We start from the raw sequence: 230686 nt of genomic DNA on the forward strand, positions 1-230686 counted from the left end.
ACATCTTCCCGGCATCCGCTTCTAACCCCTTGTGCTATCATTCGCACCTTTGGAGCGCCTGCATTATGCAGGCGCGCTTATCAATTGCTGTCTGACTTCAGCGAAATAACAAGAACTTGTGGTGACAGATGACCAGTAGCTATCTGCATTTTCCGGATTTCGATCCGGTCATTTTCTCAATCGGACCCGTCGCGCTTCACTGGTACGGCTTAATGTATTTGGTGGGGTTTATTTTCGCGATGTGGCTGGCGACGCGCCGCGCGAATCGTCCGGGCAGTGGCTGGACCAAAAATGAAGTAGAAAACTTACTGTATGCGGGCTTCCTCGGGGTTTTCCTCGGTGGGCGTATTGGTTACGTACTGTTCTATAACTTCCCGTTATTCCTCGATAATCCCCTGTATCTGTTCCGCGTCTGGGACGGCGGTATGTCCTTCCACGGTGGACTTATCGGTGTGATCCTGGTGATGATCATCTTCGCCAAACGCACTAAGCGTTCGTTCTTCCAGGTTTCTGATTTCATTGCCCCGCTGATTCCGTTTGGCTTGGGTGCAGGGCGTCTGGGCAACTTTATCAACGGTGAGCTGTGGGGACGCGTTGACCCGAACTTCAAGTACGCCATGCTGTTCCCCGGCTCTCGTACCGAAGATATTTTACTGCTGCAAACTAACCCGCAATGGCAGTCTATTTTTGATACCTACGGCTCGCTGCCACGCCACGCCTCACAGCTTTATGAGATGGCGTTGGAAGGCGTTGTGCTGTTTATCATTCTGAACTTGTACATTCGCAAACCGCGCCCGATGGGTTCGGTATCCGGTCTGTTCCTGATTGGTTATGGCGCGTTTCGTATTATTGTTGAATTCTTCCGCCAGCCGGATGCGCAGTTTACCGGCACCTGGGTACAGTACATCAGCATGGGTCAGATCCTCTCTATCCCGATGATTGTCGCAGGCATTATTATGATGGTTTGGGCGTACCGCCGCAGCCCACAGCAACACGTTTCCTGAGGAACCATGAAACAGTATTTAGAACTGATGCAAAAAGTGCTGGATGAAGGCACACAGAAAAACGACCGTACCGGAACCGGAACGCTTTCCATTTTTGGTCATCAGATGCGTTTTAATCTGCAGGAAGGGTTCCCGCTGGTTACGACTAAACGCTGCCATTTACGCTCGATCATTCATGAGCTGCTGTGGTTCTTGCAGGGCGATACTAACGTTGCCTACCTGCATGAAAACAACGTCTCAATCTGGGACGAATGGGCGGATGAAAACGGTAATTTAGGCCCGGTTTACGGCAAACAATGGCGCGCGTGGCCTACGCCAGATGGTCGCCATATCGACCAGATCACCACCGTGCTAAACCAGCTGAAAAATGATCCGGACTCTCGCCGCATTATCGTTTCCGCATGGAACGTCGGTGAGCTGGATAAAATGGCGCTGGCACCGTGCCATGCGTTCTTCCAGTTCTACGTGGCGGATGGCAAGCTCTCCTGCCAGCTGTATCAGCGTTCGTGCGATGTGTTCCTCGGCCTGCCGTTTAACATTGCCAGCTACGCTTTGCTGGTACACATGATGGCGCAGCAGTGCGATCTGGAAGTGGGTGATTTTGTCTGGACCGGCGGCGACACGCACCTGTACAGCAACCATATGGATCAAACGCATCTGCAGCTTAGCCGTGAACCGCGCGCGCTGCCGAAACTGGTTATCAAACGTAAGCCTGAATCAATCTTTGACTATCGCTTCGAAGACTTCGAAATTGAAGGCTACGATCCGCACCCGGGTATTAAAGCACCGGTAGCTATCTAACCTGTTTCATGCTGTCACAACCGACGCCCATGTGCGTCGGTTTTTTTTGTCTCAAATCGCGTTCTTCGGCGTGGATTCCTGAAATATTGCAACGGCCTGTAACGTGCTAAATATTCCCCATAGCTCGCCGTAGAAACCGAATTTCCCGCTCGTTATTCATTTTCCTCACGCCATACTGGCGACATGAAAAAACAACAAGGTTACACGCTTCTCGAAACCCTGATTGCGATGCTGATTGTCGCGGCGCTTGGTGCATCTGGACTGTATGGTTGGCAGCGCTGGCAGCAGCAACAGCGGCTGTGGCAGACCGCCTGCCAGGTGCGGGACTACCTGCTGCAACTGCGTGAAGATGCTAACTGGCGTAACCGCGATCATGTGATAAGCGTGATTCGGGATGGCACATCATGGTGTTTTGTCAGCTCTGCGGCTTCGCAAACCACGTGTCGACCCGCTTCGTCTTTGGTTTTTACATCGCCCTGGGACGACGTCGAAATGGCAGAGATAACACCTTCACTGGCCTTTTTTGGACTGCGCAATACGGCATGGGCCGGACATATACGCCTGAAAAATACGGCAGGGGAATGGCGCGTGGTGGTGTCTGGCTGGGGACGAATCAGGCTTTGCGAGCGCGATGAGGCGAGATTATGTCAGTAAATGAACGGGGATTTTCACTGCTGGAGATGCTCATTGCCATGGCGATTAGCAGTATTTTATTGCTTAGCTCAGCACGATTTTTACCGGCGCTACAGCGAGAGATTCTGCGTAACACGCGCCAGTTAGTACTGGAAGATGAAATATGGCAGCGGGTCTACACCGTGGCGAAGCATCTTCAGCGGGCGGGGTATTGCCGGGGAAACTGTGTCGGAGAGGGACTGGTGATATCGGCTAAGGGAGACTGTGTTATTGCCCGATGGGATGCCAACAGCAATGGCGTTTGGGAAAACAGTCCCGTGAAAGAGGCTGATTCTATTGGGTTTCGTTTACAGGACAAGGTGTTGGAAACCGTGCGTGGAGCCACCGGCTGCACTGGCAAAGGATGGGAGAAAATGACCGATCCGGCCACGATGCAGATTGAGGCATTCCAGGTTGAAAGGCTGAATTTCAGCGGATATTCCCCGCTTCTTACGCTGCGTTTGTGTGGAGTGAGCAATGACCAACCACAAAAAGTTGTTGAAGCGGTCTACAGCGTTACGGGATTCAACCTGTGAACCGTGAGCGAGGCGTATCTTCTCTGGCAATGGTCCTGTTGCTGCTGGTGCTCGGTAGTCTGCTGCTGCAAGGCGTTAGCAGACAGGAGGCCAGTTTTGCTGCGCGTGTGGTCACACAAAGTCAGGCGCTGCAGCGTCAGGCGGTAGTGCAATCCGCGATGGAATGGGGGCGTATGCAGCCCTGGCGCTTACAACCCCCTGTACAGTGTCGGCGCGTTCCCACGCAGGATGCCGCGGTTTGCCTGCGCCTGCTTACCAATAATTTTGTTCTGCTTATTGCCCACTATGAAGGGATATCGTTATGGCGTCAGGGGGTGGTTATTGATGGCAACATAGAATTCTCGGCGCGTGGCTGGAGCGATTTTTGTCCGCTAAAGGAGCAGACGTTATGCCAGATCCCCTGAACAGACAGCGTGGCTTTAGTCTGCCGGAAGTGATGCTGGCAATGGTACTAATGGTAATGATTGTGACCGCGTTGTCAGGATACCAGCGGGTGCTAATGAACAGCTTTATCATCAGAAACCAGTATCAGCAACTCTGGCGCCACGCCTGGCAGCAAACCCAGCTATACCCGTTTTCATCGCCTGTGAACTGGCAGGTTAACCGAATGCAGACAACGAGAGCGGGATGTGTCAGCATCAACGTTATAATTTCTTCACCCCTCGGCAGGCAGGGTCAGATGACGCGTCTGCATTGCCCGAATCGTCAGTAGTCAGGAGTCGCTATGTTAAGGGTCTACCACTCCAACCGTCTGGATGTGCTGGAAGCGTTAATGGAATTTATCGTTGAGCGCGAGCGGCTGGACGACCCCTTTGAACCTGAGATGATCCTGGTTCAAAGTACCGGTATGGCGCAGTGGCTACAAATGACTCTTGCACAGAAGTTTAGTATTGCCGCCAATATCGACTTTCCGCTGCCCGCGAGTTTTATCTGGGATATGTTTGTGCGCGTGCTGCCGGATATCCCGAAAGAGAGTGCGTTCAGCAAACAGAGCATGAGCTGGAAGTTGATGACGCTGTTGCCACAATTGCTGGATAGCGATGACTTCGCATTGCTACGCCACTATCTGACGGACGATACTGATAAACGTAAGCTTTTTCAGCTTTCCTCGCGCGCGGCTGACCTTTTCGACCAGTATTTAGTCTACCGCCCTGATTGGTTGACCCAGTGGGAAGCGGGGCGACTGGTTGAGGGACTCGGCGAGTCTCAGGCCTGGCAGGCACCGTTGTGGAAAGCGCTGGTGGAATACACCGCGGAATTGGGCCAGCCGCGCTGGCATCGTGCCAATTTATACCAACGATTTATTCAGACCCTGGAAAATGCGTCTGAATGTCCGCAGGGGCTGCCTTCTCGCGTCTTTATTTGCGGAATTTCGGCGCTACCGCCGGTTTACCTGCAGGCCTTGCAGGCGTTGGGTAAGCACATTGATATTCATCTGCTGTTTACCAACCCTTGTCGCTACTATTGGGGCGACATTAAAGATCCTGCCTGGCTGGCGAAGCTGATGGCTCGTCAGCGTCGGCACAGCTTTGAAGAACGGCATCTGCCGCTGTTTCGTGATAACCAGAAAGCCGAAGGATTATTTAACAGCGATGGCGAACAGGATGTGGGCAACCCGATGCTGGCCTCGTGGGGCAAGCTGGGGCGTGATTACATTTATTTGCTTTCGGAGCTGGAAAACAGTCAGGAACTGGATGCGTTTGTCGATATTACGCCTGACAACCTTTTGCATAATATTCAATCAGATATTCTGGAACTCGAAAGTAATGCCGTGGCGGGCGTTACGCTGGAAGAATATTCCCGTAGCGACAATAAACGCCGGCTTGAGCTGAACGACACCAGTGTGACTTTCCATGTCTGCCATAGCCCACAGCGCGAGGTGGAAATTCTTCATGACAGGCTGTTGGCCATGCTGGAAGCGGACCCAACGCTGACGCCGCGCGATATTATTGTGATGGTGGCGGACATCGACAGCTACAGCCCATTCATTCAGTCGGTCTTTGGTAGCGCGCCAGCCGAGCGTTACTTACCTTATGCAATATCTGACCGTCGGGCACGCCAGTCTCATCCCGTCTTACAGGCCTTTATCAGCCTGCTGTCGCTGCCGGATAGCCGTTTTGTCTCAGAGGATGTCCTGGCGTTACTGGATGTTCCCGTGCTGGCGGCGCGTTTCAACATTGATGAAGAAGGGTTGCGCTATCTTCGCTTATGGGTCAATGAATCCGGGATTCGTTGGGGAATTGACGACGATAACGTGCGTGAACTGGAACTTCCACCTACAGGTCAGCATACATGGCAATTTGGTTTAACGCGTATGCTGCTCGGCTACGCGATGGAAAGCTCGCAGGGCGAGTGGCAATCGGTATTGCCTTACGATGAGTCCAGCGGCCTGATTGCCGAACTGGTAGGGCATCTGGCCTCGTTGCTGATGCAGCTTAATCTCTGGCGTAGAGGGTTAGCGCAGGAACGACCGCTGGAAGAGTGGCTACCCATTTGTCGGGAAATGCTTAATGATTTCTTCCTACCGGACGCGGACACCGAAGCTGCAATGACGCTGATTGAACAGCAGTGGCAGGCCATTATTACCGAAGGTTTAGGGGCCGAGTACGGCGATGCTATACCGCTCTCTCTGTTGCGTGATGAGCTAGCCCAGCGCCTTGACCAGGAACGCATCAGCCAGCGCTTCCTGGCGGGGCCCGTTAACATTTGTACGCTGATGCCGATGCGCTCCATTCCGTTCAAAGTGGTGTGCCTGCTGGGTATGAACGATGGGGTTTATCCGCGTCAACTTGCGCCGCTGGGCTTTGATTTAATGAGCCAAAAACCGATGCGGGGCGATCGCAGTCGTCGAGATGATGACCGCTATCTGTTCCTCGAAGCATTAATTTCGGCACAGCAGACGCTCTACATCAGCTACATTGGCCGCTCTATTCAGGATAACAGCGAGCGCTTCCCGTCGGTGCTGGTGCAAGAACTGATGGACTACATCGGGCAAAGCCACTACCTGCCGGGCGATGAATCGTTGACCTGCGATCAAAGCGAGGCAAGGGTAAAAGCGCACATAACCCGTTTGCATACCCGTATGCCCTTTGATGCACAAAACTATTTGCCGGGCGAACAGCAAAGCTATGCCCGGGAATGGCTGCCTGCGGCGAGTCTGTCAGGAAAAGCGCACACGGATTTTGTGCAGCCTCTTCCCTTTGAAATGCCAGAAACGCTAACGCTGGAAACGCTGCAGCGATTTTGGGCACATCCGGTACGCGCCTTTTTCCAGATGCGTTTAAGGGTCAACTTCCGCTCTGAAGAGAGTGAGATCCCGGATACGGAACCTTTCACTCTTGAAGGGTTGACCCGCTACCAGCTTAATCAGCAATTGCTTAATACGCTGGTTGAAGAGAACGATGCTGAACGACTGTTCCGCCGTTTTCGTGCGGCGGGCGCGCTACCCTATGGGCCGTTTGGCGAAATTCTGTGGGATACGCAGCGTCAGGAAATGCAGTCGCTGGCTGAACGCATTATCGCCTGTCGTCAGCCCTGTCAGAGCATGGAAATCGATCTTAACTGTCACGGCGTGCAAATCACCGGCTGGCTGCCGCAGGTGCAAGAGGACGGTTTGTTGCGCTGGCGCCCATCTTTGATAAGCATTGCGCAGGGTGTGCAACTTTGGCTGGAACATCTTGTCTATTGTGCCAGTGGCGGTAGGGGAGAGAGCCGATTGTTCCTGCGTAAAGATGGAGAATGGCGTTTTCCGCCGCTGGATGCAGAACAGGCGCTGCTGTACCTGTCGCAACTCATTGAGGGGTATCGGGAAGGCATGTCGTCACCGTTGCTGGTATTACCCGAAAGCGGTGGTGCATGGATAAAAACCTGTTATGACGCCGCAAATGATGCCATGTTAGATGACGATGCAACGTTGCAAAAAGCGCGCAGTAAGTTTCTGCAAGCCTATGAAGGCAACATGATGGTACGTGGCGAAGGTGATGATATCTGGTATCAGCGTCTTTGGCGTCAACTGGATGCTGATACGCTGGAGGCTATTGTTTTACAGTCTCAGCGCTACCTGTTACCGATTTTTCGCTTTAATCAGTCATGATGATTGTATAAAAATTGCGCAATTCGATGGCTTCCACTATGATGCGCATTCTGTCACGGACTGATTCTTACAAAGAGAAGATGCTGGCTCGTTCAGCACATAGTCTTGCCCTGTTCAGATCATGTATTTATGCGTGGTTTGTAGTGAACAGGTGAATTCGTTAATGATGAGGTTTGTGAATGCCCCGCAGCACCTGGTTCAGCGCATTACTGTTGTTCGTCGCCCTTTGGGTTCCCGTAAGTCAGGCAGATACCGGTTGGCAGCCTTTAGCTGAAACCATCCGTAAAAGCGATAAAGACACCCGTCAGTATCAGGCCGTGCGCCTTGATAACGGCATGGTTGTGCTGCTGGTATCCGATCCTCAGGCCGTGAAATCCCTTTCTGCACTGGTAGTCCCCGTGGGCTCGCTGGAAGATCCGGACGATCATCAGGGGCTGGCGCACTATCTCGAACACATGTGTCTGATGGGCTCGAAAAAATACCCACAGCCGGACAGTCTGGCTGAATTCCTGAAAATGCACGGCGGTAGCCACAATGCCAGCACTGCGCCTTATCGTACGGCCTTCTATCTTGAAGTCGAAAACGACGCGCTGGTGGGGGCGGTGGATCGCCTGGCGGATGCTATTGCCGATCCATTGCTGGATAAAAAATATGCCGACCGCGAGCGTAACGCGGTTAACTCCGAGCTGACACTGGCGCGTACCCGAGACGGGATGCGTATGGCGCAGGTGAGCGCTGAGACGATCAACCCGGCGCACCCAGGTTCGCGTTTCTCTGGCGGGAATCTTGAGACATTAAGCGATAAACCGGGCAACCCGGTGCTGCAAGCATTACAAAAATTTCATGAAAAGTACTACTCTGCGAACCTGATGAAGGCGGTGATTTATAGCAATAAACCGCTGCCAGAGCTGGCGCGGATAGCGGCTGACACCTTTGGGCGCGTACCGAACAGGAATATCGCAAAGCCTGAGATTACCGTCCCGGTCGTCACTGATGCGCAAAAGGGCATCATCATCCACTATGTTCCGGCAATGCCGCGTAAAGTATTGCGCGTCGAGTTTCGTATCGATAACAACAGCGCGCAGTTCCGCAGTAAAACCGATGAACTGGTGACCTACCTGATTGGCAATCGTAGCCCGGGCACGTTGTCTGACTGGCTGCAAAAGCAGGGCCTGGTTGAAGGTATTCGCGCAGACTCCGATCCGGTGGTCAACGGGAACAGCGGCGTATTAGCCATTTCCGCGACGTTAACCGACAAGGGGCTGGCGAACCGCGATGAAGTTGTCGCGGCAATCTTTAGCTACCTCAATTTGTTACGCGAGAAAGGTGTCGATAAACGCTATTTTGACGAGCTGGCGCACGTGCTGGATCTCGATTTCCGTTATCCCTCCATCACCCGTGATATGGACTACGTGGAATGGCTGGCTGATACCATGATCCGCGTTCCCGTCGAGCATACGCTGGATGCGGTGAATATTGCTGACCAGTACGATGCGAAAGCCGTTGAGCAACGTCTGGCAATGATGACGCCGCAGAATGCGCGTATCTGGTATATCAGCGCGAAAGAGCCACATAATAAAACCGCTTATTTTGTCGATGCGCCTTACCAGGTGGATAAAATCAGCGACAAAACCTTTGCCGACTGGCAGCAAAAAGCGCAGGGCATTGCGCTGTCGTTACCGGAGTTGAACCCCTACATTCCGGATGATTTCACGCTGATTAAGACGGATAAAAAATACGCTCACCCAGAGCTGATTGTTGATGAGCCGGATTTACGCGTGGTGTATGCCCCGAGCCAGTATTTTGCCAGCGAGCCGAAGGCTGACGTCAGCGTGATCCTGCGTAACCCGAAAGCCATGGACAGCGCCCGCAACCAGGTCTTATTCGCCCTGAACGATTACCTGGCAGGGATTGCGCTCGATCAGTTAAGTAACCAGGCATCGGTAGGTGGAATTGGTTTCTCTACCAACGCTAACAATGGGTTGATGCTTAACGCCAACGGCTACACCCAACGTTTGCCGCAGCTTTTTCAGGCGCTGCTGAGCGGCTATTTCAGCTATACCTCAACGGACGAACAGCTGGAACAGGCGAAATCCTGGTATGCCCAGATGATGGATTCCGCAGAAAAGGGTAAAGCTTACGATCAGGCTATTATGCCGGTGCAGATGCTTTCTCAGGTGCCGTACTTCTCCCGCGACGAGCGCCGTAAGCTGCTGCCTTCCATCACCCTGAAAGAGGTGATGGCCTACCGCGACGCTTTAAAAACCGGTGCGCGACCTGAATTCCTGGTCATTGGCAATATGAGCGAAGCTCAGACAACGAGCATGGCGCGGGATATCCAAAAACAGCTTGGTGCGAACGGGTCACAGTGGTGTCGCAACAAAGATGTGGTTGTGGACAAGAAGCAGTCCGTCATCTTTGAAAAAGCAGGCAGCAGCACGGATTCAGCGCTGGCGGCGGTATTTGTGCCAACCGGATACGATGAATACGCCAGTTCAGCCTACAGCGCTATGTTAGGTCAGATTGTTCAGCCGTGGTTCTACAATCAGCTGCGTACTGAAGAACAGTTAGGCTACGCCGTATTTGCTTTCCCGATGAGTGTTGGCCGTCAGTGGGGAATGGGGTTCCTGCTGCAAAGCAGTGATAAGCAGCCGTCTTACCTCTGGGAGCGTTATAAAGCGTTCTTCCCGACGGCGGAAGCGAAGCTGCGGGCGATGAAACCTGAAGAGTTCGCGCAAATTCAGCAGGCGATTATTGCGCAAATGCTGCAGGCGCCGCAAACGCTGGGGGCAGAAGCCTCACAGTTAAGCAAAGATTTTGATCGCGGCAATATGCGCTTCGATTCACGTGATAAAATAGTGGCTCAGATTAAATTGCTGACGCCGCAAAAACTTGCCGACTTCTTCCATCAGGCGGTGGTTGAGCCGCAAGGCATGGCGATATTGTCACAGGTTTCCGGCAGTCAGAATGGGAAAGCAGAATATGTGCACCCGGAAGGCTGGAAAGTGTGGCAGACCGTCAGCGCGTTGCAGCAAACCTTACCCCTGATGAGTGATAAGAATGAATGATGCCGCTGAGTCCCTTGATCCACTGCGCTTGCCTCTGACGGGCGAGCGCCTGATTGAAGCCTCTGCGGGCACCGGTAAAACCTTTACCATCGCCGCCCTCTATTTACGTTTACTGCTTGGACTGGGCGGCTCTGCCGCCTTTCCTCGTCCTCTGACCGTCGAAGAATTGCTGGTGGTCACCTTCACCGAGGCGGCTACCGAAGAGTTGCGCGGTCGAATTCGTAGCAATATTCATGAACTGCGAATTGCCTGCCTGCGTGAAACCACCGACAACCCGCTATATGCCCGTTTGTTAGATGAAATTGCCGATAAAAAACAGGCCGCGCAGTGGCTGCTATTGGCTGAAAGACAGATGGATGAAGCGGCGGTGTTTACCATCCACGGCTTTTGTCAGCGTATGCTCAGTCTCAATGCCTTTGAGTCAGGCATGCTGTTCGAACAGCAACTGATAGAAGATGAATCGCTGCTGCGCTATCAGGCCTGCGCGGACTTCTGGCGTCGGCACTGCTACCCGCTGCCCCGCGACATTGCGCAGGTGGTTTTTGAAACGTGGAAAGGACCGCAAGCGCTGCTGAGAGATATCGATCGCTATCTGCAGGGGGAAGCGCCGGTTATCAAGGCGCCACCGTCTGATGACGAAACGCTGGCCTCCCGGCATGAACAAATTCTCGCACGCATTAACCAGATCAAGCAGCAATGGTGTGATTCTGTTGATGAGCTGGATGGCCTGATGGAAGCCTCCGGAATTGACCGGCGTAAATTTAATCGCGGTAATCAGGGCAAGTGGATCGAAAAGATCAGCGCGTGGGCGCAGGAAGAAACACAAAGTTACCAGCTTCCTGACGCGTTGGAGAAATTCTCACAGCGTTTTCTGGAAGAGCGCACCAAAGCGGGCGGGATAACCCCTCAGCACCCGCTGTTTGTCGCTATTGATGAACTGCTTAGCGAACCGTTAACTCTCCGCGATCTGGTGATCACCCGGGCGCTGGCGGAGATCCGCTCGGCAGTTGCCGAGGAAAAACGTCGCCGTGGCGAGCTGGGTTTTGACGATATGCTCAGCCGTCTGGATGCGGCGTTGCGCAGTGAAAGCGGCGATGCGCTGGCGACGGCTATTCGTACTCGTTTTCCGGTCGCCATGATCGATGAATTCCAGGATACCGATCCACAGCAGTACCGTATTTTTCGTCGGATCTGGCAGCATCAGCCGGATACCGCACTGCTGCTAATTGGTGATCCGAAACAGGCAATTTACGCGTTTCGCGGCGCGGATATCTTCACCTATATGAAGGCGCGCAGCGAAGTCAGCGCACACTATACGCTCGATACCAACTGGCGTTCGGCCCCCGGCATGGTCAATAGCGTGAATACGCTTTTCAGCCAGATGGACGACGCCTTTATGTTCCGCGAAATCCCTTTCAGCCCGGTAAAATCCGCAGAAAAAAACCAGGCGTTACGGTTTGTTTTGCACGGCGAAACGCAGCCAGCTATGAGTATGTGGCTGATGGAAGGAGAAAGTTGCGGCGTAGGCGATTATCAGAGCTACATGGCCCAGGTGTGCGCCACACAAATTCGCGACTGGCTTAAGGCCGGGCATTCTGGCGCAGCGCAACTGGTCAGTGGCAAAGCATCCAGCCCGGTACGCGCGTCAGATATCAGCGTACTAGTGAGAAGCCGCCAGGAGGCAGCGCTGGTCCGTGATGCGCTGACGCAACTGGCCATTCCCTCTGTCTACCTCTCCAACCGTGACAGCGTATTTGAAACGCTGGAAGCGCAGGAGTTGCTATGGGTGCTGCAGGCGGTGATGACGCCGGAACGTGAGAACACGTTGCGTAGCGCGCTGGCGACCTCAATGATGGGGTTGAATGCGCAGGATATTGAAGCGTTAAATACCGACGAGAATGCCTGGGATGCGGTGGTCGAAGAATTCGACGGCTATCGTCAGATCTGGCATAAACGCGGCGTGATGCCGATGCTGCGTGCGCTGATGACGGCTCGCCAGATTGCAGAGAACCTGCTGGCGACGGCGGGAGGCGAACGTCGACTGACCGACATTTTACATATCAGCGAACTGTTGCAGGAAGCGGGCTCGCAGCTGGAAAGCGAGCATGCGCTGGTGCGCTGGTTGTCCCAGCATATTCTTGAACCCGACAGCAACGCGTCCAGCCAGCAGCTCAGACTGGAAAGCGACAAGCATCTGGTCAAAATCGTCACCATCCATAAATCGAAAGGGCTGGAGTATCCGCTGGTCTGGCTGCCGTTTATCACCAATTTCCGCGTTCAGGATCAGGCTTTCTACCACGATCGTAGCTCGTTTGAAGCCGTGCTGGATCTCAGCGATGCTGAGGAGAGCGTTGAGCTAGCCGAAGCAGAGCGTCTGGCGGAAGACCTGCGTTTGCTGTATGTCGCGCTAACCCGTTCGGTATGGCACTGCAGCCTTGGCGTTGCGCCGTTGGTACGACGTCGGAGCGATAAAAAAGGGGATACCGATGTGCATCAGAGCGCCCTTGGTCGCCTGTTGCAAAAAGGTGAGCCGATGGATGCCGTGGGTCTGCGTAGCGCGATTGAAGCGCTTTGTAGCAACGATATTGCTTGCCAGACTCCCGCGCAGCCTGACGGTGAACCCTGGCAGGTTGCGCAGGCTGTTAGCAGCGAACTGAGTGCGAAAATACTGCAGCGTAAGCCCGGCGATAGCTGGCGCGTGACCAGTTATTCCGGTCTGCAACAGCGTGGACAGGGTATCGCGCAGGATCTGATCCCGCGACTGGATATCGATGCCGCAGGCGTCGGTGAGGTTATTGAAGAGTCAGGACTTACACCGCATCAGTTCCCGCGCGGCGCTTCGCCGGGTACGTTCTTGCATAGCCTGTTTGAAGATCTCGATTTTACGCAACCGGTGGATCCGCATTGGGTCGAGGAGCAACTGGCGTTGGGCGGTTATGACGCACACTGGACGCCGATTTTGACCGAATGGCTGGACGCTATTTTGCAGGCGCCTCTCAACGAGACGGGCGTGAGTTTGAGCCAACTTTCCGCGCGAGAAAAACAGGTGGAGATGGAGTTTTATCTGCCGATTTCGCAGCCGTTGATGGCCAACCAGCTTGATGCGTTAATTCGCCAATACGATCCGCTATCGGCGGGGTGCCCTGCGTTGGACTTTATGCAGGTTCGCGGCATGCTGAAAGGCTTTATTGACCTGGTATTCCGCCACCAGGGGCGTTATTACCTGCTCGATTACAAATCGAACTGGCTGGGCGAAGACAGCTCCGCCTATACGCAGCAGGCAATGGCCTCTGCCATGCAGGCGCATCGCTACGACCTTCAATACCAACTTTATACCCTCGCGCTGCATCGCTACTTACGCCATCGCATTGCTGATTACGATTATGAACGCCATTTTGGCGGCGTTATCTATCTCTTCCTGCGCGGCGTTGACAGTGAAAATCCGCAGCAGGGAATTTACGCGACCCGACCTGACGGAGAGTTGATTGCGTTGATGGACGAGATGTTTGCCGGTGCGGTGCAGGAGACGATGTTATGACAATCCAGAAACGATTTCTGGAGGCTGTTGAGCAAAAACAGCTCCGGCCTCTGGATGCTCAGTTCGCGCTGGCGGTTGCCGGAAGTGACAACCCTGCCGTTGCGCTGGCTGCGGCGTTGCTCAGCCATGAAGCGGGAGAAGGGCACGTTTGCTTACCGCTTTCACGGTTATCTCTGAGCGAGGACGCGCATCCTCTGTTAAGCGCCTGGCTCGCTGAAACGGGCGAGCCAGAAGACTGGGCGGAATGTCTGCTGGCATCCAGTGCGGTAAGCCGTGGCGAGCAACCCACGCCGCTGGTGCTGTACGGCGATCGCTTGTATCTGAACCGGATGTGGCATAACGAACGTACGGTAGCTCGCTTTTTCAGTGAAGTGAACCACGCCATTGAAGTGGATGAACAACGGTTGACCCACACGCTGGCGGCGCTGTTTCCGCCATCGGAGGGGGTTAACTGGCAAAAAGTAGCCGCTGCTGTTGCGCTCACCCGCCGGATATCGGTGATCTCCGGCGGACCGGGGACGGGAAAAACGACAACGGTCGCAAGGCTGCTGGCGGCGTTGATTCAAATGGCAGACGGTGAGCGCTGTCGTATTCGACTGGCGGCGCCAACGGGAAAAGCGGCTGCGCGCCTGACCGCCTCACTAGGCGCGGCGCTACGAGAACTACCGCTAACCGATGAGCAAAAGAAACGCATCCCCGATGACGCCAGTACGCTGCATCGATTATTAGGCGCTCAGCCTGGCAGTCAGCGCCTGCGTCATCATGCGGGAAACCCGCTGCATTTGGATGTGCTGGTGGTGGATGAAGCCTCGATGATTGATTTGCCGATGATGTCGCGCCTTATCGATGCGCTGCCGCCGCACGGACGGGTGATTTTTCTGGGCGATCGCGACCAGCTCGCTTCCGTCGAAGCGGGGGCCGTGCTGGGGGATATCTGTGCTTTCGTTGGTGACGGGTTTACCCCGGAACGCGCCCGCCAGCTCAGTCGCCTGACCGGGAGCGCTATTCCTGCCGGGTCGGGAATTCAGGCAGCAGCGTTGCGCGACAGTCTGTGCCTGCTGCAAAAGAGCTACCGTTTCGGCAGCGATTCCGGAATCGGTCAGTTGGCTGCGGCAATTAATCGCGGCGACAAAACTGCGATAAAAACGGTGTTCCAGCAGGGATTTAGCGACATCGAAAAAAGCACGCTACACAGCAGCGAGGATTATTCCGCGATGCTGGATGAGGCGCTGGCGGGATATGGGCACTACCTGGATTTGTTGCACGAGGGTGCGGAGCCGGGGGCTGTCATTCAGGCCTTCAATGAGTATCAACTGCTATGCGCCCTGCGGGAAGGTCCGTTTGGCGTTAGTGGTTTGAATGAACGCATTGAGCAGGTGATGGCGCAAAAACGTAAAATTCATCGTTCGACGCATAGCCGCTGGTATGAGGGAAGGCCGGTGATGATCGCGCGCAATGACAGTTCGCTGGGATTATTTAACGGTGATATCGGCATTGCCCTCGACCGTGGACAGGGCCTGAGGGTGTGGTTTGCGCTGCCGGATGGTTCTATCAAATCGGTGCAGCCCAGCCGCTTGCCTGAACATGAAACCACCTGGGCGATGACGGTGCACAAATCGCAGGGATCTGAGTTTGACCACGCGGCGTTGATTTTACCCAGCCAGCATTCACCCGTGGTTACCCGCGAGCTGGTCTATACCGCTGTTACCCGTGCGCGTCGTCGTCTGTCGCTGTACGCCGATGAGCGGATATTAAGCCGCGCCATTGCCACCCGCACTGAACGCCGCAGCGGGCTGTCAGCATTATTTAATGACGACATGATGTAGATGTAGGCCGGATAAGGCAGTTATGCCGCATCCGGCAACCACTCCTATGCCAAATCCGCCATCAGCACTTTTGACCGCCGCTGATAGTTGTACATCTCTTTCTTGCTTTCCGGCAGCAGGTCGATATCCACCGGCGTGAAGCCGCGCTCCTGGAACCAGTGGATGCTGCGTGTGGTTAACACAAACAGCTTGCTCAACCCCATTTGCCGGGCCTGCGCGGCGATCCGTTCCAGCAACACTTCCCCGCGCGACGAGCTACGGTAGTCCGGATGCACTGCTACGCACGCCATTTCGCCAATTCTCTCTTCCGGGAAAGGATACAGAGCGGCGCAGGCGATAGTCAGGTTATCGCGCTGAATAATGGTGAATTTGTCGATCTCCATTTCCAGTTGTTCGCGGGAGCGGCGGACCAGAATGCCTTGTTGTTCCAGCGGGCGGATAAGCTCCAGAATCCCGCCGATATCGTTAATGGTAGCGCGACGGATCTGCTCGGCGCTTTCCATTACGATCTGCGTACCGATGCCATCGCGGGAGAACAGTTCCTGCAGCAATGCGCCATCTTCCTGATAGCTGATCAGATGGCAACGGCGTACGCCACTGCGACAGGCCTTCACTGCCCCGCGCAGGAAGCGCACCGTGCCGGAGCTGTAATCGCCTTTCTCTTCCTGCAACTCAACGCGAGCCTGAGCTTCGTTAGGAAACAGCTCGGAAATAATATCGCCGTCATCGTTGGTGACACCCTGAGAGGAGCAAAAGCCGATCATTTTCTCGGCCTTCAGTTTGATAGCCAACTGCGTGGCGACCTCTTCTGACGTCAGGTTAAAGCTCTCACCGGTGACGGAAACGGCAACCGGGCCCATCAGCACAATTGCGCCGCTGTCTAACTGGCGGTGAATGGCCTCTTCATCAATACGACGAATACGCCCGCTATGGCAGTAATCTACGCCGTCATCAACACCCAGCGGCTGAGAGATAATAAAATTACCGCTGACCACATTGATGTGAGCACCCTGCAATGGCGTATTATTCAGGCTCATCGACAGGCGGGCGGTAATATCAAGCTGAAGTAAACCCGCAGCCTGTTTGACCAGTTCCAGCGTTTTAGCGTCGGTAACGCGCGTATTTTTGTGGTACACCGGCTCATGATGATGCGCCGCAAGATTGGCATCAATCTGCGGTCGTGCGCCATAGACCACGACCAGGCGGATGCCGAGGCTATGAAGAAGACCAATGTCATTGACGATACTGGAAAAGTTTTCATGCTCGATGGCTTCGCCGCCCAGCATAATGACAAACGTTTTTCCCCGATGGGTATTGATATAGGGAACAGAATGGCGGAATCCCTGTACCAGTTCGGTTCTACGCTCCTTCACCACGGCACACCCTTATTGCATGATTATTCGTAATTTGTGTATTTTTATTCTGTTTTTGCGCTGTGCGCAAGCGTAATTTTTACCCATGCCGAAGATTTTTCTCAGTAATGCCGTGAATATAAAAAGAATGTTTACCCTTTTATAGATGACAGATTATGCGTCATTCGCTAAAGTTTCCGGTCAATTCGGACGTTTTACGTATTACCTCTAAAAAAGATTTCTTTGCTCGGGAGAAGCATGTCGGGATCCAATTCAGCAATCAGTCGCCGCCGTTTATTGAAAGGTGCGGGTGCTATGTGGCTTTTGAGCGTCAGCCAGGTGGGTCTGGCGGCCGTGAGTCAGGTCGTTGCCGTACGTATCTGGCCTGCGTCCAGCTACACTCGCGTCACGGTAGAATCTAACCGTCTGCTGAAATACAAACAGTTTGCCCTGAGTAATCCTGAGCGTGTGGTTGTGGATATTGAAGACGTTAATTTGAACTCGGTGCTCAAGGGCATTGGGACGCAGATTCGTCCTGACGATCCGTATATTAAGTCGGCGCGCGTTGGCCAGTTTGATCCTAAGACCGTGCGGATGGTGTTCGAGCTGAAACAGAATGTGAAGCCGCAACTTTTTGCGCTGGCTCCGGTGGCAGGCTTTAAAGAACGTCTGGTGATGGATCTCTATCCCGCGAATGCCCAGGACGTTCAGGATCCGCTGCTGGCATTGCTGGAAGATTACAATAAGGGCGATCTGGATAAACAGGTGCCACCTGCACAAAGTGGCCCGCAGCCGGGTAAAGCGGGGCGCGATCGTCCCATTGTCATTATGCTGGATCCAGGCCACGGCGGAGAAGACTCCGGTGCGGTGGGGAAATACAAGACGCGTGAAAAGGATGTGGTGCTGCAGATTGCCCGCCGCCTGCGAGCCCTCATAGAGAAAGAGGGCAACATGAAGGTCTTTATGACACGAAATGAAGATATCTTCATTCCGCTTAAAGTCCGCGTGGCGAAAGCGCAGAAGCAGCGTGCTGACCTGTTTGTCTCTATTCACGCCGATGCCTTTACCAGTCGACAACCCAGCGGTTCGTCGGTGTTTGCGCTCTCGACCAAAGGTGCGACAAGTACCGCCGCGAAATATCTGGCGCAGACCCAGAACGCCTCGGATCTCATTGGTGGCGTCAGTAAGAGCGGTGACCGCTATGTCGACCACACCATGTTCGACATGGTGCAGTCGCTGACCATCGCCGACAGTCTGAAGTTTGGTAAAGCGGTATTGAGTAAGCTTGGCAAAATCAACAATCTGCACAAGAACCAGGTTGAACAGGCCGGGTTTGCGGTACTAAAAGCGCCGGATATCCCGTCTATTCTGGTCGAAACGGCATTTATCAGTAACGTTGAGGAAGAGCGCAAACTCAAAACGGCGACCTTCCAGCAGGAAGTTGCAGAGTCGATTCTGGCAGGGATTAAAGCCTACTTTGCCGATGGGGCGACGCTGGCGAGAAGGGGATAACAAAAAAGCGCTGAAAAGCGCTTTTTTTATGGGCGGCAGAAACAAAAAAACACCCGTTAAGGTGTTTAATGTGTTGGTTGCGGGGGCCGGATTTGAACCGACGACCTTCGGGTTATGAGCCCGACGAGCTACCAGGCTGCTCCACCCCGCGTCACCGTACTGCTTATATTTTATCAAATTTGATTGGTTGCGGGGGCCGGATTTGAACCGACGACCTTCGGGTTATGAGCCCGACGAGCTACCAGGCTGCTCCACCCCGCGTCCGTCTTTTTGCTTCGTATTTCAAACCACATCAGCCTTGGCTTTCCTCATTCACCTCAGTCACTTACTGGAGTAAGCTCCTAAGGATTCACTGCGTCGCCGCCTTGCTGTGATCCGAACTACTTTGCAAAAATCTTACATCAAATTTTAATTGGTTGCGGGGGCCAGATTTGAACTGACGACCTTCGGGTTATGAGCCCGACGAGCTACCAGGCTGCTCCACCCCGCGTCCGTGGATGCGCACTATACTCTGCTCGCATTTTCATGCAACCCTTTTTTCACCTTGATCACGTTTTTAGGGTGAAAATGAACAAAAACAACGCATTCTGGATTATTTTTTGCTCAAAATTTGCGTTCGGGTATGTATACGCATTTCATTAGTTTCGGGGGTTTGTTATCTTCGTCTCGCATTCAGGCAACATAAGACGAGAACAATGAAAGGACGTTGGGCAAAATATCTTCTGGCGGGAGCTGTAGTCGCGATGCTCGCCGCGTGTTCCTCAAAACCCACCGATCGTGGGCAGCAGTATAAAGACGGGAAATTTACCCAGCCTTTCTCACTGGTGAACCAGCCTGATGCGGTTGGCGCGCCAATCAATGCCGGTGATTTCGCCGAGCAGGTTAATCAAATTCGCAGCGCTTCGCCACGTTTGTACGGCAACCAGAGCGACGTCTACAACGCTATCCAGCAATGGTTACGTGCGGGCGGTGATACGCGCAGTATGCGCCAGTTTGGTATTGATGCCTGGCAAATGGAAGGGGCGGACAACTACGGTAACGTCCAGTTTACCGGTTACTACACACCGGTTATCCAGGCGCGCCATACGCGCCAGGGCGAGTTTCAGTATCCTATCTATCGCATGCCACCAAAACGTGGGCGTTTACCCTCTCGTGCCGAGATCTACGCGGGCGCGCTAAGCGACAATTATATTCTGGCATACAGCAACTCCCTGATGGATAACTTCATTATGGATGTTCAGGGCAGTGGTTACATCGATTTTGGCGATGGCAGCCCGCTCAACTTCTTTAGCTATGCCGGGAAAAACGGCCACGCCTATCGCAGTATCGGTAAAGTGCTTATCGATCGTGGCGAAGTGAAAAAAGAAGATATGTCGATGCAGGCTATTCGCCACTGGGGTGAAACGCACAGCGAAGCCGAAGTGCGTGAGCTGCTGGAGCAGAACCCATCGTTTGTCTTCTTTAAACCGCAATCTTTTGCTCCGGTAAAAGGGGCCAGCGCGGTGCCGCTGATTGGCCGCGCGTCCGTAGCTTCTGACCGTAGTATCATTCCTGCGGGCACAACGTTACTGGCGGAAGTCCCGTTACTGGACAATAACGGCAAGTTTACTGGCCAGTACGAGCTGCGCCTGATGGTGGCGTTAGATGTGGGTGGGGCTATTAAAGGGCAACACTTCGATATCTATCAGGGTATTGGCGCTGACGCCGGACACCGTGCCGGGTGGTATAATCACTACGGTCGCGTATGGGTACTAAAAACAGCGCCGGGTGCGGGTAACGTGTTCAGCGGTTAATTGCCGGATGGCGCTTCGCTTATCAAGCCTACATTATTGAGTAGGCCTGATAAGGCGTAGCCGACATCAGGCAGTCAGACTGCTCGGTATTAATGAATTTGAGGTTCTATGTCTGTGGTTATTAGCGATGCCTGGCGCCAACGTTTTGGCGGTACGGCACGTCTGTATGGCGAAAATGCGTTGCAGCTGTTTGCCCAATCGCACGTTTGCGTGGTTGGGATTGGCGGAGTAGGGTCATGGGCGGCGGAAGCGCTGGCGCGAACCGGTATTGGCGCTATCACACTCATCGATATGGATGATGTGTGCGTCACCAATACAAACCGCCAGATCCATGCGCTGCGTGATAACGTCGGTCTGGCAAAAGCTGAAGTGATGGCGGAGCGTATCCGACAGATTAACCCGGAGTGCCGGGTGAACGTGGTCGATGATTTTGTTACGCCAGATAACGTTGCTGAATATATGAATGCGGGATTTTCGTACGTCATCGATGCGATTGATAGCGTGCGCCCAAAAGCGGCACTGATCGCGTACTGTCGGCGTAATAAAATTCCGCTGGTGACCACCGGTGGTGCGGGCGGACAGATCGATCCTACGCAGATTCAGGTCGTTGATTTAGCAAAAACCATCCAGGATCCGCTGGCGGCCAAGCTACGTGAGCGGCTGAAAAGCGATTTTGGCGTGGTGAAAAACAGCAAAGGCAAGCTGGGTGTGGACTGTGTGTTCTCGACCGAAGCGCTGGTTTATCCGCAGGCGGATGGCTCGGTATGTGCGATGAAAGCGACGGCGGAAGGGCCGAAGCGTATGGATTGCGCGTCCGGGTTTGGCGCGGCCACCATGGTGACAGCCACCTTTGGCTTTGTTGCTGTCTCCCATGCGCTGAAGAAGATGATGGCGAAGGCCGCGCGTCAGGCCTGATTGTGTCGGATGTCGCTACGCTTATCCGACCTACGGTTCGTGCAGTGTTGTAGGCAGGATAAGACGTATCTGCGTCGTCATCCGGCTTTCTGGGCCGCCTCGAGAATCGCTTCGTTCAGAGCATGTAGTCCCTGGCTACGCGAGGCGCTGAGCTGCGCGCGTAAACCCAGTTCGTCAAATAACGCCATCGGCGAACGCGCCAGTAACTCGGCTGCCGTTTTACCTTCGACCGCGGTGAGTAATACCGCCAACAGCCCACGTACTATTCGACCTTCGCTGTCGCCGAAGAAATGCAGAGTGCCATTCTCATGAAGAGTATGCCCCAGCCAGACGCGGTTTTCGCAGCCCGCAATTTCTTTGGCCTGCGCCTTTAGCGCATCCGGGAGCGCCGGCAACTGCTTACCCAGCAGAATCAGCTGGCGATATTTATCTTCCCACTGAGTAAGCGGGATAAAGGTATTGCGTAACGTCTCTTCGGTTACGGTTGTGCCAAACGGGTGTCCGGCGAACAGAGGGCTTGTCATTAATCCACCAATATTTCCAGCGCGCGGTCGACGGCTGCGACCAACGCATCCACATCGCTTTGGGTATTATAAGGGGCAAATGAGGCGCGTAGTGTTCCGGATACGCCCAGCTCCGCCAGCAACGGCTGTGCGCAGTGTTGCCCCGCGCGCAGCGCAATGCCATATTCGGCCAGCAGAGTGACCATATCGCTGTGATGAACACCCGCGAAATCAAAGGCTAACAGACTGGAGTCCTGGCAGCGGAAGGAACGAAAGCCAGGGCGTTTCGCCAGGGCATCTTCTGCCAGCGTCGCCAGACCCCGGCTCCAGTTTTCGGCCTGCCCAACGTCGACATCCGCCAGCCATTCGAGCGCCGCGCTTAGCCCGATAACGCCTGTAACGTTAGGCGTACCGGCTTCTAGCTTCCATGGTGCGGGCTGAGTGGTGAAACCGTCAAAACTGACTTCGCTAATCATCTTACCGCCCCCAAGCCAGGGAGACATGGCTTCCAACAGTTCCGGCTTACCGTACAGCACGCCAATACCGGTGGGGCCATATAGTTTGTGGCCTGAAAACGCATAGAAATCAATATCCAACTGCTGTACATCGGCAGGGTAATGCACAATCCCCTGGGCACCATCAACCATCACCACCATGCCAGCCGCATGGGCGAGCGTAATGGCGCGGGCCAGATCCGGGCAGCCACCGGTGACGTTCGACATTTGCCCGAGCGCCAGAATGCGGCTGCGCGGGGTAATGAGCTGCGTGAGGCGCTCAACGTCCGGCAATAAATGGGGGGTGAGTGGGAGTTTGACGACCTTAGCCCCCGTTTGCTCCGCGACCATCAGCCAGGGAACGAGGTTGGCGTGATGTTCCGCTGCGCTAACGATAATCTCATCACCCGGTTGAAGGCGTGGACGCGCATAGCTTTGGGCAACCATGTTGATCGCTTCCGTTGTGCCGCGGGTCCAGACGATGGTTTTGTCATCCGACGCATTAATCAGGTGTGCGACTTTTTCCCGCGCGGCTTCATAGCGTGCGGTCAGGCGCTGGGCTTCAGCAAACTGGCTGCGATGGACGTTCCCGGCACTCAGGCTATAAAACTGATGGGTAGCCTCAATGACCGCCTGCGGCTTTAGCGCCGTAGCAGCGCTGTCGAGATAGACGCCAGCATCGTTGAGTGCGGGAAATTGTGCGCGAAAGTGCGCGGGGTTAAAAGCGTTCATGGTATTCCTCAGTTCAGTAAACCGATCGTGGCGCAAAAAGGGCATTGATACAAGGGTTGTGCTAACCATCGGAATACTCTGGATATCCTGGCAAAGCCCGTTCAGTGTCTTATGCTAAATAGCGTTAGGCGAACAATTTTGCCTGTTACGGAGTATGTTTTTAATAGCATAAATCGCTTTAAGGAGAAGAAGATGAAAAAGACTGCCGCCATTATTTCTGCCTGTATGCTGACTTTTGCCCTGAGCGCCTGTTCTGGTTCGAATTACGTGATGCACACCAATGATGGCCGCTCAATCGTAGCTGATGGTAAACCACAGACCGATAATGAGACGGGGATGATTTCGTATAAAGACGCTAACGGCAACAAACAGCAGATTAACCGCACTGACGTGAAAGAGATGGTAGAACTGGAGCAATAACAGCCGGTCGGCCATCGACGAAATGTGGACAAAAAAAAGCACCGCAATTTGGCGGTGCTACATTAATCACTATGGACAGACAGGGTAAATGTACAGGAAGTGAAAAAGGGTAGCTTTGCTACCATGGTCTGAATCGCAGACCAATTGCAAACACAACAACACAACATCACAACCGTAAGCCAAAAGCCCACCAGAACACGCATTCCGATAAAACTTTTCGTTCCGGCTTCAGGAAGTGCCGCCACTATAGGTATTTGCTGGTAGAACCTCAACGGACAATTTATAATGGCTCAGATAAAAAAAACTAATAGGTTACAGCCTGTTAGCTAATTGTTAAATTCATTTAACATCAAAGCCTAAAAGTCATGTCAAAACGATTACCACCCTTAAATGCGTTACGTGTTTTTGATGCTGCAGCGCGTCATTTAAGCTTTACTCGCGCAGCAGAAGAGCTTTTTGTGACGCAGGCCGCAGTAAGTCACCAAATCAAGTCACTTGAGGATTTTTTGGGGCTAAAACTGTTTCGTCGACGCAATCGATCTTTGCTGTTAACGGAAGAAGGTCAAAGCTACTTTCTCGACATTAAAGAGATTTTTTCGCAATTAACCGACGCGACGCGTAAACTTCAGGCACGCAGTGCAAAAGGTGCGCTTACCGTTAGTTTATTGCCCAGTTTTGCGATCCAATGGCTGGTGCCCAGACTCTCTAGCTTTAACTCAGCTTATCCGGGAATCGATGTCAGGATCCAGGCGGTGGACCGTCAGGAAGACAAACTGGCTGATGATGTTGATGTGGCGATTTTCTACGGACGCGGCAACTGGCCGGGTCTGCGCGTTGAAAAATTGTACGCAGAATATTTATTGCCGGTCTGCTCTCCGCTGTTGCTTACCGGTGATAAACCGCTAAAGACACCGGACGACCTGGCAAAACACACGTTATTGCATGATGCGTCGCGACGAGACTGGCAAGCCTATACGCGCCAGCTTGGCCTGAATCATATCAACGTACAGCAGGGACCTATCTTCAGCCATAGCGCCATGGTGCTACAGGCTGCAATCCATGGACAGGGGATCGCGCTGGCTAACAACGTCATGGCGCAGTCCGAAATTGAAGCCGGACGTCTGGTCTGTCCGTTTAACGATGTTCTGGTCAGCAAAAACGCATTTTATCTGGTTTGTCATGACAGTCAGGCAGAACTGGGTAAAATAGCCGCCTTCCGTCAGTGGATTCTGGCGAAAGCGGCCACGGAACAAGAAAAATTCCGCTTTCGTTATGAACAATAATTTACGTAGGGTATTCAAATGACCAGCCGTTTTATGCTGATTTTTGCCGCCGTAAGTGGCTTTATCTTTGTGGCGTTGGGCGCCTTTGGGGCACATGTTCTGAGCAAAACCCTCGGTGTTGTTGAAATGGGGTGGATTCAGACCGGCCTTGAGTATCAGGCGTTTCATACGCTGGCTATCTTTGGCCTGGCCGTCGCCATGCAACGGCGCATTAGTATTTGGTTTTACTGGAGTAGCGTGTTTCTGGCATTAGGTACAGTGCTGTTTAGCGGCAGCCTGTATTGTCTCGCGCTCTCTCATTTACGCCTGTGGGCGTTTGTTACCCCTGTCGGCGGCTTCAGCTTCCTCGTAGGCTGGGCGCTGATGTTAGTGGGCGCTATTCGATTGAAACGTAAGGGCGTTAGCCATGAATAAGGTTGTATTGTTGTGTCGCCCAGGTTTTGAAAAAGAGTGCGCCGCAGAAATTACGGATAAAGCAGGACGCCGGGAAATCTTCGGTTTTGCCCGCGTGAAAGACAATGCGGGTTACGTCATCTTCGAATGCTATCAGCAGGACGATGCTGAAAAGTTAGTGAAAGAGCTGCCGTTTAGTTCGCTGATTTTTGCGCGTCAAATGTTTGTGGTGGGCGAGCTGCTGCAATACTTACCGCCGGAAGATCGTATTACACCGATCGTTGGCATGTTGCAGGGCGTGGTGGAAAAGGGTGGCGATCTGCGAGTAGAAGTTGCCGACACCAATGAAAGCAAAGAGCTGGTTAAATTTTGCCGTAAATTTACCGTACCGTTGCGTGCAGCGCTGCGCGAAGCAGGCGTACTGGCAAAGTATGAAACGCCAAAGCGTCCGGTGGTTCACGTCTTCTTTATCGCCCCTGGTTGTTGTTATACCGGCTATTCCTGGCCTGACAATAACTCACCGTTTTACATGGGGATTCCGCGTCTGAAGTTTCCAGCCGATGCGCCGAGCCGTTCAACGCTCAAGCTGGAAGAAGCGCTGCACGTGTTTATCCCTGCCGATGAATGGGATGAGCGTCTGGCGAACGGAATGTATGCGGTGGATTTAGGCGCCTGCCCGGGCGGATGGACCTATCAGTTGGTTAAACGCAACATGTGGGTTTATTCCGTGGATAACGGCCCGATGGCGCAAAGCCTGATGGATACCGGGCAGGTCACCTGGCTACGTGAAGACGGATTTAAGTACCGTCCGAATCGTAACAACATTTCGTGGATGGTCTGTGACATGGTGGAGAAGCCGGCGAAGGTTGCCGCGCTGATGGCACAATGGCTGGTCAACGGCTGGTGTCGTGAGACGATCTTCAACCTCAAGCTGCCGATGAAAAAACGCTACGAAGAGGTATCACAGAACCTGGCTTACATTCAGGCCCAGCTTGATGAACATGGCGTAAATGCCCAGATTCAGGCGCGTCAGCTGTATCATGACCGTGAAGAAGTAACCGTTCACGTACGTCGTCTGTGGGCTGCCGTCGGCGGTCGTCGCGACGAGCGATAAGGCTACAACCCAGGCCGGATGGCGGCGTAATCGCCCTATTCGGCCTGGATTGCCTCAATCAGCTGTGTATCTGAAACAATATGCGTCACATCATCCAGATGCCCAATTCTGGCCTCCCCCGAACGATTAAATTTACTTTTATCGATCAGTAATAAAGACTGCGATGCACGCTTAAGCAGAATGGATTTGAAGTCTGCGTTGGTTGCATTTGAGTCCCAGAGCGCACCGTCGCTGTCGATCCCTTCGCAGGAAAAAATAAACAGGTCAATCTCGAGTGGTTTTAGCTGCGAGATAAGCGAGGGATTAACGTAGCAACCGTATTTGCGCTCAAGGCGACCGCCGGAGCTGATAAGCTGAATGTGTTCACGTTTAGCCAATTCCTGGCAGATGGGCTGGCTGTTGGTAAAAACGTGAATGTTGATGTCCGGTAATTGTCGCGCCAGATACCAGCAGGTAGAGCTGGCGTCTAAGGCAATCACCATACCTTCTTCGATCCATGCCAACGCTTCACGGGCGATATCCGCTTTGTGCGCATAGTGGCTTTTGAGTCGAATATGAAATGGGTCACCGCTGTCCTGATTTTCCCGGTGAATAACTTTGGCCCGACCGTGGTTGCGTAACACTTTTCCCTGGGTCTGTAACTCGCTGAGATCGCGGCGGATGGTCTCTTTGCTGACGTTAAGCTGCAAAGCCAGGGCTTCGGTTGTCAGGCTTTTGTGGTTAGTAAGCAGATCTACGATTGCCTGCTGGCGCGCCGCTTTCATGTTCTGATCCTCATCTTATGATGAATGCCCGTACCTGACGGGCATTCTGACCAGAGATTACGGCGTTACCCCTTTTTTTAAAAGAATATTCCCGTACTTTGCCCGCTCTCCTGTGATAACGATCGCAAACGCCTTTTGTGCTCGTTCGTAAAAGGCATAGCGGTCAATACGCGTGATGTCCGGGCAGGGGGTCTGTAATGAAAGCGCCTGACGATAGCGAGTCTCAACGTCAGGATCGAGAGTGTCACCTTCAACCGCAGCCATCATCACCAGCGGTGGGGCGTAGCTGTCCAGTTCAAATAGCGGAATAAGCGACCGCAGCAGATCGCTGACCAGCAGACCGTCAGCGCGGATGACCTGCGGCCCCATGCTGTTGGCCGGGAAGTGGGCATCGGAAAAGATAATCTCATCGCCGTGTCCCATTTCGGCCAGCACTTTCAGTAAGTCGGGGGAAATTAAGGGAGATATCGTTTTAAGCATGTTACTCGACTCCTGTGAGTTCGGATTCGGTTTGCGGATAGAAGTAACGGTACTGATAGCGCACCTGTTCGCGCGCCTGCTCCGGGGAGGTAAATTCCCCGATGCCTGACCAGGCAAACATTGCGGCGCCTGCCACGGTGGTTTCGGCATCATCCAGCACTTTGACAGGGATCCCGAGAACGTTCGCTTTGATTTGGTTCCACAAGATGTTGCGGCTGCCCCCGCCAACTAATAGCAGTTCAGTGGCCTGGAAATGGCCGATTTTTTCCAGCGTTTGCAGATTCCGCTGCAGCTGTTCTGTCAGTCCTTCCAGCGCGGCGCGATAAAAGTGTCCACGGGTAGTATTGAGGGTAACCCCTTGCCAGCCCGCATTCTGACAGGCCAGCAGGTCGCAGTGCATCTTCACCCCTTCGGCACCAGCGGGAATATCCCGAGCTTCATCAATCAACGTTTGCCAGGGCGTGTCCGCGGTCCATAACAGCTTTCGAACCCATTCAAGCACGCCGGAGGCCAGCCACTGCATACCGGGATTGTTAAGCCCAGCCTGACTATCCAGCTCACAGGTGGAGCCCGCATAATGACTGAGCAGGGAGGTATTTACCTGCGCACTGCGTACCATCAGAATTTCCCATGTGCCGGAAGAGAGTACTGGTTCATCCTGTTGGGCTCCTGCGCCAAATAGCGCAAACTGTGTGTCGTGTCCGGCAGAGATGACTGGAATACCCTCTGGAAGTCCGAGCTGGCTGGCGGCCTCGCGTTGCAGTACCCCAATTTGTTCGCCTGCTTCAACCAGGCGCGGAAACAGGCGACGCGGTATGCCTGTTGCCTGCAAAATGTCCTGGCTGAAATCACGTTGCTGGATATCCAGCATCTGGCTGGTTCCCGCCATGGTGATGTCAGTTGTGAACTCGCCGGTTAAACGTTGGTTGATAAGCGACGAGATAAACAGCCAGGCGTGCGCCTGTTCCAGTAATTGCGGGTGGTTCTCTTTCAGCCACACCAGTTTGTACAGCGTATTGAAGCTAAACGCCCCAACGCCGGAGATTTCCTGCAGCTGCTGCGGTGACATGTAGCGATGGATATTCTCCATTACCGCTGCGGTACGTGGGCATTTCCAGCTGATCACCGGATACAGTTGTTTGCCGTTCTTATCCACCAGCGCGCCGTCCACGCCGAAGGTGGTGACGGCGATCCCGCGAATTTGGCAGGAGGCCAATTGTGAGGAGAGCCGCTGACAGCAGTCGGCAAAGCGTTGCAGAATGGCCTCCAGCGACCATTGGTGCCAGGCACTGTTTTCTGCGGCGATGTCACTAGCGTTCGGGGTCGCTGCGCGGGCGACAATCTTCCCCTGTCGGTCAACGGCAATGGCCCGTACGTTGGTCGCGCCACAGTCGAGAACCAGAATAACCTCTTGTTTCATAATTGCTCCTGGGAGATTACCTATTACCTGATGGCGGCTTCGCCTTATCCGGCCTACAAAACCGTGTGCTTCGTAGACCGCGCCGCCATCAGGCAATCGCTTGATGTTTAACGCTTATACAGCGGACCGTAGTTCTGACAAGCGCGGTAATCCTGACCTTCCGTATCCATACCGTGGGCGGCCCAGGAGGAAGGACGATAAATTTTCTCGTCTTCCACGTTGTGCATGCACACCGGGATACGCAGCATGGCAGCCAGAGTGATAAAGTCCGCACCTACGTGACCAATTGTCAGCACCCCGTGGTTAGCGCCCCAGTTAGCCATGACGGAATAGACATCGCTGAACGGGCCCTTGCCGGTTAAGCGCGGAGCAAACCAGGTGGTTGGCCATGTGGAGTTGGTACGCGCATCAAGCTGGTCGTGCATATCTTTCGGCAATTCCACGCTCCAGCCTTCCGCGATTTGCAGCACCGGTCCCAACCCTTTGATGATGTTGATACGGCTCATGGTGAACGGCACACCGCCTTCAGTCAGGAAGCGAGATGAGTAACCGCCCCCGCGGAAGTATTCGTGAATAGCCGGGCACCATTCGGTTGCCGCCAGGCATTCATCCGCCTCTTTCTGCGAGATTTCCCAGTGTGGTTTCATGGTCGGTTTACCTTCGCTGTCGCGCTGTTTGCAGGAACCGTCCAGTGCCGCAGAACCGGAGTTAATCAAGTGAATGATGCCGTGCTCAGCAAGGCCGGTCAGCGGTTTACCCGTCACGCGTTCAACCGCCTCTGGCGACCAGTAGGTGCGCACATCGGCAAAGACCTGGGCCGTGCCGGTGAGTTGATGGCCGAACAGCATCGCTACGCCGTTCAGGCTGTCGTTTTCGGTTGCGACAACGAACGGTTCACGAACGCCATTCCAGTCAAAGGAACTGTTGAGCAACGCTTCGGCGGTATCGCCATTTGGGTATTGATCGGTCCAGTGACGTTGCCCCTGGAAGCCCGCGGCGATCGCGTTATAGCCCAGGGATTCTTCGACCAGACCTTTGTCTGCCAGCTTTTTGTTACCCTGCATCATGTCGCGAATGCACATAGCCATCAGCAGGCTTTCTTTCAGCACTGCGCGGCTTTGTTCAGCGTTACGCTTATATTGCTGCGCGTTCTGATCTTCGCCGTAGCGGAAGTTTTTGTCCGCCCACGCCAGCGCCATTTCCAGCTCGGTTTCATCATAGATTTTCTGGTCAATGCGACGACGCAGCTCGGTCATATCAACCGCCTGCACCTTCATACCCAGCCAGGATTCAAAGAAGTTATGGTCGACGATAGAACCGGCGATGCCCATTGATACACCACCGACAGACAGGTAGCTTTTCCCTTTCATACTGGCGACCGCTAAGCCGGCACGGGCAAAACGCAGCAGTTTTTCTTCAACATCGGCAGGGATAGATGTGTCGTCTGCATCCTGTACGTCATGACCATAGATGGAGAAGGCAGGAAGGCCTTTTTGGCTGTGAGCTGCCAGTGCGGCGGCCAGGTAAACCGCCCCCGGACGTTCCGTGCCGTTGAAGCCCCAGATCGCTTTCGGGCGCATCGGATCCATGTCGATGGTTTCACTGCCGTAGCACCAACATGGGGTAACGGTAATCGTCACGCCAACATTCTGGCTGCTGAATTTTTCTTCACAGGCTGCGGATTCCGCCATGCCGGCGATACAGGTATCGGCAATCACACATTCAATTTGTGCGCCGCAGGCATGACGAAGTTTTTCAGTGATAAGCGCTGCGGTAGCTTTAGCCATATTCATGGTTTGCTCTTCGAGCGACTCACGTACACCCATACGACGTCCGTCAATAACCGGGCGAATACCAATTTTTGGTAAGCTGATTTTTTTCATCACAGATTCCTCACGTTATTCGGATAAATATTCAGTTGGCTGCCGTTTGTGAACGGAAGCGGGCAAAAATAAAGATGATGGCGAAGCAAAGCGCCGGGACCAGTTCAGCGGTCGGGATATTGCCAGCGGCATCGCTGACAAAGCCCATCACCGGGGTCACAATGCCGCCGCCAATGATGGTCATGACGATAAAAGACGAGCCGTATTTGGTGTCTTGTCCCAGATTTTTGATCCCCAGAGAAAAAATGGTTGGGTACTGAATCGACATAAATGCGCTGCACAACGTCAGGGCCAGCAGGCCGATCTGGCCACCGGTGAAGGCGGAAATCAGGCACAGAATCATGGCAAGCAGGGCATATGCGGCCAGCACTTTATGCGGCGCAAAGCGACTGATAAGCCAGGTGCCGGAGAAACGACCGATAAAGAAGCACACCATGGTGCCGGTCAGGTAGTTGGCGGCGAAACCTGGCGTCATGCCTGGGATCTCTTCGATTGCGTAGCGAATCAGGTAGCTCCAGCAGGCAGTTTGTGCACCGACGTAGCAGAACTGCGCCAGTACCGCCCAACGCCAGTGACGAATGCGCACCAGGCGGGAAAGAGACGCGGAGAATGAACTCTGAGCGTTGTCACTGTGATCGTCACTTTGCAGGGTCGGAAACTTGGTAAACATGATCAGCAGGGCGACCAGCAAAACGACCGCGACGATGATCATATAAGGGGTTTGAACCGATAACACCAGGCTGTGCTTGTAGGCACTTAGCTGTTCTGGCGCCATCTTATCGAGTACGTCTTGAGATTGATGTGGCACATTAGACAAAATAAGACTTTGCCCAAAAACAACCGCAATAATGGCACCAAATGAGTTAAAAGTTTGCGCGAGATTTAATCGGAAATGACCGCCGCTTTCCGGGCCCAGTACGGTTACAAAGGGGTTGGCAGCCGTTTCCAGACAACCTAAGCCCGCCGCAATAATAAATAGGCCAATCAGGAATAAGGTGTAATTCATTACCTCTGCCGCTGGCCAGAATAATGCTGCACCGATGGCATATAAGAATAATCCGGTAATAATGCCTGCTTTATAACTTAGTTTTTTCATCAGGATCCCGGCTGGGATTGGAATGACGAAATAACCAAAATAAAAAGCAGATTGAATCAGACCAGCCTGAAAGTTTGTTAATGTAAAAGCTTGCTGAAATTGTGGTAATAAAATGTCATTAAGATTATTGGCAACAGCCCAAAGAAAAAACAGTGAACAGAGTAACGCGAAGGGAATGACATAATTTTTTGTCTGCCCCCGCTCTACCGCATGAAAACTTTGTGTTTGTATTGATGTGTTTCCCATAGCATCCTCATCAGTTCATAAGCATGTTCAACAGCTTAAGAGTACGATTGGTGATTTTTACCAACCTGCTAATCCAGGTGAGTTCCGGTAACCTGCCAGATAAAATTGGCCTTCATGAATGAACTCATGAATTCATTTTCAAATAAAAACCGGCCATTAATATGATGGTGGTCACATTTATGCTCAGGGTGTGGGTTTATGTGATTATCATCACTTTAATTTCTTTAAAACAATGACCGTTTGAGAAAAATAAATTAAAAAGCCACAGGGATAATGCCCGAATTAATTAGTTAAGTGGAAAACGGGCAATGGTAACAATTTATTCGCAAATGACCGTTTTACAATGGTTTTATTAAGAACGGACATTTTGCAATTGTAATATTATGCCTGCATTTTTTTATTCAGCGTTATTAGTTGATGAACATCACAAAATCCAGTGCTAAAAATTCCCTTCTCTTTATTCAGCATGATGATAGTTAGCAAATACCCGCTTAAATCAACAGAGCGTCGAGGTATTAGCAATGTTCTGTTGTCGCATTTTGACTCACTGAGAGAGGTAAGTAATGGAACGAAATACGCTGGCACGGCAGATTATCAATACCTGCCTGGAAATGACCCGTCTGGGGTTGAATCAGGGGACTGCGGGTAATGTAAGTGTGCGTTACCAGGACGGGATGTTAATTACCCCGACGGGTATTCCCTATGACAAACTCACCGAATCCCACATTGTGTACATCAATGCTGAGGGGCAGCACGAAGAAGGGAAATTACCTTCCAGCGAGTGGCGGTTCCATATGGCCGCTTATCAGACGCGTCCCGATGCTCAGGCGGTGGTCCATAATCATGCCGTGCATTGTACTGCTGTTTCTATTCTCAACCGGCCAATCCCGGCAATCCATTACATGATTGCGGCGGCTGGCGGTAACTCAATTCCCTGTGCGCCATATGCGACATTTGGCACGCGTGAGCTTTCCGAGCACGTTGCGGTGGCGCTGAAAAACCGAAAAGCAACGCTGTTGCAGCATCATGGGCTGATCGCCTGCGAGGAAAATCTGGAAAAAGCCCTGTGGTTAGCGCATGAAGTGGAAGTGCTGGCGCAGCTTTATCTCAGCACGCTGGCGATTACCGATCCGGTTCCGGTACTGGACGATGAGGCTATCGCTATTGTGCTGGAAAAATTCAAAACATATGGATTGCGTATTGAGGAATAGGAGATAAAACGATGGCGAACAGAATGATTCTGAACGAAACGGCATGGTTTGGCCGGGGAGCTGTTGGCGCATTAACCGATGAAGTTATTCGTCGTGGTTATCGCAAAGCGTTGATTGTGACTGATAAAAATCTGGTGCAGTGCGGCGTTGTTGAGAAGGTGACTTCCCGAATGGATGCTGCAGGTCTGGCATGGGAAATCTATTCAGGCGTTATTCCTAATCCAACCATTGCGGTAGTGCAGGAAGGATTGAGTGTCTTTCAGCAAAGCGGCGCAGACTATCTGGTCGCCATTGGCGGCGGCTCCCCGCAGGATACCTGTAAAGCGATTGGCATTATTAACAATAACCCGGAATTTGCGGATGTACGCAGCCTTGAAGGGTTATCACCGACACGCTTCCCGAGCGTGCCAGTTATGGCTATCCCAACCACTGCGGGAACGGCGGCGGAAGTGACCATTAACTACGTGATCACTGACGAAGAGAATCGGCGTAAGTTTGTTTGTGTCGATCCACATGACATCCCGCAGGTGGCGTTCATTGATGCTGACATGATGGACGGCATGCCTGCTGCATTAAAAGCGGCTACTGGCGTAGATGCACTGACTCATGCCATTGAAGGCTACATCACGCGGGCTGCGTGGGCGCTTACCGATGCGCTGCACATTAAAGCCATCGAAATTATTGCCGGGTCATTACGCGGTTCCGTTGCGGGCGACAGCCAGGCGGGGGAAGCGACGGCTCTGGGCCAGTACGTTGCCGGGATGGGTTTCTCCAACGTAGGTCTGGGATTAGTGCATGGCATGGCACACCCGTTAGGCGCGTTCTACAACACGCCGCACGGCGTCGCGAATGCCATTTTGCTGCCGCACGTGATGCACTATAACGCCGAATTCACCGGGGAAAAATTCCGCGATATCGCCCGGGTAATGGGGGTTAAGGTTGAAGGACTGACGCTGGCAGAGGCACGCAAAGCGGCGGTGGATGCCGTCTTCGCCCTTAATCGCGATGTAGGTATCCCACTGCATCTACGCGATGTTGGCGTCCGTAAAGAGGATATTCCTGCGCTGGCGCAAGCCGCATTTGACGATGTTTGTACCGGGGGAAATCCGCGTGAAGCGAGCCTTGGGGATATCGTTGAGCTGTACCATTCCGCCTGGTAATCACCTGGCGTTTATCTGGCCTACAGAATTGTACAATAAGTAGGCCGGATAAGCGCAGCGCCATCAGGAAATAAGGCTACCGCGCCAGCCGTAGCTGTTGTAGGTTTCCGTCGATATGTAAGTCTGTTTGCAGCCGCGCGATATCGCGGCACAAAAACGCCATCTCCCGATGTTCTTCGAGTTTCTTACGCCATTTCTCCGGTACGTCATCCAGATGTTCATACAGCGCTTCCAGCGTTGGAAACTGTGCCAGCAGTTGTGTGGCACTTTTAGGACCAATACCGGCAACCCCCGGTATTTTAGAACTGCTGATCCCGGCCAGTCCCCAGTAATCTGGCAGCTGTTGCGGCAGTACGCCAAACTCTTTCTCGATAAACGGCGCATCCAGCCAGCGTTTCTGGAAATAATCACGAATACGCAGCGTCGGGGAGAGTAGCTGACAGTAGCCTTTATCGGTTGAGACGATAGTCGCCTGGTGTCCCGCCTGGCTAACTTTCACCGCCAGAGTGGCGGCTAAATCATCGGCTTCATTCCCGCTGGATACCCAGCAGCAGACGCCGCGCTGTTCAAAAGCGGCGCGTAAGGCGGGCATTTCCTGGTGTAAATCGTCAGGCATCGGCGGGCGACCGGCTTTGTAGTCAGGTAACCGTTGGTGACGCCAGCCGCTGTTACGCGCTTCGTCATCAAATACCGCCACGGCGTGCGTGGGTTGACTGTGCACAATCAGCTGATCGAGCGCGTGCTGGCATGCCTCCACGCAGGGGGAGCCCTGTACGGCGTGAATACGGCGGATGAGATTCAGTGCATCAACAATGAGTAGGTGGACGGCCACGGTGTTCTCCCTAACAAATTAGTCTGTAGGGTAACATTCACGACGAGTGGAGACGAGCATTGCGAAAGAGCGCTATCCGTAAGCCTGATAAGCGAAGCGCCATCAGGCAATAAAAGCCGGATGCGGCGAGCGCCTTATCCGGCCTACAGATACGAAAATGTGCTGAGAATTAATCGCAGGTGACAATCTTCATCGCCAGACCACCACGAGAGGTTTCGCGGTATTTGGCGTTCATGTCTTTACCGGTTTCGTACATGGTCTCGATAACTTTATCGAGGCACACGCGTGGTTCACTGGTACGGCGCAGCGCCATACGTGCAGCGTTCACCGCTTTAACCGAAGCAATGGCATTACGCTCAATGCACGGTACCTGAACCTGGCCGGCAACCGGGTCGCAGGTCAGACCCAGGTTGTGTTCCATACCGATTTCTGCCGCGATGCACACCTGCATTGGGCTACCACCCAGCAGTTCAGCCAGACCAGCCGCTGCCATGGAGCAGGCGACGCCAACTTCACCCTGACAACCGACTTCGGCACCAGAGATAGAGGCGTTCATCTTGTACAGTGAACCAATGGCGCTCGCGACCAGCATGTAGCGTGCCAGCGAGTTAGCGTTCACTTCACGGATAAACTTGTCGTAATACGCCAGTACGGCAGGAACAATCCCGCATGCACCGTTGGTTGGTGCAGTCACCACGCGTCCACCGGCTGCGTTTTCTTCGTTCACGGCCAGCGCGAACATGTTGATCCAGTCAACAACCGCCATCGGGTCAGTGGTGGTTTTGTCACTGCTGACCAACATGCGACGCAGCGCAGCAGCACGACGCGGAACGCGCAGTTTGCCCGGCAATACACCTTCGGTGGTGATGCCGCGTTCAATCCCGCTACGCATCACTTCCCAGACGTTAGCAAAGTGCTGTTCCAGCTCTTCTTTGCTGTGCAGCGCCAGTTCGTTTTGCATCATCAGACCGGAAAGCGACAGGCCGGTTTCCTGGCAATGACGTTGCAAATCAGCTGCGGATTTATACGGATATGGCACGTTTACCGGAGAGTTGTTCGGTAAACCAAAGTGTTCTTCATCAACGATGAACCCACCGCCAATGGAATAGTAAGTCTGGCTGTAAATGGCCTTTTCGCCCGCCAGTGCGGTAATGCGCATCCCGTTTTCGTGCAGGGACAGATTGTCCGCATGGAAATTCATGCACTTGTCGACCGGGAACTCGACCTCATGTTGACCGTCTGCCAGCAGCAAACGCCCATGAGTATTCACATCCTGGATAAAGGACGGAATGGCATCAATGTCTACGGTATCCGGCAGATTACCCGCCAGGCCCATAATAATCGCGATGTCGGTATGGTGACCTTTCCCCGTCAGAGATAAAGAGCCATAGACATCAACCACTACGCGGGTTACGTCAGTGAGAATTCCGCGTGCAATCAGGTCATCCGTGAATTGTTTGCCTGCTTTCATCGGGCCAACAGTGTGGGAGCTGGAAGGGCCAATGCCGATTTTGAAAATATCGAATACGCTAATCATGAGGCGTCCATTGTGTATCGAGGTGCGCCGCCCCGAGGAGCGGCGCAGGGGAATTAACTGAACAGAGAGTAGAAAATAGCGGAGATAGCGATCAGGCCCATAATCACAACGAAGACGTTGCTGATATGGCCGCTGTACTTACGCATTGCCGGTACTTTCTGAATGGCATACATCGGCATCAGGAACAGAATCATCGCGATGATTGGGCCACCCAGGGTCTCAATCATGCCGAGGATGCTTGGGTTCAGCGTCGCCACAATCCAGGTGGTTACCAGCATGAACAGAGCAGTGATTTTGTTCAGTTTGTTGATTTCGATGGATTTGCCTTTGCCACGCAGAGACTTAATCACCATACCATTGAAGCCTTCACGTGCGCCCAGGTAGTGGCCCAGGAAGGATTTGGTGATAGCGATAATCGCGATGATCGGTGCCATCCAGGCAATAATCGGCGCGTTAAAGTGGTTCGCCAGGTAAGACAGAATCGAGATGTTCTGCTCTTTCGCTGCTGCCAGGTCTGCCGGAGTCAGGCTGAACACGCAGCTGAAGACGAAGAACATAACGGTCAGTACCATCATGATGTGAGCGAATGCCAGAATCTTGGAGCATTTTTTCTCTGCTTCATCACCGTACTCTTCACGCTTCGCCACGGCGAAGGAGGAGATGATCGGGGAGTGGTTGAAGGAGAACACCATTACCGGAATTGCCAGCCACAGGGTCAACAGCAGGCCGTTGCCGGTGGTTGCCGCAGAGTCAAATGACATGGTTTCCAGAATCGCACCGCTCCACTGAGGGATCAGGTACAGCGCCAGCAGCATCAGAGCCGCAACGAACGGGAATACCAGGATGCTCATCGCCTTAACGATCATCTGCTCACCGAAGCGCACGATGGTCATCATGCCGACAATCAGGATCAGTGACAGGATTGCGCGCGGCGGCGGCGTAATTGCCAGCTGGTGGGTCAGGAAGCTTTCAACCGTGTTGGTGATTGCTACGCTGTAAACCAACAGAATCGGGTAGATAGCGAAGAAGTAGAGCAGGGTAATCAGTTTACCTGCACCAACACCAAAGTGTTCTTCTACAACTTCGGTGATGTCTTCACCCGGATTTTTACCGGACAGCACAAAGCGAGTCAGGCCGCGGTGTGCAAAGAAAGTCATTGGGAAGGCAAGGATCGCCATGATGATCAGCGGGATCATACCGCCTACGCCTGCGTTAATCGGCAGGAACAATACACCCGCGCCAATCGCCGTGCCGTAAAGGCCCAGCATCCACATGGTATCTGTCTTGCGCCATGCGCTGCGGGTCTGGCCCGTAACGATAGTGCTGGTTTGAGTGTTTTCCATCTATTTCTCCTGGAGGAAGCTTAAAAAGTCGGGTTTGGGTTCAATCCAATGAGAAAGCACCCGACTGTAAATCGAAATTCGTTGAGCGATTTTTTATATAATTTTTCGCCGTAATAATTTGCGGGCGGAAAGATACATTTTAGTAATGAATGTATCAGTGATCGGGATCCCAAATGCAATAATCCACCTTTTATGTGGATAAATTTGGGCCATTAATCTGTTAAAAAATAGTCAAAGCGAATTTACGGGCGCGAAGGCTAACATTAACGACATATCTCATGAAAGCGAAGGCGCGAAGATACGAGCGTTGCGCTGTAAAAACTGTTGTTTTTAGATGATTTCGGCGACTAATAATAATTTTCTAAGATAAATCACGGTTGGTTTTTCAAGGTAATCGTTTGCGTATCGCGTTATATTTAACGACATATCATTGGTATTTATATAATCGTCTGAGCTATGTGACTGGTATCACTAAAAAAAGCCGGGAGGCGCATGCGCCAAACCCGGCTTTGATATGGACAAAACTGTCACCGCTATAGCGCTGCTAGCGGGTGTTGAAGGTCAGGCGCAGATCTCGTAGCAAGGGATGTACGCGGAGCCTGGCAACTTCATGCGATGTTGTGCAACAAAGCCCTGCAGGAGATCGTCCATGCGGCGCATCATTTCGCGGTCACCGTGGATTTTGTACGGGCCAAACTCTTCGATGGCGCGAATGCCGACCTCCTTCACGTTACCGGCCACAATACCCGAGAATGCACGACGCAGGTCGGCGGCCAATACTTCAACGGGTTGATCCGGGTACAGCTTCAGGTTGGCCATGTTTTCATGGGACGGCTCGAACGGCATCTGCAGATCGGGCGCGATACGAATCGACCAGTTAAAGCTGTAAGCATCTCCTGTGTCGCGACGGTTTTCTTTCACCAGCGGCATCGCTTTTTTCATCAGACGTGCCACTTCTGCCGCATCGTCAATGATAATGCGATAGTGGCGACGCGCATCTTCCCCCAGCGTGTGCACGATAAATTCGTCCAACACGCGGAAGTAATCCGCACTCTCTTTTGGTCCGGTCAGGATCAGCGGCAGCACTTGATCTTTGTTGGCCGGATTCATCAGGATCCCCAGCAGATACAGCAGCTCTTCTGCTGTCCCTACGCCACCCGGGAAGATGATAATACCGTGGGCGATACGCACGAACGCTTCCAGACGTTTTTCAATGTCCGGCATGATGATCAGTTCGTTTACCAGCGGGTTAGGCGGTTCAGCGGCGATGATTGACGGTTCGGTCATGCCAATAAAGCGGCTGTCTTTGTATCGCTGCTGGGCGTGGCCGACCGCAGCGCCTTTCATTGGCGCTTCCATCGCCCCCGGGCCGCAGCCGGTACAGATGTTCAGTTCGCGCAGGCCCAGTTGGGTGCCGACGCGACGGGCATACAGGTACTCATTTTCGTTGATTGAGTGGCCACCCCAGCAGACGACCATGTTCGGCGCTTCACCAACGTGCAGCGCCCGTGCATTACGCAGGATCGAGAATACGAGGTTGGTGATATGCACCGAGCTTTCGAGATCCAGATGCTGAAAACGACCGGCGTTATGGATCTGTCCATTGACGAAAAGAATGTCGCGCAGCACGGCAAACAGGTTAGCCTGTAGCGCACGAATAATGCGTCCATCAACAAACGCATCTTCAGGTGGGTTGATCAGTTCCAGCTTCACGCCCCGTTCGCGGCGCAGTACGTTAATATCGAAACTTTCAAAGCGGGACAGCAGTTCTTTACTGTTGTCGGTCAAACTGCCGGAGTTCAGAACGGCAAGCGAACAGTTACGAAACAGTTGATACAGGTCGCTGCTGGCCGTGCGTTTAAGCATATCGACTTCCAGCTGCGACAACATGTCCATTGAGCCAAGCGGGCTAATATGTGTAATCAAGTAAACTCCTTATGGGACGCAACACGTCATTCCCTATTGATTACAATAGCCCTGGCTTATGACCTTTCACAACCTTGCGCGCGGAATCCGGCACGCAAAATTGAGAAAAAAGATTACTGACGTACCAAACGACCGGTTGCCGGAGTGAAATCGGTGTTGGTGCGCCATGGGTTAATGTCCAGGCCGCCACGTCGCGTGTAGCGTGCATAGACGCTCAGTTTTTCTGGCTGGCAGAAGCGCAGAATGTCATTGAAAATACGTTCCACGCACTGCTCATGAAATTCATTATGGTGGCGGAAGGAGACCAGATAACGCAGCAGCTTCTCTCTGTCGATTTTCCGTCCACGATACTGAATTTGTATGGAGCCCCAGTCGGGCTGGTGGGTGATCAGACAGTTGGATTTCAGCAGGTGGCTGACCAGCGTCTCTTCGACTGCCTTTTCACTGCTCACGGCATTTTCCAGATACGCAGTGCTGAACTGATAGTTGTCGATGACGATATCCTGATTGTCGATACAGGTCCCATTAAAGTGGGCTATCGGCTGCCCTTCCAGTTCGTCAAGGCGGTACAGCGCCACGCTGACATCGCCCTGAGCGCAGGCGCGCAGATCGTTTTCCAGCGTTTGGCGTACCGCGTCCCAGGAATCAAAACGCGTCTGGTTAAAACTGTTCAGGTAAAGCTTAAAGCTTTTCGACTCAATCAGATTTACGCTGGTGTAATCCAGTTCCACGTGACCGACCGCGACTTGCGGTAAGCCGTTGGCATTCAGCCACGACAGTTCATACAGCGTCCAGATATCCGCACCGTGAAAAGGCAAGTTATCGGCCTTTAAATCCAGCGGGTCGCGATTCAGGCTGCGCGGAACGCCCTGCAACAGACTTGCATCGTAATTGTCTCGGTAATCCGTTGATTTACCGAGTGTCAGGCCGTTAAGCGCCTGATGATTTTCATAAGAGGACATGTTTCACCGTCATAAACCAGATACACTATGCGACAAGTGTATCCTGGCTTTTGTGAAGAGAGAAATCAGTGGACGAATTGACAGCGCAGGCGTTGATAGCCTTTACGACGCGTTATTGCGACGCATGGCATGAAAAAAACAACAGTTGGCCGCTCAGCGAAGAGCTGTATGGCGTACCTTCTCCGTGCATCATTTCTTCCACAGATGATGCCGTATTTTGGCAGCCTCAACCTTGTGTCGGCGAAAATAACCTCAATGCGGTTGAACGGGCCTTTGATATTGTGGTACAACCTGCCGTTCACGCTTTTTACACCACCCAGTTTGCTGGTGATATGCACGCGCAGTTTGCGGATGAAAAGCTCACGCTGCTGCAAACCTGGAGTGAAGATGACTTCAGGCGCGTTCAGGAAAACCTGATTGGTCATCTGGTTACGCAAAAGCGCCTCAAGCTATCACCTACGCTTTTTATTGCCACACAAGATAATGAGCTTGACGTCATTTCGGTGTGCAATCTGTCCGGTGAAGTGTGCAAAGAAACGCTGGGAACCCGTAAACGAACGGTGCTGGCGGCCTCACTTGCGGAATTCCTCACTCAACTTAAGCCAGTTCTGTAATCCAGTTTGCCCTGAATCTTGTGAGAGATCTCTTACAAGCCCTGTAGGACATTGCCAGGTGATAAGTAAAGACTTAATGAATTGATAAAATAATAATTTATTATTATTCAATTGGTTAGTGTTTTATTGTCAACTTTCATACGAAAATAATCGTAAGGGTAAGCCTGTAAGCATCTTGTAAGACAAAGCGAAACAGGCGATTCTATATCTGTCGACAAGGAGTCGCACAACGAAGAGAACATCAGGATGATGGCTCTTCGCCAGGACACACCAGGACGGTGTTGCAAGGACAGGCTTCAGGACGAAGCAAAGAGGAAGACGCTGGATGCGTTAAAGGACACCTCCAGGATGGAGAATGAGAGCCGGTCAGGATGTTCGGCGGGTCTGGATGGCCAGGATACTTCAGGATGAAGTTTTCACATCGGGGTGATGTGAGCAGGATGCAAAAGTTCAGGATGAACACGGTCGCAAGACCACAGGAAAAGTTGTCACGGATGAGCAGGGAGCACTAAAAGTAGCTGGAATGCTGCGAAACGAACCGGGAGCACTGTTTTTACAGTGCTCCCTTTTTTTATTTCCCTTCACTAGTGCTATTCTTCGCGCCAGATTTTTTCATCATTGAGGTTAATTTCATGACGACTCATGACCGTGTGCGCCAGCAGTTACACGCACTTGAAGCGCTACTGCGTGAACATCATCACTGGCGGATGGATGAGCCAGCAGAGCATCTGTTTACCAGTACGCAGCCTTTTTGTATGGATACCATGGAGCCGGTCGAGTGGCTGCAGTGGGTGTTGATTCCCCGCATGCATACGTTGATTGATAACGCGCAGCCGCTTCCGCAAGCTTTTGCCGTCGCACCGTATTACGAAATGGCGCTGGCAGCCGATCACCCGCAACGCGACATTCTTCTGGCGGCATTGCAGGAGCTGGATGCGCTGTTTACAAGTGATAACGCCTGATGCTGGAAATTCTTTATCAGGACGAATGGCTGGTCGCCGTCAATAAACCTTCGGGCTGGTTGGTTCACCGCAGTTGGCTTGACCGGGATGAGAAAGTGGTGGTGATGCAAACGGTGCGCGACCAAATTGGTCAGCACGTATTTACCGCCCATCGTCTCGACAGACCAACCTCCGGCGTGCTGCTGATGGGACTGTCCAGCGAAGCCGGGCGTTTGCTGTCCCAGCAGTTTGAACATCATCAAATTCAGAAACGCTATCATGCGATTGTGCGTGGCTGGCTGATGGATGATGCCGTGCTGGATTACCCGCTGGTCGAAGAGCTGGATAAGATTGCCGATAAGTTTGCCCGTGATGATAAAGGCCCACAGCCTGCTGTCACCCATTATCGTGGCCTGGCAACGGTAGAAATGCCGGTAGCGACCGGGCGTTATCCGACTACCCGTTACGGGCTGGTGGAACTGGACCCTAAAACCGGTCGCAAGCACCAGCTCAGACGCCATCTGGCGCACTTGCGCCATCCGATTATCGGCGACAGCAAGCACGGTGATTTGCGGCAAAACCGCAGCGCCGCAGAGCATTTCGGTTGCCAGAGATTGATGCTGCATGCCAGCCAGCTTGCGCTGACCCATCCTTTCACCGGCGAACCGCTGGTTATTCGAGCCGGACTGGATGACGTCTGGATGCAGGCGTTATCACAGTTTGGCTGGCGTGGACTTCTCCCTGAGAATGAAAGGGTTGAGTTCAGCGAGCTGTCAGGTCAGGATGAGCAGATAGATTCTTAAGTCCCAGGAGATTACGGTTATGGCGGAAATTGGAATTTTTGTCGGCACGATGTACGGAAACGCGCTGCTGGTTGCCGAAGAGGCCGAAGCTATTTTGACGGCGCAGGGTCATAAAGCTACGGTGTTCGAAGATCCGGAGCTTAGCGACTGGCAGGCATATCAGGATAAATATGTGCTGGTAGTGACTTCCACGACCGGGCAGGGCGATCTGCCGGATAGCATCGTGCCGCTGTTTCAGGGGATCAAAGATAATCTCGGTTTCCAGCCAAATCTGCATTACGGGGTAATTGGGCTGGGCGACAGTAGCTACGTTAATTTCTGCAATGGCGGCAAGCAGTTCGATGCGCTGTTGCAGGAACAAAGCGCCCACCGTGTAGGAGAAATGCTGCTGATTGATGCCAGCGAGCATCCTGAACCGGAAAGCGAATCCAATCCCTGGGTAGAAAACTGGGGAACCTTGCTTAAATAACTCCCTCGCCCGTATGGGCATGCAACCCCCATTTGAACCGCAAGCCGGGCCAGGCGAAGCCGCCACCCGGCAATAAAACCCCAATTACGTGAACTAACTTCCACTACTTTGGGCTTATGCCCCAAACAACTTCTCACTGTCTCCCTAATGTTGTGTTCATGCACGGTGAGGGCAAGTGGCACTCCTTCATATACTTTTCCCGTCAGTTCCCGGAATGGCAGCGAGTCAGAATAAAACGGCCCTGAGCTGTACCAACACTGCCACACACTAACCTCTCATTCTGATCACCCTACAGGTGCTGTACAGAATGAACTGGCGAAAGCCAGGATTCAGGAGTGCAACAATGAGTTCATTAAGTCAGGCGGCGAGCAGCGCGGAAAAACGCACTAACGCTCGCTACTGGATAGTGGTGATGCTGTTTATCGTCACATCCTTCAACTACGGCGATCGCGCCACCTTATCCATTGCCGGTTCGGAGATGGCCAAAGACATTGGTCTGGATGCGGTAGGGATGGGGTATGTATTCTCCGCTTTCTCATGGGCCTATGTTATCGGCCAGATCCCCGGCGGCTGGTTGCTCGACCGCTTTGGTTCAAAACGCGTTTATTTCTGGTCCATCTTTATTTGGTCCATGTTTACCCTGTTGCAGGGTTTTGTCGATATCTTCAGTGGTTTCGGCATTGTCGTTGCGCTGTTTACTCTGCGTTTCCTCGTCGGTTTAGCTGAAGCGCCCTCCTTCCCCGGCAACAGTCGTATTGTGGCGGCGTGGTTCCCGGCACAGGAAAGGGGCACAGCGGTCGCTATCTTTAACTCTGCGCAATACTTTGCCACCGTTATCTTCGCGCCAATCATGGGTTGGCTGACCCACGAAGTGGGTTGGTCGCACGTGTTCTTCTTTATGGGCGGTCTTGGGATTGTTATCAGCTTCGTCTGGCTGAAGGTGATTCATGAACCGAACCAGCACCCGGGCGTAAACCAAAAAGAGCTGGAGTACATTGCCGAAGGTGGGGCGCTGATCAACATGGATCAGGCGGCAGCCAAAACAAAAGTGCCGTTTAGCGTGAAGTGGGGGCAAATCAAACAGCTGCTGGGTTCACGGATGATGATCGGGATTTACATCGGCCAATACTGCATTAACGCGCTGACCTACTTCTTTATCACCTGGTTCCCGGTTTATCTGGTGCAGGCTCGCGGTATGTCGATTTTGAAAGCTGGCTTTGTTGCTTCGGTTCCGGCCATTTGCGGATTCGCCGGCGGCGTGCTCGGCGGCATTATTTCCGACTGGTTGATGCGCCGTACCGGTTCGCTGAATATCGCCCGTAAAACGCCAATCGTACTCGGTATGCTGCTGTCGATGGTGATGGTGTTCTGTAACTACGTCAATGTGGAGTGGATGATCATCGGCTTTATGGCGCTGGCCTTCTTCGGCAAAGGTATCGGTGCGCTGGGATGGGCAGTGATGGCTGATACCGCACCTAAAGAGATCAGCGGTCTGAGCGGCGGTTTGTTCAACATGTTTGGCAACATCTCCGGCATCGTCACGCCAATTGCTATCGGCTACATCGTCGGGACTACCGGCTCGTTTAACGGCGCGTTGATTTACGTCGGGGTACATGCGCTGATTGCGGTGGTGAGCTATCTGGTGCTGGTGGGCGATATTAAACGTATCGAACTGAAACCTGTCGCAGGACAATGATGATGACAACACAATCGAGTCCCGTTATTACCGATATGAAGGTCATCCCGGTGGCCGGTCATGACAGCATGCTGCTCAATATTGGCGGCGCGCATAACGCATACTTTACTCGTAATATCGTGGTGCTCACCGATAATGCCGGAAACACCGGTGTCGGTGAAGCGCCTGGTGGTGAAGTGATTTATCAGACGCTGGTGGATGCGATTCCGCAGGTGCTGGGCCAGGAAGTGGCGCGCCTGAATAAGGTGGTGCAGCAGGTGCATAAAGGCAACCAGGCCGCTGATTTTGACACCTTTGGCAAAGGCGCCTGGACCTTTGAACTGCGGGTTAATGCGGTGGCAGCGCTGGAGGCCGCATTGCTCGACCTGCTGGGCAAGGCGCTCAACGTGCCGGTTTGTGAACTGTTAGGGCCGGGCAAGCAGCGCGATGCGGTCACCGTACTCGGTTATCTGTTCTACGTGGGCGATCGCACAAAGACCGATTTACCGTATCTGGAAAGTACGTCGGGAAACCATGAGTGGTATCACCTGCGTCATCAGCAAGCGATGAACAGTGAGGCAGTGGTACGTCTGGCTCAGGCTTCGCAGGATCGCTACGGCTTTAAAGATTTCAAACTCAAGGGCGGTGTACTGCCTGGCGAGCAGGAAATCGACACCGCTCGTGCGCTGAAAAAATGCTTCCCGGATGCGCGTATTACGGTTGATCCCAACGGTGCCTGGCTGCTGGATGAAGCCATCTCCCTGTGTAAAGGGCTGAACGATGTTCTGACCTACGCTGAAGATCCATGCGGCGCTGAACAGGGTTTTTCTGGCCGCGAAGTGATGGCCGAGTTCCGCCGTGCAACCGGTCTGCCGGTAGCAACGAACATGATAGCCACCAACTGGCGTGAAATGGGCCATGCGGTGATGCTGAATTCAGTAGATATTCCGCTGGCCGATCCGCACTTCTGGACCCTTTCTGGCGCGGTACGCGTGGCACAGTTATGCGACGACTGGGGCCTGACCTGGGGCTGCCATTCTAACAATCATTTTGATATTTCCCTTGCGATGTTCACCCACGTTGGCGCGGCTGCACCGGGTAATCCAACGGCTATTGATACCCACTGGATCTGGCAGGAGGGCGATTGCCGCCTGACCAAAAATCCGCTGGAGATTAAAAACGGAAAAATTGCGGTACCCGATGCGCCCGGTCTGGGCGTGGAACTGGACTGGGATCAGGTACAGAAAGCACATGAAGCCTATAAGGCGCTGCCCGGTGGCGCGCGTAATGACGCAGGCCCAATGCAGTATCTGATCCCCGGATGGACTTTTGACCGTAAACGTCCCGTTTTCGGCCGCCACTAATTTTGAATAAGGACTTAATTATGAGCGCACAATTTTCTACCCCATTGGTTACCTCTATGCAGGTTATTCCGGTTGCGGGTCATGACAGCATGCTGATGAACCTGAGCGGCGCACATGCTCCGTTCTTCACGCGCAATATTGTGATTATTAAAGATAACTCCGGTCATACCGGCGTGGGTGAAATTCCCGGCGGCGAAAAAATCCGCAAAACGCTGGAAGATGCGATCCCGTTGGTGGTAGGCAAAACGTTAGGCGAATATAAAAATGTGCTGAATGCAGTACGAAATACTTTTGCCGATCGTGATGCGGGCGGTCGCGGTTTGCAGACCTTCGATTTACGTACCACTATTCATGTGGTTACTGGGATCGAAGCGGCCATGTTGGATCTGTTAGGTCAGCATTTGGGCGTAAACGTCGCCTCTTTGCTGGGGGATGGCCAGCAGCGTAGTGAAGTTGAAATGTTGGGTTACCTGTTCTTCGTGGGTAACCGTAAGGCAACGCCGCTGCCGTACCAGAGTCAGCCGGATGATAAATGCGACTGGTATCGTCTGCGTCATGAAGAAGCGATGACCCCGGATGCGGTAGTGCGCCTGGCGGAAGCCGCGTATGAGAAGTATGGTTTCAACGACTTTAAACTGAAAGGCGGCGTACTGGCCGGGGAAGAAGAAGCGGAATCTATTGTCGCGCTAGCGAAACGCTTTCCGCAGGCCCGCGTCACGCTGGATCCGAACGGCGCGTGGTCGCTAAATGAAGCGATTAAGATCGGCAAATATCTGAAGGGTTCTCTGGCCTATGCGGAAGATCCGTGCGGTGCCGAGCAGGGCTTCTCTGGTCGTGAAGTGATGGCGGAGTTCCGCCGCGCCACCGGTCTGCCGACCGCCACCAACATGATCGCCACCGACTGGCGTCAGATGGGGCATACGCTGTCGTTGCAGTCTGTGGATATCCCACTGGCGGACCCGCACTTCTGGACCATGCAGGGTTCTGTCCGTGTGGCGCAGATGTGCCATGAGTTCGGGCTGACCTGGGGATCGCACTCTAACAATCACTTTGATATTTCGCTGGCGATGTTTACGCATGTCGCGGCGGCGGCTCCGGGTAAAATAACCGCTATCGACACCCACTGGATCTGGCAGGAAGGCAACCAGCGCTTGACCAAAGAGCCGTTTGAAATCAAAGGCGGCATGGTGCAGGTTCCGTCAAAACCGGGTCTGGGCGTGGAGCTGGATATGGATCAGGTCATGAAAGCGCATGAGCTGTACCAGCAACATGGACTGGGTGCGCGTGATGATGCGATGGGTATGCAGTATCTTATCCCGAACTGGACGTTTGATAATAAGCGTCCGTGCATGGTTCGCTAAGTGATCCAGGACCGCTCCTATAGAGTGAGCGGTTTTGCTCCTGGTGTATGCTTAACATAATCAACATGCGTAAGGATGCTTTATGAAAATAGTAATCGCACCCGATTCCTATAAGGAAAGTTTGAGTGCGCTTGAGGTGGCAACGGCTATAGAGCAGGGGTTTCGTGAGATCTGGCCCGATGCGGATTACATGAAGATCCCGGTTGCAGATGGCGGTGAAGGAACGGTCGAAGCGATGGTTGCCGCAACGCAAGGTCACCTTGTGCATGTTGATGTTACCGGCCCTTTGGGCAACACAATTCAGGCATTTTATGGTTTATCTGGTGATGAGCGCTCGGCGTTTATCGAAATGGCGGCCGCCAGCGGACTGGAACAAGTTCCTGCGAGGCTACGCGATCCGCTGAAAACCACCTCCTGGGGAACCGGGGAGTTAATCCGTCATGCGCTGGACGCTGGCGTTGAGCATATCATCATTGGGATTGGCGGTAGCGCCACCAATGATGGCGGTTCCGGGATGGTGCAAGCGCTGGGAGCAAAATTGCTGGATGCGCAAAATAACGAAATTGCGCAAGGCGGAATCGGTCTGGAATCTCTGTCCCGGATTGATATTTCTCAGTTAGACAGCCGTCTTGCCGGGTGCCGTATTGAAGTGGCTTGCGATGTGACCAACCCGTTGACTGGAAAAGAGGGCGCATCTGCGGTTTTTGGTCCGCAAAAAGGGGCTACGCCGGAGATGATTACCCGCCTGGATCGGGCGCTCACGCACTATGCGCGACTTATTGCCCGCGATCTGGACGTCAACGTGCTGGATCTGGCCGGTGGTGGTGCGGCGGGTGGTATGGGGGCGGCGCTGTATGCGTTTTGCGGCGCACAGTTACGCTGCGGTATTGAGATAGTGACCGATGCGTTACACCTTGATGCCTGCGTTGCGGATGCGGATTTAGTGGTCACAGGTGAAGGGCGCATGGATAGTCAGACCATTCACGGTAAGGTTCCGGTTGGCGTGGCGAAGGTCGCAAAGCGTTACAACAAGCCGGTTATCGGTATCGCAGGTAGCCTGACGGCCGATGTGGGGGTCGTACACGAGCATGGGCTGGATGCGGTTTTCAGCGTCATCTATACCATCTGTACCCTGGATGAGGCGCTAAAGAACGCGAGCGACAACGTACGAATGACGGCGCGAAACGTAGCTGCAACGCTTAAAGCAGGGCAGCAATTACGCTGAATTGTTAGCCGCATTCGTCGATGTGCCCGATGCGCGACGCTTATCGGGCCTAAGGCAAACAGCGAAACCTGTAGGCCGGATAAGGCGTTTACTGCCCGATGCGCGACGCTTATCGGGCCTACGGCAAACAGCGAAGCCTGTAGGCTGGATAAGGCGTTTACTGCCCGATGCGCGACGCTTATCGGGCCTACGGTAAACAGCGAAACCTGTAGACCGGATAAGGCGTTTACTGCCCGATGCACGACGCTTATCGGCTCTACGGTAAACAGTGAAACCTGTAGGCCGGATAAGGCGTTTACGCCGCATCCGGCGAATATCACCCCAATATCCGTTTCGCTTCGCGTGCAACGTTGTCCATTTCATCCAGAAGCTCTAAAAACTCAGGCTCCAGCTCTTCTTCTTTGGTTCCACTGCGTAGCTGTTGTTCAATGAGCTGACACAGGTTTTTCATGCGGGGGACACCACTATAACCGCAACTGCCGTGCAGCTTGTGAATCATATCCACCAGCCCTTCGGGGTTCTCTCCGACCAGTTGCTCTTCGATTTTGTTACGCACCTCAGGCAGAAAATCGATCAGCATTTGCAGCATATCCCGCGCCAAATCGTTCTTACCCGCGGCTTGCCTTAATGCCAGTTGCCAGTCGAGCGTCGTGTTCGGATTGACGACCGGCTCAAGAGGTTCTGCGGTGAGTGCCCGCAGCGATGTGCTTGCGCCCGGTTTGTAACGTAACAGCAGATTATGCAGCTTATCTTCCTCGATAGGCTTCGCCAGGTAATCGTTCATCCCGGCGCTGAGCAACTTCTCTTTCTGCCCGGCCATGGCGTGTGCGGTGACCGCAATAACCGGCGTCTGTTGTTGATGAGGCAGTTGGTGGATCAGTTCGCAGGCACGAATACCGTCCATGTCTGGCATCTGAATATCCATCAGGATCAGGTCAAACGGCATTTGTCTGGCGCGATCCACCGCCTGATGCCCGCTGTCACACAGCACGACGTGCTGTACCTTATCTTCCAGCAATGCGCCAATCAGCTTGAGGTTCGCCGGGTTGTCGTCTACCGCCATGACGGTCATCGCAATTTTGCTTTCATCTAACAGCAGCGGATCCGCGCTGTGGTTTAGCTGACAATACTCTGTCAGCGCAGGCAGTAAGCGGGTTGAGGTGAGAGGTTTCAACAGACACGCCGCCGCGCCGCCCTGTTTCAATTTCTCAGCGTTAATTTGTGCATGACAAGGCAAGGCTAGCAACAGAAAGTCGGTCATCGCTGCTGCGCTTGCCAGCCGTTCATGCTGCATGGTGAGTGGTTCGCGCAAAGTGACCGGAATGCCGAGCAGCAGAATGTCGTAGTGCTCCGCTGGCAACCCGGAGAACGAAGGGCTGTAAATCACCTCCAGCGGTGTTTCACTCAAGATATCTAACGTGCATTGTGCGGCGGTGGCGTTAGGTTCGACGTAGGCCAGTCGTTTACCGGCAAGGCATCGGGTTGTCGAACGATCAATAAGCACGTTAGGGTTGAGATCGAGGCTGATATGGAACCAGAACGTGGAACCCCGATTAGGTTGGCTGTGGAAGGAGATATCTCCACCCATTTCGTTGACCAGTTTTTGCGTAATGACCAGACCTAGCCCGGTTCCGCCATGACGCCGGGAAATACTGACATCCGCCTGACGGAAAGCCTGGAACAGGCGTGACTGATCGCGCTCAGGAATACCGATCCCGGTATCGCGGATTTGTACTTCAATTTGCACTTTCGTGTTACTAAGGGCTCGCTTCTCGACCAGAATGTCGATGTTGCCGCCTTCGGTAAATTTGATGGCATTGCCGACCAGATTGGTGATCACCTGCTGTAAACGCAGCGGGTCACCGATGACGTTGTCCGGTACGTCATTCTTAATATTCAGCGTCAGCTCAAGCCCTTTATCATGGGATGAATGCGCTAACAGCGTAACGACGTCATCCAGCGTGCTGCGCAGCGGGAACGGAATGCTTTCCAGAATCAGCTTGCCCGCCTCAAGTTTGGAGAAGTCGAGTACATCATTGATGATGGCCAGCAGATTGTTAGCCGAGCGTTCAATGGTATTCAGGTGATCGCGCTGTGTGGTGTTGAGCTCGGTTTTTAGCGTCAGACGGGTGAAGCCAATCACGCCATTCAGCGGTGTTCGCAGCTCATGGGACATGTTTGCCAGAAACTCAGACTTAATACGTGCCGCTTCCTGGGCGCGTTTCTTCGCCAGATCCAGCTCGACGTTCTGGATTTCCATCTGCTCCAGCGTTTCGCGCAGGTCAGAGGTGGCCTGATCGATGTTGTGCTGCATCTCTTCATGGTAAGCAGCGAGAGACATAGCCATCGAGTTGATGCCATTTTTAAGCATATCCAGCTCGCCCAGCATGAAACCTTCCACGCGGCTGTCGAGCTGTCCTCTACGTATTCGGTCAACGGTATTCACCATATTGCGAATCGGGCCGGTCACGTCGCGCATCAGACGCCAGCCGAAAATTAACGCAATACCAATACAAAACAGCATCATTACGCTGGAGATAAAGATCTCTTTGTACTGCTGCAATCGTACGGACTTAAGGTCCAGCTCAAGCGCCACATACCCCAGCATATTTTTGGTGTTTTTGGCGTCGCTTACGGCGGATTCATCCGGTGAATAGCTTTCCGATATAATAGGGGTTCGCAGGATCATGATATCCCCGTGCCGGGTGACGCTCAGCTTCCGGGGAAACGGTGAACCTGTCGCCAACTGCATTTCAGACGGATCGAGATGAAAATTAGAGGTGACGAACAGTCGGTTATTTTCGTCATAAACAGAAATTGCCCGCACAATATCGGAATGGCGACGATGCAGCACGCTGATAAGCTGGCCGATGGATTCCCTGTTTTGCAGGTTCATGCCATATTCGCTGGAGACCGCGAGTGGTTCAATGATGCTGGCACCAGCATCTTCCAGTTGACGCTGCAAGTCGTTATAGCGATGCACAACAAAAAAGATACTGAGCAACAAACCTATCAGGACGGTCGGGGCCAGGATCAGAATCATCATGCGTGCGCGCAGGCTGTAGTTGGTCATGGAGTTCCGTTATGGGACAATTAGGGTCACACTGTTAAATAGAGAAATATCTCGTCGATGGCGCAATTCTACTCTGCAAAACGACGCGTGACGACGCGTCAGATCATAACCGTTACCGTCAATGACCTTGATCCTTTCGGTCAGGGCGTCGCTCGCCATAACGGAAAGGCGTTGTTTATACCGGAATTGCTACCCCAGGAAAGCGCCGAGGTGGTGATTACCGAAGATAAAAAACAGTTTGCCCGCGCGCAAGTAAAACGACGTTTAAACGACAGCCCACAGCGTGAAGTGCCACGTTGTCCGCATTTTGGCGTGTGCGGCGGTTGCCAGCAGCAGCATGCCAGCATCTCATTGCAGCAGCGTAGCAAAAGCGCGGCGTTGTCGCGTTTAATGAAATGTGAGGTGTCTGATGTTATAGCTGATGCCCCATGGGGCTATCGTCGTCGCGCACGTTTGAGTCTGAACTATCGGCCAAAAGAACAAAAATTGCAGATGGGGTTTCGCAAATCCGGTTCCAGCGACATTATCGATGTCAAACAATGCCCTATTTTGGTGCCCCAGCTTGAGGCGTTATTGCCCCATCTCAGAGCGTGTCTGGAAAGTCTGCAAGGGTTACGCCATCTAGGCCATGTTGAGCTGGTACAGGCGGGAAGCGGAACCCTGATGATTTTGCGCCACACGGCGCCATTGAGTGCTGCGGATAAAGAAAAACTGGAATGCTTTTCGCATTCTCAGGGGCTGTCTTTGTTTCTGGCCCCGCAAAGCGAGATACTGGAATCAATATCAGAAGAATCGCCCTGGTATGATTCAAATGGACTACGGTTAACCTTCAGCCCGCGCGATTTTATTCAGGTCAATGAAGGGATAAACCAACAAATGGTCGCCCGTGCGCTGGAATGGCTGGATGTGCAACCTGAAGATCGTGTACTCGATCTGTTCTGTGGAATGGGAAATTTTACCCTACCGCTGGCAACTCGGGCAGCAAGTGTGGTTGGCGTGGAAGGTGTTCCGGCGTTGGTGGAAAAAGGCCGAGAAAATGCGCTGAATAACGGATTACACAATGTGACATTCTTTCATGAAAACCTTGAGGAAGATGTTACCCGACAGCCGTGGGCGAAAAACGGATTTGACAAAGTATTGCTCGATCCTGCGCGTGCGGGGGCTGCAGGTGTGATGCAACATATTATAAAATTAGAACCTATACGCGTTGTTTATGTATCCTGTAACCCAGCAACGCTGGCTCGTGACAGCGATGCTTTGCTCAACGCTGGATACGCCATACGGCGACTGGCGATGCTCGATATGTTTCCGCACACTGGACACCTGGAATCAATGGTCCTGTTTGAGCGTTTGTAATGAATTTTGTACCCATTGGATTTCGGGTTGTAATGCAGCATGAAAGACAATGGGTAGGGCTTGTCGACTTCGACAGGCCTGGCCCCTTAAGGAGAGGACAATGGTTGCGGTAAGAAGTGCACATATAAATAAAGCTGGTGAGTTTGATCCAAAGAAATGGATCGCGAGTCTGGGGATCTCCAGCCAGCAGTCGTGTGAACGCTTAGCCGAAACCTGGGCGTACTGCCTCCAGCAGACACAGGGGCATCCGGATGCGGATCTGCTGCTGTGGCGTGGCGTGGAGATGGTAGAAATTCTCTCCATGTTGAGCATGGATATCGACACGCTGCGTGCAGCAATGCTGTTCCCTCTGGCTGATGCCAACGTGGTCAGTGAAGACATCCTGCGCGAGAGCGTGGGCAAATCCATTGTTCATCTTATCCACGGTGTGCGTGATATGGCGGCAATACGCCAGCTTAAAGCCACGCATACCGATTCAGTTTCTTCCGAGCAGGTCGATAACGTCCGCCGTATGCTGCTGGCAATGGTAGATGACTTCCGCTGTGTGGTCATCAAGCTGGCAGAGCGGATTGCCCATCTGCGTGAAGTGAAAGACGCGCCGGAAGATGAACGCGTTCTGGCGGCAAAAGAGTGCACCAATATCTATGCACCGCTGGCCAACCGTTTGGGAATCGGGCAATTAAAATGGGAGCTGGAAGATTATTGCTTCCGTTATCTGCACCCGGCTGAATACAAACGCATAGCCAAGCTGCTGCATGAACGTCGTATCGACAGGGAACATTACATTGATGAGTTCGTCGGTCATTTGCGCTCAGAGATGAAAACGGAAGGCGTCAAAGCCGAAGTGTATGGACGTCCGAAGCATATCTACAGCATCTGGCGCAAAATGCAGAAAAAGCAGTTGGCCTTCGATGAACTGTTCGATGTACGCGCAGTGCGTATCGTGGCAGAGCGTTTACAGGACTGCTATGCCGCACTCGGGATAGTACATACTCACTATCGCCATCTGCCGGATGAGTTCGATGATTACGTTGCTAATCCGAAACCCAATGGCTACCAGTCAATCCATACGGTTGTACTGGGGCCGGGCGGGAAAACCATCGAAATTCAGATCCGTACCAAACAAATGCACGAAGATGCCGAACTGGGCGTCGCGGCGCACTGGAAGTACAAGGAGGGCACCGCTTCAGGCGCGGCGCGTTCTGGTCATGAAGATCGCATTGCGTGGCTGCGTAAGCTGATTGCCTGGCAGGAAGAGATGGCGGATTCCGGTGAAATGCTGGATGAAGTCCGTAGCCAGGTCTTTGATGACCGAGTGTACGTCTTTACGCCAAAAGGGGACGTTGTAGACTTACCTGCGGGCTCCACGCCGCTCGATTTTGCTTACCACATTCATAGCGATGTGGGGCATCGTTGCATTGGCGCGAAAATTGGTGGGCGCATCGTACCGTTTACTTACCAGCTGCAGATGGGCGATCAAATTGAAATTATCACCCAGAAACAGCCAAACCCAAGCCGCGACTGGCTGAATCCTAACCTTGGCTACGTAACCACCAGTCGTGGGCGTTCGAAGATCCACGCCTGGTTCCGTAAACAGGACCGCGACAAAAACATCCTTGCTGGTCGCCAGATCCTCGACGATGAGCTGGCGCATTTAGGTATCAGCCTGAAAGAGGCGGAAAAACACCTGCTACCGCGCTACAGCTTCAATGAGCTGGACGAGTTGCTGGCGGCGATTGGCGGAGGAGACATCCGCCTCAACCAAATGGTGAACTTCCTGCAGGCGCAGTTTAATAAGCCAAGCGCTGCCGAACAGGATGCCGCCGCGCTGAAACAGCTTCAGCAGAAAACGCAAGCACCGCAGAGCCGTCGTAAAGACGACGGTCGTGTGGTGGTGGAAGGGGTAGGTAACCTGATGCACCACATCGCCCGCTGCTGCCAGCCTATTCCTGGCGATGAGATTGTCGGGTTTATTACCCAGGGACGCGGTATTTCCGTGCACCGGGCGGATTGTGAACAGCTGGCTGAGCTGCGCTCCCATGCGCCGGAACGTATTGTTGATGCAGTCTGGGGCGAAAGCTACTCGGCAGGGTATTCGCTGGTGGTTCGCGTCCAGGCCAACGATCGCAGCGGCTTGTTACGTGATATCACTACGATTCTCGCCAACGAGAAGGTGAACGTGCTGGGCGTTGCCAGCCGAAGTGATACCAAACAACAGCTGGCCACTATCGATATGACCATCGAAATTTATAACCTGCAGGTGCTCGGGCGCGTGCTCGGCAAGCTGAACCAGGTACCGGATGTGATCGACGCACGTCGCTTGCACGGTAATTAATTATTTTGTAGGCCGGATAACCTTGTAGGCCTGATAAGACGCGTTAGCGTTGCCATCAGGCATTGCTATGTTGCCGGATGTCGGCTATCGCCTTATCCGGTCTACTGTATTGAAATTTCAGGATATCCCAATGAATCAAATCGACCGACTGCTCGGTATTATGCAGCGCCTGCGCGACCCGGAAAACGGCTGTCCGTGGGACAAAGAGCAGACATTCTCCACTATTGCCCCTTACACCCTCGAAGAAACCTATGAAGTGCTGGACGCGATTGCGCGTGAAGACTTTGACGACCTGCGCGGAGAGCTGGGCGACCTGCTGTTCCAGGTTGTGTTTTACGCCCAGATGGCGCAGGAAGAAGGACGCTTCAACTTTGATGATATTTGTGCTGCGATAAGCGATAAACTTGAACGCCGTCACCCACATGTTTTTGCTGATGTTTCTGCCAGTAACAGTACTGAGGTTTTGACCCGTTGGGAAAAAATCAAAAGTGAAGAACGCGCCCAGAAGGCACAGCATTCCGCACTCGACGATATTCCCCGCAGTTTACCGGCATTAATGCGCGCCCAAAAAATCCAGAAACGCTGCTCAAATGTTGGCTTCGACTGGAAAACGTTAGGACCGGTTGTCGACAAGGTTTACGAAGAGATCGACGAAGTCATGTTTGAGGCTAAGCAGGCTGTTGTCGACCAGGCTAAACTGGAGGAGGAAATGGGCGATCTGCTGTTTGCTACGGTTAATATGGCCCGGCATTTAGGCACTAAAGCAGAGACCGCATTGCAGAAAGCGAACGAGAAGTTTGAGCGGCGTTTTCGTGAAGTTGAGCGAATTGTGGCTTCGCGCGGTCTGGAAATGACTGGTGTTGATCTGGAAACTATGGAAGAAGTCTGGCAACAGGTAAAACGGCAGGAAATTGATCTCTAAGGGATTTCGTCGGTCAAGGGCGATTTGTGTGATTTTTTAAATAACAAGCGCTTGATTTACGTCAAAAACATTTACCCAAAAGAGGCTATTTTCTCTTCCCGTTATGTTGATGAAACACCTTGTATACTGCCTCTTCGAGTTATTCGAGTCGCAACAAGGCGGCGACTGAAAGAATCCCCAGGAACATAGAAATGCTATGTGACTGGGGTGAGTGAAGGAAGCCAACACCGGTGCGGCTTGAAGAACGAAGGAGAGGGGATAATGAAAGTTTGTGGCGCTCGTCATGTTCGGGTATACTACTTTCCCGTCTTGGTAATTCCATCGTTTCACCCTAACTTCTCAGGTCCAGCATGACAACGAACTATATTTTTGTGACCGGCGGGGTCGTATCCTCTCTGGGAAAAGGCATTGCCGCAGCCTCCCTGGCAGCCATTCTTGAAGCCCGTGGCCTCAATGTAACCATGATGAAACTGGATCCGTACATCAACGTCGATCCAGGTACTATGAGCCCAATCCAACACGGGGAAGTGTTCGTTACCGAAGACGGCGCTGAAACCGACCTGGACCTGGGTCACTATGAGCGTTTCATTCGTACCAAAATGAGCCGCCGCAACAACTTCACTACGGGTCGTATCTACTCCGACGTTCTGCGTAAAGAGCGCCGTGGCGACTACCTGGGCGCAACAGTTCAGGTTATCCCGCACATCACGAATGCCATTAAAGAGCGCGTTCTGGAAGGCGGTGAAGGTCATGATGTTGTTCTGGTCGAAATCGGCGGAACCGTTGGGGATATCGAATCTCTGCCGTTCCTTGAAGCGATTCGCCAGATGGCCGTAGAAATTGGCCGTGAGCACACGCTGTTTATGCATCTGACGCTGGTTCCGTACATGGCGGCGGCAGGTGAAGTCAAAACTAAACCGACTCAGCACTCTGTAAAAGAGCTGCTTTCTATCGGTATTCAGCCAGATATCCTGATTTGCCGCTCCGATCGCGCAGTTCCGGCTAATGAACGTGCAAAAATTGCATTGTTCTGTAACGTTCCGGAAAAAGCGGTGATTTCTCTGAAAGATGTCGATTCCATCTATAAAATCCCGGGCCTGTTGAAATCTCAGGGCCTTGACGATTATATTTGTAAACGATTCAGCTTGAACTGTCCGGAAGCTAATCTGTCAGAATGGGAACAGGTTATCTACGAAGAAGCGAATCCGGCAGGCGAAGTGACTATCGGTATGGTCGGCAAGTACATTGAACTGCCGGATGCCTATAAGTCAGTTATCGAAGCGCTGAAGCACGGTGGTCTGAAGAATCGTGTCACCGTCAACATCAAGCTGATCGATTCGCAAGATGTCGAAACGCGTGGCGTTGAGATCCTGAAAGGTCTTGATGCAATCCTGATCCCAGGCGGCTTCGGCTACCGCGGTGTTGAAGGTAAAATCGCGACGGCGCGCTTTGCGCGTGAGAACAATATTCCTTATCTGGGCATTTGCCTGGGTATGCAGGTTGCGTTGATTGAGTTTGCACGTAACGTAGTGGGTATGGACAACGCCAACTCCACGGAATTTGTGCCAGACTGTAAGTACCCGGTGGTGGCCCTGATTACCGAATGGCGCGATGAAGACGGCAACGTCGAAGTCCGTACCGAGAAGAGCGATCTGGGCGGCACAATGCGCCTTGGCGCGCAGCAGTGTCAGTTGAGCGACGATAGCCTGGTTCGTCAGCTGTACGGCGCGCCGACAATTGTTGAACGCCATCGCCACCGTTACGAAGTCAACAATATGCTGTTGAAACAGATTGAAGCTGCGGGTCTGCGTATTGCAGGCCGTTCCGGTGATGATCAGTTGGTCGAGATCATTGAGGTACCGAATCATCCGTGGTTCGTGGCCTGTCAGTTCCACCCGGAATTTACTTCCACGCCACGTGATGGACACCCGCTGTTTGCCGGCTTTGTGAAAGCCGCCAGTGAACATCAGAAGCGTCAGGCGAAGTAAGAAGTAAATAAGTTAGAACGGCAATGCACCCATTAGGGTGCATTGTTTGTCTGGAGTTTTAGTTTAACTTGTACTGAGGAAAATCTAATGTCCAAAATCGTTAAAATCATCGGTCGTGAAATCATCGACTCCCGTGGTAACCCGACTGTTGAAGCCGAAGTACACCTGGAAGGTGGTTTCGTTGGTATGGCAGCAGCTCCGTCAGGTGCTTCTACTGGTTCCCGCGAAGCACTGGAACTGCGCGATGGCGACAAATCCCGTTTCATGGGTAAAGGCGTACTGAAAGCTGTTGCAGCTGTTAACGGCCCAATTGCTCAGGCTCTGCTGGGTAAAGATGCTAAAGATCAGGCTGGCATCGACAAGATCATGATCGATCTGGACGGTACTGAAAACAAATCCAACTTCGGTGCAAACGCCATCCTGGCTGTGTCCCTGGCTAACGCCAAAGCAGCAGCAGCTGCAAAAGGCCTGCCGCTGTATGCACACATCGCTGAACTGAACGGTACTCCGGGTAAATACTCCATGCCGGTTCCGATGATGAACATCATCAACGGTGGTGAGCACGCTGACAACAACGTCGACATCCAGGAATTCATGATTCAGCCGGTTGGCGCTAAGACTCTGAAAGAAGCCGTTCGTATGGGTTCTGAAGTGTTCCACAACCTGGCTAAAGTTCTGAAAGCTAAAGGTATGAACACTGCAGTTGGTGACGAAGGTGGCTACGCGCCGAACCTGGGTTCCAACGCTGAAGCTCTGGCTGTAATCGCTGAAGCGGTTAAAGCAGCTGGCTACGAGCTGGGCAAAGACATCACCCTGGCAATGGACTGTGCAGCTTCTGAATTCTACAAAGACGGTAAATACGTTCTGGCTGGCGAAGGCAACAAAGCATTCACCTCCGAAGAATTCACTCACTTCCTGGAAGAACTGACCAAACAGTACCCGATCGTATCCATCGAAGATGGTCTGGACGAGTCTGACTGGGACGGTTTCGCATACCAGACTAAAGTACTGGGCGACAAAATCCAGCTGGTTGGTGACGATCTGTTCGTAACTAACACCAAGATCCTGAAAGAAGGCATCGAAAAAGGCATCGTTAACTCCATCCTGATCAAATTCAACCAGATCGGTTCTCTGACCGAAACTCTGGCTGCGATCAAAATGGCGAAAGACGCTGGCTACACCGCTGTCATCTCTCACCGTTCTGGCGAAACTGAAGACGCTACCATCGCTGACCTGGCTGTTGGTACCGCTGCAGGCCAGATCAAAACTGGTTCTATGAGCCGTTCTGACCGCGTTGCTAAGTACAACCAGCTGATTCGTATCGAAGAAGCTCTGGGTGAACAAGCACCGTACAACGGTCGTAAAGAGATCAAAGGTCAGGCGTAATCCTGTTCTTTAACTCTTAACGTAAAAACCCGCTGCGGCGGGTTTTTTTTATGCTCTTAAAGCAGTAGAGGAAGGGTTGCGCTGGCGGTTTGCTGGCTCACATCGCTGTACTTTTCATCCAGTCCAATCAGCGACGTGGTGAGCAGTTCCACTAACAGCATGACACCCACCTTGGCGTTTAGCGCGCCGGCGCTCAACGGACCTTCTGGTTTGGCTGCGACCAGTTGAATATCACTCAGCGAAGCCAGCGGACTGCGTGGTGTATTACTCAGCGCCAGTACGCGTACGCCTTGCTTACGCGCCAGCTTTACGACATGCAGCAGATCGCGCGTGGATCCCGAACTGGATATCGCCACTACCAGCGTATCTTTGCTTAGCGTTGTAGCGTTCATAGCAGCACGATGCATGTCACTGAACAATTGTGCAGGTTTGCCGAGGCGCAGGAGTTTGTAATGTAAATACTCACCCAGAATAGCGCTGGCCGCTACGCCATAAATCTGTACCGACTGGGCCTGATGCAGTGCCAAAGCGGCGGATTCCAGTAATGTCCTGTCGAGTAATTTTGCTGTGTCCTGCAGTGCTTGTACGGATTCATTGACCACATTGTCAATTTCATCCCCGCTGTGTTCTACCGGCTGTCCTTGCTGGAGATCGAGTGCCAGCGCCATTTTGAATTCGTTATAACCCTTACACCCAAGTGCGCGGCACAGACGTGTGACGCTCGCCTCGCTGGTGTCACTTTCACGCGCCAGTTCGGTAATCGTCAGGTAGACAACTTTTGCCGGATCGCTGAGCACAAACTCTCCCAGCTTCTGCTGTGTTCGGCTATATCCGTCAACGCCCTGGCGCAATCTCAGCAGCAGGTTTTCATTTTCTGACATGCAAAATCCTTAATGCGTTTATCTGTTGATAGTGTGGCGGAAAGCAGGGGAGAGATGCCAGTCATTTTAAAAAAGTATGATCGGCTTCCTGGATTTTGATGATAATTTTCATTTTATATATTAAATATGGTAAAAATTTTCATCATTAATCGGGGAGATGAAAAAATGATGCAAATGTTTAGCGGCGCTTCATCGGGCGCATGGTTCGAAAAGGCACAGCGGTTCGGCAAATCGTTCATGCTGCCGATTGCGGTACTGCCCGCTGCGGGGCTGTTGTTAGGGATTGGCGGCGCGCTGTCGAATCCAAACACATTGACTGCTTATCCGTTTTTGGACGTTGACTGGTTACAGGCAATCTTCACGATCATGACCAGCGCAGGTTCTATTGTGTTTGCCAACCTGTCGGTGCTCTTTGCGGTAGGTGTCGCAGTGGGACTGGCGAAAACGGATAAAGGCACCGCCGGGCTTGCGGCATTGCTGGCATTTCTGGTGATGAACGCCACCATCAACGCTTTATTGACGCTCAACGGAACGCTGGCACACGAGAATCCCGGTGCCGTAGGCCAGGGGATGACGCTGGGTATTCAGACACTGGAAACGGGTGTGTTCGGTGGGGTGGTGATTGGGCTTGTCACCTGCGCGCTGCATAGCCGTTTCAATAAAGTCTCATTACCTCAGTTCCTTGGTTTCTTCAGCGGTTCGCGCTTTGTACCGATTATTAGCTCCCTTGCCGCGATTGTCGTGGGTGCGGTCATGACGGTGGTTTGGCCGCATTTCCAGAAACTCATTTTTGGACTGGGTGGTCTGGTGGATGCGACAGGCTATCTGGGGACGCTGTTGTACGGCTTCATCCTGCGTATGCTTGGCCCACTGGGTTTACACCATATCTTTTATTTGCCGTTCTGGACGACAGCGCTTGGCGGTAGTGAAATCGTCAACGGCCAGTTAGTTGAAGGTACGCAGCGTATTTTCTTCGCGCAACTTGCCGATCCGAATACGCAGCAGTTCTATGCGGGCACCTCGCGCTTTATGTCCGGGCGCTTCATCACCATGATGTTTGGCCTGCTTGGCGCATGTCTGGCGATGTACCACACCGCCAAGCCTGAGAACAGAAAACTTGTCGCTGGTCTGCTGTTGTCAGCGGCCCTGACCTCTTTCCTGACAGGCATCACTGAGCCTATCGAGTTCTCCTTCCTGTTTGTCGCACCCGTGTTATACGTCATTCACGCCTTCTTCGATGGGCTGGCGTTTATGATGGCGCATATTTTACATATCACCATCGGGCAAACCTTTTCGGGTGGGCTTATCGATTTCCTCCTTTTCGGCGTGCTACAGGGGGAAGCTAAAACCAACTGGATGTACGTCCCCATGGTGGGGATCCCGTGGTTCTTCCTTTACTACTTCACCTTCCGCTATTTGATTAACCGCTTTAACTGGTTGACACCAGGTCGTGAAAACGCAGCGCCGACTGAATCCGGCCTGCCGCAAAGTGAGCGAGCAGCGGCAGTGATCGCCGGGCTGGGAGGCAAAGAGAATCTGGAAGAGGTGGATTGTTGTGCCACACGCCTGCGCGTGACGGTGAAAGAGAGCAGCAAGGTCGATGAAGCGGCGCTGAAAGCGACCGGAGCCCGTGGCGTAATTATTCGCGGTAACGGTGTTCAGGTGATTTATGGTCCGCATGTCACCATCATTAAAAACGAAGTCGAAGAGATCTTATCGTAATGAAAACTGTACTGGATTCCCTGAAAGGTAAATTAATTGTTTCCTGTCAGGCGCTGGAAAATGAGCCCCTGCACAGCCCGTTTATTATGTCACGTATGGCGCTGGCGGCAGCGCAGGGCGGTGCGGTAGGTATTCGTGCAAACAGCGTGGTGGACATTCGCGCGATCAAAGAGAGCGTCTCCCTGCCGGTGATTGGGATTATCAAGCGTGATTATCCGGGTAGCGATGTGTTTATCACGGCCACTTTACAGGAAGTCGATGAACTGATGACCGTTGAGCCGGAAATTATTGCTCTGGATGCGACAGCGCGCCCGCGCCCCGGTGGGCAAACGCTGGAAGAACTGGTCACGCAGATCCGCGCTCGCTATCCGTCCGTACTGCTGATGGCGGATATTGCCACCGTAGACGAAGCGGTGACCGCTGAGCGCCTGGGTTTTGACTGTGTGGGCACTACGCTCTACGGTTATACCGCTGACACTGCCGGGCATGTGCTGGCGGAAAACGACTGCGGTTTTTTACGTGATGTGTTGGCTGCAGTTAGCGTACCGGTTGTGGCAGAAGGAAACGTCGATACTCCGGAACGTGCTGCACGATGCCTGGCATTAGGCGCCCATACCGTGGTGGTTGGTGGGGCTATCACCCGTCCGCAGCAGATAACGGCACGCTTTGTCGCAGCGATCGCCTCGTAAAGCATCGATGGGGCATGATACTTTGGCGGGGATCTGCGATAATTATCGTTTATCCCCATATTGAGAGCGCTATGCAGTACCCGATTAACGAGATGTTCCAGACCCTGCAAGGTGAGGGTTACTTTACCGGCGTCCCCGCCATTTTTATTCGTTTACAGGGATGCCCGGTTGGCTGTGCCTGGTGCGATACCAAACACACCTGGGATAAGCTTGAGGATCGGGAAGTCTCCCTGTACAGCATCCTGGCCAAGACCAAAGAAAGCGATAAATGGGGTGCTGCGAGCAGCGAAGATCTGCTGGCGGTCATTTCGCGTCAGGGCTATACCGCCCGTCACGTGGTGATCACCGGTGGTGAGCCCTGCATTCATGACCTGATGCCGCTGACTGACCTGCTGGAAAAGAACGGTTTTAGCTGCCAGATTGAGACCAGCGGCACGCACGAAGTACGCTGTACGCCGAATACCTGGGTGACCGTATCGCCGAAGGTGAATATGCGCGGTGGCTATGATGTGCTGTCACAGGCGCTGGAGCGCGCGAATGAAATCAAGCATCCGGTTGGCCGTGTCCGCGATATTGAAGCACTGGATGAACTGCTGGCGACGTTGAGTGACGACAAACCGCGAATCATCGCCTTACAGCCAATCAGCCAGAAAGAAGATGCGACGCGTTTGTGCATTGATACCTGTATTGCGCGTAACTGGCGTCTGTCGATGCAGACCCATAAGTATCTGAATATTGCCTGATAACTTTGCCGGGGGCGTTTCGCTTACCCGGCCATAGTTTATTGCTCAATGCAGGCCGGAGAAGATGCGTTGCAATCCGGCAAGCCTACAATCACTCGCCGCGATAAACGCAGCCCGCTGTGCAGGTTTCTTTCACCATTACAGCACTCAGCAGAGGGACCACAGGTTTAACCTGATCCCAAATCCATTTGGCCAGCACTTCGCTGGTTGGATTTTCTAAGCCAGGAATATCGTTCAAATAGTAGTGATCGAGTCTGTCGTAAGTCGGCTTAAACGCGGCTTTTAACTCAGCAAAATCCATGATCCAACCGGTATGCGGATCGACTTCACCGGTAATTTCAAGACGCACCATAAATGAGTGACCATGCAGACGGCCACACTTATGCCCTTCCGGTACATGCGGAAGGTGGTGAGCGGCTTCGAAGGTGAAATCTTTAAACAAGGTGGTGGACATTTTTTACTCTCAAGAATGCGAAAAACCGCGGTAGGGTACCGTAAAGAGGAAATTTTATCATTATTTATACACGTCATTCTTTAAGCTGCTTCTTTGTTGGCTGCCTTTGCTCGCCCCAGTCACTTACTCATGTAAGCTCCCGGGGACTTGCTCAGTTGCCGCCTCGATGCATCTTAAATTATTTTGTGTATAAAAGGATGCTCAGCACCAAAGCTACATATTCATACAATCAATATTGATTAATTATTTATATATCAAATGTTTATTTAATCTGTTTTGCTGTTAATAACTATAACTAAAACAGGTTAGTCCATTTGGTTATTTGTTATTTCCATCCCTTCTTTAATTGTTACTATCCCCGCCGTTAACCTTATCTTCAGTTTGGGTTTTATTGCTGAAATCCGCTTTGCTTACTGGAACATGACAACGCATGACGACACAGGCCCCACCTTCCGCTTTGCTACCGCTAAACCCGGAGCAACTGGCACGCCTTCAGGCGGCCACGACCGATTTCACTCCCGCACAGCTTGCGTGGGTTTCTGGCTATTTTTGGGGCGTGCTGAATCAGCAGCCTGGCAGCAATGTGGTGGCGACTGCGCCTGTCGCTGAAATGCCTGGCATTACGCTTATCTCCGCCTCGCAAACTGGTAATGCGCGTCGTGTGGCGGAAGCCCTGCGCGATGATCTGATCGCCGCGAAGCTCAACGTCACTCTCATCAACGCTGGCGACTATAAATTCAAACAAATCGCCAATGAAAAACTGCTGATCGTGGTGGCGTCGACGCAAGGGGAAGGTGAACCGGCGGAAGAAGCCGTGGCGTTGCATAAATTCCTGTTATCGAAAAAAGCGCCGAAGCTTGATAACACCGCTTTTGCCGTATTTGGTCTTGGCGATACCTCTTATGAGTTTTTCTGCCAGGCAGGAAAAGACTTCGATGCGAAACTGGCTGAGCTGGGCGGTGAACGTCTGCTCGACCGCGTCGACGCCGACGTCGAATACCAGGCCGCCGCCGCGCAGTGGCGTGCTCGTCTGGTTGATGTCCTGAAAGCGCGTGCGCCTGCGGCACCGTCTGTGCAAGTTGCCGCCAGCGGTGCAGTAAATGAAGTACACACCAGCCCATACACCAAAGAAGCGCCACTGACGGCGTCCCTTGCGGTGAATCAGAAAATTACCGGCCGCGACTCTGAAAAAGATGTGCGCCATATTGAAATTGATTTAGGCGATTCCGGACTGCGTTATCAGCCGGGCGATGCGCTGGGCGTCTGGTATCAGAATGACCCGGCTCTGGTTAAAGAGCTGGTTGAACTGCTGTGGCTGAAAGGTGATGAGCCGGTCACGGTTGAAGGCAAAACCCTGTCGCTCGCTGAAGCGTTGCAGTGGCATTTCGAGCTGACGGTTAACACCGGCAATATCGTAGAAAACTATGCCACCTTAACCCGCAGCGAAACTTTGCTGCCGTTAGTGGGTGACAAAGTACAGTTGCAGCATTACGCCGCAACCACGCCCATCGTCGATATGGTGCGCTTCTCTCCGGCGCAATTGGATGCTCAGGCGTTAGTTGATCTTCTGCGTCCGCTGACGCCGCGTTTGTACTCCATTGCTTCTTCTCAGGCGGAAGTGGAAAGCGAAGTGCACGTCACCGTGGGTGTGGTGCGTTATGAGATAGAAGGTCGCGCCCGTGCTGGTGGTGCTTCCAGTTTCCTCGCCGACCGCGTGGAAGAAGAAGGTGAAGTTCGCGTGTTCATTGAACACAACGACAACTTCCGTCTGCCGGCGAACCCGCAGACGCCGGTAATTATGATTGGACCGGGTACGGGGATTGCGCCGTTTCGTGCATTCATGCAGCAACGTGCGGCTGACGGAGCCGAAGGCAAAAACTGGCTGTTTTTTGGTAACCCACACTTTACCGAAGATTTCCTGTATCAGGTGGAATGGCAGCGTTACGTCAAAGAGGGCGTACTGAGCCGTATCGATCTCGCCTGGTCCCGCGATCAAAAAGAAAAAGTCTACGTACAAGATAAACTGCGCCAACAGGGCGCGGAACTGTGGCGCTGGATTAACGACGGTGCGCACATTTATGTCTGCGGCGACGCCAATCGCATGGCGAAAGACGTTGAGCAGGCGTTGTTGGAAGTGATTGCCGAATTCGGTGGTATGGATATCGAAGCGGCGGATGAATTTTTAAGTGAGCTGCGCATTGAGCGCCGTTATCAGCGAGATGTCTACTAATGAGCGAAAAACATCCAGGACCATTGGTGGTCGAAGGCAAACTGTCCGACGCTGAGCGTATGAAGCTGGAAAGCAACTATCTGCGCGGTACCATTGCCGAAGATTTAAACGACGGCCTGACCGGCGGGTTTAAAGGCGACAACTTCCTGCTGATCCGTTTTCACGGTATGTACCAGCAGGACGACCGCGATATCCGCGCCGAACGTGCCGAGCAAAAGCTGGAGCCGCGTCACGCGATGCTGCTGCGCTGTCGTCTGCCGGGTGGGGTGATCACCACCAAACAGTGGCAGGCGATCGACAAGTTCGCCCATGACAACACCATATACGGCAGCATTCGTCTGACCAACCGTCAGACCTTCCAGTTTCACGGTATTCTGAAGAAGAACGTTAAGCCGGTACACCAGATGCTGCATTCAGTCGGCCTGGACGCTCTGGCGACCGCCAACGACATGAACCGTAACGTGCTGTGCACCTCGAATCCGTATGAATCTGAGCTGCATGCCGAAGCCTATGAATGGGCGAAGAAAATTTCCGAGCACCTGTTGCCGCGCACCCGCGCCTATGCAGAGATCTGGCTCGATCAGGAAAAAGTCGCGACCACCGACGAAGAGCCGATCCTCGGTCAAACCTATCTGCCGCGTAAGTTTAAAACCACGGTCGTGATCCCACCGCAGAATGACATCGATCTGCACGCCAACGACATGAACTTCGTGGCGATTGCGGAAAACGGCAAGCTGGTGGGCTTTAACCTGCTGGTGGGCGGTGGTTTATCGATTGAGCACGGCAACAAGAAAACCTATGCCCGTACGGCAAGCGAGTTTGGTTATCTGCCGCTTGAGCATACGCTGGCCGTGGCGGAGGCTGTGGTGACCACGCAGCGTGACTGGGGTAACCGTACCGATCGTAAAAACGCGAAAACCAAATACACGCTGGAACGCGTAGGCGTTGAGACCTTTAAAGCTGAAGTTGAGCGCCGGGCGGGGATCAAATTTGAGCCGATCCGTCCGTACGAGTTCACCGGTCGCGGCGATCGTATCGGCTGGGTGAAAGGGATCGACAATAAATGGCATCTGACGTTGTTTATTGAAAACGGACGAATCCTCGATTATCCGGGCCGACCGCTGAAAACCGGTCTGCTTGAGATCGCGAAGATCCACAAAGGTGAGTTCCGCATTACCGCGAACCAGAATCTGATCATTGCCGGTGTTCCTGAGAGTGAAAAGGCGAAGATAGAGAAGATTGCGCAGAAGAGTGGCTTAATGAACGCGGTCACTCCGCAGCGTGAAAACTCGATGGCCTGCGTGTCGTTCCCGACCTGTCCGCTGGCGATGGCGGAAGCTGAGCGCTTCCTGCCAACGTTTATCGACAACATCGACACGCTGATGGCGAAGCACAGCCTGAGTGATGAAAACATTGTCATGCGTGTGACCGGCTGCCCGAACGGTTGTGGTCGTGCGATGCTGGCGGAAGTTGGTCTGGTGGGTAAAGCTCCTGGGCGTTACAACCTCCATTTAGGGGGCAACCGTATCGGAACCCGTATTCCCCGGATGTTTAAAGAGAACATCACCGAGCCGGAAATTCTGGCATCGCTGGATGAACTGATTGGGCGCTGGGCGAAAGAGCGCGAAGCGGGTGAAGGCTTCGGTGACTTTACGGTGCGTGCGGGCATTATTCGCCCGGTGCTCGATCCCGCCCGTGATTTCTGGGAATAATGTGAAATTGACTTATCGGGTCTGCTGAATCGGTAGGCCTGATAAGCGCAGCGCCATCAGGCAAGGCAAACAGTGAGGAACTTATGTCCAAACTCGATCTCAACGCGTTGAACGAACTGCCGAAAGTTGAACGCGTTATGGCGTTGGCACAAACCAACGACCAACTGGAAAAATTGAGCGCCGAGGATCGCGTAGCGTGGGCGCTGGAAAACCTGCCTGGTGAATATGTACTGTCATCAAGTTTTGGTATCCAGGCGGCAGTGAGCCTGCATCTGGTAAATCAGATTCGCCCAGATATCCCGGTGATCCTCACCGATACTGGCTACCTGTTCCCGGAAACCTATCAGTTTATTGATGAGTTAACGGACAAGCTTAAGCTTAATTTGCAAGTCTACCGGGCAAAGGAAAGTGCGGCCTGGCAGGAAGCACGCTACGGCAAACTGTGGGAGCAGGGCGTTGAGGGCATTGAAAAATACAATGACATCAACAAAGTCGAGCCGATGAACCGGGCGCTGCAGGAGCTGAACGCGCAAACCTGGTTTGCCGGTCTGCGTCGAGAGCAATCGGGCAGTCGTGCGCATTTGCCGGTGCTGGCTATCCAGCGCGGCGTGTTTAAAGTTCTCCCAATCATCGACTGGGATAACCGTACGGTTTACCAGTATCTGCAAAAACACGGTTTGAAATACCATCCGTTGTGGGATCAGGGCTATCTGTCGGTAGGCGATACCCACACCACCCGCAAATGGGAGCCGGGTATGGCGGAAGAAGAGACGCGCTTCTTCGGATTGAAGCGTGAGTGCGGACTGCACGAAGGGTAACAGGAAAGTGGTCCGGTAAGATTTACATCCTACCGGACCACTTCTTCAAGATTTACCCGCTTTTGCCAGTTCTTTTACCAGTGGCAGCATAATGCGTACCACGTCGCGGCTACGGTGCTCTATCCGGCCTGGTAACGCTTTATCAATGTGCTGCTGGTTATCCAGTCGCACATCGTGCCAGCTGTTGCCTGCCGGGAATGAGGCGCTTTTGGCGCGCTGTTGATAGCCATCTTTCTTGCCCAGGTTCCAGTTGGTCGCTTCAACTGAAAGAACGGCAATCCCCGCGTTGTCGAAGACCTCTGCATCGTTACAACATCCAGTGCCTTTCGGATAGTCTTTGTTCAGACCTGGATTGGTGCTGGCAACGATACCGCGGCTGTGCGCGATAGCCAGTGCCCGGTCGCGCGTCAGTTTTCGCACCGCTTCCGGGGTTTTCTTACCGCTATTGAAATAGAGCTTATCGCCGACGATCAGGTTATCGAGGTTGATAACCAGCAGCGTGTTTTTCTTCTCGGCGGCGCTCATTCGCTTCAGGATGTTCTCCGCGCCCAGTTTGCCTTCTTCCTCGCCGCTGGTGGCGATAAATCGAATACCGTACTGCGTCGGCACGTTTTTGAGTTTTTCCGCCAGTTCAAGCATTACGCCAACACCTGCGGCGTTGTCATCGATACCTTGCAGGGTTAATCCACCCAGATTGGCATCGGAGTCGGCGTCGCTTTGCGCGGCGTAGGTGTCGAGGTGCGCCATAATAATAATCTGCTGTGGCGCTTTGCCTTCATGTGCAGCAATAACGGTGCTTCCCGTTACGTTATGCCAGTTTTTACGGTTATCTTTGGCGGTATAAACATAACGGCTATTAAACGTCCGAATATCGCTGCTATAACCCATCTGCTGAAATTGTTGACGTATATAATCAGCAGACAACATTTCTGCCGGAGATCCCGTCACGCGGCCTGGGAAAAACGTTGCGATATATCGAGCCTGGGTATTTGCGATATCTCCGGGCTTCGAAGATGTTGCCTGTGCGGGAAGGATGAAGCACGCGCCGAGCGCCATGGCTGCAAGAAGGTGGCGCAATGCGAGAAACATGATGAGTCCTTAAATACCAAGCAGAAATTTTCAGCCGCTAGTATGAAACCGTGATCGAGGTAAAACAATTTCATTTGCTCCTAAATGCCCGAATTCCGGTAGCTTAAGCACTTTTTGATATTTGCTTTTCCGGATCGTTATTCCTTTGAGGAACTACTCATTCCAATTCGTAATTTCATTCGCCCTCTTGCCCTCCCTATAGTCAGGTTATCTGAGCATCGTTAGCAAAATAACGGCATTACATAGGAACGGTTATGGATCAAAAACGACTTACCCACCTGCGGCAACTGGAAGCGGAAAGCATCCATATCATTCGTGAGGTGGCCGCCGAGTTTTCTAATCCGGTGATGATGTATTCCATCGGCAAAGATTCCAGCGTAATGCTGCATCTGGCGCGTAAAGCGTTTTATCCGGGCACGCTGCCGTTCCCATTGCTGCACGTTGATACCGGCTGGAAATTCAGCGAAATGTACGAGTTTCGTGACCGCACGGCGAAAGCCTACGGCTGCGAACTGCTGGTGCATAAAAACCCGGAAGGGGTGGCGATGGGTATCAACCCGTTTGTCCACGGTAGCGCCAAGCATACCGACATTATGAAAACTGAAGGGCTGAAGCAGGCACTGAATAAATACGGTTTCGATGCCGCGTTTGGCGGTGCTCGTCGTGACGAAGAGAAATCGCGTGCCAAAGAGCGTATTTACTCTTTCCGCGATCGTTTTCATCGCTGGGATCCTAAAAATCAGCGCCCGGAGCTGTGGCACAACTACAACGGGCAGATTAACAAAGGCGAAAGTATTCGCGTCTTCCCGCTCTCTAACTGGACTGAACAGGATATCTGGCAGTACATCTGGCTGGAAAATATCGATATCGTGCCGCTGTATCTGGCGGCGGAGCGTCCGGTGCTGGAACGCGACGGCATGCTGATGATGATTGATGACGACAGAATCGATCTGCAACCCGGTGAAGTGATTAAAAAACGCATGGTGCGTTTCCGTACGCTCGGTTGCTGGCCGCTGACAGGCGCGGTGGAGTCGAATGCGCAGACGCTGCCGGAAATCATCGAAGAGATGCTGGTTTCAACCACCAGTGAACGTCAGGGCCGCGTGATTGACCGCGACCAGGCGGGCTCCATGGAGCTGAAGAAACGTCAGGGGTATTTCTAAGGAGCCGCCATGAATACGACACTTGCACAACAAATTGCTAATGAAGGCGGCGTTGAAGCCTGGATGGTTGCCCAGCAACACAAAAGTCTGCTGCGCTTTTTAACCTGCGGTAGCGTGGATGATGGGAAAAGTACCCTGATTGGCCGCCTGCTGCACGACACGCGTCAGATTTATGAAGACCAGCTTTCATCGCTGCACAATGACAGTAAACGTCACGGCACTCAGGGCGAAAAGCTTGATCTGGCGTTATTGGTTGACGGCTTGCAGGCCGAGCGTGAGCAAGGCATCACCATCGACGTGGCGTATCGTTATTTCTCTACCGAGAAGCGTAAATTTATTATTGCGGACACTCCCGGGCATGAGCAGTACACCCGTAACATGGCGACCGGTGCGTCGACCTGCGACCTGGCGATCCTATTGATCGATGCGCGTAAAGGCGTGCTGGATCAGACTCGTCGTCATAGCTTTATCTCCACGCTGCTTGGGATCAAACACCTGGTGGTGGCGATCAACAAAATGGATCTGGTGGACTTTAGCGAAGAGACATTTAACCGCATTCGCGAAGACTATCTTACTTTTGCTGAACAACTGCCGGGCAACCTGGATATCCGGTTTGTGCCGCTCTCTGCGCTGGAAGGCGATAACGTGGCTTCGCAAAGCGCCAGTATGCCGTGGTACAGCGGTCCGACGCTGCTGGAAGTGCTGGAAACCGTTGAGATCCAGCGCATTGTTGATACTCAGCCGATGCGCTTCCCGGTGCAGTATGTGAACCGACCGAATCTGGATTTCCGTGGTTATGCCGGAACGCTGGCCTCCGGTAGCGTGAAGGTTGGACAGCGCGTCAAAGTGCTGCCGTCCGGCGTGGAGTCGAGCGTGGCGCGGATCGTAACCTTTGATGGCGATTTACAGGAAGCGCATGCGGGTGAAGCGATCACCCTGGTGCTGAAAGATGAGATCGATATCAGCCGGGGCGACCTGCTGCTTGATGCCGGTGAAACGCTGCCGACAGTACAAAGCGCTGCAGTTGATGTGGTGTGGATGGCGGAACAACCGTTGTCGCCCGGGCAGAGCTACGACATAAAAGTCGCAGGCAAGAAGACCCGCGCACGCGTTGATAGCGTGCAGTATCAGGTCGATATAAACAACCTGACCCAACGTGACGTTGAAGCGCTGCCGCTGAACGGCATCGGTCTGGTTAATCTGACTTTTGATGAGCCGCTGGTGCTGGATACCTATCAGCAGAATCCGGTTACGGGCGGGCTGATTATCATTGACCGCCTGACTAACGTTACCGTTGGCGCGGGACTGGTGCGTGAGCCAATCGTCCAGGAGCTTGCCACAGCTTCTCAGTTCAGCGCGTTTGAGCTGGAGCTTAATGCACTGGTGCGTCGCCACTTCCCACACTGGGGTGCGCGCGATCTGCTGGGAGGAAAATAATGGCGCTGCATGACGAAAACGTCGTCTGGCATGCCCATCCTGTTACACCGCAACAGCGGGAACAACGCCACGGTCATCGTGGTGTTGTGCTGTGGTTTACCGGGCTGTCAGGTTCCGGTAAATCCACGGTAGCAGGGGCGCTGGAAGAAGCGCTGCATAAGCTAGGGGTGAGCACCTATCTGCTGGATGGCGATAACGTGCGTCACGGTCTGTGCAGCGATCTTGGGTTTAGCGATGCCGATCGTAAGGAGAATATTCGTCGGGTTGGTGAAGTGGCTAACCTAATGGTAGACGCCGGCCTGGTGGTGTTGACTGCGTTTATCTCTCCACATCGCGCCGAGCGAAAAATGGTTCGCGAGCGCGTGGGTGAAGGGCGTTTTATTGAGGTTTTTGTCGATACGCCATTAGCAACGTGCGAAGCTCGCGATCCAAAAGGGCTGTATAAAAAAGCGCGTGCGGGAGAGTTGCGCAATTTCACCGGAATTGACTCGGTTTACGAAGCGCCTGAATCGCCAGAGATTCATCTTGATGGTGAACAATTGGTAACAAATTTGGTTCCTCAATTATTAGACCTGCTGAGGCAGGAAGATATTATCAGATCCTGAGACACCCGAGCTTGCACGCCCGGTCAGTCACGGTCACAGGATTAGATATGCGTAACAGCCATAACATTACTATTACAGAGTCAGATACCTTCGCCGCCGACGACGAAACTACCTGGTCACTCCCAGGAGCCGTGGTCGGTTTTGTCGCGTGGTTGCTGGCGCTGGGATTCCCGTGTCTGATGTATGGCCCTAACACACTGTTTTTCTTCCTCTATACCTGGCCCTTTTTCCTTGCGTTGTTGCCCGTGGCGATTGTCGCGGGTATTGCCCTGCATTCGCTATTGAAGGGGAGATTGCTGCTGAGTATTGCCTGTACCCTGCTGGTGGTTGGCGCAATGTTTGGCGCACTGTTCCTGTGGCTACTGGGTTAGGCATACGTCCTTTCACGCGATCGCCGCTGTTGTTCACTGTCTGGCCATAATTCAAACCGTAACCAACAATGAGATTATGTTCTCCTTACATGGGGTATACGTAACAACGGGCAAATGTGGTACATTTGCCCGCGTTGTCGCGGCATTCCCGTCCGTTGATGTAAAGTTGTCAGCGGAGTTTATGGGATGTTGATGCCGTTTTTCAGGGGGCAGGATGGGTAAACTTACGTTGCTGTTGCTGGCTTTATTAGTCTGGCTACAGTATTCGCTGTGGTTCGGTAAGAACGGCATACATGACTATAGTCGCGTCAACGATGATGTTGCGGCGCAGCAAGCTACAAACGCGAAACTGAAAGCGCGTAACGATCAGCTTTTTGCCGAAATTGACGATCTCAATGGCGGGCAAGAGGCTATCGAAGAGCGCGCGCGTAACGAACTCAGTATGACTAAGCCAGGCGAAACCTTTTATCGTCTGGTGCCTGACGCGTCTAAACGCGCTCAGACTGCAGGGCAAAACAATCGATAAACCGTCCAGGGATTTAACATGGCAGCCACTTTAATGGACGTTTGCGCCGTGGTGCCGGCTGCCGGGTTTGGCCGCCGAATGCAAACAGAGTGTCCTAAGCAGTACCTCTCTATTGGCAATAAAACCATTCTCGAACACTCGGTTGATGCGCTGCTGGCTCATCCCCGGGTGACGCGAGTCGTCATCGCTATTAGCCCAGGTGACAGTCGCTTTGCCCAACTTCCACTCGCAGCGCACCCGCAAATTACCGTGGTGGATGGTGGCAACGAGCGTGCCGATTCTGTCCTTGCTGGTTTGCAAGCCGCAGGTGAGGCCAGTTGGGTACTGGTACATGATGCCGCGCGTCCGTGCCTGCATCAGGAAGATTTATCTCGTTTGCTGGCAATAAGTGAAACCAGCCGCATCGGTGGGATCCTTGCCGCGCCGGTGCGCGACACGATGAAACGCGCGGAGCCGGGCCGAACAGACATCGCCCATACGGTCGATCGCACCGATTTATGGCATGCGTTGACGCCGCAGTTTTTCCCTCGCGAGCTGTTGCATGACTGTCTGACCCGTGCGCTAAACGAAGGCGCAACCATTACGGACGAAGCCTCGGCGCTGGAATATTGCGGTTTTCATCCGCAGCTGGTCGAAGGACGCGCTGACAACATCAAAGTCACCCGCCCGGAAGACCTGGCGCTGGCGGAATTTTATCTGACCCGAACTATCTAGATACATCATTCTTCAGGCTGCCTGGAGGATGTTGTGTATATCAGGAGAAGGCATAATGCGAATTGGACACGGTTTCGACGTACACGCTTTTGGCGGAGTTGGCCCAATTATCATTGGTGGTGTGCGCATCCCGTATGAAAAAGGATTGCTGGCGCATTCTGATGGCGACGTGGCGTTACACGCGTTAACCGATGCACTGCTGGGCGCGGCTGCGCTGGGGGATATCGGTAAACTCTTCCCGGACACCGACCCGGCCTTTAAAGGTGCAGATAGTCGTGAATTATTGCGTGAAGCCTGGCGGCGTATTCAGGCCAAAGGCTATACGCTTGGTAATGTGGATGTGACGATTATTGCTCAGGCGCCGAAGATGCTGCCGCACATTCCGCAAATGCGCGTGTTTATTGCCGAAGATCTCGGCTGCCATATGGATGATGTTAACGTGAAAGCGACCACCACGGAAAAACTCGGTTTTACCGGGCGTGGGGAAGGGATTGCCTGTGAAGCGGTGGCGTTACTCATTAAGGCAACGAAATGACTGCGTTTGAAGATCTGACGTATCTCCATGGCAAACCACAAGGCCATGGCGTTCTGAAAGCGAATCCGGAAGACTTTGTCGTCGTCGAAGATTTAGGCTTCGAACCGGATGGCGAAGGTGAGCACATTTTGGTGCGTATCCTGAAAAACGGCTGTAATACCCGTTTTGTGGCTGACGCGCTGGCGAAGTTCCTGAAAATTCACGCCCGTGAAGTGAGCTTTGCTGGCCAGAAAGACAAGCATGCAGTCACGGAACAGTGGCTGTGCGCGCGCGTGCCGGGCAATGCAATGCCTGATTTAAGCAAATTTGAACTCGAAGGCTGTAAAGTGCTGGAGTACGCGCGCCACAAGCGTAAGCTGCGTTTAGGGGCGCTGAAAGGTAACGAATTTACGCTGGTGCTGCGTGAAGTGAGCCAGCGAAATGACGTTGAAGCGCGTTTGCAGGCGATTAGCGAGCGCGGCGTACCGAACTATTTTGGCGCTCAGCGTTTTGGTATTGGCGGCAGCAACCTGCAAGGGGCGCTGCGTTGGGCGCAAAGCGATGCGCCGGTGCGCGATCGCAATAAGCGCAGTTTTTGGTTGTCGGCGGCCCGTAGTGCGTTGTTTAATCAGATAGTCAGTGAACGCTTGAAAAAAACAGACTTTAATCAAGTTGTTGACGGCGATGCGCTACAATTGTCGGGACGCGGAAGCTGGTTTGTCGCCACGCAGGAAGAACAGACCGAATTACAGCGTCGCGTCGATGATAAAGAATTGATGATTACAGCAGCATTACCGGGCAGCGGTGAGTGGGGAACTCAGCGCGACGCACTGGCGTTTGAAGAAGCCGCTATTGCTGATGAAACCGCGCTGCAGTCGCTGTTGTTGCGCGAGAAAGTCGACGCATCGCGTCGTGCTATGTTGCTGTATCCACAACAATTAAGCTGGAACTGGTGGGATGACGTAACCGTTGAGTTACGTTTCTGGCTACCGGCAGGTAGCTTCGCCACCAGTGTTGTAAGGGAACTTATTAACACAATGGGTGATTATGCGTATATTGCTGAGTAACGATGATGGGGTCCACGCACCCGGTATACAAACGCTGGCGAAAGCGCTGCGTGAGTTTGCTGACGTACAGGTGGTTGCCCCGGATCGTAACCGCAGTGGCGCGTCTAACTCGCTGACGCTGGAATCCTCACTTCGCACGTTCACCTATGATAACGGTGATATCGCCGTACAAATGGGTACACCTACCGATTGCGTCTATCTGGGCGTGAACGCATTAATGCGTCCGCGTCCGGACATTGTCGTGTCTGGTATTAACGCAGGTCCTAATCTGGGCGATGATGTTATCTATTCCGGTACCGTTGCGGCGGCGATGGAAGGTCGTCACCTGGGCTTTCCTGCGCTGGCGGTCTCACTTGATGGGCATAAACACTACGATACTGCTGCCGCAGTAACCTGCCGTATCTTACGGGCGCTGAGTCGCGAACCGCTGCGCACCGGGCGCATTTTGAATATCAACGTGCCGGATTTACCGCTGGATCAGATTAAAGGTATCCGCGTCACCCGCTGCGGTAGCCGCCATCCTGCGGATCAGGTGATACCACAGCAGGACCCGCGCGGTAATACGCTGTACTGGATCGGGCCGCCGGGCGAAAAGTGCGACGCCGGACCGGATACAGATTTTGCCGCCGTCGATGAAGGCTATGTTTCCATTACGCCGCTGCATGTCGATTTAACCGCATATGGTGCGCATGAAGTTGTTTCTGACTGGTTAGACAGCGTGGGAGCCGACACGCAATGGTAAGCAGACGCGTACACACTCTTCTTGAACAATTACGTGCGCAGGGCATCAGAGATGAGCTTGTTCTCGATGCACTTGCCGCCGTGCCGCGTGAAAAATTCATTGATGAGGCGTTTGAACATAAGGCCTGGGACAATATTGCTCTGCCGATTGGTCAGGGGCAGACGATTTCGCAGCCCTATATGGTTGCGCGGATGACCGAGCTGCTTGAGTTAACGCCGCAGTCCCGGGTGCTGGAAATTGGTACCGGCTCTGGCTACCAAACGGCGATTCTGGCACACCTGGTGCACCATGTGTGCTCTGTTGAGCGCATTAAAGGTTTGCAGTGGCAGGCGCGTCGTCGACTTAAACAGCTTGATTTACATAATGTTTCTACCCGTCATGGTGATGGATGGCAGGGCTGGCAAGCGCGAGCCCCGTTTGACGCTATCATTGTTACGGCAGCGCCGCCTGAGATCCCAACCGCATTGATGATGCAGTTGGATGAAGGCGGTATTCTCGTCTTACCCGTGGGCGACGAGCACCAGTTTCTGAAACGGGTGCGTCGTCGGGGAGGCGAATTTATTATCGATACCGTGGAGGCCGTACGTTTCGTTCCCTTAGTAAAAGGGGAGCTTGCGTAGATACTGGCTCTGAATACCTGGAGTTTTCCTGGATATTCTGGAATTAGTAAGCGTATCGTGGTCACGTTTCCAGTGCCCAGTCCGATGCCTTGCACGGTGATTACGTCACTGGTTTTAACCAAATTTTCCTGGGGGATAAATGAGCGCGGGAAGCCACAAATTTACCGTTCGCCGCATTGCGGCATTGTCACTGGTTTCATTATGGCTGGCAGGTTGTTCAAATACCTCGAATCCACCTGCACCGGTCAGTTCCGTTGATGGCGGTGCATCAACGAACACCAATTCCGGCATGCTGATTACGCCTCCACCAAAAATGGGCTCGACGTCGACAGTACAGCAAACGCCACAGATCCAGCCGGTGCAGCGTCCGACCACACAGTCAACACAGATCCAGCCTGTTGCGGAACAGCCTGTGCAGATGGAAAACGGTCGTATTGTGTACAACCGTAAGTATGGGAACATTCCGAAAGGTAGCTATACGGGCGGCAGTACCTATACTGTTAAGAAAGGCGATACCCTTTTCTATATCGCCTGGATTACCGGGAACGATTTCCGTGATCTCGCACAACGCAATAACGTTCCGGCCCCGTATGGCCTGAATGTCGGTCAAACTCTGCAAGTGGGCAACGCGTCGGGTACACCGATTACTGGTGGTAATGCTATTACCCAGGCGGATGCAGCACAGCAAGGAGTTGTGACCAACCCTGCACAAAATTCCACCGTTGCTGTTGCTTCGAAACCAACAATTACGTATTCTGAGGATTCAGGTGAACAAAGTGCTAATAAAATGTTGCCGAACAACAAGCCTGCTGGGACCGTTGTCACAGCGCCTGTAACGGCTCCAGCAGTTAGCGCAACCGAATCAACTGCAAGCTCAACGTCAACCAGCTCGCCAATCTCTACCTGGCGCTGGCCGACTGACGGCAAAGTAATCGAAAACTTCGCGGCTACTGAAGGTGGCAATAAAGGGATCGATATTGCAGGCAGTAAAGGACAGGCTATTGTCGCGACCGCAGATGGACGCGTCGTATATGCCGGTAACGCACTGCGCGGTTACGGTAATCTTATTATCATCAAACATAACGATGATTACCTGAGTGCCTACGCCCATAACGATACAATGCTGGTCCGGGAACAACAAGAAATCAAGGCGGGGCAGAAAATAGCTACCATGGGTAGCACCGGAACCAGTTCAACACGCTTGCATTTTGAAATTCGTTACAAGGGGAAATCCGTAAACCCGCTGCGCTATTTACCGCAGCGATAATTCGGCGGAACCAGGCTTTCACGTGCTAGTTCCGTTAGGGATCACGGGTAGGAGCCACCTTTATGAGTCAGAATACGCTGAAAGTTCATGATTTAAATGAAGATGCGGAATTTGATGAGAACGGAGTAGAGGCTTTTGATGAAAAAGCCTTGAGTGAAGAGGAACCCAGTGATAACGACCTGGCTGAAGAAGAGCTGTTATCGCAGGGGGCCACACAGCGTGTGTTGGACGCGACTCAGCTTTACCTTGGTGAGATTGGTTATTCACCACTGTTAACAGCCGAAGAAGAAGTTTATTTTGCGCGTCGCGCACTGCGTGGGGATGTCGCTTCTCGCCGTCGCATGATTGAAAGTAACCTGCGTCTGGTGGTGAAAATTGCTCGTCGTTATGGCAATCGTGGTCTGGCATTGCTGGACCTGATTGAAGAGGGCAATCTGGGACTGATCCGTGCAGTCGAGAAGTTTGACCCGGAACGCGGGTTCCGCTTCTCAACATACGCAACCTGGTGGATCCGCCAGACGATCGAACGGGCGATTATGAACCAAACCCGTACGATCCGACTGCCGATTCATATTGTAAAAGAGCTGAACGTCTATCTGCGTACCGCGCGTGAGTTGTCGCATAAACTGGACCACGAACCGAGCGCAGAAGAGATTGCTGAACAACTGGATAAACCGGTTGATGACGTCAGCCGTATGCTCCGACTCAACGAGCGTATTACCTCGGTAGACACCCCGCTGGGTGGCGATTCCGAAAAAGCGTTGCTGGATATTCTGGCCGATGAAAAAGAAAACGGCCCGGAAGACACCACGCAAGACGATGATATGAAACAGAGCATCGTCAAATGGCTGTTCGAACTGAACGCCAAACAGCGTGAAGTGCTGGCACGTCGTTTTGGTCTGCTGGGGTACGAAGCTGCGACACTGGAAGATGTGGGCCGTGAAATTGGTCTCACCCGTGAACGTGTTCGCCAGATTCAGGTTGAAGGTCTGCGTCGTCTGCGTGAAATCCTGCAGACTCAGGGACTGAATATCGAAGCGTTATTCCGCGAGTAAGCACAAGTTCTATCAAGAAAGGCCAGTCTCATTGGGACTGGCCTTTTTCTATGTTTGTTGCCTGATGGCACTGCGTTTATCAGGCCTACGGGGAGCTGGACTTTGTTGGCCGGATAAGACATTTATGTCGCCATCCGGCAGATTAGTTCATCATCTTACGCACCAGACGTGTGAACTGCTCACGTTCTTCATCAGATAATCGCCCCAGAAACTCATCATCCACGCTATCGCCTAACGGAGTTGCGCTGGCCAGTAATGCTTCTCCTTGCGCGGTCAAATAAACAAACCGTCGACGCTTATCTGCCGGGTCATGTTCACGCCTGACCAGCTCCCGTTTTTCCATTCGGCTCAGCATTTCCGCAAGGGTTGCCTTGGTACAGACTGCGGCTTCGGTCAGGTCAACCTGCTCAATGCCGGGACGTTCAGCAATGGCGCGCATTACCGCATACTGTGGTTTGGTCAGGTCCGGTAATTCATGTTGCCAGCGGGATGTATGCTGCTGGAAGAGCTGACGTAAAAGGTGAAATGCTTTATTTCGTAACGGCATGAGCGCTCCGGAATTCCTGTCAGTCTCTATCATAGCGGGTTACGCATCTTTTTTTAACAATTGCGGCTTTAGCGATCTGTGCTCGATGACCTTGCCCGAAATGTTATGTGAGAGTATTTTAATCAAAATGTTCGTATACGAACAAAAGTTGAGAGGCTAAATGAGACTAATTGTCGGAATGACCGGGGCAACCGGCGCTCCCCTTGGTGTGTCGCTATTGCAGGCACTGCGAGAAATGCCCGAGGTGGAAACCCATCTGGTGCTGTCAAAGTGGGCCAAAACCACTATTGAACTGGAAACGCCGTACAGCGTCCGCGATGTGTCTGCGTTGGCCGATTTTTGCCACAACCCGGCGGACCAGGCGGCGACCATCTCCTCTGGATCGTTTCGCACTGACGGCATGATCATTATCCCCTGCAGTATGAAAACCTTGGCCGGTATTCGTGCAGGCTACGCGGAAGGGCTGGTGGGGCGCGCTGCCGATGTGGTGCTGAAAGAAGGGCGCAAGCTGGTGCTGGTTCCGCGTGAAATGCCGCTTAGCACTATTCATCTGGAAAACATGCTCGCGCTTTCCCGCATGGGCGTGGCGATGGTCCCGCCCATGCCCGCGTATTACAACCACCCGCAAACGGTCGATGACATCACTCAGCATATCGTTGCGCGTGTGCTCGATCAGTTTGGTCTGGAACACCCCAACGCCCGTCGCTGGCAGGGTTTACGGCAGGCGCAGAATTTTTCACAGGAGAATGAATAATGGCATTTGATGATTTGCGCAGCTTTTTACAAGCGCTGGACGACCAGGGACAATTGCTGAAAATCAGTGAAGAAGTTAACGCCGAGCCGGATCTGGCTGCGGCAGCCAATGCGACCGGACGCATTGGTGACGGTGCGCCAGCGCTCTGGTTTGACAATATTCGTGGTTTTACCGACGCCCGTGTGGCGATGAACACTATTGGTTCGTGGCAGAATCACGCCATCTCTTTAGGCCTGCCGCCAAATACCCCAGTGAAAAAACAGATTGATGAGTTTATTCGCCGTTGGGATAAATTTCCGGTTACGCCGGAGCGTCGCGCCAATCCGGCGTGGGCTGAAAACTGTGTTGATGGTGATGAGATCAACCTGTTTGATATTCTGCCGCTGTTTCGCCTGAACGATGGCGACGGCGGTTTCTATCTTGATAAAGCCTGCGTGGTGTCGCGCGATCCGCTGGATCCGGACAACTTTGGCAAACAGAACGTCGGCATTTATCGTATGGAAGTGAAGGGTAAACGCAAGCTTGGCCTGCAGCCGGTGCCGATGCACGATATCGCGCTGCACCTGCATAAAGCCGAAGAGCGTGGTGAAGATCTGCCGATTGCCATCACGCTGGGTAACGATCCGATCATCACCCTGATGGGGGCCACGCCGCTGAAGTACGATCAGTCGGAATACGAAATGGCGGGAGCACTGCGTGAAAGCCCGTATCCGATCGCTACCGCGCCGCTCACCGGCTTTGACGTGCCATGGGGTTCAGAAGTGATCCTCGAAGGGGTCATTGAAGGTCGTAAGCGTGAAATCGAAGGGCCGTTTGGCGAGTTTACCGGGCACTATTCCGGTGGACGTAATATGACGGTCGTGCGTATCGATAAAGTCTCTTATCGCACCAAACCTATTTTTGAATCGCTGTATCTGGGGATGCCGTGGACGGAGATTGACTACCTGATGGGGCCGGCAACCTGCGTACCGCTTTATCAACAGTTGAAAGCCGAATTCCCGGAAGTGCAGGCGGTGAATGCCATGTATACCCACGGTTTGCTGGCGATTATCTCCACCAAAAAACGCTACGGTGGCTTTGCCCGCGCGGTGGGGCTGCGCGCAATGACGACGCCGCATGGCCTGGGTTACGTGAAAATGGTGATTATGGTTGATGAGGATGTAGATCCGTTCAACCTGCCGCAGGTGATGTGGGCGCTGTCTTCGAAGGTCAATCCGGCGGGCGATCTGGTGCAATTGCCGAATATGTCGGTGCTGGAGCTTGATCCGGGTTCCAGTCCGGCGGGGATTACCGACAAGTTAATTATTGATGCGACCACGCCGGTTGCGCCGGATAACCGTGGGCACTACAGCCAGCCGGTATGTGATTTACCGGAAACGAAAGCCTGGGCAGAAAAACTGACCGCCATGCTGGCCAACCGTAAATAAGGAGTAGCAGATGATTTGTCCACGTTGTGCCGATGAACATATTGAAGTGATGGCAAACTCGCCGGTAAAAGGTGTCTGGACGGTATATCAGTGCCAGCATTGTCTATACACCTGGCGTGATACTGAGCCGCTACGCCGTACCAGCCGCGAGCACTACCCGCAAGCGTTTCGCATGACGCAGAAGGATATTGATGACGCACCGATGGTGCCAAGTATTCCACCGCTGCTGGCAGAAGATAAGCGCTAATCAACACGCCGGGTGCGGCTTCGCCTTACCCGGCCTAAATACAGCGATATTTTGCAGGCCCGATAAGTGTATCACTATCGGGCATTACGGCGTTACACCAGACTCTTCAACCGGTAGATCCACTCCAGCGCCTGGCGAGGCGTTAGCGAATCCGGGTCGAGATTTTCCAGTGCTTCAACAGCGGGCGACGTTTCTTCCGGAGCTGTCAGGAGCGACATCTGTGTGCCGTCGACCTGGGTCGCAGCAACATTCGGCGCGATGCTTTCCAGTTCGCGCAGTTTTTGCCGCGCGCGTTTAATAACCTCTTTTGGTACACCTGCCAGGGCAGCTACCGCCAGACCATAGCTCTTGCTCGCCGCACCATCTTGTACGCTGTGCATGAAGGCGATGGTATCGCCGTGCTCTAACGCATCAAGATGCACATTTGCTACGCCTTCCATTTTCTCCGGTAACTGAGTCAGTTCGAAGTAGTGGGTGGCAAACAACGTTAATGCTTTGATTTTATTGGCCAGATTTTCCGCGCACGCCCACGCCAGCGACAGGCCGTCGTAGGTGGAGGTGCCGCGTCCAATCTCATCCATCAGCACCAGGCTGTTCTCGGTGGCATTATGCAGAATGTTGGCGGTTTCAGTCATTTCTACCATGAAGGTGGAACGGCCGGATGCCAGATCATCCGCCGCGCCCACGCGGGTAAAGATGCGGTCGATAGGCCCAATCTCTACTTTCTGCGCCGGAACGTAGCTGCCGATGTAGGCCAGCAGCGCAATTAACGCAGTCTGGCGCATATAGGTACTTTTACCCCCCATGTTCGGGCCGGTGATGATCAGCATCCGTCGCTGAGGCGAGAGGTTAAGTGGGTTGGCGATAAACGGCTCGGTCAGCACCTGTTCAACCACCGGATGACGTCCCTCGGTAATACGAATACCAGGCTTGTCGGTGAAGGTCGGGCAGGTGTAATTCAGGGTATAAGCGCGTTCTGCGAGGTTGACCAGTACGTCCAGTTCTGCCAGCGCGCTGGCGCTTTGTTGCAAATCAGCCAGGTGCGGCAGCAGCATGTCGAACAGCTCATCGTACAGCTGTTTTTCCAGCGCCAGCGCTTTGCCTTTTGATGTCAGAACTTTGTCTTCGTACTCTTTCAGCTCCGGAATAATGTAGCGTTCGGCGTTTTTCAGCGTCTGACGACGCACATAGTTAATCGGCGCCAGATGACTTTGCCCGCGACTGATCTGAATGTAGTAGCCGTGAACGGCGTTAAACCCAACCTTCAGCGTATCCAGACCGGTGCGCTCGCGCTCACGAATTTCCAGTCTGTCCAGATAGTCAGTTGCGCCATCAGCCAGCGCTCGCCACTCGTCCAGTTCTTCGTTATAGCCGGGGGCGATGACGCCACCGTCGCGAACCAGCACAGGTGGAGCTTCCACTACGGCACGTTCCAGCAGTTCACGCAGGTCAGCAAACTCACCCATTTTCTCGCGCAGCATCTGCACGGGGGCACTGTCTATGCTTTCCAGTTGTGCGCGCAGTTCTGGTAATTGCTGGAAGGCATGACGCATACGGGCCAGATCGCGCGGGCGCGCGGTACGCAGGGCCAGACGAGCAAGGATACGTTCCAGATCGCCGACCTGACGCAGCACGGGTTGCAATTCACCGGTGGAATCCTGTAGCGCGCCGATGGTCTGTTGGCGCTCAGTGAGGACTTTGGTGTCACGGACCGGCATATGCAGCCAGCGTTTGAGCATACGGCTGCCCATCGGCGTCACGGTGCAGTCGAGTACTGAAGCCAGCGTGTTTTCAACACCGCCCGCCAGGTTCTGGGTAATTTCCAGATTGCGGCGCGTGGCGGCATCCATAATGATGCTGTCCTGCTGACGTTCCATGGTGATGGAACGAATATGCGGCAGCGAGGTACGCTGGGTATCTTTTACGTATTGCAGCAGGCAGCCAGCCGCGCATAATCCACGCGGGGCGTTTTCTACGCCAAAGCCAATCAGATCCCGCGTGCCAAACTGCAGGTTTAGCTGCTGGCGAGCGGTATCGATTTCAAATTCCCATAGTGGACGACGACGTAATCCGCGACGTCCCTCAATCAGTGAAGTTTCAGCGAAATCTTCGGCATACAGCAGTTCAGCTGGATTGGTGCGCTGCAATTCTGCGGCCATGGTCTCGCGGTCGGCGGGTTCGCTAACACGAAAACGCCCGGAGCTGATATCCAGCGTGGCGTAACCATAACCTTTACTGTCCTGCCAGATAGCGGCCAGCAGGTTGTCCTGGCGTTCCTGTAACAGCGCTTCATCACTGATGGTGCCTGGCGTGACGATACGCACCACTTTGCGCTCGACCGGACCTTTGCTGGTCGCCGGATCACCAATCTGCTCACAAATAGCGACGGACTCACCCTGGTTGACCAGCTTGGCGAGGTAGTTTTCTACCGCATGGTGAGGAATGCCCGCCATCGGGATTGGCTCGCCCGCAGACGCGCCGCGTTTGGTCAGGGAGATATCAAGCAACTGAGACGCACGTTTCGCATCGTCATAAAACAGTTCGTAAAAGTCGCCCATGCGGTAAAACAACAGTATCTCCGGATGCTGGGCTTTCAGCTTGAGATACTGCTGCATCATCGGCGTGTGGTCTGATAGATCCTTGCTTGCAGACTCTTTCATATTGATTTTACTCATTTTTTAAGTCTTGCGAGTACTCATATGGCCCCAAGTGAAACCCTTCTGAACTCACATAAATCCAAAAATTTGTATACCAGAAGTATTCTAGCTACTATCTGGTATACACACTTGAACTGCTGGTATACATCGATGAAAATGACACTCAATCAGTCGATTATAATCAATAAGTTATCTATCGACGTCAAACCAAGTCTCGATCAAGATGGGCGAGTAGTGTACTTACCCAACATAGATAGAAAACCTTATCTTATCACTGACAGCCATCGTGATTCACCAGTCGGTTTCGGTGTCAAAATCAGTGCAACGAAAAAGACCTATATCGTTCAGCGTCGAGTGTCTTCTCCTGGCAACCGCCCTAAGACAGGGGGAAAATCCCCATCTGAGGTTATCAGGTCTACAATTGGCAATGTCTCTGATTTCGCTAACATCGATCAAGCCCGCGAGGTTGCTCGCAATTTAGTTCAAACCATGAAGTTGACCAAAAGGAACCCTAACAAGATAAAACGGGAGTCCGATGCTTCTGAACTCACTATCAGTGAAGTGTTTGCTCAATACCGCCAGCATCTGCTGGGTAGAGCAAAACCAGCTAAACCCAACACCTTGGCTGTATTAGATAAAGCAGAAAACAGGCTTTCTGAGTGGGCTGGTTTGCGAGTTAAAGATCTTACTGGTAATGAAATTCTTCGGAAGTTTGATGAGATTGCTTCGAGAGCCAGAACAGCAGCGGAACAGACCTTTAGGTGGATCAATGTTGCTGTCAGACATGCAATCGAAATTGAAGCCAGCAATGCCCAGACCCAGCAACGACAACCATATTTGTCCTACAATCCATTCTCTATCTTGAAAGTTCAGAAGAAGTTCAGGACTCGTTCTGAGCTTGAGGATAGCTATCGTGCAAAAGGTGTCAGAAATCCGCTTTCACCAAAAGATACTCTGGGAAGATTTTTAACAGCACTACATAACAAGAGAAGCTTTAATCGATTAGGGTGCGATTATCTGCTACTGACTGTCCTGTTAGGTGCCAGAAAAGAGGAAACAGCATCTCTATGTTGGAGAGAATTCCTTACTAACGAAGAAGCAAAAACGACAAGTTATGTAGATCTTGAAAATCGGCTCATTCGCTTCTATGACACAAAAAACCGAAATGACCATGAGCTTCCGATCTGTGATGCCGTGAAACGGGTGCTGGAAGACAGGAGAGATATCATTATGGATTCTGGAATTCGTCCAGAAAAACAGAAATGGGTATTCCCTGCTCGATCAAATCGTAGCAAAGCCGGCCATTACTCTGACAGTAAAAGTTTGAGAGAGTATATTTGTGCCGATGCTGGTATTACTAAACTTGGTATGCATGATTTGAGGCGAACATTTGGGCGTGTAGCCGAAGAGCTTACGTCATATGCTGTTGTGAAAAGGTTGCTAAACCATCGCAACACTACAGACCCGACAGAAAGATATGCGGTACCTGACGAAGAACGAGTATTTGAAGCTCTTCAACGGATTGAGTTGCACATGCTAATGACAGCACCTAAGTTGTATAATGCATTATTGGCATCAAAAAATTATCCACTATTACCTGAATAGAAGGGATTGAGAGATGAGTGTTGTTGAAACATTGAGAGAGCTATCTGAGGTATGGAGGCTATTTAGTGATATGAATCGCCACGGGTTTAACAGACACCTCGGAGTCATTTAAGATGACTTAAAGAGAGGTGCCCATGAGCGGTAAACGTTATCCCGAAGAGTTTAAAATTGAAGCAGTCAAACAGGTTATTGATCGCGGTCATTCTGTTTCCAGCGTTGCAACACGTCTCGATATCACCACCCACAGCCTTTACGCCTGGATAAAGAAGTACGGTCCGGACTCATCCACTAATAAAGAACAGTCAGATGCTCAGGCCGAGATCCGCCGACTCCAGAAGGAGTTGAAGCGGGTTACTGACGAACGGGACATATTAAAAAAAGCCGCGGCGTACTTCGCAAAGCTGTCCGACTGAGGTACGCCTTTATTCGTGACAACTCCCGTTGCTGGCCTGTTCGTCTGCTCTGCAGGGTGCTGGATGTTCATCCCAGTGGCTTTTACGCCTGGTTTAAGCAACCGTATTCTCAGCGCCACCAGGTAGATCTGAGACTGACGGGACAGATCAAACAGTTCTGGCTGGAGTCCGGTTGCGTTTATGGTTATCGCAAGATCCATCTGGACTTGCGGGATAGCGGTCAACAGTGCGGAGTGAACAGAGTCTGGCGACTGATGAATCGTGCCGGGATAAAGGCTCAGGTCGGGTACCGGAGCCCGTGGGCACGCAAAGGCGAGGCCAGTATCGTATCGCCCAACAGGCTCCAGCGACAGTTCAATCCGGATGCTCCGGATAAGCGTTGGGTAACGGACATAACCTACATCAGGACCCACGAAGGCTGGCTGTATCTTGCTGTGGTTGTTGATCTGTTCTCACGCAAAATTATCGGCTGGTCAATGCAATCCCGGATGACAAAGGACATTGTCCTGAACGCACTGCTGATGGCTGTATGGCGGCGTAATCCCCAAAAACAGGTGCTGGTTCATTCGGACCAGGGCAGTCAGTACACAAGCCATGAGTGGCAGTCGTTCCTGAAATCACACGGCCTGGAGGGGAGCATGAGCCGTCGCGGTAACTGTCACGATAATGCGGTTGCAGAAAGCTTTTTCCAGTTGCTGAAACGCGAACGGATAAAGAAAAAGATCTACGGAACGCGGGAAGAAGCCCGCAGCGATATTTTTGATTACATCGAAATGTTTTATAACAGTAAGCGTCGGCATGGTTCGAGCAATCAGATGTCACCGACAGAATATGAAAACCAGTATTATCAACGGCTCGGAAGTGTCTAGATTATCCGTGGCGATTCAGATACGAGTGCTGATAAGGTTCTCATTTTTACCAAGGTAGAGCTTCCCAGATGTTGCATCTATACGACTTGCAACTATATGGATATGTTGGCCATCTTTATCATCATGCAGGACATATGCTCGTAGATGCGTCTCAGAGAAGTCCATACGCTTCATATAGTCATCTGCGACCTCTACCCATTGTTCAGTAGGTAGATGTTCACCATCAGGAAGACGCAGAGAATTATGCCAAACGGGTTTACTGACATCAGAACGCAAAAGCTTCGTTGTGTTGAACTCTGCACTTAACGCTTCTGCGAAGCTCTCAATGACATTACCGCCTACTACATACGGTTCTGACTTATGGTGCGAAGCAGGTTTTAATAAATAAGAAATTAATCCGTTGAAGATTTTCCCTCTTTTGATTTTTTGCATTCCTTTCATTCAAGCTACCTAACAGATGTGCTTGTAGCTGTAAGGCATGAGCGAAGCTCAGAAATTTGGCGCTTGATTGCGAAGATTTCTGTCTTTGTAAGCTCACCACCAGTGCTTTTACTTTCGAGATGGATAAGTAGCTTGTTCAGCTTTTGTGAAATTTCGCTGAGGGATTTCCAGGCTTCTATGTTGATAGGCGGCACTGCTACTGGAAGTTTATCGAGAAAAGCCAAGCGAAACCATTCACCTTTACTTTTGTCGCCACGCCTTGCATTGAGAAGTTGTAGTTCTTCATGGTTCAACCTAACACTGATGCAATGTGTTCTTAACAAGCTTTCAGGTGATTCTTTATTATATATTTTATTGTATATTTTATTAAAACTATTTTCCATACGAAGTCCTTTCGTTTTTTCTATCAGAAAAATATTCCTTATGTTCTTATTTATATTTAATTCGAGAGGGATGTCAATGTGAAGGTGTTATTTTGTAATAAACAATATAATAATGGCCACCACATTAGTACATGGAAGCCATTATAAATAATTATTTGTTGTTGGATTGAATGTTCCATGAAACTTTGAATGCAGGGTATTTTCTGCTTATACGCATAAAGCTTGCCTTTCTCAAAGTTGATCTTGTTTGTTCACTATAAATATTTAATTGATCGAGTGATATAAAAACTTGTTTATCAATAGTGTTTAATGTATTAACTATTTTTTCTATAGCTGCGACTTCAACGTTTTTGAAAACAATTGAATCTTCAATTGCTATGGGTAATTTTGTTGTATGTAAAAAGCTCACATCCAAAGCCAGCATATTCGCATAAGATTTACCTGTCCCAGAGTCAGAGTGATGTTCGAAAATATAATTTGTATCACTGAAAATGATCTGTGGTGGTATTCTGTCGGAACCATAGAATTTTGTGTTGTATAATTTGAGGTTCTCGTTTAATAATTTAGATATTTTTGACAGAATTTCTTCTGTCTTTTCTTTTAATTCTACCTTTATAGTGCTTGATGCTTGTTTAAGAGCATCTTGGCGCTCTCGGTAATTAACCGTATCTTCAACTTCTTTTTTCTTTATAGATAATGACAAAACTTCATCAATAATCTCGTCTGGTCTATCGACTGATGCAGCTATTTCTTTGATTTTGAGATCAATTATACTAATTTCAGCATCAATCTCATTTAATTGGAATATAAGGCGTTCTTTTTCTTTTTTTAACTCATCACTCAAGATTTTTGAAATTGATAAATGGAAACTCTCGACTTCATTTAGTTTATCAATGTTAACAGTTGGAAAAAAATCGACAACTTTGCTGAAATATATTTTTGGAATAGGCTTTGTATCAGAAATATTTTCTTCAATTCTAAATAACTTACTTTCGAGAGAGTATTTTTGTTTGAGATATTTATCTTTTTCGATGGCTAAACTTAGGCTTTTTTCATCAAGGATAGCTTTTATGTTTGCTGCAAAAAGGTCTAGATCTTTTTTTATAGTGTCAATTTTATTGTCGATAACATTTAAATCTTGTTTTGCTTGCCTATATTCTTTTAAATTTACTTTTTTGACAAAACCCTGCTTGAACGCTATATCAATATTCTTTCTGTTTACTTCGTTTTCGGCTTTCTTTTTTTCAATTTCTTCAATTAAATTATAATAGCCGAAGGATTTAATGAGAAATTCTTTGATAGATGCATATCCTTCCCCGGTATAGCGTAGAAGAGGTTTATTTGGATTGTAATTATCTTTTCCCCAAATTCTCGTGAATCTGGAAACTAAATTTCTTAATGAAGGATCGTTTGATGAAAAACCATATTTCTGAGCCAAGAAGATTCTAAAATCTTCAATTGACCACTCTAATTTTTCTTCGTTATTTCTAAAAAACACACTATTATTAGTTTCGGTATTTCTTATAAAGTGATAGGATTTTCCATCAAATTCAAAAGTAAATTCGATGTTTAGATGACCAACTTGAGAAATAACGTCTTTGCATAGGGTTATAAAATCATCACCACCAAAAACATAATCAATTAACATTAGAACTGATGATTTACCGATAGAGTTGGCACCATTTTTAGGTCCCAATATGGCATTCAAACCATTTTTGAAAATCAGTTCTTTTCTAATTAATTTTTCACAGTATATGTTCTTTAGCATTTTATTACCGTCCCATTAACTGGGTTTAGTATGATTTTCTCTAAAATAAACAAAAAATCGAGTGAGTAAACAAATTCGTCCAGAGATGAAAAGTTGCTTGATGTTTTTTCGTATAAATCAGTAATCTTAATTTCGTTAAACTCAGTTTCTAAGATGATTGTCATCTTGTATAATATTGAATCTTGGATTGAGATAGATTTACTTGGTGTAATCATGAGTAAACCTCGCAATTTTGGATGAAAAAACACACCAAAACTTCGGCGGCTACGCTATTAGTTTCCTTTGTGTTTGTTTTTATCCAATTAATCAAATGGTTATATATTTCGGATTGAGATAAATTCTCTCTTTTTAAAATCAAATAGTATGTTTTAACTTCGTTGAATATTATTTCTGATGTGTTTGGAACTCGTTGATCGAGTTGTTGGAATAATTTTTTTATTTCAGTGTAAAAATAAGCAACTTGAGCTTTGACCTTTATCTTGAATGCAGGGCCAGATTCGGGAAGAATTTTATCATCAACTCTCATAGCTTTGTACGATAATTGAGAACCCTCATTTGGTTCAAGAGTTGATAGTATATCAATTATCTCTTTGATCTCTTCTTCAATCTTAAAATTAAATTGGCTGTTTTTGATTTGTGCTGCTTGTCTCAACTGCTTTTTGATAGCGTACATTTCCCGATAACCCTCAATCGTTCTTGGGTTGTCGAACAACTTATGACAGTCTCTGCACAAGGCAATTAAATTATCTTCGCTATCAACATCATCGCAAAGAAGTTGCTCATTTTTAAGTAATTCCTTTTCCTCTTCACGAGGGGAAAATGGATATATGTGTGCTACTTCATAGAGCTTTATTTTTCGTTTGCCATTCTGAACCATTAAAGGTTTAAAGCATTTTGGGCAAAGACCACTTACCTCATCATATAAAACTATATGCGTATTATGATTGATGTTCTTGCGTTCTTCACCCACTAATGACTCCTTGCTAAGGGGAAATGACTTTCTGTGGATATTTTATTATTATAACATCAATAGGATTTAGCTTTAATTATTGTAAATGTGATCAATATCACGTTTGTGGCGGGGTTTGCAACATGTGGCTAACTTTCTCTAAAGAATCTGTATTCTTTTATCTTCGTTTTCTGATAGTGAAGCTGGGAAGCGGCTATGTGATCAAAGAATAGACTTGTTTTCCTTTTCAACCGAAGGGAAGAAAAGCAAGGGAACTTAGTGAAGCGTAGCTTCGATAAGTTAGCCCTTGCTTTGATATATGAAGTTATTCTTTTGATATGTTGATATTGAACCATACCTCAATGATCTCTATCAATAGAGTACATATATTATTAGTGATTTCATCTAAGCGTTCTATATCAACTTCTTCTTCGATGTTGAATCCGAAGTGTATTGTAATAGAAGCTAGAACTGCTTCGTAATTATTTTTTTTATCACCATTAAGTGCGCCGAGTAAGCCAGTTGTTCCTCTTAATTTAATATAGGAACGTATTTTTTCTTGGGCATCGGTCTTGAAGTTTAAGTGTTCATCAAAGAGTGCGTTGTACAGTTTTTTCTTGTTAAGTATTTCTATCAATTCTTTTTGTTCATTTGTGTTTTCTTTTAAATAAGAATAAAAATCACGCTCTTTATTAAGTGTGTTGTTGTTTTTCGCATTTATTATCGCCAGCTTATAATTATATAGGCCTATAAAAAATACAAAAATAGGTATGAGTATTAATGATTGCTTCAGAAGAGATATTGGAGTTTTAAAAATTTTCTGAGCATTTAATACGCAATTTTCAGAGAAGCAAAGATGTAAATCTCTTGTCCTAACTATATCTACGCAGACAATTATCGCAGCGGTAATCATTGAGATGAAACACAATGTTACAATTATGATGATGGTATAGGAAATTATATCAGTTAAAGGCTTTTTAATTCTCATTCTTAGTTGGACCTATTTGTCTTAACCGTGCTCTAAACTCATTTGCTTCAACTGGATATAGTTTTTTTAATATATCTAAACGAAAAACAACTTGAAAATACCTACTTTTGTATCTTTCCGTATGACCAATGCTAACATGATCTTTCGACAAGTTTGATATAACACGATTAATTCTTTTTATTTCTTTATGCTCAGGAAGAGGATCGCAATGTTTTTTTAGAAGATTTTTAAGAACTGGATAATCAGGGCAATCTACACGCTTAAGTTTCGTTATTTTACCTTTCACAGAGAAATATTTCTTGTGATAACTTGGTTGCATTCGGATTTGATCTCGCCCATAACCGGTCCTTACAACTTGATGTACTTGCGTTTTTATGTTAGTTCTTTCAGTTTTAGTAAATCGTGGCGCATCATCCTCAATACATAATCCGTGAACTTTAAATGATTGTGGCGATTTAGCTGATAGAAGTTTTGTTTTCTCATTATTTACAGTCAATTCTTTTTGTTTAATAAAGTTAGAAATAACAGACTCAACAAACTTCCAATCTTCCTCTTTATTTAAACGGGATATTGTTATGTCATCAATCAAACGAGTATATCTGAATCCAAGTTTACGAAGATAACTGACTTTGCTTGGCTCACAATCATAAAAATATAAGTTGGCTAAATAAGTACTCGTTGGTGCGCCTTGAGGAACGAAACCCTCATATGTTGTTAAAGTTGTTAATATATTAGAAACTTCATCTGAAAATCTGAATAATTCTTTAAAAATTTGATAAACAAATTTTGACTTCATCGTTGGGAAAAAATTTTCTATATCCATTTTCACAAGGATTTTAGATTTGCAATGCTGTTGGGCACACAAGATATAATCGCGAGGATTTTCTTTGTCAGGAATGGAGCCATAAAGGTAATCTGGAAAATTAATTTGGCTGAAAATTTTATTGTTTATTTTTCTTAGAATCGATTTCAGCATTCGGTTTGGTGCGTAGACAATTCTATGACCACCGTTCTTTTTTTCAATTGGTGGCTTTATGTAGTAAGCTTTTTCTACACCATCGGAAATCAGCTTTTCAAATTTATCGATATCACTTATACCCAATAAGGCAAGTAAGCTTTCTTTCTTCTGAATGGGGGTGAAAGTGTTTTTGAAAGAGAAATCCTTTGCCATGTGATCCTTCTTAGATAAAAGTTAGCGTCCTCACGGCCAGGAAGGGCAGTTGAATCCGAGGGAAGCAACGCAAGAGTATAAAGTCCACCCCACCTTCACTAACTTTTTCCAACTGTGTACTGTACTCCGTGGTCTAGCTTTCGCATGGCTCGCCAGAGTGCACCCAGAAAGACCTCTCGGTCGTCCTAGACTTAAGGACAGATCTTCTTGCTTTAACGCTTCCATTTTCATCAAGTGAGGTATTCGTCCCACAGCTAATTTTTACCAGAAATCGGATTGATCTTAAAGTACTTTTTTACACATTATAAAATGTATGCCATATGTATGCTGAATTTTAATTAATTTTAAAATTAACATAAAATACAAGAATTTACTTATTTAATTGCATACTGCTGCATCATTGGGGTGTGGTTCGTGAAGTCCGTATCAAGTGACTCTTTCATATCGCTTTTGCTCTTTTTTTAATCTTTTGGGTACCAGGGGAGTCTCATGTGAGCCCCTGGAAACTCACATCAACCCACAAATTTGTCATTCGAAAGCCGCCTGAAGGGCAGTAACGACGAGCGTTGGCTCGGCCTGAATGGTCTATCTTATCACCGACAACGACTGAGATTCATCCGTAGGTTTTGCCGCCAGAACGCTTATTGATTATTCATTTTCCGGCAAAGCATAATTCTGGCAGTACAGATAGGGGATCCCCTCTTTGGTAATCAGGTATGTCGCGCTGTTCAGTGCAAAAAAATCGACGTTGGATACGCTGGTATTGGTCAGGAAAAAATCGGGGAGGAGTTCCTGAATAAGGCTGGCGGGAGCCGTTTCTCGATTGGAAATTTGGATTTTCTGTGAAATCCAGACCGGGCTTGAGCCGTAGCTGGATTGTGTAAAAAGTACCATGCGTTGCACGGTTTGCTCATTATTTTCGGCATCTTTGATAATACCATCAATATTCACAATACCTTTACTGCCCCCGGTTTTAATATCAATAATCCCTCGGAACGAGCTTGTATTGCGTACAATTTCGATGGCAGAGCGGCAGGTGAGATCATGTAACTCGCCATTGTTCTTACTGTACCGATAGACGACAGTAAGAATAAGCGCAGCAAAACAAAGCAGCAGGATAATACCTGTCTGGATGCGGGACGTTCGGGGATATAAGTTCATTAGCTATCATACCGTGGGTAATATACCGACTGACAGGCATTTTCTTGCCTGGCTTTTATCGGTGAGCGACATACCAGTACGGACAGTTTCTTAGACTCAGGATAGGTCGTGATATAGATAAATTTATGGCTCTGACACAGTCCTGGGTTTTTGTCGATAAACGCGATATGCCGGGAGAAATTACTGGCATCGTTATTGAAATAATACTGACAGCCAGTGGGTGCTTTATCCGCAGTGATATAGCCGGAAAAATAATCATCGCTGGCTTGCCACGGATATAATATAAGCACACAAATTATCAGGGTAAGTGCCAACATTACTGTTTCTGCAGCCGTTATCAAAGGTTGACGCGGTGTGTCAGCCAAAAATTCCTCAATGGTGGCATCTGGCGCTAAGGATTCTTCAGCAGAAGCAGAGTTCTCCTCCGGTGTTTCAATGACCTGAATATCAAACTCTTCTTGAATGATCAGCCCTTTGCGGGGGATCGTTGTGATCAGCGGTTGTTCAAGCTCCAGCTGCAGTAAGCTTTTACGCAACGAGAGAATGCTTTGATAAAAGGCGTTGAAACTCACCTGCCGGTGATTTTTACCCCAACCGAATTCCAGTAATTCGTTTTGAGAAACCACTTGCCCGCGATGTTGAATAAGTAATAAAAGACATAACGACGCTGAGTGTTTGAGTTTTATCCGCTGATTGGGGTGATCTACCCGCGCCAGACATTGTGTGGCTGGCGTAAATATTATTCTATTTTCAATCAGATAACTGACATTGCCAGTCTCAGACATATTGTCTCTACTCTTGATGATGCGTCTGGTGGTTGTTTAGTCATGATACCACTGAGCCTATAAAGACCACCAGCATGGACCTGATTCCACAGCGAGAACCGCGAAGTGTTGCAAATTGGTATCATGATATAACAAGAATGAAAACTTTTTAATGAAAATAAAATCCATTAAAATCAATTGATTGTATCTTTTTGGCTACTCTGCAAAGAACAGAAAGATGAAAAAATGTCGACAAAGATGATTGCCATTAATTCTTTATGGACAGCGCCATATACTGCCTGGCACCACCACGCGAAAACAGCATGAACCTTAACGCGTCAATGGCACCAGGGAATGCCGGTGGTAGATGTAGATGGGAATAAATGTCAGCTTGTTTGCGAGCTGACATTTATTTTTAGTGCCGAGTAAATTTAACCATCTTTTTGACTAAGCCATAATTTGCGGTAGAGAGTCCCATGTTCCAGAAAGAAATTGAAAATGCTGTAGTGCTCGTTGGCGATGAAATGAAGAAGTCGGATAATGCCTGGCTGTCGTTACGTAAAAAACGTCAGCGTATTGATTTGAAGACCGATGGACATATCTTATTTCTGGAGAAAGGGACTGTCTCTGTTTATCGTGTGGAAAACGATTTAGTCACGGTGAGTATTTCTGCACCTGCTATTCTCGGCCTGCCACAAATGCGTACGGAAGTGGCTGGTCACTATTTACGTTGTGATACCGATTGTGAAATGTGGGCGATGAGCGTACAAAATGCCGATCACCTGTTTACGACCAAAAACTTATGGAAGCAGGCGTTTGATATCTTAACGCATCATCTTCAACGTTATTTTCAGCGTGAAGCGTTGCAGTCGCACCGTACTATCCGTGAGCAGATTATTGAACACGTAAAATATATCTGGTCGATGGAGCCAGAGGTTCGCGAGAAAACATCCGTGTATACTTTTATTTTGACCCGTAACCATATTTCACGTAGTGCCATCCATAAGGTGTTACAGGAGCTGGTTAATGACGGGAAAATCACCCTGAATCGTGGGAAGCTCTCTTTTTGCACGCCGTTATAAATTCATGCGCTCCCCGGCAAAATGTAAGGGAGCGCATCCGATCAACGTTCTCTGAGTGCTTCCGCGCGTGCGCGAATAATCGGTTTTAACAGGTAGCTCAGAATCGTTTTCTTGCCGGTGAGAATATCGACGCTCGCCACCATGCCGGGAATGATCAGCATCGGATGCTCTTTTGTTCCCAGGTAATTTTTGTCCGTCTGCAAACGCACAATATAAAAGCTTCGCCCCTGCTTATCGGTAACGGTGTCCGGGCTTATCTGCACTACTTCGCCTTGCAGACCGCCATAGATGGTGTAATCGTAAGCGGTAAATTTCACCATCGCATGTTGACCCGGATGGAGGAAGGCGATATCGCGCGGCTGGATTTTGGCTTCGATTAACAGTTTGTCATCCAGCGGAACGATTTCCACCAGATCGCTGCCCGGTTGAATGACGCCGCCGATAGTATTCACCATCACCTGCTGGACGATACCCCGTACCGGTGAGGTGACCATGGTACGGTTCACCCGATCCTCCAGTGCTTTAACGCTTGCCTGGGTTTTACTCAGATTAGTGCGAGCTTCATTGAGTTGGGCTAGCGCATCACTCTGGAAACGGCCACGGCTTTCACCGATTTTATTCTCAATCTCTTTAATTTCTGACGTGGCCTTGGGCAGCGACAGGCTAATAGAATTGAGCTGCCCGGCGGTTTCCACTTCGGTACGACGCAGGCGCAGCAGTTCGACTTTTGAAATGGCGCCTGAAGCGAGCAGCGGCTCGGACATTTTGATTTCCTGACGGATTAACCCGAGGCTGTGCTTAAACTGATCCTCCTTTGACTCAAAGTCGCGCAGCTCCTGTTTTTTCTGTACCAGCTGTTCTTCAAGCCCGGAAATTTCGTTGTGAAATTGTTCCCGACGGCTGTTGTACAGCTCGGTTTCTCCCCGGGCGACATCGGGCGCCTGGCTGGCTATCTCGGGTGAAATCACAAAGTCCCGGCTTTCAACCTCAGCCGTCAGGCGTTCTACCTTGGCGCGCAGACCGAGTTTGTCGGCTTCAGTTTCGCCAACGTTGGAGGCGAAGCGCGTGTCATCGAGGTGCAGTAGTGGAGTTCCGGCGTTAACGATTTGCCCTTCATGCACGTACAGCTCGGTGACAATTCCCCCTTCCAGGTTCTGGATTTTTTGCAGTTTTGATGAAGGGATCGCTTTGCCTTCACCGCGTGTCACTTCATCAATTTTTGCAAAACCAGCCCAGATGAAGGACAGCACCACCAGCGCGAGGATCACCCACAACGTCAGTCGTATCACTCTTGGGGCATCATCAATTATGGCCTGGCTAACCTCATTAATACTGTCGGTTTGATTTTCATCACGACCGCGAAAATAGTGCTGCATGTGACTGCGGGCACGAGTCAGGAGATCAGCGAGACGCATTAATTTGCCCCTTTTTCAACGCATCCATCACTACCCCTTTCGGACCGTCTGCGATGATGCGACCTTTATCAACAATAATCAGACGGTCAACCAGCGACAGCATGGAAGCGCGGTGCGTGACCAGTAATAACGTTTTTCCCGCAATACAGGGGGCCAGCGCGTGTTTGATCTTCTCTTCGCTGGTGTTGTCCATTGAACTGGTGGGTTCATCCAGTAGCAGGAGAGGGGGATCAAGCAACAGTGCACGCGCGAGCGCCACCGCCTGCCGTTGCCCACCGGAAAGCTGGGAGCCGCGTTCGCCGACCTGCAGGTTATAGCCGTCGGGATGCAGGCGTGCGAATTCGTTGACGCCAGCCAGTTCTGCCGCTCGCAGCATCGTTTCGTCATCGACATAGCGCGCTCCGCACAGCAGGTTATCGCGCAGCGTGCCGTTGAATAGCTGGATGTCCTGCGGCACGTAGCCGATGCTGTGGCGCAGATCGTTCACATCCAGCTGGCGAGAGTCGATACCATCGATCAGCAGGTTCCCGGCGCTCGGCTGGTATAAATTGACGATAAGTTTACTCAGTGAACTTTTACCGGAACCGCTGCGCCCGATAATGCCGATGCGCTCACCGGGCTGAATGGTCAGGTTAATTTTGTGCAGCGACAGGTTTTGTTGCTCCGGGTAGCTGAAATCCACATCGCGAAATTCAATGCTGCCCTGTAACTGTTCACGCTTGAGTGGGTTTTCATCCGCACGGCGCTCCTGCGTCAGCGACATCATTTTCTCAGTGTTTTTGATGGTCAGTTTCGCCTGCTGATAGCGGGCGATAAGGCCGGTGAGCTGACCCAGCGGCATGAGTGCCCGGCCGTTAAGCATGTAGCAGGCGATCAAGCCACCCATACTCAGTTTGCCGTCGATAATCATGTACACCCCGACGATGATCATCACCACGCCTGAAATTTGCTGGAACCAGCCGGTAAGGTTGCTGGCCAGGCTGGACAAGGTTTTCACCCGCAGTTCGAGACGGCTCAGGCTGCCCAGCGTTTGTTCCCACTGGAACTGGCGTTCGCTTTGGGCATTATTCACTTTGATGGCATCCAGACTGCTCAGGGTTTCAATCAGTAGCGCCTGACGTTCGCTGGCGAGGCTCATGGTTTTTGCCACAGCAGCGTTGACCGGCTTTTGTAGTGCCCAACTGCACAATAGGGCAATCGGTAATGTCAGTACCGGGATCCATGCCAGCGCGCCGCCGATAATGCCAATAACAATCAGCAGTAACAGGGTGAAGGGCAAATCGATAATCGTCGTCAAAGTGAGGGATGAGAGGAAATCACGCAGTGACTGAAACTCGTGAATGTTTTGTGCAAAGCTGCCCACGCGTGCCGGGCGCTCTTTCATCTCCATACCGACAATGCGCTCAAACAGGGTCGAAGAGATGATGAGATCGCTTTTCTTACCTGCAATATCAAGGCAGATACCGCGCAGCATTTTTAAAATCAGATCAAAGACAAAAGCCAGGCAGATGCCGGCTGCCAGCACCCATAATGTGACCGTTGCCTGGTTTGGCACGACGCGGTCATACACATTCATGGTAAAGAGCGGTGTGCCGAGCGCAATCAGGTTGATTAACAGACTGGCCAATACCGCATCCATATACAGAAAACGCGACAGCTTCAGCGTGTCTTTAAACCAGGATTTGGTGCGCGGCAAAAAGGCCTCTGCCTGCAAATCGAATTCATGGCGCGGATGCGCAAAAATGACTTTGCCCGCATAGTTTTGCTCAAGCGTGGCAGCATCAACGCAAATTTCCCCACCTTCGCTTTCGCTGGGCATAAAACGGGCGCTACCGTCATCGTTCCAGGCCAACAACACCCCGGTTCCCCCTGCATTCAATAACAAGACAGCAGGCAGAGACATTGCCGGAATTTTATCGAGCGTGCGCGTGACGACTCGCGCCTTTAAACCGGCCCTTGCCGCTGCGCGTGGGAATATATTCAGCGTGAGCCGATCGTTTTCTAATGGCAGGCCACTGCTTAATGTTGAACGACTTGCCGGTTTACCGTGCAGAGAACACAGAATCAGTAAGCTATCTAATAACGGGTCGTCATTATGGCTACGTGGGTCGTGATGTTGAGAATTAGGGTTAGCGTAATTCTCAGGGACGTCATTTAATAATTCGGCTTGTGCACTCATTTTCGCAACCATTCTGACCGTGCACTATTAAATAATAGCAAGCTAATTATAAGCGTGCAGGTCAGAGATTTATTGGGGATTAATAATTATTAATGAAGTTCCGGTAAGCTATTTTCTTCTGCTGAATCTACCGGTTGTCCTGAAGGCGGCGGTGTGATTTTTAGAATGTTCATTAATTCCCCGGTGCGTTCGCTAATACGGTAGCCACTGGTCATGGCCAGATAACGTAATTCAACAAGACGGCGTTTAGAGGAGAACACTTCATTTTCACTATCGAGTAAATCCAGCAGCGTACGCTCGCCAAGACTAAATTGATCCTGATAAGCCGTGCGTACTTTGACGCTGCGGTCAGCGTATTCTTCCGCCGAAGGAAGCTGGGCGCGTGCGTTTTGCAGTGCGGTCCAGGCCAGGCGCAGCTCCTGATTCAGCTGGCGCAGTGTGTTATTACGTACATCCTGAGCCTGCTTGTGCAGATAAGCGCGGGAGTTCATGTTGGCTTTGTCGCTGCCGCCCTGGTACAGGTTGTAGTGCAGTTTTACCATCGCTTCCCACTCTTCGGTGTGTGCGCGAGTGGTATCGGTGTTGTTGCTAATCCCGCGGGAAAGCTCAACGTCCACACGTGGATAGAAGGTTGATTTCGACGCTTCATACTGCTGGTGCGCAGCTTCGATATCCGCATTGGCAGACTTCAGTAATGGATTATTTTTTTCCATCCGACTTTTGGCATCTTCCAGCGAGGTTGGCAACTGAGAGTCAATGCTCTCTGGCTGGCTTAAGCCCTGCGGATCCATGCCCGTCACGCTAACAAAGGTGGTTTTCGCATCTTCAAGGTTAGTCTGCTCGGTCAGCAGGTTGTTTCGCGCCTGCGCCAGACGCGCTTCGGCCTGCATAAAATCCCCGGAGCGCCCAACGCCCTGATCGGTACGCAGTTTTATCTGGTCATAAATGCGCTCGTGGTTCGCCAGATCGTCTTCAGCAAGGCGCACAAATTCTTCGCGTTGCAGCACGTCGAAATAGGCCTGAATCACCGCATAAGCGGTGCTTTCGCTGGTGTTCATCACGCTGTAAGCGCGTGAGTCTACGGTCGCTTTTTGGCGCGCCACTTCGCTGTTGGTCGCAAAGCCGTTAAACACATTTTGCTCGAGGCTGATAGTCGCCTCGTTAGGTGATTGAGTCAGACCGTTATTGCGTCCTGCAGCGCGGGTAGTTGCATCATCAACATTTTTGCGCCCGGCCTCGGCATTTAAATTCAGTGATGGCAAATAGCCACCTTGTGCCGCACGCAGATCTTGCTCCGAGGAATAACGGCTATTTATTGCAGCATTAACTTCAGGATGATTCGCTAATGCATCTTTAACGGTATTTTGTAAGTCTTCTGCGTTTACTGCATTTATTGAAAAACATGAAAGCAGAAAAACTAAAAACTTCTTCATGACATGAATGCCCTATATCTCACGGTTATGACATCCAGGTGTCGTCGCTATCATCCATTTTTACAAACACGTTATATTAATTAACAAATATGAATTGTCTTAATTGATGGCTGTAATCAGCTATTCAGCGACATGTTTTGTCACATCGTGTTTTATTTTTGGTTATTTTTTATTATATTCATTTGCCAGTCAAGTCTCATGTAATTGCATTCTATAAAATGTGTTTTTTTCTACATTGAGATATTAATGTTTACATTAATTGAATGTGATATTTGTTCGTTAATGTATTAACGAGTTTATAAAAATAATGATGGTAATTAAGTGAGGTTACGGTGAGCAAATTACTCGGTGTGATCAAAGCAATTATTGGACAGGTTTACGTAGTTGATGCCAATGGTGCACAACGACTGGTTCATGAAGGCGACAGGGTATATAGCGGTGAAGAAATTGTGACCGGTGCCAGCGGCGCGGTAAGTATCTCTTTACCAGACGGAAAAACGCTGGATATAGGCCGTAATAGCCATTGGGGTGAGCACGGGCTACAGGTTAGCCATCATCCGGAAAGTAGTGCTCAGGATATTGCCGCCGCACAAAAGGCCATTGCCGATGGCGCTGACCCGACGCAGGTGCTGGAAGCCACCGCGGCGGGTAATGAAGCACCGGCAACATTAGAAGGTGGCGGCGGGGGGCACACTCTGGTTCAGCTTGAATTGACCGGGCAGGTGGTTGATCCGACAGCAGGTTTTAACACTAAAGGTCTGGGAAGCCCGAACTGGGATATCAATCTGCCGATAGGGGGAGTTACCGCAGGTTCCGCGAGTGTTTTCCCGCCTGAGGTACAAATTACCGAGTTTGCCGGCAACGACGGTTTCATTAACAAAAGCGAATTCCATCAGACCCATTTAAGCGGCACCAGTAATCAAAATCACATCACACTCACCTTCACCGATAGCCAAAAAAACACATTCACCGTTACTGTTCCGGTGAGCAACGGGCACTGGAATATTGATACCGATCTGGGGGGACTGGTCCCGGGAAATGTAACAGTGGTGGCAATAGCCACCGATATGACGGGACGAACGGCAGAAAGTTTTGATCATGCGCTGATTGATATTACCGGACCACACATCGACATTACCATTGATAACGTCACGCCGGATAACCTCATTAACTACGAAGAGTCGCGTCAACCGCAAACCCTGATCCACGGGTCGGTCGGCGGCGATACTAAACCCGGCGATATCGTTACTTTATTGGTTGATGGTAAAGAATATACCGGTGTTGTTACCGACCCCGGAAATGGGACTCTGACTTATACCATCCCGGTACTGACCCAGGGGTTACTGCATGACCCGAACATTCACGCCACATTAACTTCTACTGACGACGCAGGAAACACCACAATTGTTTCCACGGATCATCACGTCAATAACGACCTGTATGCGCAAAATGCCGTGACCATTGAAACGGTGGCGAATGATGATGTCGTCAACGCTAATGAGTTTCGTATGCCGACCATTATTTCTGGCATTGCCAGCGGTGATGCGAAAGCGGGTGATCCGGTCACGTTGACCATTCAGGGCAAAGCGTTTCACGGCACGGTTTTCGACGATCATGGCCAGCTACGCTATGAAATCGTTGTGCCTTCCGCAACTCTCAAAGAGGGGGCTAACGATGTACAGGTGACGCTGGTAAGCCATGACGCAGTAGGTAATGAAGCCACTGCAGTGACGCACCGCACCTTGGTGCTGGACACCCAGGCACATAACGCCCTCACGATTGATGATGTCACGACAGATAACACCCTGAATCGTGCTGAGCTGTATATGCGTAACCAGGTGATTTCCGGAACCGTCAGCGGGGAAGACGCGAAGGCTGGCGACCCAGTACTGGTAGAGATCAACGGTCACCAGTACAACGGTCAGATCATCGATCTCGGCAATAGCACGCTGGGCTATCGTATTGCGGTGAACGCTGCCGATTTTGCCAACAACGTTGCAAAAGTCGATGGTTATATGGACGTGAAGGTAACGGTCACCTCCCACGATGCGGCGGGCAATCTGGCGATTGCCACCGACACCCACAGCGTGCATGTCGACAATTTCGCGGAAAACACGGTACATATCGACACCGTCGCGAACGACAATGTGGTCAACGCCATTGAAAACCGCATGACCACGCTGATAAGCGGCGTGGCAGGCGGCGATGCCAAAGCGGGGGATACCGTTACCGTCAGCGTGCGGGGGCAGAATTTTACCGGAACGGTGGTCGATGATAACGGCGAACTGCGCTACGAAGTGGCGGTGCCGGTCGGCACGCTGAAGGAAGGTAAAAATGCGGTGGTGGTGACGCTGGTCAGCCACGATGCGGTGGGTAATGAAGTGACCGCGCTGGCGCACCGTACCGTGGTACTGGACACTAAAGCACATAACACCGTCAATATTCATGATGTCACTGCCGACAACACCCTGAACTTTACTGAGCTGTCGGCGGCGAAGCAGGTGATTACCGGAAACGTGCGCGGGGAAGACGCGAAAGCGGGCGACCCGGTGCTGGTGGAGATTAACGGCCACCAGTATCACGGCCAGGTGATTGATACCGGGAAAAATACCCTCGGTTATCGCATCGAGGTGGATTCTGCGGCGTTCTCTGACAACGTCGGTCATGTGCTGAAAGAGGCGACGGTCCATGTCAGCGTCACCTCCCACGATGCGGCGGGCAACCTGGCGATTGCCACCGACACCCACAGCGTGCATGTCGACAACTTCGCGGAAAACACGGTACATATCGATACCGTCGCGAACGACAATGTGGTCAACGCCATTGAAAACCGCATGACCACGCTGATAAGCGGCGTGGCAGGCGGCGATGCCAAAGCGGGGGATACCGTTACCGTCAGCGTGCGGGGGCAGAATTTTACCGGAACGGTGGTCGATGATAACGGCGAACTGCGCTACGAAGTGGCGGTGCCGGTCGGCACGCTGAAGGAAGGTAAAAATGCGGTGGTGGTGACGCTGGTCAGCCACGATGCGGTGGGTAATGAAGTGACCGCGCTGGCGCACCGTACCGTGGTACTGGACACTAAAGCACATAACACCGTCAATATTCATGATGTCACTGCCGACAACACCCTGAACTTTACTGAGCTGTCGGCGGCGAAGCAGGTGATTACCGGAAACGTGCGCGGGGAAGATGCGAAAGCGGGCGACCCGGTTCTGGTGGAGATTAACGGCCACCAGTATCACGGCCAGGTGATTGATACCGGGAAAAATACCCTCGGTTATCGCATCGAGGTGGATTCTGCGGCGTTCTCTGACAATGTCGGTCATGTGCTGAAAGAGGTGACGGTCCATGTCAGCGTCACGTCTCACGATGCGGCGGGCAACCTGGCGATTGCCACCGACACCCACAGCGTGCATCTCGACAACTTCGCGGAAAACACGGTACATATCGACACCGTCGCGAACGACAATGTGGTCAACGCCATTGAAAACCGCATGACCACGCTGATAAGCGGCGTGGCAGGCGGCGATGCCAAAGCGGGGGATACCGTTACCGTCAGCGTGCGGGGGCAGAATTTTACCGGAACGGTGGTCGATGATAACGGCGAACTGCGCTACGAAGTGGCGGTGCCGGTCGGCACGCTGAAGGAAGGTAAAAATGCGGTGGTGGTGACGCTGGTCAGCCACGATGCGGTGGGTAATGAAGTGACCGCGCTGGCGCACCGTACCGTGGTACTGGACACTAAAGCACATAACACCGTCAATATTCATGATGTCACTGCCGACAACACCCTGAACTTTACTGAGCTGTCGGCGGCGAAGCAGGTGATTACCGGAAACGTGCGCGGGGAAGATGCGAAAGCGGGCGACCCGGTTCTGGTGGAGATTAACGGCCACCAGTATCACGGCCAGGTGATTGATACCGGGAAAAATACCCTCGGTTATCGCATCGAGGTGGATTCTGCGGCGTTCTCTGACAATGTCGGTCATGTGCTGAAAGAGGCGACGGTCCATGTCAGCGTCACCTCCCACGATGCGGCGGGCAACCTGGCGATCGCCACCAGCAGCCACGACGTACACATTGATAACTTCGCCACTAACCAGCTCAGCATCGACACGGTAGCGACGGAGGATGTGGTGAATGCTATTGAAAACCGCATGACCACGCTGATCAGCGGTGCCGTTGGCGGCGATGCGTCCGTCAACGATCCGGTGACCGTTAGTGTACAGGGGCAAGACTTTACCGGCAAAGTCGTCAACATAAATGGCGAACTGCGCTACGAAGTGGCGGTGCCGGTCGGTACGCTGCAGGAAGGTAAAAATGCGGTGGTGGTGACGCTGGTCAGCCACGATGCGGTGGGTAATGAAGTGACCACTCTGGCGCATCACGCCATCACGTTGGACACCCAGGCACATAATACTGTCCGTATACATGATGTCACTGCCGATAACACATTGAATTACCAAGAGCTACTTGCGGCTAAACAGACCATTACCGGTTTTGTTGGCGGTGAGGATGCGAAGGTCAACGATCCTGTCTTACTGGAGATAAATGGCCATCAGTACAGCGGTAAGGTGATTGATTTTGGCCGCGGTAAGCTGGGTTATAGCATCGATGTAGATTCTTCAGCATTTGCTGATAACAGCGGCCATGTGCTGGCGAATGTGAAAATTACCGCGATGGTCACATCTCATGACGCAGCGGGAAACCTGGCGATCGCGACTGATTCCCATAAAGTTCATATCGATAACTACGCGGAAAACACCATTAAGATTGACGCAGTGGCGACGGACAATGTGGTGAACGCCAATGAAAACCGGATGCCGACGATTATTAGCATCGTAGCCGGTGGTGATGCCCGGGAGGGGGATGCGGTAACTATCAGGGTTCGTGGACAAGACTTTGACGGCAAGGTGATCAACGATAACGGTCAGTTACGCTATGAAGTGGTTCTGCCGCATGGAACCTTGCATGAAGGAAAGAACGCGGTGGTCGCGACGCTGGTCAGCCATGACGCGCTGGGCAATGAAGTGACCAGTGAGTCGCACCGTATTATCACTCTTGATACTCATGCGCAAAACACCATCTCGTTAGATAACATTGCTACAGACAATGTTATCAATTACCAGGAACTGTCCGCGGCGACACAGCGCATTACCGGCATCGTTGATGGTGAAGATGCGAAGATCGGCGATCCCATTCAACTCGAAGTTAATGGTCATCAGTACGATAGCCGGGTCATTGACCTTGGTAACGGGCATCTGGGTTACAGCATTGATGTGGACTCATCGGCCTTTGCGAACAATAGCGTCCATGTGTTGACGGATGTCGATGTACACGTCACTGTCACCTCTCATGATGTGGCGGGTAACCTTGCCATCGCTACCGATAGCCATAAAGTTCATATTGATAACTTTGCCAAAAACGTGGTGACGACGGATGTAGTCGCGTCGGATGATGTGGTGAACGCCATTGAAAACCGCATGCCGACGCTGATTAGCGGTATCGCAAAAGGCCTGGATGCCAAAGTGGGCGATGTGGTGACCGTCCACGTACAGGGGCAAACACAGGACTTTAGCGGCACGGTGGTTAACGATCACGGCGTTCTGCGCTACGAAGTGTTTGTTCCAACAGGTGTGTTGCAGGAAGGCAGCAACGACGTGATGGTGACGCTGGTCAGTCACGATGCAGCGGGCAACAAGGCGGTGGCGGTGGAGCATCGAACCGTTACGCTGGATACCCAGGCGCAAAGTACCGTCACTATTGATAGCGTCACAGATGACGACAAACTTAACCATCTTGAGCTGGATACGCCGATGCAGCTCATCAGCGGTAAGGTGGGCGGTGACGCGCAGATTGGCGATGCGGTGATCGTAGAAATCAATCACCAGACGTTTAACGGCAAGGTGATTGATCTTGGAGGCGGTCATTTAGGCTATCAGGTCCCGGTCAACTCAACGGCGTTCAGCGATAACAAAGGCAACCAGGATAAAAATGTGACCGTGAGTGTCACGGTTATCTCCCACGATGCGGTGGAAAATGAGGTCATTACCACCGCAACCCATGATGTACATATTGATAACCATGCCGCGGCTAAAATCACCGTTGATACGGTGGCGGGCGATGACAAGCTGAACGGCGCAGAAGCTGCGAAACACTTCACTGAGATCATGGGGACGGTTTCGGGCGATGTGCATGTAGGGACTAAAGTTCAGGTTATCGTCAACGGCCATACTTACGACACAACTGTTCAGCGACTCCCGGAACATAATAATGCGCTGGGATATAAGCTGGACGTTCTGAGCCGCGATCTGGTCAAAGACCCGCATATCGTGGCCCGCGTAGTCGGCGAAGATAATGTGCATAATTTCCAGAAAGCGGAGATATCGCACGATCTGGTGGTTGATTTACATGCTAAGGCAATGCTGACGATCGATCCCGTTACTGGCGATAACATGGTCAATGGCGATGAATCAAAACAGCCATTCACCTGGATAACCGGGAAAGTGGCAGGGGATGTTCACGTAAATGACGTCGTTTACCTCACCGTTAATGGTCACGTTCTTACAGGGAAAGTGCACGATGTGGGGGGCGGGGTTCTCGGCTACAGCATTAAAGTCAGCACCGCAGATCTGATCTCCGATCCGCATTTAACCGCGACGGTGAGCACTACCGATGGTGCGGGCAACCCAGCCACGGCCAATGCAGAAACCACCGTTATTATCGATACCCGTGTCGATGCGCAGATAACCATTGATGCCGTGACGCCGGATAATACGCTGAACCTCGCTGAGCAAATGCATGGCTATACGATAGTGAGCGGTACGGTGAGCGGTGAAGTTCATCCGGGCGATTCATTCACCATGACCATCAACGGCCACAACTATGCCGGGGTGGTGGAAGATCGTGGCAATCATCAGATGGGTTTCCACGTACCCGTTGCTACGGCCGATCTGGTTGCCGATCCGCATATCGACGTCACCATGGATATCACGGACGATGCCCTGAACCATGCACAAATTACAGCGCATCATACCGTTACGCTGGACGCTGACGCGAAGGCCTCTATCACTATCGATCCGGTAACGGGCGATGATGTATTGAATAAGATTGAATTGGGGCAAAAGACGACAGTTGTCAGTGGTACAGTCGGTGGCGATGCGAAAATTGATGATGTGGTGCACCTGAATATTGGTGGCCATATGGTTGATGCTATAGTGGTGGACCTGCCGAATCTGGGAACGTTGGGTTACTCCATCAAGGTGGATACGCATTGGCTGCAAAACGATCCGCATATTACTGCAACAATCACCACTACCGATGCGGCGGGTAATAACGCGACGGCAGATGCGCACAGTACCGTGGTCATTGATGAAAATATTGACGCGATTGTGCATATTGATCCGATTGTTACCGATAGCGGTGATGCGGTGATTAACCATGACGAGGCCCTGAAGCAGCAAACGACGGTTACGGGGACGGTAGGCGGGGATGTCAAAATCGGTGATATGGTTGAACTGACCATCAACCATCAGACCTATTTTGCGCGGGTGGAAAATCAAAACGGTCAGCATGTATTCAGTACAAAGGTTTCGACCTTAGATCTGCTCATGGATCCGAATATTCATGCTGAAGTGACGGCAAAAGACGACGCAGGTAACATCGCGTGTGGGTACGATGATATGCCGGTGCTGGTTGATACCGTTGCTGATGCCGGGATAACGATTGATTCTGCTGTTTCCGAGGGCAATCAAGCCTTGGATCCCGGAAGCCGCCCCGAATTCGTCACGGTAACGGGACATGTTGCTCCAGATGCACAGTCTGGCGATGTGGTTACGGTCGATGTCGGCGGTAGCCAACTGCAAACAAATGTGATCACTCTGCCGGATGGAAAGCTGGGTTACACGTTTAATGTTGTTTCAGGGGGCTGGCATGATGACGGTAATATCACGGTATCCATCACCACACATGATGATCATGGCAATACAGCAACTGCGGTAGAACATAAGTTTATTGACCTTCCGTGGTTAGGCAATATCGCTATTCCAGCCAACACTCCTTATGGTATGCACACCCCGCCGACAACACCGGGCACCGGAACCACACAACCTCACCAACCGACCGTGCATCTCACCGTTGATCAAGTGGCGGGCGATGACATTCTCAACCACGATGAAGCGCAAAAGGCGACGACGGCAATCCGTGGCCTGGTCAGCGGCGACGTTCAGGCCGGGGACGAAGTGATTGTTACCATCAATCATGTGCAGTACACCGGGCATGTCATGGCTATCCCGACGATGCCGGGACAGCTGGCATACGAAGTGGATGTGCCAACGAATGAACTGCAGGCGCACCCGATGTTTGATGTATCTATCACGGCTGGGGCAGCGACAGATACGGTGCAGAAAACCATCACTGTCGATACGGATAACCCGCTGCAGATAACGATGGATAAGGTTGCTGGTGATGATGTTATCAATGCTGCCGAGGCGCAAAGCGGTAAAACCACCATCAGCGGTACGGTCAGCGGTGAAGGGATCCATGACGGCAGCGTGGTGAGTCTGCAGGTCAATGGCAATACGCTAACTGCGGTCGTGCATGATGATAAACATGGTCACCAGGCCTGGTCGACGAAGGTCAGTATCAACGATCTGCACAATGATCCACATATTGTCGCGACGGTATTGGCGACGGATGATCATGGTAACCTGGGGAGTGCCTCTGCCAGCAGCAATGTCGTGGTCGATCTGAGCGCTAATGCTGGCGTGACGATAGATAACATTGCCGGTGACAATGTGCTGAACGCGCGGGAATCGCTGCAACCTAAGATGACAGTAACGGGGTCGGTATCCGGAGATGTGCACCCCGGCGATAAGGTGACTCTGACGGTTAACGGAAACCCTTATGCGGCGACTGTCGATAATAATCATCGCTACTCCGTTGATATCTACACCAAAGACCTGTTGGCCGATCACGCTATTGTCGCGACAGTCTTAGGATATGACGATCACGGCAATGTACAGCCAGCCAGTTTCACGCAGGGCTATTCGATTGATAAAACGGCAAGCGGCAGCATTACCATCAATACCGTTGGTGGTGACGATGTTATCAATGCCGATGAGGTAAAAGCAGGAAGCGTAGAGGTGAGTGGTACGGTGGATGGCGACGTGCATCTCGGTGATAAAGTCGCCATTCTCGTCGATGGCGTCACAGTACATACGCGTGTCATTGAGCTGCCGCATATGAACGGGCAACTGGGCTACAAAGCGATGGTGAGTACGGTCGGGTTGCAAAATGACCCGAATATTCACGTCAGCGTAGAAGGGCAGGATTCGGCGTTGAACCCAATGCATGCCGTAAACGACAAAACGGTCACTATCGATACGCAGGTTGATGCCAGCATCGTGCTGGATAAGGTGTCAGTCGATGATGTGCTGAATAACGAGGAAACTCAGCATGCGAAAACCACCATCAGCGGTTATGTGACCGGGGACGTGGATGTTGGCGATCAGGTGACCATCACCGTTAATGGTAAAGATCTGGTTGCTGATGTGAAAAATAGCGGTGGTCAGAAGGTATTTAGCGTGGATGCCAGTACGATTGACCTGATTCACGATCAAAAGATCCTTGCTCACGTTATCGCCCATGACGACGCCGGTAACCGCGATAAGGTCGATATCGATAAGACCATTACCATCGACAGAACCGCTGTGGGAACGATGGGTATTGATAATGTCACCCAAGATAACGTCCTGAATCATCAGGAACTCCAGGGAGCGACGGTGAGGGTAACCGGGCCTCTTGGCGGTGATGTGGATGTGTGGGATTCGATCAAATTAAAAATTGGCGGTCAGGAATTTAGCGGTTCGGTAGACACGTTGAGCAATGGCGATCGGGTTTATCACGTAGATGTGGACAGTCATATCATGGAAGTGAACACCACATTTTCGGTTGAGGTTAAAGGTCATGATACGCCGGGCAACCCATATTCACAGACAACTTCCCACAGCTATTCGGTTGATCAGCAGGCAGACGCCACGCTTATCGTCGATAAGGTTACCGGGGATAACCATATTTCACGTGCGGAATCACAGGACACCGTCACGCATATTACCGGCAGCGTGAGCGGTGATGTGAATGATGGCGATCATATTAAAGCGCTGGTAAATGGTCATCAGTACGATGCCATTCTTCATCAGGGCAATAATGGGTTGACCTATGATATTGAGGTTGAGACTTCCGCATTCCGGGCAGGTCATAACCGGGTGAACGTATTGGTTGAGGCGAATGATAACCACGGCAATATTACGCCTTATACCCAAACGCTGAACGTGACGATGGACGATCCCGCGCCAGTGAAAGGGCATACGGTGGATAAAGGAAATCATGCTGCGATGCAACATGCGCTGCACAACCTGTTCGATGACAACGCATTATCTCTGTCTTACGCACCAGCTGCGACCGGACACGGCCAGACGACAGCGGTACTCAGCGCTGACGATAAGGCGAAGGGGGTGCTTGAAAAAGTCGATCTCAGCGATCTGGCCCGTGAACTGCATGAAGGCGTGGATATTGCGAAGTACATTCAAAGCGGCGGCGATCATCACCTGATCGCCAGTCCGGCGAAAGTGGCGCATGGCATTGATACTGCGCTGTCGACTCCGACAAGCGGCGATCTGCATTCTCCGACCTACTCGTTGGATCACCTGATTGCTAAACCCGATCAAAACCACACTCACTAACGATTGCCTGCTGCCCTGTGTGAACAGGGCAGCAGCATCGTGCAAAATGAAAAGGCACTGATATGAATTCTGATTCATCTGCTGCAAACGTGCAGGCAGAAGGCGTGGCAAAAAGTCCTGAAAATGACAATCAGCAGGCTTTAGCGATGCTGCAAAAAAGCGACCTGGAGATGGTTCGCGTGCTCGACGACCTGATTAACCTGTTGATTCGTAAGGGCGTGATTGCCATTACCGATCTTCCGCCGATGGCGCAGGTTAAATTAATGAATCGCGCAAACGCGCGCCAGGAACTTGGCGGGTTAGAACAGCTGCTTGGTAACGATGAACGTATATTTTAGCTGATGCAGGCAGTTTGTAGGCCGGATAAGCGCAGCGCCATCCGGCTATACAAAGGCGTATCAAGACGCCAGTTTTATCACAATGGCGCGGGCTCACCTAATAATTGCCCCATTGCACCATCAATCCCTAATTCTTGCAGCACCATAAGCTCACCTTTCGTTTCAACACGTTCAGCAATGAGCGGCAAATCAATACTGCGCGTGGCGTTGGATAACACTTCAATAAATAACCGTTTATCGTTTTCTTCATTAATATTGCGGATATAGCTGCTGTCGATTTTCAGATAAGCCAGTCCCCACTGCGACAGATGACCAATCATATCGAAACGGCTGCCGAAGTGTTGCAGACCCAGCGAGCAGCGATGCTGACCGACGGTTTTAACAAATGCCGCCATCTGATGGGGACCGGGTAACTGATTTTCATCCAGTTCCAGAATCAACTGACTGGCTAATTTCGGTGAATAGCGCAGCGGGGTGAGTAGCTCAGCAGTGGCGGCCGCACTGGCGACAGAACTGCCGGAGATACTCAACGCCAATTTTCCGGGCGCGGTTTTCAACTGGTTCAATGTCAGTTTCAACATGGCTTTATCGAGGCGATGACTCCAGCCAAAGCGGTGGATCCAGGGCAGGAACCGTCCCGCGGTAATGGCGTTACCCTGCTCATCAAAAATGCGCGACAGCACCTTGTAATGCAGGATTTTGTCCGGCTGGCGGCAATCGACTACCGGCTGATAAACCAGCTGGAACTGCTGATTTTCCAGTGCATGCTCCAGACGCACAAACCACAAATGCTGATCTTCTGTACTCGCAGGAACTTCAGTGGTGGGAACCACCTGATGGTCGGTGTGTGTTTCCGCTTCAACCAGCAGGCGATCGGCCTGGATCAGCAATGATTGAGCATTATCTCCGGCGTTAAACGGCACCATGCTGGTATAGGCCACCGGCTGTTGGTCTGACATTCCGGTGGCGTAAAAGGCTGTCAGTTTTTGGCACAGCGAATTGCACAAATCCAACATCTCACCATGTGTGACGCCAGGGCAGAGTAGGGCGAACTCACCGCCGCGAATGCGGGCAAGCGTGCTGTCGAGAGGGGCATACTTTTCTCTGTGCGCGTTCAGCAGGTTGGCGATGTTGAGCAACAGCTTATCAGTATGCGGTCCGCCAAAGCGCTGATTCAGACCGCCTAAATCCTGAACGCGTACCAGCATCAGATATCCCGGTGCGGTATCGGCATCGCTTAGCCGCGCCTGGAGCTGCATATCGAAAGCCCGGCGATTGGCAATTCCGGTTTGGCTGTCGAGATAAGCTTCATTATGCAGGCGCTCGCTATAGATAGCTTGTTCTTCAAATAACGATTTAAGCTTCGCGGCCATTAAATTCATGGCGCCTACAACGCGGCGTAATTCCGGCGTTTTGGGTAACTCGTGGAGCGTCAGAAACTCGCGACGAGTAATAGCTTCGGATTGTTTTGCCATGTAATTGAGTGGGCGCAGCAGTTTGCGCAGCAGCAGAATACCGGCGATTAAGCTGGCGAGGCTACAGGACAGCATCCACAGCAGGTTGCCTAAGGTATTGTCCCACAGACGCTGCACGGCAAAGATAGGATCGCTGGTCACTTCCACGCGAGCTGCCTGCTGCCAGCCGCGCATAATCGTTGCTTCACCGGTTTGCGGGGTAACATCCACCAGATCGACGAACCAGGCCGGGACGTTGGGAATTGACGCTGCCGCACTGCGCTCAAGCATTATTTTGCCGTTCGCCAGATCGACAATGCGGATTTTTTTGTAGTAACCACTATCGAAAATGGAACTGACCATCAGCTCGATCATTGCCGGGTCGTTGACGTTGGGCGTTAGCGAAACGCCTAGCGCCGTTGCGGCATCTTGGGCATGTGAAAGGAGTTGGTTATTGGACTGATTGCGAGAACTCTCCAGCGTCACAATAAAATTGCCGCTGAACACAACCATCATAAAGAGAGAGATTGCCAGAAGTAACTGTTTAAAAAGAGACACGGGCGATTCCTATTTATCCATCGGGAAGCCTTCTTCCCGCATTTTGGTGAAAACTTGCTGCCAGCGAGAAAGCCTCTTGCTGTCCCCAACGCGTTTATTGTTTTGATTGCCGGGAAGCCAAAGGCCGGTGTTGTTAAAGGAGTAGACGGGTAATAGATCCATGCGCTGCGTCGCAGGAGAAATAGTGCTGGTCAGACTGTCGAGTACCAGAGGAATCGCCTCAGGGGTGGCGTACCAGGTCAGCACCATGTGTGCGCGGTTTAAACGCAGGGCTTTAACATAGGTGATGCGAAGTTTGTCTTCGGATACTCCCAACTGGCGGAGGGTGAAATATTTGGCGATCGCGTAGTCTTCACAATCTGCCTCACCCTTGCGCAGCGACTCGATAGGGGTTGCCCAGTAATCGACGTTATGCCAGACATCAATGTCTTCGGTATAGCGGATCTTATCGTTAAAGAATTGATTTACAGCGAGCAATTGCGTTTGCTCGTCAGCATTACGCAACTGGAGCAGAAGCTGTTGCCAGGCGTGGATCCGTTGCTGCGCTTCTGGCGTTGCCGGGCCATAAAGCGCATCGGATTTTTGTTGAATATTGGCAAAATCCCAGGCCGCGCGCAGCGAATGGACTGACAGCAATAGCAGCAGCGCCCCGGGGATTTTCCACAGGCGCAGCAGGCGGTGGCGTAAGCAGCGGCGGATAATGTTCAATGGCTATGCTGACAACTGCCCGGTGACGGGTTTTTCAGCTTTTCGCAGGACCAGGGAGACAACCACTTTTTACGTAATTGCACGTTGGCCGGCGAGGCAAAAAAATCTTTCAGCGTACTGTCAACAAACGTCACAAACTGCTGATCGTTTTTCCTCATCATAATGGCATAGTGCATATCATTACCGATGCTCTCAGAAGAGACGCTGAACAGTTCAGGTTGCTCGCTATGATTAATTAGCGGCCAGGCCAGAATATCATCAATAAAGAAAGCGGCGGATTCATTATGCGCCATCTTCTCAAATGCGCCCTTAATGGTGGTGCTGGTAATCGTTGAAATATTAAGATGTTGCTCTCTGTTGGCTTTATTAAATTCCAGCAAATCTTTTGAGCTTCCGGTCAGACTCACCGTGCGACCTTTAAGATCGGAAATTGACCGTATATTATTTTTACGTAAAGAGATGATGCGCATTTTTGCGGTGTAATAGTTTTCAGAAAACGACACGCTGGCGGTGCGCTCCGGCGCATTGGTATTTACGCCACAGTCCATATCTATTTTACGCGAGTTTAATGCGGAGAAACGTTCGGCAAAATTCACGGGAATGTAATGAACGGTTAAATTGTTGAGCTTCAGATACTGGCGCAATTTATCGGCAATCATGTTGCATACCGCAATGGTATAACCCGTGACTTTGCCATTGTGGTCAGTAAAAGAAAACGGCGGCAGCTGGCGGTAACCCACGTTGAGCACGCTGCTACTCTGAATATGATCGAGTGTCGCAGCGTTCTGTTGCGCCATCAGCGCGGGGGTGATACCGATGCCTGCCAGTAAAAACAGCCATTGCGCCGTACGCTTCACCCTTGTCATCTCACGATTAATTATATTTTTCATAATCAAAACTGATCTTCTTTTTAGCAGACGTTAATGCTTTCAGGTTATCTGACATGGGAATGTTTAAATTAATGGCCTTCGGCGGAATCGGTGACTGAAACCATTTATTGTACAGCGCAGTAAATTCGTTGCTGGTCATCAGGGAAGAGAGCGTGTCATCAACAAATTCTTTAAATTCTTTATCGTGTAACGGGAGTAACAAGCCGGCCGGCAACGGGGCGCTGAGCGCAATATCGGAAAGTTTATAGTCTTCAGGATTTTGTGTTTGCGCGATCATCCCTTTGAGTAGAACCGTACTGGAGATCAGTGCAGAATACTCACCACTCTTCAGTTCATTGAATGCGGTAATATTGTTGGTATCGAGTTGAATATTAATATCCAGGTCATTGGCAGTATTCACTTTTTGCAACTGTTCAACGTAAATCGTGCCGCTTTTTACCAGTACGCTATGTCCAGAAAGTTCTGTCAGATTGTCGTTGCTCTCATTTTTACGCATGACGAAACGGGTACTTGAAAAATAAAACGGCAGCGAGAACTCGCTAACGCTGTGGCGACTTTTCGAATAAAAGGCCGGGATACACATGATGTCTGCCATGTGATTTTTAATCAGGACAAATTGCGATGCCGAGTTAGCTTTTACCCACTCGACCTTCAGATTTTTAAGCTGAAGTTTTGTCTTGAGTGCGCTGACGATACTGTTGCAAATATCAATGGAATAGCCGGCTGGTACGTTGCCATTCTGCCAGGAGAAAGGAAACGCATCATCCTGATAACCAAGGGTAATGCTTTTCTTGCTGGCGATCTGCTCCAGCGTGTGCAACGGCAGGGCAGAGCCTGCTAAGCATGGCGTTGCTGAAACTATTAACAGGGCAAAAATCGTCAGCATGCGCTTTACCGGGCGAAAGAAGTCAGACATTGCACAGTCCTTCTTCAATGGCCTCTTTGGCAAATGCGGAAAGCACTTCACGCTCGCGCAGCGGATAGCTAAAGAAATAGCCCTGAACATTCTGGCACTCAATGTCGCGCAGAATGTCGCGTTGCTGCGCGGTTTCTACCCCTTCAGCGGTGACCGACATATTGTACTTATGGGCAAACTGAATCAGCATCACAATCAAATACTGACTGGCATTATCCTGCTGCAGTTTATCGACCAGCGTGCGCGCTATCTTGATGCGAGTGAAAGGATAGATCAGCAGATAATCCAGTGCCGCGTAGCCGGTGCCTAAATCATCCATCGCAATTTCAATGCCCAGAGAGCGGATCTCTTGCAGCACGGGTAAGGCAATCGACTTATCCAGCTTTTCGGATTCGGTAATTTCTATTTCAAGACGTTCGGCTGAAAGTTGACTGATGCGTAACGCATCTTTGATCACGTCAACCAGTCCTGGGCTGTGCAGCTGGTAGGCCGATATATTGACGGCTACCCTGATACGTTCCGGCCATTTGGCAGCGGCTTCACAGGACTGACGAATAATCCATTCGCCCAAACGCACGATCAGACCGGAGTTCTCGGCAATGTTGATAAAATAATCAGGGTAAATCAGTCCTTTAGTTGGATGATTCCAGCGGATCAGTGATTCGTAGCCATACACGCTTTCATCTTCCAGATTGATGATTGGCTGGTAATGAAGTTCGAACTCCTTGTTATCAATACCATCGATAATTTCCTGATTAATAAACAGGCTGTGAGTTTGCATCATCACCATGCCGTCTTCGAAGAAATGGAAGCAACCCCGGCCGTGATGTTTAGACGCGTACATGGCAAGGTCGGCATTAATCATGAGCGTAGAGCTATTATTGCCCTGCCTGGGCGCGGTGGTAATACCGATACTGCAGCTGATGGAAAAAGTATGCGTGCTCCAGGTAAATGGGGTGCTCAGCGCGCGGATGATTCGCTTCGCCAGGCGATGTGCTTCTTTGATGGCGTTGTCATCGACATGTTGCAAAATGGCGAATTCATCACCGCCCAGACGCGCCACGATATCGTTGGGTCCCAGCAAGAGCTGCAGGCGCTGGGCAACGCTGATTAACAGTTCATCGCCCGCTTTATGGCCAAAGGTGTCGTTCACCGGCTTGAAGTTGTCGAGGTCAATCAACAGCAGGTTGAACGCTCTGTCCTCCTGATGAAGTTCACTGACGCGCTTATCTAAAGCTAGGCCAAACGATACGCGGTTGGGCAATCCGGTCAGCGAATCATGATGGGCCATATGCTCCATCTTTTGCGACATTTCATGCATACGTTGCAGATAGCCGCGTTCTTTCATGGCGACGCGCAATTTTTCAATCGCCCCGGCCAGATGTCCAATCTCATCGTCCTGATCGAGATAGGGCGTTATACAGTCCGTCTCTTCATGGGCGATGCGGGTAAGGGAGTTAATTAGCAGCGGAACCGGACGGAATAAACGGCGCATAAATATCGTGACCAGCGCCAGCGTTACCAGCAAAATCAGGACAAAAATGATACTGCTCTTTTTCAGCATCGCATCGTAGGTGGCGTAGAGATCGCTTTTTTTACCGATGCTGCTTATCAGGCTACCGAGGATCTCACCTGAAGGCGTCAGAATAGGGACGGCGCTGATAAAGCACTCTTCGCCATTAATCTGGGCGAAGCCAACATAGTAGTTACCCAGCACATCGCGCGGCAGACGACCGGGGAAAGAGATGATCCCATCACCCTCTTCTGACTTGTTGTTGATGCCAACAAACCCTTTCTCCGGCGTATACAGAAACAACCATGTAGGGCTATGGGTCTGTACTGAAGCCAGTGCCAGAACGTCAACCGGGTTATAACCGGTTTGCATAATAGAGTCGGTGTCACCAATCTGTCTGTCGGAGACAATGCGGGATATCTGCCCTGCATCGCTGGTTTCGACCGAAACGGTGGTATACACGTTGCGGATGATGTAGGTCATAATCTGTGCATTCGCCTCAGCCCGTTGCACCCACTGCTGATAAGAAAAGTTATCTATCAGGCTCCAGTTGGTAAACGCGCCAGCACTAAACGCAATAACGATACCCGCCAGCAAGAATTGCGTTATTTTGCCAGTGATTGAATGTTGCCACCCTTTTATTGCTTTAAGGGAAAACAGAGACTTTGCCACGGATTATGTTAATTCCTGAAAAGATTATTCGGTGCTAAAATTAATTTCTGTTATTACTTGATGGAATATTATTGTTGCAAATAAGTAGATGAAAGATGTGAAACGTAATGACGTAACAAATAACTAACATTGAACCATGGTGAGTAATGACAAAAATAACGGTATGCGAATATAGATAACGCAGCTCTTTTCGTCAATAGGCAAAAGTGTACATAAAAATACATTTTCTGAATGCCCCTTTCAGGATATTAATGTTGACATTCATGGCGCCTGAGAAGGTTTTTTATACGTACTGGTTGGAGGTGTTGGGAAACTGACAGCGGCTTTTTTGTTTTTTGCGAAACATCAATGAATTAGCAGTTTTTTGGACAGGCGTTTTAGTGATTTAATCCCCACAGGATGTCCATTTTTGTCTATAAATGGGTATTTATTTCCTGATTTGATATGAATAATATGCTCTCTTCATTATAGAACCTTATTTTATTTTCTCAGTGCGCGGTCAATGTTGACAATTTTGCTATGGTTCATCGGCTGACCCAAAAGGATTTGTTTGTGACATTCGAGTCTGGATTAAAGTCCTATTGGTATAGTGCATAGCGGATAAATTGATTTGGACGCAATAATAAATTCAAACACGATAAAAAACATTCGGGAATGGTGCCTGCCACTTGTCTTACCTGGCCTTTTTTACCCGCTGGCACAATATCTTAACGGTTATAGCATTCTCAATAATACTATTTTAACAGTTTACGATCTCAAGCTAGCCGTATTTTCTGCAGCATTGGTCTTGTTTGGTTTTCGGGTGTTGCCGGGGTTTCTTCTGTTCCTGACGGTCATGTTTGTGGTCGGTCCGCAAAATGAACGGGTAGATGCGTTGTGCCTGATCATCGCGTCGACCTTAAGTTATGCCGCGTACCGCAAATTCACCGGCAGACGCAGCTGCGTTAGCTTTGGTCGCATCAAAATTAGCTTTAATCGTCTGCTCTGGCTTTGTGGCTACAACGTCCTGCTGTATCTGGTGTTCAGCAAACTCTTTGCAATGTTTGTCGCCCACGGACAACGCCCCGATGTGGATAACATTCCGGCGTTGAGTCTGGGCATGCTGGTACGTATTCAGGGGATCATCAACGGTTGCCTGACGGGGATCCCTTTATTTTACAAGATTTACCGCATCATTCGTCGACCGTCTTTCCTGCTGACCTTTATGCGGGCCATTGCCGAACAGTGTAAAGGCAATGTCGGCGTCTACGGCGTTATATCCTGGTGCATCTTGCTGTTTTTTCTGATGTTCTTCTTAACATCACCGGATAATTTGGATGTTTTTTTCTCTATCTATAGCCTGATCCTGTTATTTCCGTTGATGCTATGGGGAGCAATCAAGATTGGCCACTTGTTCACAATGCTGGTGTGGACGATCGTATTAATCATCTTAGGCAAACATAACGACAGCTATATCGCCAGCAATGTTAACTTCATGCTGCATCAGGCGCTGGTTTCGACGTTGATCTTTGTCTTTTCACTCACCATTGTGATCATGGGGGTACTGGCAAAATTTACCCGTCAGCGTTTTAACCAAGCGCTGCTGCTGGGGCTGACTGACCCGATGACAGGCATGGCAAATTTACGGGCGCTGAAGACGGAGCTATTTACCACTGAACGTGCGACCGTATGTCTGATACAGATCCCCGAGCTGGAGCTTTTTTCGCGTCGCTATGGTTTTCATTTCCGCGCCCGCTACCAGAAGATCCTTGCTGAGCATTTGCGCAGACATCTGGTGAAAAGCGAGAAAGTCTATTACCACGCGGGTTATGATCTGCTCATCCGGCTGGAAAATGGCACCTGGGAGCGGCTATGCGATCTGTATCAGGCCGCCAACAGTTTTCGTCTCTTTTACAACAACCATCGGTTGGGTTTTCGCAGTGGTTTGGGCTATTGCCTGATTAACGATCTGAGTGATGATATTTATCAGCTGGTGGGGAAACTGGGCATGGTGGCGGGTTTATCTCTCACCAACGGCAGGCCGGAAAACCTTGAGGCGCAGCATAGCCGGATCCTTGGCAACCACATTGTTGATAAAACGGAAATTCGCACTGCGCTGCAAAATGCGCTGGATAACAATGCGTTTGTCCTGATGGCACAGCCAATAGTCAGTACCCACGGTGAAGCGCCGTATCATGAAATATTGATCCGTATGCTTAACGAACGGGGAGAATTTATTCCACCGAACAGTTTCCTGCCGGTTGCTCATGATGCGGGGCTGGCACCGGATATCGATCTCTGGGTTATCGAAAACACCCTTAAATTTATGCGTAACCACCCGCAGCATTGTTTTTCTATTAACCTGGCACCAGTAACGGTGTGTCGTTCAAATATTGTTACGAAGATCACCCAACTCCTGCACGACTACGCGGTGGAGCCACAGCGGATTATTTTTGAAATAACGGAAGCAGATACGTTATCAGACAAAGAACAAACCGTGGAAACGCTACGTTTAATACGTCAGCTGGGATGTCGGGTGGCAATTGATGACTTTGGCACCGGGTTTGCGAGTCATGCGCGCTTGATGAACATCGAAGCAGATATCCTGAAAATAGATGGCTCGTTTATTCGACGGATCACCGAAAGTGAAATTAGTTACTACATCGTTGAGTCATTCTGCCGCGTTGCTGAAATGAAAAAAATGCAGGTGGTCGCTGAATTTGTCGAGAACGCCACTATTCAGGCCTGTCTGGAAAAAATGAATGTGGGCTGGTTACAGGGATATCACATTGGCAAACCTACGCCGCTGTTCACGCTCGAATCACAGGGCGCTAGCTCCTGATGACCAAAAAAAGAGTAATTTCTTCTCAGGTAGAGAATAAAAATCATGAGTGACATTATTAAAGTAAAAAATCGAACGGCGAATACCACCAGTGAGGGACCGCGCGCTCGACTATTGTCCTGGCTGCACAACATCCATCCCGGTGTGGCGATGAAGCTCGGTATGATTTTGGTTGTTTGTATCGCAACGTTGCTGATTGGCGCCTCTTTTATATTATCGTCGTATCTTTCCAGAGAATTGCAGGTCAATGCGCTGGAGATGATTAAAACCAACACGCGGATATTCCACAACAGTATTTCTAACGAGTTTCAGCGTGTGACTCGCGATGCGGAACATTACAGCAATGTTTATATTAATAATTATCAAAACGTTGCCAATAAACCGCTGCGTTATATGGACTCTACTGAATTAAAAGCGGTGCTGAGCAACCCGAACACCAACGCGCACTTCACCGAATTAACCAGCGTATTTGCCAGTACGTTTATTCTGCAAGGCGAGCAATTTGTGCGTGTCAGCAGTACGTTACTGGCGAGTTCAGGCAATACGGCAACAGCAACAGCGCTAGGGCATGATAATCCTGCGTTGCCGCTGCTTTTGAAAAATAAACCCTTTTCCGGTGTGGTCACACTGTTCGGTAAACAGTTTATTAGTCACTACGAACCGATTGCCGACAAATATGGTCAGGTCGTGGGGGCCGTCGCGGTGGGTTTCGACGTCAAACAGAGTTTGCAACCAATCATTCAGCGTTTGTTGAATGTGCATATTGGTAAAGATGGCTACGCCTATGTGCTGGATGCCGGATTTGAACCAGGTCGTATGCTGGTCCATCCCTCGTTGAGCAACCAGCAGGCAATTAATATTACCGATGCTAATGGTTTTAAGCTGTTTGCCGACATGCTCGAACACAAGAATGGCATCACTTACTACAACTGGGTGAGCGGTTATGGCGCATTGCCGAAGACCAAAGTTGCCGTTTATGAATACGTTGAAGGGATTAACTGGATAATCGCCACCACCAACTATGTTGATGATGTCGCCAAGAGCAGCAATCTGGTGCGTAACGGTCTGCTGCTGTTCACCGCGCTGCTGCTGCCCATCATTTTACTGCTGATTGCTGTGGCCAGCCGTTTCCTGATTTCCCGGCGCTTAAACCGTGTCCTGGGGATTGCACAAACCATTGCCGAAGGCGACTTAACGGTGGATGTTCAGGTCGATCACCACGATGAGATCGGAGAACTGCTGAGTGCGGTGGAGATGATGCGTCAGCGTCTGCACTCGTTGGTAGGCGGTATGGTTTCTCATGCAAATTCGGTACATCAGGCATCTTTGCATATTACCGAAGCGGTCGATGGGCAGGCATCAACCAGCGTGGAAACCTCATCTTCAGTAGCTGAAATTACCTCCACCATGGAAGAGCTGTCTGCCTCATCGACACAGATAGCCGAACACTCACGGGCGGTTGTGGATATTGCCAACCAGACGCTCGAGGATTGCAATAAAGGCTCCGAGTCGATGTCGCAATTGCTGATGCGTATGACGGATATTGATACCGACAATCAGCAAAACATGCGTGAAATCATGATGCTCGGTAGTAAGTCGACGGAAATCAGTCGCGTGATGGTGATCATTAACAGCGTCGCGGATCAGACGAAACTTATCGCCTTTAACGCAGCGCTCGAAGCTGCCAGCGCCGGGGAAGCCGGTAAGCGTTTCTCGGTTGTGGCGGCTGAAATCCGCCGTCTGGCGGATTCGGTGACGGAATCGACGGTTGAAATTGAAAATAAGATCAGCGAGATCCAAAACGCGATTAATCGTCTGGTGCTGAACGCGGAAAAAGGCGGCGAGAGCATTAAAGCGGGCGCAATAGCCTGTAAAGTCAGTGCTGAACATCTTAACGATATCGTTGTTACGGCCGAGCAAACCTCGACGGCTGCGCTGCAAATATCGCTTTCAACACAGCAACAGAAAACGGCGAGTAATCAGGTGGTCATGGCGCTGCGTGAGATAGTTGTTGCCAGTAACTATACCTCGCAATCTATCAAAGACATTCTGGTTGTCAGTCAGGATATGACACAACTGTCGAAAGCGCTGAAAGAGGCTTCGTCCTCATTCACACTGACGGAAACAGATGCATGAATAGCAGCAACATTCGGGTGCTGATCCTCGACCTGGGCAGCGCATCGCGTAATGAGCTGGTCAGGCAACTGGAGGATCACCCGCACATTAAGGTGGTAGGGCAAGCAGCCCATCGCAGGCAGGCGATCCGACTGTTGCAACAGCTGATGCCTGACCTGCTGATTCTGACGCTGGATATTTCGGGCGCCGATAACGTCGAAATCGTGGAAACGATCATGGCAACCAGCGCAATCCCGATCCTTGTCATGAGATTTTGTCCAGAGAATCAATGGGATGATGACTACATTTCCCGTGGTGCGTTGGCGGTGTTGCACCATAGCAGTGATTCACCACTCTCAACGGATGCTTTGCATCGTAAAGTAGAATTATTGGTCGGTGTGAAAGTCATTCGACATATCAAGGGATTACGCTATCCAGGCGAACCGGTAATCCCCACTGCACGACCGATGATAGACGTTGTAAAAACGCCACAGGACTGGCCTTTTGTGCTGGCGATTGCCTGCTCGACGGGCGGGCCGCAGGCGCTCAGTAAACTGTTACAGAAGCTGCCCGGTACGTTCCCGTGCCCGGTACTTATTGCCCAACATATTGCCGATGGCTTCGCGAAAAATATGGTGCATTGGCTGGATAGCGTGACCGATCTGAAGGTGCGACTGGCGCAGGAGGACGATCGGGTGGAAGCGGGGTATGTGTATATATTGCCGCCGGAGCAGCACCTGATCGTCAAAAGCAACCAGCGTTTAGCGGCGATCCCAAGACAGGAAAGCGACGTTTACCATCCCAGTTGCAACCTGTTGCTGGAGTCGGTGGCTGAGGTGTTTCGCGAAAAAGCCGTCGGACTGATTATGACCGGCATGGGCAGCGATGGCTGCCGCGGCATTGAGCTTATTGTCCGCCGTGGCGGAACAACGCTGGCGCAGGACGAAGAAAGTTCGGTGGTATTCGGTATGAATAAGAACGCGATCGACAAGCAACTGATACACCGCACGATCCCCCTGGATGGTCTTGCTGCGGTACTGCTTTCGATGGCTTGCCACGGGCATGTTGAGAGTAAATTGCCATGATCCCTAATCTTCCTGATTACGCTCGCCTGATCAAAGAACGGGTCGGTTTGCACTTCGATAACGCCATGGAAGCATTGCTGAAAACGGCGCTGGGTCGGCGAATGGCCGAGCGAAAAATCAATGATTACTATGAATACTATGAACAACTGCGTAGCTCGCAGAATGAGTTTGATAGTTTCATCACGCTGATTACGATTAACGAAACCTATTTTTTCCGTGAAAGCGATACGCTGGATTTAATCTGCGATAAATGGATCCCGCGTCTGTTGCAACAGCGCAGCGGCCCGGTGCGTATTCTGAGTGCCGGATGCTCTTCCGGAGAGGAAGCCTACTCGTTGGCGATCAAGCTGCATGAGAAATACCTCGGCGGGATGGCCCAGCGCATCGAAATTTACGGCTGTGATATTGACCCGGCAATCCTGGCAAAAGCCCGCAACGCCTGCTATTCAAGCTACTCGTTTCGCGGCGTCGACCCGAGTATTCAGCAACGCTACTTTACCCGCTCGGGAAACCTCTACCGGCTGCATGATGAGATCCGTGAGAAGGTCTCCTTCCATCGCACCAACATTATAAAAGAACAGTTACTGCCGGAAGTGGACATCATTTTGCTGCGCAATGTGTCCATCTATTTTGATACGCCAACGCGTCGCGAGCTGCACGGTAATTTGCTGAAGATGTTGCAACCGCAGGGAGCCTTATTTTTTGGCAATGCGGAAACGCTGGCTAACAATTTCGACATTCTGAAGCTGGAGCAGGAAGAGGGGATTTTCTATTTTTGCCACCATCGTGAAGCGGCAAGGGTTGTGCCTGTCCCCAGAGTTGCGGTGCGCATTCCGCAGTCGAGAGCGGTGGTTGAACAGGTTCCTCTGGTGCCCACGGCGCAGCAGAGTAATGACTGGCTGAAGAAAGCACGCGCCAGCCTCGATGAAAAATGTTTTTCTGAAGCTGAAAAGTGTATCGCCTGTGTGTTACGTGACGATCCCCGTAATCAGGATGCGCTTTTGATCCAGGGCGTTATTGCCCTCGAGCAGCGTGAATTTTCTCAAACGGCCGGAAACGCACAGCAGATCCTCGCCCAGGATGAGTGGTCGGCAGAGGCCAAAATGCTGCTCGGACTGGCGATGATGTGGCAACACCAGACCCAGCAGGCCATCGCCTGGTTCAAGCAGGTGGTTTATCAGGAACCCGGCTACTGGCCTGCGCACTATTATCTGGCTGAAATGTACCGGCAAAGCGAGTTATACCAGCCTGCTCAACGGACTTATCGTGTGGTGATGCAGTTACTGAACGACGAGATAAACAATCCGTCATCGGTTTGTCGTCTGCGTTTGCCAATGGTATTTCCTGGCAATACGTTTCGTTTCCTGTGTGAACATCAACTGGCGCAATTCGCCCATCAAAGTGGCTAATAAGAGCGATTATGGCTATCGATCTGAAAAAATTCGTTCTGCGCTTTATTGATGAAGGGAGAGGTCATTTGCAGACGATCAGCGAAGGGGCGTTTCTCCTCTCCGCTGATGAACATACCGACGCCTGGATAGGTGAGATGTTTCGCGCTGCGCATACCCTGAAAGGGGGCGCGCGGATGCTGAAGCTGCAAAGTATTGCCGATGTCACGCATCATCTTGAAGATGTATTGAGTGAACTACGTGATAACAAACTGACGCCGGACAGGGCGCTGGGCAATCTGATCCATGAGTCTGTGGAGTACCTTTCTGGTCAGCTTACCCAGCTTTTTGTCAGCGAAGGGGATAATCAATTGCCACCGGCGGATGCCGGGCTATGCGAACGCCTTGCCCGCGCCAGTCGGGGAGAGGATATCACGCTGGCTGGCGAAACTGCCGGGGCAACAGAAAAACCGGTAGTCCCTGCGCCCGCGACGCCAGCCAGTATAGATTCCGGTATTAAGCAGGCTGATTTCGTTCGGGTAAAACTGAACAAGCTCGATGGCCTGATCGACATTCTGGGGGAGGTGCTCGCCGGACATGATCGCCTGGAACAGCAGATACAAAACCTGAGTCAACTGGTACCACGGTTACCGGGATTAAGCGCTGAACAGCTTCGCCAGCAGATCCATGACTTTAGCGCCCAGCTAAAAGAAAGCGTTCAGCTCCAGCATTTGCAGATGTTTGAACTATACGATGTGGCGGCGCGGATCCGTATGCTGCCACTTTCAACGTTGTTTGAACCCATTTCGCTGCAGGTCAGCGAACTGGCTTCCACACTGAACAAGCAGGTGGTGTGCCGCTTTGTTGGCGGAGAAGTGGAAATCGACCGTCAGCTCATTGATCGGCTTTCGGAGTCGCTGACTCATCTACTGCGTAATGCCGTCGATCACGGGATTGGTGAGATCGACGAACGTCTGGCGCTCGGTAAATCCACTCGCGGCACGATTACCATAACCACCCAGCAGGACGGCAGCGGGATACTACTGCGTATCGAAGATGATGGCCGTGGTCTGAACTATGAGGCCATCAGCGCGAAGGCGGTCAGTAAAGGTCTTGTTCCTGCTTCAATGGCCGGGCAGCTCTCCGAGCAGGAATGTAATGAGCTGATTTTTCATCCCGGCTTTTCGACCAGCAAGATAGTCTCCGAGCTTTCTGGTCGCGGCGTTGGTCTTGATGTGGTGCGCAAAACGGTGGTGACTGACCTGCAAGGCGATTTGCAGGTTTATAGCCGTCCGGGAGTCGGAACCAGCTTTAACCTGCGGTTGCCTGTTTCGTTAACCATGATGCGGATTCTGCAATTTGAAGAGCAGGGGCACCTGTTTGGACTGGCTGCGCAGTATGTGGTTGAGGTGGTGGAATGCACGCCACAGGGGATCAGCGATATCGCCGGACGTCCTGCCATTATCTTGCATAACGAGTTTATCCCGGTGGTTTGCGTAGGTAGCTTGCTGGGCATTCATGAACGCCAGAGCAGCTTTTCAACGCCTGGACAGCGATTAATCGTGGTGCAGAACCAGTACAGCAAAATGGCGCTGCAGGTGGATAAGCTGCTCGATGAACGCAAGATGATGATCAAACCGTTACCGAAGCATATGCAACAGCAGTCGCTGGTCTCCGGGATGGTACAAACACCGGATAACCAACTGGTCAGCATCCTGCACGTTCCCGCGCTGATGGCGATAGCGCAACAATCACGGCAAACCAGTACACCAGCGCCAGCCACGAGCGTAGCGCAGGATGCATGGCATGTGCTGGTGGTCGATGACTCACTGAATACCCGTGAGATAGAAAAGAACGTGCTGGAAGCGCACGGCTATCAGGTGACTCTGGCAGAAGACGGGCTGTCGGGGCTGCAAAAAGCGAAGCTGACCCAGTTTGATGCCGTACTGACGGATGTCGAAATGCCGTTTATGGATGGTTTCACCTTCACCAAATCGTTGCGTGGGGAGAAAAACTACCAGCATACGCCAATCATCATCGTGACGTCCCGCGCGAAGGAAGAAGACCGGCGACGGGGGATTCAGGTGGGTGCGGATGCCTACATCGCCAAGGGCGATTTCGAGCAGGACAGTTTGATAAAAACATTAAAAATGCTTTTGTGCTGATGGCGCAAAATCGAGAGAGAAAATGCGAATTTTATTAGTTGATGATGATCTTTTTGCGGCTGAACTGGCATCCATATTTTTGCAAATGGACGGCTACGATGTGGTGATTGTGGAAAGCGCGATTTCCGCCCTGGCGTGCCTGGACTCGGATAACAACATCGACCTGGTGATTAGCGATCTGCATATGCCAGAGATCAGTGGTTTGGATTTGCTGGCGCTGTTACGCGCTCAGGATTGGGCTAAGCCTTTTATTTTACTAAGTGCCAATGAAGTAACGGGCAGCGACGCTCTGTACGACCGTTGGGTGAAAAAAGATGAAAACCTCGCGGAAAATCTGGGGGCTGCTGTCAATGCGCTACTGCAACCATCTGCGATTAACTGAATAAGCCTACGTGTTTGATGAAACAAGAAAATAAGCATATAGCGATGGCGGTAGCGCAGGAAAAAATAGCGCGTTTGCGGCAGGGGTTTCTACGCCGAATTCCCGACATGCTGGCACAAGCGGAAAGATTACTCGTTCAACTGGTCGCAGAGCCTAGCGAAGCCTGTCGCAAACAGCTACATATCCTGCTGCACAGTATTCACGGTTCGGCAGGGTCCTTTGGCTTTAGCCCGCTGGCGAATGCCTCAGCAGAAGGTGAGCGTTTACTAACAGAGCCGGAAATAGAGCAAAGCACATTGCATTACGATGAGCTGCGACGAATCATCAGGTGGTTGTACACCCTGACCCAGGAGCAGCTCAATCTTGAACATCGTATCAGCGATACGGAGTTCACATTACCGATCACCGCGCAGCGCCCGGAAGAGGGATATGTTCGGCGGGCCAGTAAGCCTATCTACCTGTGTGATGATGATATTGACCAGGTCGAGCTGCTCGCGACCCAACTGCGCTGTTTTGGTTTTACCTGCCATGTGTTCGCGAACACGCAGGATTTCACTCAGGCCGTATTGTCGCAACCGCCCGCCGTGGTGATTATGGATGTTAGCTTTCCGGACAACGCCTACGGTGGACCGCTGGCGATGTCGGATTTGAAACAAAAAGTGGGCAAACCTTTCCCTGTGCTGTTCCTCTCGTGTCATAGCGATTTCAATGCCCGCGTCAACGCCATCAAATCCGGCTGTGATGGCTACTACGTAAAGCCTGCGTCTATCACCGATTTAGTCCAGGAACTTCATCGCCTGACTCAACCGTCGCTGAAAAAGCCTTACCAGGTATTGTTGATTGATGACGAACCCGCGGTGGCGGAATACAACGCGGAGATGCTGCGCATGGCGGGCATGGAAGTGCATGTGCTGGAAAAACCTCACTATCTACTGCATGTACTGAATGCGCAGCCGATCGATCTGGTGTTGATGGATTATCACATGCCGGAGTTCAGCGGTGAGGAACTGACAAAACTGATTCGCCAAATACCGCAGCATATTGGCCTGCCTATCGCCTATCTCTCCAGCGAGACCAACAAGCATGCGCAGTTAGGAGCAATGAGCATCGGCGCGGAGGATTTTATCCTCAAACAGAGCGACCCTGAGGAGCTGATCCGCGCCGTATCGATTCGCGCGGAAAGAATGCGCGTCCTGCGTGCCCGTATGTCGCAGGACAGTCTGAGCGGGTTATATAACCACTCAACGACCACCCATTTTCTCAAAAGCGCGATTGCCGAGTCGAACTACAGCGGCAACCCATTTTGTATGGTAATGGTGGACCTGGATCGCTTCAAAAGCGTTAACGATACCTACGGTCATGCGGTCGGTGACCAGGTAATTGTCGGTATTTCGCAGTTGTTCTCCCATCGATTACGCAGCACCGATATCGTTGGCCGTTACGGTGGTGAAGAGTTTGTCATCATTATGCCCAACACCAGCAGTGACAAGGCTGCGCGCGTGGTCGAACGATTGCGCAGGGATTACGAGCAGGTCACATTTTCCGTTAACGACGCCAGTTTTCACAGTACCTTCAGCGCGGGTATTGCCCAGTGGCAGTTTGGCGATCGGATTGAAACGCTACGCGAACGCGCCGATCAGGCGCTGTATGCCGCGAAACAAAATGGCCGTAATACTTTCTGCATTGCCGAGTAAAAGGAGTCAATATGAGCCAACAGCTGGAGCAGATTCTTGCGCTGAACCATGGTGAAAAACCGGAGTGTGAAAACGTTGATGAACCCCAGCGCACGCTGGTGTTATTTCAACTGGCGGGTAAAAATTTTGCCTTCTATGGGGCGCAAATTAAAGAGATCCTTGCTGAGCGCCCGATCTCCTGGGTTCCCTGTTGCGCGCCAATGCTTGAAGGGGTCATCAACTATCGTGGACGGGTGGAATCGGTAATGAGACTGGACAGCCTGATCGATAAACCTACCGTCAATTCGGCAGGTAAGCGCACTATTTTGATTGGATGCGCCGAGAAAATGCAAAGTGGGATCCTGATAGATAAACTGATTGATGTGTTGGAAGTCGCCGAAAGCCAGATTCATTTGCCAGGAGATTCGTTGCCCCCGGCGTTACAAAGCATCGCTGTGGGGGTGGTTAACGTGATGGAAACCTGGTACACGCTGCTCGATCTGAATCTGGTCTTTGAGCGTTATCAGGAGACCAGCGGTTATGACGGCTCCCACTAATCTGGCGGCGGTACGTATTACTTTGGGAGCGCTAACGTTGTATATACCGGCAAACCAGGTTGGTGTGTGTTCGTTAGTGACTCAGGTTGTGCCTGAAATCCCCCGATTTAGCCAATGGCTGGGGATTGCTGATGAGCCGCAGGAGGGATGGCATTTGCATTTACGCGTCCCGGACAGTGGCGTTGAAACTGGCTGGTACCTGTGGGGACAACTTGAGAATGTGATGCTCTCCGGCGACATTATTTTTGCCGTACCTCCGCTTCTGGCGCGTAACTGTCATCTGCCTGCGCTTCGTGCCCTGGTGGGCCGCGAGGCGTTTAGCCCGCTATTAAGCTGGCGCTGACACGCTGCGGGAGCTTTAACGGTCCCGCAGCATGAGAAGACTGGGAGTGCTATATCCCGTTACTGGATATAAGCATCAACAGCCCGACTGACCAGCTTAGTCATAAAGTTGTCAATCTTATCAATGGTCTGCTTGTCCTGAAGATCGTAGGTTTTTGCTACGTCATCCAGGTTTTCATAACCGACCCAAACTCGCCCGATCTTATCCTGCCATACGGAGACACGTAACGGCAGATCCAGCGCGACACCCTGTTTATCCTGCATCAGTTTTGTGCCGACTTTAGGGTTACCAAATACCAGGACTTTCGTTGGCCTCAGGTTCATTCCCGCGCCCTCGGCATTTTTCTCGTGATCAATTTCAGTGAATACCGGAACGCCTTCGCTTTTCAGAATGGCTTTCAGTCGGGAGACCGTCTCATCGACAGAGAATTTACTTTCCTGGTTTTTGATCTTCTCTGAATTTAACCCAGAACCCAGCCCGATTTTATAGGCTTCAGCGATATCACGAGCCACCTGAGTCATGTCTACGCCTTCTTTATTGGTCAGCATTGTCACGCAAACCAGTTCATCACCGGCGGTAAAGCGGCTCAGATAGGCACTAAAGCCACCTGTGGTTCCTTTGATTTCCAGAAAACCAGGATGGCGGGTAAATTCCCAGCCGGCCATGGCAGGCACGACTTTGCCATTTTTCAGTTTTGCCGGGCTATAGATAATGTCGCGTAGCTTTTTGTCTTTAACCAGCGTGCTGCCGGCAAGACCGATATCCCACTTACTGATGTCTTCCGCTGACGACCACAGACCACCGTAGGCGAACAGATTATCAGTGGCGATCGCGCTGACAGGCGCCAGTTTGTCACCCGCTGCGACGTAACCTGTTGCAGGCTCAACAGGGTTGATCCAGTCAATTTCTGACTTAAATTTCGAATGCTGATTATGTTGCTTATCAGGCGTCGGGCGATCAAGGAATGCTTTCGTTGGCATGTCTTTTGCGAACATGGTGCTTTGCAGACCTAACGGCGCAATTTGGTATTTGTTGACGAAGTCTACGTAACTCATTCCGCTGACTTTCTCGATAGCCATTCCTAACAGGATAAAGTCAGTTGCGCTGGAGTTGATGTCCGTGCCATTTTTAAATTCGAGCGGTTTATCTTTAACAAGATCCACCAGCTGCGCAGGTGTATATTTTTGCTCTTGTTTATAGCCGAAAGATCTGAAATCAGGGATCCCGGATGAGTGCTGCATTAATTCCAGAATCGTAATGTTATGCCAGCTTTCCGGCAGGCCAGGCAAATAAACACTCACAGGAGTATTCAGATCCAATTTGCCTTGCTCTACCAGTTGCATTACTGCGACTGCAGTAAAAGCCTGCGTGATAGGGCCAATTCCCCACATGGTTTTGGTGGAAGCAAGCTCATCATTGGCTGCCGTTGCCAGACCGTATCCCGCTGAGCGCGGAATATAAGGCGCCTGAACAATCGCCATGGATAAACCCGGCAGATTATTTTTCGCCATTACCTCGGCAATGATCTGATCGATATATTTGCCGTTGACCTTTAATTGTGGATCACCACGGTTAACTAAGTAAGTAGTCTCATTTGTATTGGCAGCGGCCAACACCTGAGTAGCTGAAACTGACATGGAAAGTAAAATACATGCCGAAATAACCTTTAACTTAAGATTCATGGAAAAGCTCCGCGCTTAATGAAATTTATTTTGATGGCTAATGGATGAGCGATGTTGTACATACAATTACCCTCGGTAACCGTACTCATAGCTATTACTTAGCTGCTGCCTTTACCTTTTCAACCGTGGTGTCGGTGTCCCATAAATCATTGGCAATGATGCGGTAGTTGGTTAGAGCGGCGAGATAACCGTCACCTTCCGGAATGCGCGGACCCGCTGTCGCATCTTTAACGACGACAACTTCAAAACCTTGCTCAATCAATTCACGCATATGGGATTCAATACACAGATTGGCAGCCATACCGGCGAGAATGACCTGTGAGACACCGCGTTTTCTTAATTGCAGTACCAGGTCGTTGGTTTCTGGTCCGAAAATCTTATGCGGTGAGGCAATGACCGTTTCGCCATCATAAATATATGGCTTAAACTGCGGTAAAAAGTCTGCGCCGGAATTTTCAAAATTCTCCATCGTCAGTGGACCTTTACGATTGAACATTCCAGTGCCGTGCATAAATGTTTCTCCCGGTGCGGTAGATTGCCATTTATGGTCGTGCGGAAAGTAATAATGTGGAGAAATAAAAACAGGCATTTGTGCTTCTTTTGCCATTTTGAACAACGTCTCGAGATTTTCTACAGTATTATTTTCAATAATGCTGTTTTTAAAAACCTCCCAGCCAATACCCTGAGGACTTAAAAAATCGTTCTGTGGATCGACTACCACCAACGCAGCTTCCTTATTATTAAGTATTATACCTTTGCGTGGTAAGCCATAGGCCTCTGGTTCAGAATAGATTTCAGACATGCTCATCTTGCTCATAAAATTTACCTGTATTTTTATCTAATGTGATAGTGACTATCTGATTATTAAATAGCGCTGGTAAATATGGCATGGTTTCAGAACGGGGCATTTGTTCAGGACGCTGGGAATATTGTCATTACGTATTCTAATAACGATAGCGGGCATATCACTGCCCACTCCATCAGAGGTCGTATTGCTGGCGTCGCCGTTCTAAACGACGATCGCGCAGGGTGGAATAAATAAAGGTCATCACAAACAGTAGTGAAAATAGTACGACGATGGTGGGGGCCGGTGCACTGTCGATGAAAAAAGACAGGTACACGCCCATAAACGAGGTAACGACCGACATAATCACCGCCAGCCACAAGGCGTGGGAAAATTTCCGCGTCATTAAAATCGCAATGGCGCCAGGCGCAATCAGTAAGGAGATCGACAAAATAATCCCTACTGATTTTAGCGTGGCGACAATCGTCAGGGCGATCATGCACAGTAGGCCGTAATGTAGCAGTGCAGTGTTAAGCCCACTGGCCTTTGCCTGATGCGGGTCGAACGCATGCAGCAGCAGATCTTTCCACTTAAGCCCAATAATAAGCGCTATCCCAAGCGTAATAACCGCGGTTTGTATGATGTCGCTGAACGATACGCCCAGCATGTCGCCGAACAGAATATGATCGAGATGGACTTCTGACTGGATAGAGACGTACAGCACCAGTCCTGCACCAAACATGCCGGAAAAGACGATTCCCATCAGGGTATCGCGTTTGATGCGGCTGTTATCGTCGAGATAACCCGTCGCCACCGCACAGAACAGCCCGGCGATAAATGCGCCAATTGCCAGTGGGATGCCCGCAATCCACGCCAGTACAATTCCCGGGAAAACCGCGTGGCTCATGGCATCGCCCATCAGCGCCCAGCCTTTGAGTACTAAAAATACAGACAGCAGCGCGCAGGGCACGGCGACAATGGTGGAGATGACCAGCGCATTGACCATAAAACCAAACTGAAAGGGTTCCAGCAGCGTTGTTAAGATCATACTGACTCCTTGTTCACCAGACGGGCGCGGCGGCGATTCGCCAGCAGACCGTGTTTTGGCGCGAAGACAAATGCCAGCAGGAACAGCAGCGTTTGCAGAACGACAATAATTCCGCCGGTTGCACCGTCCAGCCAGTAGCTCAGCCAGGCGCCGAAAAAGCTGGTCAGGCTGCCAATAGCTACGGCGATAGTGAGCAGGCGTGGAAAACGATCGGTCAGCAGCCAGGCCGTTGCACCGGGCGTAACCACCAGGCAAATCACCAGAAATGCGCCGACGGTTTGCAGCGCGGCGACTGTGGAAACGGAGAGCAGTGTAAAAAATAACAGCTTCAACCGGCCCGGATTCAGACCGATAGAGCGCGCGTGGTTTTCATCAAAAAAAACCACCATCAGATCTTTCCACTTCAAAAACAGGATGGTTAGCGAAATAACCCCGATGATGGCCAGTTGTAGAATATCTTCTGGTGCAATCGCCAGCACGTTGCCGAGAATGATGGTCTGAATGTTCACCGACATCGGATTGAGCGACACCATAAACAGCCCGATACCGAAAAAAGACGAAAAAATCAGTCCGATAATCGCATCTTCCTTCAGGCGCGAACGTTGATTAAGAAACAGCATACTGCCCGCCGCCAGTCCGCCGGAAAGGAATGCGCCAAGCGCGAAGGGAAGCCCTAACATATAAGCGCCTGCCACGCCCGGCACGATAGAGTGCGACAGTGCATCGCCAATCAGCGACCAGCCTTTGAGCATCAGATAGCATGAGAGAAACGCACACAGGCCACCGACCATCGCCGAGACCCACATGGCGTTGAGCATGTACTGGTAGCCAAACGGCTCCGTTAGCCAGTTCATGGTTATTCCCCCTCGTTTGCCGTGCGTCGCGCAATAAACGGGCGTTCATCATCGGTAATTACGTGCTGTTCACCGCCGCTCAGCGCAACGTGACGCAGTACGCCGCTGAATGCCAGTTCGAGATTCTCGGGGGTAAAGGTGGTTTCGGTGGGGCCACTTGCCAGCACCGTGCCCTTAATCATCACCGTGTAATCACAAAACTCGGTGACGGATCCCAAATTATGGGTAGAGACCAGCATGGTTCGACCCTCATCACGCAGTTCACGCAGCAGGTCGATGATCCGGGCCTCGGTTTTTACATCCACACCGGTAAAGGGTTCATCCAGTAAAATAACCTGTCCGTCCTGTGCGATGGCCCTTGCCAGAAAAACACGCTTTTTCTGCCCACCGGACAGTTCACCTATTTGACGATGGCGATAATCCAGCATATCAACCCGCGCCAGCGCCGCATCTACGCAGGCGTGGTCAATTTGTTTTGGTCGACGCAGCCAGCCCATATGGCCAAAGCGTCCCATCATCACCACATCTTCCACCAGTACCGGAAACGACCAGTCCACCTCTTCTGACTGGGGGACATAGGCGATCAGATTCTGTTTGAGCGCTTTATTTACCGGCTGTTGCAGAATTGAGATTTCCCCCTGCGCCAGGCGGACAAAACCCATCAGCGCTTTAAAAAGCGTTGATTTTCCCGAACCGTTTACGCCGACCAGAGCGGCAATTGAGCCGCCCGGAACCTGAAAAGTGGCGTCCCGCAATGCGGTATGACCGTTGCGATACGTCACCGTAACCTGATTTACGGTAATCGCAGAGTGACTCATGGTTGGCTCTCCAGACCCTTGTTGATGCCGTTAACAATGGTTTGCGTGGTGACGCGCAGTAAATCCAGATAGGTCGGTACCGGACCATCGGCAGCGCTGAGCGAATCGACATACAGCACGCCGCCGTAATGCGCGCCAGATTCACGGGCAACCTGACGCGCTGGTTTGTCGGACACGGTGCTTTCGCTAAATACCGTTGGGATATGATGCTCTCTGATGGCATCGATAACCTTGCGTACCTGCTTGGGCGTACCCTGCTGATCGGCATTGATCGGCCACAGATACAGCTCCTTGAGATTGTTATCACGAGCTAAATAAGAGAATGCGCCTTCGCTGGTGACCAGCCAGCGTTTATCAGCAGGGAGCTTTGCCAGTTCTGTATGCAGTGGCGCCAGAGTCTGCTGGATTTTCGCTTTATAATTCTGCGCATTATTCTGGTAGGTTGCGGCATTGTCCGGATCGTATTTGATCAGCGCATCACGAATGTTATCCACGTAGATCAGCGCGTTCTCCGCTGACATCCAGGCATGCGGGTTTGGTTTACCGTTGTACGGCCCTTCGCTGATGCCCATTGGCTGCACGCCGTTTGAGACCATCACTTCAGGTACGCCGGACAAATTTTGGTAGAAGCGGGCAAACCATAGTTCGAGGTTTAGACCGTTGGAGAGAATAAGCTGTGCGCCTTGCGCCCGTTTGATATCGCCTGGGGTTGGTTGATATTCGTGAATTTCAGCCCCCGGTTTGGTGATAGAACTAACGTCCGCCGCGTCACCTGCTACATTGCTTGCCATATCGGCAATCACCGTAAAGGTGGTTACCACTTTGAATTTTTCTTTCGCCCAGGCGGGTGACAGCGTCAGCGCTGTTAACACGCTGGCAAGGAGAAATGACTTCAGATGGGGCAGATGCGGCATAGTATCCCTCGCAACAAGGTGGTTAATTTATCATCGAATATAGCCTTTGCTATGTTATATAGCACATGGCATAAACAAATGAAAATAATTCTTATTTGCGTAGGGTGCTAAGGAATAGACGGGGGATAATGTATTTTACGCCGGCTCGATTGCCGGCGTGTTGGGGATGAATAACCCGGTGATTATGACCTTTGGAACTCAGTAACGGTTTCCCATGCTACCTGTTGTAACGCTTTGGCGGTGGCAGGGGTCATGTCCGTATCAACAGGAAGCGCGCCGCCGACAGGAGACTGGTTGTACAGGGTGGCGAAGAATACGCAAGCGGCGAGATATGTACCAGAAATAGAAGGGTGTACACCATCATGATAATACAAGTTAATTTCCGGATGGGTCTTGCGCGCTTTCTCGAAAGCGAGACCTACCGGAGCCACATATCCCCCCGTTTTTTGCGCAATGGAGATATAAGCATCCGCCAGCTTTTGGCTATCTTCGGGTTTAGCTTTCTTCGGCCAGGTCATGAAATAGACAACTTTTGCACCTGCTTTATGCGCCATCTCAGCCATTTGGGTTGCAGAGTCAACGAAATTTTTCCGGGTACTTTCTTTCTTTGAAATTGTTTCTGTGGAGTTCCCCTGTAATACCACTACATCCCATTTCTGTAACGTGTTCTGGTAGCGCATATTCTCAATTTGCCAGCCTAAATGACCGCTGGAAATCGTGATCCCCCGATATTTATAGCCTTTGGCATGGTCAGGCAGTAAAGACTGCGTCAAATCCCGTAATCGGGTATTGATATTATTGTTATAGAACGTGAACGAGTTACCATAAAGCGCGACGATTTTATTCTCGCCATCCATTTTAGCATGTGCGGAAGGCGCTAATAACGTATCAGCGTGAGCGCAGATACTACTCAGTGCCAGGACCGTTGCTGCGGCAAGCAAAGTTATCTTTTTCATCGATTATCTCTTAGAAGTCGTAACGGAGTCCAACGATGAGCGCATCATCATTGGTTTTTTTGTTCTTACTGGCGAATTCTTTATCGTAAGTAAATGATAACCACGTATCCTCAGCCAATGTTAATTGCGCCTCAGCACGCCAGTCTTCTTTTTCAGCAATATCTTTACCATCTTCATTTAAAAAACTATATCCGGTGAGAACTTTGACGGTGCCAAAGTTGTAGGAAATGAGTGAATCCATCCCTTTATAATTATTATCGCTTTTGTTATCGCGAGAAATAGAAGTACGCAATGCGGTTACCGCGACTTCATAGGCTTTATAACTGAGTTGTAATCCTCCCATAATTTGATCGTTTTGATTACGCCCATCGGTGGTCACTACGCCATCCTGTCGTTTGTAACGACTGGCCGCGAGTGCGGGTGTAATTCTAAAATCACCAAATTTGAAAGACTTGCGGTAGCTGGCCATCGCGCCGTAATCCAGGGCTTCGTTATCGCTGTTGCCATTACCGGAGACCCATGCCAGTTGAATTTCGTTACCGGCAAATTTGGCATTCCACTGGACGGTGCCGTCCTGGCGGTTGAACTGGTATGAATCATCAATGGTTGTAATGCCATAGCTATAGATATTAGGGGTGAAATTTTTGTACTTATCGGTCATTTTCATTACCTGATACAACGGATTTTTGGTTCTCCCGGTGATCAGTTCACCCCATGTTTTATTTGACAGACCGACATAGGAATAACGGGCCTCCATATCGCTTTCACCGGTATTGTTATCATTTTTTTCGGTACGCACCTGCCATTCCAGTCGACCCACGATTTTGGTATCTGGCAGAAGATCCAGATCTCGGGTGAGGTAAATACCTACACGGCCACCCAGATCGCTTCGGCTTTCACTGCCAGCAAATGAATTCTGACCACTTGCTATTTTTCCCTCAACGCGGCCATAGATATCCAGAGTATTGCCATCCTTATTATAGACGTTTAAGGCGAACGCCGAGGAACTCATACCCATAAGTAATATTAGTGAATAATTTTTTAGCTTCATGTCATCCCTCAAACCAGCATTAGTTTCCTGACCATAAAATAAAGTTCACAGCGAGGTAATTGTTTGTGGAAAAAGAGTGTCAGCGGTATGGGAATTATTTTTTCTCGTAATGAAATGTGATTATTCACGCATAAATATCACTAATTTCACTATTGTATTAATGGTTCTTATATTTAATGCGCATTTCTGCTGAAATATTACGCCTGCTTGGAATGTAATTCACAAATTACTGTGAAGTACATCTCATTTCTACTTGGTGGAAAAAACGAAAATGGGAATATTGTATTCTCATGGCCGTTTTTTGGGTGGGAATACTATTTTCCCCTATAATCTGGAAAACAGATCCTGCAAAATTGATTAATCACATTTTCGATTATGATGCATTCATTGGCCGGAGAGGCGCTGTATGTTCGGTAAGCAAACAACGGTATTTGATTCTGATCTTTATTCTTCATTGTTCACCCAAGGTCGGATGCGGGAAATATGGTCTGACGACAATCTGCTGCGGTGTTGGTTGCGATTTGAGGCAACTGTCGCTCGAGTGCAAGGTGAGCAGGGGATTATCCCTGAGCAAGCCGCCGTCGAAATTGAAAAAACGTGCAGGGAAATACGGATAGATTGGCCGGCCCTTGCACAGGAAACACAGACGGTTGGTATGGCGATAAAACCGCTGATCGATCAGATCTCTGCTTGCGGTACACCTTTAGTAAGTCAGTTTTTGCACTGGGGATGTACTACCCAGGATCTGCTGGACTCTGGCATGGCGATGAGACTGCAACAAACGTTGCAGCTGCTGCGCGAGCAATTGCTCGATGTTGGCGAGGCAATGAAAGCGATGGCAATACGTCATACCCGAACGGTGATGGTTGCACGCACCAATTCAGTGGATGCTTCTGCGACAACGTGGGGGCTGCATGTTTGCAGTTATCTGGCAGAGATTAACCGCCATCTGATAAGACTTCAGCAGCTGTACCCGCGAGCTGTAACCGGGCTCTTTGGCGGCGCGGTAGGTAATTTGGCCTCCGTAGGAGAGCAGGGAATGGAAACACGTGAACGACTGATGTTGGCACTGGGTCTGAACGTACCCTGCGGCATTAATAATGCCAGCCAGGATGCGGTTGTTGAAGTTGTGCAGTTTTTTGCCCTTGTTCACGGCACGTTATGTCGTCTGGCCAACGATGTCGAAACAATGGGACGCACGCCGATTGCTGAAGTGCTTGAGGGAGAAGGTGGTGGAGGGTCGAGCACGATGCCGCACAAGGTTAATCCGCGCGCCAGTAACATGATGCAAACGCTGGCAAGGATGGGATGGATGTATGCGTCTGGCGCCCCAGCAATGCTGGATCAACAGGATGTGCGAGCCGCCTCAATGAGGGTATTAAACTGGACAATCCTCCCGGAGGCCTCAAATGCTTTATCGACCAGCCTGACACGCGCAAAGAATCTGCTTTCGCATCTCATCATTAATGAAGAGAAGATGCGTGCTAATTTCGATTGCTCAAAGCACTTTATTATGTCGGAATCACTGACGATGAGACTTGCCGCCAAAATCGGCAGAGAGTCCGCCTATAACTTAGTGAAAAACCTGCTAAAGCATGCAACTGGAGAGCACAGCTTCATGGAGATCGTGCAGGCTAGCCCGGAAATCCGCGCATCATTGTCTGTAGAGGAAATTACCGCCGCCTGCGAGCCGCTGTCATATATCGGGGCTAACGACGCGCTAATCGCTGAAACTTTAGCTGAGTTCGAGCGCGTGAAAACGGTAGAGATTGCCTGATTTGTCTTGCTGCCGGGAGGGATAACTCTCCTGGCGGCTGGCGGTGCTAAGTGTTGTGTGCTGATGCAGAAAACGTTTCGAAAAAGACAAATAACTCTTCCAGTTGTGCAAAATTCCCCTCGTTATCTCCTTTCTCATAAGCCAGATGCAATATGAGTTCGATAAAAAAGAAGCCGAGTATACGGCTTTGAAAAATGGACTGTACGTCGCTGGGAAGAACAAACTGCAGATCGCAAAATTTACCGTAAGGGTTCGCTTCTGAGTTGGTAACCAGTACCACGACGGCGTTCTTTTTTCTGAACCACTTTGCAATATTGAGGGCAACCCGATTAAATCGATAGTAGGAGAACACAATCAGGACATCCTCTTCCTCAATATTGATGAGACATTTGGGGAGTTCGCTGATGTCCGTCGGTAAAAGGGTGATGTCACTGCGAAAGTACTTTAACAGTGTACAAAAATGCGTTGCCATTGCATGAGATGATGACGGACCGACGACATAAATATGACGTTGATTGTTCAGTACCAGATCGATAAACGCATTAAGGCTTTCAATGTCGATATTATTTTTAAATTGATTAAATAATTCTGATACTTTATGGGTGAAATCAGTAACGATACTTTCAGTGGTAATGCTGGGATTGTTACGTAGTTTGATGTTTTTCTCAAAAGGTGCGGATATTTTATTTTTTGACAGCGTAATGTCTAATGCTTTGCGAAAAGCGGCGTAACCCGTAAACCCAATCTTATTTAAAAATCGGCCAATGGTTGCTTTGCTTACCATCGCATTTTGCGAGAGGTCAACAATGCCATGATAGGGAAGTTCATTGAAGTGTTTATTAATGTACTCATTGAGTCGGCACTCAGATTCAGTTAGATCACCCATATTAAGAGTAAGTAAGTTATACTCATCCAGACTTAACGTGTTTTTTTTGTACATGGATAACACCCGATGACTATTGTATATCAACGTTGTTATAGGGTAATACACTTTCGACGTCAATCATAGAATGAATATGTTGGAAACCCGCATCCAGCCTTTTCTGAGGTCTGCGACTACATTCAGATGTAGTTGCGATCTTACTCACAAAAAGAGGTGGGAAAACACCTTTCCCGTATTTTACAACCACACAACCCATTACAATTAAATCTCAATATTTGAGTATGTAATACGATAAATTTACGTACATATTATAGCTGCTTATATATGGGAGTGATTTTTTACTATCCTATATAAGCTATGATGATATGACAGGTAACCCTACCCGATTTGTATGGCATAGGAATTGTTATTATGACAGCGTTTATTATAGCAATAGTGATAACAGTTATTGCTGCATGGTTAATTGTGAAAAATTATCAGCCGCAAACTGTTTTATTACTCGCTGGACTGGCATTATTGACCATTACCGTACTGTTTTATCCTGAAAACAGCATTCTCTACGATAAAGCAAAATCCACGGGGTCAACCTGGTTGGATATCTTTAGCTTTGCAAAAGAATCGCTCACCACACAAATTGCAGGTATTGGTCTTATCATCATGGCTGCGGGTGGATTTGCCAGCTATATGGATCACATTAAAGCGTCGAATGCGATGGTCAATATGTGCATTCGACCGCTGCAGGTGATTAAAGCGCCTTACCTGATCCTTGCGCTGGGGTATATCTGCGCACAGCTTCTGCATGTGGCAATTTCAAGTGCGGCGGGACTGGCGATGTTGCTGCTGGTGACATTCTTCCCGGTTCTGGTTCGTCTGGGGGTCAGTAAAGCCTCTGCGGCCGCGATGATTGGTCTGTGCGCGTTTATGGATCTAGGGCCCGCGGTAGGTACTGCGAATCTGGCGGCTAAACATGCTGGCATGGAAAGCGCGATCTACTTTGCGCATTACCAGATGCCGGTGGCGGTGGTGGTGATGCTGGCCGTTGCGGTGGTGATTTACTTTACCGCGAAGTATTTCGACAAAAAAGATGGCTTCGTACCGGGGGCGCAAAGCGTGGCGCAAGCGGAAGAAGAAGGCCGAAAGGTACCCGCTATTTACGCGCTGTTACCCGTCCTGCCTGTCGTACTGGTGCTGGTCTTTAGCCCTTTGGTTATCAAGTCCATCAAAATAGACGTGGTCACGGCGATGATCCTTGGCGCTGTCGTCGCATTTTTCTTTGAACTGGTGGCTACCCGAGATTTCAAAAGCTGCTGCAAAGGGATACAGGTCTTTTTCAAAGGGATGGGCAGCATGTTTACCAGCATCGTTTCCTTGCTGGTGTGTGCGGATATCTATGCCCAGGGGCTGCAGAAAATTGGTGCGGTGGACTACCTGTTACAGTCAGTGCAAAACGCAGGACTGGGCTTTACCAGCATGACCCTGGTGATGACCGCACTGGTGGGTGTAACCGCCGTCCTGACGGGCTCTGGCGTTGCCGCCTTTTTCTCCTTCTCCGGCCTGGCCCCCTCCATTGCAGCAAAATTTGGTGAGAGTGCAGTCAATATGATCCTGCCTATGCAGTTAATGGCGGGAATGGGGCGTTCAATGTCCCCAGTGGCTGGAATCATTATTGCGGTGAGTAAAGCAGGAGAATGTTCACCGTTTATGATCGTCAGAAGAACGCTGCTTCCAGCGCTGGCCGGTATCGCGGCGATGCTGGTTGCCAACTATGTCCTGATTTGAATCCCTGGAGCCTGCTAATGCAGGCTCTTATTTTTTATCTGGTTGTAATTTATGGATGGCAACGTGACAAACGATGTTTTATACGTCCCGTTTACGGGGAAGTTACTGCTTGAATCTCCGTTATTAAACAAGGGAAGCAGCTTCACGCAGCAAGAAAGGTATGACTTTAACCTGAGTGGGCTACTGCCTTGTGCCATTGAGAATATTGATGAACAAGCCGAACGGGCGTATCAACAATATCTTGAGGCTGAATCCCACAACGCTCGACATATTTACTTGCGTAATATCCAGGATACTAACGAAACGTTATTTTATTACCTGTTGAAAAAGCATCTTCCAGAGATGCTGCCCATCGTTTATACCCCGGTAGTCGGGGCCGCCTGTGAAAAATTCTCGTGGATATATCGTCGTGCACGCGGTGTCTTTATCTCCTGGCCCGATCGCGATCGTATTGACGATATTTTGCATGATATTCCACGGCACGATATCAAGGTCATCGTCGTCACCGATGGTGAGCGCATTCTGGGGCTAGGTGACCAGGGCGTTGGCGGTATGGGGATTCCTATCGGGAAACTGTCGCTCTATACCGTCTGTGGCGGGGTAAATCCGGCGAATACGCTACCTATTTTACTGGATGTCGGCACGAATAATGCGCGACTGCTGGACGATCCGCGCTATATCGGCTGGCGTCATCCGCGCATAACTGGTGAAGACTATTTCGCATTTATTGGAATGTTTATTGCCGCCGTAAAACGGCGCTGGCCTAACGTTCTGCTGCAGTTTGAAGATTTTGCCCAGCATACTGCGGTGCCGCTGCTGGACCGTTATCGCGATGAGATGTGCTGTTTTAACGATGACATTCAGGGCACGGCGTCGGTGGCTCTGGCGACTCTGGTTGCGGCCTGCCGAGGCTGCGGTCGTGACTTCCGTCAGCAATCAATCGTAATTGTGGGGGCGGGGGCTGCAGGATGTGGGATCGCCCGGCATATTATTGCCTGCCGCATCAGTGAAGGAATGAGCGAGGCCGAAGCCAGACGGACCATTTTTATGGTGGATCGCGACGGTCTGGTGATGACCACCAATAATGCCTTAGCTGATTTCCAGCAACCGCTGGCGCAGTCTCCCGAGGCCGTATCTGACTGGCAGTTTGAGGGGCTGGCACTGTCGCTACTGGAGGTTATCCACAATGCCAAACCCACGGTGATGCTGGGTGTGTCGGGTCAGGCTGGATTGTTCTCGCAGGAGGTCATTAGCACGATGTACCAATACTGCGGCCGCCCGATCGTTATGCCGTTGTCGAATCCCACTTCGAGAATGGAAGCGCGACCAGAAGATATCATTCGCTGGACCGAGGGACAGGCCATTATCGCGACCGGTAGTCCCTGCGGTGTGATTGAATTTAATGGACGCTCCATTCCGGTGGCGCAGTGTAATAACGTGTATGTTTTCCCGGCCATCGGTCTGGGGGCTATCGCCAGTGGTGCGACACGCGTAACAGAGGCTATGCTGATGGCGGCAAGCCGTGCGCTAGCCGATGCTTCCCCGTTGGTGCGTAACGGGGAAGGGGCTCTGTTGCCGGAGATTGAGACAATCTGTGAGGTGACCCGCAGCATTGCCTTTGAGGTCGGTAAGGCAGCGCAGCTGTCGGGCGTGGCAGAGAAGATGAGCGACGACGCGCTGTTGCAAAGCATAAAAGATAACTTTTGGTTACCACACTACCGTCCTTATAAACGCAGGGCAATTTAGCCGTTGTGACGAGTAAGTGGTACTCGGGTCTTGGTTGCCTTCATGATTAAGGTGTATTATTTATGCAACTTAATTGTGGAGGCATCATGTCCGGCAAACGCATTGCACGTGAAAAAATGACGATCCAGAGAATGATTTCGCTCTATGAGAGCCAGTGCCCGCAGGCTTCAGACGAACCGGGGCATTACGATGCGTTGTTTGCCTATGCGCAAAAGCGTCTGGATAAGTGCGTGTTTGGTGAGGAAAAACCGGCCTGTAAACAGTGTCCTGTGCACTGTTATCAACCTGCTAAACGCGAAGAGATGAAGCAAATTATGCGTTGGGCTGGACCGAGAATGCTCTGGCGTCACCCGATTCTGACCGTACGTCACCTGATTGATGACAAACGCCCAGTGCCGGAGTTACCCGAGAAGTACCAGCGGAAAAAATAAGGTCGCTGTGCGCCGGATGGCGGCTGCGCCTTATCTGGCCTACGAGAATAAGTGCATCTGCCGCGTAGGCCCGATGCGCATTGCGCCATCGGGCAACTTAGCCATGCGGTGATGAATGGCGATTACGCTTTGGTGGCAATCAGAATAGCTGAGGCTTTGATCAGCGCAACAACACGGCTTCCCTGACTCAGTTTCATCTCTTGCTGACTTTCGTTGGTGACGACGGCAACAATCTCGAAGCCTGCGTCAGTTTTGATATGTACCGTGGCGTTGACTGCGCCTTCTGTGACCTGGGAAACACTGCCAGCAAACTGGTTGCGGGCAGAGAACTTCAGACCACAGTCTTCAGTTGCCAGCGTCACCCATGGCGCTTTAATCAGAGCAATTGCTTCTTTCCCTTTCGCCAGACCCAGCGCCTGCTGGCTGCTATGGGTTACAATCGCGACCAGTTTTGCGCCGCCAGCCAGCGTCAGTTCAACTTCATCATTCACTGCGCCCGTAGCGACTGCGCTCACCGTACCGGTTAATTGATTACGTGCTGATACCGCCATACTGCCTCCTTTCGTTGAGATATCACCCAGTATAGCCACACTGGCTAAACCAGTGCATCCTTATCAATACCCAATCTCTTCATGCGTGAGAGTAACGTTGTACGTTTCAGCCCCAGCCTTTGTGCCGCGCCTTTGGGACCGGCAACCACCCCGTTGGTTTCTTTCAGTACGCGCATAATCAACTGGTATTCATCTTCACCGTCCTGCGCGACTTCGGTTGCCACCGGAGGCGTAGACGGCGTCAAAGGGGCAATATCCGGAAGGGATAGTTGCAGCACGTTGCCCCGGGTAAGCAGAACCGCACGTTCTACCACGTTTTCCAGCTCACGCACGTTACCCGGCCATTCCATACAGCTCAGCGTGCGCAGAGCCTCGGCGGGAATACTGTCGATATTGCGTCCCATCCGACGAGCAATTTTGAAGGTGAAGGCTTTTACCAGCAGCGGAATATCTTCCGGGCGCTCACGCAGCGGCGGCAGATGGATCGGGAAGACGTTCAGCCGGTAATACAGATCGTTACGAAATTCGCGATCGGCAACCATCTTCTTCAGATCGCGGTTGGTGGCGGCGATCAAACGGACATCGGTCTGGATCAGCTTATTACTGCCCAGACGTTCAAATTCCTGCTCTTGCAGAACCCGCAGTAGCTTAGGCTGAAGCTCCAGCGGCATATCGCCAACTTCATCGAGGAACAGCGAACTTTTATCTGCCAGCTCGAAACGACCAATCCGCTGCGTGCTGGCACCGGTAAACGCGCCACGCTCGTGACCAAACAGATCGCTTTCCAGTAATCCGGCAGGCATTGCCGCGCAGTTCATCTTCACCATCCGACGGGCGTTACGTCCGCTCAGGTTGTGAATGGCTCGTGCGATCAGCTCTTTACCCGTTCCGGTCTCACCCAGAATCAAGACGGTGCTGTCGCTTTGCGCCACCATTTCGACCTGCTTGAGTACGCTGTACATCGCTTCGCTGCGACCAATGATTTCGCCGAACTCACTCTCTACGTTGTTGAGTTGTTCAGTCAACGCCAGGTTTTCATCGACCAGACGTTCCTTCAGGCGGTGAATTTCCTGGTAGGCTAGCGCGTTATCCACGGCAATTGCCACACGCTCGGCAATCTGGCGCAATAGCTTGAGGTTGGCGGTAGTGAAAACTTTCTCTTCGCACTGTGCCAGCTTGAGTACGCCGAGCATAGTATTGCCGGACATCAGCGGTAGCAGACACAGGGTTTGTAGCTGGTTGCCCCAGGTTTCGAACAGCATGCGTTCGTAAGGGGCAAGGATGTCACGTTCGCTCAGGTTGATCAGCAGCATCTCTTTGCTTTTGAAGACCCGTTCAGAGAGCGTTCCCGCTTCGTCCACTTCACTCTGTTCGTGTGCCGGATGATGTTCATCCAGATAGTGAGTGGAATAGATACTGAGTTTATTTTTGCGATCGCTGCGTAGCACGATGCTGATGGCATCGATGTCGAAGTAGTGGTGGATCTCTTTGGCGACTTCGCTGACCAGCTCATCAATATCCAGTCGGGAGAGCACGGCATTGGTGATGGCGACCAGGATGCGAAAGTTGTCACGCTCACGACACAGCAGATCGTAATCGACGTTGTTGCTGACTCTGCTTTGAATTTGTTCAGCAACGACGCCGACTATCTGAGTGAAGGTCTGTAGACGGTTATATTCTTTTTCACTCCACGGACGGTCTTCGTTACGGATGAATTCGCAACCGCCAAAGATGCGCCCATCTGCCGCCAGTGGCAGCAGGCAGTAGTGGCCAAATTCAGAATACAGTCCACCTGAAGCCAATTGTGGCCATGTTTCCGTAAACTCATGATAGTTGCAGTGCAACGCATCAGGGCGAGACAAAATGCGGCGTACCGGACCATGTGCCAGCACCGTTTCGTCTTCATAATCGATGGGTTTACCATTTTCACGCGTTGCAAAATAACGCGCACGTTGCGTTTGTGCCTGCCATAAGACAATAGCCGCGCAGTCGGCCAGCGCTGAACGCTTGACCAGCTGCGAAAGCGCCTCGCTAAGAGACGGGAGATCGGGCTGCTGTAATAATGTACGAGTAATATCGAACAGGCCTTGCTGTCCGAGGTCACTCATCGGTGTATACGACATATTGCTTTTCCAGGGAAAGCACCGCAGAACGGTGCGAAAACGGTAAATGAATTATAGGTATAAGTCGTAAATTATTGCCGGATGGCTGACCGCAAACTCGCTGGTCACGCAATCCGTAGGCCTGATAAGCAAAGCGCCATCAGGCGTTATGCAGCGTTAATGCCGGATAGTGACACAAATGCGTCTTATCCGGCCTACAGCATGCTGCCAACCGGCTGCTAGCATATACGAGGTAATGGTTCGGCGTGTGGTAAATCGAGGGTTCGTTTCACGCCGTAGAGTCCGGCAAGACGAACACCTTTGCGTTCGACCACTTCACCAATCATTGCAGCATCGCACCCTAACGGATGCGCGCGCAGCGCGGCAAGTACGGTTTCAGCGGCCTGACGCTCAACGGCAATCACCAGTTTGCCTTCGTTGGCAAAGTTGAGCGCATCCAGACCCAGCAGCTCGCAAACGCCACGCACCGCAGGCTTCACGGGCAGGGCCGCTTCAGACAGCTCAATACCAAATCCACATGATGCGGCAAACTCATGCGTCACCGCATTCACGCCGCCACGGGTGGCGTCACGAAGCGCCTTCACGCCAGGAATATCACGCAGCGTCTGGATAAGAGGTGTTAACACCGCGCAGTCGCTGACCAGTTCGCCATCCAGACCCAATTGCTCGCGTAGGTTAAGGATAGTTGCGCCGTGATCGCCAAGCGAACCACTGACCAGCAGCACATCACCCACGCCGAGAGTCTGTGCACCCCAGTGAATGTTGGCGGGAATTGCCCCCATTCCGGCAGTGTTAATGAACAGTTTGTCTGCTGCACCACGCTGCACGACTTTGGTATCGCCAGTCACGATGGCGATGCCTGCTTCGCGCGCGGTTGCTGCCATGCTGTTAACAACGGTTTTCAGTGTCTCCATCGGCAGACCCTCTTCGAGGATAAAACCGCAGGAGAGGTAGCGTGGAATAGCTCCGCTGACCGCGACATCGTTAGCCGTACCACAGATGGCCAGCTTGCCGATATTGCCGCCGGGGAAGAACAACGGATCGATAACGTAGCTGTCAGTTGAAAACGCCAGACGGTCGCCTTCTGCCACCAGTTGTGCCAGTTCCAGACGCGCTTGATCTTCTTGTTCCGCCAGCCACGGATTCGCGAAAGCCTCCATAAACAGACTGTTGATCAACTGCTGCATAGCCTGACCGCCGCTACCGTGGGCGAGTTGTACGCTGCTCATGCTTCACACTCCTGCTGACGATACTGATACCAGGCGGCACATGCGCCTTCTGAGGAGACCATCAGGGCGCCAAACGCGGTCTCCGGGTTACACGTTTTGCCAAATAACGGGCACTGATGTGGTTTACATCTGCCCGTCAGCACTTCCCCACAACGCGCGCGCGGATCGTCATATACCTGCTGCGGCGCTGGCTGGAAATGTGCTTCGGCATCAAAGCGATGATAGTCCGGCGTCAGGTGAACGCCAGAGGATTCGATAACGCCCAGACCGCGCCATTCGCTGTCACCATTGACGCAGAACACCTCGGCAATGGCCTGCTGCGCTAACGCGTTACCGGCATCCGGTACCACGCGGCGGTACTGGTTTTCTACCTGGCTTTGGGCTGCAATTTTCTGCTCAATTAACATCACTACGCCTTGCAGGAGATCAAGCGGTTCGAAACCGGCGACCACCAGCGGGCGATGGAAATCTGAAGCAATGAAGTTGTAGGCGTCGGTGCCAATCACCATGCTGACGTGGCCCGGCGCTAAAAAGGCGTCGATACCGTTGTCCGGCTGTTCCAGCAGGCTGCGCAGCGTAGGGATAAGCGTGATGTGCTGGCAGAAAAAGTAAAAGTTCTGCACGTCACGCTGCTTTGCCTGTTGCAGGGTGATAGCGGTCGTTGGCATTGTGGTTTCAAAACCCAGGCCAAAGAACACCACTTTACGCGTTGGGTTTTCCTGCGCCAGCTTCAGTGCATCCATCGGTGAGTAGACGATGCGGATATCCGCACCACGCGCCTTGGCTTGCAGTAGGGAGCCTTGCTTACCCGGGACGCGCATAGCGTCGCCAAAGGTGCAGAAAATTACTTCTGGATGGCTGGCAATTTCTACACAGCTGTCGATTCTGCCCATCGGCAGAACGCAAACCGGGCAACCCGGACCATGAATAAACTCCACGTTTTCCGGTAACAACTGGTCGAGCCCGAATTTGAAGATAGCGTGGGTATGACCACCACAAACTTCCATGATCCGCAGCGGGCGTTCAGCCGTGTAGGAGAGGTGGGCGGCACGTTCACACAGGTGCTCTATCAACTGCATCACCTGTTCTGGTGCGCGGTATTCGTCAACAAAACGCATTTATTTTTCCTCGCCGTACAGCAACGCGCCGACATCCGGCTCAACGTCAAACATGTTTTGCAGCGCGTCGAGCGTATCGCGCGCTTCAGCTTCATTAATGATGCTCATAGCAAAACCGACGTGGACCAGTACCCACTGGCCGAGACGCGGTTGGCCATGTTCATCACAGCTACCGACCAGCGTCAGGTCGACGTCGCGCTGAATACCGCAAACGTCGACTTTGGCCTGGTTGCCATCAATGGTGCGGATTTGACCCGGAACACCTATGCACATCGCTGCGTCTCCAGCCAGGAGAGCCATTGATCCATCCCTTCACCACTGGTGGCGGAAATTAGGATAATCTCAATCCCCGGGTTCACTTCCCGGGCGCTGGCAATGCATTTTTCAACGTCAAAATTGAGGTACGGCAGTAGATCCACTTTGTTGAGCAGCATCAGCGATGCGGCGGCAAACATATGCGGGTATTTCAGCGGTTTGTCTTCACCTTCGGTTACTGAAAGCACGGCCACTTTATGGCGCTCGCCGAGGTCGAAGCTGGCCGGGCAGACCAGGTTGCCGACGTTTTCAATGAACAGAATACCGTTATCGTCAAGCGGCAAACGCGGCGCGGCGTCAGCAATCATTTGTGCGTCAAGGTGGCAACCTTTACCGGTGTTGACCTGAATGGCGGGCGTGCCTGTGGCGCGAATACGGGCGGCATCGTTCACCGTCTGCTGGTCACCTTCGATAACGGCGCACGGCACGCTATCTTTCAGCTTCATCAGCGTTTCGGTCAGCAGGGTAGTTTTACCAGAGCCCGGGCTTGAAACAAGGTTCAGCACCAGATGCTGACGGGCCGCAAAGCGGGCACGGTTGCGCTCGGCGAGGCGGTTGTTTTTGTCCAGTACGTCAATTTCCACTTCCAGCATACGGCGTTGGCTCATACCTGGTGCGTGGGTTCCGGCCTCACCGTGACCGTAGTGCAAATCGCCTTCTTCGGTCTGGCTCGGTGTGAAATTTGAGGTCTTCACACCGGTAATATTCAGCGCCGGACGAGCCGCCGGGGCAAATGGCGCGCTGCGAAACGCCGAGTGGGGATTATGCTCATCACCCTCTATATATAGGTTGCCTTCAGCGCAACCACATGTCGTACACATCGCTCACTCCTGATCTTTTTACTTGCGATACATCTGTTGCCGGATGTCTACGTTGCCTTATCCGGCCTACAAACGAGCTCTTTCTGTAGGCTGGATAAGACGCTTAAGCGTCGCCATCCGGCGCTGGAGTTTCATCTATTTCAATACGTCGAATCTGTAAGCCGTCATCGGCCACAATTCTCAGCATATCGCTGTTGCATTGCGGACATCGGCGCACGCGTTGCGTCAGTAACGTGACGTATTGCTGACAAGATTCGCACCAACATTCGGCTTCTTGTTCTTCGAGGTGGAGTTTACAACCTTCTGCAAGGGTCCCGCGGCATACCAGATCAAAACAAAAGGAGAGAGCGCTGGTTTCTACGCAAGAAAATGCGCCAATTTTGAGCCAGACCCCAGTTACTCGCTTAGCACCGTGTTGCGTGGCCTGTTGTTCAATCAATTCCAGTGCCCGTTGGCAGAGGGTTATTTCGTGCATACCGCCTCCTGTGAAGTTGCCGTAGTAAAAGCAATAAGCATGCCAGGTTGATTTTTTTCATTCGTGACAATGACGACGATGACGAAATGACATGTCGTCACCCGCCTTTGATTTTTTATCTATATGAAAATTAAGTGATTTAATTTTGGCATGAAATGTGCTTAAGGCTGTTCATCTCTGCTAAACGGGTAACCTGACATGACTATTTGGGAAATAAGCGAAAAAGCCGATTACATCGCTGAACGGCATCGTCGCCTACAGGACCAGTGGCGTATTTACTGCAACTCGCTGGTTCAGGGGATCACCCTGTCAAAAGCGCGTTTGCATCATGCGATGAGCTGCGCACCGGACAAGGATCTCTGCTTCGTCCTTTTTGAACACTTCACTATCTACGTCACGCTGGCGGACGGCTTTAACAGCCATACCATCGAATACTACGTCGAAACGAAAGACGGTGATGATAAGCAGCTGATTGCACAGGCAGAATTGACTATCGACGGTAAGGTCGATGAGCGTATTAGCAACCGCGATCGCGAGCAGGTGCTGGAGCACTATCTCGAAAAAATCGCCACCGTCTACGACAGCCTGTACACCGCGGTTGAGAACAATATGCCGGTGAATTTAAGCCAGCTGGTTGAGGGACATAGCCCGGCTTAAGCCTCGGGTGCTGCCCACTTTGTCATGGTGCGGTCTACATACTGCGTCACGACGTTTTAGGGAATGGGCATGTCGAAAAATGTCGAAATGACATTTGGTAGACATGTTTTCGTCAAAAATGACTATCACCTGAGGAATGCCTGGTGAATCGTTTTGTAATTGCTGACTCCACTCTTTGTATTGGCTGCCACACCTGTGAAGCCGCCTGCTCAGAGACACATCGCCAGCATGGCCTGCAGTCAATGCCGCGCCTGAAAGTGATGTTAAATGAAAAAGAATCCGCGCCGCAGCTTTGCCACCAGTGTGAAGATGCGCCTTGCGCCACCGTGTGTCCGGTTAATGCCATTAACCGCGTTGATGGTGCCGTACAGCTGAACGAAAGCCTGTGCGTAAGCTGCAAACTGTGCGGGATCGCTTGTCCGTTTGGCGCGATAGAGTTTTCCGGTAGCCGTCCGCTACACATTCCGGCAAACGCCAATACGCCAAAAGCGCCTCCGGCTCCGCCAGCGCCTGCTCGCGTGAGTTCGCTGTTGGACTGGGTTCCTGGCGTTCGTGCCATCGCGGTGAAATGCGATCTGTGTAGTTTTGACGAGCAAGGTCCGGCCTGCGTGCGCATGTGTCCGACCAAAGCCCTGCACTTGGTGAGCAACATGGATATCGCCCGCGCCAGCAAACGTAAGCGTGAGCTGACTTTCAATACCGATTTCGGCGATCTCACCTTGTTTCAGCAGGCTCAGAGTGGGGATGCAAAATGAGCGCAATTTCACTGATTAACAGCGGCGTGGCCTGGTTTACAGCGGCTGCGGTTCTGGCATTTCTGTTTTCATTTCATAAATCGCTGAGCGGCTGGATTGCTGGGGTTGGCGGTGCGGTCGGCAGCCTGTGTACGGCAGCCGCGGGTTTTACCGTTCTGACTAATGCGCTGGCAGTGAGCGGCGTGATGCCGTTTATTGGTCACAGTCTGCAAATTACTCCGCTGAATGCTATCTGGCTGATTACACTGGGCCTGTGCGGCCTGTTTGTCAGCCTGTACAACATTGACTGGCATCGTCATCCGCAGGTGAAAGCTAACGGCCTGCTGGTGAATCTGCTGATGGCCGCGGCGGTATGTGCGGTGGTTGCCAGTAACCTCGGTACGCTGGTGGTGATGGCGGAAATCATGGCGCTGTGTGCCGTGTTCCTCACCGGATGCAGTAAAGAAGGCAAACTGTGGTTTGCGCTGGGGCGTATTGGTACGCTGCTGCTGGCGGTCGCCTGCTACCTGGTGTGGCAACGTTACGGCACTCTGGAGCTGCGTCTGCTAGACCTGCGCACCCAGGAGCTGCCGCTCGGATCTGACATCTGGCTGCTGGGCGTGGCAGGTTTTGGCCTGCTGGCCGGGATTATTCCTCTGCACGGTTGGGTGCCACAGGCACACGCCAATGCCAGCGCACCGGCTGCGGCGCTGTTCTCTACCGTCGTCATGAAGGTTGGTCTGCTGGGTATTCTCTCCCTGTCGCTGCTGGGCGGTAACGCGCCGCTGTGGTGGGGGATTACGCTGCTGGTGCTGGGCATGATCACCGCGTTTGTTGGCGGTCTGTATGCGCTGATGGAACACAACATCCAGCGCCTGCTGGCGTACCACACGCTGGAAAACATCGGCATTATTCTGCTGGGTCTGGGCGCTGGCGTGACCGGAATTTCCCTGAATCAACCGGCGCTGATCGCGCTGGGTTTGACCGGCGGTCTGTACCACCTGGTAAACCACAGCCTGTTCAAAAGCGTTCTGTTCCTGGGTGCAGGCAGCATCTGGTTCCGTACCGGTCATCGTGATATCGAAAAACTGGGCGGTATCGGTAAACGTATGCCGGTTATCTCGCTGGCGATGCTGGTTGGTCTGATGGCGATGGCCGCACTGCCGCCGCTGAACGGTTTTGCCGGTGAGTGGGTTATCTACCAATCCTTCTTTAAGCTTGGCAACAGCGGCGCGTTTGTCGGTAGCCTGTTAGGGCCGTTGCTGGCGGTAGGGCTGGCAATTACCGGCGCGCTGGCGGTGATGTGTATGGCGAAAGTCTATGGCGTTACGTTCCTTGGCGCACCGCGCACGAAGGAAGCTGAAAATGCCTGCTGCGCGCCAATCCTGATGGGAGTGAGCGTCGTCGCGCTGGCTATCTGCTGCGTGATTGGCGGCGTTGCTGCGCCGTGGCTGCTGCCGATGATCTCCTCCGCCGTTCCGCTGCCGTTGGAAACCGCGAACACCACCGTTTCTCAGCCAATGATCACGCTGCTGCTGATCGCGTGTCCGCTGCTGCCGTTCATCATCATGGCCATTTTCAAAGGCAACCGTCTGCCGTCGCGTTCACGCGGTGCGGCATGGGTGTGTGGTTACGATCACGAGCAGTCAATGGTGATTACCGCGCACGGTTTTGCCATGCCGGTGAAAGAAGCCTTTGCCCCAGTACTCAAACTGCGTAAATGGCTGAACCCGGTATCACTGGTTCCGGGCTGGCAGAATGCGGCTGCACCGGTGCTGTTCCGTCGCCTGGCACTGATTGAGCTGGCGGTGCTGGTGGTGATTGTGGTTTCTCGAGGAGCCTGAGAATGAGTGTTTTATATCCGTTAATTCAGGCGCTGGTGCTGTTTGCCGTTGCGCCGCTGCTGTCCGGTGTTACCCGCGTGGCGCGTGCGCGTTTGCACAATCGCCGCGGTCCGGGCGTTTTGCAGGAATACCGCGACATTATCAAACTGCTGGGCCGTCAGAGCATTGCGCCTGCGGATTCCAGCTGGGTTTTCCGCCTGACGCCGTTTGTGATGGTGGGCGTGATGCTGACTATCGCCACTGCGTTGCCGGTAGTGACCGTTGGCTCGCCGCTGCCACAACTTGGCGATCTGATCACCTTAATTTACCTGTTCGCCATCGCCCGTTTCTTCTTCTCTATCGCGGGACTGGATACCGGTAGCCCGTTTACCGCCATTGGCGCCAGCCGTGAAGCGATGCTCGGTGTGCTGGTTGAACCTATCCTGCTACTGGGGCTGTGGGTAGCGGCACAGGTTGCGGGTTCAACCCATATCAGCAATATCGCCGATACCATTTACCACTGGCCTGCTGCGCGCAGCATCCCGCTGATTCTGGCACTGTGCGCCTGTGCTTTCGCCACCTTTATCGAAATGGGCAAACTGCCGTTCGATCTGGCGGAAGCAGAGCAGGAGCTGCAGGAAGGTCCATTGACTGAATACAGCGGCAGCGGTTTTGCCGTGCTGAAGTGGGGCATTAGCCTCAAACAGCTGGTCGTTCTGCAAATGTTCGTTGGCGTGTTCCTGCCGTGGGGACAGATGGAAACCTTCACCGCCGGTGGACTGCTGCTGGCGCTGGTGATTGCCGTCGTCAAGCTGGTCCTCGGCGTGCTGGTCATCGCCCTGTTCGAAAACAGCATGGCGCGTCTGCGTTTTTGCGCCACTTCACGCGTGACCTGGGCCGGTTTTGGGTTTGCGTTTTTAGCGTTCGTCTCCTTGCTGGTGGCGTGATTTAAGAGAGTTTGAGCATGTCTGAAGAAAAATTAGGTCAACAATATCTCGCTGCGCTGCACCAGGCCTTTCCGGGCGTGGTGCTGGATGAAGCCTGGCAGACCAAAGATCAGCTGACGATCACCGTCAAGGTGAACTACCTGCCGGAAGTGGTGGAGTTCCTGTACTACAAACAGGGCGGCTGGTTGTCCGTGCTGTTTGGTAACGACGAACGTCAGCTGTGCGGCCATTACGCCGTTTATTACGTGATGTCGATGGAGCAGGGCACTAAGTGCTGGATTACCGTCCGCGTTGAAGTCGATGCCAATAAACTGGAGTTCCCGTCCGTCACGCCGCGCGTTCCAGCAGCGGTCTGGGGCGAGCGTGAAGTGCGCGACATGTACGGTTTGATCCCGGTTGGTTTACCGGATGAGCGCCGTCTGGTGTTACCGGATGACTGGCCGGACGAGCTGTATCCGCTGCGTAAAGACAGCATGGATTATCGTCAGCGCCCGGCGCCGACTACCGATGCTGAAACCTACGAGTTCATCAACGAACTGGGCGACAAGAAAAATAACGTGGTGCCGATTGGCCCGTTGCACGTCACCTCCGATGAACCCGGTCACTTCCGCCTGTTTGTTGACGGCGAGAACATCATCGACGCCGATTACCGTCTGTTCTATGTCCACCGCGGCATGGAGAAACTGGCGGAAACCCGTATGGGTTACAACGAAGTGACGTTCCTGTCGGACCGCGTGTGCGGCATCTGCGGTTTTGCCCACAGCACCGCCTATACCACCTCCGTAGAGAATGCGATGGGTATCGTGGTGCCGGAACGCGCGCAGATGATCCGCGCCATTCTGCTGGAAGTGGAGCGTTTGCACTCGCATCTGCTGAACCTCGGCCTGGCCTGTCACTTCACCGGTTTTGACTCCGGCTTTATGCAGTTCTTCCGCGTGCGTGAAACGTCGATGAAGATGGCGGAGATCCTCACCGGGGCGCGTAAAACTTACGGTATGAACCTGATCGGCGGTATCCGTCGTGACCTGCTGAAAGACGATATGATCCAGACCCGTCAACTGGCGCAGCAGATGCGTCGTGAGGTGCAGGAACTGGTCGATATGCTGCTCAGCACGCCGAACATGGAACAGCGTACCGTGGGTATTGGTCGTTTGGATCCAGAAATCGCTCGCGACTTTAGTAACGTCGGTCCGATGGTTCGCGCCAGCGGTCACGCGCGTGACACCCGCGCCGATCACCCGTTTGTAGGCTATGGCCTGCTGCCGATGGAAGTTCACAGCGAGCAGGGCTGCGACGTTATTTCTCGCCTGAAAGTCCGTATCAATGAAGTCTATACCGCACTGAACATGATCGACTTTGGTCTGGACAACCTGCCGGGCGGACCGCTGGCGGTGGAAGGCTTTACCTATATTCCTCACCGTTTTGCACTGGGCTTTGCTGAAGCGCCGCGTGGAGATGACATCCACTGGAGCATGACCGGCGACAACCAGAAACTGTATCGCTGGCGCTGCCGTGCGGCGACTTACGCCAACTGGCCGACGCTGCGCTACATGCTGCGTGGCAATACCGTTTCCGATGCCCCGCTGATTATCGGTAGCCTCGATCCTTGCTACTCCTGTACTGACCGTATGACTGTGGTCGATGTGCGTAAGAAGAAGAGCAAAGTCGTGCCGTACAAAGAACTTGAGCGCTACAGCATCGAGCGTAAAAACTCGCCGCTGAAATAAGGAATCGCCATGTTTACCTTTATCAAAAAAGTCATCAAAACCGGGGCACCGACGTCGTCGTATCCGCTGGAGCCGATTGCGGTCGATAAAAACTTCCGTGGCAAACCGGAACATAATCCGCAGCAGTGCATCGGCTGTGCGGCCTGTGTGAATGCGTGCCCGTCGAACGCGCTGACGGTAGAAACCGATCTGGTTACCAATGAGCTGGCGTGGCAGTTCAACCTCGGTCGCTGCATCTTCTGCGCCCGCTGCGAAGAAGTTTGCCCGACGGCGGCGATCAAGCTGTCGCAGGAATATGAGCTGGCGGTATGGAAGAAAGAAGATTTCCTGCAGCAGTCTCGCTTTTCGCTGTGTAACTGCCGCGTCTGTAACCGCCCGTTCGCGGTACAAAAAGAGATTGATTACGCCATTGCGCTGCTTAAGCACAACGGTGATAGCCGCGCGGAAAACCACCGTGAAAGCTTTGAGACCTGCCCGGATTGTAAGCGCCAGAAATGTCTGGTGCCGTCTGACCGTATTGAACTGACTCGCCATATGAAAGAGGCCAGCTGATGAGCAATTTATTAGGCCCACGTGACGCCAACGGTATTCCGGTACCGATGACGGTGGATGAATCCATTGCCAGCATGAAAGCATCGCTGCTGAAAAGCATCAAGCGTTCAGCGTATGTTTATCGTGTGGACTGCGGCGGCTGCAACGGCTGCGAAATCGAAATTTTCGCCACGCTCTCTCCGCTGTTTGATGCCGAACGCTTTGGTATCAAAGTGGTACCGTCGCCGCGTCATGCGGATATCCTGCTGTTTACCGGCGCGGTAACCCGTGCCATGCGCTCTCCGGCGCTGCGTGCCTGGCAGTCTGCGCCAGATCCGAAAATTTGTATCTCTTACGGTGCTTGTGGGAACAGCGGCGGTATCTTCCACGATTTATACTGCGTATGGGGCGGCACGGACAAAATCGTACCGGTGGACGTGTATATTCCAGGTTGTCCGCCGACGCCTGCGGCAACGCTGTATGGTTTTGCCATGGCGTTGGGTCTGCTGGAGCAAAAAATTCACGCGCGTGCGCCGGGTGAACTGGACGAACAGCCGGCGGAAATTCTGCATCCGGATATGGTTCAGCCGCTGCGCGTCAAGGTAGACCGCGAGGCTCGCCGTCTGGCGGGATACCGCTATGGTCGCCAGATTGCTGATGACTATATGACGCAGTTAGGGCAGGGCGAGCATCAAGTGGCGCGCTGGTTGGAAGCGGAAAACGATCCGCGTCTGACCGAGATCGTCGCGCATCTTAACCATGTTGTCGAAGAGGCGCGTATCCGATGAGTGAAACGGTGGTGTTCAGTCAACTGAGCCGTAAATTTATTGATGAGAACGATGCGACGCCCGCTGAGGCGCAGCAGGTTGTCTATTACAGCCTGGCGATTGGTCACCACCTTGGGATCATCGATTGCCTGGAAGCGGCGTTAACTTGTCCATGGGACGAATATTTGGCATGGATTGCTACCCTTGCAGAGGGAAGCGAAGCCCGCCGGAAAATGGAAGGCGTGCCGAAATACGGCGAGATCGTTATCGATTTCAACCATGTACAAATGCTGGCGCGCGCGTTCGATGATGCGCGTGCCGTGCAGACTCCTCAGCAGCAGGAGTGGAGCAAGCTGATGCTTAGCATGCTGCACGACATACACCAGGAAAGCGCCATCTATCTGATGGTGAGGAGACACCGTGACTGACGTTTTATTATGTGTGGGTAACAGCATGATGGGCGATGACGGCGCGGGCCCGCTGCTGGCTGAAATGTGTGCTGCAAATCCTCAAGGCAACTGGGTTGTCATCGACGGCGGTAGCGCGCCGGAGAACGATATTGTCGCCATCCGTGAACTGCGTCCGCAGCGTTTGTTGATTGTTGATGCCACCGATATGGGGTTGAACCCCGGTGAAATCCGCATTATCGATCCCGATGACATTGCCGAGATGTTCATGATGACCACCCACAACATGCCGCTGAACTACCTGGTAGATCAGCTGAAAGACGATGTTGGTGAGGTAATTTTCCTCGGCATTCAACCGGACATCGTCGGTTTTTACTACCCGATGACACAGCCGATCAAAGATGCTGTTGATACCGTCTATCAGCGATTAGCCGGTTGGGAAGGACACGGTGGATTCTCCGAGCTGGAAGCACCAGAAGAGTAAACCGTATCAGTGCCGGATGTGAACGACATCCGGCCTGTTTTCCCAGTGTATCCTCGTCATTCAATTGCCTGCTCAATAATTAATTTCCCCTGCATCACTGATACATTCACTGCTGTACCGGTCGGAAATCCAGCTTGTTCCAGCCAGTCGCCGTTCAGCGTGAGTGAGGCGTGACGACTGATTCGTCGCGTATAACCCGTTTTTGGATCTTCATGGCGTTTTCTGACATAGCTGACTTTCAAGCGACGTACCGGTTTGGTGATTGCCACCGCTGTTTTGCCCTTTTTATCAAACATGCACGCTTCCTTGTGGTGAACGGCCTGGATTAAAAACTACTGAATAAAATGCCAGTAAAAAAGGGGGAGGGCAAACCTGAAACTGGAAGGACGATTCCAAATCCGGAATGTAATAAATGAAATGAAAATATGTACTTCTGCCGGAAGGCTGTAACCCCCTCCGGCAGATCCGTCATGCCAGATCGGCACCGTTACTGGCGATGACTTTTTTGTACCACCAGAATGATTTCTTACGGGTACGTGCCAGCGTGCCGTTGCCCGCGTCATCGCGGTCCACATATACAAAACCGTAGCGTTTGCTCATCTCACCGGTTGAGGCAGAAACCAGATCGATACAGCCCCAGGTGGTGTAACCCATCAGCGGCACGCCATCTTCAATCGCGTCTGCCATGGCGCGAATATGTTCGCGTAAATAGCTGATGCGATAGTCGTCATTGATCTCACCGTTAGCATCGATTTCATCTTTCGCTCCCAGCCCGTTTTCCACCAGAAACAGCGGCTTCTGGTAGCGGTCATACATCATATTCATGGTGATGCGCAGGCCGAGCGGATCGATTCCCCAGCCCCATTCACTGGCGGCAATGTACGGATTACGCAGCGACTTCACCACGTTGGCGGCGCTGGTATTGCCCGTGTTCATTTCAGCGGAGGCGCAGCGCGATGCGTAATAGCTGAACGAGACGAAATCGACGGTGTTTTTCAGGATGTCGTCGTCTTCCGGGGCTTTTTCGATTACCACGCCTTTTTCGCGAAACACGCGGGCAGAGTAAGCCGGGTAGGCCCCGCGCGCCTGCACATCAATAAAGAACAGGTTTTCACGGTCTTTTTCCAGTGCGGTCCACACATCTTCCGGCTTACACGAGTAAGGATAAAAATTACCGCCAGCCAGCATACAACCGACCTGGTTTTGCGGATTAATTTCATGGGCTATTTTAGTCGCCAGGGCGCTGGCTATCAGTTCGTGGTGAGCGGACTGATATTTCACCTGATCCTGATTTTCACCTTCTTCAAATACCAGCCCGGCGCCTGAAAAGGGGCTGTGCAGCATAATGTTGATTTCGTTGAACGTCAGCCAGTACTTCACCAGACCGTCAAAGGCCTCGAAGCAGGTACGGGCGTAGCGGGTAAAGAACTCCACCATTTTGCGGTTACGCCAGGAGCCGTACTCGGTGACCAGATGCATAGGCACATCGAAGTGACACAGCGTGACTAATGGCTCAATACCGTATTTTTTACACTCGGCAAACACGGCCCGATAAAACGCGATTCCGTCTTCATTCGGCGTCAGCTCGTCGCCGTTAGGGTAGAGGCGGCTCCAGGCAATGGAAGTACGAAAAACCGTAAACCCCATTTCCGCCATCAGCGCGATATCTTCTTTATAGCGATGATAAAAGTCGATCGCCTGATGGCTGGGATAAAATTCGTCATCCCGCAGCGTAAAGCGCTTTTCCTGACCCAGTTTGACGGGCATGCGGTGTGTGCCGTGGGGGATCATATCGACGGTAGTCAGCCCTTTGCCGCCTTCCCGGTATGCCCCTTCAGACTGGTTGGCGGCCAGTGCGCCGCCCCATAAAAATCCTTGCGGAAAAACAGACATAATTAACCTCAGTTCATACCAGTCAAATGCTGGCTCCATTGATATTGCCCGGTTGTGCGGCCTGGTTTTTTCTGGCCTGCGCGGCTGCATCTTCGACAGGAATATCTTCAAAGCCGAGAATCAGCGTTAGTACAAAAGAAAGCACTACCGCCAGTGCCATCACGCCAAATACCCAAACGATGGTCATCGGATTGGCCGGATCGAAAAACTGGACGCTGGTGAACAGACCTGGAGCCGCCATGGAGTGGCTTGCAAGCCCGGCCATTCCAGCAACAGCACCGCAGATAAAACCGCTGATAAGGCTCGCAATCAGCGGACGTTTCAAGCGGATTGCCACGCCATATAGCGCGGGTTCGGAAATGCCCGCCATGATGGCTGAGGCGGCAGCTGCTAATGCAGTCTGGCGCAGCTCCGGGTTTTTGGTTTTCCATGCCACTGCCAGCGATGAACCACCTAACGACAAGTTGGCGCCGATTTCCGACGGCATTACCATGCCTTCTTTTCCGGTTTCGGCAATCGTCTGAATAATGGTTGGCGTAAAGACACGGTGCATACCGGTCATTACCAGCAGCGGCCACAGCGCGCCCATAATGGCCACTGACAGCCAGCCGAGATAGCCGTGGATGGTATAGACCAGCGCTGAAATCGCGTTACCGATCCAGATACCGATCGGGCCAATGATGACGATGGCGAGCGGGGCAGCGATCAGCACGATCAGCATCGGTTTGAGGAAGTTTTTGGTCACCGCCGGAGTTATACGATCGACCCAGCGTTCGATGTATGACAAGCACCAGGTCATGACCAGCGCCGGGATCACCGTGTAGGTGTATTTCACCGCCGTCACTGGGATCAGGGCAAACTCAACGTGCTCACCCTGCGCGGCCTTCGCCATAAGGTCGATAAAGCTGGGATGCACCAGTACGCCCGCGATGGCGATAGCCAGCGACATGTTGGTTTTGAATTTGATAGCGGCCGACGCGGCGACCATCAGTGGCAGGAAGAAGAATGCACCGTCGCCAATGACGGTCAGAATGGTGAGCGTGGACGATCCTTTCACCAGCACGCCGGTCATTTCCAGAACCATCGCCAGCAGCTTGAGCATTGATCCGCCGATAATCGCCGGGATCAACGGCGACATTGTGCCGATCAGCGCATCAAGGATCCCCGCGCCAATTCGCTTCAGCGTCAGTCGGGGTTTGATTTGCGGCTCAGCAGGCTGCATGTTGGCAGGCAACAGGCTGACCACTTCACGATATGCCTGCGAAACGGTGTTGCCGATAATCACCTGACACTGGTTCTCGTTGCGCACCACGCCCAGCACGCCAGTGAGGGTTTTCAGCGTCGCGCTGTCGACCTGCGAGTCATCTTTGATAACGAAACGCAAACGGGTCATACAGTGGGTCACTGCTGTGATGTTGTCGACGCCTCCCAGAGCCGTCACAACGGAGCGCGCCAGCGCTGCATAATTCTTGGACATCGGATTTAATCCTGTTTTATCAGTAGAGTACGTTATTTTTTATCCGTTTACGTGGGTCGCTTTTCTGGGTTGATGAAACGCAGATAGGAAACCGGTTCCACAAAATCATGTTTAAATTGTATTAACTGATCAAGATTTAATTTTGATCAATTTTTGTAATTGTGACTCCGATCACCAGATGTCAGCGTCTGCGATTTAGCAGCAAGGACAGCGGCAAAACGGTGCAGTACACTGCGTCACATTGAGAGAAAAGGGATGAGTAATATGACCACGATGCTGGAGGTGGCGAAGCGTGCCGGAGTGTCGAAAGCGACGGTTTCCCGGGTGCTTTCCGGAAACGGCTATGTCAGCCAGGAAACCAAAGACCGCGTGTTTCAGGCTATTGAAGAGAGTGGTTACCGCCCAAATTTGCTGGCGCGCAGTCTCGCGGCGAAAACCACGCAGACACTGGGTCTGGTGGTAACAAACACCCTTTATCACGGCGTCTATTTCAGCGAACTGCTGTTTCATACCGCGCGGATGGCGGAAGATAAAGGGCGCCAGCTGTTACTGGCTGACGGTAAGCATAGCGCTGAGGAAGAGCGCCAGGCGATCCAGTATCTGCTCGACCTGCGCTGTGACGCGATTATGATATATCCGCGTTTTCTCAGCGTGGATGAGATAGATGACATCATCGATGCCCACAGCCAGCCGATTATGGTGCTTAATCGACGCCTGCGGAAAAACAGTAGCCACAGCGTATGGTGCGATCAAAAGCAGACCAGCTTTAACGCCGTTACTCAGCTCATTGCCACCGGGCATAAAGAGATTGGTTTTATTACCGGCTCGATGGATTCGCCAACCGGCGTGGAGCGACTTTCAGGCTATAAAGACGCGCTGGCACATCATGGGATCGCGCTAAATAATGATCTGATTGTTAAAGGGAAATGGACGCCAGCCTGCGGCGCAGCGGGTGTGGATACTTTGCTTTCGCGCAAGGTCAATTTTACCGCATTGGTGGCCAGCAATGACGATATGGCGATCGGCGCGATGAAGCAGTTGCACGAGCATGGTGTGAGCGTTCCCGCACAGGTGTCGGTGATTGGCTTTGATGATATCGCCCTCGCGCCATACACTATTCCGGCGCTTTCCAGCGTTAAAATTCCGGTAACAGAAATGATTCAGGAAACGATTGGGCGCCTGATCTTTATGTTAGGTGACGGGGCGTTTACGCCGTCAAAGACCTTCACCGGTGAACTCATTGCGCGCGACTCAGTTGCGCCGCCCGTTTCGCGCTGACAGCTGTCATTTGTCATCGTCACTAGTGACGATGACACGCCCTTCTTGCGTTCTTCAGAATAAAATACCTTTAAAAACAGCAAATTAAATTCTGGCACGATTTGTGTATGCTTCGGCAGATATTCTGTCATTGCTGGAGAAATTGATGAACCGTTTCATCATTGCAGACGCCAATAAATGCATTGGTTGCCGTACCTGTGAAGTGGCCTGCGTGGTATCCCATCAGGATAACCAGGACTGCGCATCGCTGACCCCTGAAACCTTTTTACCCCGCATTCACGTCATCAAAGGCGTTAATGTCTCCACGGCGACGCTGTGCCGCCAGTGCGAAGACGCGCCGTGCGCTAACGTCTGTCCGAACGGTGCGATCAGCCGTGATAAAGGTTTTGTCCACGTAATGCAGGAACGCTGCATTGGCTGTAAAACCTGCGTTGTGGCTTGTCCTTACGGCGCAATGGAAGTGGTCGTGCGTCCGGTCGTGCGTAACAGCGGCGCAGGTCTGAACGTCCGTGCAGAAAAAGCTGAAGCCAATAAGTGCGACCTGTGCCACCATCGTGAGGCCGGTCCTGCCTGTATGGAAGTGTGCCCGACTCACGCACTGATATATGTGGATCGCAATAAGCTTGAGCAACTGAGCGCGGAAAAACGTCGTCGCGCCGCGCTGGATTCCACCGCATCTTTGCTGTTCTGATATCTGAAAATCCGCGTAAAATACGGTAGTACTTATGCCGGATGGCGGCTTTGCCTTATCCGGCCTACTGTTCGCATCCACGTAGGCCTGATAAGCGTAGCGCCATCAGGCAAACCGGGATAGATGACTGCGGGAACGACTTAATGACAATAAACAACCACTCCGGCGTACAGCTGCGTATTCGCGGCAAAGTACAGGGCGTCGGATTTCGCCCCTACGTCTGGCAACTGGCGCAGCGCTTACAACTGCATGGCGATGTGTGTAACGACGGTGACGGTGTGGTTGTGCGCTTACAGGAAGATCCGGCGGAGTTTATTGCGCAGTTGTATCAACACTGCCCACCGCTGGCGTGCATTGACAGCGTTGAGAGCGAACCATTCGCCTGGACGCAGCAGCCTGCCGATTTCTCGATTCGTCAAAGTGCTGGCGGTACGATGAATACGCAAATCGTTCCGGACGCCGCGACCTGTCCCGAATGCCTTGTAGAAATGAACACCCCCGGCGAACGTCGTTACCGATACCCCTTTATCAACTGCACCCACTGTGGTCCGCGTTTTACGATTATCCGCGCGATGCCCTACGATCGTCCGTTTACCGTAATGGCGTCATTCCCACTCTGCGCGCAATGTGACAAAGAGTATCGCGATCCGTACGACCGTCGCTTCCACGCCCAGCCAGTGGCTTGTCCGGCATGCGGCCCTCATCTGGAGTGGTTCTGTGCAGGTGAGCGAGCGGAGAAAGAAGAGGCGCTGCAGGCGGCGGTAACGCGGCTGAAAGCAGGCGGTATTGTGGCGGTTAAAGGCATTGGTGGGTTTCATCTGGTGTGCGATGCGCGAAATGATAACGCCGTAGCGCTACTCAGGCTGCGCAAACACCGTCCGGCGAAACCTCTGGCAGTGATGCTGCCCTCTGATGAAGGATTGCCTGAACCCGCTCGTCGTTTGCTGACTAACCCTGCTGCGCCGATCGTGCTGGTGCAGAAACGCTATGTCGCTGCATTGAGCGAGGGCATTGCGCCGGGGTTAACGGAGGTTGGCGTCATGCTGCCAGCGAATCCGTTACAGCATTTACTCTTACAAGAGATGAATTGTCCGCTGGTGATGACCTCTGGCAACCTCAGCGGCAGGCCTCCGGCCATTACCAACGCCCAGGCGCTGGAAGATTTACACGACATTGCCGACGGTTTCCTGCTGCATAATCGCGAAATTGTGCAGCGGATGGATGACTCCGTGGTGCGTGACAGTGGGGAAATGCTGCGTCGTTCCCGGGGTTATGTGCCGGATGCGGTCGCACTACCACCAGGATTTCTCGACGTGCCGCCGATGCTGTGCTTAGGTGCGGATCTGAAAAATACTTTCTGTCTGGTGCGCGGCGAGCAGGCGGTTATCAGCCAGCATTTGGGCGATCTTAGCGATGACGGCATTCAGCAACAGTGGCGTGATGCGCTACGCCTGATCCAGAACATTTATGACTTTACGCCGCAGCGTATCGTGCATGATGCACACCCTGGCTATGTTTCCAGCCAGTGGGCCAGTGAAATGGAGCTGCCAACTGAAACGGTGCTGCATCACCATGCGCATGCCGCTGCGTGTCTTGCGGAGCACAGCTGGCCGCTCAATGGCGGTGATGTGATTGCTCTGACGCTAGACGGTATCGGTATGGGGGAAAACGGCGCGCTGTGGGGTGGGGAGTGTTTGCGAGTTAACTATCGTGAATGCGAACACCTTGGCGGCTTACCGGCGGTAGCGCTGGCGGGCGGCGATCTGGCGGCAAAACAGCCGTGGCGTAATCTGCTCGCGCAGTGCCTGCGTTTTGTTCCTGACTGGCAGCGTTATCCGGAAACATTGGTGCTGCAACATCAAAACTGGAACGTGCTGGCGCGCGCTATTGAACGGGGAATTAACGCTCCGCTGGCGTCATCGTGCGGACGACTGTTTGATGCCGTTGCCGCCGCGTTGCAATGTGCACCGGAATCATTGAGTTATGAAGGTGAAGCGGCCTGTGCGCTTGAGGCGATGGCATCGCAATGTGATGGCGTTGATCACCCAGTCACGGTGCCGCTTGATGACAATCAGCTGGACTTAGCAGTTTTTTGGCAGCAATGGCTGAACTGGCAGGCCAAACCAGCAGAAAGGGCGTGGGCGTTTCACGACGCGCTGGCGCGTGGGTTTGCCTCTCTGATGCGAATGCAGGCCGAAGCGCGCGGGATTAAGACGTTAGTATTTAGCGGTGGCGTGATGCATAACCGCTTATTGTCGGCCCGTCTGGCGTTTTATCTGCGTGATTTTACCTTACTGTTCCCGCAGCGTTTACCGGCGGGCGACGGCGGGTTGTCATTGGGGCAGGGCGTGATTGCCGCAGCGCGAGCGTTGGCGCAAAAATAAAAAAAAGCCCCGGGACTGGCGGGGCAAGAAAAACATGTCGGGGCATACCGACAAGTGGCAACGCACATCCATGTGCGTGAGGTTAATAAATCAGTAGCAGCGTTGCCGGGCAAAGTCGCAGGCCGGATAAGACGCGAAGCGGCACCATCCGGCATCCCAGACTTACACAGGCAACGTTTTCAGCAGCGCAAAGGCCTCTTTCATGCGGTCTTCACTGACGACAAACGCACACAGCTGGCCTTCGTCGTTCATCCCTCTGGCGACCATCCCCTGCGCTTCGGCGGCGATGTTCCAGTTCAGATCGCGGCGCTGGGTTTCCCCGGCCAAATGCAGAGGCAGTTCTGGCGTTTTGACTTTTACCAGCATGGCTGGCAGTTTCAATGGCGCATTGCCGCCGAGCAGGTTTTTCGCCAGATACATGGCGCTCAGCTGAATCGGCTGCAGGAACGGGAGCACCTGACCGTTAATCTCCGCACAGTCGCCGAGAGCATAAATGTCCGGGTGGCTGGTTTGCAGGTAGCTATCGACGCAGACGCCACGATTGATGTTCAATCCGGCACGACGCGCCAGTGCGGTCTCCGGGCGTAAGCCGGTGGCGGCGATCACCGCATCGACTTCTACGCTGCGGCTACGATCGAGCGTGGCACGAATACCTGACGCCGTTTTCTCCAGCCCCTGAAGCTGTGATTTCAGCAGCAGGTGTACGCCCATATCGGTCAGACGATGCTGTAAGCGACTGCTGACTTCCGGCGGCATCAGCGAAGCCAGAATGCTGGCGGCGTTGTCGATAAGCGTTACCGCTTTACCGGCACGACAAAAATCCATCGCCAGTTCACTGCCAATCAAGCCGCCGCCGACTATCAGTACCCGCTGGGCGTCACGCAGCTGCGTTTCACAAGCGCGATACTCTTGTTGGCTGTTCAACGTGAGCATTAACTCACGTCCGGTAACCGGCGGTACAAAGGCTGAAGCGCCCGTCGCCAGCACCAGTTTGTCGTACTGCCACTGCTGATCCTGGCTTTTCACTACGTGGGCATCAGCATCGATGTCGGTTACCCAGGTGTGCGGGAACATGCGCAAATTAAACTGTTCGGCAAACTCCCCCGCCGGCTGGCGGGTGAGGTCGTCTGCACGCTGTGACTGACTGATAACATGGCTGAGATCAGGCTTGTTGTACTCATCCATGCTGTCCGCAGCAATCAGGGTCAGCGGGACATTTGCATCCTGCTTACGGATATTTTTGACTAACTGGCGGGCGGCGAAGCCCGAACCAATAATGACAATTCCGCGGCTCATTTTGCCTCCGTTGCCAGGACGTCGAAGACGTCTTTACCTAATGAACATTCCGGGCACAGGAAGTTGTCAGGCACGTCGCTCCACGGCGTTCCCGGCGCAACATCCTGCAGCGGTTCACCTTTTGCCGGGTCGTAAATCCACTGGCACACGCTGCACTGCATGCTAGGGCCAAGATCGGCGGCAGCCGCAGCGGCGCAAGCGCATTCTTCTTCTTTGGATGCGGCTTTTACGGTTGTTTCCGGCAGTGGAGCAAGCGCCCACTGACGCGCGATTTCACGGCCGTGCTGGCGGCATAGTTCCAGCGCATCCAGGTCCGGACGCCATTTCGCTTTCAGGCTCAGCGACATTTCGAAACCAGCATCCTGCAAACGCGTAGACAAACGGTCTACTGCGCCGCCGCTCCAGCCGTGTGAGCCAAAGGCGCTGGCGCGTTTGTTACGAAAACGCAGGCCGGTCATCTCTTCCACCAAACCGGCGATTTTTGGCATCATCACGTTGTTCATCGTCGAAGTACCGACCAGCACGCCTTTAGAGCGGAAGACGTTAGTCAGAACTTCGTTCTTATCGCTACGGGCGACGTTAAAGATTTTCACCGCCACGTTCGGGTCAACTTCGTTGATGCCCTGGGCTATAGCGTCCGCCATCATGCGGGTGTTGTTGGACATGGTGTCGTAGAAAATGGTGATGCGGTCTTCCTGATAATCCGCCGCCCATTTCAGATACATTTCCACGATTTGCGTCGGGTTGTCGCGCCATACCACGCCGTGGGAAGTAGCAATCATATCGACAGGCAGGTTGAAGCCGAGGATCTCAGTAATTTTCGGTGTAACCAGACGGCTGAACGGCGTCAGAATGTTGGCGTAGTAACGCTGGCACTGTTCGAACAGTTCGGTCTGGTCAACTTCGTCGTTAAACAGACGTTCGTCGCAGTAGTGCTGACCGAAGGCGTCGTTACTGAACAGCACCGCGTCGCCGGTCATGTAGGTCATCATGCTGTCAGGCCAGTGCAGCATTGGCGTTTCAACGAAGATCAGCTGTTTGCCGTTACCAATGTCCAGTGAATCACCGGTTTTCACCACGTTAAAGTTCCACTCCGGGTGATGGTGATGCCCGTTGATGGAGTCAATGGCGTTGGCTGTGCAGTAAATCGGCGTGTCCGGGATGCAGGACATCAGCTCAGTCAGCGCCCCTGCATGGTCTTCTTCCGCGTGGTTAATGATGATGTAGTCGATATCCGCGAGGTCAATTTCACTGCGCAGATTCTGCACGAATTCACGGCTAAACTTGTGGTCTACTGTATCGATCAGGACATTTTTTTCTTCACGGATGAGATAGCTGTTGTAGCTGCTGCCGCGCAGCGTTTTGTATTCAGTCCCGTGGAAATCACGAACTTCCCAGTCACGTTGGCCAACCCAATGAATGTTATTTTTAACCAGAATAGACATAGCAACCTCAGTAATTAATTCAGCGTTTTTCTAAAAAAGATGTTTTGCTTATTGCAGGTTGCGTGCCAACTTTTTATCTTTTTGATTTTAATGGTTTTATTGTTTCCTGCTTATTAAGTGGTAGTCAAAATGACTATTCATTTTATTGTCAATATGACAATATGAATTGTCAAAATGACAATGAGGTAGTCATGAGCTTTTCCGTAGACGTGCTGGCGGGCATCGCCATTGAATTACAAAGCGGTATTGGACATCAGGACCGTTTTCAACGTCTGATAACCACTTTGCGTCAGGTGCTGGAGTGCGACGCGTCGGCACTGCTGCGCTATGAGTCGCGACAGTTTATTCCGCTGGCGATCGATGGGCTGGCGCAGGATGTTCTCGGCAGACGCTTTACTCTGGAAGGGCATCCGCGTCTGGAGGCGATTGCCCGCGCCGGAGACGTGGTTCGTTTCCCTGCCGACAGCGATTTGCCAGACCCATATGATGGTCTGATTCCGGGGCAGGAGAGTCTGAAGGTGCATGCCTGTATTGGGCTGCCGTTGTTCGCCGGTCAAAATTTGATTGGTGCGTTAACCCTGGATGGCATGGAGCCCGATCAGTTCGATGTTTTCAGCGATGAGGAACTTAGGCTGATTGCCGCGCTGGCGGCGGGTGCGCTGAGCAATGCGTTGCTGATTGAACAACTGGAAAGCCAGAATATGCTGCCAGGTTCGTCAACCAACTTTGAGCAGGTGACGGAAACCCAGATGATTGGCCTGTCGCCCAATATGATGCAGTTGAAAAAAGAAATTGAGATTGTGGCGGGGTCCGATCTCAACGTGCTGATTAGCGGCGAAACAGGAACCGGGAAGGAGCTGGTGGCTAAAGCTATCCATGAAGGTTCGCCGCGCGCGGTGAATCCACTGGTGTATCTGAACTGCGCGGCGTTGCCGGAAACCGTAGCCGAAAGTGAGCTGTTTGGTCACGTAAAAGGTGCATTTACCGGGGCTATCAGCAATCGTAGCGGTAAGTTTGAAATGGCCGACAATGGGACGCTGTTTCTCGACGAGATAGGCGAACTCTCGCTGGCGCTACAGGCTAAGCTGCTGCGCGTATTGCAGTACGGCGATATTCAGCGCGTGGGTGACGATCGCAGCCTGCGCGTGGATGTGCGGGTGCTGGCGGCGACGAACCGTGATTTACGCGAAGAGGTGCTGGCCGGGAATTTCCGCGCGGATTTGTTCCACCGTCTGAGCGTATTCCCCCTTTCTGTACCGCCTCTTCGTGAGCGCGGCGAAGATGTGGTGCTGCTGGCCGGCTATTTTTGCGAGCAATGCCGACTACGGCTGGGTCTTTCCCGCGTGGTGCTAAGCCCCGGAGCGCGTAGTCATCTGCTGAATTACGACTGGCCCGGAAACGTGCGCGAGCTGGAACATGCCATTCACCGGGCGGTTGTTCTGGCCAGGGCTACCAGGGCAGGGGATGAAGTGGTGCTGGAGGCGCAGCATTTTGCCTTGCAGGATGAAGGTCCGGCTCCGCAGGTGGCGGAAGTTGTTGCGGAGATCCCACAACATCACAATCTGCGTGAAGCAACAGAGTCGTTCCAGCGGGAGATGATCCGCCGGGCACTGGCGCAAAATAATCACAGTTGGGCGGCAAGCGCGCGGGCGCTGGAAACAGACGTCGCCAACCTGCACCGGCTGGCGAAACGTCTGGGTCTGAAGGATTAGATAATACCGGCCTGATAGAAATCCTGCAGGTTGATAGCACCGGTGAGTTTACCGTTTTCATCGACCACCGGTGCGGCAGTGATTTTACGCTTCATCAGGATCTCTTTGGCGTCAATCGCGCGGCTCTGCGCCCGCAGCGTAATGCCATTCTGAGTCATAGCTTCGCTAACCTGGGTGGTGAGCGCTCCGCCGCCAACCAGCCAGCGGCGCAGGTCACCGTCGGTAAAGACCCCTTTCACCAGTGACTGGTCGTCGCAGACCGCGACCAGGCCAAGACCCGTGCGGCTGAGTTCCAGCATCGCGTCCATAACGCTGGTGGTGAGCTTCACCTGAGGTATGGCATCGTCACGGCGCATCAGATGATGCACTTTATTTAACAGACGAGCGCCCAGCGCACCTGCCGGATGTGAGCGGGCAAAATCTTCTTCGTTAAAGCCGCGCGCCTGCATTACGGCGATCGCCAGCGCGTCGCCCATCATCAACGTATTTACGGTGCTGGACGTCGGTGCCAGGCGCATCGGACAGGCTTCGCGCTCAACGGAAATATCCAGCACGGCTTTGGCTGCCAGACCCAACGGTGAGGTCGGTTTTCCGGTCATTGCCAGCAGTGCGACGGATTTGTCTTCCAGGCGTGGGATGATGAGATCCAGCTCTTTCGCACCGCCGGAGTAGGAGATAAACAGCATGACATCACGGCTTTCGATCATCCCTAAGTCGCCGTGCAGCGCTTCCGCCGGATGCACAAAAAAGGCGGGCGTGCCGGTACTGGCGAGGGTCGCCGCAATTTTTTTGCCAATATGACCTGATTTACCAATACCGGAGACAATGACTTTGCCTTCACAGTGGATAATCGTATTAGCGGCGCGGACAAAATCATCGCCCAGGCGTTCTGGCAGTCGGCTGGCTTCCTGTAGTTCCAGCATTAACGTCTGACGGCCCGCGTTCAGTAGTGCATCACTCATTGGTTTCTCCGGTTATGATCACTTCAATCCCTTTTGCTTCCAGCGCCTGACGAAACGCAGGGTCGATGCCCGCATCGGTAATCAGCTTGTCGACGCTTTCCAGACTGCATACAACATTAGGGCTTTTGCGCCCAAATTTTGACGAGTCAGCCATCAGAATCACTTCGCGAGCGGCATTGCACATCGCTTTACTGACGCTAAACACCTCATTAAAGGTGGTCACGCCGGCATTGAGGTCAATGCCGTCGGTGCCCATGAAGAGTTTATCAAAGCTGAACTGCTCAAAGGCGTTTTCTGCCAGCTGACCGTGAAATGACGCAGATTTTTTGCGAAAGGTCCCGCCGGGCATCAGGATAGTTTGCTCGTTGTCCAGCTCCGAAAGGGCGTTAACAATGTGCAGACTGTTGGTCATGACGGTGATGTTGCTAAAGCGCGTGAGCATCGGCACCATCTGCAGTACGGTGCTACCTGCATCCAGAATAATAGAGTCGCCATCGTGTATAAAACGGACGGCGGCCTCGGCAATCTGCTCTTTTTTATGCGTATTGATTAGCGTTTTGTGATCGATTGGCGGGTCGGATTCGTCTTTATTTAATACCACACCGCCATAGGTACGAATGACGGTTCCGGCATTTTCCAGAATGACCAGGTCTTTGCGAATGGTCGTGCCGGTCGTGTCAAAGTAGTGGGCCAGTTCTTCAACCGAGCATTTGCCCTGCTTTTGCAGATGCTCCAGTATGGCAGCCTGACGCTGACGAGGTTTCATAGGCGTGATTACCCTGACTTAATAAGTTGCAAAATGATAATTTCGCAAGCTATTAGCATTCACAACGAAATTACCCATGTTTCAGTTTAAGCGCCAATGATAGTGCATTCTGTGATAACGGATCATGGGGAAAGATCACATCAGGCTGTAAATCATCAAGATGTTTGCCCATTATCGTGGCAATTTTGCCTGGTCGGGCGAATACCGTAAGACCTTTCATAAATAACGTGTCCGTCACCCGTTGCTGCTCATCCAGCGCGATGGCTACCACCACGCGCGGTTTAAAACGCCCACCGGAGCGACCAACACCAACCCGACCTTGCTGGCAGAGTTGATCAAACGCCCGGTTAAAGCGGGATATTTGCCAGCCACCAAGCGCCAGTTGCAGGCACCAGGCGATAGCGGCGACGGTAATCAGTGCGGAAACCATTATGTACTCCTTTGATTTTGCCGGATAAGCGCAGCCGCCATCCGGCAATTCAACATTAAAACATCACCTGACCGCCGGTCACGTTGATGGACTGCCCGGTGCAGTAAGAGGCTTTTGGACTGGCGTAAAACAGCAGCATGTTCAGTACGTCCTGATAATCGCAGCCGCGTTTAAGCGGAACCTTATCAATGTAGTACTGCTCCACCTCATCTGGCTTAAGGCCCAGCTTGGTCGCATATTGCGGTAATAACGACTGAAACATTGGTGATTTCAGCAGGTTGCCGAGCATCAGCGAATGTACGGTGATCCCGTACTCCGCCAGATCCAGCGCCAGCGACTGGGTTAAGCCCACGCCGCCAAATTTTGCCGCGCTGTAGCCTGAATTGTGTTTGCTGCCCACTTTCCCTGATTTTGAGTTGATCTGGATAATGCGTCCCTGCACGCCATCGCGGATCATCAGGCGTGAAAATTCACGAGCACAGAGGAAGTAGCCGACCAGATTGACCTGCAGCGAGCGGTCGAAATCCCCAAGCTGAAAGTCGCTGATAAACGCGGCTTTAGCGATACCCGCGCTGTAAACCAGCAGATCGGCACGACCGAATATTTCATCCACTCCGCGCGACAGCGCCAGCACGCTCTGTTCGCTGGTGGCATCTGCGCCAAAACCGTACGCGGTACCTTCGCCAAACTCGGCGTTAATTTCTTGCGCGACGTTGGCAGCTTTATCGCTTTGAATATCCACCACCGCGACGCGGTATCCTTCTGTCGCAAGCCCACGGCAAAGGAATGCCCCCAGGGTCTGGCCTCCACCAATGACAACGGCAACCTGATTCATTTTTATCTCCTTCAATCTTAAGCAACAAACTTCAAAATACAGCCCGGGGTGATACCGTCCGGGACGGGGCCCGCAACGTGTACAGTGCCGGGGAATTCCGCTTCGCTCTGCCCGTCAAAGCGCAGGGTGATATGCCCGAGTTCACGTAAGTTTTGTTCCGCCACGCTGCCAACGGCGGTGACCGGGTAGTGGTGCTGGCCCAGTTCAAACTGGATCCCGGCTTGTAAAGAGCCGTTCAGGTCCCCGTGGCAATGGATGAAACAAAACTCTTCGATATCCGCTGGCGCGCCTTCACGAAAGGTAATCAGCATCTGGTCGCACAGTGCATCCGGGGCGCTCTGGCCGATACGGGTAATGGTGGTTTGATAAATTACGGTCATTTTTGAGTGCCCCTTATTGGTAAATAAAGCCAGAAACAAACCAGGCGATGAGAACGGTAGGTGCGCCGGTCAGAAAACGGCTCACCAGTACGGATGGCACGCCGACGCGGACCGTGTCCTGACGTGCTTCGGCCAGCGACAATCCGACTGGAATAAAGTCACATGCAGCCTGGGCGTTAATGGCGAACAGGGCAGGTAGCGCCAGATGCGGAGGAATGTTCCCCAGACCAATCTGTACACCGATCAGCACGCCGATAACCTGGGCGATAACCGCACCGGGGCCGAGGAAAGGCGACAGCAGCGGGAAAGAGCAGATCAGCGCCAGAGTAACCAGTCCCAACGGATGGCTGGCCAGCGGCGCGAGTCCATGGGCAATCCAGTCTCCCAGACCCGAAGCCATAATGATGCCGATAAGTGCCGAGACGAACGCCATAAATGGCAGAATAGTTTTCAGGACGGTATCGATGGTGTCACGTCCGGACTGGAACAGAACCGCAACGGCTGAACCCATGCCCATTCCCACTTTTGCCAACAGGCCGTCGCTTTGTTCGGTAATCTTTTTACTGGTGTCGTAATCGCGACCGATAGTGCTGCTTGCAGGTTGCGGCGCAGCGGATGCCTCGCCGACAATCGTGATGTTTTCTTCTTTCACGCCAGAGACATAGATATCTTCGACAATGTACTGAGCCAGCGGGCCGGATTTACCCGTAGCGTGAATATTCACCGTCGGTATACGGCGTTTGGGATAGATCCCACAGCGCAGCGTGCCGCCGCAGTCGATGATCGCCACACCAATTTCGTTCTCCGGCGGCTCGCCTTCTTTGAAGCCATCAACTGCCTGCCAACCGGTCAGGCTTGCTATCCTGTCGACTATTGCGGGGCGAGTTCCGGCGGTGATATAGACAATTTTCTTGCCCGGAATGGCATCCAGTTCAAGGGGGCCACCCCAGCCACCGGTGCCTTTTTCAATACGAATACGTGTCATGATGTTGCTCCCGCCAGATGCACCTTCTGCTCAAGTTGAATGCCCATTTTTTTCTCGAAGATAGTGGTGGTGAAATCGGTCACCCAGCCGCGGAAGAAGTTAGTCACCAAACCGACCAACAGGTAGCTCACCGCCAGTGGGCCAAGCGGAAGCCCCAGCGTGGTCAGGCCGCTGGCGATCCCCAGATAGACAAACAGTTCGCCGGGGTTGATGTGCGGGAATAAGCCGTTCATGGAATGGCAACTGTAAGAGGCGGCGGCGTAGTAGCTGGGCTTGTATTTTTCTGGCATAAAGCGACCCAGACTCAGCGTCATCGGGTTACAAAATACAAATGTGCCGATGCACGGCAGTAGCAAATAGCGGGACAGTGGATTTCCGGCGCAGCGCTGAGCAAAACGTTCAATACGTTGCTGGCCGATAAAGTTAATCAGCGCATTCATGATGACCAGCAGGCTAATCAGCAGGGGAAGAATACCGGTCACCATACCGGTAAACACTTCTCCGCCTTTCTGGAACAGCCCGATAAACCACTCAGCACCGAGTGTGATGGTGTCGATCATTATTCTCTCCTGTAGGGATTTTAGTTATCTTGCCAAACGGTGGTTAATTTTAATCAGATCGAAAGATATAAAAGTGTTATTTTGATCTCAAAATGAAAGATAAATATTTTAATTTGAAAGTTATTGCGTGAAAGCTCGCAAATGTGAAGGTCAGAGATGAAAGGGGATGTAAATTCTGTGAAGGAGAGCGACTACCGCTTCCTTGTATGGCGGAGGATGCTTTACCATACTTCTCCCAGGCTGAATTTGTTTAATGGATGTCTCATGTTCAAGCGTCGTTATGTAGCGTTACTCCCCCTTTTCGTACTGCTCGCTGCCTGTAGCAGCAAACCTAAACCTTCAGAGACTCAAACGACTACGGGTGCGCCATCCGGCGGCTTCCTGCTTGAGCCACAGCACAACGTCATGCAAACGGGCGGTGATTTTGCCAATAATCCGAACGCGCAGCAGTTCATCGAAAAAATGGTCAACAAGCACGGCTTTGACCGCCAGCAGTTGCAGGAGATCCTATCGCAGGCCAAGCGTCTGGACTCGGTATTGCGTTTGATGGACCGCCAGGCACCGACGACTCAACCGCCAGCCGGTCCTAACGGCGCATGGCTGCGCTACCGCAAACAGTTCATCACGCCTGACAACGTGCAAAATGGTGTGGCCTTCTGGAATCAATATGAAGATGCGCTGAACCGCGCGTGGCAGGTCTATGGTGTTCCGCCGGAAATTATCGTTGGCATTATCGGCGTTGAAACGCGTTGGGGTCGCGTGATGGGTAAAACGCGGATTCTGGATGCGCTGGCGACGCTGTCGTTTAACTATCCTCGTCGTGCGGAATACTTCTCTGGTGAACTGGAAACCTTCCTGCTGATGGCGCGAGATGAAAGCGACGATCCGCTCGATTTGAAAGGTTCTTTTGCCGGCGCGATGGGCTACGGCCAGTTTATGCCGTCTTCCTATAAGCAATATGCCGTTGATTTTAATGGTGATGGCCACATTAACCTGTGGGATCCGGTTGATGCCATCGGTAGCGTGGCGAATTACTTCAAGGGCCACGGCTGGGTGAAAGGCGATACGGTCGCGGTGCCGGCAAATGGTCAGGCACCAGGGCTGGCGAACGGCTTTAAAACCCAGTACAGCATTTCTCAGCTTGCTGCCGCGGGTCTGACGCCACAGCAGTCGTTGGGTAATCATCAGCAGGCCAGCCTGCTGCGCCTGGATATTGGTACCGGCTATCAGTACTGGTATGGACTGCCGAACTTCTACACCATCACCCGCTACAACCACAGTACCCACTACGCGATGGCCGTGTGGCAGTTGGGTCAGGCGGTCGCGCTGGCCCGCGTACAGTAATCGCTCCACCGGCCTACAGGAAGAAATCTCTTGTAGGCCGGATAAGATGCCCTGACATCGTCATCCGGCAGGTCTTATTTATGCAACGGAGCAATTTTTGGAATCCCCCTCGTAAAACGTTCTCTCCATCCCCACATTGGTTATGAAAGTGCTATCTTGTCCGGCATATTTTTTAACTGACAGAGGCTGAAATGACCGACAGTGAACTGATGCAGTTAAGTGAGCAGGTTGGCCTGGCGCTGAAAGCGCGTGGGGCGACCGTTACGACGGCGGAGTCCTGCACCGGCGGCTGGGTGGCCAAAGCGATTACGGATATTGCCGGAAGCTCCGCCTGGTTTGAACGCGGGTTTGTGACCTACAGCAACGAAGCCAAAGCACAAATGATTGGCGTGCGCGAAGAGACGCTGGCCCAGCATGGGGCGGTGAGCGAGCCTGTGGTGGTGGAGATGGCGATTGGCGCGCTAAAAGCTGCCCGCGCGCATTTCGCAGTCTCGATCAGCGGTATTGCCGGGCCGGATGGCGGCAGTGAAGAAAAGCCCGTGGGTACCGTATGGTTCGCCTTTGCCAGCGCGAGCGGCGAGGGGATTACGCGTCGGGAATGCTTCAGCGGCGATCGCGACGCGGTACGTCGACAGGCGACCGTCTACGCGTTACAAACCCTGTGGCAACAATTTCTACAAAATACTTGATACTGTATGAGCATACAGTATAATTGCCTCAACAGAACATTATCTATCACGTTTCGCGGTTTAACCCGAAAGCGGCATGACAGGAGTAATTAATGGCTATCGACGAAAACAAACAGAAAGCGTTGGCTGCAGCGCTGGGTCAGATCGAAAAGCAATTCGGTAAAGGCTCCATCATGCGCCTGGGTGAAGACCGTTCCATGGATGTGGAAACTATCTCCACCGGTTCGCTTTCTCTGGATATCGCATTGGGCGCGGGCGGTTTGCCAATGGGCCGTATCGTCGAAATCTACGGGCCTGAATCCTCCGGTAAAACAACGCTGACCCTGCAGGTTATTGCCGCTGCGCAGCGTGAAGGTAAAACCTGTGCATTTATCGATGCGGAACACGCGCTGGATCCGGTCTATGCCCGTAAGCTTGGTGTTGATATCGACAACCTGCTGTGTTCTCAGCCGGATACCGGTGAACAAGCGCTGGAAATCTGTGATGCGCTGGCGCGCTCCGGTGCGGTTGACGTTATCGTTGTCGACTCCGTTGCCGCATTGACGCCGAAGGCAGAAATCGAAGGCGAGATTGGCGACTCTCACATGGGCCTTGCGGCGCGTATGATGAGCCAGGCAATGCGTAAGCTGGCCGGTAACCTGAAGCAGTCCAACACGCTGCTGATTTTCATCAACCAGATCCGTATGAAGATTGGCGTTATGTTTGGTAACCCGGAAACCACCACCGGTGGTAACGCCCTGAAATTCTATGCGTCTGTTCGTCTGGACATCCGTCGTATTGGCGCGGTGAAAGAAGGCGACAACGTGGTTGGCAGCGAAACCCGCGTTAAGGTTGTGAAAAACAAAATTGCAGCGCCGTTCAAACAGGCTGAATTCCAGATCCTTTACGGTGAAGGCATCAACTTCTACGGCGAACTGGTTGACCTGGGCGTGAAAGAGAAGCTGATTGAAAAAGCCGGTGCATGGTACAGCTACAACGGTGAGAAAATCGGTCAGGGTAAAGCGAATGCGACCAACTGGCTGAAAGAAAACCCGGCAACTGCGAAAGAAATTGAGAAGAAATTGCGTGAGTTACTGCTCAATAACCAGGATTCAACGCCTGATTTCTCCGTTGATGACAGCGGCGAAGACGTAAAAGAAACGAACGAAGATTTCTGATAATCTGTTTTGAATCGCATGTTGTGAATCACATATAGTAAAGGGCTGCATATCATGCAGCCCTTTTTCATTTCTGAAGGCTTACTATGACAGAAGCAACTTCCCGCCGTTCTGCTTATTCCCGACTGCTTGACCGCGCCGTACGCATTCTGGCGATGCGCGACCACAGCGAGCAGGAACTGCGGCGTAAGCTGGCCGCTCCGGTGATGGGGAAAAATGGACCAGAAGAAATTGATGCCACGCCGGAGGATTACGACAAGGTCATCGCCTGGTGTATTGAAAGTCGTTATCTGGATGATGATCGTTTCGTGCAGCAGTTTATCGCCAGCCGTAGCCGCAAAGGTTATGGACCAGCCCGAGTGCGCCAGGAATTAAACCAAAAAGGGATCGCGCGTGAAGCTATCGAGCGGGCCATGCGTGAGTGCGAAATTGACTGGGCAGTGCTTGCACGCGAGCAGGCCATTCGGAAGTACGGTGAACCTTTACCTGTCGATTTTTCAGATAAAGTAAAGGTCCAGCGTTTTTTGCTCTATCGCGGCTATCTGATGGAAGATATTCAGGCAATATGGCGAAATTTTGACGATTGACCGCATACGGGATTTTACTTCCCAGTAAAGAAAACTTATCTTATTCCCACTTTTCGATTGCCAGAGGCGCAGTTTGCGTGCCGATGCTGGTAATGACATTTCGTTAGCTTGATTTCTTCAGGATAATTATGAGCAAGAGCACCGCTGAGATCCGTCAGGCGTTTCTCGATTTTTTCCATAGTAAAGGACACCAGGTAGTTGCCAGCAGCTCCCTGGTACCGAACAATGACCCTACTTTGTTGTTTACCAACGCCGGGATGAACCAGTTCAAGGATGTTTTCCTTGGCCTCGACAAGCGTAATTATTCCCGCGCAACCACCTCGCAGCGTTGTGTACGTGCGGGCGGTAAGCACAATGACCTGGAAAACGTCGGTTACACTGCACGTCACCACACTTTCTTCGAAATGCTGGGCAACTTCAGCTTCGGCGATTACTTCAAACACGACGCTATTCAATACGCATGGGAACTGCTGACCGGTGAAAACTGGTTTGCTCTGCCAAAAGAGCGTCTGTGGGTAACCGTCTATGAAACTGACGATGAAGCCTATGAAATCTGGGAAAAAGAAGTCGGTATTCCGCGCGAACGTATCATCCGTATCGGTGATAACAAAGGCGCGGCTTATGCTTCAGACAACTTCTGGCAGATGGGTGATACCGGTCCTTGCGGTCCATGCACCGAAATTTTCTACGACCACGGCGACCATATCTGGGGTGGACCTCCGGGAAGCGCAGAAGAAGATGGCGATCGCTACATTGAGATCTGGAACATCGTCTTCATGCAGTTCAACCGTCAGGCTGACGGCACCATGGAACCGCTGCCGAAACCGTCCGTGGATACCGGTATGGGTCTGGAGCGTATTGCGGCCGTGCTGCAACACGTTAACTCCAACTATGAAATCGACCTGTTCCGCTCATTGATCGAATCCGTGGCGAAAGTCACTGGCGCAACCGATCTGAGCAACAAGTCTCTGCGCGTTATCGCCGACCATATCCGTTCCTGTGCATTCCTGATTGCCGATGGCGTTGTGCCGTCGAATGAAAACCGTGGCTATGTGCTGCGCCGTATCATTCGTCGCGCGGTACGTCATGGCAACATGCTGGGCGCGAAGGATACCTTCTTCTACAAGCTGGTTGGTCCGTTGGTAGACGTGATGGGCTCTGCAGGTGAAGAACTGAAGCGTCAGCAGGCTATGGTTGAACAGGTTCTGAAAACCGAAGAAGAGCAGTTTGCGCGTACTCTGGAGCGTGGTCTGGCGCTGCTGGACGAAGAACTGGCAAAACTGTCTGGCGATACGCTGGATGGCGAAACCGCATTCCGTCTGTATGACACCTACGGTTTCCCGGTTGATCTGACGGCAGACGTTTGCCGCGAGCGTAACATTAAGGTTGACGAAGCAGGCTTTGAAGCTGCAATGGAAGAACAGCGCCGTCGTGCGCGTGAAGCCAGCGGCTTCGGCGCAGACTACAATGCGATGATTCGCGTTGATGGCGCCTCTGAATTTAAAGGCTACGAGCACCTGGAACTGAACGGCAAAGTGACCGCGCTGTTTGTTGATGGTAAAGCGGTAGACGCAATTAACGCAGGTCAGGAAGCCGTTGTCGTACTGGATCAGACGCCGTTCTATGCGGAATCTGGTGGTCAGGTTGGCGACAAGGGTGAACTGAAAGGCGCAGGCTTCGCGTTTGCCGTTAGCGACACGCAGAAATATGGCCAGGCCATTGGTCACATCGGCAAGCTGTCTGCGGGTTCTCTGAAAATTGGTGATGCGGTACAGGCTGATGTGGATGAAGCCCGTCGTGCGCGTATTCGTTTGAACCACTCCGCAACGCATCTGATGCACGCGGCGCTGCGCCAGGTTCTGGGCACGCATGTGGCACAGAAAGGTTCGTTGGTTAACGATAAACTGCTGCGCTTCGACTTCTCTCATACCGAAGCAATGAAGCCTGCTGAAATCCGTGCCGTTGAAGATCTGGTGAACGCGCAAATCCGTCGCAACTTGCCGATTGAAACGAACATCATGGATCTCGAAGCGGCAAAAGCCAAAGGCGCAATGGCACTGTTTGGCGAGAAATATGACGACCATGTGCGCGTTCTGAGCATGGGGGATTTCTCTACCGAGTTGTGTGGCGGTACTCACGCCAGCCGTACGGGTGATATCGGTCTGTTCCGCATTGTGTCCGAGTCAGGTACTGCGGCAGGCGTTCGTCGTATTGAAGCCGTAACCGGTGAAGGTGCTATCCAAACCGTGCATGCTGAGAGCGATCGCTTAAGCGATATTGCGCAGCTGCTGAAAGGCGATAGCCAGAATATCGGTGACAAAGTTCGTTCCGTGCTGGAGCGTACACGTCAACTGGAAAAAGAATTGCAGCAATTGAAGGAACAGGCTGCGGCGCAGGAGAGTGCAAATCTTTCCAGCAAAGCGGTTGATATCAACGGCGTGAAGCTGCTGGTCAGCGAACTCGCGGACGTTGAGCCGAAAATGTTGCGTACCATGGTTGATGATCTGAAAAATCAACTGGGGTCTACCGTTATCGTTCTGGCAACGGTAGTGGAAGGTAAGGTTTCTCTGATTGCGGGTGTGTCTAAGGACGTGACAGATCGCGTGAAAGCAGGGGAACTGGTTGGAATGGTCGCTCAGCAGGTCGGCGGTAAGGGTGGCGGTCGTCCGGACATGGCGCAAGCCGGTGGTACGGATGCAGCGGCTCTGCCTGCAGCGTTAGCCAGTGTGAAAGGCTGGGTCAGCGCAAAACTGTAATAATTATAAGCGTAAGTCGACGCTGCGGACTTCAATCCGCAGCGTTTGTATCAACGCTATCGACAACGATAAAGTCAGGTTGAAGTTGTGTATATCGGCTAAACTTAGGTTTAACAGAATGTGATGCCGTGACTGCTTACACTTAGGTGTTTGTCATCGCTTACTTTTTGGCGTTATATGATGGATAATGCCGGGATACAGAGAGACCCGACTCTTTTAATCTTTCAAGGAGCAAAGAATGCTGATTCTGACTCGTCGAGTTGGTGAGACCCTCATGATAGGCGATGAGGTCACCGTGACAGTTTTAGGGGTGAAGGGCAACCAGGTACGCATTGGCGTAAACGCCCCGAAAGAAGTTTCTGTCCATCGTGAAGAGATCTACCAGCGTATCCAGGCTGAAAAATCCCAGCAGTCCAGTTACTAAGGTTTTCGCGTCTCACCTTTCTGGTGAGGCGCAACCTGATTGAGTTACTCTTTTTCTTCTCTTTTCTTCTTCGTCTTCCCCATTTTTTCGATTCCACTGCGCGTAATGCCTTTTCCTGCGAAGTTTCCGTTTGTTCACTCCTTCAGGAAATTGCCAATTTATCTGTTGATAAAACACTCTTTTTGCCGTTTTTGCAGACTAATTGCGCGTGAAATGTGCAAACGATAAAAGCTCTGGAAAAATTGTTTGACTTATAAGTCCCAGAAAGTAATATGTGCGCCACGCAGCGACGATGAGCAGAAACAAGTTCTTCGAAGCACTCGCAAGAGGCGTGTTGGTGAGGTGGCCGAGAGGCTGAAGGCGCTCCCCTGCTAAGGGAGTATGCGGTCAAAAGCTGCATCCGGGGTTCGAATCCCCGCCTCACCGCCATTTGCATCCGTAGCTCAGCTGGATAGAGTACTCGGCTACGAACCGAGCGGTCGGAGGTTCGAATCCTCCCGGATGCACCATATTACTTGATAGCGCTTTAGCAGCGACATCAAATCTGCAGTAAAGTAAGTTTCCCTGATGCATCCGTAGCTCAGCTGGATAGAGTACTCGGCTACGAACCGAGCGGTCGGAGGTTCGAATCCTCCCGGATGCACCATCTTCTCCGAGGCAACAGCAAACTGTTGTTTCATGGTCTGCGAGATAATCGCGAGCACCAGGGAGGATAACGTTGCTTTAGTAACGGCCCGCAGGGCGAGGCGCAGCCGAGTAATCCTCCCGGATGCACCATCTCTTACTTGATATCGCTTATCACGATATCAATATCGGCAGTAAAGCAAGTTTTCCGATGCATCCGTAGCTCAGCTGGATAGAGTACTCGGCTACGAACCGAGCGGTCGGAGGTTCGAATCCTCCCGGATGCACCATATTCTCCGAGACAACAGCAAAACTGTTGTTTTATGGTCTGCGAGATAATCGCAAGCACCAGGGAGGATAACGTTGCTTCAGCAACGGCCCGCAGGGCGAGGCGCAGCCGAGTAATCTTCCCGGATGCACCATCTTCTTCGCAGTATCAGTAGTAATCAGCAATTCCCAATGCATCCGTAGCTCAGCTGGATAGAGTACTCGGCTACGAACCGAGCGGTCGGAGGTTCGAATCCTCCCGGATGCACCATCTTCTCCTGAATAATAGCGAAACTGTTGTTTCACGGTCTGCGAGATAATCGGCAGCACCATCTCCCCCTCAAATCATTTCCACATACTCTCTGAACACCCCTCAATTCGCTGTCAGCGACAAAATCAATCAATTACGATAAAATAACGTCTGGTCACTCGGCTTGTGAGAAGACGATGTACGAACGTTATGCGGGTTTGATTTTTGATATGGATGGTACCATCCTGGATACCGAGCCTACGCATCGTAAGGCGTGGCATGAGGTATTGGGGCATTATGGACTACGGTTTGATGAACATGCCATGGTCGCTCTCAATGGTTCCCCAACGTGGCGTATTGCGCAGTCGGTAATTGAATTGAACCATGCCGATCTTGATCCTCATGCACTGGCACGTGAAAAAACTGACAAGGTGAGAAGCATGCTGCTGGATAGCGTCCAGCCTTTGCCGTTGGTTGATGTTGTGAAAGCCTGGCATGGTCGTCGTCCTATGTCGGTAGGTACGGGTAGTGAAAGCGCAATTGCAGAAGCGCTGCTCGCTCACCTTGGTCTGCGTCGCTATTTTGATGCTGTAGTCGCAGCCGATCACGTACAACACCATAAACCGGCTCCTGATACGTTTTTGCTTTGTGCCGAACGTATGGGGGTTGTTCCGGCTCGTTGCGTCGTGTTTGAAGATGCCGATTTTGGAATACAGGCGGCGCATGCCGCGGGAATGGATGCCGTGGATGTCCGGTTATTGTGAGTGATGGACTGTCGCTCCTGTCACTGTTTGCCAGCAGTTTTCTCAGTGCCACGCTATTACCCGGCAATTCTGAAGTTGTTCTGGTTGCTTTGTTGGTTTCCGGGGTCAGTCATCCCTGGGTCTTAGTCTTAACAGCAACAATGGGTAATAGCCTTGGAGGGTTAACTAACGTTATCCTTGGGCGTTTCTTTCCATTGCGTAAAACATCGCGCTGGCAAGAAAAAGCCACAGGCTGGTTGCGGCGCTATGGCGCTGTCACACTATTATTAAGCTGGATGCCGGTTGTGGGGGATTTGCTGTGCCTGTTAGCCGGGTGGATGCGCATCTCGTGGGGCCCAGTTCTCTTTTTCTTATGCCTTGGCAAGGCGCTGCGCTATGTTGTTGTCGCAGCGGTTACGACACAAGGCATTATGTGGTGGCACTAATTGTGTTGTGGGATAGCCTTCAGGGTAACCAATACCATTATGCTAATTAAAACGATTTTGACAGGCGGGAGGTCAATTTGATCCCGGACGTATCACAGGCGCTGGCCTGGCTGGAAAACCATCCTCAGGCGTTAAAGGGGATTCAACGTGGTCTGGAGCGCGAAACGCTGCGTGTTAATGCAGATGGGTCATTAGCAACGACAGGCCATCCTGAGGTGTTAGGCTCAGCGCTAACGCATAAGTGGATAACCACTGACTTTGCCGAAGCATTGCTGGAGTTCATTACTCCTCCCGGTGACGACATTGAGAAAATGCTCACGTTCATGCGCGACTTACATCGTTATACCGCCAGAAACCTTGGCGACGAGCGTATGTGGCCGTTGAGCATGCCTTGCTATATTGCCGAAGGTCAGGATATCGAACTGGCACAGTATGGTACGTCGAATACCGGTCGCCTGAAGACGCTGTACCGTGAAGGCCTCAAAAACCGTTACGGCGCGTTGATGCAGACAATCTCGGGCGTACACTACAATTTCTCGCTGCCTATGGCTTTCTGGCAGGCGAAATGCGGTGTAACCGAAGGTGAGGATGCAAAAGAGAAGATCTCCGCGGGCTACTTCCGTCTGATCCGCAACTACTACCGTTTTGGTTGGGTGATCCCGTATTTGTTTGGTGCCTCTCCGGCCATTTGTTCCTCATTCCTGCAAGGAAAACCGACAACTCTGCCGTTTGAAAAAACCGACTGTGGGATGTATTACCTGCCGTACGCAACGTCGCTGCGTCTGAGTGATTTGGGCTATACCAATAAGTCGCAAAGCAATCTCGGAATTACGTTTAACGATTTGCATGAGTATGTGGCAGGATTAAAGCGCGCGATTAAGACGCCTTCCGAGGAGTACGCGGCGATCGGTCTGGAGAAAGACGGTAAGCGTCTGCAAATCAACAGCAACGTTCTGCAGATTGAAAATGAGCTGTATGCGCCTATTCGCCCGAAACGCGTCACTCGTCGTGGTGAAACGCCATCAGATGCGCTTCTGCGTGGTGGTATCGAGTACATCGAAGTACGCTCGCTGGATATCAACCCGTTCTCGCCTATCGGCGTGGACGAGCAGCAGGTGCGTTTCCTCGATCTGTTTATGGTCTGGTGTGCGCTGGCTGATGCCCCGGAAATGAGCAGCGATGAATTGCTGTGTACGCGTAAAAACTGGAATCGCGTGATTCTCGAAGGGCGTAAGCCTGGGCTGACGTTAGGTATTGGCTGTGAAACAGCCCAGTTCCCGCTGCCGAAGGTTGGGAAAGATTTGTTCCGCGATCTGAAACGCGTGGCACAAACGCTGGACAGCATCGATGGGGGAGAGGAGTATCAGAAGGTCTGTGATGAACTGGTTGCCTGTTTTGACAATCCTGAACTGACTTTCTCTGCCCGGATCCTACGGTCTATGATTGATGAAGGCATTGGCGGCACGGGCAAAGCGTTGGGTGAGGCTTACCGAAATCTGCTGCGTGAAGAGCCGTTAGAAATAGTGCAGGAAGCTGAATTTATTGCTGAAACCGAGGCTTCAAAGCGTCGTCAGCAGGAGATCGAAGCGGCTGATACTGAGCCGTTTAGCGTGTGGCTGGAAAAGCACGCTTGATACAAAAGAAAAAGGCCACTCGGGAGTGGCCAAAATTTCATCTCTGAAAACAGGGATGATGATAACAAATGCGCGTCTTTCATATACTCAGACTCGCCCCGGAACAAAGAGTTCAGATTATTTTTAAAAAATTTATCGGAGGTGGCTAAATGCCGTTGTTAGATAGTTTTACTGTCGATCACACCCGGATGGAAGCTCCCGCGGTCCGGGTTGCAAAAACGATGAACACCCCGCATGGCGACGCAATCACCGTGTTTGATCTGCGTTTCTGCATTCCGAACAAAGAAGTGATGCCTGAGAAAGGTATTCATACGCTGGAACACCTGTTTGCAGGTTTTATGCGTAACCACCTTAACGGTAACGGCGTTGAGATTATTGATATCTCTCCGATGGGATGCCGTACCGGCTTCTACATGAGCCTGATTGGTACGCCGGACGAACAGCGTGTAGCCGACGCGTGGAAAGCGGCAATGGCGGACGTGCTGAAAGTACAGGATCAGAACCAGATCCCGGAGCTGAACGTTTACCAGTGCGGTACGTATCAGATGCACTCTCTTAGCGAAGCACAGGATATCGCGCGTCATATTCTGGAGCGTGATGTACGCGTGAACAGCAATGAAGAGCTGGCGCTACCGAAAGAGAAACTGCAGGAACTGCATATTTAGTCTTATTGATTAGCTGTTCCAGTATTTAAATTAACCCCGGTTTATGTCCGGGGTTTTTTATTGCTTAATATAATGTGCGTTTATTATATTTGCGGCGAGAATATATTTTAATTTAAATGATGCCTGACCTGTTAAATAATAAAATGTGATCTGGCAAGCAGAAAGAGGTGGATAATTAACGATGCCAGAGTGTATTGATCACATAAACTAAAAAACATAAATAATTAATAGAAAAACATAATGGAATACGCCAGATATCCGGGTAATAACAAGACTCTTTTAATAGCCGGTAGATAGGGTTTTTATCAAATCTTATCTGGTATACATTAAACTTTAGGGATGAAAATGAAGGCTAAATATTTGGCGCTGATGATCGGTGCTTGCTTTTCTCATAACCTTTGGGCAGCAAATAATATCACTATTGAGCAGCGTCTGGCTGAACTGGAGCAACGTGTTGTTAATGCCGAAAAACGGGCATCCGATGCCGAGGCACAAATTCGCTCACTGAAGCAGCAGCAGGTCGCCGCTACGCCGACGGTGAATGTCCAGTCTGCCGAGCCGATTGCAGCAGGTGAAACTCCGCCTAAGCTGACATTATCCGGCTTCAGCGATATTAAGTTCTATGGCGATGTCGAATTTAATATGGATGCGGCAAGCCGTTCCGGTAGCCTGACATCGACGAGAACGTCAGCGAATAAAGATTGGGCACCAGGAACCAATGAACGCTGGGATATTAACGGACGCCTGTTGCTGGGCTTTGATGGCTACCAGCGGCGGGACAACGGTAATTTTGCAGGGTTCTCGGTACAGCCTCTGGCGGACCTGACCGGAAAAATGAACCTCGATGATGCCGTTTTCTTCTTTGGTCGTGAGAATGACTGGAAAATTAAGGTTGGTCGTTTTGAAGCCTACGATATGTTCCCGCTGAATCAGGATACGTTTGTTGAATATTCGGGGAATACAGCGAACGATCTCTACAGTGACGGTTACGGCTATATCTATATGATGAAAGAAGGACGGGGACGTAGCGACAGCGGGGGTAACTTCCTGCTGAGCAAAACCATCGACAACTGGTATTTCGAAGTTAACACATTGCTGGAAAATGGCAGTACGTTATATACCGAGAAGCAGTACCACGGAATGGATTTAACCAACGATAAAAACGTGGCTTACGTCCGTCCGGTTATCGCCTGGCAAAATGGGCGTTTTTCAACGGCGATAGCGATGGAAAGTAACGTCGTTAACAACGCCTACGGTTATTACCAAAATGGGACGTGGATCGATCAGTCAGATCGTACGGGCTATGGTTTTACCATGACCTGGAATGGTCAAAAAACGGACCCGGAAGATGGCGCAGTGATTAACCTGAATACCGCCTATATGGATGCGACCGATGAGACAGATTTTACCGCTGGGGTGAATGCGTTGTGGCATCGATTTGAACTGGGTTATATCTATGCGCATAACAAAATCGAAGCTTTCAATGCTACCAATATCGATGCCGTTTGTGAGGACGATTGCTGGATCACCGATCCCGGCAATTATGACATTCACACTATTCATGCCTCATATTTATTCCCCAATGTGATGGATATGAAAAACTTTAACATCTACCTCGGTGCCTATGCTTCATGGGTAGAGGCCAATCCGAATAATGGTGATAACAGCGAAGATGCGCGTTACGGCGGGCGTCTGAGATTCAAATATTACTTCTGATTGTAGGTCTAATAAAAAAGGGATCCGCAGATCCCTTTTATCAGATAGTTAGTGTGCGCCACCGCCGCCGCCGCCCGCACCGAAGGGCGGTTTGGCGAACCACACCAGGCCAAGCAGGACCAGGAAGATCCCCGCCGATATCCAGAAGATTTCGTTAGCGGAAATAATCAGCCCCTGATTGGTGATCTGCTGAGCTATCCAACCTGAAGCCTGCTGGTGCGTCATCCCTAAATCTTGCAGCTTATCGTACATAGCCTGTGCATTTGGGTTGTAGGGGTTAACAGATTCCGTTAGCTGAGCATGGTGCAGCGACTCTCGATTTGTCCACATTGTCGTCGTAATCGATGTGCCAATGGAACCTGCCAGCGTTCGCGTAAAGTTCGACAAGCTGGATGCCGCCGCCAGACGCTCTGGTGGTAAGCCGGACAGCGTAATGGTGGTTAGCGGCATAAAGAAGCAGGCTACCGCGAACCCCTGAATAAACTGCGGCCAGGCCGATGCGCCAAAGTCCATACCCGGCTCGAACGTCCACGCACGCCAGTAGAAACAGACGGCGTACATAATAAAACTGAACGTTACCAGCCGACGCATATCCAGCTTGTGCGCGAAGCGGCCGATAATTGGAGACAGGATCACCGGAATCACCCCAACCGGCGCTGACGCCAGACCAGCCCAGGTTGCTGTATAGCCGTATACCTCCTGCAACAGCTGCGGCAGCAGGACGATTGCGCCGAAGTAAAGCATATAGGCCAGGCTGATACACAGGCAGCCGATGGTAAAGTTGCGCGACTTAAACAGCGAGAGATCGACAATGGGGTGCTCGTCGGTAAGCTCCCAGACGATCAGGAAGCTGATAGCAACCACGGCAACCACAGTCAGGATGATAATCTCCTGCGAGGCGAACCAGTCCAGCTCTTTGCCGCGGTCGAGCATAATCTGCAAACTGCCGATACCGATGACCAGCAGTGCCAGACCAATGGCGTCAATGCGCCGCTGCTCGGTTTTGGTTTCCCGACCGCGCAGGGTTTGCAGTGTCATCAATACCACCACAGCCCCGATTGGTACGTTGATAAAAAATATCCAGCCCCAGTGATAGTTGTCGCTGATATAGCCCCCAAGAATAGGACCACATATCGGGGCAACAATCACCGTCATCGACCATAGCGCGAGGGCGATGGAACGCTTGGCGGGTGGATAGTTATTCAGCAACAGGCTCTGTGACAGCGGAATTAATGGACCGGCGACAATACCCTGGATTACGCGGAAGAAAATCAGCATGTTCAGGCTGGTGGACATCCCGCATGCCCATGACGCAATGACGAAGGCGATAGTTGACCACATAAAGAGTCTTACTTCGCCAAAGCGTTTTGCCAGCCAGCCAGTGATCGGAATAGAGATAGCGTTCGCCACCCCGAATGAGGTGATCACCCAGGTCCCCTGGCTCAGTGAAGAGCCGAGGTTCCCGGCGATAGTGGGGATCGCCACGTTAGCAATGGTGGAGTCCAGCACCTGCATGAATGTCGCCAGGGACAGCGCGATCGTCATAATGACGAGCTGCGCGCCTTCCAGCGGTTTTTGCTGTTGCATCACACGCACCTTTGAATTAACCCGCGTTGGCCCGCACGATCTCTTCGATCATCTTATTGACCGGAGCAAGGTTGATTTCACGTGCATTACTTTCTGATACCGGCGTGGTGCGAACCTGGCTTGCCAGAATTTGTCCGTCACGATTTGAGGTATCTACCGTAACCAGCGTAGACAAACCAATACGTAATGGATGCTGTGCCAGTTGCTGCGCATCCAGTTCGATACGTACCGGCAGACGCTGGACGACTTTGATCCAGTTGCCGGTTGCGTTTTGCGCCGGCAGCAGGGAGAAGGCGCTGCCCGTACCCATATCGAGACCGACAACTTTACCGGTATATTTTACGTCATCGCCGTAAATATCGCTGATAACGGTCGCCGGTTGGCCGATACGCATGTGTGCGAGCTGTGTTTCTTTGAAGTTGGCATCTACCCACAGGTTAGTGGCCGGAACAACCGCCATCAGCGGCGTGGTTGGGCTAATTTGCGCACCAGGCTGTACGGCGCGACGGGATACATAACCGGTCATTGGGCTGACAATTCTGGTACGTTCCAGCGCCAGCCAGGCATTGCGCACTTCGGTGGCAGCCTGTTGCACAGCGGGCTGATCTTCCAGCTTGCTACCCAGAATCATCGCCTGGTTAGCATTATATTGTTGGATCGCGACATCAAGCTGGGCCTGAGCGCTGGCGACGGCATCACGAGCGTGTTGCAGCTCTTCGCGGCCAATCAGGTTGGCATTGCCCAGCGGAACTCGGCGATTAAAGTCGCTTTGTGCCTGCGCCAGTGCGGTTTTCTGCACTTCAATACTTGCCTGTAACTGCTTGCTGTTGATCATCAACTGGTGCGTCTGACGCACGCTGGAAGCCAGCGCAGTTTTGGCTTTTTCAAATGCCTGCTTTGCGTCTGTCTGGTCGAGGGTGACCAGCACATCGCCTTGTTTTACAAAGTCAGTGTTATCAGCCCAGACTTTCGTCACGCTGCCTGATACCTGAGCCATGATTTGAACCTGGTTCCCTGCCACGTACGCATCGTCTGTCTCTTCGACATGACGAAGTACTAAAAACCAATAAATCCCATATGCCACGGCAATGATAATAAAGAGCAAGGTCAGAAGGAGTAGCATACTTTTACGTTTGCCATTCTTCTTGACCGGTTGCTGCGGGGTTTGAGTCTCCGCATTTGCGCTCATGTTGTTCTCCACGATCTTATTTTTTTCACATCGGCTGAGCCGACCTGTTTATCAGACAGGCCAGCAGTATGCGTGCTGGCCTGTCGGTTTTTTCATTTATAAATCTGGATTTCTGAGCGAGTCAGCGCGTTAGCGCAGCGCTTCTAACACCGCGCCATCCTGCTCCATCTGATCAAGACGGGTCAGAAGTTTACGGGTAATTTGCTCAAGCTGATCTTTTTCGGTGGTGCTAAGAGACGACCAGAGCTGATGCAGGCAGTTATGCTGAGGCGGTAACACCTCTTGCAAAAAAGCATGGCCTTTCTCGGTCAATTGCAGATGCAGACAGCGGCGATCGTTATCGCTTTCACGACGTTCGATCCAGCCACGTTTTTCTAACTCATCCGCAATGCGGGTAGCGTTAGTGCGTGACGAGCCAAGCGCGCAACTCAGTTCAGAAGGCTGAATACTGTGGTTTTCCTGAGACTCCAGCGTAATCAACGCCATAAACAATGTCTCGTTAATCCCTTGAGCTTTCAGCATCTTATTGCGGTTTTCCAGCAACTTACCCTGCATGTGCATACAGAGGCGAGTCAGAAGCACTTCCTGATAAGGGAACTCTTCGTAGCGGCTGGCGCGAAATTTTAGCATTTGTTCAATGGGCGTAAACGAACTATCCATTTGGGTATAACCTCATTAATTTCAGCCGATATAGTAACGACAGTGACAAATAAAGTAAATGTATTATTTCTTTAAAATGATTGTTTTTATCTATAAGCCAACAAGCATTTTCCAGGCTAATCCATAGCCCAGAGCACTCAGTAACGTTGGAATGATGATGCTGCGGGTCTTATAGAAGCTTGCGCCCAGTATGACAAACCCCACCAGCGTAGGCACGAACCGACGAGCGTCGTGCATAACTTCTGGTGCGGTAGACACCACCAGCAGGGCGCAAATAGATGCAATGCCAATAGTGTCGAGTAGTATGCCCGTCGCGCCGCGCTTCGTCGGGCGAACATTGCCTACCCCAAGACGGAGCGGCAAATAACGAAAACAGTAATTAACGCAGCCGACCAACAGGCCAAGTAGCAGAACCTCATAGCTCATCAGGACCTCCCTGCCAAAATGACTGGATGAGCGCCGTCAGGCATCCGCAGACAATACCTGCAAGGATAGCGGCAGGTATGGAAAACAGCATGACGCCAGCCAGCGCCCCGGCCAGGGAGGCAGTCACGCAGAGCGCTTGTTTACGTTGGAATGACGCGAGCAGGAAGCTCATAAACAGCGCCGGGAGCATGAAGCCCAGTGCCGCTTCAACCGCCGGGTAATCCTTGAGTAAACCACTACCGGAAAATGCGCCGATCACCGTACCAAACACCCAGGAGGCCCAGGAACACAGTGCGATGCCGATCATCCAGTTTTCACTCCAGCGTCGATTATCCCGGACCAGTTTTGCCGTTGCGGCGGCAAAGACTTCATCGGTAAGGCCAAAAGCCCACAGCGCGCTTTTGGGTTTACTCAGTCGCTGGGCTATTCGGCTGCGCAGGGAAGGGCCGTACAAAACATGGCGGACATCCATGGCCATGACGGTAAGGGCGGCGACCCACAGCGAACTGCCCGCAGCGAGCATGGTGGTAATGACAAACTGGCTGGCTCCCGCATAGATAACGCAGGAGAAAAAGACGCTTTCAACCGGCGTAAAGCCAAGGCGAGTGGCATTGAGACCAAATGCAAAAGCGACCGGAATATAGCTGATGACTATTGGCAGGCTGTCTTTGAATCCTTCCGTTAACGTTGCCGAACAGGATTCAGACTGGGGTACAGGGCTTTCCATAGGGTTATAGGTTTCATTACCGAAATTAATATAACTTGGTTCAATGAGTTATAACCTTAGCAGACTGATGGGCTCCTTAACACCCTGTGGAGCCCAATCAGCGGTAAACATGCGCTATACGCTTAATTTACGGCTTCCTGACGGTGAAAACCTCGCCACCAGACCACCAGGTTGAGTACGGCAACGGTCGTACCCGCCAGACAAACGCCAGCCCACCCGGCATGCTGCCAGGCAGAGGCTGAAATTAGCGAACCTGCCGCTCCGCCAATAAAATAGCTGGTCATGTATCCGGCGGTCAGGCGATTACGCGCATCCGGATGAATGCGATAGATAACCGTCTGGTTGGTGATATGTACTCCCTGAACGGTGAGGTCCAACACCAGAATACCGATAATCAGCATGGGGACTGAAGCGTGCCCAAACCAAATAGCAAGCCAGGAGAGCAGCAGTAATAGCAGCCCCATGGTTGTGGTCAGGTGGGATTTACCTTTATCGGCAAAACCGCCCGCCGGACGTGCGCCTAATGCCCCTGCGGCACCCGCCAGACCGAACAGACCAATCATTCCTTCCGAATAGTTAAACGGCGGCGCGGCGAGCAAAAACGCCATCGAGGTCCACAGAATACTGAAATTGGCAAAAGTCAGGCAGCCCAGCATCGCGCGGGTACGCAGCAATTTATCGTGAATAAACAGGCTGAATACCGAGCCTAATAGCTGAGGATAGTTAAGATGAGTATCGGATTTCATCTTCGGCAGGCCGCGCCACAGCGCAACCGACATCAGCGCCATTAATACTGATGCGACCCAAAATACGGTGCGCCAGCCGCCAAGATTCGCCAGTAATCCCGCCACGGTGCGCGCCAGCAGAATACCCAGCAGCAGGCCGCTCATAATCGTGCCGACAACCTTCCCGCGCTTGTCCGGTGTGGCAAGCGTTGCCGCCAGCGGAACCAAAATCTGTGCCACTACCGAGAACAGTCCGGTCAGGGCAGTACCGAGAATCAGCATACCCAGCGACTGGCTGCTGGCGGTGATCAGCATGCCGCCAGCCGCGAGCAATGTCATGGAGACAATCAGCATCCGACGTTCAAACATATCGCCAAGCGGCACTAAGAACAGCAGGCCGGCAGCGTAGCCGAGTTGGGCCGCAGTGACGATAAACCCTGCGGTACTGGCAGATAGCGAAAAGTTGCGCGCGATGGTGTCGAGCAGCGGTTGCGCGTAATAGTTACTGGCGACGGCAAGGCCGGTGGCGATAGACATTAACAGGATCAGCGAAGGGCTAAGTCCCTGAGTGGTTTTCGTCATGGTTTTCAACTGAATAATGGGTTGCAGAAAACAATCATAACGGAAGTGATTAACTGTTGCTGATTTGTTGAGTGATGGATTGTGCGATTGGGGGAGGGAGGATAGGCCGGATTAGGTGCATCGCGCTACCATCCGGCATTTATGCGGTTACTGGCCTGATGGCACTACACTCATCAGGCCTGTGAGTGGGTTATTTCTGCGCGGCCAGCGCTTCGTTCACCCAGCCGTCAAACTGCTGCTGGTGGGCTTTAATCCAGCCGTCAACGTGACCCTGTACGTCGGCTTCAGACGCTTTCCCGTCGTGCATCATTGCGTTCTGCGCGTTGATATCCGCCAGCGGCAGCTTCATGATGGCAAACAGTTTCGCCGCAGCCGGGTTTTTCTCCGCCCAGGCTTTATTGGCGACAATATGCATAGTGTTCACCGGGAAGCCGTAGTTGGCACCGTTTGGCAGTTTGGTATCAATATCTTTCTGCTCGCCTGGCAGGGAAGAGAACGGCACCTGCAGCCAGACCACATCTTTACCTGGTTTCATTACGTCGCTCACCCAGTACGGTGTCCAGGTGTAGTAAAGAATGGGTTTACCTTCTTTGAAGCGGGTAATGGTGTCGGCCATCATCGCCGCATAGTTACCGTGGCTGACCTCGACGGTTTTTTCCAGATCGAAAGCTTTGTTCTGGTGGTTGATTACTGCTTCACAGCCCCAGCCTGGTGAACAGCCCATCATATCGGCTTTTCCGTCACCGTTGGTGTCAAAGATTTTGGCGATCTTCGGATCTTTTAACTGGGCGATATTGGTGATTTTATACTGCTCAGCGGTTTTCTTGTCGATCAGATAACCCTGTGCGGCACCCGTAACGAATACCCCCTCGCGATAAAACTTTTTGTCTCCGCCCGCAGCGGCGTACATATCATCATGCAGCGGCTGCCAGTTCACGGCGGTAAAAGTTGCATCGCCAGAGGCAATGGAGGTATAGCCGACGTTGTAGTCAACTTCGCTGGTTTTGTTAACGGTGTAACCCAGTTTCTCCAGCGCACGGGCGACTAACTGCGTCTGGAAGGATTCTTCAGAGATAGTGCTCTGGATTGGCTGTACGGTGATGCCTTTGCCCGGCAGGTCGGCAGCGAAAGCGCTGGTGGAGACAAGGGTGGCAAACGCTGTGGCAATAATTACTTTCTGTCGCATCGTTGTTCCTTATTACACTTCATCCTTCAAGCTGCCTCTTTGTTGGCTGCACTCATGCACCCCAGTCACGTACTACTTGTACGCTCCTGGGGATACATTCGTTTGCCGCCGCGATGCAACTTGAATGATTTTGTGTAAGTTAATGAATTGTAGGCCCGGTAAGCACAGCGCCACCGGGCAACGGGTGAATTACTTCGTGAAAGGGCGAGTGAAAAGCCCAATGGGACCGGTGGTGTACCAGCGACGGTTGCCACGACTACGCGAGTCGCGACCGACGGCCTGCGTCAGGCGGTCGAGAATGATAGCGAGGATCACAATCCCAACCCCGCCGACGGTGGCAAGCCCCATATCCAGACGACCGATTCCGCGCAGAACCATCTGGCCCAGTCCGCCGACGGCAATCATCGATGCGATGACGACCATTGAGAGCGCCAGCATCAGCGTCTGGTTAACCCCAGCCATAATGGTGGGCATTGCCAGCGGGAGCTGCACTTTAAACAGCATCTGACGCGGGCTGGCGCCAAACGAGCGCGAGGCTTCAATCAGATCGGCTGGCACCTGGTTAATCCCCAGAATAGTCAGACGCACGATTGGCGGCAGGGCGAAGATAATCGTCACCACTACGCCCGGGACGTTACCAATACCGAACAGCATGACAATCGGCACCAGATAGACAAACGCGGGTGTGGTTTGCATGGCGTCCAGCAGCGGGCGAACAATTTTTGCTGCCCGTGGACTGCGCGCCAACCAGATCCCCATCGGCAGACCGATCACCACGCAGAACAGCAGCGCGGTCAACACCAGCGCCAGGGTTATCATGGCCTGCGACCACGCGCCGATGGCACCGATGGCAATTAAGGAAATCAGCGTAGCAACGCCCATCCCCACGCCGGAAATCTGCCAGGCAACCAGCGCGAACAGGATAATCGCTACCGGGGCTGGCATACCTAACAGCAGCTGTTGAAAGCCGTTGAGAATGTAATCCACCGGGACACGAATGCCCTGGAAGACCGGACGGAAATGGGTAACGACCCAGTCGATCCCCTCTGTGACCCAACTGTCCAGCGGGATCAGCGTTTTATGGAACGGATCCATAATATTGAAATGCTCTGGTGCCGGCGCGGGTGCGCTGGTCAGCCAGTCCGCGCCACCACCGTCAGTGGGTGCGCCTGATGGCGTACTCCAGGCATCAGCATTTTGTGCGGCACTGTCGGCCGCTGGTGTGGTGTCCCACGGATTAGTTTGATCAGCCATTGTTTACCCCCTCACGATCTAAAGCCTGTAACAGCATGCGTTTTGAAATGACGCCCACATACTGCTGTTCCTCATCTACAACCGGCACCGCGCACGGGGCCTGACCGACATGAGAAAGCAACTCGCTGAGAGGGGTTTGTGCATCTACGGCTAACGGCTCATCGATCAATGCCGCTTCAATACCTTGCGCCTGACTTAACGCTGTTTTTAATGAGTCGATAGAGACAACGCCAACGAATTTATTGCCGCGTTCGATCACGTAACCATATTCGCGATCTTTGTCCTGCAATAATTGCAGCGCAGAACGTGGACCCACCCCGGGGTTTTTACGAATCAAACCTTCGGGACTACGGCGTGAAATATCTTTCGCGCTAAAGACCTGGCTAATATCGACGCCACGGAAGAAGGTGCGTACATAATCATTGGCCGGATTATTCAGGATTTCATCTGGCGTGCCGACCTGGACCACTTCACCGTTTTGCATAATGGCAATTCTGTCGCCAATACGCATGGCTTCGTCGAGGTCATGCGATATAAAGACCACGGTGCGTTGATGCTTCGCCTGTAGTTTTACCAGTTCATCCTGCATCTCAGTACGAATTAATGGATCGAGGGCTGAGAAGGCCTCATCCATTAATAAGATGTCAGGGTTAATGGCTAATGCGCGGGCGAGGCCTACACGCTGGCGCATCCCCCCGGAAAGTTCATCCGGGTAGCCGTGAGCATAATTCTCCAGACCAACCTGACGCAGTGCATCTAACGCTTTTTCACGACGTTCATCCGCACCAACACCGGCTAATTCCATGCCGAATGCCGTATTGTCGAGAACCGTCATGTGCGGCATCAGGGCAAAGGACTGGAACACCATCGCAATCTTTTTTCTGCGCACCTCGCGAAGCTCAGCATCGGATATCCGGGCGATGTCTACGCCGTCAATCAATACCTGTCCGCGGGTGGGTTCAATCAGGCGATTGAGAAGGCGTACCATTGTGGATTTACCCGAACCGGATAATCCCATGATGACAAATATCTCGCCTTCTTCAATGGCCAGACTGGCGTTCTTAACGCCAAGCGATAGCCCCGTTTTATCCAGAATCTGCTCTTTTGAAAGTCCTTTTTCAATATATTTGAAGGCTCTCTGGGGATGCTCTCCAAATATCTTATAGAGATTTTTAACTTCTAATTTAATTGCCATGCAATAGAATGATTCCTGTTATTTGTTTATATCGATATATTACCTGATGGAAATAGTGACCTTTTTCTACCCTAACATACTGAGAATCTGAGACAACCCTGAATTTGGTTGTGGCATGAATATTGCCAAAGGCCAAGTGGCGGGACTTCCCGTGATATAAGGGCTGAGCGCGAATGTGAACGGGGTAATATTTTTTGTAAATGGCAATGAAAAATCGCCTGAATTGCTGGAATGCAGGCGAATAATGCGGCTGATATTGAGTGTAGATCACACAATTATATTTGCACGACAAAAGTGTGATCCTGTTAAAATATTTCCGCGAAAAATGTACGGTATTTCGGTAATGACTCCAACTTATTGATAGTGTTTTATGTTCAGATAATGCCCGATGACTTTGTCATGCAGCTCCACCGATTTTGAGAACGACAGCGACTTCCGTCCCAGCCGTGCCAGGTGCTGCCTCAGATTCAGGTTATGCCGCTCAATTCGCTGCGTATATCGCTTGCTGATTACGTGCAGCTTTCCCTTCAGGCGGGATTCATACAGCGGCCAGCCATCCGTCATCCATATCACCACGTCAAAGGGTGACAGCAGGCTCATAAGACGCCCCAGCGTCGCCATAGTGCGTTCACCGAATACGTGCGCAACAACCGTCTTCCGGAGCCTGTCATACGCGTAAAACAGCCAGCGCTGGCGCGATTTAGCCCCGACGTATCCCCACTGTTCGTCCATTTCCGCGCAGACGATGACGTCACTGCCCGGCTGTATGCGCGAGGTTACCGACTGCGGCCTGAGTTTTTTAAATGGCGGAAAATCGTGTTGAGGCCAACGCCCATAATGCGGGCGGTTGCCCGGCATCCAACGCCATTCATGGCCATATCAATGATTTTCTGGTGCGTACCGGGTTGAGAAGCGGTGTAAGTGAACTGCAGTTGCCATGTTTTACGGCAGTGAGAGCAGAGATAGCGCTGATGTCCGGCGGTGCTTTTGCCGTTACGCACCACCCCGTCAGTAGCTGAACAGGAGGGACAGCTGATAGAAACAGAAGCCACTGGAGCACCTCAAAAACACCATCATACACTAAATCAGTAAGTTGGCAGCATCACCTAGGATTACAGGGGCATTCAGTTGAAAGGCGGCCCAGCCACTGGCATCACATACAGCGGATGTCACATTTGAACCGTCAATACAAGCAATCACATTTGTCATCGTTTTATTCCTTTGTTGTTGTGTTGCTAATGGCTTAGTGACCAGACATCATTTTTTCAACTTCTTCTGGCTTATCGTGTACCCCAAATTTATCGACTATGGTGGCACTGGCTTCGTTAAGGCCAATCAACTCAACCTCAGTCCCCTCGCGGCGGAATTTAATCACTACCTTGTCGAGGGCCGATACCGCGGTAATATCCCAAAAATGTGCTTGAGATAAGTCGATAGTCACTTTATCAACCACTTCCCTAAAATCGAATGAATTACTGAACTTATCTGATGAAGCAAAAAAGACTTGTCCAATAACCTGATAATGGCGACCAGTGTCAGCAGCAGTCGTTGTACTCTTAACCACCATAAAACGTCCCACTTTATTAGCAAAAAATAGGGACGCGAGTAATACACCTACAAATACCCCAATTGCTAAGTTATGGGTAGCGACCACGACCACAACCGTCGCCACCATCACAAGGTTGGTTGACATAGGATGATGCTTAAGATTACGGATTGAATCCCAAGAGAATGTACCGATAGCCACCATGATCATCACGGCAACCAGTGCCGCCATAGGAATAAGCTTTAACCACTCTCCTAAAAACACCACCATCACAAGTAAAAAAACGCCTGCAGCGAAGGATGATAAACGTCCGCGACCACCCGATTTAACGTTGATGATCGAATGTCAATAAATTCAAAATTCAATCCTATCCTGACGCAATTTACACATGGCATCTGACATCAGGTTAGGGTATGCCTCAACCTGACGGCGGCGAATCACAAGCGTCCGGTTTGACGCTGGTTTCGGTCGCAGTGCTGGCCCGCGCCTGGAAGCGCTGATAGCACTCCAGCCCGCAGAAATGCTCCACGTACTCGGCCCCTTCCGGCGTGAAGGCGGCATCGAGCGGGATTTCCTTGCAGCACACGCAGCAACTGGTGCTCGGTTCATTGGCGTTCATGGTGGTGTTCCTCCATTGGTTGACGAAGCCGACGAAGGCCGCCGCCGGCATCGGCCTGGCGAACAGGAAACCCTGCACCGTGTCGCAACCCGCCTGCCGCAACCACGCAAGGCAGTCGGGTGTTTCCACACCCTCGGCTACCACCTCCATTGTCGTTTTCAGAAGACGGCTGCACTGAACGTCAGAAGCCGACTGCACTATAGCAGCGGAGGGGTTGGATCCATCAGGCAACGACGGGCTGCTGCCGGCCATCAGCGGACGCAGGGAGGACTTTCCGCAACCGGCCGTTCGATGCGGCACCGATGGCCTTCGCGCAGGGGTAGTGAATCCGCCAGGATTGACTTGCGCTGCCCTACCTCTCACTAGTGAGGGGCGGCAGCGCATCAAGCGGTGAGCGCACTCCGGCACCGCCAACTTTCAGCACATGCGTGTAAATCATCGTCGTAGAGACGTCGGAATGGCCGAGCAGATCCTGCACGGTTCGAATGTCGTAACCGCTGCGGAGCAAGGCCGTCGCGAACGAGTGGCGGAGGGTGTGCGGTGTGGCGGGCTTCGTGATGCCTGCTTGTTCTACGGCACGTTTGAAGGCGCGCTGAAAGGTCTGGTCATACATGTGATGGCGACGCACGACACCGCTCCGTGGATCGGTCGAATGCGTGTGCTGCGCAAAAACCCAGAACCACGGCCAGGAATGCCCGGCGCGCGGATACTTCCGCTCAAGGGCGTCGGGAAGCGCAACGCCGCTGCGGCCCTCGGCCTGGTCCTTCAGCCACCATGCCCGTGCACGCGACAGCTGCTCGCGCAGGCTGGGTGCCAAGCTCTCGGGTAACATCAAGGCCCGATCCTTGGAGCCCTTGCCCTCCCGCACGATGATCGTGCCGTGATCGAAATCCAGATCCTTGACCCGCAGTTGCAAACCCTCACTGATCCGCATGCCCGTTCCATACAGAAGCTGGGCGAACAAACGATGCTCGCCTTCCAGAAAACCGAGGATGCGAACCACTTCATCCGGGGTCAGCACCACCGGCAAGCGCCGCGACGGCCGAGGTCTTCCGATCTCCTGAAGCCAGGGCAGATCCGTGCACAGCACCTTGCCGTAGAAGAACAGCAAGGCCGCCAATGCCTGACGATGCGTGGAGACCGAAACCTTGCGCTCGTTCGCCAGCCAGGACAGAAATGCCTCGACTTCGCTGCTGCCCAAGGTTGCCGGGTGACGCACACCGTGGAAACGGATGAAGGCACGAACCCAGTGGACATAAGCCTGTTCGGTTCGTAAGCTGTAATGCAAGTAGCGTATGCGCTCACGCAACTGGTCCAGAACCTTGACCGAACGCAGCGGTGGTAACGGCGCAGTGGCGGTTTTCATGGCTTGTTATGACTGTTTTTTTGTACAGTCTATGCCTCGGGCATCCAAGCAGCAAGCGCGTTACGCCGTGGGTCGATGTTTGATGTTATGGAGCAGCAACGATGTTACGCAGCAGGGCAGTCGCCCTAAAACAAAGTTAACCTCTGAGGAAGAATTGTGAAACTATCACTAATGGTAGCTATATCGAAGAATGGAGTTATCGGGAATGGCCCTGATATTCCATGGAGTGCCAAAGGTGAACAGCTCCTGTTTAAAGCTATTACCTATAACCAATGGCTGTTGGTTGGACGCAAGACTTTTGAATCAATGGGAGCATTACCCAACCGAAAGTATGCGGTCGTAACACGTTCAAGTTTTACATCTGACAATGAGAACGTAGTGATCTTTCCATCAATTAAAGATGCTTTAACCAACCTAAAGAAAATAACGGATCATGTCATTGTTTCAGGTGGTGGGGAGATATACAAAAGCCTGATCGATCAAGTAGATACACTACATATATCTACAATAGACATCGAGCCGGAAGGTGATGTTTACTTTCCTGAAATCCCCAGCAATTTTAGGCCAGTTTTTACCCAAGACTTCGCCTCTAACATAAATTATAGTTACCAAATCTGGCAAAAGGGTTAACAAGTGGCAGCAACGGATTCGCAAACCTGTCACGCCTTTTGTACCAAAAGCCGCGCCAGGTTTGCGATCCGCTGTGCCAGGCGTTAAACATCATGAGGGAAGCGGTGATCGCCGAAGTATCGACTCAACTATCAGAGGTAGTTGGCGTCATCGAGCGCCATCTCGAACCGACGTTGCTGGCCGTACATTTGTACGGCTCCGCAGTGGATGGCGGCCTGAAGCCACACAGTGATATTGATTTGCTGGTTACGGTGACCGTAAGGCTTGATGAAACAACGCGGCGAGCTTTGATCAACGACCTTTTGGAAACTTCGGCTTCCCCTGGAGAGAGCGAGATTCTCCGCGCTGTAGAAGTCACCATTGTTGTGCACGACGACATCATTCCGTGGCGTTATCCAGCTAAGCGCGAACTGCAATTTGGAGAATGGCAGCGCAATGACATTCTTGCAGGTATCTTCGAGCCAGCCACGATCGACATTGATCTGGCTATCTTGCTGACAAAAGCAAGAGAACATAGCGTTGCCTTGGTAGGTCCAGCGGCGGAGGAACTCTTTGATCCGGTTCCTGAACAGGATCTATTTGAGGCGCTAAATGAAACCTTAACGCTATGGAACTCGCCGCCCGACTGGGCTGGCGATGAGCGAAATGTAGTGCTTACGTTGTCCCGCATTTGGTACAGCGCAGTAACCGGCAGAATCGCGCCGAAGGATGTCGCTGCCGACTGGGCAATGGAGCGCCTGCCGGCCCAGTATCAGCCCGTCATACTTGAAGCTAGACAGGCTTATCTTGGACAAGAAGAAGATCGCTTGGCCTCGCGCGCAGATCAGTTGGAAGAATTTGTTCACTACGTGAAAGGCGAGATCACCAAGGTAGTCGGCAAATAATGTCTAACAATTCGTTCAAGCCGACGCCGCTTCGCGGCGCGGCTTAACTCAAGCGTTAGATGCACTAAGCACATAATTGCTCACAGCCAAACTATCAGGTCAAGTCTGCTTTTATTATTTTTAAGCGTGCATAATAAGCCCTACACAAATTGGGAGATATATCATGAAAGGCTGGCTTTTTCTTGTTATCGCAATAGTTGGCGAAGTAATCGCAACATCCGCATTAAAATCTAGCGAGGGCTTTACTAAGCTTGCCCCTTCCGCCGTTGTCATAATCGGTTATGGCATCGCATTTTATTTTCTTTCTCTGGTTCTGAAATCCATCCCTGTCGGTGTTGCTTATGCAGTCTGGTCGGGACTCGGCGTCGTCATAATTACAGCCATTGCCTGGTTGCTTCATGGGCAAAAGCTTGATGCGTGGGGCTTTGTAGGTATGGGGCTCATAATTGCTGCCTTTTTGCTCGCCCGATCCCCATCGTGGAAGTCGCTGCGGAGGCCGACGCCATGGTGACGGTGTTCGGCATTCTGAATCTCACCGAGGACTCCTTCTTCGATGAGAGCCGGCGGCTAGACCCCGCCGGCGCTGTCACCGCGGCGATCGAAATGCTGCGAGTCGGATCAGACGTCGTGGATGTCGGACCGGCCGCCAGCCATCCGGACGCGAGGCCTGTATCGCCGGCCGATGAGATCAGACGTATTGCGCCGCTCTTAGACGCCCTGTCCGATCAGATGCACCGTGTTTCAATCGACAGCTTCCAACCGGAAACCCAGCGCTATGCGCTCAAGCGCGGCGTGGGCTACCTGAACGATATCCAAGGATTTCCTGACCCTGCGCTCTATCCCGATATTGCTGAGGCGGACTGCAGGCTGGTGGTTATGCACTCAGCGCAGCGGGATGGCATCGCCACCCGCACCGGTCACCTTCGACCCGAAGACGCGCTCGACGAGATTGTGCGGTTCTTCGAGGCGCGGGTTTCCGCCTTGCGACGGAGCGGGGTCGCTGCCGACCGGCTCATCCTCGATCCGGGGATGGGATTTTTCTTGAGCCCCGCACCGGAAACATCGCTGCACGTGCTGTCGAACCTTCAAAAGCTGAAGTCGGCGTTGGGGCTTCCGCTATTGGTCTCGGTGTCGCGGAAATCCTTCTTGGGCGCCACCGTTGGCCTTCCTGTAAAGGATCTGGGTCCAGCGAGCCTTGCGGCGGAACTTCACGCGATCGGCAATGGCGCTGACTACGTCCGCACCCACGCGCCTGGAGATCTGCGAAGCGCAATCACCTTCTCGGAAACCCTCGCGAAATTTCGCAGTCGCGACGCCAGAGACCGAGGGTTAGATCATGCCTAGCATTCACCTTCCGGCCGCCCGCTAGCGGACCCTGGTCAGGTTCCGCGAAGGTGGGCGCAGACATGCTGGGCTCGTCAGGATCAAACTGCACTATGAGGCGGCGGTTCATACCGCGCCAGGGGAGCGAATGGACAGCGAGGAGCCTCCGAACGTTCGGGTCGCCTGCTCGGGTGATATCGACGAGGTTGTGCGGCTGATGCACGACGCTGCGGCGTGGATGTCCGCCAAGGGAACGCCCGCCTGGGACGTCGCGCGGATCGACCGGACATTCGCGGAGACCTTCGTCCTGAGATCCGAGCTCCTAGTCGCGAGTTGCAGCGACGGCATCGTCGGCTGTTGCACCTTGTCGGCCGAGGATCCCGAGTTCTGGCCCGACGCCCTCAAGGGGGAGGCCGCATATCTGCACAAGCTCGCGGTGCGACGGACACATGCGGGCCGGGGTGTCAGCTCCGCGCTGATCGAGGCTTGCCGCCATGCCGCGCGAACGCAGGGGTGCGCCAAGCTGCGGCTCGACTGCCACCCGAACCTGCGTGGCCTATACGAGCGGCTCGGATTCACCCACGTCGACACTTTCAATCCCGGCTGGGATCCAACCTTCATCGCAGAACGCCTAGAACTCGAAATCTAACGTCCGTTCGGGCATCGAGGTCCATGTCGGGGTGGGACGGGCCCGTGGCTTCAAGATCACTTGCAGTCCGACCGCGATGTCTTGGTTGCGCGAGAGGTTGTCGACAATCACCAGCATGCGCACGCCGACCTTGCGCAGCAGTGCCAGAGCCAGTTGCTCCATTTCCGGCAACCGTGGGCGTGGGCGCAGCGGCGCGCCCATCGCGGCGAGCAGCGCGACGTAGAAGCGGATCACGGACGGCTCGGACGGCATCTGCACGACCAACACCGGGATGTGCTCCTGGTCGGCGTCGGAGCTGGCCGGGTGGGTGCGGCGGAACTTCTCGACGATCATCGACTTGCCATTGTTGGTCGGGCCAACCAGCAGCAGGTTGGGCATGCGTTGCTTGTTTGGCCACGCATAAAGGGCTTCCAGCCGGTTCAGCGCCTCGACTGCGCGCGGATAGCCGATCCAGCGGTCGGCGCGAAGGCGCTGGATGCGCTCGTCCGCCGGAAGACGGGCCAAGCCCTGGGCCGCCGGCAGCAGGTGGGACAGGTCGATGATGGGATATTCGTCCACGGCTACCACTCCTCAATCTGGTCGAACGGTTTGGCGGGTGGCAAGTTGTCTGCCTGCGGGTCGGCAATATCCGTATCCGGCGGAACGGGCTTGTCCGGCCGAGCTGATGTCTTGAGGTGCTGGCGGCGATCCGCGTCACGCCGCGCCTTGCGTGTGGCCTTCTGCGCGCTGGTCACAATCTCACGCATCTGGCCGATCATGCGGAACAGCGCCGACTCATCCACCTGTTCGCGCCCTTGCTGCCGCAGTTTCGCCAGCGCCTGCCGTTGTTCCCAGAGGGTGACAGCCGGATGCGACAAGGTACGGTAGGGAATTTCCAGGTAATGCTGTCCCTCCGGTTCCAGGACCCAGATACGGCTGATGTCGCGCGGATCGCGCCGGATCAGAAAGGACGGCCAGCGTTCACGCCGCGCAATCCACGGCTTGAGCGCATCGGCGTAGTAGTGGATGTGGTCGATGACAAAGCCGGTGCGGGTCAGCGTGCGCCGGAGGATCGGCAGAAAATCGACCAGGAACGAAGTAGCGCGTGTGACGACGGCCGGTACGCCGACACGCGCCACGGCCTCGGCCCAGCGCGCGGCCGGCGGTTGGAGCAGGCCGTTGTGCACCGAACCGTGGTAGGTGCCGACCGCCAATGTGAGCCAGCGCTCTAGCTCGCGCAGCGTCAGGGCGGCCTTGTTTTCGGAATCGTAGTCGCCGCGCTGGTCAGGGTTGGAGAAGGTCGTTCCCGGCAGTTCGTCGTGAATCATCTGCATCGCCGTGCCGATGATCCGTTCCACGATGCCGCCATAGTGCGGCTGTCCCAGCGGGCGATAGTCCAGCCGGATGCCATGCTGCTCGCAACCCCGGCGCAGGGCCTCGCTCTTGAACTCGGCCGCGTTGTCTAGGTAGAGCAGCAAGGGCTTGCCGCTCATCTGCCAATCCATTTCCACGTTCAGTCCTTCCAGCCAAGGGCGCTTGTCGCAGGCGACATGCACGAGGCACAGGCCAACCGAAACGGCAGACGGCGCTTCCAGCGTGACGACCATGCCGAGCACGCAGCGGGTGAACACGTCGATGGCGAGGGTCAGGTACGGGCGGCCAATAGGTTGCCGGTCGCGGTCATCGACCACGATCAGGTCGATGACCGTATGGTCTATCTGCACCTGCTCCAGCGGCGCGGTCACGGCAGGAGGCTCGCCGCCCACACCTTGTAGGTCACGAGCGGCATCCTGGCCTTCCCGCCGGCGGATGACCTTGCGCGGGTCAAGGCTAGCGATCCGTAAGGCCACGGTATTGCGCGCCGGCACTCGCAGTTTTTGAGCCTTGCACACCTGAGTGACTTCGCGGTGAAAGGCCGCTAGGCTGCGCTTCTGCTTGGTCAGGAACCGCTTTTGCAGTAGCTCGTGGATGACGCGCTCGACCGGTTCCGGCAAGCGCCCCTTACCTTTACCTCCACCGGACTGGCCGGGCACCAGATCCGTCACGAGGCCGCTGCCTTGCCGGGCACGCCGGATCAGAACGTATACCTGGCGCCGAGACAAGCCCAGCGCCTGAGCCGCCATATCGGCCGCTTCGTGCCCGACCGTCTCCGACTGCGCCAACGGACTGATGATCTCCGCACGACGGCGCGCACGCTCCCAAGCCTCATCAGGCAGAGTGGCCACGCCTTGTTCTGGAATCCGTGGGGTGTCCGTCGCCATGCTCACCTCGCTTTGGTGCACACGAGTATTGAGCATAGTCGAGATTGGTGCAGATCACTTCTGATATTGAACTGTCAGGAGCTGGCTGCACAACAGCCATTACGCCCAATCAACTGGTGCAGTCGTCTTCTGAAAATGACATCCATGCCCAGCCCGTGCGCGAGCTGGATCACCGCCCGCACGATAGTTTGGTCACGGGCATCATCCGGGAGCCTGGCGACAAAGGATTGGTCGATTTTCAATGTGGTGATGGGGCAGCATTTCAGATGTTGCAGGCAGGAATAGCCGGTGCCGAAGTCGTCGGCGGCGAAGCGCACGCCGATGGCGCGCAAGGCGTCGAAACTGGCGAACAGGGCTGGATTGCCGAATGCGACCGATTCGGTCAGTTCGATCTCCAGAAGCTCGGCGGGCAGGGCCATATCGGCCAGCACCCGCTTTACCTCGTCGTCGAACGTTGGCCCAACCTGGCTGGCGGACACATTGATGGCAAGACGGAACGGTTGCCATGCCGGTCCTTGCCACTTGTGCATCTGGCGACAGGCCTCGCCCAGCACCCACGCGCCTATTTCCGGCATCAGGCCGAACGACTCGGCCAGCGGCAGGAACTGGCCGGGCGGCAACAGGCCAAGCCTCGGATGCCGCCAGCGCATCAACGCTTCCGCGCCAGCGATCCGGTGATCGCGCAGATCGACCAGCGGCTGGTAATGCAGGTCAAGCTGTCCGCGCGCCGCCGCCTGCGCCAACTCGGCCGCCGTCCATCCGGCGGGCTGCGAACTCGTCATGATCCGCCCCGGAAGGCGCGCAGCAGCCGCGTTACGGCCAGAACGAACAAGCCGGTCAGCGCGAGCGCGGCAACACCCCAATGCTCGCCAAGGAAGGCACCGGCGGTCGTCCCGGCCAGCACGGCGGCGAGAATCGGCAGATGGCAGGGGCAGGTCAACACGGCCAGCGCACCCCACAGGTAGCCGGAAACGGGTTGGCGCGTCTCGGGCGGCAGTTTGTCAGGGGCGTTCACGGCAATGCCTCCTCGTGCGCCCGCTCGGCTGGCATGGAGGCCAGTTGCGCGTCCAGATGGGCCAACGCCGCGCGCCGCCGCTCGACCAACTGGCGCAGCACGGCAAGCTGCGCTGCGGCTTGTGCGCCGTCCGCTGCGTCGAGCGCACGGCACAGCCGCGCCAGGGCATCCAGGCCGATACCCGCCTCGAAGGCCGCGCGCACGAAGCACAGCCGTTGCAAGGCCGCATCGTCGAACACGCCGTAGCCGCCCGTGGTGCAGGCCACCGGCCGTAACAAGCCGCGCACCAGGTAGTCGCGCACGATATGTACGCTCACCCCAACGTTATGGGCCAGTTGCGATACCGTGTAGGCGCTCATCGCACACCTCCTTGTCCTCACCCGGCGCAGCAGGAAAGCTGCTTCACATCCTTGTTGAAGGTCTGCGCCGCGAGCTTCAACCCTTCGACCATCGTCAGGTAGGGGAACAACTGGTCGGCCAGTTCCTGCACCGTCATCCGGTTGCGAATCGCCAGTGCGGCCGTCTGGATCAGTTCGCCCGCTTCCGGGGCCACTGCCTGCACGCCGATCAGTCGTCCGCTGCCTTCTTCAACCACCAGTTTGATGAAGCCGCGCGTGTCGAAGTTGGCGAGCGCGCGCGGCACGTTGTCCAGCGTTAGCGTGCGACTATCAGTTTTGATGCCGTCATGGTGCGCTTCCGCCTCGCTGTAGCCTACGGTCGCCACTTGCGGGTCGGTGAACACCACGGCCGGCATCGCGGTCAGGTTCAGGGCCGCGTCACCGCCGGTCATGTTGATCGCGGCGCGAGTGCCGGCCGCTGCCGCCACATAGACGAACTGCGGCTGGTCGGTGCAGTCGCCTGCGGCGTAGATGTGTTCCACGCTTGTACGCATGCCGGGGTCGATGACGATAGCGCCTTGCGGGGTGAGCGTGACGCCCGTCGCATCCAGTGCCAGCTTGCGTGTGTTGGGCGCGCGGCCGGTGGCGACCAGCAGCTTGTCGGCGCGCAGTTCGCCGTGCGCCGTGGTGAGCACGAATTCGCCGTCCCCTTCACCATTGATATACGCGACCTGGCTGGCCTGGGTGTGTTCCCTCACCTCGATGCCCTCCATGCGGAATGCGGCCGTGACGGCTTCGCCTATAGCTGGGTCTTCGCGGAAGAACAGCGTGCTGCGAGCCAGGATCGTCACCTTCGCTCCGAGTCGGGCGAACGCCTGCGCCAGCTCCAGCGCCACCACTGATGAGCCAATCACGGCCAGGCGCTTAGGAATCGTCTCGCTGACCAGCGCTTCAGTGGAAGTCCAGTACGGAGTGTCTTTCAGGCCGGGAATCGGCGGCACGGCCGGGCTCGCGCCGGTGGCGATCAGGCAGCGGTCGAATGCCACCACGCGCTCGCCGCCGTCGTTGAGTTGCACGATCAGGTTGCGATTGTCCTTAAAGCGGGCGGAGCCGTGCAGCACAGTGATCGCCGGATTGCCCTCCAAGATGCCTTCGTACTTGGCGTGGCGCAGTTCATCGACGCGGGCCTGCTGCTGGGCCAGCAGCGCCGTGCGCTGGATGGTCGGCGTGGTAGCGGCGATGCCGCCATCGAACGGGCTTTCCCGGCGCAGATGGGCGATATGGGCGGCGCGGATCATGATCTTGGACGGCACACAACCGACATTGACGCAGGTGCCGCCGATGGTGCCGCGCTCGATCAGCGTGACACGTGCGCCTTGCTCGACGGCCTTCAGCGCCGCTGCCATCGCGGCCCCGCCGCTGCCGATGACGGCGATATGCAATGCGCCGCTGCTACCCGTCTTGTCGTTTCTGCCCAGCAGATCGCGCATCTTGTCGAGCAATCCGCCCGGCGTCGAAACTGAGGGGGCATCGGCCAGCGTGGCCCGATAACCGAGTCCAGCTACAGCGGCCGTCAGCGCGTCGGGTGACGTGCCGACCTCAATGGCGAGCTTGGCGCTGCCCTTGGCGTAGGAGACATCCGCTGATTGCACGCCGGGCACTTTCTCCAGGGCGTCCTTGACATGCACTGCGCACGAGTCGCAAGTCATGCCGGTGATTTTGAGAGTGCTCATACCATCGTTCCTTATTCGTGTGGGCCGCCGTGTCGCACGGTCAGCCGTCTTTCACAAGCGCTTGGCGGGGAGTTCGCAGCCGTCCGGTCCGCAACGGCGATGCGCCGGCGACACGAAGTCCCAGATCGACACCCCAATCATCAAGGCCAGGCCGACGTACATCAGGTTCGCCGTCCACCAGTTGCCGAGCAGCCAGACCGTGGCCGCAAACACGATGGCCGGGCCGATCATGCCGAGCAGACTGCGCAGCCATTGCCGATGACTGAACCAACCCAGCGCGTTCGCCAGGAAGGCCAGCGCGGCAAACAGCGGCAGCAGGCGGCTGATGAACAGTCCCTCGTACTGGCTCAAGAAGCCCAGCCCGATGGCCGCGCCGAAGCTGGCGAGGGCTGGAAAGCAGGCGGCGCAGCCCATCGCGGAAACGACGCTGCCGAGCGCGCCGGTTTTATCGGCAATGCGTGTCATCAGTCCCATGAAGCGGCTCTCGCTGTTGTCGTTGGCTTGCTGGCTCACTGCTTGACGCTGGACGGATAGCCGGCGTCTGCGGTGGCCTTGGTCAGCTTCTGTACGCTGGCCTTGGTGTCGTCAAAAGTGACGACGGCCTCGCGCTTCTCGAAGCCCACATCGACCTTGCTCACGCCTTCGACCTTGGAGAGCGCTTTCTTGACTGTGATCGGGCAGGCGGCGCAAGTCATGCCGGGAACCGCTAGCGTGACGGTCTGGGTAGCGGCCCACACCGGGGCAACAGCGGCGGCGAGGGCAAGGGAGGCAAACAGTTTCTTCATGATGAACTCCTGGTTAATAGAAAAATGGAACGACATAGGGAAATCCAAGCGCGACCAGGACCAGCACGGCCACGATCCAGAAAATCAGCTTGTAGGTGGCGCGCACCTGCGGAATCGCGCAGACCTCACCTGGCTTGCATGCCTGCACGGGCCGGTAAATCCGCTTCCAGGCGAAGAACAGCGCCACTAGCGCCGCGCCGATGAACAACGGTCGATAGGGTTCCAGCACCGTCAGGTTGCCGATCCAAGCACCGGAGAAGCCCAGGGCGACCAGTACTAGCGGCCCCAGGCAGCAGGTCGATGCAAGAATGGCGGCCAGCCCGCCGGCGAAGAGCGCACCGCGCCCGTTTTGTGGTTCAGACATACGTTGGCCCTTTTGAATTTGGATTGGATAGCGTAACCTTACTTCCGTACTCATGTACGGAGTCAAGCGATATGGAAAATAATTTGGAAAACCTGACCATTGGCGTTTTTGCCAAGGCGGCCGGGGTCAACGTGGAGACAATCCGCTTCTATCAGCGCAAGGGCCTGTTGCGGGAACCGGACAAGCCTTACGGCAGCATCCGCCGCTATGGGGAGGCGGACGTGGTTCGGGTGAAATTCGTGAAATCGGCACAGCGGCTGGGGTTCAGTCTGGACGAGATTGCCGAGCTGTTGCGGCTCGACGATGGCACCCACTGCGAGGAGGCCAGCAGCCTGGCCGAACACAAGCTCAAGGACGTGCGCGAGAAGATGGCCGACTTGGCGCGCATGGAAACCGTGCTGTCTGAACTCGTGTGCGCCTGCCATGCACGAAAGGGGAATGTTTCCTGCCCGTTGATCGCGTCACTACAGGGCGAAGCAGGCCTGGCAAGGTCAGCTATGCCTTAGCGTGCTTTATTTAATGAGATGGTCACTCCCTCCTTCCCAGTACTATGCTGAGGACAGGCTTTCATTCGGAGAACCATCATGGAAAACATTGCGCTTATTGGTATCGATCTGGGTAAGAACTCTTTCCATATTCATTGTCAGGATCATCGTGGGAAGGCCGTTTACCGTAAAAAATTCACCCGACCAAAGCTAATCGAATTTCTGGCGACATGCCCGGCAACAACCATCGCGATGGAAGCCTGTGGCGGTTCTCACTTTATGGCACGCAAGCTGGAAGAGTTAGGGCATTTTCCAAAGCTGATATCACCGCAATTTGTCCGCCCATTCGTTAAAAGCAACAAAAATGACTTCGTTGATGCTGAAGCTATCTGTGAAGCAGCATCACGTCCATCTATGCGTTTCGTGCAGCCCAGAACCGAATCTCAGCAGGCAATGCGAGCTCTGCATCGTGTCCGTGAATCCCTGGTTCAGGATAAGGTGAAAACAACTAATCAGATGCATGCTTTTCTGCTGGAATTTGGTATCAGCGTTCCGCGAGGTGCTGCCGTTATTAGTCGACTGAGTACCCTTCTTGAGGACAGTAGTTTGCCTCTTTATCTCAGCCAGTTACTGCTGAAATTACAACAGCATTATCACTATCTTGTTGAGCAGATTAAAGATCTGGAATCTCAGTTGAAACGAAAGTTGGACGAAGATGAGGTTGGACAGCGCTTGCTGAGTATTCCCTGCGTTGGAACGCTGACTGCCAGTACTATTTCAACTGAGATTGGCGACGGGAAGCAGTACGCCAGCAGCCGTGACTTTGCGGCGGCAACAGGGCTGGTACCCCGACAGTACAGCACGGGAGGTCGGACGACATTGTTAGGGATTAGCAAGCGGGGCAACAAAAAGATCCGAACTTTGTTGGTTCAGTGTGCCAGGGTATTCATACAAAAACTGGAACACCAGTCTGGCAAGTTGGCCGACTGGGTCAGGGAGTTGTTGTGTCGGAAAAGCAACTTTGTCGTCACCTGTGCTCTGGCAAACAAGCTGGCCAGAATAGCCTGGGCACTGACGGCGCGACAGCAAACTTACGAAGCATAAAGGCAGAAATACACCAGTTTAAACAATCATTCATCTGGTTTTGCGAATACTGATATTGATGATACTAACGGCCCACCGGCCTGTTGAGGAACCTGTAAAACGGAAAGGCTCATTGAAGCCGTATATTTTCTGGAGGTTCATCAGGCGCGGAACTCATCGAGGCGCGGGAATAAAATCCCATTCAGACGCCGGATAGATTCAAGCAAGCCAACTTGTCGTCAAAATCGGTGTTGCAAAAACGGGAGTGACCATAGATTCCGTTTTCTGAGGTGCCCCCTAATTGAGCATTTCCAGGCGCTTGCGCCTGGTCAACGAAAGAGTCAGCGCCGTAGGCGCTGCCATTTTTGGGGTGAGGCCGTTCGCGGCCGAGGGGCGCAGCCCCTGGGGGGATGGGAGGCCCGCGTTAGCGGGCCGGGAGGGTTCGAGAAGGGGGGGCACCCCCCTTCGGCGTGCGCGGTCACGCGCACAGGGCGCAGCCCTGGTTAAAAACAAGGTTTATAAATATTGGTTTAAAAGCAGGTTAAAAGACAGGTTAGCGGTGGCCGAAAAACGGGCGGAAACCCTTGCAAATGCTGGATTTTCTGCCTGTGGACAGCCCCTCAAATGTCAATAGGTGCGCCCCTCATCTGTCAGCACTCTGCCCCTCAAGTGTCAAGGATCGCGCCCCTCATCTGTCAGTGAGGGCCAAGTTTTCCGCGAGGTATCCACAACGCCGGCGGCCGCGGTGTCTCGCACACGGCTTCGACGGCGTTTCTGGCGCGTTTGCAGGGCCATAGACGGCCGCCAGCCCAGCGGCGAGGGCAACCAGCCCGGTGAGCGTCGGAAAGGCGCTGGAAGCCCCGTAGCGACGCGGAGAGGGGCGAGACAAGCCAAGGGCGCAGGCTCGATGCGCAGCACGACATAGCCGGTTCTCGCAAGGACGAGAATTTCCCTGCGGTGCCCCTCAAGTGTCAATGAAAGTTTCCAACGCGAGCCATTCGCGAGAGCCTTGAGTCCACGCTAGATCTATCTCATCTGCGCAAGGCAGAACGTGAAGACGGCCGCCCTGGACCTCGCCCGCGAGCGCCAGGCGCACGAGGCCGGCGCGCGGACCCGCGCCACGGCCCACGAGCGGACGCCGCAGCAGGAGCGCCAGAAGGCCGCCAGAGAGGCCGAGCGCGGCCGTGAGGCTTGGACGCTAGGGCAGGGCATGAAAAAGCCCGTAGCGGGCTGCTACGGGCGTCTGACGCGGTGGAAAGGGGGAGGGGATGTTGTCTACATGGCTCTGCTGTAGTGAGTGGGTTGCGCTCCGGCAGCGGTCCTGATCAATCGTCACCCTTTCTCGGTCCTTCAACGTTCCTGACAACGAGCCTCCTTTTCGCCAATCCATCGACAATCACCGCGAGTCCCTGCTCGAACGCTGCGTCCGGACCGGCTTCGTCGAAGGCGTCTATCGCGGCCCGCAACAGCGGCGAGAGCGGAGCCTGTTCAACGGTGCCGCCGCGCTCGCCGGCATCGCTGTCGCCGGCCTGCTCCTCAAGCACGGCCCCAACAGTGAAGTAGCTGATTGTCATCAGCGCATTGACGGCGTCCCCGGCCGAAAAACCCGCCTCGCAGAGGAAGCGAAGCTGCGCGTCGGCCGTTTCCATCTGCGGTGCGCCCGGTCGCGTGCCGGCATGGATGCGCGCGCCATCGCGGTAGGCGAGCAGCGCCTGCCTGAAGCTGCGGGCATTCCCGATCAGAAATGAGCGCCAGTCGTCGTCGGCTCTCGGCACCGAATGCGTATGATTCTCCGCCAGCATGGCTTCGGCCAGTGCGTCGAGCAGCGCCCGCTTGTTCCTGAAGTGCCAGTAAAGCGCCGGCTGCTGAACCCCCAACCGTTCCGCCAGTTTGCGTGTCGTCAGACCGTCTACGCCGACCTCGTTCAACAGGTCCAGGGCGGCACGGATCACTGTATTCGGCTGCAACTTTGTCATGCTTGACACTTTATCACTGATAAACATAATATGTCCACCAACTTATCAGTGATAAAGAATCCGCGCGTTCAATCGGACCAGCGGAGGCTGGTCCGGAGGCCAGACGTGAAACCCAACAGACCCCTGATCGTAATTCTGAGCACTGTCGCGCTCGACGCTGTCGGCATCGGCCTGATTATGCCGGTGCTGCCGGGCCTCCTGCGCGATCTGGTTCACTCGAACGACGTCACCGCCCACTATGGCATTCTGCTGGCGCTGTATGCGTTGATGCAATTTGCCTGCGCACCTGTGCTGGGCGCGCTGTCGGATCGTTTCGGGCGGCGGCCGGTCTTGCTCGTCTCGCTGGCCGGCGCTGCTGTCGACTACGCCATCATGGCGACGGCGCCTTTCCTTTGGGTTCTCTATATCGGGCGGATCGTGGCCGGCATCACCGGGGCGACTGGGGCGGTAGCCGGCGCTTATATTGCCGATATCACTGATGGCGATGAGCGCGCGCGGCACTTCGGCTTCATGAGCGCCTGTTTCGGGTTCGGGATGGTCGCGGGACCTGTGCTCGGTGGGCTGATGGGCGGTTTCTCCCCCCACGCTCCGTTCTTCGCCGCGGCAGCCTTGAACGGCCTCAATTTCCTGACGGGCTGTTTCCTTTTGCCGGAGTCGCACAAAGGCGAACGCCGGCCGTTACGCCGGGAGGCTCTCAACCCGCTCGCTTCGTTCCGGTGGGCCCGGGGCATGACCGTCGTCGCCGCCCTGATGGCGGTCTTCTTCATCATGCAACTTGTCGGACAGGTGCCGGCCGCGCTTTGGGTCATTTTCGGCGAGGATCGCTTTCACTGGGACGCGACCACGATCGGCATTTCGCTTGCCGCATTTGGCATTCTGCATTCACTCGCCCAGGCAATGATCACCGGCCCTGTAGCCGCCCGGCTCGGCGAAAGGCGGGCACTCATGCTCGGAATGATTGCCGACGGCACAGGCTACATCCTGCTTGCCTTCGCGACACGGGGATGGATGGCGTTCCCGATCATGGTCCTGCTTGCTTCGGGTGGCATCGGAATGCCGGCGCTGCAAGCAATGTTGTCCAGGCAGGTGGATGAGGAACGTCAGGGGCAGCTGCAAGGCTCACTGGCGGCGCTCACCAGCCTGACCTCGATCGTCGGACCCCTCCTCTTCACGGCGATCTATGCGGCTTCTATAACAACGTGGAACGGGTGGGCATGGATTGCAGGCGCTGCCCTCTACTTGCTCTGCCTGCCGGCGCTGCGTCGCGGGCTTTGGAGCGGCGCAGGGCAACGAGCCGATCGCTGATCGTGGAAACGATAGGCCTATGCCATGCGGGTCAAGGCGACTTCCGGCAAGCTATACGCGCCCTAGGAGTGCGGTTGGAACGTTGGCCCAGCCAGATACTCCCGATCACGAGCAGGACGCCGATGATTTGAAGCGCACTCAGCGTCTGATCCAAGAACAACCATCCTAGCAACACGGCGGTCCCCGGGCTGAGAAAGCCCAGTAAGGAAACAACTGTAGGTTCGAGTCGCGAGATCCCCCGGAACCAAAGGAAGTAGGTTAAACCCGCTCCGATCAGGCCGAGCCACGCCAGGCCGAGAACATTGGTTCCTGTAGGCATCGGGATTGGCGGATCAAACACTAAAGCTACTGGAACGAGCAGAAGTCCTCCGGCCGCCAGTTGCCAGGCGGTAAAGGTGAGCAGAGGCACGGGAGGTTGCCACTTGCGGGTCAGCACGGTTCCGAACGCCATGGAAACCGCCCCCGCCAGGCCCGCTGCGACGCCGACAGGATCTAGCGCTGCGTTTGGTGTCAACACCAACAGCGCCACGCCCGCAGTTCCGCAAATAGCCCCCAGGACCGCCATCAATCGTATCGGGCTACCTAGCAGAGCGGCAGAGATGAACACGACCATCAGCGGCTGCACAGCGCCTACCGTCGCCGCGACCCCGCCCGGCAGGCGGTAGACCGAAATAAACAACAAGCTCCAGAATAGCGAAATATTAAGTGCGCCGAGGATGAAGATGCGCATCCACCAGATTCCCGTTGGAATCTGTCGGACGATCATCACGAGCAATAAACCCGCCGGCAACGCCCGCAGCATCGCGACCGTCATCGGTGAGAAGTTCGGCAGGTATTGGGTGGTGACAATGTAGGTGCTGCCCCAAATGGCAGGTGCTATCGCTGTGAACAATAAATCGGGCGTGCGTAATGACATGCGATTACAAGACCTCCGCTACGGCGATGGGTTTTTGAGAGTTGCAGGCGCCGCGATGACCGCACCCTGACTTGGACTGGCCCTGCCTCGCACCAATCCACCTGCGGCTATGGCCGCGATCATGCGAGGCCCGAAAATTACACGACCTGTACACGTCCGCCGAACCCGGAACGCAACAGAGCTTCGTGGGCATCCCGATCCGGGTCGTAGCAGCAGTCCTGGACCAAACGCACGTCGTAGTCCGCATCACTAGCCCAGGCGACGCTTGAAAGAACAACGCCGGTGGTGCTTATCCCGGCCATGACAAGCGTGCTTACGCCGCGCGTCCGAAGGTCGGCGTCGAGCGCCGTGCCATAAAAGACGCTGGCTCGCGGACATGCATAGAAAAGGTCGCCCCGTTCGATCGCAAGCCCTTCGACGGGCAGACCGGTGCGAAATCGTCCGCTCGGGAGATACGGTGAGATTTGGCGATTCGTCGCCGGCGGCGCATGTTCATACTCTTCGCCGAGCGAAAAGTTGGGGAACAGCACGGGCCGGCCGCGCAAGGCGTGCTGGCAGCCGTGCAGACCCTGCGTGAGATGAACGCCGACAACCTGCGCAAGGTGCCGGCCGATGCACCCACGGCCTTCATCAAGCCGCGCTGGAAGCCGCTGGTGATCACCCCGGAAGGCCTCGACCGGAAATTCTACGAAATCTGCGCCCTGTCCGAGCTGAAGAACGCCCTGCGCTCCGGCGACATCTGGGTCAAGGGCTCGCGGCAGTTCCGCGACTTCGACGACTACCTGCTGCCGGCCGAGAAGTTCGCCGCACTCAAGCGCGAGCAGGCCCTGCCCCTGGCGATCAACCCGAACAGCGACCAGTACCTGGAAGAGCGTTTGCAGCTGCTGGACGAGCAGTTGGCCACCGTCACCCGCCTGGCCAAGGACAACGAGCTGCCCGATGCCATCCTCACCGAGTCAGGGCTGAAAATCACCCCGCTGGATGCGGCGGTGCCGGATCGGGCGCAGGCGCTGATCGACCAAACCAGCCAGTTACTGCCGCGCATCAAGATCACCGAACTGCTGATGGACGTGGACGACTGGACGGGCTTCAGCCGCCACTTCACCCACTTGAAGGACGGGGCCGAGGCCAAAGACAGGACGTTGCTGCTGTCCGCAATCCTCGGTGATGCGATCAACCTCGGGCTGACCAAGATGGCCGAGTCGAGCCCCGGCCTGACCTACGCCAAGCTGTCCTGGCTGCAAGCCTGGCACATCCGCGACGAAACCTATTCGGCGGCCTTGGCCGAGCTGGTCAACCACCAGTATCGCCACGCCTTTGCCGCCCACTGGGGCGACGGCACGACCTCATCCTCCGATGGCCAGCGCTTCCGCGCGGGTGGCCGGGGCGAGAGCACCGGGCACGTCAACCCGAAGTACGGTAGCGAGCCGGGACGGCTGTTCTATACCCATATCTCCGACCAGTACGCGCCGTTCAGCACCCGCGTGGTGAATGTCGGCGTCCGCGATTCCACCTATGTGCTCGACGGCCTGCTGTACCACGAGTCCGACCTGCGGATCGAGGAGCACTACACCGACACGGCCGGCTTCACCGATCACGTCTTTGCCCTGATGCACCTGCTAGGCTTCCGCTTCGCGCCGCGCATCCGCGACCTCGGCGAAACCAAGCTGTACGTGCCGCAGGGCGTGCAAGCCTACCCGACGTTGCGCCCGCTGATCGGCGGCACCCTGAACATCAAGCACGTGCGTGCCCACTGGGACGACATCCTGCGCCTGGCCAGCTCGATCAAGCAGGGCACCGTCACCGCCTCGCTGATGCTGCGCAAGCTCGGCAGCTACCCGCGCCAGAACGGACTGGCCGTGGCCCTGCGCGAGCTGGGCCGGATCGAGCGCACGCTGTTCATCCTGGACTGGCTGCAAAGTGTTGAACTGCGCCGCCGCGTGCATGCCGGCCTGAACAAAGGTGAGGCGCGCAACTCGCTGGCCAGGGCGGTGTTCTTCAACCGCCTTGGGGAAATCAGGGATCGGAGCTTCGAGCAGCAGCGCTACCGGGCCAGCGGCCTCAACCTGGTGACGGCGGCTATCGTGCTGTGGAACACGGTGTACCTGGAACGCGCCACCCAGGGGTTGGTCGAGGCCGGCAAGCCGGTGGACGGCGAGCTGCTGCAATTCCTGTCGCCGCTGGGCTGGGAGCACATCAACCTAACCGGCGATTACGTCTGGCGGCAGAGCCGCAGACTGGAAGACGGGAAGTTTCGGCCCTTACGGATGCCCGGAAAACCTTAGCGTACGATTTTTTCCGAATTCTGCGGGCTCCCCATTGAGCGACATAACCTGAATCTGAGACAACATCTGGCAAGGCTGGGACGGAAGTCACTGTCGTTCTCAAAATCGGTGGAGTTGCATGACAAGGTCATCGGGCATTATTTGAACATAAAACACTATCAGTAAGTTGGAGTCATTACCCGGTATTTCCCGTGAAAATGAGTGCTAGAAATTCCAGTCGTCATCTTCGGTTTCGACCGCTTTTCCCATCACATAAGATGAACCGGAACCCGAGAAGAAATCGTGGTTTTCGTCAGCGTTGGGCGACAGCGCGGCAAGAATTGCCGGGTTAACCTCCGCCATTTCAGGCGGGAATAGCGCCTCATATCCCAAATTCATTAATGCCTTATTGGCGTTGTAACAAAGGAAGGCCTTGACGTCATCCACCCAGCCGGTTTCTGCATACAACTCTTCCGTATAACGCGCTTCGTTATCATACAATTCCATCAGCAGGTCAAAGGCAAAATTCTTTAACTCCTCGCGAGCTGATTCGGAAATATGCTCCAGACCTTTTTGATATTTATAACCAATGTAATACCCATGAACCGCTTCATCACGAATGATCAGACGAATGAGATCGGCGGTATTGGTCAGTTTACCGCGGCTGGAGAAATACATCGGTAACCAGAAGCCAGAATAGAAGAGGAAGGATTCCAGAAACACGCTGGCTATTTTTTTCTTCAACGGTTCGTCGCTGGCGTAATGTGCCAAAACGATCTGCGCTTTGCGCTGGAGTGAGGTATTTTCTTCACTCCAGGCGTAGGCTGCATCCACGTCTTTGGTCTGGCAAAGGGTGGAGAATATTGAGCTGTATGAACGGGCGTGCACCGCCTCCATAAAGCTGATATTCGACAGCACCGCCTCTTCATGCGGCGTTAACGAATCAGCCATTAACGCTGGTGCTCCGGCAACATTCTGAATGGTGTCGAGCAGCGTCAGCCCGGTAAAAACTCGGATAGTTAACTGCTGTTCGGCAGTGTTCAACGTTTGCCAGGCCGGAATGTCATTGGAGAGCGGGACCTTTTCCGGGAGCCAGAAGTTACTGGTCAGACGGTTCCATACCTCAAGATCTTTATCATCTTCAATCTTGTTCCAGTTGATGGCGCTCACGCGGGATAATGTCATTTTCTCCTCCTTACAGCGCGCATGACACGCAGCCTTCGATTTCGGTGCCTTCCAGCGCCAGCTGGCGTAGACGGATGTAGTACAGGGATTTGATGCCCTTACGCCAGGCGTAAATCTGCGCTTTATTGATATCGCGCGTGGTGGCGGTATCGGGGAAAAAGAGCGTCAGTGAAAGCCCCTGATCGACATGGCGCGTTGCTTCTGCGTAGGTATCAATGATTTTTTGTGGACCGATCTCGTAGGCATCCTGATACAAGGCCAGATTCTCATTGGTCATAAACGGGGCAGGGTAGTAAACGCGCCCGGTTTTGCCCTCTTTGCGAATCTCCACTTTCGACACGATCGGGTGAATGCTTGACGTGGCATGATTGATGTAAGAGATAGAACCGGTGGGGGGAACCGCCTGTAAATTCTGGTTATAAATGCCGTAGTGCATCACATCTTCACGCAGCTGTGACCACATCTCGCGCGTCGGCAGCGTAATGCCGCTGGCGGCAAACAGCGCGCGAACTTTGTCGGTTTTTGGCTGCCAGTCACCCTGCAGATACTGGCTAAAATACTCGCCGCTGGCGTAGCGAGACTGTTTGAATCCGGCAAAGGTTTGACCGCGCTCGCGGGCGATCTTCATTGACGTATTCAGCGCATGCCAGGTGATGGTGTAAAAGTAGATATTGGTGAAATCCAGCCCTTCCGGCGAACCGTAGGCGATCCCTTCCCGCGCCAGATACCCGTGCAGATTCATCTGCCCAAGACCAATCGCGTGTGATGCGCTGTTTCCGGCTGCAATCGAGGGCACGCTGCGGATATGGCTCATGTCCGAAACGGCGGTTAAGCCACGAACCGCCGTTTCCACGGTACGACCAAAGTCGGGTGAATCCATAGTATGGGCAATGTTCAACGAGCCGAGATTGCAGGAAATATCGTGCCCGGTCTGCGCGTAATTGAGATTTTCATCGTAGGTGGAGGCACTGTTAACCTGCAAAATCTCCGAGCACAGGTTGCTCATATTGATCCGACCGGCAATCGGATTGGCGCGATTCACCGTATCTTCAAACATGATATAAGGATAGCCAGACTCAAACTGGATCTCGGCCAGCCGCTGGAAGAAATCGCGGGCGTTAATGTATTTTTTACGCACACGTTCGTCGGCAAGCAGTTCGTCATAGCGTTCACTGACGGCGATATCGCCGAACGGTTTGCCGTGAATCCGTTCCACGTCATAGGGTGAGAACAGCGCCATTCGGGCATTTTCTTTCGCCAGTTGAAAGGTGATATCCGGGATCACCACGCCAAGCGACAGGGTTTTGATGCGGATTTTCTCGTCGGCGTTTTCACGTTTGGTATCCAGAAAACGTAATCTATGGTCACTCCCGTTTTTGCAACACCGATTTTGACGACAAGTTGGCTTGCTTGAATCTATCCGGCGTCTGAATGGGATTTTATTCCCGCGCCTTGATGAGTTCCGCGCCTGATGAACCTCCAGAAAATATACGGCTTCAATGAGCCTTTCCGTTTTACAGGTTCCTCAACAGGCCGGTGGGCCGTTAGTATCATCAATATCAGTATTCGCAAAACCAGATCAGTAATTCTTTAAACCGGTGTATTTCTGCCGTTATGCTACATAAGTTTGCTGTCGTGCCGTTAGGGCCCAGGCTATTCTGGCCAGCTTGTTTGCCAGAGCACAAGTGACGACAAAGTTGCTTTTCCGGCACAGTAAATCCCTGACCCAATCGGCCAATTTGCCAGACTGGTGTTCCAGTTTTTGTATGAATACCCTGGCACATTGAACCAACAAAGTTCGGATCTTTTTATTACCTCGCTTACTAATTCCCAGCAATGTCGTCCTACCTCCCGTGCTGTACTGCCGAGGTACAAGCCCTGTTGCCGCCGCAAAGTCACGGCTGCTGGCGTACTGCTTCCCGTCGCCAATCTCAGTTGAAATAGTACTCGCTGTCAGTGTTCCGACGCAGGGAATGCTCAGCAAGCGCTGTCCAACCTCATCTTCGTCCAACTTTCGTTTCAACTGGGATTCCAAATCTTTAATCTGCTCAACAAGATAGTGATAATGCTGTTGTAATTTCAGCAATAACTGGCTGAGGTAAAGAGGCAAACTATTATCCTCAAGAATGGTACTCAGTCGGCTAATAACGGCAGCTCCTCGGGGAACGCTAATGCCAAATTCCAGCAGAAAAGCATGCATTTGATTGGTTGTTTTTACCTTATCCTGAACCAGGGATTCACGGACACGATGCAGAGCCCGCATTGCCTGCTGAGATTCCGTTCTGGGCTGCACAAAACGCATAGACGGACGCGATGCAGCTTCACAAATAGCTTCGGCGTCGACAAAGTCGTTTTTATTGCTTTTAACGAACGGGCGGACAAATTGTGGTGATATCAGCTTTGGGGAATGCCCCAACTCTTCCAACTTGCGTGCCATAAAGTGAGAACCGCCACAGGCTTCCATTGCGATGGTTGTAGCGGGGCATGTCGCCAAAAATTCGATCAACTTTGGCCGGGTAAATTTTTTACGGTAAACAGCCTTCCCGCGACGATCCTGGCAATGAATATGGAAAGAGTTTTTACCCAGATCGATACCAATGAGCGCAATGTTTTCCATGATAGTTCTCCGAATGAAAGCCTGTCCTCAGCATAGTACCGGGAAGGAGGGAGTGACCATCTCATTAAATATCCGGATGGTGTGCGTGCAGGTACACTGCGCCCGCACCCTGACGCGCGCCGAGTTGATTGGCATAAGAAAACGCATCTTCCAGCATTTTCATTACCGGGATTACGCCGGAGGACTGATTCTCAATACGTTTAATCGGCGCACCTGCTTCGCGCAGGTTGGAGAGCAAAAATGCCACGCCGCCGCCGCGTTTGGAGAGCTGAAGTGCGGAGTTGACCGCCCGACCAATAGACTCCATGTTGTCTTCAATGCGTAACAGGAAGCAGGAGACCAGCTCACCGCGTTGCTGTTTGCCGCAGTTTAAAAAGGTTGGTGTGGCGGGCTGAAAGCGCCCGGAGAGCATTTCATCGGTCAGCTGCATCGCGAGCGTTTCATCTCCCTGCGCCAGCGTGAGCGCCACCATCGTGACCCGATCCTCAAAGTCTTCGAGATAGCGCTTACCGTCGAACGTTTTCAGCGTATAGCTGGTGTAGAACTTCCATGCGCCGAGGAACGTCTGGAAACGGAATCCGCTGGCGTGGGCGTGGTCGAATAGCTTCAGCACGAACCCGCGATCGTAGCGGGCTAACACGCTGGCATCGTAATAGCCTTCATCCACCAACGTTTCCAGGCGCTCCAGCTGGCTGGCAAACGCCACCGAGTTTGGGCGGACGTGGGCGGCAAAGAAAGCCTCCACCGCCTGATGGTCTTTGTCGAACTGAATGCGCCCGGCTTTATCGTACAGATTCAGCATGGCGTTCAGGGCGTGATAATCCAGCGTTGGCTGCATTACACGTTCTGCGGTTGTCGTTGCCAAAATTCGCTCACTCCTTTTCGAACGTTGTCGATATCGCCTTGGGTGCCCATCAGCTCAAAGCGATAGAGCCACGGCACGCCGCATTTTTGTGAGATGACATCACCCGCGCGACCGTAGGCGTCACCGAAATTACGATTGCCGGAGGCGATCACCCCACGGATTAACGCCCGGTTGTGCGTATCGTTTAAAAAGCGGATCACCTGTCTTGGGACCGCGCCAGCAGTGCCGCCACCGCCGTAGGATGGCACGATTAATATGTAAGGTTCGTCTACCCGGATCCGCTCGCGTTCGTTAAGCGGAATGCGGATGGCTGGCAGCCCCAGACGCTGCATAAAGCGGTGCGTATTTTCGGAGCTGCTGGAGAAGTAGACGAGCTGACTCATGCGCTGGCCACACGGTGTTCCGGATGCAGACGGTTGATCATGTCCGGGCGAAACCCTGACCAACTGGTTTCACCCGCGACCACGACCGGTAGCTGGCGAAACCCTTGATCGCGCAGGCTATCAGCCAAATCGGGTTGTAAATCGACGTTTACCATCTCAAAGTCAAAACCACGGCTTTCCATTGCCCGTTTGGTGGCGTGGCACTGAACACAGTTATTGCGAGTGTAAATAATAATACTCATGATTCGTATTTCCATTTAAAAATAAAGGATCGGCGCGATAGAGGGCGTCGGGTTGTGTGTGTCCTGATAGGAAAGATACTAGATGTAGTTTTAAAAAGATTCAACCATACAAGATATGGGAATTTTAGATTGATAATGAGCAAGGTGATGAGCGTGGCGGGGGAAGGCTAACGGGTGGTTATAAATTGCCCGATGGCGTTAAGCTTATCGGGCCTACGGGCAACAGGAGAGCACAACGTAGGCCGGATAAGGCATTTATGCCGCCATCCGGCAGCGCAAAATCACATGCGCATCCCCACCGCCAGACGGTTAAAGCAGTTCATCAGACTAATGGCAAATGTCAGGTCGCTAATTTCTTTCGCGCTGAAGTGGTCTAGCAGCGGCAGATAAACGTCATCTTCGGCGTGAGTAGTGGCAATCTGGGTGACCGATTCGGCCCACGCCAGCGCCGCACGTTCCCGTTCGCTGAAGTGGTGACTCACCCGCCAGCCTGCCAGTGCGTCCAGTTTGGCCTGCGCAACACCGGATTTGCGCAGTGCTTTACTGTGCATTTCCAGACAAAAGGCGCAGCCGTTGATTTGCGAGACCCGCAGGTAAATCAGCTCCGTCAACGTAGGTTCCAGCGCGCAGTTTTCCAGCGCTTGGCTTGCCTGAACCAGAGCGTTATAGATTTCAGGACTGAGTTCGTAATAGGGCTGGCGTAACATTGTCATGGTATTTCTCCTCGTTTGGATGACCCGCAATGTAGCACTATAATGGACTGCAACAGAGAGCCATATTGTTGCCAAAAAAGCAGACCATAAATGCCACGTTATCAGCAAATCGCCCGTCAGTTAAAAAACGCAATTGAGAAAGGCGAACTCAAGCCTGGTACCAGATTGCCCTCCAGCCGGACCTGGGCCCAGGAGCTGGGAGTATCACGCTCGACGGTGGAAAATGCCTATGCCGAGCTGGTGGCGCAGGGCTGGCTCGCGCGGCGTGGACAGGCAGGGACGTTTGTCAGTGAGCAACTGCGACCAGAAAGGGCGCCTGCATCGCCTGCCATCTTCGCCGGAGAAAATCCCAGACCGCAACCTTTTCAGATGGGATTACCCGCAC

196 protein-coding genes, 8 tRNA genes and 6 pseudogenes (1 of these 210 only partly in view) are annotated in these 230686 nt (G+C 52.5%); 111 read left to right on the top strand and 99 right to left on the bottom strand.

Going from position 1 to position 230686, the window contains the following annotated elements; all coding sequences use genetic code 11:
- Nucleotides 1–128: 128 nt before the first annotated feature.
- From lgt to recD, 10 genes are all read left to right on the top strand, one after another.
- Complete coding sequence (gene lgt / locus JQN59_RS04450; protein WP_003825606.1) at nucleotides 129–1004, top strand: prolipoprotein diacylglyceryl transferase; 876 nt, start codon at nucleotides 129–131, stop codon at nucleotides 1002–1004.
- A gap of 6 nt (nucleotides 1005–1010) precedes the next feature.
- Complete coding sequence (gene thyA, locus JQN59_RS04455) at nucleotides 1011–1805, top strand: thymidylate synthase (RefSeq protein WP_003033990.1); 795 nt, start codon at nucleotides 1011–1013, stop codon at nucleotides 1803–1805.
- A gap of 183 nt (nucleotides 1806–1988) precedes the next feature.
- On the top strand, nucleotides 1989–2459 hold the full coding sequence (locus JQN59_RS04460) for a prepilin peptidase-dependent protein (RefSeq protein ID WP_048215628.1): 471 nt from the start codon (nucleotides 1989–1991) through the stop codon (nucleotides 2457–2459).
- Complete coding sequence (locus JQN59_RS04465) at nucleotides 2450–3013, top strand: prepilin peptidase-dependent protein (protein ID WP_149607736.1); 564 nt, start codon at nucleotides 2450–2452, stop codon at nucleotides 3011–3013. Before JQN59_RS04460 ends, JQN59_RS04465 begins: the two co-directional genes overlap by 10 nt.
- Complete coding sequence (locus tag JQN59_RS04470; protein WP_149607737.1) at nucleotides 3010–3417, top strand: DUF2509 family protein; 408 nt, start codon at nucleotides 3010–3012, stop codon at nucleotides 3415–3417. The genes JQN59_RS04465 and JQN59_RS04470 overlap by 4 nt, the downstream gene beginning before the upstream one ends.
- The gene (locus JQN59_RS04475) at nucleotides 3402–3725 is read left to right on the top strand and encodes a prepilin-type N-terminal cleavage/methylation domain-containing protein (protein WP_003825617.1); all 324 of its coding nucleotides are present in this window, start codon (nucleotides 3402–3404) and stop codon (nucleotides 3723–3725) included. The genes JQN59_RS04470 and JQN59_RS04475 overlap by 16 nt, the downstream gene beginning before the upstream one ends.
- Nucleotides 3726–3737: 12 nt before the next feature.
- Entirely contained in the window at nucleotides 3738–7106 is a 3369-nt protein-coding gene (gene recC, locus JQN59_RS04480; protein ID WP_149607738.1) for an exodeoxyribonuclease V subunit gamma, read from the top strand.
- A 179-nt stretch (nucleotides 7107–7285) separates the two neighbouring features.
- Complete coding sequence (gene ptrA / locus JQN59_RS04485; RefSeq protein WP_149607739.1) at nucleotides 7286–10174, top strand: pitrilysin; 2889 nt, start codon at nucleotides 7286–7288, stop codon at nucleotides 10172–10174.
- Entirely contained in the window at nucleotides 10167–13712 is a 3546-nt protein-coding gene (gene recB / locus JQN59_RS04490; RefSeq protein ID WP_149607740.1) for an exodeoxyribonuclease V subunit beta, read from the top strand. Before ptrA ends, recB begins: the two co-directional genes overlap by 8 nt.
- On the top strand, nucleotides 13709–15538 hold the full coding sequence (gene recD, locus JQN59_RS04495) for an exodeoxyribonuclease V subunit alpha (RefSeq protein WP_149607741.1): 1830 nt from the start codon (nucleotides 13709–13711) through the stop codon (nucleotides 15536–15538). The genes recB and recD overlap by 4 nt, the downstream gene beginning before the upstream one ends.
- A gap of 44 nt (nucleotides 15539–15582) precedes the next feature.
- On the opposite strand, the gene argA is transcribed toward recD, so the two are convergent.
- Complete coding sequence (argA, locus tag JQN59_RS04500) at nucleotides 15583–16914, bottom strand: amino-acid N-acetyltransferase (RefSeq protein ID WP_048215634.1); 1332 nt, start codon at nucleotides 16912–16914, stop codon at nucleotides 15583–15585.
- Between the two features lie 234 nt (nucleotides 16915–17148).
- On the opposite strand from argA, the gene amiC reads away from it, so the two are divergent.
- Nucleotides 17149–18402 (top strand): N-acetylmuramoyl-L-alanine amidase AmiC, encoded by a 1254-nt coding sequence (gene amiC, locus JQN59_RS04505; RefSeq protein WP_048215635.1) that lies wholly within the window; start codon nucleotides 17149–17151, stop codon nucleotides 18400–18402.
- 74 nt (nucleotides 18403–18476) lie between these two features.
- On the opposite strand, the gene JQN59_RS04510 is transcribed toward amiC, so the two are convergent.
- From JQN59_RS04510 to JQN59_RS04520, 3 genes are all read right to left on the bottom strand, one after another.
- Nucleotides 18477–18553: transfer RNA gene (locus tag JQN59_RS04510), tRNA-Met, on the bottom strand.
- A 33-nt stretch (nucleotides 18554–18586) separates the two neighbouring features.
- A tRNA-Met gene (locus JQN59_RS04515) sits at nucleotides 18587–18663 on the bottom strand.
- Nucleotides 18664–18815: 152 nt separating this feature from the next.
- Nucleotides 18816–18892, bottom strand: a tRNA-Met gene (locus JQN59_RS04520).
- Nucleotides 18893–19097: 205 nt separating this feature from the next.
- On the opposite strand from JQN59_RS04520, the gene mltA reads away from it, so the two are divergent.
- Nucleotides 19098–20195 carry a murein transglycosylase A gene (gene mltA, locus JQN59_RS04525; protein WP_008785702.1) on the top strand — a complete coding sequence of 366 codons (1098 nt, stop codon included), beginning with the start codon at nucleotides 19098–19100 and terminating at the stop codon, nucleotides 20193–20195.
- Nucleotides 20196–20303: 108 nt separating this feature from the next.
- On the top strand, nucleotides 20304–21110 hold the full coding sequence (gene tcdA, locus JQN59_RS04530) for a tRNA cyclic N6-threonylcarbamoyladenosine(37) synthase TcdA (protein WP_003825630.1): 807 nt from the start codon (nucleotides 20304–20306) through the stop codon (nucleotides 21108–21110).
- A gap of 77 nt (nucleotides 21111–21187) precedes the next feature.
- Here tcdA and csdE read toward each other — a convergent pair whose 3' ends face one another.
- Complete coding sequence (csdE, locus tag JQN59_RS04535; RefSeq protein WP_103014855.1) at nucleotides 21188–21634, bottom strand: cysteine desulfurase sulfur acceptor subunit CsdE; 447 nt, start codon at nucleotides 21632–21634, stop codon at nucleotides 21188–21190.
- Complete coding sequence (csdA, locus tag JQN59_RS04540) at nucleotides 21634–22839, bottom strand: cysteine desulfurase CsdA (RefSeq protein WP_149607742.1); 1206 nt, start codon at nucleotides 22837–22839, stop codon at nucleotides 21634–21636. Before csdA ends, csdE begins: the two co-directional genes overlap by 1 nt.
- A 192-nt stretch (nucleotides 22840–23031) precedes the next feature.
- On the opposite strand from csdA, the gene JQN59_RS04545 reads away from it, so the two are divergent.
- The 4 genes from JQN59_RS04545 to rlmM all read left to right on the top strand — a co-directional run bounded on the left by JQN59_RS04545 (nucleotide 23032) and on the right by rlmM (nucleotide 26049).
- Complete coding sequence (locus tag JQN59_RS04545) at nucleotides 23032–23259, top strand: YgdI/YgdR family lipoprotein (protein ID WP_003825635.1); 228 nt, start codon at nucleotides 23032–23034, stop codon at nucleotides 23257–23259.
- A 365-nt stretch (nucleotides 23260–23624) separates the two neighbouring features.
- A complete protein-coding gene (gene gcvA, locus JQN59_RS04550; RefSeq protein ID WP_003034035.1) occupies nucleotides 23625–24542 on the top strand; it encodes a glycine cleavage system transcriptional regulator GcvA in 918 nt (305 codons plus the stop codon).
- A gap of 18 nt (nucleotides 24543–24560) precedes the next feature.
- On the top strand, nucleotides 24561–24956 hold the full coding sequence (locus JQN59_RS04555; protein ID WP_003034037.1) for a DUF423 domain-containing protein: 396 nt from the start codon (nucleotides 24561–24563) through the stop codon (nucleotides 24954–24956).
- Nucleotides 24949–26049, top strand: coding sequence for a 23S rRNA (cytidine(2498)-2'-O)-methyltransferase RlmM (rlmM, locus tag JQN59_RS04560; protein ID WP_003034040.1), 1101 nt, complete (start codon nucleotides 24949–24951; stop codon nucleotides 26047–26049). The genes JQN59_RS04555 and rlmM overlap by 8 nt, the downstream gene beginning before the upstream one ends.
- A gap of 35 nt (nucleotides 26050–26084) precedes the next feature.
- On the opposite strand, the gene fucR is transcribed toward rlmM, so the two are convergent.
- From fucR to fucP, 5 genes are all read right to left on the bottom strand, one after another.
- The gene (gene fucR, locus JQN59_RS04565; protein ID WP_003825642.1) at nucleotides 26085–26813 is read right to left on the bottom strand and encodes an L-fucose operon activator; all 729 of its coding nucleotides are present in this window, start codon (nucleotides 26811–26813) and stop codon (nucleotides 26085–26087) included.
- Between the two features lie 57 nt (nucleotides 26814–26870).
- A complete protein-coding gene (gene fucU, locus JQN59_RS04570) occupies nucleotides 26871–27293 on the bottom strand; it encodes an L-fucose mutarotase (protein ID WP_149607743.1) in 423 nt (140 codons plus the stop codon).
- 1 nt (nucleotide 27294) lies between these two features.
- The gene (gene fucK / locus JQN59_RS04575; RefSeq protein ID WP_149607744.1) at nucleotides 27295–28713 is read right to left on the bottom strand and encodes an L-fuculokinase; all 1419 of its coding nucleotides are present in this window, start codon (nucleotides 28711–28713) and stop codon (nucleotides 27295–27297) included.
- A 107-nt stretch (nucleotides 28714–28820) separates the two neighbouring features.
- Nucleotides 28821–30596 (bottom strand): L-fucose isomerase, encoded by a 1776-nt coding sequence (fucI, locus tag JQN59_RS04580; RefSeq protein ID WP_003825648.1) that lies wholly within the window; start codon nucleotides 30594–30596, stop codon nucleotides 28821–28823.
- 31 nt (nucleotides 30597–30627) lie between these two features.
- Nucleotides 30628–31938 carry an L-fucose:H+ symporter permease gene (fucP, locus tag JQN59_RS04585; protein ID WP_008785696.1) on the bottom strand — a complete coding sequence of 437 codons (1311 nt, stop codon included), beginning with the start codon at nucleotides 31936–31938 and terminating at the stop codon, nucleotides 30628–30630.
- A gap of 563 nt (nucleotides 31939–32501) precedes the next feature.
- Between fucP and fucA the strand changes: the two genes are divergently transcribed.
- Nucleotides 32502–33149 (top strand): L-fuculose-phosphate aldolase, encoded by a 648-nt coding sequence (gene fucA / locus JQN59_RS04590; protein ID WP_003825656.1) that lies wholly within the window; start codon nucleotides 32502–32504, stop codon nucleotides 33147–33149.
- Between the two features lie 11 nt (nucleotides 33150–33160).
- Nucleotides 33161–34309: a lactaldehyde reductase gene (fucO, locus tag JQN59_RS04595; RefSeq protein ID WP_149607746.1), complete on the top strand. Its 1149-nt coding sequence runs from the start codon at nucleotides 33161–33163 to the stop codon at nucleotides 34307–34309.
- Between the two features lie 76 nt (nucleotides 34310–34385).
- On the opposite strand, the gene xni is transcribed toward fucO, so the two are convergent.
- From xni to queF, 5 genes are all read right to left on the bottom strand, one after another.
- On the bottom strand, nucleotides 34386–35141 hold the full coding sequence (gene xni / locus JQN59_RS04600; RefSeq protein WP_103014852.1) for a flap endonuclease Xni: 756 nt from the start codon (nucleotides 35139–35141) through the stop codon (nucleotides 34386–34388).
- Nucleotides 35142–35310: 169 nt separating this feature from the next.
- Complete coding sequence (locus JQN59_RS04605) at nucleotides 35311–36678, bottom strand: L-serine ammonia-lyase (protein WP_003034070.1); 1368 nt, start codon at nucleotides 36676–36678, stop codon at nucleotides 35311–35313.
- 53 nt (nucleotides 36679–36731) lie between these two features.
- Nucleotides 36732–38021 (bottom strand): HAAAP family serine/threonine permease, encoded by a 1290-nt coding sequence (locus JQN59_RS04610; RefSeq protein WP_003034073.1) that lies wholly within the window; start codon nucleotides 38019–38021, stop codon nucleotides 36732–36734.
- A gap of 561 nt (nucleotides 38022–38582) precedes the next feature.
- A complete protein-coding gene (gene ppnN / locus JQN59_RS04615) occupies nucleotides 38583–39947 on the bottom strand; it encodes a nucleotide 5'-monophosphate nucleosidase PpnN (protein WP_003840366.1) in 1365 nt (454 codons plus the stop codon).
- A gap of 113 nt (nucleotides 39948–40060) precedes the next feature.
- A complete protein-coding gene (queF, locus tag JQN59_RS04620) occupies nucleotides 40061–40909 on the bottom strand; it encodes an NADPH-dependent 7-cyano-7-deazaguanine reductase QueF (protein ID WP_149607747.1) in 849 nt (282 codons plus the stop codon).
- A 68-nt stretch (nucleotides 40910–40977) separates the two neighbouring features.
- Between queF and syd the strand changes: the two genes are divergently transcribed.
- The 8 genes from syd (at nucleotide 40978) to JQN59_RS04660 (ending at nucleotide 49361) form a co-directional block, all read left to right on the top strand.
- Nucleotides 40978–41523, top strand: coding sequence for a SecY-interacting protein (syd, locus tag JQN59_RS04625; protein ID WP_048225351.1), 546 nt, complete (start codon nucleotides 40978–40980; stop codon nucleotides 41521–41523).
- Between the two features lie 632 nt (nucleotides 41524–42155).
- Nucleotides 42156–42485, top strand: a complete 330-nt coding sequence (locus JQN59_RS04630; protein WP_003825670.1) for a YqcC family protein — start codon at nucleotides 42156–42158, stop codon at nucleotides 42483–42485.
- Nucleotides 42485–43267 (top strand): tRNA pseudouridine(65) synthase TruC, encoded by a 783-nt coding sequence (gene truC / locus JQN59_RS04635; protein ID WP_071445292.1) that lies wholly within the window; start codon nucleotides 42485–42487, stop codon nucleotides 43265–43267. The genes JQN59_RS04630 and truC overlap by 1 nt, the downstream gene beginning before the upstream one ends.
- Before the next feature lie 19 nt (nucleotides 43268–43286).
- Nucleotides 43287–43736 (top strand): flavodoxin, encoded by a 450-nt coding sequence (locus JQN59_RS04640; RefSeq protein ID WP_003825676.1) that lies wholly within the window; start codon nucleotides 43287–43289, stop codon nucleotides 43734–43736.
- A gap of 343 nt (nucleotides 43737–44079) precedes the next feature.
- Nucleotides 44080–45432, top strand: coding sequence for a galactarate/glucarate/glycerate transporter GudP (gene gudP, locus JQN59_RS04645; RefSeq protein WP_204528162.1), 1353 nt, complete (start codon nucleotides 44080–44082; stop codon nucleotides 45430–45432).
- A gap of 2 nt (nucleotides 45433–45434) precedes the next feature.
- Nucleotides 45435–46775: an enolase C-terminal domain-like protein gene (locus JQN59_RS04650; protein WP_008785688.1), complete on the top strand. Its 1341-nt coding sequence runs from the start codon at nucleotides 45435–45437 to the stop codon at nucleotides 46773–46775.
- Between the two features lie 20 nt (nucleotides 46776–46795).
- The gene (gene gudD / locus JQN59_RS04655) at nucleotides 46796–48136 is read left to right on the top strand and encodes a glucarate dehydratase (RefSeq protein ID WP_149607748.1); all 1341 of its coding nucleotides are present in this window, start codon (nucleotides 46796–46798) and stop codon (nucleotides 48134–48136) included.
- A gap of 82 nt (nucleotides 48137–48218) precedes the next feature.
- Nucleotides 48219–49361 carry a glycerate kinase gene (locus JQN59_RS04660; RefSeq protein ID WP_071445294.1) on the top strand — a complete coding sequence of 381 codons (1143 nt, stop codon included), beginning with the start codon at nucleotides 48219–48221 and terminating at the stop codon, nucleotides 49359–49361.
- 316 nt (nucleotides 49362–49677) lie between these two features.
- Here the strand turns inward: JQN59_RS04660 and barA are convergent, their stop codons facing one another.
- Complete coding sequence (gene barA, locus JQN59_RS04665; RefSeq protein WP_204528163.1) at nucleotides 49678–52434, bottom strand: two-component sensor histidine kinase BarA; 2757 nt, start codon at nucleotides 52432–52434, stop codon at nucleotides 49678–49680.
- A 57-nt stretch (nucleotides 52435–52491) separates the two neighbouring features.
- On the opposite strand from barA, the gene rlmD reads away from it, so the two are divergent.
- The 5 genes from rlmD (at nucleotide 52492) to eno (ending at nucleotide 60421) form a co-directional block, all read left to right on the top strand.
- Complete coding sequence (rlmD, locus tag JQN59_RS04670) at nucleotides 52492–53790, top strand: 23S rRNA (uracil(1939)-C(5))-methyltransferase RlmD (RefSeq protein WP_149607749.1); 1299 nt, start codon at nucleotides 52492–52494, stop codon at nucleotides 53788–53790.
- A 100-nt stretch (nucleotides 53791–53890) separates the two neighbouring features.
- Nucleotides 53891–56125 (top strand): GTP diphosphokinase, encoded by a 2235-nt coding sequence (gene relA, locus JQN59_RS04675; RefSeq protein WP_003825690.1) that lies wholly within the window; start codon nucleotides 53891–53893, stop codon nucleotides 56123–56125.
- A 130-nt stretch (nucleotides 56126–56255) separates the two neighbouring features.
- The gene (mazG, locus tag JQN59_RS04680; protein ID WP_003825693.1) at nucleotides 56256–57047 is read left to right on the top strand and encodes a nucleoside triphosphate pyrophosphohydrolase; all 792 of its coding nucleotides are present in this window, start codon (nucleotides 56256–56258) and stop codon (nucleotides 57045–57047) included.
- A gap of 350 nt (nucleotides 57048–57397) precedes the next feature.
- The gene (pyrG, locus tag JQN59_RS04685; protein ID WP_003034127.1) at nucleotides 57398–59035 is read left to right on the top strand and encodes a glutamine hydrolyzing CTP synthase; all 1638 of its coding nucleotides are present in this window, start codon (nucleotides 57398–57400) and stop codon (nucleotides 59033–59035) included.
- Between the two features lie 87 nt (nucleotides 59036–59122).
- Complete coding sequence (eno, locus tag JQN59_RS04690) at nucleotides 59123–60421, top strand: phosphopyruvate hydratase (protein ID WP_003034129.1); 1299 nt, start codon at nucleotides 59123–59125, stop codon at nucleotides 60419–60421.
- Between the two features lie 56 nt (nucleotides 60422–60477).
- On the opposite strand, the gene JQN59_RS04695 is transcribed toward eno, so the two are convergent.
- A complete protein-coding gene (locus JQN59_RS04695; RefSeq protein ID WP_048215652.1) occupies nucleotides 60478–61302 on the bottom strand; it encodes a MurR/RpiR family transcriptional regulator in 825 nt (274 codons plus the stop codon).
- A 165-nt stretch (nucleotides 61303–61467) separates the two neighbouring features.
- On the opposite strand from JQN59_RS04695, the gene JQN59_RS04700 reads away from it, so the two are divergent.
- From JQN59_RS04700 to queE, 3 genes are all read left to right on the top strand, one after another.
- Nucleotides 61468–63024, top strand: a complete 1557-nt coding sequence (locus JQN59_RS04700; RefSeq protein WP_003034134.1) for a maltose/glucose-specific PTS transporter subunit IIC — start codon at nucleotides 61468–61470, stop codon at nucleotides 63022–63024.
- Nucleotides 63024–63713 (top strand): N-acetylmannosamine-6-phosphate 2-epimerase, encoded by a 690-nt coding sequence (locus JQN59_RS04705; protein ID WP_032944829.1) that lies wholly within the window; start codon nucleotides 63024–63026, stop codon nucleotides 63711–63713. Before JQN59_RS04700 ends, JQN59_RS04705 begins: the two co-directional genes overlap by 1 nt.
- 71 nt (nucleotides 63714–63784) lie before the next feature.
- Nucleotides 63785–64456, top strand: coding sequence for a 7-carboxy-7-deazaguanine synthase QueE (gene queE / locus JQN59_RS04710; protein ID WP_003034139.1), 672 nt, complete (start codon nucleotides 63785–63787; stop codon nucleotides 64454–64456).
- Between the two features lie 91 nt (nucleotides 64457–64547).
- Here the strand turns inward: queE and queD are convergent, their stop codons facing one another.
- Entirely contained in the window at nucleotides 64548–64910 is a 363-nt protein-coding gene (gene queD / locus JQN59_RS04715; RefSeq protein ID WP_003825707.1) for a 6-carboxytetrahydropterin synthase QueD, read from the bottom strand.
- A 430-nt stretch (nucleotides 64911–65340) separates the two neighbouring features.
- Here queD and cysJ point away from each other — a divergent pair, with 430 nt between their 5' ends.
- The 3 genes from cysJ (at nucleotide 65341) to cysH (ending at nucleotide 69670) form a co-directional block, all read left to right on the top strand.
- Complete coding sequence (gene cysJ / locus JQN59_RS04720) at nucleotides 65341–67140, top strand: NADPH-dependent assimilatory sulfite reductase flavoprotein subunit (protein ID WP_149607750.1); 1800 nt, start codon at nucleotides 65341–65343, stop codon at nucleotides 67138–67140.
- Nucleotides 67140–68852, top strand: coding sequence for an assimilatory sulfite reductase (NADPH) hemoprotein subunit (gene cysI, locus JQN59_RS04725; RefSeq protein ID WP_003034148.1), 1713 nt, complete (start codon nucleotides 67140–67142; stop codon nucleotides 68850–68852). Before cysJ ends, cysI begins: the two co-directional genes overlap by 1 nt.
- An 83-nt stretch (nucleotides 68853–68935) precedes the next feature.
- The gene (cysH, locus tag JQN59_RS04730) at nucleotides 68936–69670 is read left to right on the top strand and encodes a phosphoadenosine phosphosulfate reductase (RefSeq protein ID WP_048215654.1); all 735 of its coding nucleotides are present in this window, start codon (nucleotides 68936–68938) and stop codon (nucleotides 69668–69670) included.
- A gap of 45 nt (nucleotides 69671–69715) precedes the next feature.
- Here the strand turns inward: cysH and JQN59_RS04735 are convergent, their stop codons facing one another.
- Nucleotides 69716–70759: an aminopeptidase gene (locus JQN59_RS04735; protein ID WP_032944823.1), complete on the bottom strand. Its 1044-nt coding sequence runs from the start codon at nucleotides 70757–70759 to the stop codon at nucleotides 69716–69718.
- Between the two features lie 254 nt (nucleotides 70760–71013).
- On the opposite strand from JQN59_RS04735, the gene cysD reads away from it, so the two are divergent.
- The 12 genes from cysD to rpoS all read left to right on the top strand — a co-directional run bounded on the left by cysD (nucleotide 71014) and on the right by rpoS (nucleotide 80840).
- A complete protein-coding gene (cysD, locus tag JQN59_RS04740; protein WP_003034152.1) occupies nucleotides 71014–71922 on the top strand; it encodes a sulfate adenylyltransferase subunit CysD in 909 nt (302 codons plus the stop codon).
- A 9-nt stretch (nucleotides 71923–71931) separates the two neighbouring features.
- On the top strand, nucleotides 71932–73359 hold the full coding sequence (cysN, locus tag JQN59_RS04745; RefSeq protein ID WP_008785677.1) for a sulfate adenylyltransferase subunit CysN: 1428 nt from the start codon (nucleotides 71932–71934) through the stop codon (nucleotides 73357–73359).
- On the top strand, nucleotides 73359–73964 hold the full coding sequence (cysC, locus tag JQN59_RS04750) for an adenylyl-sulfate kinase (protein ID WP_003034157.1): 606 nt from the start codon (nucleotides 73359–73361) through the stop codon (nucleotides 73962–73964). The genes cysN and cysC overlap by 1 nt, the downstream gene beginning before the upstream one ends.
- A gap of 47 nt (nucleotides 73965–74011) precedes the next feature.
- Nucleotides 74012–74335, top strand: a complete 324-nt coding sequence (locus JQN59_RS04755) for a DUF3561 family protein (protein WP_020996298.1) — start codon at nucleotides 74012–74014, stop codon at nucleotides 74333–74335.
- A 214-nt stretch (nucleotides 74336–74549) separates the two neighbouring features.
- Entirely contained in the window at nucleotides 74550–74861 is a 312-nt protein-coding gene (gene ftsB / locus JQN59_RS04760; protein ID WP_003034163.1) for a cell division protein FtsB, read from the top strand.
- Between the two features lie 18 nt (nucleotides 74862–74879).
- On the top strand, nucleotides 74880–75575 hold the full coding sequence (gene ispD, locus JQN59_RS04765) for a 2-C-methyl-D-erythritol 4-phosphate cytidylyltransferase (protein ID WP_008785675.1): 696 nt from the start codon (nucleotides 74880–74882) through the stop codon (nucleotides 75573–75575).
- A gap of 55 nt (nucleotides 75576–75630) precedes the next feature.
- Nucleotides 75631–76110, top strand: coding sequence for a 2-C-methyl-D-erythritol 2,4-cyclodiphosphate synthase (gene ispF, locus JQN59_RS04770; RefSeq protein WP_003034167.1), 480 nt, complete (start codon nucleotides 75631–75633; stop codon nucleotides 76108–76110).
- Nucleotides 76107–77156 (top strand): tRNA pseudouridine(13) synthase TruD, encoded by a 1050-nt coding sequence (gene truD / locus JQN59_RS04775; RefSeq protein ID WP_048215656.1) that lies wholly within the window; start codon nucleotides 76107–76109, stop codon nucleotides 77154–77156. Before ispF ends, truD begins: the two co-directional genes overlap by 4 nt.
- Nucleotides 77137–77898 (top strand): 5'/3'-nucleotidase SurE, encoded by a 762-nt coding sequence (gene surE / locus JQN59_RS04780; RefSeq protein ID WP_003825728.1) that lies wholly within the window; start codon nucleotides 77137–77139, stop codon nucleotides 77896–77898. Before truD ends, surE begins: the two co-directional genes overlap by 20 nt.
- Nucleotides 77892–78518 (top strand): protein-L-isoaspartate(D-aspartate) O-methyltransferase, encoded by a 627-nt coding sequence (locus JQN59_RS04785; RefSeq protein WP_003034172.1) that lies wholly within the window; start codon nucleotides 77892–77894, stop codon nucleotides 78516–78518. The genes surE and JQN59_RS04785 overlap by 7 nt, the downstream gene beginning before the upstream one ends.
- 184 nt (nucleotides 78519–78702) lie before the next feature.
- Nucleotides 78703–79785, top strand: coding sequence for a murein hydrolase activator NlpD (gene nlpD, locus JQN59_RS04790; protein ID WP_223849051.1), 1083 nt, complete (start codon nucleotides 78703–78705; stop codon nucleotides 79783–79785).
- 62 nt (nucleotides 79786–79847) lie between these two features.
- Nucleotides 79848–80840, top strand: a complete 993-nt coding sequence (gene rpoS / locus JQN59_RS04795) for an RNA polymerase sigma factor RpoS (RefSeq protein ID WP_000081498.1) — start codon at nucleotides 79848–79850, stop codon at nucleotides 80838–80840.
- Between the two features lie 142 nt (nucleotides 80841–80982).
- Here rpoS and JQN59_RS04800 read toward each other — a convergent pair whose 3' ends face one another.
- Entirely contained in the window at nucleotides 80983–81387 is a 405-nt protein-coding gene (locus JQN59_RS04800) for a MarR family winged helix-turn-helix transcriptional regulator (RefSeq protein WP_020996296.1), read from the bottom strand.
- A 160-nt stretch (nucleotides 81388–81547) separates the two neighbouring features.
- Here JQN59_RS04800 and JQN59_RS04805 point away from each other — a divergent pair, with 160 nt between their 5' ends.
- The 3 genes from JQN59_RS04805 to JQN59_RS04815 are packed head-to-tail and all read left to right on the top strand — an operon-like array spanning nucleotide 81548 to nucleotide 83815.
- Nucleotides 81548–82141 (top strand): non-oxidative hydroxyarylic acid decarboxylases subunit B, encoded by a 594-nt coding sequence (locus tag JQN59_RS04805; protein WP_048215657.1) that lies wholly within the window; start codon nucleotides 81548–81550, stop codon nucleotides 82139–82141.
- Complete coding sequence (locus tag JQN59_RS04810) at nucleotides 82141–83568, top strand: non-oxidative hydroxyarylic acid decarboxylases subunit C (RefSeq protein WP_048215658.1); 1428 nt, start codon at nucleotides 82141–82143, stop codon at nucleotides 83566–83568. The genes JQN59_RS04805 and JQN59_RS04810 overlap by 1 nt, the downstream gene beginning before the upstream one ends.
- A gap of 10 nt (nucleotides 83569–83578) precedes the next feature.
- The gene (locus JQN59_RS04815; RefSeq protein WP_032944812.1) at nucleotides 83579–83815 is read left to right on the top strand and encodes a non-oxidative hydroxyarylic acid decarboxylases subunit D; all 237 of its coding nucleotides are present in this window, start codon (nucleotides 83579–83581) and stop codon (nucleotides 83813–83815) included.
- 92 nt (nucleotides 83816–83907) lie between these two features.
- On the opposite strand, the gene mutS is transcribed toward JQN59_RS04815, so the two are convergent.
- Nucleotides 83908–86475, bottom strand: coding sequence for a DNA mismatch repair protein MutS (mutS, locus tag JQN59_RS04820; protein WP_149607752.1), 2568 nt, complete (start codon nucleotides 86473–86475; stop codon nucleotides 83908–83910).
- Nucleotides 86476–86622: 147 nt separating this feature from the next.
- On the opposite strand from mutS, the gene JQN59_RS04825 reads away from it, so the two are divergent.
- Together JQN59_RS04825 and JQN59_RS04830 are read left to right on the top strand one after the other, a co-directional pair.
- Complete coding sequence (locus tag JQN59_RS04825) at nucleotides 86623–88077, top strand: tyrosine-type recombinase/integrase (RefSeq protein ID WP_063390762.1); 1455 nt, start codon at nucleotides 86623–86625, stop codon at nucleotides 88075–88077.
- A 134-nt stretch (nucleotides 88078–88211) separates the two neighbouring features.
- Nucleotides 88212–89359 (top strand): IS3 family transposase gene (locus JQN59_RS04830; RefSeq protein ID WP_191238548.1). Its coding sequence is split into 2 segments (ribosomal slippage): nucleotides 88212–88449 and nucleotides 88449–89359, totalling 1149 coding nucleotides; the frame shifts between segments, so codons are not numbered across the junction.
- Nucleotides 89360–89377: 18 nt separating this feature from the next.
- Here the strand turns inward: JQN59_RS04830 and JQN59_RS04835 are convergent.
- The 9 genes and pseudogenes from JQN59_RS04835 to JQN59_RS04870 all read right to left on the bottom strand — a co-directional run.
- Nucleotides 89378–89800, bottom strand: a pseudogene (locus tag JQN59_RS04835) (relaxase/mobilization nuclease domain-containing protein); the annotation flags it as partial.
- Nucleotides 89801–89805: 5 nt separating this feature from the next.
- Nucleotides 89806–90183, bottom strand: coding sequence for a hypothetical protein (locus JQN59_RS04840; protein ID WP_181182278.1), 378 nt, complete (start codon nucleotides 90181–90183; stop codon nucleotides 89806–89808).
- Between the two features lie 151 nt (nucleotides 90184–90334).
- The gene (locus JQN59_RS04845; RefSeq protein ID WP_063390751.1) at nucleotides 90335–91951 is read right to left on the bottom strand and encodes a hypothetical protein; all 1617 of its coding nucleotides are present in this window, start codon (nucleotides 91949–91951) and stop codon (nucleotides 90335–90337) included.
- A complete protein-coding gene (locus JQN59_RS27155) occupies nucleotides 91945–92166 on the bottom strand; it encodes an ABC-three component system middle component 7 (RefSeq protein WP_063390750.1) in 222 nt (73 codons plus the stop codon). Before JQN59_RS27155 ends, JQN59_RS04845 begins: the two co-directional genes overlap by 7 nt.
- Nucleotides 92163–92921 (bottom strand): ABC-three component system protein, encoded by a 759-nt coding sequence (locus JQN59_RS04850; RefSeq protein WP_063390749.1) that lies wholly within the window; start codon nucleotides 92919–92921, stop codon nucleotides 92163–92165. Before JQN59_RS04850 ends, JQN59_RS27155 begins: the two co-directional genes overlap by 4 nt.
- 304 nt (nucleotides 92922–93225) lie before the next feature.
- Nucleotides 93226–93813, bottom strand: a complete 588-nt coding sequence (locus tag JQN59_RS04855; protein WP_232735036.1) for a retron Ec48 family effector membrane protein — start codon at nucleotides 93811–93813, stop codon at nucleotides 93226–93228.
- A gap of 64 nt (nucleotides 93814–93877) precedes the next feature.
- Nucleotides 93878–95059: a reverse transcriptase family protein gene (locus JQN59_RS04860; RefSeq protein ID WP_077263846.1), complete on the bottom strand. Its 1182-nt coding sequence runs from the start codon at nucleotides 95057–95059 to the stop codon at nucleotides 93878–93880.
- A gap of 648 nt (nucleotides 95060–95707) precedes the next feature.
- Complete coding sequence (locus JQN59_RS04865; RefSeq protein WP_003825820.1) at nucleotides 95708–96220, bottom strand: hypothetical protein; 513 nt, start codon at nucleotides 96218–96220, stop codon at nucleotides 95708–95710.
- Nucleotides 96220–97005, bottom strand: coding sequence for a winged helix-turn-helix domain-containing protein (locus JQN59_RS04870; RefSeq protein WP_149608354.1), 786 nt, complete (start codon nucleotides 97003–97005; stop codon nucleotides 96220–96222). The genes JQN59_RS04865 and JQN59_RS04870 overlap by 1 nt, the downstream gene beginning before the upstream one ends.
- A gap of 455 nt (nucleotides 97006–97460) precedes the next feature.
- On the opposite strand from JQN59_RS04870, the gene JQN59_RS04875 reads away from it, so the two are divergent.
- On the top strand, nucleotides 97461–98066 hold the full coding sequence (locus JQN59_RS04875; RefSeq protein ID WP_048215661.1) for a helix-turn-helix domain-containing protein: 606 nt from the start codon (nucleotides 97461–97463) through the stop codon (nucleotides 98064–98066).
- 41 nt (nucleotides 98067–98107) lie between these two features.
- Here the strand turns inward: JQN59_RS04875 and JQN59_RS04880 are convergent, their stop codons facing one another.
- The 3 genes from JQN59_RS04880 to JQN59_RS04890 form a co-directional block, all read right to left on the bottom strand.
- Nucleotides 98108–99481, bottom strand: a complete 1374-nt coding sequence (locus tag JQN59_RS04880; protein ID WP_053069286.1) for an HlyD family type I secretion periplasmic adaptor subunit — start codon at nucleotides 99479–99481, stop codon at nucleotides 98108–98110.
- Nucleotides 99468–101660: a type I secretion system permease/ATPase gene (locus JQN59_RS04885; RefSeq protein ID WP_239484211.1), complete on the bottom strand. Its 2193-nt coding sequence runs from the start codon at nucleotides 101658–101660 to the stop codon at nucleotides 99468–99470. Before JQN59_RS04885 ends, JQN59_RS04880 begins: the two co-directional genes overlap by 14 nt.
- A gap of 89 nt (nucleotides 101661–101749) precedes the next feature.
- Nucleotides 101750–103093 (bottom strand): TolC family outer membrane protein, encoded by a 1344-nt coding sequence (locus JQN59_RS04890; RefSeq protein WP_128316627.1) that lies wholly within the window; start codon nucleotides 103091–103093, stop codon nucleotides 101750–101752.
- 332 nt (nucleotides 103094–103425) lie between these two features.
- Here JQN59_RS04890 and JQN59_RS04895 point away from each other — a divergent pair, with 332 nt between their 5' ends.
- Together JQN59_RS04895 and JQN59_RS04900 are read left to right on the top strand one after the other, a co-directional pair.
- Nucleotides 103426–113838, top strand: coding sequence for a retention module-containing protein (locus JQN59_RS04895; protein WP_204528164.1), 10413 nt, complete (start codon nucleotides 103426–103428; stop codon nucleotides 113836–113838).
- Nucleotides 113839–113900: 62 nt separating this feature from the next.
- Nucleotides 113901–114176: a hypothetical protein gene (locus JQN59_RS04900; RefSeq protein ID WP_048215665.1), complete on the top strand. Its 276-nt coding sequence runs from the start codon at nucleotides 113901–113903 to the stop codon at nucleotides 114174–114176.
- A gap of 77 nt (nucleotides 114177–114253) precedes the next feature.
- Here JQN59_RS04900 and JQN59_RS04905 read toward each other — a convergent pair whose 3' ends face one another.
- The 5 genes from JQN59_RS04905 to JQN59_RS04925 are packed head-to-tail and all read right to left on the bottom strand — an operon-like array spanning nucleotide 114254 to nucleotide 120887.
- The gene (locus tag JQN59_RS04905; RefSeq protein WP_048215666.1) at nucleotides 114254–116188 is read right to left on the bottom strand and encodes a bifunctional diguanylate cyclase/phosphodiesterase; all 1935 of its coding nucleotides are present in this window, start codon (nucleotides 116186–116188) and stop codon (nucleotides 114254–114256) included.
- 9 nt (nucleotides 116189–116197) lie between these two features.
- The gene (gene lapG / locus JQN59_RS04910) at nucleotides 116198–116890 is read right to left on the bottom strand and encodes a cysteine protease LapG (RefSeq protein ID WP_394810794.1); all 693 of its coding nucleotides are present in this window, start codon (nucleotides 116888–116890) and stop codon (nucleotides 116198–116200) included.
- A gap of 2 nt (nucleotides 116891–116892) precedes the next feature.
- Nucleotides 116893–117786: a transporter substrate-binding domain-containing protein gene (locus tag JQN59_RS04915; RefSeq protein ID WP_020996293.1), complete on the bottom strand. Its 894-nt coding sequence runs from the start codon at nucleotides 117784–117786 to the stop codon at nucleotides 116893–116895.
- Complete coding sequence (locus JQN59_RS04920; protein ID WP_239484212.1) at nucleotides 117770–118792, bottom strand: amino acid ABC transporter substrate-binding protein; 1023 nt, start codon at nucleotides 118790–118792, stop codon at nucleotides 117770–117772. The genes JQN59_RS04915 and JQN59_RS04920 overlap by 17 nt, the downstream gene beginning before the upstream one ends.
- Nucleotides 118695–120887, bottom strand: coding sequence for a putative bifunctional diguanylate cyclase/phosphodiesterase (locus JQN59_RS04925; RefSeq protein WP_149607940.1), 2193 nt, complete (start codon nucleotides 120885–120887; stop codon nucleotides 118695–118697). Before JQN59_RS04925 ends, JQN59_RS04920 begins: the two co-directional genes overlap by 98 nt.
- Before the next feature lie 787 nt (nucleotides 120888–121674).
- Between JQN59_RS04925 and JQN59_RS04930 the strand changes: the two genes are divergently transcribed.
- From JQN59_RS04930 to JQN59_RS04970, 9 genes are read left to right on the top strand one after another with little or no spacing between them, the layout of a single operon-like run.
- Entirely contained in the window at nucleotides 121675–123708 is a 2034-nt protein-coding gene (locus JQN59_RS04930) for an EAL domain-containing protein (protein ID WP_239484213.1), read from the top strand.
- 45 nt (nucleotides 123709–123753) lie between these two features.
- Nucleotides 123754–125844 carry a methyl-accepting chemotaxis protein gene (locus JQN59_RS04935; protein ID WP_149607938.1) on the top strand — a complete coding sequence of 697 codons (2091 nt, stop codon included), beginning with the start codon at nucleotides 123754–123756 and terminating at the stop codon, nucleotides 125842–125844.
- The gene (locus JQN59_RS04940; protein WP_048215672.1) at nucleotides 125841–126908 is read left to right on the top strand and encodes a chemotaxis protein CheB; all 1068 of its coding nucleotides are present in this window, start codon (nucleotides 125841–125843) and stop codon (nucleotides 126906–126908) included. Before JQN59_RS04935 ends, JQN59_RS04940 begins: the two co-directional genes overlap by 4 nt.
- Nucleotides 126905–128317: a CheR family methyltransferase gene (locus tag JQN59_RS04945; RefSeq protein WP_032944776.1), complete on the top strand. Its 1413-nt coding sequence runs from the start codon at nucleotides 126905–126907 to the stop codon at nucleotides 128315–128317. The genes JQN59_RS04940 and JQN59_RS04945 overlap by 4 nt, the downstream gene beginning before the upstream one ends.
- Nucleotides 128318–128328: 11 nt before the next feature.
- Nucleotides 128329–130461, top strand: a complete 2133-nt coding sequence (locus tag JQN59_RS04950; protein ID WP_103014831.1) for a hybrid sensor histidine kinase/response regulator — start codon at nucleotides 128329–128331, stop codon at nucleotides 130459–130461.
- Nucleotides 130462–130483: 22 nt separating this feature from the next.
- Nucleotides 130484–130843, top strand: a complete 360-nt coding sequence (locus JQN59_RS04955; protein ID WP_008785648.1) for a response regulator — start codon at nucleotides 130484–130486, stop codon at nucleotides 130841–130843.
- A 17-nt stretch (nucleotides 130844–130860) separates the two neighbouring features.
- A complete protein-coding gene (locus JQN59_RS04960; protein WP_149607937.1) occupies nucleotides 130861–132537 on the top strand; it encodes a diguanylate cyclase in 1677 nt (558 codons plus the stop codon).
- Nucleotides 132538–132548: 11 nt separating this feature from the next.
- Nucleotides 132549–133073 (top strand): chemotaxis protein CheW, encoded by a 525-nt coding sequence (locus JQN59_RS04965; protein WP_032944769.1) that lies wholly within the window; start codon nucleotides 132549–132551, stop codon nucleotides 133071–133073.
- Nucleotides 133057–133416 (top strand): hypothetical protein, encoded by a 360-nt coding sequence (locus tag JQN59_RS04970; protein WP_003825861.1) that lies wholly within the window; start codon nucleotides 133057–133059, stop codon nucleotides 133414–133416. Before JQN59_RS04965 ends, JQN59_RS04970 begins: the two co-directional genes overlap by 17 nt.
- A gap of 59 nt (nucleotides 133417–133475) precedes the next feature.
- Here JQN59_RS04970 and JQN59_RS04975 read toward each other — a convergent pair whose 3' ends face one another.
- From JQN59_RS04975 to JQN59_RS05010, 8 genes are all read right to left on the bottom strand, one after another.
- Nucleotides 133476–135098, bottom strand: a complete 1623-nt coding sequence (locus tag JQN59_RS04975) for a serine hydrolase (RefSeq protein WP_048215675.1) — start codon at nucleotides 135096–135098, stop codon at nucleotides 133476–133478.
- Nucleotides 135099–135192: 94 nt separating this feature from the next.
- Nucleotides 135193–135915, bottom strand: a complete 723-nt coding sequence (locus JQN59_RS04980) for an isochorismatase family cysteine hydrolase (protein WP_149607936.1) — start codon at nucleotides 135913–135915, stop codon at nucleotides 135193–135195.
- 163 nt (nucleotides 135916–136078) lie between these two features.
- Nucleotides 136079–136930: an iron/manganese ABC transporter permease subunit SitD gene (sitD, locus tag JQN59_RS04985; RefSeq protein ID WP_032944764.1), complete on the bottom strand. Its 852-nt coding sequence runs from the start codon at nucleotides 136928–136930 to the stop codon at nucleotides 136079–136081.
- Nucleotides 136927–137784: an iron/manganese ABC transporter permease subunit SitC gene (gene sitC / locus JQN59_RS04990; RefSeq protein WP_008785642.1), complete on the bottom strand. Its 858-nt coding sequence runs from the start codon at nucleotides 137782–137784 to the stop codon at nucleotides 136927–136929. The genes sitD and sitC overlap by 4 nt, the downstream gene beginning before the upstream one ends.
- A gap of 2 nt (nucleotides 137785–137786) precedes the next feature.
- Nucleotides 137787–138602, bottom strand: a complete 816-nt coding sequence (gene sitB, locus JQN59_RS04995) for an iron/manganese ABC transporter ATP-binding protein SitB (RefSeq protein WP_149607935.1) — start codon at nucleotides 138600–138602, stop codon at nucleotides 137787–137789.
- Complete coding sequence (locus JQN59_RS05000) at nucleotides 138599–139516, bottom strand: metal ABC transporter substrate-binding protein (protein ID WP_057068101.1); 918 nt, start codon at nucleotides 139514–139516, stop codon at nucleotides 138599–138601. The genes sitB and JQN59_RS05000 overlap by 4 nt, the downstream gene beginning before the upstream one ends.
- Nucleotides 139517–139698: 182 nt before the next feature.
- Nucleotides 139699–140472, bottom strand: coding sequence for a DUF4886 domain-containing protein (locus JQN59_RS05005; protein WP_103014826.1), 774 nt, complete (start codon nucleotides 140470–140472; stop codon nucleotides 139699–139701).
- 10 nt (nucleotides 140473–140482) lie between these two features.
- Entirely contained in the window at nucleotides 140483–141523 is a 1041-nt protein-coding gene (locus tag JQN59_RS05010) for a porin (protein WP_032944758.1), read from the bottom strand.
- A gap of 406 nt (nucleotides 141524–141929) precedes the next feature.
- Here JQN59_RS05010 and JQN59_RS05015 point away from each other — a divergent pair, with 406 nt between their 5' ends.
- Nucleotides 141930–143300, top strand: a complete 1371-nt coding sequence (locus JQN59_RS05015; protein WP_048215678.1) for a class-II fumarase/aspartase family protein — start codon at nucleotides 141930–141932, stop codon at nucleotides 143298–143300.
- Nucleotides 143301–143346: 46 nt separating this feature from the next.
- Here the strand turns inward: JQN59_RS05015 and JQN59_RS05020 are convergent, their stop codons facing one another.
- Nucleotides 143347–144240, bottom strand: coding sequence for a MurR/RpiR family transcriptional regulator (locus tag JQN59_RS05020; RefSeq protein ID WP_003825882.1), 894 nt, complete (start codon nucleotides 144238–144240; stop codon nucleotides 143347–143349).
- Between the two features lie 354 nt (nucleotides 144241–144594).
- Between JQN59_RS05020 and dcuC the strand changes: the two genes are divergently transcribed.
- The 3 genes from dcuC to JQN59_RS05035 all read left to right on the top strand — a co-directional run bounded on the left by dcuC (nucleotide 144595) and on the right by JQN59_RS05035 (nucleotide 148139).
- The gene (gene dcuC / locus JQN59_RS05025) at nucleotides 144595–145962 is read left to right on the top strand and encodes a C4-dicarboxylate transporter DcuC (protein WP_003825883.1); all 1368 of its coding nucleotides are present in this window, start codon (nucleotides 144595–144597) and stop codon (nucleotides 145960–145962) included.
- 51 nt (nucleotides 145963–146013) lie between these two features.
- Nucleotides 146014–147708: an NAD-dependent malic enzyme gene (locus JQN59_RS05030; protein ID WP_149607934.1), complete on the top strand. Its 1695-nt coding sequence runs from the start codon at nucleotides 146014–146016 to the stop codon at nucleotides 147706–147708.
- An 86-nt stretch (nucleotides 147709–147794) separates the two neighbouring features.
- Nucleotides 147795–148139 carry a nitrous oxide-stimulated promoter family protein gene (locus JQN59_RS05035; RefSeq protein ID WP_003825888.1) on the top strand — a complete coding sequence of 115 codons (345 nt, stop codon included), beginning with the start codon at nucleotides 147795–147797 and terminating at the stop codon, nucleotides 148137–148139.
- Nucleotides 148140–148261: 122 nt separating this feature from the next.
- Here JQN59_RS05035 and JQN59_RS05040 read toward each other — a convergent pair whose 3' ends face one another.
- From JQN59_RS05040 to hypA, 7 genes are all read right to left on the bottom strand, one after another.
- A complete protein-coding gene (locus tag JQN59_RS05040) occupies nucleotides 148262–148690 on the bottom strand; it encodes a TOBE domain-containing protein (RefSeq protein ID WP_003825890.1) in 429 nt (142 codons plus the stop codon).
- A gap of 44 nt (nucleotides 148691–148734) precedes the next feature.
- Nucleotides 148735–150813, bottom strand: coding sequence for a formate hydrogenlyase transcriptional activator FlhA (gene flhA / locus JQN59_RS05045; protein ID WP_032944751.1), 2079 nt, complete (start codon nucleotides 150811–150813; stop codon nucleotides 148735–148737).
- Between the two features lie 218 nt (nucleotides 150814–151031).
- Nucleotides 151032–152042 carry a hydrogenase expression/formation protein HypE gene (gene hypE, locus JQN59_RS05050; RefSeq protein ID WP_048225272.1) on the bottom strand — a complete coding sequence of 337 codons (1011 nt, stop codon included), beginning with the start codon at nucleotides 152040–152042 and terminating at the stop codon, nucleotides 151032–151034.
- Entirely contained in the window at nucleotides 152039–153160 is a 1122-nt protein-coding gene (gene hypD, locus JQN59_RS05055; RefSeq protein WP_103014823.1) for a hydrogenase formation protein HypD, read from the bottom strand. The genes hypE and hypD overlap by 4 nt, the downstream gene beginning before the upstream one ends.
- Complete coding sequence (gene hypC / locus JQN59_RS05060; RefSeq protein ID WP_003037411.1) at nucleotides 153161–153433, bottom strand: hydrogenase 3 maturation protein HypC; 273 nt, start codon at nucleotides 153431–153433, stop codon at nucleotides 153161–153163.
- Nucleotides 153424–154296, bottom strand: coding sequence for a hydrogenase nickel incorporation protein HypB (gene hypB, locus JQN59_RS05065; protein ID WP_003037409.1), 873 nt, complete (start codon nucleotides 154294–154296; stop codon nucleotides 153424–153426). Before hypB ends, hypC begins: the two co-directional genes overlap by 10 nt.
- 103 nt (nucleotides 154297–154399) lie before the next feature.
- Complete coding sequence (gene hypA, locus JQN59_RS05070) at nucleotides 154400–154771, bottom strand: hydrogenase maturation nickel metallochaperone HypA (protein WP_008785634.1); 372 nt, start codon at nucleotides 154769–154771, stop codon at nucleotides 154400–154402.
- A 198-nt stretch (nucleotides 154772–154969) separates the two neighbouring features.
- Here hypA and hycA point away from each other — a divergent pair, with 198 nt between their 5' ends.
- From hycA to hycI, 9 genes are all read left to right on the top strand, one after another.
- The gene (hycA, locus tag JQN59_RS05075) at nucleotides 154970–155428 is read left to right on the top strand and encodes a formate hydrogenlyase regulator HycA (protein WP_008785633.1); all 459 of its coding nucleotides are present in this window, start codon (nucleotides 154970–154972) and stop codon (nucleotides 155426–155428) included.
- 143 nt (nucleotides 155429–155571) lie between these two features.
- On the top strand, nucleotides 155572–156183 hold the full coding sequence (gene hycB / locus JQN59_RS05080) for a formate hydrogenlyase subunit HycB (protein ID WP_003825909.1): 612 nt from the start codon (nucleotides 155572–155574) through the stop codon (nucleotides 156181–156183).
- Complete coding sequence (gene hycC / locus JQN59_RS05085; protein ID WP_003825912.1) at nucleotides 156180–158006, top strand: formate hydrogenlyase subunit 3; 1827 nt, start codon at nucleotides 156180–156182, stop codon at nucleotides 158004–158006. Before hycB ends, hycC begins: the two co-directional genes overlap by 4 nt.
- Nucleotides 158007–158008: 2 nt before the next feature.
- Nucleotides 158009–158932, top strand: coding sequence for a respiratory chain complex I subunit 1 family protein (locus JQN59_RS05090; protein WP_003825914.1), 924 nt, complete (start codon nucleotides 158009–158011; stop codon nucleotides 158930–158932).
- Between the two features lie 17 nt (nucleotides 158933–158949).
- Complete coding sequence (gene hycE / locus JQN59_RS05095) at nucleotides 158950–160659, top strand: formate hydrogenlyase subunit HycE (protein WP_048215684.1); 1710 nt, start codon at nucleotides 158950–158952, stop codon at nucleotides 160657–160659.
- Nucleotides 160660–160668: 9 nt separating this feature from the next.
- Nucleotides 160669–161211 (top strand): formate hydrogenlyase subunit HycF, encoded by a 543-nt coding sequence (gene hycF / locus JQN59_RS05100; RefSeq protein WP_038633082.1) that lies wholly within the window; start codon nucleotides 160669–160671, stop codon nucleotides 161209–161211.
- Nucleotides 161211–161978, top strand: a complete 768-nt coding sequence (gene hycG, locus JQN59_RS05105) for a formate hydrogenlyase subunit HycG (RefSeq protein ID WP_149607933.1) — start codon at nucleotides 161211–161213, stop codon at nucleotides 161976–161978. Before hycF ends, hycG begins: the two co-directional genes overlap by 1 nt.
- Nucleotides 161975–162385 (top strand): formate hydrogenlyase maturation HycH family protein, encoded by a 411-nt coding sequence (locus JQN59_RS05110; RefSeq protein ID WP_003037385.1) that lies wholly within the window; start codon nucleotides 161975–161977, stop codon nucleotides 162383–162385. The genes hycG and JQN59_RS05110 overlap by 4 nt, the downstream gene beginning before the upstream one ends.
- A complete protein-coding gene (hycI, locus tag JQN59_RS05115; protein ID WP_003037382.1) occupies nucleotides 162378–162848 on the top strand; it encodes a hydrogenase maturation peptidase HycI in 471 nt (156 codons plus the stop codon). Before JQN59_RS05110 ends, hycI begins: the two co-directional genes overlap by 8 nt.
- Before the next feature lie 56 nt (nucleotides 162849–162904).
- Here the strand turns inward: hycI and JQN59_RS05120 are convergent, their stop codons facing one another.
- The 3 genes from JQN59_RS05120 to ascF form a co-directional block, all read right to left on the bottom strand.
- On the bottom strand, nucleotides 162905–163144 hold the full coding sequence (locus JQN59_RS05120) for a SymE family type I addiction module toxin (RefSeq protein WP_008785630.1): 240 nt from the start codon (nucleotides 163142–163144) through the stop codon (nucleotides 162905–162907).
- A gap of 172 nt (nucleotides 163145–163316) precedes the next feature.
- Nucleotides 163317–164741: a 6-phospho-beta-glucosidase gene (locus JQN59_RS05125; protein ID WP_032945485.1), complete on the bottom strand. Its 1425-nt coding sequence runs from the start codon at nucleotides 164739–164741 to the stop codon at nucleotides 163317–163319.
- A gap of 22 nt (nucleotides 164742–164763) precedes the next feature.
- Entirely contained in the window at nucleotides 164764–166218 is a 1455-nt protein-coding gene (gene ascF, locus JQN59_RS05130) for a PTS cellobiose/arbutin/salicin transporter subunit IIBC (protein ID WP_149607932.1), read from the bottom strand.
- A gap of 264 nt (nucleotides 166219–166482) precedes the next feature.
- On the opposite strand from ascF, the gene JQN59_RS05135 reads away from it, so the two are divergent.
- The 3 genes from JQN59_RS05135 (at nucleotide 166483) to hypF (ending at nucleotide 170571) form a co-directional block, all read left to right on the top strand.
- Nucleotides 166483–167496, top strand: coding sequence for a LacI family DNA-binding transcriptional regulator (locus JQN59_RS05135; RefSeq protein ID WP_048215688.1), 1014 nt, complete (start codon nucleotides 166483–166485; stop codon nucleotides 167494–167496).
- Nucleotides 167497–167641: 145 nt separating this feature from the next.
- Nucleotides 167642–168187: an electron transport protein HydN gene (gene hydN, locus JQN59_RS05140; RefSeq protein ID WP_003037366.1), complete on the top strand. Its 546-nt coding sequence runs from the start codon at nucleotides 167642–167644 to the stop codon at nucleotides 168185–168187.
- Nucleotides 168188–168330: 143 nt separating this feature from the next.
- Nucleotides 168331–170571 carry a carbamoyltransferase HypF gene (gene hypF / locus JQN59_RS05145; protein ID WP_149607931.1) on the top strand — a complete coding sequence of 747 codons (2241 nt, stop codon included), beginning with the start codon at nucleotides 168331–168333 and terminating at the stop codon, nucleotides 170569–170571.
- 162 nt (nucleotides 170572–170733) lie between these two features.
- Here the strand turns inward: hypF and norW are convergent, their stop codons facing one another.
- Complete coding sequence (gene norW / locus JQN59_RS05150; RefSeq protein WP_149607930.1) at nucleotides 170734–171867, bottom strand: NADH:flavorubredoxin reductase NorW; 1134 nt, start codon at nucleotides 171865–171867, stop codon at nucleotides 170734–170736.
- Nucleotides 171864–173312, bottom strand: a complete 1449-nt coding sequence (norV, locus tag JQN59_RS05155; RefSeq protein ID WP_008785624.1) for an anaerobic nitric oxide reductase flavorubredoxin — start codon at nucleotides 173310–173312, stop codon at nucleotides 171864–171866. Before norV ends, norW begins: the two co-directional genes overlap by 4 nt.
- 191 nt (nucleotides 173313–173503) lie before the next feature.
- Here norV and norR point away from each other — a divergent pair, with 191 nt between their 5' ends.
- Nucleotides 173504–175024, top strand: coding sequence for a nitric oxide reductase transcriptional regulator NorR (gene norR / locus JQN59_RS05160; RefSeq protein ID WP_103014817.1), 1521 nt, complete (start codon nucleotides 173504–173506; stop codon nucleotides 175022–175024).
- Here norR and gutQ read toward each other — a convergent pair.
- The 7 genes from gutQ to srlA form a co-directional block, all read right to left on the bottom strand.
- Nucleotides 175021–175986 carry an arabinose-5-phosphate isomerase GutQ gene (gene gutQ / locus JQN59_RS05165; RefSeq protein ID WP_149607929.1) on the bottom strand — a complete coding sequence of 322 codons (966 nt, stop codon included), beginning with the start codon at nucleotides 175984–175986 and terminating at the stop codon, nucleotides 175021–175023. The two genes, norR and gutQ, sit on opposite strands and share 4 nt — an antisense overlap.
- Nucleotides 175979–176752: a glucitol operon DNA-binding transcriptional repressor SrlR gene (srlR, locus tag JQN59_RS05170; protein ID WP_003037350.1), complete on the bottom strand. Its 774-nt coding sequence runs from the start codon at nucleotides 176750–176752 to the stop codon at nucleotides 175979–175981. Before srlR ends, gutQ begins: the two co-directional genes overlap by 8 nt.
- A gap of 70 nt (nucleotides 176753–176822) precedes the next feature.
- Nucleotides 176823–177182 carry a transcriptional regulator GutM gene (gutM, locus tag JQN59_RS05175; protein WP_008785622.1) on the bottom strand — a complete coding sequence of 120 codons (360 nt, stop codon included), beginning with the start codon at nucleotides 177180–177182 and terminating at the stop codon, nucleotides 176823–176825.
- Nucleotides 177183–177237: 55 nt separating this feature from the next.
- Nucleotides 177238–178017, bottom strand: coding sequence for a sorbitol-6-phosphate dehydrogenase (gene srlD, locus JQN59_RS05180; RefSeq protein WP_048215692.1), 780 nt, complete (start codon nucleotides 178015–178017; stop codon nucleotides 177238–177240).
- A gap of 17 nt (nucleotides 178018–178034) precedes the next feature.
- Nucleotides 178035–178397, bottom strand: coding sequence for a PTS glucitol/sorbitol transporter subunit IIA (gene srlB / locus JQN59_RS05185; protein ID WP_008785621.1), 363 nt, complete (start codon nucleotides 178395–178397; stop codon nucleotides 178035–178037).
- Nucleotides 178398–178410: 13 nt separating this feature from the next.
- Nucleotides 178411–179382 (bottom strand): PTS glucitol/sorbitol transporter subunit IIB, encoded by a 972-nt coding sequence (gene srlE / locus JQN59_RS05190; protein ID WP_008785620.1) that lies wholly within the window; start codon nucleotides 179380–179382, stop codon nucleotides 178411–178413.
- Nucleotides 179379–179942, bottom strand: a complete 564-nt coding sequence (gene srlA, locus JQN59_RS05195) for a PTS glucitol/sorbitol transporter subunit IIC (RefSeq protein ID WP_003037339.1) — start codon at nucleotides 179940–179942, stop codon at nucleotides 179379–179381. Before srlA ends, srlE begins: the two co-directional genes overlap by 4 nt.
- Nucleotides 179943–180206: 264 nt before the next feature.
- Between srlA and mltB the strand changes: the two genes are divergently transcribed.
- The 16 genes from mltB (at nucleotide 180207) to JQN59_RS05275 (ending at nucleotide 193244) form a co-directional block, all read left to right on the top strand.
- On the top strand, nucleotides 180207–181286 hold the full coding sequence (gene mltB, locus JQN59_RS05200; RefSeq protein ID WP_003037336.1) for a lytic murein transglycosylase B: 1080 nt from the start codon (nucleotides 180207–180209) through the stop codon (nucleotides 181284–181286).
- Between the two features lie 191 nt (nucleotides 181287–181477).
- The gene (pncC, locus tag JQN59_RS05205; RefSeq protein ID WP_048225249.1) at nucleotides 181478–181975 is read left to right on the top strand and encodes a nicotinamide-nucleotide amidase; all 498 of its coding nucleotides are present in this window, start codon (nucleotides 181478–181480) and stop codon (nucleotides 181973–181975) included.
- Nucleotides 181976–182067: 92 nt separating this feature from the next.
- Nucleotides 182068–183132 carry a recombinase RecA gene (gene recA / locus JQN59_RS05210; protein WP_003037330.1) on the top strand — a complete coding sequence of 355 codons (1065 nt, stop codon included), beginning with the start codon at nucleotides 182068–182070 and terminating at the stop codon, nucleotides 183130–183132.
- Nucleotides 183133–183218: 86 nt separating this feature from the next.
- Nucleotides 183219–183719, top strand: coding sequence for a recombination regulator RecX (gene recX / locus JQN59_RS05215; RefSeq protein WP_048225248.1), 501 nt, complete (start codon nucleotides 183219–183221; stop codon nucleotides 183717–183719).
- A 128-nt stretch (nucleotides 183720–183847) separates the two neighbouring features.
- On the top strand, nucleotides 183848–186475 hold the full coding sequence (gene alaS, locus JQN59_RS05220) for an alanine--tRNA ligase (RefSeq protein WP_048215695.1): 2628 nt from the start codon (nucleotides 183848–183850) through the stop codon (nucleotides 186473–186475).
- 238 nt (nucleotides 186476–186713) lie between these two features.
- A complete protein-coding gene (csrA, locus tag JQN59_RS05225; RefSeq protein ID WP_000906486.1) occupies nucleotides 186714–186899 on the top strand; it encodes a carbon storage regulator CsrA in 186 nt (61 codons plus the stop codon).
- A 336-nt stretch (nucleotides 186900–187235) separates the two neighbouring features.
- A tRNA-Ser gene (locus JQN59_RS05230) sits at nucleotides 187236–187328 on the top strand.
- A gap of 3 nt (nucleotides 187329–187331) precedes the next feature.
- Nucleotides 187332–187408 (top strand) — tRNA-Arg (locus tag JQN59_RS05235).
- Between the two features lie 60 nt (nucleotides 187409–187468).
- Nucleotides 187469–187545: transfer RNA gene (locus JQN59_RS05240), tRNA-Arg, on the top strand.
- A gap of 191 nt (nucleotides 187546–187736) precedes the next feature.
- Nucleotides 187737–187813 (top strand) — tRNA-Arg (locus tag JQN59_RS05245).
- A 171-nt stretch (nucleotides 187814–187984) separates the two neighbouring features.
- Nucleotides 187985–188061: transfer RNA gene (locus JQN59_RS05250), tRNA-Arg, on the top strand.
- Between the two features lie 176 nt (nucleotides 188062–188237).
- A complete protein-coding gene (gene yqaB, locus JQN59_RS05255; RefSeq protein WP_003825960.1) occupies nucleotides 188238–188804 on the top strand; it encodes a fructose-1-phosphate/6-phosphogluconate phosphatase in 567 nt (188 codons plus the stop codon).
- Nucleotides 188801–189229 carry a YqaA family protein gene (locus JQN59_RS05260; protein ID WP_003825961.1) on the top strand — a complete coding sequence of 143 codons (429 nt, stop codon included), beginning with the start codon at nucleotides 188801–188803 and terminating at the stop codon, nucleotides 189227–189229. Before yqaB ends, JQN59_RS05260 begins: the two co-directional genes overlap by 4 nt.
- A gap of 77 nt (nucleotides 189230–189306) precedes the next feature.
- Nucleotides 189307–190863 carry a glutamate--cysteine ligase gene (gene gshA, locus JQN59_RS05265; protein ID WP_032944711.1) on the top strand — a complete coding sequence of 519 codons (1557 nt, stop codon included), beginning with the start codon at nucleotides 189307–189309 and terminating at the stop codon, nucleotides 190861–190863.
- A 149-nt stretch (nucleotides 190864–191012) separates the two neighbouring features.
- Nucleotides 191013–191528, top strand: coding sequence for an S-ribosylhomocysteine lyase (gene luxS, locus JQN59_RS05270; protein WP_003037312.1), 516 nt, complete (start codon nucleotides 191013–191015; stop codon nucleotides 191526–191528).
- A gap of 345 nt (nucleotides 191529–191873) precedes the next feature.
- Nucleotides 191874–193244, top strand: coding sequence for a carbohydrate porin (locus JQN59_RS05275; protein ID WP_008785614.1), 1371 nt, complete (start codon nucleotides 191874–191876; stop codon nucleotides 193242–193244).
- Between the two features lie 48 nt (nucleotides 193245–193292).
- Here JQN59_RS05275 and emrB read toward each other — a convergent pair whose 3' ends face one another.
- The 13 genes and pseudogenes from emrB to intI1 form a co-directional block, all read right to left on the bottom strand.
- A complete protein-coding gene (gene emrB / locus JQN59_RS05280; protein ID WP_149608355.1) occupies nucleotides 193293–194831 on the bottom strand; it encodes a multidrug efflux MFS transporter permease subunit EmrB in 1539 nt (512 codons plus the stop codon).
- 16 nt (nucleotides 194832–194847) lie between these two features.
- Complete coding sequence (gene emrA, locus JQN59_RS05285; protein WP_003825968.1) at nucleotides 194848–196020, bottom strand: multidrug efflux MFS transporter periplasmic adaptor subunit EmrA; 1173 nt, start codon at nucleotides 196018–196020, stop codon at nucleotides 194848–194850.
- 129 nt (nucleotides 196021–196149) lie between these two features.
- On the bottom strand, nucleotides 196150–196680 hold the full coding sequence (gene emrR, locus JQN59_RS05290) for a multidrug efflux transporter EmrAB transcriptional repressor EmrR (RefSeq protein WP_003037300.1): 531 nt from the start codon (nucleotides 196678–196680) through the stop codon (nucleotides 196150–196152).
- 90 nt (nucleotides 196681–196770) lie between these two features.
- Nucleotides 196771–197106, bottom strand: coding sequence for an L-valine transporter subunit YgaH (gene ygaH, locus JQN59_RS05295; protein WP_003825969.1), 336 nt, complete (start codon nucleotides 197104–197106; stop codon nucleotides 196771–196773).
- Complete coding sequence (locus JQN59_RS05300; protein ID WP_149608356.1) at nucleotides 197096–197833, bottom strand: AzlC family ABC transporter permease; 738 nt, start codon at nucleotides 197831–197833, stop codon at nucleotides 197096–197098. The genes ygaH and JQN59_RS05300 overlap by 11 nt, the downstream gene beginning before the upstream one ends.
- 122 nt (nucleotides 197834–197955) lie before the next feature.
- Complete coding sequence (locus tag JQN59_RS05305) at nucleotides 197956–199140, bottom strand: MFS transporter (protein WP_048225236.1); 1185 nt, start codon at nucleotides 199138–199140, stop codon at nucleotides 197956–197958.
- A gap of 190 nt (nucleotides 199141–199330) precedes the next feature.
- The gene (gene proX / locus JQN59_RS05310; RefSeq protein ID WP_048215698.1) at nucleotides 199331–200326 is read right to left on the bottom strand and encodes a glycine betaine/L-proline ABC transporter substrate-binding protein ProX; all 996 of its coding nucleotides are present in this window, start codon (nucleotides 200324–200326) and stop codon (nucleotides 199331–199333) included.
- 189 nt (nucleotides 200327–200515) lie between these two features.
- On the bottom strand, nucleotides 200516–201580 hold the full coding sequence (proW, locus tag JQN59_RS05315) for a glycine betaine/L-proline ABC transporter permease ProW (protein WP_149608357.1): 1065 nt from the start codon (nucleotides 201578–201580) through the stop codon (nucleotides 200516–200518).
- On the bottom strand, nucleotides 201573–202775 hold the full coding sequence (gene proV, locus JQN59_RS05320) for a glycine betaine/L-proline ABC transporter ATP-binding protein ProV (RefSeq protein ID WP_003825980.1): 1203 nt from the start codon (nucleotides 202773–202775) through the stop codon (nucleotides 201573–201575). Before proV ends, proW begins: the two co-directional genes overlap by 8 nt.
- A 354-nt stretch (nucleotides 202776–203129) precedes the next feature.
- Nucleotides 203130–203827, bottom strand: a protein-coding gene (locus JQN59_RS05325) for an IS1-like element IS1B family transposase (RefSeq protein WP_095033700.1) whose coding sequence is annotated in 2 segments (ribosomal slippage) — nucleotides 203130–203578 and nucleotides 203578–203827 — 699 coding nt in all. Because the reading frame shifts where the segments join, the coding sequence is not laid out codon by codon here.
- Nucleotides 203828–204018: 191 nt separating this feature from the next.
- Nucleotides 204019–204663, bottom strand: a pseudogene (locus tag JQN59_RS05330) (SulP family inorganic anion transporter); the annotation flags it as partial.
- 76 nt (nucleotides 204664–204739) lie between these two features.
- Nucleotides 204740–205090: a DUF3330 domain-containing protein gene (locus JQN59_RS27220; RefSeq protein WP_000454193.1), complete on the bottom strand. Its 351-nt coding sequence runs from the start codon at nucleotides 205088–205090 to the stop codon at nucleotides 204740–204742.
- A 202-nt stretch (nucleotides 205091–205292) separates the two neighbouring features.
- Nucleotides 205293–206306: a class 1 integron integrase IntI1 gene (gene intI1 / locus JQN59_RS05340; protein ID WP_000845048.1), complete on the bottom strand. Its 1014-nt coding sequence runs from the start codon at nucleotides 206304–206306 to the stop codon at nucleotides 205293–205295.
- Between the two features lie 156 nt (nucleotides 206307–206462).
- Between intI1 and dfrA1 the strand changes: the two genes are divergently transcribed.
- The 5 genes from dfrA1 to JQN59_RS05365 all read left to right on the top strand — a co-directional run bounded on the left by dfrA1 (nucleotide 206463) and on the right by JQN59_RS05365 (nucleotide 209792).
- Nucleotides 206463–206936: a trimethoprim-resistant dihydrofolate reductase DfrA1 gene (gene dfrA1, locus JQN59_RS05345; RefSeq protein WP_000777555.1), complete on the top strand. Its 474-nt coding sequence runs from the start codon at nucleotides 206463–206465 to the stop codon at nucleotides 206934–206936.
- A 92-nt stretch (nucleotides 206937–207028) separates the two neighbouring features.
- Nucleotides 207029–207820, top strand: coding sequence for an ANT(3'')-Ia family aminoglycoside nucleotidyltransferase AadA1 (gene aadA1 / locus JQN59_RS05350; protein ID WP_001206317.1), 792 nt, complete (start codon nucleotides 207029–207031; stop codon nucleotides 207818–207820).
- A gap of 163 nt (nucleotides 207821–207983) precedes the next feature.
- Nucleotides 207984–208331, top strand: coding sequence for a quaternary ammonium compound efflux SMR transporter QacE delta 1 (locus tag JQN59_RS05355; RefSeq protein WP_000679427.1), 348 nt, complete (start codon nucleotides 207984–207986; stop codon nucleotides 208329–208331).
- Complete coding sequence (gene sul1 / locus JQN59_RS05360; RefSeq protein WP_000259031.1) at nucleotides 208325–209164, top strand: sulfonamide-resistant dihydropteroate synthase Sul1; 840 nt, start codon at nucleotides 208325–208327, stop codon at nucleotides 209162–209164. Before JQN59_RS05355 ends, sul1 begins: the two co-directional genes overlap by 7 nt.
- 127 nt (nucleotides 209165–209291) lie before the next feature.
- Nucleotides 209292–209792, top strand: coding sequence for a GNAT family N-acetyltransferase (locus tag JQN59_RS05365; protein WP_000376623.1), 501 nt, complete (start codon nucleotides 209292–209294; stop codon nucleotides 209790–209792).
- On the opposite strand, the gene JQN59_RS05370 is transcribed toward JQN59_RS05365, so the two are convergent.
- The 9 genes from JQN59_RS05370 to JQN59_RS05410 form a co-directional block, all read right to left on the bottom strand.
- Nucleotides 209775–210350 carry a TniB family NTP-binding protein gene (locus JQN59_RS05370; RefSeq protein ID WP_000344785.1) on the bottom strand — a complete coding sequence of 192 codons (576 nt, stop codon included), beginning with the start codon at nucleotides 210348–210350 and terminating at the stop codon, nucleotides 209775–209777. The two genes, JQN59_RS05365 and JQN59_RS05370, sit on opposite strands and share 18 nt — an antisense overlap.
- A gap of 2 nt (nucleotides 210351–210352) precedes the next feature.
- Nucleotides 210353–212032: a Mu transposase C-terminal domain-containing protein gene (locus JQN59_RS05375; protein ID WP_000179844.1), complete on the bottom strand. Its 1680-nt coding sequence runs from the start codon at nucleotides 212030–212032 to the stop codon at nucleotides 210353–210355.
- 74 nt (nucleotides 212033–212106) lie between these two features.
- A complete protein-coding gene (locus tag JQN59_RS05380; protein WP_001300294.1) occupies nucleotides 212107–212775 on the bottom strand; it encodes an EAL domain-containing protein in 669 nt (222 codons plus the stop codon).
- Nucleotides 212776–212810: 35 nt separating this feature from the next.
- Nucleotides 212811–213047 (bottom strand): broad-spectrum mercury transporter MerE, encoded by a 237-nt coding sequence (merE, locus tag JQN59_RS05385; RefSeq protein ID WP_000993386.1) that lies wholly within the window; start codon nucleotides 213045–213047, stop codon nucleotides 212811–212813.
- Nucleotides 213044–213406, bottom strand: a complete 363-nt coding sequence (gene merD, locus JQN59_RS05390; RefSeq protein WP_001277457.1) for a mercury resistance co-regulator MerD — start codon at nucleotides 213404–213406, stop codon at nucleotides 213044–213046. The genes merE and merD overlap by 4 nt, the downstream gene beginning before the upstream one ends.
- 17 nt (nucleotides 213407–213423) lie before the next feature.
- On the bottom strand, nucleotides 213424–215118 hold the full coding sequence (gene merA, locus JQN59_RS05395; RefSeq protein ID WP_000105636.1) for a mercury(II) reductase: 1695 nt from the start codon (nucleotides 215116–215118) through the stop codon (nucleotides 213424–213426).
- Nucleotides 215119–215169: 51 nt separating this feature from the next.
- Nucleotides 215170–215592, bottom strand: a complete 423-nt coding sequence (gene merC / locus JQN59_RS05400; protein WP_001340589.1) for an organomercurial transporter MerC — start codon at nucleotides 215590–215592, stop codon at nucleotides 215170–215172.
- A gap of 35 nt (nucleotides 215593–215627) precedes the next feature.
- Nucleotides 215628–215903 carry a mercury resistance system periplasmic binding protein MerP gene (merP, locus tag JQN59_RS05405; protein WP_000732292.1) on the bottom strand — a complete coding sequence of 92 codons (276 nt, stop codon included), beginning with the start codon at nucleotides 215901–215903 and terminating at the stop codon, nucleotides 215628–215630.
- A 13-nt stretch (nucleotides 215904–215916) separates the two neighbouring features.
- Nucleotides 215917–216267, bottom strand: coding sequence for a mercuric transport protein MerT (locus JQN59_RS05410; protein WP_001294663.1), 351 nt, complete (start codon nucleotides 216265–216267; stop codon nucleotides 215917–215919).
- Between the two features lie 71 nt (nucleotides 216268–216338).
- Here JQN59_RS05410 and merR point away from each other — a divergent pair, with 71 nt between their 5' ends.
- On the top strand, nucleotides 216339–216773 hold the full coding sequence (gene merR / locus JQN59_RS05415; RefSeq protein WP_000429836.1) for an Hg(II)-responsive transcriptional regulator: 435 nt from the start codon (nucleotides 216339–216341) through the stop codon (nucleotides 216771–216773).
- A 78-nt stretch (nucleotides 216774–216851) separates the two neighbouring features.
- Entirely contained in the window at nucleotides 216852–217856 is a 1005-nt protein-coding gene (locus JQN59_RS05420) for an IS110-like element IS5075 family transposase (RefSeq protein WP_000427619.1), read from the top strand.
- A 1304-nt stretch (nucleotides 217857–219160) separates the two neighbouring features.
- Here JQN59_RS05420 and tetR(A) read toward each other — a convergent pair.
- Nucleotides 219161–219811 carry a tetracycline resistance transcriptional repressor TetR(A) gene (gene tetR(A) / locus JQN59_RS05430; protein WP_000164043.1) on the bottom strand — a complete coding sequence of 217 codons (651 nt, stop codon included), beginning with the start codon at nucleotides 219809–219811 and terminating at the stop codon, nucleotides 219161–219163.
- A gap of 105 nt (nucleotides 219812–219916) precedes the next feature.
- Between tetR(A) and tet(A) the strand changes: the two genes are divergently transcribed.
- Nucleotides 219917–221116, top strand: a complete 1200-nt coding sequence (gene tet(A), locus JQN59_RS05435; RefSeq protein ID WP_000804064.1) for a tetracycline efflux MFS transporter Tet(A) — start codon at nucleotides 219917–219919, stop codon at nucleotides 221114–221116.
- Between the two features lie 31 nt (nucleotides 221117–221147).
- Here tet(A) and JQN59_RS05440 read toward each other — a convergent pair whose 3' ends face one another.
- Nucleotides 221148–222032 (bottom strand): DMT family transporter, encoded by an 885-nt coding sequence (locus JQN59_RS05440; RefSeq protein WP_000058717.1) that lies wholly within the window; start codon nucleotides 222030–222032, stop codon nucleotides 221148–221150.
- Between the two features lie 137 nt (nucleotides 222033–222169).
- The gene (locus tag JQN59_RS05445) at nucleotides 222170–222562 is read right to left on the bottom strand and encodes a cysteine hydrolase family protein (RefSeq protein ID WP_001351729.1); all 393 of its coding nucleotides are present in this window, start codon (nucleotides 222560–222562) and stop codon (nucleotides 222170–222172) included.
- A gap of 3 nt (nucleotides 222563–222565) precedes the next feature.
- Between JQN59_RS05445 and JQN59_RS05450 the strand changes: the two are divergent.
- Nucleotides 222566–224317 (top strand): annotated as a pseudogene (locus JQN59_RS05450) (Tn3-like element TnAs1 family transposase); the annotation flags it as partial.
- A 33-nt stretch (nucleotides 224318–224350) separates the two neighbouring features.
- Nucleotides 224351–224482: pseudogene (locus JQN59_RS05455) on the top strand (IS1 family transposase); the annotation flags it as partial.
- A 39-nt stretch (nucleotides 224483–224521) separates the two neighbouring features.
- Here the strand turns inward: JQN59_RS05455 and nrdF are convergent.
- The 7 genes and pseudogenes from nrdF to JQN59_RS05490 all read right to left on the bottom strand — a co-directional run bounded on the left by nrdF (nucleotide 224522) and on the right by JQN59_RS05490 (nucleotide 230301).
- Complete coding sequence (gene nrdF, locus JQN59_RS05460; protein WP_079938780.1) at nucleotides 224522–225481, bottom strand: class 1b ribonucleoside-diphosphate reductase subunit beta; 960 nt, start codon at nucleotides 225479–225481, stop codon at nucleotides 224522–224524.
- 10 nt (nucleotides 225482–225491) lie between these two features.
- Nucleotides 225492–226838: pseudogene (gene nrdE, locus JQN59_RS05465) on the bottom strand (class 1b ribonucleoside-diphosphate reductase subunit alpha); the annotation flags it as partial.
- 255 nt (nucleotides 226839–227093) lie between these two features.
- On the bottom strand, nucleotides 227094–228098 hold the full coding sequence (locus JQN59_RS05470; RefSeq protein ID WP_000427623.1) for an IS110-like element IS4321 family transposase: 1005 nt from the start codon (nucleotides 228096–228098) through the stop codon (nucleotides 227094–227096).
- 67 nt (nucleotides 228099–228165) lie between these two features.
- A pseudogene (locus tag JQN59_RS05475) lies at nucleotides 228166–228963 on the bottom strand (ribonucleotide reductase N-terminal alpha domain-containing protein); the annotation flags it as partial.
- Nucleotides 228936–229346 (bottom strand): class Ib ribonucleoside-diphosphate reductase assembly flavoprotein NrdI, encoded by a 411-nt coding sequence (gene nrdI, locus JQN59_RS05480; protein WP_048215701.1) that lies wholly within the window; start codon nucleotides 229344–229346, stop codon nucleotides 228936–228938. The gene nrdI and the pseudogene JQN59_RS05475, both read right to left, overlap by 28 nt.
- Nucleotides 229343–229588: a glutaredoxin-like protein NrdH gene (nrdH, locus tag JQN59_RS05485; RefSeq protein WP_032944700.1), complete on the bottom strand. Its 246-nt coding sequence runs from the start codon at nucleotides 229586–229588 to the stop codon at nucleotides 229343–229345. The genes nrdI and nrdH overlap by 4 nt, the downstream gene beginning before the upstream one ends.
- 281 nt (nucleotides 229589–229869) lie before the next feature.
- On the bottom strand, nucleotides 229870–230301 hold the full coding sequence (locus tag JQN59_RS05490; RefSeq protein WP_149608172.1) for a carboxymuconolactone decarboxylase family protein: 432 nt from the start codon (nucleotides 230299–230301) through the stop codon (nucleotides 229870–229872).
- A gap of 90 nt (nucleotides 230302–230391) precedes the next feature.
- On the opposite strand from JQN59_RS05490, the gene pdxR reads away from it, so the two are divergent.
- Nucleotides 230392–230686, top strand: partial view of a MocR-like pyridoxine biosynthesis transcription factor PdxR gene (pdxR, locus tag JQN59_RS05495; RefSeq protein ID WP_048215702.1) — the 5' end (the start) only. Its footprint extends 1040 nt past the window's final position; only the first 295 of its 1335 coding nucleotides appear in the window; the start codon lies at nucleotides 230392–230394; its stop codon lies off the right edge, out of view.

This window comes from Citrobacter sp. B72 (genome assembly GCF_016894305.1).
In the GTDB taxonomy this organism is placed as follows: Bacteria; Pseudomonadota; Gammaproteobacteria; order Enterobacterales; family Enterobacteriaceae; genus Citrobacter; species Citrobacter portucalensis.

Bases quoted from the DNA above. Each gene is read 5' to 3' on its own strand.
- JQN59_RS04605 (WP_003034070.1), bottom strand. From the start codon at position 36,678: ATGATTAGCGTATTCGATATTTTCAAAATCGGCATTGGCCCTTCCAGC.
- JQN59_RS05020 (WP_003825882.1), bottom strand. From the start codon at position 144,240: ATGTACAAAAAAAACACGTTAAGTCTGGATGAGTATAACTTACTTACT.
- cysD (WP_003034152.1), top strand. From the start codon at position 71,014: ATGGATCAAAAACGACTTACCCACCTGCGGCAACTGGAAGCGGAAAGC.
- JQN59_RS05010 (WP_032944758.1), bottom strand. From the start codon at position 141,523: ATGAAGCTAAAAAATTATTCACTAATATTACTTATGGGTATGAGTTCC.
- hycA (WP_008785633.1), top strand. From the start codon at position 154,970: ATGACTATTTGGGAAATAAGCGAAAAAGCCGATTACATCGCTGAACGG.
- mutS (WP_149607752.1), bottom strand. From the start codon at position 86,475: ATGAAAGAGTCTGCAAGCAAGGATCTATCAGACCACACGCCGATGATG.
- fucP (WP_008785696.1), bottom strand. From the start codon at position 31,938: ATGGGAAACACATCAATACAAACACAAAGTTTTCATGCGGTAGAGCGG.
- JQN59_RS04855 (WP_232735036.1), bottom strand. From the start codon at position 93,813: ATGATTACCGCTGCGATAATTGTCTGCGTAGATATAGTTAGGACAAGA.
- JQN59_RS04975 (WP_048215675.1), bottom strand. From the start codon at position 135,098: ATGAATCTTAAGTTAAAGGTTATTTCGGCATGTATTTTACTTTCCATG.
- JQN59_RS04885 (WP_239484211.1), bottom strand. From the start codon at position 101,660: ATGAGTGCACAAGCCGAATTATTAAATGACGTCCCTGAGAATTACGCT.
- JQN59_RS04960 (WP_149607937.1), top strand. From the start codon at position 130,861: ATGAAACAAGAAAATAAGCATATAGCGATGGCGGTAGCGCAGGAAAAA.
- nrdF (WP_079938780.1), bottom strand. From the start codon at position 225,481: ATGACATTATCCCGCGTGAGCGCCATCAACTGGAACAAGATTGAAGAT.
- JQN59_RS27155 (WP_063390750.1), bottom strand. From the start codon at position 92,166: ATGATTACACCAAGTAAATCTATCTCAATCCAAGATTCAATATTATAC.
- ptrA (WP_149607739.1), top strand. From the start codon at position 7,286: ATGCCCCGCAGCACCTGGTTCAGCGCATTACTGTTGTTCGTCGCCCTT.
- aadA1 (WP_001206317.1), top strand. From the start codon at position 207,029: ATGAGGGAAGCGGTGATCGCCGAAGTATCGACTCAACTATCAGAGGTA.
- gutQ (WP_149607929.1), bottom strand. From the start codon at position 175,986: ATGAGTGATGCACTACTGAACGCGGGCCGTCAGACGTTAATGCTGGAA.
- JQN59_RS05135 (WP_048215688.1), top strand. From the start codon at position 166,483: ATGACCACGATGCTGGAGGTGGCGAAGCGTGCCGGAGTGTCGAAAGCG.
- JQN59_RS04810 (WP_048215658.1), top strand. From the start codon at position 82,141: ATGGCATTTGATGATTTGCGCAGCTTTTTACAAGCGCTGGACGACCAG.
- proX (WP_048215698.1), bottom strand. From the start codon at position 200,326: ATGCGACAGAAAGTAATTATTGCCACAGCGTTTGCCACCCTTGTCTCC.
- JQN59_RS04875 (WP_048215661.1), top strand. From the start codon at position 97,461: ATGTTCCAGAAAGAAATTGAAAATGCTGTAGTGCTCGTTGGCGATGAA.
- alaS (WP_048215695.1), top strand. From the start codon at position 183,848: ATGAGCAAGAGCACCGCTGAGATCCGTCAGGCGTTTCTCGATTTTTTC.
- JQN59_RS05420 (WP_000427619.1), top strand. From the start codon at position 216,852: ATGGAAAACATTGCGCTTATTGGTATCGATCTGGGTAAGAACTCTTTC.
- hycC (WP_003825912.1), top strand. From the start codon at position 156,180: ATGAGCGCAATTTCACTGATTAACAGCGGCGTGGCCTGGTTTACAGCG.
- recA (WP_003037330.1), top strand. From the start codon at position 182,068: ATGGCTATCGACGAAAACAAACAGAAAGCGTTGGCTGCAGCGCTGGGT.
- fucU (WP_149607743.1), bottom strand. From the start codon at position 27,293: ATGCTTAAAACGATATCTCCCTTAATTTCCCCCGACTTACTGAAAGTG.
- hypD (WP_103014823.1), bottom strand. From the start codon at position 153,160: ATGCGTTTTGTTGACGAATACCGCGCACCAGAACAGGTGATGCAGTTG.
- srlR (WP_003037350.1), bottom strand. From the start codon at position 176,752: ATGAAACCTCGTCAGCGTCAGGCTGCCATACTGGAGCATCTGCAAAAG.
- emrR (WP_003037300.1), bottom strand. From the start codon at position 196,680: ATGGATAGTTCGTTTACGCCCATTGAACAAATGCTAAAATTTCGCGCC.
- JQN59_RS04865 (WP_003825820.1), bottom strand. From the start codon at position 96,220: ATGAACTTATATCCCCGAACGTCCCGCATCCAGACAGGTATTATCCTG.
- JQN59_RS05440 (WP_000058717.1), bottom strand. From the start codon at position 222,032: ATGTCATTACGCACGCCCGATTTATTGTTCACAGCGATAGCACCTGCC.
- srlE (WP_008785620.1), bottom strand. From the start codon at position 179,382: ATGACACGTATTCGTATTGAAAAAGGCACCGGTGGCTGGGGTGGCCCC.
- JQN59_RS04660 (WP_071445294.1), top strand. From the start codon at position 48,219: ATGAAAATAGTAATCGCACCCGATTCCTATAAGGAAAGTTTGAGTGCG.
- JQN59_RS04840 (WP_181182278.1), bottom strand. From the start codon at position 90,183: ATGGAAAATAGTTTTAATAAAATATACAATAAAATATATAATAAAGAA.
- emrA (WP_003825968.1), bottom strand. From the start codon at position 196,020: ATGAGCGCAAATGCGGAGACTCAAACCCCGCAGCAACCGGTCAAGAAG.
- hycE (WP_048215684.1), top strand. From the start codon at position 158,950: ATGTCTGAAGAAAAATTAGGTCAACAATATCTCGCTGCGCTGCACCAG.
- JQN59_RS04815 (WP_032944812.1), top strand. From the start codon at position 83,579: ATGATTTGTCCACGTTGTGCCGATGAACATATTGAAGTGATGGCAAAC.
- truC (WP_071445292.1), top strand. From the start codon at position 42,485: ATGCTGGAAATTCTTTATCAGGACGAATGGCTGGTCGCCGTCAATAAA.
- norW (WP_149607930.1), bottom strand. From the start codon at position 171,867: ATGAGCCGCGGAATTGTCATTATTGGTTCGGGCTTCGCCGCCCGCCAG.
- srlD (WP_048215692.1), bottom strand. From the start codon at position 178,017: ATGAATCAGGTTGCCGTTGTCATTGGTGGAGGCCAGACCCTGGGGGCA.
- cysC (WP_003034157.1), top strand. From the start codon at position 73,359: ATGGCGCTGCATGACGAAAACGTCGTCTGGCATGCCCATCCTGTTACA.
- recD (WP_149607741.1), top strand. From the start codon at position 13,709: ATGACAATCCAGAAACGATTTCTGGAGGCTGTTGAGCAAAAACAGCTC.
- mltB (WP_003037336.1), top strand. From the start codon at position 180,207: ATGTTCAAGCGTCGTTATGTAGCGTTACTCCCCCTTTTCGTACTGCTC.
- JQN59_RS04935 (WP_149607938.1), top strand. From the start codon at position 123,754: ATGAGTGACATTATTAAAGTAAAAAATCGAACGGCGAATACCACCAGT.
- cysH (WP_048215654.1), top strand. From the start codon at position 68,936: ATGTCCAAACTCGATCTCAACGCGTTGAACGAACTGCCGAAAGTTGAA.
- gcvA (WP_003034035.1), top strand. From the start codon at position 23,625: ATGTCAAAACGATTACCACCCTTAAATGCGTTACGTGTTTTTGATGCT.
- gutM (WP_008785622.1), bottom strand. From the start codon at position 177,182: ATGGTTTCCGCACTGATTACCGTCGCCGCTATCGCCTGGTGCCTGCAA.
- JQN59_RS04545 (WP_003825635.1), top strand. From the start codon at position 23,032: ATGAAAAAGACTGCCGCCATTATTTCTGCCTGTATGCTGACTTTTGCC.
- JQN59_RS04920 (WP_239484212.1), bottom strand. From the start codon at position 118,792: ATGTTCAGGGCTATTTCTTTAGCTATCCGCTGCGCGAGCGTGAAGTGC.
- JQN59_RS04980 (WP_149607936.1), bottom strand. From the start codon at position 135,915: ATGAGCAAGATGAGCATGTCTGAAATCTATTCTGAACCAGAGGCCTAT.
- intI1 (WP_000845048.1), bottom strand. From the start codon at position 206,306: ATGAAAACCGCCACTGCGCCGTTACCACCGCTGCGTTCGGTCAAGGTT.
- amiC (WP_048215635.1), top strand. From the start codon at position 17,149: ATGTCGGGATCCAATTCAGCAATCAGTCGCCGCCGTTTATTGAAAGGT.
- JQN59_RS04900 (WP_048215665.1), top strand. From the start codon at position 113,901: ATGAATTCTGATTCATCTGCTGCAAACGTGCAGGCAGAAGGCGTGGCA.
- srlB (WP_008785621.1), bottom strand. From the start codon at position 178,397: ATGACCGTAATTTATCAAACCACCATTACCCGTATCGGCCAGAGCGCC.
- JQN59_RS04785 (WP_003034172.1), top strand. From the start codon at position 77,892: ATGGTAAGCAGACGCGTACACACTCTTCTTGAACAATTACGTGCGCAG.
- JQN59_RS05090 (WP_003825914.1), top strand. From the start codon at position 158,009: ATGAGTGTTTTATATCCGTTAATTCAGGCGCTGGTGCTGTTTGCCGTT.
- JQN59_RS04955 (WP_008785648.1), top strand. From the start codon at position 130,484: ATGCGAATTTTATTAGTTGATGATGATCTTTTTGCGGCTGAACTGGCA.
- JQN59_RS05035 (WP_003825888.1), top strand. From the start codon at position 147,795: ATGTCCGGCAAACGCATTGCACGTGAAAAAATGACGATCCAGAGAATG.
- JQN59_RS04555 (WP_003034037.1), top strand. From the start codon at position 24,561: ATGACCAGCCGTTTTATGCTGATTTTTGCCGCCGTAAGTGGCTTTATC.
- JQN59_RS27220 (WP_000454193.1), bottom strand. From the start codon at position 205,090: ATGGAGGTGGTAGCCGAGGGTGTGGAAACACCCGACTGCCTTGCGTGG.
- JQN59_RS05120 (WP_008785630.1), bottom strand. From the start codon at position 163,144: ATGTTTGATAAAAAGGGCAAAACAGCGGTGGCAATCACCAAACCGGTA.
- nrdI (WP_048215701.1), bottom strand. From the start codon at position 229,346: ATGAGTCAGCTCGTCTACTTCTCCAGCAGCTCCGAAAATACGCACCGC.
- fucK (WP_149607744.1), bottom strand. From the start codon at position 28,713: ATGAAACAAGAGGTTATTCTGGTTCTCGACTGTGGCGCGACCAACGTA.
- srlA (WP_003037339.1), bottom strand. From the start codon at position 179,942: ATGATCGACACCATCACACTCGGTGCTGAGTGGTTTATCGGGCTGTTC.
- JQN59_RS04915 (WP_020996293.1), bottom strand. From the start codon at position 117,786: ATGAAAAATATAATTAATCGTGAGATGACAAGGGTGAAGCGTACGGCG.
- JQN59_RS04870 (WP_149608354.1), bottom strand. From the start codon at position 97,005: ATGTCTGAGACTGGCAATGTCAGTTATCTGATTGAAAATAGAATAATA.
- norV (WP_008785624.1), bottom strand. From the start codon at position 173,312: ATGTCTATTCTGGTTAAAAATAACATTCATTGGGTTGGCCAACGTGAC.
- yqaB (WP_003825960.1), top strand. From the start codon at position 188,238: ATGTACGAACGTTATGCGGGTTTGATTTTTGATATGGATGGTACCATC.
- JQN59_RS04950 (WP_103014831.1), top strand. From the start codon at position 128,329: ATGGCTATCGATCTGAAAAAATTCGTTCTGCGCTTTATTGATGAAGGG.
- JQN59_RS04970 (WP_003825861.1), top strand. From the start codon at position 133,057: ATGACGGCTCCCACTAATCTGGCGGCGGTACGTATTACTTTGGGAGCG.
- JQN59_RS05110 (WP_003037385.1), top strand. From the start codon at position 161,975: ATGAGTGAAACGGTGGTGTTCAGTCAACTGAGCCGTAAATTTATTGAT.
- merR (WP_000429836.1), top strand. From the start codon at position 216,339: ATGGAAAATAATTTGGAAAACCTGACCATTGGCGTTTTTGCCAAGGCG.
- merA (WP_000105636.1), bottom strand. From the start codon at position 215,118: ATGAGCACTCTCAAAATCACCGGCATGACTTGCGACTCGTGCGCAGTG.
- sul1 (WP_000259031.1), top strand. From the start codon at position 208,325: ATGGTGACGGTGTTCGGCATTCTGAATCTCACCGAGGACTCCTTCTTC.
- hycF (WP_038633082.1), top strand. From the start codon at position 160,669: ATGTTTACCTTTATCAAAAAAGTCATCAAAACCGGGGCACCGACGTCG.
- JQN59_RS04735 (WP_032944823.1), bottom strand. From the start codon at position 70,759: ATGTTTCTCGCATTGCGCCACCTTCTTGCAGCCATGGCGCTCGGCGCG.
- JQN59_RS04945 (WP_032944776.1), top strand. From the start codon at position 126,905: ATGATCCCTAATCTTCCTGATTACGCTCGCCTGATCAAAGAACGGGTC.
- JQN59_RS04800 (WP_020996296.1), bottom strand. From the start codon at position 81,387: ATGCCGTTACGAAATAAAGCATTTCACCTTTTACGTCAGCTCTTCCAG.
- pncC (WP_048225249.1), top strand. From the start codon at position 181,478: ATGACCGACAGTGAACTGATGCAGTTAAGTGAGCAGGTTGGCCTGGCG.
- JQN59_RS04860 (WP_077263846.1), bottom strand. From the start codon at position 95,059: ATGGCAAAGGATTTCTCTTTCAAAAACACTTTCACCCCCATTCAGAAG.
- JQN59_RS05490 (WP_149608172.1), bottom strand. From the start codon at position 230,301: ATGACAATGTTACGCCAGCCCTATTACGAACTCAGTCCTGAAATCTAT.
- JQN59_RS05365 (WP_000376623.1), top strand. From the start codon at position 209,292: ATGGACAGCGAGGAGCCTCCGAACGTTCGGGTCGCCTGCTCGGGTGAT.
- hypC (WP_003037411.1), bottom strand. From the start codon at position 153,433: ATGTGCATAGGTGTTCCGGGTCAAATCCGCACCATTGATGGCAACCAG.
- hypE (WP_048225272.1), bottom strand. From the start codon at position 152,042: ATGAGCAGCGTACAACTCGCCCACGGTAGCGGCGGTCAGGCTATGCAG.
- barA (WP_204528163.1), bottom strand. From the start codon at position 52,434: ATGACCAACTACAGCCTGCGCGCACGCATGATGATTCTGATCCTGGCC.
- JQN59_RS04845 (WP_063390751.1), bottom strand. From the start codon at position 91,951: ATGCTAAAGAACATATACTGTGAAAAATTAATTAGAAAAGAACTGATT.
- JQN59_RS04475 (WP_003825617.1), top strand. From the start codon at position 3,402: ATGCCAGATCCCCTGAACAGACAGCGTGGCTTTAGTCTGCCGGAAGTG.
- JQN59_RS04610 (WP_003034073.1), bottom strand. From the start codon at position 38,021: ATGGAAAACACTCAAACCAGCACTATCGTTACGGGCCAGACCCGCAGC.
- JQN59_RS04890 (WP_128316627.1), bottom strand. From the start codon at position 103,093: ATGAAGAAGTTTTTAGTTTTTCTGCTTTCATGTTTTTCAATAAATGCA.
- merP (WP_000732292.1), bottom strand. From the start codon at position 215,903: ATGAAGAAACTGTTTGCCTCCCTTGCCCTCGCCGCCGCTGTTGCCCCG.
- queF (WP_149607747.1), bottom strand. From the start codon at position 40,909: ATGTCCTCTTATGAAAATCATCAGGCGCTTAACGGCCTGACACTCGGT.
- fucI (WP_003825648.1), bottom strand. From the start codon at position 30,596: ATGAAAAAAATCAGCTTACCAAAAATTGGTATTCGCCCGGTTATTGAC.
- JQN59_RS04940 (WP_048215672.1), top strand. From the start codon at position 125,841: ATGAATAGCAGCAACATTCGGGTGCTGATCCTCGACCTGGGCAGCGCA.
- mltA (WP_008785702.1), top strand. From the start codon at position 19,098: ATGAAAGGACGTTGGGCAAAATATCTTCTGGCGGGAGCTGTAGTCGCG.
- JQN59_RS05355 (WP_000679427.1), top strand. From the start codon at position 207,984: ATGAAAGGCTGGCTTTTTCTTGTTATCGCAATAGTTGGCGAAGTAATC.
- cysI (WP_003034148.1), top strand. From the start codon at position 67,140: ATGAGCGAAAAACATCCAGGACCATTGGTGGTCGAAGGCAAACTGTCC.
- hypB (WP_003037409.1), bottom strand. From the start codon at position 154,296: ATGTGTACGACATGTGGTTGCGCTGAAGGCAACCTATATATAGAGGGT.
- JQN59_RS04825 (WP_063390762.1), top strand. From the start codon at position 86,623: ATGAAAATGACACTCAATCAGTCGATTATAATCAATAAGTTATCTATC.
- JQN59_RS05470 (WP_000427623.1), bottom strand. From the start codon at position 228,098: ATGGAAAACATTGCGCTCATTGGTATCGATCTGGGTAAAAACTCTTTC.
- tcdA (WP_003825630.1), top strand. From the start codon at position 20,304: ATGTCTGTGGTTATTAGCGATGCCTGGCGCCAACGTTTTGGCGGTACG.
- ascF (WP_149607932.1), bottom strand. From the start codon at position 166,218: ATGTCCAAGAATTATGCAGCGCTGGCGCGCTCCGTTGTGACGGCTCTG.
- merC (WP_001340589.1), bottom strand. From the start codon at position 215,592: ATGGGACTGATGACACGCATTGCCGATAAAACCGGCGCGCTCGGCAGC.
- cysN (WP_008785677.1), top strand. From the start codon at position 71,932: ATGAATACGACACTTGCACAACAAATTGCTAATGAAGGCGGCGTTGAA.
- ispD (WP_008785675.1), top strand. From the start codon at position 74,880: ATGGCAGCCACTTTAATGGACGTTTGCGCCGTGGTGCCGGCTGCCGGG.
- gudD (WP_149607748.1), top strand. From the start codon at position 46,796: ATGAGCGCACAATTTTCTACCCCATTGGTTACCTCTATGCAGGTTATT.
- lgt (WP_003825606.1), top strand. From the start codon at position 129: ATGACCAGTAGCTATCTGCATTTTCCGGATTTCGATCCGGTCATTTTC.
- queE (WP_003034139.1), top strand. From the start codon at position 63,785: ATGCAGTACCCGATTAACGAGATGTTCCAGACCCTGCAAGGTGAGGGT.
- JQN59_RS05005 (WP_103014826.1), bottom strand. From the start codon at position 140,472: ATGAAAAAGATAACTTTGCTTGCCGCAGCAACGGTCCTGGCACTGAGT.
- JQN59_RS05410 (WP_001294663.1), bottom strand. From the start codon at position 216,267: ATGTCTGAACCACAAAACGGGCGCGGTGCGCTCTTCGCCGGCGGGCTG.
- luxS (WP_003037312.1), top strand. From the start codon at position 191,013: ATGCCGTTGTTAGATAGTTTTACTGTCGATCACACCCGGATGGAAGCT.
- norR (WP_103014817.1), top strand. From the start codon at position 173,504: ATGAGCTTTTCCGTAGACGTGCTGGCGGGCATCGCCATTGAATTACAA.
- eno (WP_003034129.1), top strand. From the start codon at position 59,123: ATGTCCAAAATCGTTAAAATCATCGGTCGTGAAATCATCGACTCCCGT.
- JQN59_RS05305 (WP_048225236.1), bottom strand. From the start codon at position 199,140: ATGACGAAAACCACTCAGGGACTTAGCCCTTCGCTGATCCTGTTAATG.
- truD (WP_048215656.1), top strand. From the start codon at position 76,107: ATGACTGCGTTTGAAGATCTGACGTATCTCCATGGCAAACCACAAGGC.
- JQN59_RS04640 (WP_003825676.1), top strand. From the start codon at position 43,287: ATGGCGGAAATTGGAATTTTTGTCGGCACGATGTACGGAAACGCGCTG.
- hypA (WP_008785634.1), bottom strand. From the start codon at position 154,771: ATGCACGAAATAACCCTCTGCCAACGGGCACTGGAATTGATTGAACAA.
- sitC (WP_008785642.1), bottom strand. From the start codon at position 137,784: ATGAACTGGCTAACGGAGCCGTTTGGCTACCAGTACATGCTCAACGCC.
- fucR (WP_003825642.1), bottom strand. From the start codon at position 26,813: ATGAAAGCGGCGCGCCAGCAGGCAATCGTAGATCTGCTTACTAACCAC.
- queD (WP_003825707.1), bottom strand. From the start codon at position 64,910: ATGTCCACCACCTTGTTTAAAGATTTCACCTTCGAAGCCGCTCACCAC.
- JQN59_RS04695 (WP_048215652.1), bottom strand. From the start codon at position 61,302: ATGTCAGAAAATGAAAACCTGCTGCTGAGATTGCGCCAGGGCGTTGAC.
- csdE (WP_103014855.1), bottom strand. From the start codon at position 21,634: ATGACAAGCCCTCTGTTCGCCGGACACCCGTTTGGCACAACCGTAACC.
- JQN59_RS04460 (WP_048215628.1), top strand. From the start codon at position 1,989: ATGAAAAAACAACAAGGTTACACGCTTCTCGAAACCCTGATTGCGATG.
- ispF (WP_003034167.1), top strand. From the start codon at position 75,631: ATGCGAATTGGACACGGTTTCGACGTACACGCTTTTGGCGGAGTTGGC.
- sitD (WP_032944764.1), bottom strand. From the start codon at position 136,930: ATGATCTTAACAACGCTGCTGGAACCCTTTCAGTTTGGTTTTATGGTC.
- fucA (WP_003825656.1), top strand. From the start codon at position 32,502: ATGGAACGAAATACGCTGGCACGGCAGATTATCAATACCTGCCTGGAA.
- JQN59_RS04705 (WP_032944829.1), top strand. From the start codon at position 63,024: ATGAAAACTGTACTGGATTCCCTGAAAGGTAAATTAATTGTTTCCTGT.
- JQN59_RS04465 (WP_149607736.1), top strand. From the start codon at position 2,450: ATGTCAGTAAATGAACGGGGATTTTCACTGCTGGAGATGCTCATTGCC.
- JQN59_RS05015 (WP_048215678.1), top strand. From the start codon at position 141,930: ATGTTCGGTAAGCAAACAACGGTATTTGATTCTGATCTTTATTCTTCA.
- cysJ (WP_149607750.1), top strand. From the start codon at position 65,341: ATGACGACACAGGCCCCACCTTCCGCTTTGCTACCGCTAAACCCGGAG.
- thyA (WP_003033990.1), top strand. From the start codon at position 1,011: ATGAAACAGTATTTAGAACTGATGCAAAAAGTGCTGGATGAAGGCACA.
- rlmM (WP_003034040.1), top strand. From the start codon at position 24,949: ATGAATAAGGTTGTATTGTTGTGTCGCCCAGGTTTTGAAAAAGAGTGC.
- JQN59_RS04805 (WP_048215657.1), top strand. From the start codon at position 81,548: ATGAGACTAATTGTCGGAATGACCGGGGCAACCGGCGCTCCCCTTGGT.
- csrA (WP_000906486.1), top strand. From the start codon at position 186,714: ATGCTGATTCTGACTCGTCGAGTTGGTGAGACCCTCATGATAGGCGAT.
- JQN59_RS04880 (WP_053069286.1), bottom strand. From the start codon at position 99,481: ATGCGTCTCGCTGATCTCCTGACTCGTGCCCGCAGTCACATGCAGCAC.
- JQN59_RS05125 (WP_032945485.1), bottom strand. From the start codon at position 164,741: ATGTCTGTTTTTCCGCAAGGATTTTTATGGGGCGGCGCACTGGCCGCC.
- recX (WP_048225248.1), top strand. From the start codon at position 183,219: ATGACAGAAGCAACTTCCCGCCGTTCTGCTTATTCCCGACTGCTTGAC.
- relA (WP_003825690.1), top strand. From the start codon at position 53,891: ATGGTTGCGGTAAGAAGTGCACATATAAATAAAGCTGGTGAGTTTGAT.
- sitB (WP_149607935.1), bottom strand. From the start codon at position 138,602: ATGAGTCACTCTGCGATTACCGTAAATCAGGTTACGGTGACGTATCGC.
- rpoS (WP_000081498.1), top strand. From the start codon at position 79,848: ATGAGTCAGAATACGCTGAAAGTTCATGATTTAAATGAAGATGCGGAA.
- recB (WP_149607740.1), top strand. From the start codon at position 10,167: ATGAATGATGCCGCTGAGTCCCTTGATCCACTGCGCTTGCCTCTGACG.
- merD (WP_001277457.1), bottom strand. From the start codon at position 213,406: ATGAGCGCCTACACGGTATCGCAACTGGCCCATAACGTTGGGGTGAGC.
- ftsB (WP_003034163.1), top strand. From the start codon at position 74,550: ATGGGTAAACTTACGTTGCTGTTGCTGGCTTTATTAGTCTGGCTACAG.
- JQN59_RS05030 (WP_149607934.1), top strand. From the start codon at position 146,014: ATGGATGGCAACGTGACAAACGATGTTTTATACGTCCCGTTTACGGGG.
- nrdH (WP_032944700.1), bottom strand. From the start codon at position 229,588: ATGAGTATTATTATTTACACTCGCAATAACTGTGTTCAGTGCCACGCC.
- JQN59_RS05375 (WP_000179844.1), bottom strand. From the start codon at position 212,032: ATGGCGACGGACACCCCACGGATTCCAGAACAAGGCGTGGCCACTCTG.
- JQN59_RS04630 (WP_003825670.1), top strand. From the start codon at position 42,156: ATGACGACTCATGACCGTGTGCGCCAGCAGTTACACGCACTTGAAGCG.
- surE (WP_003825728.1), top strand. From the start codon at position 77,137: ATGCGTATATTGCTGAGTAACGATGATGGGGTCCACGCACCCGGTATA.
- proV (WP_003825980.1), bottom strand. From the start codon at position 202,775: ATGGCAATTAAATTAGAAGTTAAAAATCTCTATAAGATATTTGGAGAG.
- dcuC (WP_003825883.1), top strand. From the start codon at position 144,595: ATGACAGCGTTTATTATAGCAATAGTGATAACAGTTATTGCTGCATGG.
- csdA (WP_149607742.1), bottom strand. From the start codon at position 22,839: ATGAACGCTTTTAACCCCGCGCACTTTCGCGCACAATTTCCCGCACTC.
- JQN59_RS05300 (WP_149608356.1), bottom strand. From the start codon at position 197,833: ATGGAAAGCCCTGTACCCCAGTCTGAATCCTGTTCGGCAACGTTAACG.
- JQN59_RS04650 (WP_008785688.1), top strand. From the start codon at position 45,435: ATGACAACACAATCGAGTCCCGTTATTACCGATATGAAGGTCATCCCG.
- mazG (WP_003825693.1), top strand. From the start codon at position 56,256: ATGAATCAAATCGACCGACTGCTCGGTATTATGCAGCGCCTGCGCGAC.
- hypF (WP_149607931.1), top strand. From the start codon at position 168,331: ATGACAATAAACAACCACTCCGGCGTACAGCTGCGTATTCGCGGCAAA.
- JQN59_RS05040 (WP_003825890.1), bottom strand. From the start codon at position 148,690: ATGGCGGTATCAGCACGTAATCAATTAACCGGTACGGTGAGCGCAGTC.
- hydN (WP_003037366.1), top strand. From the start codon at position 167,642: ATGAACCGTTTCATCATTGCAGACGCCAATAAATGCATTGGTTGCCGT.
- JQN59_RS04755 (WP_020996298.1), top strand. From the start codon at position 74,012: ATGCGTAACAGCCATAACATTACTATTACAGAGTCAGATACCTTCGCC.
- recC (WP_149607738.1), top strand. From the start codon at position 3,738: ATGTTAAGGGTCTACCACTCCAACCGTCTGGATGTGCTGGAAGCGTTA.
- rlmD (WP_149607749.1), top strand. From the start codon at position 52,492: ATGGCGCAATTCTACTCTGCAAAACGACGCGTGACGACGCGTCAGATC.
- JQN59_RS05275 (WP_008785614.1), top strand. From the start codon at position 191,874: ATGAAGGCTAAATATTTGGCGCTGATGATCGGTGCTTGCTTTTCTCAT.
- JQN59_RS04700 (WP_003034134.1), top strand. From the start codon at position 61,468: ATGATGCAAATGTTTAGCGGCGCTTCATCGGGCGCATGGTTCGAAAAG.
- fucO (WP_149607746.1), top strand. From the start codon at position 33,161: ATGGCGAACAGAATGATTCTGAACGAAACGGCATGGTTTGGCCGGGGA.
- JQN59_RS05000 (WP_057068101.1), bottom strand. From the start codon at position 139,516: ATGCCGCATCTGCCCCATCTGAAGTCATTTCTCCTTGCCAGCGTGTTA.
- flhA (WP_032944751.1), bottom strand. From the start codon at position 150,813: ATGTCGTATACACCGATGAGTGACCTCGGACAGCAAGGCCTGTTCGAT.
- JQN59_RS04965 (WP_032944769.1), top strand. From the start codon at position 132,549: ATGAGCCAACAGCTGGAGCAGATTCTTGCGCTGAACCATGGTGAAAAA.
- ygaH (WP_003825969.1), bottom strand. From the start codon at position 197,106: ATGAGCTATGAGGTTCTGCTACTTGGCCTGTTGGTCGGCTGCGTTAAT.
- emrB (WP_149608355.1), bottom strand. From the start codon at position 194,831: ATGCAACAGCAAAAACCGCTGGAAGGCGCGCAGCTCGTCATTATGACG.
- pyrG (WP_003034127.1), top strand. From the start codon at position 57,398: ATGACAACGAACTATATTTTTGTGACCGGCGGGGTCGTATCCTCTCTG.
- hycG (WP_149607933.1), top strand. From the start codon at position 161,211: ATGAGCAATTTATTAGGCCCACGTGACGCCAACGGTATTCCGGTACCG.
- proW (WP_149608357.1), bottom strand. From the start codon at position 201,580: ATGGCTGATCAAACTAATCCGTGGGACACCACACCAGCGGCCGACAGT.
- gudP (WP_204528162.1), top strand. From the start codon at position 44,080: ATGAGTTCATTAAGTCAGGCGGCGAGCAGCGCGGAAAAACGCACTAAC.